Source organism: Leptolyngbya sp. KIOST-1 (assembly GCF_000763385.1).
Taxonomy (GTDB): Bacteria; Cyanobacteriota; Cyanobacteriia; order Phormidesmidales; family Phormidesmidaceae; genus Nodosilinea.
On the sequence record NZ_JQFA01000004.1, the window covers coordinates 283,089 to 510,514 of the forward strand.

Sequence of the window (227,426 nt, forward strand, 5' to 3'; positions counted from 1 at the left end):
GTTTGAAACCGAGCTTTCTGGGCTGGCCGCCACCCTGGGGCAGCGGGTCAGCCTGGGGGTCAAACCCGGCCGGGGGGTGACGGTGCTGGACGTGCTGAACGACTTCGATCTGACCGACACCGGGCGCTACAAGCTGCCCAACCTGATGGTGGGGTCGCCCATTCACGCGGTGGTGCGGCTCCAGGTGCCCGCCCTCAGCCGCAGTACCGAGCTGCTCCAGGTGCGGCTGGCCTGGAACAACACCGACCAACCGGGCCGCCAGGTGCTGCGCGCCGGGCTGGAGCTGCCCCTGGTGAGCGTGGAGCAGTTCAGCGATTTCCCCGCCGACGAGACAGTACAGGAACAGGTGGCCCTGCTGATGGCGGCCCGCGCCCGCCGCGAAGCAATTGAGCTCTCCGACCGGGGTGACTATGTGGCAGCCCGGCAGTTGCTCAGCGATGCCCGATTGGCAATGGACTGTATGGCCCCCAGCCAGATGCTGAGCGAGGAACAGGCCGTTTTGGAAGACCTGGAGGCCGACTACCAGCGCGGCGATGTGGCCGGTGCCCGCAAGAAGGCGTTTTCACAGTCGTTCAACCTGTCACGCTCGGGCAGGTCCAACCCCCGGCGATCGATGGATTCTAAGTAAACCCAATTTGAGTCCTGTAGGGGCAAACGGTGTTTGCCCCCGGGAATTCGGGATTTGGATTTGGTTTCGGTACAACTTACCCTGGGGTGCGTCATCGCTTTACGCGACGCATCGAAGCGGCCCGGCGCAGTGCGTTGGGCTGTCGCCACAACACCCTCTACAGTCTCCCTACTCTCAACCCCACCAGTCTGTGGCACTTCGCTGTAGCTATGTTGGGCATGAGCGTTGGATACACGCTATTTGCCACCGGATACCTGCCGTTTTGAGGGGTGGCGATCGCCTCAGCGCGATCATTTTGAATGCCATGTTTCAATTCCCGTAACCCACGGGCAGAGAGGCGATCGCCCAGGGAAGATGGGGGTTAGGCGGGACACATTCTGGTACAGGCTGCGGAATTGGTCTCAGCCCGGCTGAAGTAACGTGATGGTATTGCCCTCGTTCCTTTCAGACCTGTCGATTTAGACCAGACGGCAATCCCCGCTTATCCCCCAGATTCTGTACCTTGCGCCGCCCGTATCAGGCCGCGGTGGCGAGGTGCTAGAGCTGCTCTCACCCCCGAATACCATGAGAACCTCGCTTCGCCTGTCAGCCCTGGCTGGAATAGTTTTAGTTTCGAATATCTTAATCGCCTGCGCGAGGGTACCGCTGGCTCCGCAGCCTGCGCCCCTACCCGAACCTGGCGCAGCTGTCACCGACCCCGTGGCCCCGACAAGCAGCTGGGCCGAAAGTTTGGGGGTGGTTTCGGCACCTGAGCCCTGGCAGGTTGAGCCCTGCGAAAATGCCGTGCTGCTGTGTGTGCGGGCCAACGGCGAGTTGGTTGGCACCGTGGAACGGTTCAGCTATCCGGTGAGTGCGATCGACCTGCCCACTGGCCAAACCTTCAGCCCAGGGACAGAGCGAGCGTTTCTGCAGGCCTGGGTGGCCGATCACTACGCGGCCATTGAGGGCAATCGCCGCCTGGCCGACCCCAGCCTCAGCTTTGGGGCGGCTCCGCCCCAGGACATCGCCGTGGGCTCCCAGCCGGGGTTGCGCTACGGCTACACCGTCATCCGCCCCGACGGGACTCTGTTTGACCGGGGCATCGGCTACGTGGCCGTTGAGGGCGACTGGGTTCATGTGGTCGCTACCGGAGCGATCAGCGGCGACCCTGGCGGGCCGTTCTCCGATGCAGCGGTTCTGGCCGCATTTGAGCCTCACCTGGACGCCATTGTCCAGGGGCTGCGGCTGTGATTGTGAACGGCTGAGCGATCGCCCCTCTGGCCGGGAGCGTTGGCCAGTGTGGTGATTCGGGTTGCGGGGCTGGTCGAATGGCATCACCAAACGCTGGCGATCGGGCAATGGCGCGGCACGCCGGGTCGGCGGTCACCGCATCACGGCTGCGATGGGGCAGCACACCCAAAAACTGCAGACCTATGTCTGAGCCCTGGTTTTGAGAAGGACCCAGGGAGGAACCTGAGCCAGCACATGTATTCCTTGAGGAGACGACGATGAAACGATTGACGGCTTTGGGCTTGAGTTTGGCGCTGGCGGCTACCGCGATCGCGCCGATGGGTGGCGTGGTGAGGGCTGAGGTTGCCCCCGCCGGGCAGCCCGGCCAACGGGCACAAACGGTTGACATGGAGGCGCTGCGATCGCACCTGGCCGCCCAGGACTGGCGGGCCGCCGATGCCGAAACCCGCCGCATTTTAGACCCCTGGATTCACCCCGGCGGCGATATTTTGGGGCCGGGGCTGGCCATTAACATTCCCCCCGAGGTGCTACAAACCCTGGACCAGCTCTGGGTGGAGGCCAGCGGCGGGCGGTTTGGCTTTAGCGTGCAGCAGCGCATTTGGGCGGAGGTCAGCGCCCAGCATCCTACGGATACGGCGGCGGCGGCGAAGGCCTTTGGCGATCGCGTCGGCTGGACCCGTCCCCCCGGCGTGGAAGACCCCACCGTCATCGCCGGGGAATGGTTGACCGAGATGGAGATCAACCCCTCCCTGGAGGCTCCGGTAGGGCACCTGCCCTGGGCCGGGGTGAGCTGGGCACAGATTTCTCGCCTGTTCGCGGTGGAGAGCTGCGGCAGCTGCACCATCGACGCCATGTACGTGCAGGGGGAGCGGTTCAATCGCTACCTGCCCACCCTGTACAGCTGGGTGGATACGGCCCTGGCGCTGACCGTGCCCGCTGTCGGCTCCTGGCAGCGACCCCAGCTGGCCCACGCGATCGATCTGAAGTCCCTCTATCCGGAGGCCCAGTGTCCAGTTAGCCCGCTGTCTTCGGCCATCAGCCCCAATGGGGCGGTGGTGGCGATCGCCAGCCACAGCTACGCGCCAGGCTGCCCCACGCCAGGGGAAAGCACCCTGGCCCTGTGGAATGCCCAGCGGGGCAACCGCATCGTCACCCTGCACCGGGGGCCAGCGCTGGCGGCCTCGGCCCAGGGCAACCCACCCCAGGAACCCGCTGGGCAGGGCGACCGCCTGGTGGGGGATGTGGCCAATGCGATCGCGTTTACCCCCAACAGTCAGCTGGTGGCAGCGGGCATGTCCTACGGCGTGGTGCGGCTGTGGTCCGCCACCACCGGCGAGCAGGTGCGCTCCTTGGTGGGGCATCGCTACGCGGTGCGGGCGATCGCCATTAGCCCCACGGGCCAAACCCTGGCCAGCGCCAGCGCCGACAACACGATCAAACTGTGGAACCTCCAGACCGGGCAGCTCCTGCAGACCATCCCGGTGCCCGCCGCCAGCGGCATCGTCCATACCCTGCGCTTTAGCCCCAACGGCCAGCGTCTGGCCACCGCCACCGACCAAAACACCCTCCAGCTCTGGGAGGTGCCCACCGGGCGGCTGGTCCGCACCCTGGTGGATCGGGCGGGCAACACGGTGCCGCTGCTGCCGGTGGCCTTTAGCCCCGACGGCACTACCCTGGCCACGGGCGACGCCAACAACAGCCTCAAGTTCTGGAACGCCACCACGGGCGCTCGCCAGCTCACCCTGAAGGTGCACGACCCCCTGCGCCATCTGGCCTACAGCCCCAACGGTGCTTGGCTGGCCACCAGCGACGGCTTCACCGCCCGCCTGTGGAATCTGGCCCGCCGCGAGACGGTGCACTTCATCCCCCTCAACCAGACCGCCGGGCACCACATCCAGCCGACTAACCCAGGGCTGATCACCTTTAGCCCCGACGGCCAAACCCTGGCCACCAGCACCCTCTTGCTGCCCCTGGTGGACAGCGAGCCGATTCCGCGCCAGGGCATCACCCTCTGGTCGGTGGCGACCGGGCTACCCCTGGCCCAACTCCACGAGGTTGGCCCGTTTCAGTTCAGCCCCAACGGCCAGTTTTTGCTCGCCCAGGGACAGCAGGTGCAGCTCTGGCAGCCCTACAGCCGTCTGGTGCGCTAGGGCGTGTCATCCGTTCGGGCTAAAGACCTGACCGTCAGCGGTGCCACACCCAACCCAGACCCCAGGCCAGGGGCTGTAGCGGCTGATTTATTGGGCATCAGAGGCCAACTGATGGCAGCCCCCAGGCCGTAACCGTTTCTGTAACCAAGGCTACAGTCTCCCTAGGGCTGGTTAGGGTGATAACACAACGCAACCCATTGGATTTAAGACCATGGCTTTTACCCCCAAAACCAAAACCTTCATGGCGCTGGTCGGTCTGCTGGCCCTCGGCACCACCGCCGTCAGCGCCGTCGCCTGTGCCCCCAGCCCCGAGGCTGGGGGTACCCCGGACGAAACCATCGTGTCTCCCGCCAACCCCCTGCCCCCCGGCGAAGACTGGGGCAGCGGGGATGAGGAGTTGACTCCAGAAGCACGCGATCGCATTTTGCAAAATATCGCCATCGACCTGAATCGCCCCGTTGAGACGCTTCGCATTGTCGCTACCGAAACCGCCACCTTCGACGGCTGCATGGGCATCTACGTGCCCGATCAAATGTGTACCATGATCGCTATTTTTGGGCGGCGGGTCGTCGTCACCGATGGCGATCAAAGCTGGGTCTACCACACCCACCAGGAGGAGAACGGCCACGGAATCGTGCAAAACCCCACCGCCAGCGGCAGCCGCAATGGCCTGATGCCCGACTTCATCCCCCAACCAGTGCCTGAGGCCGAGCCAGAGCCTGAGGTTGAGCCCCACCTCTTTCGGGCGGTGCAGTCGGGGGGGCTGGCGGGCTCTGTTCAGGAGACGGTGCTGCTGAGGGACGGTCGCCTGGTGCGCCGAGAAAACAGCACCGTCGTCGCCACCCATCAGCTCTCTGACGACCAGGTGGCTGCGTTTGAGCAGGTGCTGCAGGATCAGCGCTTCCCCAACCTCAACCGGATGCGCTACGTCACCGAGGCCGCCTTTGCCGACTATCCTACGATTCGCCTATCGGCCGGGTACCTGCAAACGGAGTACATTGACCTGGCCATCGACGACACGCCGATCGCGCTCCAGACCATTGTGCAAGCCTGGGAAACCCTGCTGGCCGAGGCCCAGTAGACCGCTCGCCAGGGCAATTGCAAAGTCGCTCACAACTACCGCTGCTAAACCATGATCAACTTCTCACGACCTACTGTCCTGATGGTGGCCGTCAGCGCCGCCCTGCTGACCGGATGCACCGGTATGGGCGATCGCGCCAACCCTGGAGCCTCGCCCAGTGCCAGTCAACCAGGGGTGCAAGCCTCCGACGCGCCCATCGACACGTTTCTCCCGCCCAATGTTCAGTTTGAGGTGGCGACCACGGCGGGCACCTGCCCAGCCACCATCAGTCTGTGGGCCTGGAGCCTGGGGTTCGAGGGCGGAGCCGACCACACCGTGGTGGCCGATCTGGCTCCCCTGGTGGCTGGCACCCCCCAAATTCTCACCTCGCAGGAGCGCCACGTGGTCTACACCGCCCCGCTCACGGCAGAGTTGGCTGACTGCACGGGCACAGCCGCTGCCACTGAGCTGAACATGTACAGTGTCCGGTTTGGCGACGGTCAGGTGCAGTTCGAGCTAGATCTGAGAGACGACGACGGCTTCCGCGAAATCCGCCATGTCAATCTGTCGGCCAATCGCCCCTATGTCTACTGGCGCGCCGCTGAGTGATCAGCAGCCCGCATCGCCCTCCACCGGAATCTCCAGGGTGTCACCGTTCTGCTCCAGTTGCAGGGTACCCTCAACCGCGACCGATTCAATTTCTCCCGGTTCACCAAGGGTGGTCTCAACCTGGAGTTGGAGGGTGTCATCCTGACTGACAAAGGTTTGAGAGGTCTGTTGTCCGTAAAACTCTGGCCCTGTCGCCTCCGTGCGACGAAAGCGGACAAACTCTCCGTCAAGTTTCATCAGGGTAAAGCCGTCGCCGGAGGGCTGAGGCAGCCCGTTAAAAAAGACAAACCCACCCTCAGGTGGACCGCCAGTCCGCTCCCAGAGGGTCATGCCGCAACCGCCACCGCCCTGGGCAAATAGCTCATCCACCGTAAATGACTCAACCTCAGGGGCCGTTGCCTGAGGCCCCTCGTCGGACACTGTGTCGCCTGCCTGCGTCGGTTCAGGGGCCGGGGATGGCGATACAGCCCCATCTTCTCCCGGTTCGATCGCCGGGATACAGGCCACCAATCCGGCACAAAGCAGGCCAGCCAACCACCGAAATGGCATTCCCGTAGATGTCATCTAAAACCGCTGTCCAATGTAGATCGATCGCACTTCGCCGTTGCGGCGAATCACCGCCTCTTCGTTTGACACCGAAACCAGGCTCCAGCCGCTGCTGCCCACCCGCTCACCGATGTAGACCCGCTGGGAAACGCCGTTGATCTCAAACAGGGCCGCCGAGCGATTGCCCAGCTCTAGGATCCCCACCAGGGCGTGAATTGGGGCTGCGGCCGAGGGTGGGGCCGTCGGGGGAGCCGCCGATGGAGCAGGGAGCGCCGCCCCGGGCTGAGGCACCAGGGCAGGAGCCCCGGCTACCGGCTGCTGGGTTGTCTGGTAGGGAATATAGACCCGTTCGATGACGTTGACGGGGCCGGTGCCGAGGCTGCCCACGGTACCCCCCGCCCCCAGGGGTGGCAACATTGGCGGAGCGGGAACGGCCACCCCAGCCGGAGTCTGCCCCACAGCGGTAGTGGTGCCCAGTTCGCCCCGCTCAACCTTGCTGGAGATTACCTCCAGCGATCGCTGCAAATAAGCCAAAAACTCTTCGTCAGCCTGCCGGGCCGCGGTTTCAGCAATGGGCGATCGCCCCAGGGGGAACCGATTGCCCTGCTGGCCAAACCACAGCAGCCCCCCCACTCCCATCAGCGACAGGGCCGTGATCGCCAGCAGCATGCGGTCAAACAGCTTGCCAGCGGGCGTTTTGGTCTGTGCCGGAGGAGGGGCAGCGGCGACATCGTCGGCACGGAAGAAGTCGATGTCGGTACCTAGGGGAGCCAGGGCTGTATCGGCGGCCGGGGGTTCTGCCGCCTCAGCCGGGATATCGACAATGGGGGCAAGGGCGGTAGAAGCGGGCTCGGGGGTAGCCTCTACCGCCGCCAGAGCCCCCTCGTCACCCTCCAAAATCTTGTCTACGTCGTCAAACAGCTCGGTAATCAGGCTGTCGGCGTAGGTAGTAACCAGAGCTTCTGGATCGACCGGGGTGGGCTCCTCGGGCGGCAGGGTAGCGGTGCTGTAGGCTTCTTCCTGGCTCATGGGTAATCTTTCCTGACGTTGGCAACGGGAGATTTTTCAGCGGACCTGCGCGGGTCTTGCACAACAGGAGAACCACCCGCGCTAAAGGCTAAAACAGACGGCTGGCAGACGCTCCCCCACAGTCTGATGAAGTTTACCCCAAGTTGCCAAATCTTTCATCCACTCAGTAAAAAACCCGACATTTTTCTACAGCCATCGCCAGAACAGCCATCACCAGAACCGTCAGGATAGGAGCGCTGCGCTTGTGTCGAGCCAGGAGCCCGCGCACCGATCAGTTGGCTGTGGACGATGTGCCGCCTGAGGAGGTTGCACTGGCGCGGGCGAAGGACTGGTGAATTGCCATCAGCACCGGATCGAGGTTGGCGGTGGTGTCGCCGTAGTAGCTGGTGATGATGGCGGTGGCGGTGGGGTAGCCCACGTAGGTAACAAAGGCGTTGGGCAACCCGTCGGGAATGTCACTCAACCACAGGCGTACAGCGGTGACGCCGTCAATGGTAGCGGCATCGTAGCGGGTGACGCTGTAGCCCCTGGCGCGTATGTCGTTTAAGGACTCACCTACGACGACCTGGGGCGGTGCATCCTGCCAAGTAATCTCGGTACGCATGGCGGGCAGGCTACCCCTGGCCCCGGCACTGTCGGCAACCACCTGGGGCGCATCGGGACCGGCGCTGATCTGCCACCCCACTGGAAACGCGATCGAAAACAGGTTTTCGTAGCGGGTGGTTTCTAAATCTGGAATGGCGAGGGTCGCCGGGGCCGCCTCAGCCGCGGCCAGGGCATCGGGAGCCTGGGCCACAGCAGAGGGTACCGCTGCGGCAAGGGTCACCACCCCCAGCATCAATCCCAAAAGCGTACGCTGTTTCATGACGGTTCTCCTTGGCGCTGACTCAACCACTGCTGCTTAGTATCGCCCAGGTTTAGCCAGGGGCGATCTGCCCGAGGGACACTTTCTTACCGACTCTGGGGGGCAGCGGTGGCAAGGGTCGAGCGGTGCGCTAGCCTTTGAGAAGCCCCCTCTGCCCATAGCCCATGCCTCCTGTTTCCGACGCTGACCCCAAGCCCGGCCACCTTTACGTGGTAGGTACCCCCCTGGGCAACCTGGAGGACATGACCTTTCGGGCGGTGAGAATTCTGCAATCGGTCGATCTGATTGCCGCCGAAGATACCCGTCACACCGGCAAGCTGCTCCAGCATTTCCAGATCACCACGCCCCAGATTAGCTACCACGAGCACAACCGCCAGAGTCGGACTGGGGAGGTGCTGCACCACCTGCAAGCCCGTCAGCAGGCGGTGGCCCTGGTCAGCGATGCGGGCATGCCGGGGATCTCTGACCCCGGCTACGAACTGGTGGTGGCCTGTGTGGAGGCGGGGGTGCCGGTGGTGCCGATTCCAGGGCCTACGGCGGCGATGACGGCGCTGTGCGTGTCGGGGTTGCCCAGCGATCGCTTTGTCTTTGAGGGCTTTCTGCCGCTCAAGGGCAAAGACCGCACCGCCCGCCTGGAGGCGATCGCCCGGGAAGATCGCACGGTGATTCTCTACGAAGCGCCCCACAAGCTGATCAAAACCCTGGAGGATCTGGTTGCGGTGCTGGGGGGCGATCGCCCCATTACCCTAGGCCGCGAACTGACCAAGCGGTTTGAGGAATTTTGGCGCGGCACCCTAGCCGAGGCCCTAGCCCATTACCAGAGCACCGCCCCCAAGGGCGAGTTCACGGTGGTGATTCAGGGGGCGACCCGCACCGCCCCCCTGTGGTCGGAACAGGCGATCAAAGCTGAGCTAGAACGGCTGCTGCACCAGGGGGTTTCCCGAGCCGATGCCAGCCGCCAACTGGCCCAGGCCACCGGGCAACCCAAAAAAGCGATCTACCAGATCTCCCTCACCCTGGATGCCGACTAGAACACTGCTACAGAAACCTGAGGGAGTGGGCGGTCAAAAATGCCTGCCCTTCATTCTTTAAAGCTGCCCATTGGCCAAGGCTGCAAGCACCCCATAGCGCCTTAGTCAGCGCTTGGTTCTGAGGCTAATCGCCGCTTCAAATCGCGAATAGCGGCACTGGTATTGCGGCTATAGGCCACCTCTAAACAGCCAGTAACGATGGATTGAAGGTCGCGATCGGGAAAATACCGGCTCTGGTGACCTGGTACGTAGCCTTCAGCCTGCAATTGATAGATGACCAGCTGGTTGCGCGTTAGGAACCAGCACTCCGGCACCCTATAGGGGAGATAGTCGTTAACGTCTGAGTAGCTGGTGACATCAATTTCAAGGACCAGATCGGGTGGGGGATCAATGCTCCAGTTAATGCGTCGCTTGCCCGACACCGCTTGCCAGTGATCAATGTAAAAGCAATAGTCTGGTTCAATACCGCTCTCTTCAGGCAGCTCCATAGTCACGGGGGTGAAGGCATCGTACTCCTGGCCGGTCCAATCCAGTAGAGTCGTAATGATGCTGGCTATAAGGTGAGCATCGCGACCATGCTGGGGCATGGGTGCCATAAGCCAGACTTCTCCATCGCGATACTTGAGTCGAGGCAGCGCCCCTGCCCCTCGCTGTTGACTTAGGATCTGGTACTCATGCCAGGTAGCAGGCAACCGCACTACAGCTCCCGCTGGCAACTGAATTTTATCGGGAGAAACCAAAGCCAGCATAGTCGCCGTTAATAGGGGTTAACTCCATTGTACGTAGCTGTATGCCGTGGAGTTTAGGCCTACCCAATATAGGTCTGCAACAGCCGGATCACCGCCGCCACCGAGGCCAGGGAGGCGGTTTCGGTGGCCGTGTGGTATTCGGTAGTGGGAATTTGCAGAGTGGTGCCGGTGACGGCCCCGTTGGTGGCAGCCGTTAGGCGACCCATCTCGGTGCGGCCCAGGGAGTAGGGCTTGGGGCGGGTGAGGTTTTGGACGGCGATGTAGTCGTCTTTGTAGCTGTGGGGGATGCCGAGCTCGGTGCAGCGATCGCTCAGTTCCTGGGTAATGGCGGCGGCAAAGTCGGCGCTGGCATCCTTGCGGCGCAGGGTGACGAGCTGCTGGTCGGCGGCTTCGCGGCTGTGGTAGGGGCTGGTGTCGAGGGCGATCAGGCGATCGGTGCCCAGGCGCTGGCGCTGAAACCACGACAGGGCGTAGCGCCAGCTGCGGCCCGACTCCTCCTGGGCGGTGAACAGGGCGGTGCCCTCAAACCCGCAGCGAAACAGAAAAATAATGATCGCGGCGCTGATCACGTTGTCGAGCTGGGCGGAGATGTAGCCGTCGTTGAACTGGAGGCGATCGAGGAAGGACACGGGGGTACCGGGCTGGAGGTAGTCGAGCCCATCGACTTCAAAGATCAGGTTTTTGCGCTCGGGGCAGATGTAGGAGTTGGTGATGACGCCCTGGCCGATGTAGGTGCCGGTGTAGGGCAGGTGGGCCTGCACTCGCTGGCCCTGGAAACGGTTTTCGATGGTGTGCAGCATTTGCTCGGACACTGAGTCGCCGGTCAGCTCGCTCTGGTTGCCCGCAATAAAGGCGGCGTACTGAAACTCGTTGGGGCCGGTACACAGCAGCCCGTGGCGATCGATGTGGGCGGAGAGCATAAGCTCGTGGGGGCGGCGGCCCTGGGCCACCAGCACGCCGTGGTAGTAGCTGACCTCGGCCCCCACTTCTTCTAGCTCCCGGCGCAGCACTCGAAAGAAGGCGTCTTCGCTGCCTACCACCGAGGGTTCGCGGATTAAAAACTGGAGAATTTCGAGGAAGTCCGCCAGTCCCTCCAGGGCAATCGGGTCGGCAGTCGAGGCGGGTTGAGCCGCCCTGGGGGCAACGAGCTGATCGACAACCAGATTAAGTGGGCTCATAGCAAAACCGTACCCGCTAGATGACAATCTGAAGCGTGAGGCGATCGCAGGGTTAGCCTGGCCCGTGGGTTTGCGCTGAGCCCCGCAGCAAGCGGCCAGGGCGATCGCCCCCCAACCCAGGCCGTAGCCCTACCCCATATGTATCCCAGAACACTACCCCGAAGCCCTGGGCGGTTTGGTGAAGCCCAATACAAAGCGAGAGTTTTTTGGGCGATCGCATAATCCTGCAAACCCCAGTGGAGAACCGGAGTATAATAGAACCTATCGCTCTTTACCCCGCCTGCCCCGTGGATTTGTCCTCAAAAAGTGAATACGCTCTGCTGGCTCTGCTAGAGCTTAGCCCCCACTACCCCAGCGGCGAACCGCTGCAAATTCGCCAGATCGCCAGCCAGCAAAACATTCCCGATCGCTACCTGGAGCAGCTACTGGCGACCTTGCGCCGGGGCGGGTTGGTGAAAAGCCAGCGGGGGGCGCGGGGCGGCTATCTGCTGGCCCGTGATCCGTGGAAGATTACCCTCTATGATGTGGTGAGCTGCATTGAGGGGTTTGAGCCCCAGGCCGATCCGGCCCAGGTGTCTGAAACCCCAGAGGCGCAGGTGATTCAGGGCATGTGGACCGAGGTGCGCCAGGCTGCCGAAGGGGTGCTGCAAAAGTACACTCTGCAAGACCTGGTCGAAAAGCGCAACGCCCAGCAGCAAGTCGACATTATGTATTACATCTAGGCCCACTACACCCTTCGAGCCCCATGCGAATTGCCGAAAACGTGACCCAATTAATTGGCCGCACCCCGCTGGTGCAGCTCAACCGCATTCCCCAGGAGGATGGCTGCCTGGCCCGGCTGGTGATCAAGCTGGAGGGCATGAATCCCTCGGCCTCCGTCAAAGACCGCATCGGCATCAACATGATTGAAGCTGCCGAGGCCGAGGGGCTGATCACCCCTGGCAAAACCACCCTGGTGGAACCCACTTCAGGCAACACGGGGATCGCCCTGGCGATGGCGGCGGCGGCCAAGGGCTACCGGCTGATTCTGACCATGCCCGAAACCATGAGCTCCGAGCGGCGGGCCATGCTGCGGGCCTACGGAGCCGAGCTGGAGCTGACGCCTGGGGTGGCGGGTATGTCGGGCTGCATTCAGCGGGCCCAGGATATTCTCGATACCCTGCCCGACGCCTACATGCTGCAGCAGTTTCGCAACCCCGCCAACCCCGACATCCACCGCCGCACCACCGCCGAAGAGATCTGGGCTGACACCGATGGCCAGGTGGATATGCTGGTGGCGGGGGTGGGCACGGGGGGCACCATTACCGGCGTGGCCGATGTGCTGAAGCAGCGCAAGCCAGAGTTCAAGGCGATCGCCGTCGAACCCATCAACAGCCCGGTACTCTCGGGCGGGCGGCCCGGCTCCCACAAAATTCAGGGAATTGGGGCGGGGTTTGTGCCCGAGGTGCTGAACGTGGCGCTGATCGACGAGGTGGTGCAGGTGGCGGATGAGGACGCGATCGCCTACGGTCGTCGCCTGGCCCGCGAAGAGGGCCTGCTCTCGGGTATTTCCACCGGGGCGGCGGTCAAGGCCGCGATCGAGGTGGGCTGCCGCCCCGAGAACGACGGCAAGCTGATCGTGATCATCCAGCCCAGCTTTGGCGAGCGCTACCTGAGCACGCCGCTGTTCCAAGATCCTGAGCTGATGGCCCCCCTGGTCATGAGCTAATGGCCTGTCAGGCTAAAGGTGATGGGTCAGTAGGGGGGTTAGGGTTTCAGGTTTCAGGTTCAAGGCCAGTGGTGAACCTGAAACCTAGAACCTAGAACTCTGAACCCTAAACCCTAGCTATTCGAACCTGTCCCGATACCTGAGTTCTGCACCCCTATGGCGTCGTGACGGCCAAGAAATTTGATATTGACCGGGCGATCGCGCTGTTGCGCGAGGCAGTAGCCCCGTTTCCCAAAGCCGCCATGTTTCAGCTGGCGGAAGAGGGCTTCGACTCGCTCTACGAGCAGCTGATCGCCTGCATCATCTCCATCCGCACCTACGACGAGGTGAGCGTGCCGGTGTCGCAGCGGCTGTTTGCTAGGGCGCGGACCCCACAGCAAATGGTGGAGCTAGGTGTGGACGAAATTCTGACCCTGATTGACGGCTGCACCTTCGCGGAGAGCAAAGCCCCCCAAATCCATCAGATCTCCCAGCAAATTTTGGATCAGTATGGCGGCACCCTGCCCGCCGACCCCGAAGTGCTGATGCAGTTCAAAGGAGTGGGGCCAAAGTGTGCCCACCTGGCGCTGGGGGTGGCGCTGGGCTACCCCTGCATCAGCGTGGATGTGCATGTGCATCGAGTGACAAATCGCTGGGGCTACGTGCAAACCAAGACTCCCGAAAAGACCATGACTGCGCTAGAGGCAAAATTGCCGCCAGCCTACTGGGTTGAGATCAACCGGCTGCTGGTGCCCTTCGGCAAGCACATCTGCACAGGCAATCGACCTAAATGTAAGCGCTGTCCCCTGGTTGATATGTGTGCTCAGGTGGGTGTCATTACGACCGCCTAAGGTTCCATAACAAGACTCATTGATTGGCACCCTAGCATCAGGTAGGTAGACGACTACGTCGGTGCCGCCAGAGTGATCCTCAAAAGCGAGGATGACAGCGATCAGGCATTGCTAATGCCAGCAGGAAAGTCTGGCTCAAAGATTTGCTTGAGAGTGTAAGGACAATCCGTTGGCAAATCGGGATAGTCTAAGGGCGTTTCGCGTACCACCAAATCTAGCCCCGACTCGTAGGCAACGGCGATCGCCTCAGGTAAGTAGGGCTTGAGGCTGGGGTTTTGCTGAAGCAGCCTTTGAGCAGTGCGTCGCTGTTCACGAATGGTTGCTCTCCAGCTTTTGCTGCGGTGACTGGGTTGAAACTCCCATTTAAGTAAATGGCCCAGCAGAACAGCTAAACGATTCTCTAACTCCTGTCGCTGCTGTTTGCCCAAGGATGCAATTTCCTCTACCAAATTGACCAGATCTAAATGCTTAAAGTCACCTTCTTTTAGGAGCTTAGTCTGCTCTAAGGTCCAGGCGTAGAAGTCAGTTTCATAGAGGTTGGCAGGGGTCATTAAAGTGTCTCTCTCCAAGTGCCAATCAATTTGACTAAGTTACTTCTGGGGACATCCCTGCGCTTGTCGGAGTTGCAATATTCTGATCACCAGAATAGGTGGATCTGGGCGGTAGCGTCAGAGCGAACCTTAACGGAGGGTTACTTGGGCTTGTACGGGTAGGTGGTCCGAGGCCTGGGCCGCCTCGGCTACGACTTCGGCAGCCACCACCTCCAGGGTAGCAGGGGTGTAGAAGATGTAATCGAGGACGTACTGGGGCTGGTCAGACGGAAACGTGAACGACGACGGGGCCGTGGGCAGCGCCGAAGCCAGCGCCGGGGAGTCGAGCAGAATTTCAATCGATCGCGGCTCATCGCCCTCATCGCGGTTGAGGCTGCTGTTGAAGTCGCCTACCAGCAAAACGGGGTGATCTTTGGCGTAACCTTCGGCTAACTCGCGCACCATCTGGGTTTGGCGAATCCGGGTGGGGGCATTGAACGCTTCGAGGTGGACGTTGATCACAATCAGGGTTTGACCGGAGAGGTCGATTTCGGTGACCTGGGCGACGCGATCGAGGTACAGGGCGTTGTAGTAGAAGGGGTTCGAGGGCACCTTTTCCAGCACCAGCCGTTCGTTGCGGCGAATGGGGTAGCGGCTGAGCACCGCCTGCCCCGAGACTATCTGCCGGTAGTGGGCCTGGGGTGGCCAGTAGGGGAAGGGCACGTAGCGCTTGTCCCAGTTGACGGCGATCGCCCCAAAGGCCATCTCCAGCGCTGCCGACACCGCGTACTGCTGGTTGCGGTTGAACGAGCGGTAGGCGTCAAAGTCGATCTCTTGCAGGGCCAGAATGTCGGGCCGCAGGGTTTCCAGGGCCGCGATCGCCTGGGCCTGGTTGGCCTCAAACAGGGCTGGGTCGCGCGCTACCGCCTGCTGGTTGGTCAGCCCCGACAGGTAGCCAAGGTTGTAGCTGACGACGCTCAGCTGTTCGGGGTTGGCGGTGCCGGGAGGGTAAGCCTCGTAGGTGACCAGGTTGTCGTAGTCGGCGGCGCGACCATTGGGGGCGCTGATGTAGAAAAAGGTGCCTACCAGGGCGACCACAGGTAGCCCCAGGGCGATCGCCCCTGCCACAAGCATGTTTTTCATGGGCTAAGTCTATGGCCTCCGCCACCCCTCCAGCATCCCGTTTAGATCAGGTCGTCTTCTACGCAACTTCCTCCAGCGCTTTGCCCAGGGCTTCTCCGCCCACTTCGGCTTCACCCAGCACGGTGAGGAACTGGAGCGCCATAGCGATGTAGGTGGCGCACTGGGTTGGCGGCAGGCGATAGAAGGCCTGCCAGGCGGCGGCTTTGTCCGACTCGTAGGCTCCCACGCGATCGGGATACTGGTCAAACCAGCCGAGGCGCACGGCATGGCCGATCAGCACATCGAGGTAGATGTGGTCCTCAAAGTAGAGGTCGGGGTTGACCTTGAAGATCTCACCCATTTCCCGCAGCGCCTCCATGTTGACGTGGCGGTACTCGGGAGCCTGAATCTTGTTCAGCAGGTGAGTGATGCGGCGCTCAAAGTTTTGCTCGCCGGGGGTCATTTCAGAGAGAATGCGATCGCTATCCAATCTATTCTTACGGTCAAACTTGTTGCCGATCACAATCCCCCTGGAGTGCTTCAGCACCTCCCACACCTGGGTGTAAAACTCCTCCGAAATCCGGGCGATTTCGCCATCGATCACCCGCTTGCGCCACCAGTCCTGGGGCTTAGGGGTTTCGGTGGCCTCGGCCACGGGCTCAATGCCGACGGGCACCACCTGCCAGTTAATCGGGTTATGGGGCTTAACGTGCAGCGACTCACGGCGGAAAATCGACTGGTTCAGCCCGTCAAACCCGGCCAATACCTGGCGCAGGCGGGTCTTGAGTTCAAAGGGGCTGAGGTCAACCAGCTGGCCGTAGGCTTCGTCCTGGGGAATGTCGCGCTCGCGGGCCAGCTCGCTGGTGATCAGCAGCAGCAGGTAGCCCACCCGCAGGGTCATCAGCCCCTTGAACAGCGATGGTTCCGCCTTGATTAAGATACTCAAATCGATCAAGATCTCCTGGGTGAGCACGTGGTCGCGCACGTCGTCGCCGCAGAAGGTGCGAATTTTGTCGAGAATTTCGCTGTGCCCCATTGGCTCAGTAATCAGTGATGCTTCGCTGTAGGACTTGCCCACCGAAATTTGTTTCTGGCGCACCAGCAGCTCAGTCACGGCATCCGAGAGGGTAATGTCGGCCTTACCCAGCAGCCCCGCCGCCCGCCGCAAAATGCCCCACTGCTCCAGCTGGCTGGCCTTGGCGTAGACCTCGTCGAGCAGATCTTCGACGGTAATGGTGTGGCTGGGGCCGCCAAAGCCTGTGTTAAAGGTACTGCCGTGGAGGTGTTTGAGGGTGGCCAGCAGCTCTAGCTGCTCGTAGATGTTGTTGGACTCGCGCAGCTGGGTGAGCAGGCGATCGAGGTCGGTTTCGTTTTCCAGGGTGTACTCTTCGAGCAGCGAGAGGGGGCCGTCGCGATCGGGCTCAAAGCCCAGGTAGGCGGTCCACAGCGCTGAGTAGCCCACCGAGGTACTACCCAGCTGGTAGCCGTTGACGTTGTCCACCCGCTCCAGGTTGGTGGTCATGGCGAGCTGGTGCAGGGGGCCAAGCTTGACCGGCACATGGTCGCAGCGATCGCCCTGCAGTTCCTGCATCAGCGCCATCAGCGGCGACTCGTAGATCGGCTTGTGGCCCAGCTCAAACATGGCGTGGGTGAGCAACAGTGTCACCGTGGGGCGACCCGGCTCGCGCCAGTGGTCGTAGATGTAGGCCAGCTCGCTGCGAATTTGAGCGACCAAAAAGTGGTAGTCGAGGGTGAGGTAAAACCGCTGCTGGTCCAGAAACGACGGCAAAAACACCACCGACTCGCCCTTGATGCGAAAAATGCGGGAGGTGGTCAGACTGCGCAGCCGCCGCACCGGGCGACCGCTGAGGCTCAGCTTGTTGTTTTTGCCAATCTCGGCATAGATTGCCGACAACTCGGCGGCGGGGAACACCTGCACCGGCGCAATCTCGGCCAGGGTTTGGGTGGGCAGACCGTAGGTGGCCAGCTCCGTCTGCAGGGCCTTGTCCTCGGCCAGCAGGGCCACCTGCACTACGGGGTAGCGGTGGTCGCCCAGGGCACGGTACCGCCCCAGGGGGTCAATATCGCTGGGCTTGAGCAGCCCGTCGTGAATTAGCTGCCCCAGCAGGTAGAGGCTCTGGGCCCACACCAGGGGCAGGTTGTCGTTGGGCAACCGGGGTTGACTGGCGGGTTTAGCTCGCTCGGCTGCCAGGCTTTCGGCGGGCACGTAGTACAGCTCGGGCAGCAGACCCACCCCATCCCGCTCTACGGTCAAAGCCGCCAGCCGCTCCTGGTAAAAGCGAATCTGGTCTTTGTCACCCGCAAATAGGCTATCCAGCCACAGGTAGGTAAAAAACAAGGGCCACTCGCACTCGATGTGCTCAAACTGCCTCAGTTCCTCGGGTTCGTAGTGCAGTCGGGTAGTGTCTTCGATCACCGTTTGGTGGCCGTCGCGCAAAAACCGCTTGCAGCCGTAGGGGCCTTGCAGCTTGTCGATGATTTTTTGTCGGGTTTTCTGCGCTATTTGCGCGTCGTCAATGGCAAAGCCGGGATAGCCCACCACGCTCAGCAGGGCCGCATCAATCTCTTTTGACCCGGATTCGCGTGGCAGCAGCGACTCCAGGGTAATGCGGGCGCGGGCGATTTCATCAGTCAGCACGTGGATAGTCGAGGCCTGCCCCCCGCGCATGCCAAACAGGTTGAAGCCCCGCAGTGCCTCCAGCGCCGCCTTGGCCATGCCCACGGAGCTGGCGTTGAGCTCGGGCTTGCCGTGGTTCATTTTGTTGCCCCGTTCCCAAATGCCGTAGTCGGGGGTTCGGTAGGCCCGGCCAATGTAGTAGACCAGGTTTTGCACAAAGTTGACTTCATCCTGGGTGAAGACAATTTGCAGCCCCGAGGCCGTAATCTGGGCCAGCATGAGCAAAAATACCGAGGTCGCGTCAATTTGCAGGTGGCCCCACTCGTCGTCGGCCACTACGGGCAGCCCGGTGCCGGTGTCGTACTTGGCGTGCAGCGCTTGCAGCGGGTCCTGGCGTTCCTTGAACTGCTCCACCTTTTCGGCCTGGCGCAGCATGGCGGTCAGCAGCCCCCGCATCAGCTTGACCACGCTTTGCTCCAGCTCCACCGTGCGGCCCTGGTCGTCGTCCAGGTGGCGGTAGGCCAGGGCTACCCCCCACACCGCCAGAATGCTGTAGACGTTGTCGCGTACCCAGGCATCAGTGTAGTTGCCGTGCACGTTGACGGCGGTGCTGGCGGGCAGTAGCCCACTGACCGGGTGCTGCCGCGATAAAATAACGGTTTTGACCTGGCGGTAGTAGCGATCGAGCTGCTCCTGAAGGGCGGCTGAAGACATAGGCGGTGGTGGTAACGACGAAGGACGAGAATTAATCGGTTTTTAACCCACTCTAGGGTCAATTGGCCAGGTAATAGTCGCGGAGATTACAGAATTCTGATTGGGCCAGGGGGCATTGCTAAGCAGAGGTGTGACATGCGCGCCCAGCTAAAGCAGAGCGCCAAGTCAGAAAAGTACCGTATCGTCTTGCTATTAGCCCTTTTAAGATGGGAGAAAGCCAGTATGGTGTTGCCGATGCGAACCACCACTCTCTACAAGCAAGACTTTTACGCCTGGACTCAGCGTCAGGCTGAGCTGCTGCGCGCGGGTCAGCTGGGGGAACTCGACATTGAGAATCTGATCGAGGAGATCGAATCATTGGGTCGGCAGGAGCGGCAGGAGTTGCGAAATCGACTGGGGGTGTTGCTGGGGCATCTGCTCAAGTGGCACTACCAGCCCGAGGCTCGCTCAAAAAGCTGGGTCTACACCATCAGAGAGCAGCGCCAAGAGATTCAGCGTCACCTCAAAGAAAACCCTAGCCTGAAGCCCTACCTAAGAGAAGCGATCGCGGTGGGTTACTAGGGCAAACGCATACTCAGGAGGAGAGTAGCCGAATTAGGTAGTCATTATCCCATCCTGCTTGCAAGCGTTTAGCCTTGATACCCCCTTTGGCAAAAGCGTCCTGACGCAGCAGATTGAGGGCGATGTGACGGACGACGGCCAGATTAGCGGGGGCGTGGTCTTTACGAATTCGAGAGGCATCTTCGTGGAAGGCGACATCGAGCACCCAGTGGAGCTGGTTTTCAATACCCCAGTGGCTGCGCACCCCTTGGGCAAAGCGTTGGACATCGCCGTCAAAACTAACGAGATAGTAGCGCTGCTCAATGGTCGGGGGTTGACCGAGGATACGGCGTTCAGCCTCCACGAGGCCAACGCGTTTTAAGCCAACCCAGCGCTCAGCGTTGATGAGGTGCTCGACCCCATCGAGCAACCAGTGGCGGCGGATGAAAGCGGTATGGGGCAGTGGCGATCGCCTTTTACCAGGACCTGTTTGCCTTCCTCTGCCTGCTGCTGGTCACCCCCCTGGCCAGCCTGGCCCTGACACCCCAGGACCTGGGCCTGCTGCTGGTGCTGGGGGTGCTGTGTACCGCCGTCGCCCACACATTATTTATTGAGAGTTTGGCGGTGCTGCGAGCCCAGACCGCTAGCGTGATCAGCGGCCTGGAGCCGGTCTACGGCATTGCCCTGGCGGCCCTGCTGCTGGGGGAAGTGCCCGTCCCCCGCACCCTGGTCGGCGGCGCGATTATTTTGGGCACCACCCTCTGGGCCAGCCTGCCCGACAAGAGCCTGGAGGCCCCGCCCTAGGTCTGGGCCGCAAAGTCGTGGATAAAGGTCCGCTGGGCGACTACGCCAAGGGCCCCGGCGTGGACGCTCTGCACCGTGGCGATCGCCGCCTCAGCGCTGTAGCCCAGCCGCACCAGACAGGCCGCCACCACCGTCCCCGTACAGTCGACTGACTTCTGCTGCAGAGTAATAACCGTTAGGACAGGATACTGCTCAATATATCAATTTTTATTGATGTATACTGGCCCTAGAATCATTAGCTTCAAACCTCTATGTCCACCAGACAGCCTGCCGCTGCCCCAGTCGCCGGGGGACAGCTCAACATTTTCGAGCGCTACCTCACCCTGTGGGTGCTGCTGTGCATTGCGGCTGGCATTGCCCTGGGGCGGCTGCTGCCCGGGGTGGCGATCGCCCTGGATGCCATGAGCATCTACCAGGTGTCGGTACCGATCGCCATCTGTCTCTTTTTCATGATGTACCCGATCATGGTGAAGATCGACTTTGCCCAGGCCAAGCGGCTGAAAATGCTCGATTAACGGCGATAGGGGCTGGGCAGAACACATAACTCACTTCCTAGAAATGAGTCTTAATATTCTCATCTCGAGTATGCGTTTGCCCTAGGTGGGTTACGAAAAGGGGTTGAACCTGGTGGGTCAAGAAACACCGCTTGACCCTGCCAACCTGCCTCAGTCCTGCCCGTTCTCTGAGATAGAGATCTTTGAAGCACCGATAGATTGGCCCCTGTAGCTATGCTTGGATTGTGCGCCAGCAGAACCTAACAAAACCGAATCTGTTGTTGGGTGATCCTTCGTTTCGCCCAATCTACGGTTTGCTTGATAACTAACCCTGGGGTAGCGTACCCAGCCAGTCTATCAGCAGCGGGTTGACTACCTCGGGGCGCTCGTCATGGGGGCAGTGGCCGGTGTTGGGGATACTGTGGAAGGTGACTAGGCTAGGACGGGCTACGTCTTCAGCGAGTTTGCGGTAGACCTCGGCCCCTTTGATCGGCGTCCAGGGGTCGTTTTCGCCCCAGAGCACCAGCAGCGGCTGGGTGATGTGGGGCAGCAGGTCGTCGGGTTTTGGCCCGGGCGGCGCAGTGACAATGGAGGCGAACACCTTTTGGGCGGTGGGCTTGCAGGCGGGGGTGTAGATCATCTCGATCAGCTCGTCGGTAATGGCGGCGCGATCGCGGTACACCTGCTGGAGCGAGCTGCGAATGCGGCCCTTGCGGCGCACCTGGTTAAACACAATTGGGCCGACTCGGGGCGAACTCACCAGCCAGGTAAAGGCTCCCATGATCCAGGTCAGGGGCGGGTGCAGCTCTTCGGGGCGGTGGTTGAGGCCCCCGGCGCAGTTGAGCACTGCCCCAGCCTGCGCCTTGTCAGGATGGTTGGCCAGCATCATCAGCGTCAGCAGGCCGCCGATGGAGTTGCCAACGAAGATGGCGGGGGTGTGGATAAATTCGGCCCAGAAGTCGGCCAGCAGGTCTTGCCAGAGGTCGAGGGTGTAGGGCAGCTCGGGCTGGTCAGAGTCGCCAAAGCCCAGCAGGTCGATCGCATAAACCCGGTGCCCCGCCGCCGCCAGGGCCGGAATATTCTTGCGCCAGTGGCCGAGGGATGCGCCAAAGCCGTGGATCAGCACGATGGGGGTGCCTTCACCCGCTAGGGTGTAGGCGATGTTGTGGCCCTGCCAGACCCAGGTGTGCTTTTCGAGCGATGCCAGCGAGAGGGAAACCAGTTCAGCGACCATGGCCAGAGATGTAACGAAGTGTGACTGTAACCATGATACAGGGTTCGCCTGGGTCACTTGATCTACGCAGTCACCAAGGTGGCGATGGCTGCACTGTAAACATAGCTAAACGAACACCACAATCGAGCGGCTTAGGCCAAGATCGGCAGTAACGTTAGTTAGCCTTACCGACCTCAGCGGCATGCCCCAGCCCAGTCACCATCGCCTGTTTCAAGAAAAAACCCTCAATCAAGCGCTCAAGGGGTTTCTGTTCCCCGCCGATATTGCGGCGCGACACCAAAAGCTGTTGCGGTGGGTGCAGGCCCTAGAGAGCGGCACCCTGGATGCGGTGAAAGAAACCTCGCTGCACGGCGACTTTCTGCGGGATGTGTTTCAAGATCAAAGGTAGCGATGAAAGCCTTGCCATTCTTCAAAAACCATCTGTTGAAATGGACATGTGTACCTACAGCTTCATTAGCAGAATTTGATAGTACTTCCATAGATAGGACACTTTATGCCCGTTAAGCCCCTTACCCGAATCACCTTAGACCCTGAAGTGATGGGGGGTAAACCCTGTATTCGCGGATTGAGGGTTACGGTTGGTACCGTTGTCGGTCTACTGGCAGCGGGGCGCACCATGGATGCCATTCTCCAGGCCTATCCATATTTAGAGCCAGAAGATATTTATGAAGCCCTCTCCTATGCCGCATGGCGAGCTGACGAGATCGAAGTGCCGCTAGCCTCTGCATGAAGCTTGTCATCGACATGAACTTGTCACCCGATTGGGTACCAGTTCTCATCCAGGCAGGCTACGACGCAGTCCATTGGTCAACCATCGGTGATCCCCGTGCCAGCGACAAAACCATCATGGCTTGGGCCGCAGCAAACAGTTGTGTTGTGTTTACCCATGATTTAGATTTCGGTGCCATTCTGGCTACTACACAAGCCGAAACCCCCAGCGTTATTCAACTCCGAAGCCAAGACATTTTGCCTGATACAGCAGCCAACCCAATTCTGGCAGCACTGCAACAGTTCTCGATTGAGCTGGAAACGGGTGCCTTGATTACTATTGATGAGACTCGAACCAGAGCAAGGATTTTACCGATTCGTTAAAAGGCTTGCAGCGCCCTGAGAATACTCAGGCTGCCCTTTATAGGTAGGTCAAACCGTGAAACAAATGCAAAATCCCCTCGCCAGGTTCAGCCTGCCGAGGGGATTTTAGAGTTTAAGGTGTAGGTGGGTCAAGCCACACTGTCTACCCGGCGGGTGGGGCGCTTGCGCTCGCTCTTGCGAATGCCGCCTGCCATTTCATACTCATAGCTGTCTTTGCCATACTTGGCCGCCACCGCAATCAGCATGCGCTCTGAAAGCACTCTCATTTCTTTTTCGGTGTCTTGCACCACGCTGAGGGCGCGATCGGCAAACGACAGCGATTCGTTGTAGGTAGCGAGCTGAGACCTGAGCTTATCCAGCTCTAGCAAATAGCTGTCTAGGGTCAGCCCGTCGCCCAGGTTTAGGCTGGGGCTGATCGATTTAAGCCCGGCGGCGCGGCGAACGCCCTTTTCGAGCACGGGCGAGCTTCTTTTTTGGCGTGGCATGGGATGCACCTTAAATCAGGTTTACCGTTCCAAGATGGCATTGGTACTAAGGTGCTGAAACCGATGCTTCTGCGGGAGTTGACATGTGCCTGTGGGCCAAAGAACCTCGGTATTTTTGCCATCATCCGTTCTCGCGAGGTCGTTAATGGTGAGCACAATGGTGCTGCTTTCGAGCAAAACGAGGGCATTGCTTTAACGCAGGCGGATGAATTTGAGGAACAGGAACGCATCCATAATCAGCACTTGCATTTTTATTTAGATCACGAAAGCGATCCTTATGAACGGGGCGATGAATTCAATTGGCCCCGCCATCAATTCGACCAATGGGGCGGTGAATTCGACCAACAGCCGCCTGTTGCTCACAAATACCTGTGGTTTTGCGGCGATCGCCGGAGCAATACCAATAGACTAGACAGTGGCACCCTCCAACCCGCGCATTCTTAGCGGGTTAATCTAGCGCTTCAACGGTAGCTTCAAGCTCAGGGCGGGTTGGGATCGGTTGGCCAAAGCCATTGATCAGCGGACTTTGCTCCAGGCGCTGCTGGGCGGTGGCGCGATCGAGGGGCTGCACCTGCTGACGCACCGTCTCAATGTTCTGTTCGCCGGGGGTGACAAACAGCTGCTCGCCACTGGTCAAAACCACCTCTTCTCCACCCTCCGTCAGCCGAAAGGTAACCTCCCCTTCCCAGGAAAAGATTTCCACCGGGGCGGTGGGGTCGTCTCCGATGTTGACAAACACCGTGGTGCCGCGAATGCCCGCAATCCCAGCTGGGGTGACGATATCTACGGGGCCAGTCGGGGTGCCCTGCACCCAGGTGATCATTTGGCCGGAGTCTAGCAGTAGCTGGTTGGGCTGTAGGGTCAGGGTGGCATCGCCGCCGATGCGAAACACGGCCCCGGTAACTAGCCCCACCTCGGCCAGGGCTTGATCGGCGGTGGTGATGCGATCGCCGTAGGCCATGGCCTGGTCTAGTTGGGCGGGTGCGGGCTCCCCCTGGCCCAGGCTGACCAAAACCGGGGTGGCGACAATATCCTGAATGGTGGCGATTCGCGAAGCGATCCCTTCAGGAATCGCATCGGACGATGGGGCAGTTTCCCCTGGGGGGTCAACCCTCGGTTCGCAACCTGCGATCGCCATCCCTCCAGCCAGCGCCAGAGCGATGGTCAGAGCCCGACCGGGAAGAACCAGCGCGATTTCTCTGAGAACCTGTTGCATAGTTATGGTGGAGCTAAGGGGGTATAAGGGGTAGGTCATAGGATTAATATTCAGCCTGAGCCCCTGAGTTTCCGGCAAATGGTTCTGGCAATCGGCGGGGAGTTGGCTGGTTGTTTGGTCAAGCTGATGCTCTAGAGGCCCTGCTTCTAGCAGCATCTCAATGAGCAACCGATCAAAGGGGCTTCTGGTCCAAGTAGTGGGAGGAAAAACCTGGTGGAACTGGCAATCTGGCTATCGGTGGTGCTGGCCATTCTTGGCTTTGGCATGGGGGTAATGGTGTGGGCCTACCGTCGGCCCCTGGGCAATAGCGCCCTCTTTCCGTCGCCGGTGGTGGAGCTGTCGATGCCGATTGGCGACGCGGCCCGGAGCCAGTTTGAGTCAGGCTGCACCGACTTTGCCCAGGGCCGCTACCCGGCGGCGATTGACCAGTTCACCGCCGTCATGGTGGCCGAGCCCGACTGCGCCGAGGCGTTTCACAACAGTGGCCTGGCCTACGCCAACCTGGGCACCGACGGCCTGGCGGTGCAGGCTCTGCTCAAAGCCAGCGACCTGTACGACCGCCAGGGCACCAAGGCCGGGCTGGATCGGGTCAAACAGCAGCTCGAACAAATTGCTGGACGGCGGGGCCTCAAGCCTCGCGCCGCCGCCCAGGAGCCGTGAAGATGGCCAAACAGCGCCTGGATGCCCTGCTGGTGGAGCGGGGCCTGTGTGAGTCGCGGCAGCAGGCCCAGCGGCTGATTCGGGCTGGGGAGGTGCAGGTGAACCACGCCGTGGTGGATAAACCGGGCACCCCCGTGGCCCAGGACGTGGAACTGCTGGTAAAAACGCGATCGCCCTACGTGTCGCGCGGCGGCGAAAAGCTGGCCCGCGCCCTGGAAGAGTTTCCCATTGCGATCGCCGGTCGCATTGCCCTCGATGGGGGCATTTCCACCGGCGGCTTTACCGACTGCCTGCTGCAGGCCGGGGCGGCACAGGTCTACGGCATCGACGTGGGCTACGGCCAGGTGGCCTGGGCCCTGCGCCAGGATCCCCGCGTGGTGCTGCGGGAGCGCACCAACCTGCGCCATCTCACCCCAGAACAGCTCTACGGCGAGGGGGAACCGCGACCGGATCTGGGGGTGATGGATGTGTCGTTCATTTCGCTGACCAAGGTGCTGCCCGCCTTTTGGGCGCTGCTGGGGCCGCCGCGGGAGGTGGTGCTGCTGGTGAAGCCCCAGTTCGAGGTGGGGCGCGATCGCGTCGGCAAGAAGGGTGTCGTGCGCGACCCTGGGGATCAGGCGGCGGCAATCGCCTCTGTGCTTGAAACGGCCCAGGGCCTGGGTTGGGCCTACCGGGGCCTGACCTGGTCGCCCCTGCTGGGACCAGCGGGCAACATCGAGTACCTGCTGTGGCTGAGTCAGGCCGCAGCGGGGGAGAGCCACCCCACCCCCAGCCTGGAGGACTTGAAGACGCTGGCGGTAAACGCTCGCCTCAGTTTGGGGAACTAATACCACCTGGCAGACCTGGAGCGACCTTGGCGGGGGTGTCAGGTTTCAGAGTCTGGGGTTCAGGAATGATGGGTGGGCTGGTGCCTTCAGGGACTGGTATCGCTACGGGTGTCAGGGGTGTGGGCCTGCGACAGCTCGTGCAGCAGTGCCAGGGCCAGCTCGGCCTGGGCGACGGGCACAAACAGGTGGTCGTGGTAGAAGGCCGACACCGGGTTGACGCTGATGCCATGGCTGGCCAGTTGGGTGGCGATCGCGGCCAAAAACCCCACTGCCTCCAGGCTGGAGTGCACGGTAAGGGTAATCATGGCAAAAACGGCATCGTAGGGCAGGCCCGCGGCATCGGCCTGGGAGCGCAGCAACATTAGCGTCAGCCCTTCATCTTCATGAAACAGGCCGATGGTCTGACTGGTGAGGGTGCCCACCTGGTCGGCTGGCAGGGTGCAGAACACGTACTCTCCCTGGCGCTGCATGGGCTGCATAGTGGCGAGTAATTGGTTGAGGTTGGTTTCTCCGGCCATACAACCCTGTGAATACTAGGTGGTTCTGGATCCCAGAGTGGCGACTGGAGCGCCAAAAATGCGATCGCTAAACCGCACATACCAGGCCGCCGCCTGCACCTGAATGATATAGGCCATGGCGATAATCAGAGCAATTTCGGACCCCTGCTCGCGGCCAAAGCTGGTCATGGCGATCGCCAGCGCGATCGACAGGTTGCGCATCACAGTACCGTAAACCAGGGCGATCGCATCTCCCCGCTTAAACAGCAGCTTGCCCACCAGGGTGCTGAGCAAAAAGTTGCCCGCATACAGCAAGGCCAGGGGCAGCAAAAACGACAGCAAAATGCCTGGGTTGCCGACGATATCCCTGGCCTTGAGAGCCATGGCCACAAACACCACCCCCAACACCCCCAGGGTGGAGAAGGCGGGGAACTTCTGCTTCAGGTTTTTGTGGTACTTGTCGGCTCCTACGGTGCGAATCAGCGCCACGCGGGTCGCCAACCCCAGCACCATGGGCAAAAACACAATTACCAGAATCTGGCGAAAGATGTCGCCCAGGGGAATGTCCACCACCGCCCCCATCAGCCCCTTGGCGTAGAAGGGGGTCGCCACGGAGCCCAAAATCAGGCCAATCACCGTCATCTTGACGGCAGCGCTCACGTTACCCTGGGCAAACCCGGTCCAGGAAATGGTCATGCCGCTGGTGGGCAGCAGCGAGGCCAGCAGCAGGCCCAGGGCCACCAGGGGCTGGTCAGCGAAAAAGATTTGCCCCATGCCAAAGGCAAAGAACGGTACCACGGCAAAGTTGATCAGCTGGGTGACCAGCTGTACTTTGGTATCTCCCCCCGACAGCACCTCCTGCAGCTGCAGGTTCACCATCATCGGGTAGACCATCAAGAACGTGAGCGGAATAATCAGCGCCTTCAGCGGGGCCGGATTGATCAGCGCCCCCACCACAATGCCTGCCACCATACAGGCTGGAACCGACCAGACCAAATTTTTTTGAATGAATTGCAGCAGCTTCCACACAGCGATCGCCTTCCTTAACGACAACTCCCATTCCGTCTAGCCCAGGGCCGATTAGCGGGTCAGCCAACCGCTAAACCGCTGCGGGCTGCGCCGCCGACAGACGGGCCATCACCGCCTGCATGCTTTGGCTGGCCTCTTCGGCGATCTCTCTAGCCTGGGGACTGGAGAGCACGGCGAACATGGCCAGCGGGTCAATGGCTGAGACCTCTACCCGGCCATTGTCGCGGGCTTGCACCACCACGTTGCAGGGGAAAAGCACTCCGGCCTTGTCGTCCAGTTGCAGCATGGCGTGGGCCACCTGGGGATGGCACGCACCCAAGATGGTGTAGCGGCGAAAGTCAACTCCCAATTTTTTCTTAAAGGCGGCCTGAGCATCGATCTCGGTGAGAACGCCAAAGCCCTCCTGGGCGAGGGCTGCGGTCACCAGGGCGATCGCCTCCTCAAACCCGACAGACAACATCGTGCTGAAGTGATACATAAACAAGAATCCTCAATTAGAAACAAATAGAGGACTAGCAAGAACACTTGTCCTCTATGAATCATTACATAGCCAAATAGTAAAATAGTCAAGCAAGCTACCCTTGCCTGGGGTGGGTATAGCCTGGTGGCAAGCCTGCGATCGCTGGTCGTCCGCCTGATGAGCAGTCTCCCTGCCCCACCCAGGGAGACGATCACCCTAGTGCTCTGTCAAGCCTCAACGGTGTCTACATTTGGGGTGGCCTGCGGTCAAACGTTACCAGGGTGAGAAAGACAGCACCGCCAGGGATATCCGCACGGCGATAGTCGGGCCTGAAAAGGTATGGCAAAGGACGGTGTTAGGGTTCTCGAGTGGCGGCTGCTCCGCTATGCTGAATGCTCACCCTCATCCACCGCTGCGTAGCCTAGACCGTGCTGGACTCGTTGCTCTTCCCCCTGGACGACTGGCTGGCAGACCCAACCCTCCCCGCTGCCGAGGGGGCAGACTACTACTATCAAAGCCAGTGCCCTCGCACCGGGTGGCACCGCCTGCCCCGTACCGCCTTGGCCAGGGCAGTAGCCCAGCGGCTGATGGCACAGCTTGGCACCCCTGCCGAGGGCAAAATGTACGGCGTGCTGCTGGTGCAAACCCCAACTGGGATAGGGGTGCTCAAAGCGTTTTCGGGGCTGTGGCAGGGGCAGGCGCAGGTGCCGGGCTGGGTGCCGCCCATACCGGGGCGATCGCAGGTCGCGCAGCAGGAGGCCCACACCCTGGCTCAGCTGGCGATGATCAAAGACCGGCTGCTCACCCTGCAAACATTGCCGCAGCGAGGGGTCTACGATGACCTGCTCCAGCAGCAGGCCGAGGCCCGCCAGAGGTTAAACCAGTGTCACCGCGATCGCAAGCAAGCCCGCGCCCAGCAGCGCCAAACCCTCGCCCGCACCCTGACCGGAAACTCCCTCGCCGAGGCCCTAGCCGCCCTGGAGCACCAGAGCCGGGGAGACAAGGCCGAGCTGCGACGATTTAAGCAGCGGTGGGGCGATCGCCTCGCCCCTCTGGCCGCCAAAATGCAGGCCGCTGATGCAGAAATCGCCGCCCTCAGACAGCAGCGCCGCGACCTCTCCCGCCAGCTCCAGGCCGATATGCACGCCGCCTACCGCCTTGCCAACTTTGCCGGGGAATCGGTGGTGATCCAGAATTTGGCAGCTGGGGGCAACCTGCCCACGGGCACGGGCGACTGCTGCGCTCCCAAGCTGCTGCACACCGCCGCCCAGTATGGCCTGCGGCCCCTGGCCCTGGCGGAGTTCTGGTGGGGACCGGCCCAGGGGGACAGACAGCCGGGCCAGTTTTACGGGGCCTGCGCCGAACGCTGCCAGCCGATCATGGGATTTCTGCTGTCGGGCCTGTCGGCCCAGGTGTTGCAGACCGTAAATCTCCCCGTCGGGGCGCAGCATGCTGTGCCCCGACCCGCAGGAGCCATTCAAGTTGCCCTGGGGATTCCCGTGCTGTACCAGGATCCCTGGCTGATCGCGGTGGACAAACCGGCGGGGCTGCTGTCGGTGCCGGGGCGAACCGGCGATCGCGCCGACAGCGTGCTCTCCCGCCTGGGCCTGACGCTGCCCCCGGCGGCCTTTCTGCAACCCGTCCACCGCCTCGACCAGGACACCTCCGGGGTGCTGCTGCTGGTCCGCGATGCTGCTACCCACCGCCAGCTCAGCCAGCAGTTTGCCCAGCGCCAGGTGGCCAAAACCTACCAGGCGATCGTGGTGGGGGAGGTTGCAGAAACCTCGGGCATCATTGACCTACCCCTGTGGGGCGACCCCGCCCAGCGCCCCCGGCAAGGGGTAAACTGGCAGCAGGGCAAGCCCAGCCAAACCAAGTTTGAGCTGCTGGGGCGCGAGGGGGCGCGATCGCGAGTGGCTTTCTACCCGCTCACGGGCCGCACCCACCAAATCCGCGTCCATGCCGCTCACCCCCAGGGGCTAAATGCGCCGATCCTAGGCGATCGCCTCTACGGCGGAAGTGAACCGGGGCAGCGACTGCACCTCCATGCCCATCGCCTGGACGTCACCCATCCCCACCGGGGCGAGCTAATGACCCTGACCGCCGCCGTCCCGTTCTAGCTGATGTCTTCAGGCTAGTACTCTGCGGCGTAAGTTGGCCAACCGTTCCTGACACCTGACACCCGACACCCATAACAAGGGTTGTTATATTTCTGCCCGCCAATACTAGGCATCGGCTTCGGGGTCGTAGGTGGAGGCGACGTGCAGTTCCTTCAGCTGGGCCTCGTCCACCCCAGAGGGAGCCTGGGTGAGCAGGCAGCGAGCCTGCTGGGTCTTGGGGAAGGCGATCGCATCGCGGATCGACTCTTCCCCGGCCAGCAGCATCACCAGGCGATCGAGGCCGTAGGCAATGCCGCCGTGGGGCGGGGTGCCATACTCGAAGGCTTCTAGCAAAAAGCCAAACTTGTCGCGGGCCTCGTCGTCGCTGAGGCCAATGGTTTCAAACACCTGGCTCTGCACCTCGGGCTGGTAGATACGCAGGCTGCCGCCGCCGATCTCGTAGCCGTTGAGCACCAGGTCATAGGCCACGGCCCGGGCGGTCTTGAGGTCGTCGATGTCCTCGGGATGGGGCGCGGTGAAGGGGTGGTGCAAGGCTTCCAGCCGCTGTTCGTCGGCGTTCCACTCAAACATGGGGAAATCGGTCACCCACAGCAGGTTGTAGGTGCCCTCGGGGATCAGGTCCATCTCGCGGGCGATCGCCTGGCGCACCCGATCTAGCGTGGCATTGACAATGCTGGTCGGCCCCGCCCCAAACAGCAGCAGGGTGCCCTCGGTGGCTCCGGTGCGGCGCAGCAGCTCCGCCATTTGGTCTTCGTTGAGGTTGTCTTTGATCGCGCCAATCGTGTCCACCGCACCATTGGCCCGCACCCGCACGTAGGCCAGCCCCTTGGCCCCGGCATCCGCCGCAATCTTGAACAGGTCGCCGCCGGGCTTGATCCGCACGTTGGAGATCTGATCGTTGCCGCCCGGAATCGGTAGCACCTTGACGATGCCGCCGTCGGCCACCGCCGCCGAAAACACCTTAAAGCCGCAGCCCTTGACCAGGTCTGACACATCCACCAGCTCCAGGCCGTAGCGGGTGTCGGGCTTGTCGCTGCCGTAGCGGTCCATGGCCTCGGCGTAGGTGAGCCGGGGAAAGGGGCGGGGAACTTCCACACCCTGGACCGCCTTAAAAATGTGGGCCACCAGGGCTTCGTTCAGGGCCAGGATTTCGTCCTGGGTCATGAAGCTCATTTCCATGTCCAGCTGGGTGAACTCCGGCTGGCGATCGGCCCGCAGGTCTTCGTCGCGAAAGCAGCGGGCGATCTGGTAGTAGCGATCGACCCCCGAGACCATCAGCAGCTGCTTGAACAGCTGGGGTGACTGGGGCAGGGCGTAGAACTCACCGGGGTTGACCCGCGAGGGCACCAGGTAGTCCCGCGCCCCCTCGGGGGTGGAGCGGGTGAGAATGGGGGTTTCCACTTCGTAGAAGCCCTCCTGATCCTCCAGAAAGCGGCGGATCGCCTTGGTGACTTCGTGGCGAATGCGCAGGTTCTGGGCCATGCGATCGCGCCGCAGGTCCAGGTAGCGATACTTCAGCCGCAGGTCTTCGCGCACACTCTCGGCGTCCGCCGTGGAGACCTGGAAGGGCAGCGGCTTGCGCACCGCGTTCAGCAGCTCGATGGTGTCCGCGTAGATCTCGATCTCGCCCGTGGGCAGCTTGGGGTTGATAGAACCCTCCAGGCGCTGGCTCACCCGGCCCTGAATTTTGACCACGTACTCGTTGCGGAGCGGGTCGGCCTGGGGGTATGACTGGGGGGTGCGCTCGGGGTCGCTGACAATCTGCACCACTCCGGTGCGATCGCGCAGGTCGATAAAAATCACGCCCCCATGGTCGCGGCGGCGATCGACCCAGCCGAACAGGGTAACGGTACTGCCGATGTCGCTGGCCCGCAGGGTGCCGCAGTAGTGGGTGCGCATAGTGAACTGCTTATAATTTCAAAACCTTCCCATTATCTAGGATAGTGGGTGAGCTGGGAACGAAATTTTCGAACGCCCCAATCCTGGCGCGGTTTGTCAGGGAATAGTTGCTTATTTGAGGATTTGCTATGGTGCATGTCCGCTGCGGGCCCCATCTCATCACCGACATCGAGGCGATCGTCTTTGACAAGGATGGCACCCTGGCCGACTCGCGGGGGCTATTGCAGCGCACCGCGATCGCCCGGGCCGAGGCCTGCGCCGCCGCCGTGGGAGGTGGCGACGATCTGGTACAGGTGCTGCTCGGCTGCTTTGGCGTCTCGGCCCAGGGCATCGACCCCGACGGACTGATGGCGGCGGGCACCCGCGAGGCCAACCGGGAAGGGGCGGTGGCGGTGCTGGTAGAGGCGGGGTACGCCGCCGAAAAGGTGCAAGCCGTGGTGGCCGAGTGCTTTGCGGCGGTGAACCAGGCCCGCAATGGCAAAGCCGTCTACACGCCCCCCTTCGCAGGCACCGCAGCCATGCTGGAGCGGCTGCACCACAGCCCCCTCAAAATCGGCGTGCTGTCCTCCGACAGCCCCGCCTACGTGGAAGAATTTCTCCGCTACTACGACCTGACCCCCTGGGTGGCGGTCGGGCGGGGCACCGCGCCGGGGGAACCGCCCAAGCCCGACCCGACTTTGTTGGTCCAGGTGTGCGATCGCCTCGCTGTACCCGTCACCCGCACCCTGATTGTCGGCGATAGCTGGGCTGATCTAGCATTGGCAGAACAGGCCGGGGCGGCAGGCTTTATCTCTGTCTCCGCCCCCTGGGGACGGCAACCTGTGGCCAAAGCAACCCTGGTACTCAGCCAGTGGGCAGATCTGACCGTAGAGCCAGGGCCAGGGTAGATCGATCGCGGTCCGAGCCCTGGGGCGTGTCGTCAATACATTACCTCGGAGAGCACAGGCCATGGTGTCATGGGTTTTAAAGGAATGGCAGGTCGCCGTTACCGCCCTGCTACAGGGCAAAACCATGCTGCTGCTGCGCAAGGGCGGCATTCGCGAGGCCCGAGGCCAGTTTTCCCTGGCGGCCCGGCAGGTGCTGCTGCTGCCTACGGGGGAGCACCAAAAGGAAGCCCTGCTGAAGGACGAGTTTCGCCCCCTGGTGCAGGCGGTGCCCGGTGACGATCCGGTGCGGTTTGAGGGCTGGGCCACCATCACCCACGCCCTGCCCCTCACCGCCGAGGCCGAGGTTGCCCCGCTGCTGCCCCACCTGGTGTGGAACCAGCAGTTTGTGGCCGAGCGGCTGACCTGGCAGCCCGATCGCCCCCTGTACGCCCTGCTGCTGCGGGCCTACCGTTTTCAGCATCCGCTGCTGCTGCCGCGCCACAAGGGCTATAGCGGTTGCCGCTCCTGGGTAGAGCTGGGCCAGGAGGTTGAGGCCTCCACCCGGACCCCGGCAATATCCGAGGCCGACTACCAGGCCCAGGTGGAGGCCATTCTGGCCCTGCTGCCGGAGGTTACTCCGGTGGGGAGCTAGGCGGAATCATCCCCTCCAGGGCCACCTGGAGGTCGGCGGTGAGCTGGGCGACCGCCTGCTTGCGGTTGGCCTTGTAGTCGGCGAGGCGATCGCTGACCGAGATCGGCTCGCCCACCGTCAGCACCGCCTGCTGTGGCCCCAGCTTGGGCCGGGGGAAAGGGTTCTGGCCCTGCACTAGACAGACCGTATCCCGCAGAATCATCACCGTTTCGGCAAAGCGCTCGGCGGAGGGGCACTGGCGCACGTACTGCCCGGTGACGGCGACAAAGCTCTCCACCAGGCGCATGTGCCACATGCGCAGATTCGCCTCCTCGGCCTCGCGATCGGCCAGCCCCCGCTCCACCGCTGACAGGGGCCGATCGCCGCCCAGGTCCTGGCGAAAGATGCGCTCCCAGCCGGCCTGCTCAATCCGGCGACAGCGATCGATCACGCCCCCCTTAGGCGGCAGCTTGAAGTAGGTTTCGGCCACTTTGAGGGCGGCATCCATCAGGGCGGCGAGGCGCTTGGCGAAGTCATCCGTGCCAGCGTCGCCGGGCCCGTGGGGCTCCGACTGCCCAGCGGGGCTGGTCTGGGGCAGCGCCGTGCCGTAGATCCGGTTGTAGTAGGTTTCCATCAGGCTGAGCAGGTGCTCCCCCAGGCCGTACAGCCGCCGGTAGCGGTGTTCCATGGCGGTCTGGGCCGTATCGCCCGCCGCGTAGGCCACCGGAGCCGGAGCCAGGCCGTTTTCGACCTCCAGGCGATCGAGCCAGCGATCGAGTTCGGCCCAGGGCGGCGTGATGTAGCGGTAGGCAATGCCCAGGGGGGCGATCGCAACCTGCTCACTGCGGCCCTGGCTCTGCATATCTTCTACGCACCAAAACCCCATCTGGGCCACCCCGGGCTCCAGGGGGCTGACAATCTCGGTGTGTCCGTTGTTACCCCCCTCGGGGGCGGCGGCAAGGGGCAGAGATCCGTTGGCAAACAGGTGACGGGCCGACCTGAGCCCCTGGCGATCGAGCTTGCCCCGCTGAATCGGCGTCCCCCCCAGGCGACTGTAGATCCACCCCACCCAGTCCCCAGCCCAGAGGGGAATGCCGCGATCGTAGATGAAGTGGCTGTGAACCGGGTGCTTGAGTTTGATGCCGAGTTCCCGGGCCCGCTGGGGCACCGCGTACCACATCAGATGGGCTAAACAATAGGAGTCCAGCGGACTGGGATGCCGAAACGCCAGCAAAAACCGGGTTTCCTGGGCGTTGAAAGCCCGCAGCAGGTGTACCAACCCATCGACATTTACGACATCCACCTGGCGAATCTGCTCGCGCCACCGCATCCAGTGGGGCAACCCCAGGCGGACCAGGGACAGCACTCGCGTATCGAAGGTCGGAGGGATAAAGTCCAGGGGTGGCTGGGCGCGGTTGGAGAGGTTGGCCACGGGGTCATGCCAGAGGCGAGAATATCCTGATGATATAGCAGAGACTCAAAAACCCTTCAACCTTCAATTCACCTTCGATCCACTCCAGCCTCAATCCACTCCAGCCTTAATCCACTCCAGGGCGTGTCATCCTCGCCCCTCACCCTGCAGCCCCTGAACCGCTGAACCCATCAGCACTAACTTGCTAGTGCAGCGTCAAAGCTAGAAATTAGGGCTCCCGTAGGGTGGGTGAAGCGCTAGCGGATGCTATTGGCGAAATCAACAATCTGCAAAATACGCTTGGAAAAGTTGCCCCCAAAGGCCCCCCTAACCCCCAATTTTTGGGGGGCCGGAAAGTCAAAGTCCCGCAAAAGTTGGGGGATTTAGAGGGCTAACGCCACCCAAACTACAAACTTCGGTTTGACATAGCACTAGGTACTTACCTCTAGCCGTCAATTAAAGTCCATCCGTAGAATTGCGGATCAATCATAAAGCTTTTATAAGTAACCCCAGCTCCAGGATTGTGCAACCTGCACAAACCCAGTTTAATGGCAGCAGCCAAGCCCACCTGGGCCGGGCGCTGGAGCAAAATCGTCGCGTGTCATTGACATATCCTCTCAGGAGTTTCTAAATGCCCCGGGCTGAAAGCCCAGAGCATGGGTGCATAGACTGGGTACACCGCCACCACCACCCCGAGTCAGGGCTCAGGCTACTGCGGCAGCGGGTGACCCGTTCTAGAGACGCAATAGTGGTAAATCGACGGTTCGCTATGGTTTCTTCACAGTTTTTTTCAGCTAATGCCGGACAGCAGTCTTCCAGTCCGTTTCTCCCCAGGGGCACCAGCCGCCAGCCGGTCGATTCTCCCCCCTGGCTTTTAGACACCCTCTTTCGCAATCTGAGCTACGACCTGGAACAGGTGGCCGATGTCATCGATCCGATTCTGACTGCCCAAAACCACTGCTACCGCACTGACTGGTACGTGCAGGGCATCGTCACCGACGGGCGGGCGTTTCTCAGCACCAACATCAATACCGATCGCGCTATTCAGGTCACCCTCTGCGGCACCCGCTGGCTGCTGGGGCAGAGCGGTCGCTGCACCGTGGCCCTGCCCCAGGCCGGGCTGGCCGACTGCCACGCGGCTCTTAACTTTGACCCCCAAAAGGGCTTTTTTATCACCGACCTGGGCACCGACGGCGGCACCTGGGTCAACGGACGCCGCCTGGCTCCGGCCCAGCGCCACTACCTGCAAGACGGCGACTTGATCAAGCTGGCCGACCTGCGGTTTGAGTTCCTGCAGCAGCGCTGCGACCAGCCCGTGTGGCATCTTGATGACAGCTTCTAACAGCGCTGGTAGCGCATCCCCGGCAGCTGCGTGACTAGGCCCATTAACTCTAGTTGCACCAGAGTCGCCAGTACCTCGCTGGTGGGTTGAGCGATCGCCTGTACGAGCTGATCGAGGGTGGTGGGTTCGTCGTTAATAGCCGCCAGCACCTGGGCCATAGCGGGCGACAGCGGCGGCGGGGTGGCGCTGTTGGCGGGGCGATCGCCCCTGCCGTCGGCCTCTGTCTCGTCGGTCTTGGCTGGGCGCAGCTGGGGCAGTTGACCCAGGGCCGTCACCAGTGTCATGTCGCTCAAAATCATTTGGGCCCCCTGGTTAATCAACTCCAGACAGCCGTGGCTGTTCGGGTTGTCGAGGGAACCGGGCACCGCGTACACGTCGCGGCCGTAGTCGTTGGCCAGCTGAGCGGTGATTAGCGCTCCGGAACGGGACGGGGCTTCGGTCACCACCACCGCCCGGCTGAGCCCGGCAATGATGCGGTTGCGGCGGGGAAAGTGGGCCCGCTCAGGCGGGGTGCCGTTGGGGTACTCGCTGAGCAGCAGCCCCTGGCGGGCAATGCGATCGTACAGGTCGCGGTTAACTGAGGGGTAGATCTGATCCACCCCGGTGCCCAGCACCGCAATGGTGAGCCCGTTGTCGTCGAGGGTTTGCTGGTGGGCGTAGCGATCGACGCCCTTGGCCAACCCCGATACCACAACCACGCTGTGGCCCACCAGCTGCCGGGTCAGGCGACGGGTCCACCGCTTGCCGTAGTCCGACGGATTGCGGGTGCCCACGACGCCCACCGAGGGCATCATTTGCAGGGCGCTGGTCAGCTCCAGCCGCCCCCGGTAGAAAATAACCGGGGGCGGGTCGTCAATTTCGTAGAGCAGGGCCGGGTAGTCGGCATCGGCCGGCGTCCAAAAGTTGGGGTGCTGCTGCTCGTAGCGGGCCAGCAGCTCCGGGGGCGAAACCCGCTGCCGATACTCCAGCAGGCTGGAGCCTAACCCCAGGCCAATGCCCTCCACCTCCAGCAGCTCGGATCCGCTGGCCTGCCAGGCCGTGGCCAGGGTGCCAAAATGGCTGCACAGACGCTTCAATAAAATTGGGCCCAGGCCCTTGGCCTGAGCCCAGGCCAGCCAATACGCTCGTTCTGCCATGCTGGGCGGTAAAAACTGCTACCGCTCAGTATGCCCCGCTACCATTCCCCAGCCGCTATCGTCGGGCTCGGGGGACTCGCGGGCTGCGGCTACGCCCGAAAAAATTGCCCAGGGGCAGGCGCTTAGGGTTGAGCTGCCGTAGGGAGGCGGGCAGCTCCAGGGCGGTGGTCGGCTCGCCCCCAGGGGTAATCCACCAGGCGTGAATGGTGCCCCCCGCAAACCCGGCCACCGCCCCTAGCAAAATACTGGGCACCACCTCGTAGCCCAGCAGCAAAAACAGGAACAGAAACGCCAGCCAGATCTTAAAGGCGGTTGGAATAATTTTGTCGGCCACCGTTCCGTCCTCTCAGGAGCGCCAAACAGGCGGACAAAAGGCCTCTGCCCGTCTATGCCCCTACTATAGCGGCTATCTGCGGTGGCAGATCCTGGGTGGTGTCGATCGCGGTTACCAGTCCCTGTTCGGCCTCGCTAAAGGGCTCCATGTGCTGCTGCTGCAGTACGGCCACGGTGGCATCGGCAATGTCGCCGCTGCGATCGCGCACCCGCTGCTCCAGCACCGCCATTGGCGCAGTGCAGTGCAGAATACTCAGGGGTAGGCCCGCCGCCTGGATCGGCGCGATCGCCTGCTGCCGCCGGCTGGCGCGGTCGTACTTGGCGTCCAGAATTACCGCATACCCGGCCTGGGCCAGGGCTATGCCCAGGCTGAGCAGGCGATCGTAGGTTTTTTCAGTCATGGCTGGGGTATACAGGCTGTCGTCCCCGCGCTGATCCAGCGGCACCCCGGCCAGGTGCTTCCGCACCGCATCGCTGCGCAGGTGAATGGCCTGGATCTGGCTGGCCAACTGTCGCGCCGTGGTGGACTTCCCCGACCCTGACAGCCCCGCCATCATGTAGACCCGGCCCTGCTGGGGCTGGCACACCGACCAGGCCAGGCGGTAGTAGCCCGCCGCTGTCTCAGCGGCCCGCTGCTTGGTCGCTTCGTCCACCCCAGGATCGCCCAGCAGAAAGGAGGTCACCTTGGCCCGCACGTAGGCCTGGCGGCTGATGTACAGGGGCAGCAGCCGCAGCCCTTCCCAGTCCCCGGTGCGCTCCACATAGGTGTTGAGAAAGGCGTTGGCCAACTCGCCGCAGTCCTTAGACAGCAAATCCATCACTACAAAGCCCACGTCGTACATCACATCCACAAACCGAAAGGGTTTGTTGAACTCAATGCAGTCAAACAGGTAGAGCTGGTTCCGCCAGTGGCAGATGTTGTTCAGGTGCAGGTCGCCGTGGCAGGCGCGAATCCAGCCCTGGTCGATGCGCTGCTGGAACAGATCCCCCTGGGTAGCAAAGATGCGATCGCTGTAGGCCCTGGTCTCGTCAAACTGGGCCTGGGTCTGGGGGCCGCCGATATAGCCCAGGGTCTGCTCGTAGTTTTCGTCAAAGGCCTGGCGAATTTGCTCGACGGTGCCGTAGCTGCGAATCTCGTCGTCAGTTTCGGCCCCGAGGTGAAAGGCGGCCACGGTCTCCGCCAGCTCTCGAATCAGCGCTTCCCCCAAATCGCCCCGCTCGTACAGGCCGCTGAGCAGGGCCGTCTGGGGAAACTGCACCATTTTGACGGCGTACTCCACTGGTTCCCCGGTCGGCTCCCCGGCGATGAGACCATAGCTGTCCCCCGTTTGGCCAATTCCAACCACCTCAAGGTACAAATCCCTGGCCCCCCGCTGGTTCAGGCGCAGCTCTTCGTGGCAGAAGTGGCGGCGCTTCGACCGGGTGGAATAGTCCAAAAAACCGAAGTTCACCGGCTTCTTTAACTTGTAGGCGTAGTCGCCGGTCAGCAGCACGTAGGAGACGTGGGTTTGCAGCAGCCGAATCGGTTCAGCGACCGGATGGGGGTAAAACCCCGGCTGACACATCTGCTGAATCAACTCAGGCAGGGCGGCATCGGTCATAGGTACCTTCAAAACGGTTGAAACATACGATAAAGGGGCCAGGAATCGCGTTCCCAGCCCCCAGCAGGCCTGCGTCGATGGCCGACCCAGGCGACGGCCCAAACTAGCCCTGCCTACTCGGCTGCTGGTGCCTCTTCGGCCACGGGGGCCAGGGGCTCATCCAGGGCCACTTCGGTTTCGCTGGTGGGTTCAGCCATGCGGCCCGGCAGCACGGTGGCGATCGCCTGGTCGACTTCGCCAACCACCACAGCCCCAGCGGGCAGGGTCAGATCGGTGATGCTGAGCGTATCCCCGACGGCCAGGTTGGTGATGTCAATGTCAATGCTTTCGGGAATGTTGATCGCCTTGCACTTGACGGTGAGTTCGGTGATTTCGGAGTTGAGCACGCCCCCCTCATCGGTTACACCCTTGGCTTCACCCACAAAGTGGATCGGCACAACGACTTCGACCTCGTCCTGGGCCTTAACGGCAAAGAAGCTGAGGTGGTAAAGCGCGTTTTTCCAGGGGTGCGCCTGCACTTCCCGCAGCAGCGCTTTGCCATTCCACGACAGGTCGGGAATTTGCAGATCGATCATAGTGTTGTTGACAGCAGCCTTGCGCAGCAGCATTTCCGCCGCATGCTGATCGACGGTCAGCGACACAGACTCGGTGCCATCGTGACCGTACAGCACTGCGGGCAGCAGTCCCTGGCGGCGCAGCGCGTTGGGCTTGGCCTTCGGATCGCGCGATTTACATTCAATAGTCAGTTCCATGGAAAATCCCCCCGTTGATAACTCATTCAAAAAGACAAACTTGACGACGCCTCAGCCCTAGGCCACCTGAGGCTCTCCATTCTCGTAGAGCAGCGCCCGCTTCGGCCCGTGGATGGGGTCCTCTACGATGATGGTCTGGTCGCGGCTGGCCCCCAGCGACACGATCGCGATCGGTACCTCCATGAGCTCCGCCAGAAACTTGAGGTAGTCCAAGGCGGCCTTGGGCAGGTCACTGAGCGATCGGCAGTGGTCGGTGGACTGCTTCCAGCCGGGCATGGTCTTGTAGATCGGCTTGCAGCGGCTAAAGGCGTCGGCACTGGCCGGCAGCTCCTCGCAGCGCTCCCCGTCTAGCTCGTAGGCCACGCACACCTCGATTTCGTCCACATCGTCCAGCACATCGAGCTTGGTGATGGCCAGGCAGTCGAGGCCGTTGATGCGAACTGCATAGCGACCAATCACGGCGTCGAACCAGCCGCAGCGGCGGCGGCGACCGGTGGTGGTGCCAAACTCAGCACCGCGATCGCACAGCAGTTCACCCACCCCACAGGTGAGTTCCGTGGGGAAGGGGCCTTCGCCTACCCGCGTGGTGTAGGCCTTGGCCACGCCGATGACGCGATCGATCACCGTGGGGCCAATGCCGGTGCCAATGCAGGCCCCCCCCGCCACCGGGTTAGAGGAGGTGACGTAGGGATAGGTGCCGTGGTCGAGGTCGAGCAGCGTACCCTGGGCCCCCTCAAACAGCACGTTTTTGCGCTGGCGAATGGCCCGGTACACGTGCAGGGAGCTGTCGATGATGTGGGGGCGCAGCCGCTCGGCGTAGTGAGTATATTCGTCGATCACCGCCGCCGGGTCGAGGGGGGGCAGATCGTAGAGCTTTTCGAGAATGCCGTTTTTGTACTGAACAGTCCACTCCAGCTGCTTACGCAGGCGAACATGGTCCATCAGGTCAATGACGCGAATGCCTATACGCTCTGACTTGTCGGCGTAAGTGGGGCCAATGCCGCGCTTGGTGGTGCCGATCTTGTGGTTGCCCCGGCGCTCCTCGGCGGCCTGATCGATCAGACGGTGGTAGGGCATGGTGACGTGGGCCGCATTGGAGATAAACAGATTTTTAGAGGAAATCCCTAGCTCGTCGAGCTTGTCGAGTTCGCCAATCAGTGCCTTGGGGTCGATCACGGTGCCGCTGCCAATGACGCACTCGGTTTCGGGGTAGAGAATACCCGAGGGAATCAGGTGCAGCTTGAAGGTCTGGTCCTTCACCACTACGGTATGCCCCGCGTTGACCCCACCCTGGTAGCGCACCACCACATCTGCCGAGCGACTCAGCAAATCGGTAATTTTGCCCTTACCTTCGTCGCCCCACTGGGCCCCAATCACTACAACGTTTGCCAAGGGAATTCACGCCCTAAAGTTCACACAAATTCCCATTATCACTAAGAGAATGTCATTGTGTCAACTTGCCGCAGCAACGTTGCTCAGTTGATGAAACATCCCCGCGAGGTTGGCTGGTGACCGCCAGCCAACCTCCGGCAAGATATTAACCTCCGGCAAGATATTTTCTGATGCGCTGACTATCCCCTCCTATGAAACACCCTAGCGCTTGGCCCTTGCACCTATTCGCTGATCTAGCCCCATCTACCCCACTGACCTCAGGACCCCAGGCAAGTCTGCTTGACATCAATGTCGCCGAGATCGCCAGTATCCTGACCATTCTTCTGCTCGTGGCGACGGGAGTCGCCCTGATCTCCCGTCGCTATCGCGTGCCCTACGTCACCGGCCTGGTGCTGGCCGGGCTTGCGGTCACAGAACTGCTGCCCCAGCCAGTGCGCCTTGACTCCGATCTGATTCTCAATCTGTTGCTGCCCATCCTGGTGTTTCAGGCCGCTATCAACACCGACATCAGCCGTCTGCGCACAACGGTCAAGCCGATCAGTCTGTTAGCTGGCCCCGGGCTGGTAATTGCTTCGGGCGTTACTGCCCTGGTGCTACGATTGGCGCTCAACCTGGACTGGATTCCAGCCCTGCTGGTGGGTACGATCCTGGCTAACACAGACACAATTTCTGTGATTGCTGTGTTTAAAGAAGTGAGGGTGCCCGATCGCCTGTCCACCATTGTGGAAGGTGAAAGCCTCTTCAACGACGGCGTCTCTCTCGTTCTCTTTGGTCTCATTCTTCAAGCTCACACAACTGGCCATCTGACGGTCTTGGGGGGCCTACAACAGCTGTTTGTAGTCATTGTGGGAGGCAGCCTGCTGGGGTTGGCCATTGGCTATCTGTGTACGGCCCTCTTTGTAGCGCTATCCGATGACCCCCTCAGCGGCATCTTGTTGACCGTAGCCGTTGCCTTTGGCTCCTTCCAAGCAGGGCAAGCTCTACAGGTTTCGGGGGTGGTAGTGGTGGTAGTGGCCGGGCTCACCGTCGGCAATCGCGGCTTATCTCAAAGCTTATCGGCCTCGAGCAAAATCACGCTGCTCAACTTTTGGGAATACGCTGACTTTTGCGTCAACACGTTTATTTTCTTGCTGATTGGGCTTGAGGTGGATCTGCTACAGCTGTGGGGAATTATTCCAGCCATTGCCTTGGCGATTTTCGCCTATCAGCTGGGTCGTCTCCTGTCGGTTTATCCTCTCCTCTGGCTGACAAATCGCGTCGATATCCCTATTCCTCTGCGCTGGCAACATGTGTTCTTCTTGGGCAATATCAAAGGGTCATTGTCCATGGTGATGGTGCTCAGCTTGCCCGCTACAATACCAGGACGTACGGATATCATCACGCTGGTCTATGGGGCTGTGCTAGTTTCTCTGGTCGTGCAGGGTTTGAGTCTGCCCTGGCTGGTGAAGTGCTTGAATGTCGCTCCGGTTTCAAAAACTCGGCAAAAAATTGAGGCGGCTCAGTCTCAGCTCATTGCGGCCAAGGCTGCCCAGGCAGAGCTGGTAAAGCTCCGCGACGGTGGGGTTTTATCTAAATCAATGTATGAAGAAATGCGGGCCGATTACCAGATTGAAGTGGCTGAGGCTGAGACTCAGCTGCGCCATCTCAATGGCCGTCACATCGGTTCTCAGCGCCCCAGCTACGGCAGAACCGTCAAGCTCAATGCCATTAAGCGCCAGCTGCTGATGGTGGAGCGCAGCGCCCTCAATGATGCAGTCCGTAAACGCATTATCTCAGCCGAAATTGTGTCTCCGCGCATCGAGGCAATTGACAATCAACTGCTCACTCTAGAAGACTAGTTTCCTGGGAGGGTTGGAGCAGGTCAATCAGCGTGTGTAATGTTTCTGGCTTGGTGACAACCAGAACCTTAGCATTGGGTTCTAGAACGGTGTCGCCATTGGGAATGACTAAATTTTCATGGGAGTGGGCCTGATAGCCGATAATCAGCGAATTAGGCGGAAAGCGTGGGTCGCGGGCAATGTCGGCCAGACGGTGATTGACGAAGCTGCAATCGTCAGTAATGGAAAGTTTGAGCACCTCAATCTGGCCCTTCTCAAAATGCATAATCGACTCAACCTGGGGATACTCGGCGGCGTTTACCATGGTCGAGACGGCCAGATCTACGGTGCTAATAATCTGATGGGCCCCTGCGTGACGCAGCGGATGTTCGAAGTCTCGGTGGCGCAGGCGAGAAATGATGTGGGGCACCTGGTAGTGTCTGGCCAGGGAAACAATGGCCAGGTTGAGCGCATCGTACCGCAGCGCCGCACAGACAATGTTGGCCTTGTGAATGCCAGCTTCATACAGGATGTCTGTGCTGACGGCACTTCCCTCAAAGGCCATGACGCCGAGGCGTTCCCTGGCGTAGGCACAGGCGTTTGGATCGATGTCAATAATGGCAACGGTGTGGCCAAGCTTGACCAGGCGCTGGGCCAGGGTGCGACCAATTAACCCAGCCCCGCCAATGAGTGTGTACATAGTGACCAACTGCCAGAGTTTTTGATCACAGTAGCAGGCTCTGGGGGGAGGGCGTGAAGAGGCCCAAACCCAGGTAAAGGGCTGATGACCACCCAGTTAAATGTACTTAACCTTATACCCATCCAGTGAAATATGCGATAGAACAGATTGAATATCTATTTACATTTCTTTAGATTTCCTTTGGATTTGCAGTTTGCAACCCCTGCTTAGGTTGGTTGCTGGGTTGGCCCGATCGACATTGACACTACACAGGGGAGGATGCCATGAGTCTATACGCAGAACTACACCGCCACCTGGGCGGTTCGGTGGTCCCAAGGGTGCTGTGGCGCTACTTTGAGCGCAACCGCCCCGATCTCTCCGGTCAGTTTGCCGACTACCCGGCCTTTGAGCAGTTTTATACCCGACCCCGCAACACCCTGGCCGAATACCTGGAGCTACACACCCTGGTGGAGAGCGTCCAGACCCATGAGGCGCTGCCCTACTTTATCTATCGCCTGATTCGCGGGGCCTACATCTTCGAAAACCTGGCCTACCTGGAGCTGCGCTACACCCCCTACCTGCGCACCCCTGAACACTTGCCCCAGGCCCAGCGCATCGACGCCATGGCTCAGATCGTGGAGATTGTGGGCCGAGCCAGCGAGCAGCCGGAGTACCCCATCGTCACCAAGCAGATTCTCTGCATGCACTCGAAACTGCCCTACGAGGTCAACCGGGCAATTGTGGAGCTGGCGGGGCAGTACCCGCAGTACGTGTGCGCCGTAGATGTGGCCGGGGGGGACGGCAAGTACGGCGATCGCATTGATGAGTTTACCCAGCTCTACCAGCGCGCCCTGGACCTGGGCCTGAAGACCACCGGGCACCTGTATGAGACCATTGAGGGCGATCACCCCAAACTGCTGCCCTACCTGATGCGCATCGGCCACGGCATTCAAATTCCGCTGCGCCACCCGGAGCTACTGCCCGAGGTGGCGGCCCAGGGCCAGTGCCTGGAGGTGTGCCCCACCACCTACCTCAAGACCGGCACCCTGGAAGAGATTCACCAGCTCAAGACTGTGTTCGATCGCTGCTTTGAAGCCGGGGTGGACATCGCCATCTGCACCGACAACGCCGGACTGCACAACGTGCGCCTGCCCTTTGAGTACGAAAACCTGCTCACCCACGATGTGATTGGTTTTGAGGAATTGCAGGCCTGCCAGGAAGCGGCCTTTCGCCACGCCTTTGCCTGGCCCCATAGCCTGCCCCCCACGGCCCTGCTGACGGACATGCTGCAACTGCCCAGCCAGGCTCATCCGGTCGATAGTGAAGGCGTACTGGCCCTGTCCTGATAGACACGCGAAAGGGGGTTCAGACAGTCTGCCTGAACCCCCTTTCGCGCTAGTTAGCTGGTTAAGGCTTAGTAGCCGCCGCGGGAGAAGCTGTCGCCGCCGCCTCTGCGACCGCCGCCGCCAAAGCTGCCGCCGCCGCTGCGGTTTTCACGGGGCTTGGCCTTGTTGACCTTGAGGTCGCGACCCATCCACTCAGCGCCGTCTAGGGCTTCAATGGCGGCGGATTCTTCGGCCTCGGCGGCCATTTCGACAAAGGCAAACCCGCGCATCCGCCCGGTTTCGCGATCGGTGGGAAGCTGCACCCGTTTGACCGATCCGTACTCGGCAAATACAGCCGTTAGATCGTCACTGGTAGCGTCATAGGACAGGTTGCCTACGTAAATTGACATTGTTGGTCTCCAAAAAGTAAAGGACTTGTAGAGCAAAATTTTGGAGAGAAGCCTGTCAATGGAAAAACGGAAAAACGCGTTAGTACTAAAAACAAATACTGCTAACCAATCTCTAAATCTCTAGCCGTCAGCCTAGCATGTTTGAAAAGAAGATGGTGTGTTGAGATGCGAAGTAGCTGCCCCCCCTGGTTCAGGCTGCTTAAATTCGGCCAAAAGCTTGGCTAAAGCCTTCATCTGCGGCCAACCGTACATTGGCTGCCATGTGAAGATTTGTGTTTTAGCTGCGGCGATGGCGCTGAGACATCAGCGTGGGAGAATGAACGTTTAATTGAGACTTAACGTATGCCTGCCGCCTATATCGAAAACGAAACTGAGTTTGACGCACTGCTGAATGCGGAGTCGTTGTTTGTGGTGGACTGCACCGCCGCCTGGTGTGGCCCCTGCAAGCTCGTCGCACCGCTGATGGACAAGCTGGCTGACGAGTACGGCGATCGCGTCAAGGTCTTTAAGCTTGATCTCGACGCCAACCAGGGCGTAGCCAAGCGGTACGGCATCCGCAGCATTCCCGCCGTCATGTTCTTTCAGCAGGGCGATGTGGCCGAAACCCTGGTGGGCGTCAAAAAGTACGACGAATACAACGAGACCCTGAGCAAGTATCTGGGTTAAGGGCCGTCGTTAGTTCGCCTCTAATGCCCTAGGGCGTGGCATCAATTGTGGCTAAACGTCCCGGATATCAAGCCTTGCCACGCCCGACCCAATAGACAGGCTAGGGGCTGCAAGCCTTGATTTTTATGGATTCAGCAGCTAATTGATGACAGCCCCTAGAAGCCATGCTCACCAGAGCCCTGCGGTAGCAACCGTTAGCTCTGGCAGCACCGCTTCCCCAAAGAGCGTGACGGGTGCATGGAGAGTCTCTGGACTGCGATCGGGACGATAAATCTCTACCTGGCGGTCTTGCACATTGATCAGCCAGCCCAAGCGGCAGCCGTTGGCCTGGTATTCAGCCAGCTTAGCTTGCAGGGGCTGAAGGCGGTCTGTTTTCGAGCGTAGCTCAATGACAAAGTCGGGGCACAGGGGCGGAAATGAGTCTTGTTCGGCGGCGGTGAGGGCATTCCAGCGCTCCAGGGTGACCCAGGCCACATCGGGAGAGCGTTCGGCCCCGTTGGGCAGACGAAAGATAGTAGAAGAGTCAAATACAATTCCCATTTGGTAACGGCGATTCCAGGACTCTACTTGATAGGTCAGGTCGCTGTTGCGGCGGCCTGTGTTTCCTCCTGTGGGGGGCATAAGCACCAGTTCTCCGGTGGCGGTGAGTTCTAGGCGCAGGTCACGATTGGCCAGAGCCAGCTGCTCAAACTGCTCGTGGGTAAGGCGAATGACCGGGCTGAGATCGAGGGTGAGGGCCGTCATGGGTGGAGCTGAGCGCATACTCCATTATGGGTCTACTTCAGCGGCTTGAAGATCTAGGCAGAACGTCCACACCCCCGTAGACTGAGGACAGCCGATTGATCCAACAGCAGAGCGGGCGATATGAAGATTCTTTTTGTGGCGGCAGAGGCGGCGCCCCTGGCCAAGGTTGGCGGTATGGGCGATGTGGTAGGTTCGCTACCCAAGGTGCTGCGCAAACTGGGGCACGACGTGCGCATTTTTATGCCCTACTACGGCTTTTTGCCTGACAAGGTGGAGATTCCCGAGGAGCCGGTGTGGCAGGGCACCGCCATGTTCAACGACTTTGCGGTGTACGAAACCACCCTGCCCGAGTCGGATGTGCCGGTGTACTTGTTTGGTCACCCCGCCTTTGATCCCCGCAAGGTCTACGGCGGCAGCGACGAAGACTGGCGATTTACCTTCTTTGCCAACGGCGCAGCGGAGTTTGTCTGGAACTACTGGAAGCCGCAAATTGTGCACTGCCACGACTGGCATACCGGCATGATTCCAGTGTGGCTGCACCAGTCCCCCGACATCAGTACTGTATTTACCATTCACAACCTGGCCTACCAGGGGCCGTGGCGCTGGAAGCTGGAGCAGATGACCTGGTGCCCCTGGTACATGCAGGGCCACAACACGATGGCGGCGGCGGTGCAGTTTGCCGATCGCGTCAACACGGTGTCGCCCACCTACGCCCAGCAGATCAAGACCGCCGACTACGGCGAGGAACTGGAGGGGCTGCTGTCGTTTATCAGCGGCAAGCTCAGCGGCATTCTCAACGGCATTGATGACGAGTCCTACGACCCGGCCACCGATCGCTACATCGGCAAAACCTTTACCGCCAACAGCCTGGAGAACCGCCGCGCCAACAAGGTGGCGATTCAGGAGGAGCTGGGGCTGGAGGTGAACTCGAAGGCCTTTTTGGTGGGCCTGGTGGGTCGCCTGGTGGAGCAGAAGGGGCTGGATCTGATTTTGCAGATTCTGGATCGGTTTTTGTCCTACACTGACTCGCAGTTTATTTTGCTGGGCACGGGCGATCGCTACTACGAAACCCAGCTCTGGCAGATGGCCAGCCGCTACCGGGGCCGGATGGCCACCTACCTGCTCTACAGCGAGGGGCTGGGCCGCCGCATCTACGCCGGGGCGGACGCGTTCCTCATGCCCTCGCGCTTCGAGCCCTGCGGCATCAGCCAGATGATCGCCATGCGCTACGGCTGCATTCCCATCGTGCGGAACACGGGCGGCCTGGTGGACACGGTGCAGCACCACGACCCCGAACACCACGCGGGCACCGGCTACACCTTCGATCGCTACGAGCCGCTGGATCTGTTTACCTGCATGATTCGTGCCTGGGAGGGCTACCGGTTCAAAGATGCCTGGCGCGAGCTGCAGCAGCGGGCCATGGCCCAGGACTTTAGCTGGGACAAGTCGGCGGTGGACTACATCAAGCTCTACAGCGACATGCTGGGGATTGACTACCAGCAGCAGCTAGCGCCGCCCAAGCCGGAGTTCGCCGCGTCCGCCAGCGGCAAGGAAACCAAGGACGAGGTGGGTTTACCCCAGTCCTCTCTGCCCAAGTAGGCCGGGGGGGCAGGCGCTACCGATCGCAAGAAAGGCAGATCGCTGTCTGGAATGGGGCTGGCCAGGGCTGAAGCCAAAAGCTAGGATTGGGGCGACTCCCCCTCTAGCCAATCAGGATCCTGCTATGGCCGACCCAGTTACGTTGACCGCCAGTGCGATCGCTGCTCTCGCCTGCCAAAAATTTCTGGAATCTGGGGCGGGGGAACTGGGCAAAAAGTTCACCGCCGAGGCGATCGCCAAAATGGATCTGCTGCTGAAGCGCATCTGGTCGAAGCTCAGCGGCAAGCCCCGCATTGAAGCGGTCAAAGCCAGCCTGGACAAAACCGCCAAAATTACCCCAGAGCAAATCAACCAGATCGCGGCCTACCTCCAGGTGGCCATGGACGACGACCCCACCTTTGCCCGAGACCTCCAGGTGTTGGCCCAGGAGATCAACGCGGGCAAACTGCTGGATCAGAGCACCATGACCCAGAACAACTACGACAACGCCAAGGGCTGGCAAACCAAGGTCGAAGGCGGCACCGCCTACATCGGCGACATCACCATCCACCAAAACCAGCCCCCTACCCCTTAGGGTGGGCATTGCCCACCACCGTCTATGGCCCAAAACCGGCTCTCCCTCCCCCATGCCTGACGACGCCAAAGCTCAAATCCAGGCCCTGTTGAACGATCTGCCCGATGCTGCCCTGCAACAGTGGTTGGCTGCCTTGCAGGGGGCACAGCCCACCCAGCTCAATCTGGGGCAGGCGACGGGCTTTCAGGTGATGGTGCAGGGCGGCACCGCCTACATTGGTGACCAGATCCATATGGATGTGGCCACCCTGGCGGCAGCTCTCAACGAGTTGGTGGCCCAACGACAGCCCAGGGGCATCCCCCACAATTTGCTCCGCAGTGGCGCGATCAAGTTCGTGGGCCGCGACGACGACCTAGAGCGGGTTCACCGCCAACTGCACGAGAGCAGCCAGCTTGCCATCACCGCCCTGCGCGGCATGGGGGGCATTGGCAAAACCGAGCTGGCGCTGCAATATGCCCTGCATCACCTGGGCCAGGGCACCTACCCCGGCGGTATCTGCTGGCTGCTGGCCAAAGACCAGGCGTTCGGCACCGAAATCGTCACCTTTGCCCAGACCCACCTGGGCCTGACGCCCCCCGATGGCCTAGAGCTGCCCGCCCAGGTGGCCTACGTGTGGAACCACTGGCCCACCACAGGAGATGTGCTGGTGGTGATCGATGACGTGGCTGGCCCCAACGAAAATGCTGCCTACTTGGCCATCAAGCCCTACCTACCACCGCAGGCATCTCGCTTTTGGGTGCTGCTCACCACCCGCCTGCAACTGGGCGCTTCGATTCAGACTGTGCAGATCGATGTGCTGAGTAAGGCGGCATCGCTGGAGCTGCTGCGGTCATTGGTGGGGCCAGAGCGCATAGACCAGGAACTCGACACCGCCAAAGCTCTGTGCGAGTGGCTGGGCTACCTGCCCCTGGGGCTGGAGCTGGTGGGCCGCTTTCTGGCCCGCAAGCCGGGGTGGACCCTGGCCAAAATGCAGGAACAGCTCGACGCCAAACGCCTGGAAGCCAAAGCCCTGACCCAGGCCCAGCCCGATATGACCGCCGCCCACGAAAGCCTGGCCGCCGCCTTTGAGCTGAGCTGGCAAGATTTGGCACCCGAAGCGCAGGAGCTGGCCTATCGGCTAAGCCTGTATGCCCTGGCCCCGATTGTGTGGGAATGGATCGAAAGCTGGTACGACGGCACCGACCCCGACGACCTGGAGGACTGGCGCGACGAGGGGCTGGCCAGCCGCAGCCTGCTGGAGGTGGAGGCTGATGGGGATGCCGAAACGGTGCAACTGCACCAGATCATCCGCGAGTTCTTTCGCGCCAAGCTGGAGCAGTGGAACGGGGCCGACGGGCTGAAGCGGGGCTACTGCCGGGCGATGGTGCAGGTGGCCCAGCAGATACCTTATACCCCTACCCGCGACCAAATTTTGGCAGTGACTCCGGCGATACCGCACCTGGCGGAGGCGGCGACGACCTGGCGGGCGTGGTTAGAGGATGAGTCGTTAGGATGGCCATTTACTGGGCTAGGGCGGTTTTACGGAGGGCAAGGGGCCTATGGGCAGGCAGAACCCTGGTGGCTAGATCTTTTGGCGGTGGTGCGCGATCGCCTCGGCGAGGCCCATCCCAATGTCGCCACCAGCCTGAACAATCTCGCGGAACTGTATCGATCGCAGGGGCGCTACAGCGAGGCCGAACCCCTCTTCCAAGAGGCCCTGGCGCTGAGAAAACAGCTCCTCGGCGAGGCCCATCCCGATGTCGCCACCAGCCTCAACAATCTCGCGGAACTGTATCGATCGCAGGGGCGCTACAGCGAGGCGGAACCACTCTTGCAAGAGGCGCTGGCGCTGAGGAAACAGCTCCTCGGCGAGGCCCATCCCGCTGACGCCACCGACCTGAACAATCTGGCGATGCTGTACCTGTCGCAGGGGCGCTACAGCGAGGCGGAACCGCTTGTCCAAGAGGCCCTGACGCTGATGAAACAGCTCCACGGCGAGGCCCATCCCCTTGTCGCCACCAGCCTGAACAATCTCGCGGGCTTATACGACTCGCAGGGGCGCTACAGCGAGGCCGAACCGCTCTACCAAGAGGCCCTGGCGCTGAGGAAACAGCTCCTCGGCGAGGCCCATCCCGATGTCGCCACCAGCCTCAACAATCTCGCGGCCTTATACTACTCGCAGGGGCGCTACAGTGAGGCGGAACCGCTCTACCAAGAGGCCCTGGCGCTGAGGAAACAGCTCCTCGGCGAGGCCCATCCCGATGTCGCCACCAGCCTCAACAATCTCGCGCTCTTATACGAATCGCAGGGGCGCTACAGCGAGGCGGAACCGCTCTACCAAGAGGCCCTGGCGCTGAGGAAACAGCTCCTCGGCGAGGCCCATCCCGATGTCGCCACCAGCCTCAACAATCTCGCGGGCTTATACAAGGCGCAGGGGCGCTACAGCGAGGCCGAACCGCTTTATCTTGGCGCAATTGAGATTGTTTACCAGCGCTTAGGCGAAACCCATCCCAACACGCAAACCATTTTTGGCAACTTCGTCGAATTCTTGCAGGCGGTCGTCGCCGCCGACCAAACCCCCATCCTCTCCGACCACCCCCTCACCCAAGCCCTGCTGCGCCAGATCCTCTCGTAAGGGCGCACAGCGGTGCGCCCCAACGGGGTTCCTCACGGGTACCTGAGTCCCCCACCTCGGAAAATCCCCTCTTCGCCAGATCCCCTCGTAAGGGCGCACAGCGGTGCGCCCCAACGGGGTTCCTCACGGGTACCCGAGTCCTACGCCTCGGAAAATCCCCTCTTCGCCAGATCTCCTCGTAAGGGCGCACAGCGGTGCGCCCCAACGGGGTTCCTCACGGGTACCCGAGTCCCCCGCCTCAGAAGTCCTCTCGTTCGCCAGATCTCCTCGTAAGGGCGCACAGCGGTGCGCCCCAACGGGGTTCCCACGGGTACCTGAGTCCTACGCCTCGAAAGCTCCATAGATGGGCACCCTAGAGCCATCTTCAGTGTGCTCTACCACTATGCCCTACGACCCTGACAAACACCATCGCCGCTCCATTCGCCTCAAGGGCTACGACTACTCCTCAGCGGGGTTTTACTTCCTCACCCTATGCTGTTACCAGCGGCAATACCTCTTTGGCAGCATCGTAGAGGGCGCTATGCAGCTCAACGAGCTCGGTCAAATCGTCGCCGAGGAGTGGCTCAAGACTCCAGATCTGCGGCCTAACTTTGCCCTGGATGCTTGGGTGGTGATGCCCAACCACTTCCATGGCATAGTGATCATCCGGGAGTCCTACGGAGCGGGGGAGCTTGATGGCGAGGAGTCCCCTGTAAGGGCGCACCGCTGTGCGCCCCACCGATCGGAGGGTGGGGGCGGGGAGGGCGCGATCGCAATCGGAAATCCCCAGGCCATGGGGCATGCTCCCGTAAGGGCGCACGGCGGTGCGCCCCACCGTCAGGCTCACTCGGTACCGTCTTTCGTGGCGGGTTTCAAGGCAGCCGCGACCAAGCGTATCAACAGGCACCGCAACACCCCTGGCACCCCAGTGTGGCAACGGAACTATTTCGAACGCATAATCCGCGACGAAAGAGCTTTGGCGTCCATCCAGCAGTACATTCACAACAACCCAGCCACTTGGCACCAGGATTCGTTGAACTCGGCCCTACACCCAGTGTCTACCGCTGGCTCACCGACAAGCTCGTTAGGCCAACCACCTCATCATCGGCGTAGTGAATCGCCCCATCATCGTCCGTCACGTCGCTATCGGTCGCTGCCACCGCAGGCTGCTGAAAGTTGATATACAGCACATCCGCCTCCGCATCAAACATCATCCAGCAAGGACGTTGCTCCACGGTCTGTAGCGCCTTAGCAATATTCAAGTAGCTGCCAACATTAACTTGAGTTAAGGCCATAGCTGCTTTTTACCTAAACACCCTACGTTGCCTGCGGAGAATGAACCGTGAAAGACTACCACATCAATATCTTCTATAGCGACGAAGACGAGGGCTACATTGCCGACATCCCCGACCTCAGCTATTGCTCCGCCTTCGGCGAAACCCCCATCGAAGCCCTGCAAGAACTCAATCTAGCCAAGCAAGCCTGGCTAGACGCTACCCAAGCCGAAGGCAAACCCGTTCCACCACCCACCTATCGCCCCATCATCTACCAACTCAAATCGGCTTAAACCTATCGTTAGACAACGACGCCTTTGTCATCACCGCCTATTTGACCGACAAACTCAAACCGGGAGAGCAACTATGGCCCAGTCTGTAAAAATCTGGTTTGACCCCGAAGCCGACTTCCTCGAAGTGCTCTTCTCGGACGCCCCCGGCCACCTGTGCGAAACCGACCACGACGCCATCATGGAACGGGTCGATAACCAGGGAAACATCCTAGGTTTCTCTGTACTCAACGTCAGCAAACTCTCCAAAGAAAAACCCCTGTATGCCCAACTGATTGCGCCCAATGCGGCTTAGTGTAAGCGGCTTACCGCACCGCACCGCCCACCCATACCGAGTTTCCCCATGGCGCAAACGGCGACGCGCCCCATAGCTGTACTACCATGCGTATAGCGCCAGAGTGATATATCAAGCCGCTCTTTTTCTCGGTCACAACCATGGAAACCATTGCCATCCAGGTCGATCAAGACGTTGCCAGAGCCTACCGCGAAGCAGCCCCCGCCGAGCAGCTTAAGATCCAGCAGCTCCTCAATAGCTGGCTCAAGCAAACCATGAAGCGCCGCCCCCTCGATGACATCATTCGCGACATGCAAGCCCAGGCCCAGGCTAGCGGGCTGACCCCCGATATTCTCAACGACATTCTGGCGGATGACTAACCTGCGGGTTGTGGTCGATACCAACACCCTGGTCAGCGGTGTTTTGATCGCCGCATCGGTGCCAGACCTAGCCGTTCAGAGAGCCAGAGCACTGGGCATTTTGCTATTTTCTACCGCCACCTTTGATGAGCTCAGCCAGGTCATCTTTCGCCCTAAATTTGACCGATACGTGTCCACCAATGTCCGAGCCGAGTTTATCGCGCGGATAGCCGAAACCTCAGAGCAAATCAACATCACCGAAAAAATTGTTGTCTGCCGCGACCCTAAGGATGATCAGTTCATAGAGGTTGCCATCAATGGCAATGCAGATTGGCTCATCACAGGCGATCAGGATCTGCTGATACTGCGCTCTTTCCGAGGTGTGGAGATAGTCTCTCCAGCGCAATTTCTAGAGGCTAGCCAATGACCTTGCCCACCCCAAATCTGAATAACCAACCGCCTATTTGACCGATAAACTCAAACACGGAGAGCAACGATGGCCCAGTCTGTAAAAATCTGGTTTGACCCCGAAGCCGACTTCCTCGAAGTGCTCTTCTCAGACGCCCCCGGCTACCTGCGCGAAACCGACCACGACGCCATCATGGAACGGGTAGACGACCAGGGCAACATCCTGGGTTTCTCTGTACTCAGCGTCAGCAAACTCTCTAAAGAGAAACCCCTGTATGCCCAACTGATTGCGCCCAATGCGGCATAGTGTAAGCGGTCTACCACCTCAACATCTTCTACAGCGACGAAGACGAGGGCTACATCGCCGATATCCCCAACCTCAGCTACTGCTCCGCCTTTGGCGCAACGCCAATGGAAGACTCGCAAGAACTCAACCGGGCTAAACAAGTCTGGCTAGATGCCGCCAAGGCCGCAGGCACACCCATCCCGCCACCCAACTATCGCCCCATCCCTGGTATCTGTCATGGGTGAGCTATTCGCTGCCTGGAAAGTGTGTCAGATTAGTAGTTCCTGTTACACGAGGCAGCTATGAGCGACGGTAACGGTTCGGCAGCCGCAAATGGCCCCAAACGGCGGCACATTGTACTCACCTCCCACCCCACCCGGTCGGGGTTAAAGGGCGCGCCCGTCCATTGGGGCGAGGGCGATCCGCTCAAGCGGGGGGCGATCGTGGCGACGGTGAGCGATCCCAGCCACCGCAATGCAATTGGCACTCACTCGGGCTCCTACGCCGTGTATCGCGCCCTGGCAGTAGCTAGCGGGGTGCTCCAGGCTGACCACCGGCCCGACTTTACCAATACCTCGCCCACGATCGCGATCGGGCCCCACCCCAGCTGGGCCGACCCCCAAAAAATTGTTTCCCTCGACCCCTTTGGGGCGCTGGTGGGGGAGGTGTACCAGGATCTGCTGGCCGAGGGCATCGATATTCGCCCGACCATTGCCGTTACCCGCGCCCACATTCAAATGCCGGAGCTGCTGGAGGCGGTGCGTCAGGGCCGAATCAAAGAAGACGGCAAGATTGTGAAGCCGGGGGGCGACCTGGTGGTGACCAAGGCCGCCGTGGAGCCGGTGTGGTACCTGCCGGGGGTGGCCGAGCGCCTGGGCGTCAGCGAAGACGACCTGCGCTACGCCCTGTTTGAGCAGACCGGCGGCATGTTCCCGGAACTGGTGACCCGGTTTGACCTCAAGGTGTTTTTGCCCCCCATTGGTGGGATCACGGTGTACATCGTGGGCGACCCCGAGGCGATTACCGACCCGGCCCGGCCTCTGGCGGTGCGGGTTCACGACGAGTGCAACGGCTCGGATGTGTTTGGGTCAGACATCTGCACCTGTCGCCCCTACCTGGTGCACGGCCTGGAGGAGTGCATCGCCACCGCCCAGCAGGGGGGCGCTGGGATCATTGTCTATTTCCGCAAGGAGGGGCGGGCGCTGGGGGAAGTGACCAAGTTTTTGGTGTACAACGCCCGCAAGCGCCAGGAGGGGGGCGATCGCGCCGACGCTTACTTTGCCCGCACCGAGTGCGTCGCCGGGGTGCAGGACGTGCGCTTTCAGGAGCTGATGCCCGATGTACTGCACTGGCTGGGGGTGACCCGCATCGATCGCATGGTGTCGATGAGCGACATGAAGTACAACGCTATTGTGCGATCGGGGATTGAGATTGTGGAGCGGGTGCCGATCCCCGACGACTTGGTGCCGCCGGACGCGCGGGTGGAGATCGAGGCGAAGAAGGCGGCGGGCTACTACACCGATAAGGGAGCCCCAACGGAGGAGGATTTGGCCCGGGTTAAGGGTCGGGGGTTGGAGTAAGGATGGTGTTTGGCAGCCCAGATAGGGTGGTGGGCGGTGCCCACCCTACGGTGAGCTATTTGCAGAGTCCGCAGGCGGTGCGCGATCGCTGTCGCGCCCTGTTCGCCCTGGCCGAGGCCGATCGACTCCAGCACTGGCGCTACCACCCCGAGGCCCTGCCCGCCGCCGCCGACTACGTGCTGGCGGTGATGCGGCAGCAGTACCCCGCTGGCGATGTGCCCTTTCACTCGCGCTGGCGGCACTTTGAGGTGGCGGGCGAGTCGCGCCTGGAGCGGCTAGAACCCCAGCTATCGGCCCAGGATCCCCTGGAGCAGGCGCGGCTGAAGGTCGATCTGGCGATTACCAGCGTGCTGCTGGATGCGGGGGCCGGGAGCCAGTGGCGGTACGTGGAGCCGGAAACAGGGATAGGGTTTGCGCGATCGGAGGGGCTTGCGATCGCGAGCTTCCACAGCTTTACCGCTGGCCTCTTCTCCAGCCAGCCCGAGGTTCCCTGGCAGGCAGATGCCCCCGGTTTGGCGGCAATCACCGCCCATGACCTGGCCCATGCCTTTCAAGTCCACGGCGACAATCCATTGCTGGGGCTGGAAGGCCGAGTCGCCCTGCTGCAAAAACTGGGTCATGCCCTGCACCAGCAGCCTCAGTTCTTTGGGGCTGGGCCGCCCCGGCCCGGCAACCTGGTGGATTACTGGCTCACCCAGGCGATAAATAATACGCTGTCTGCCCCCGCCATTCTGCAAACCATCCTCCAGGGCCTGGGCCCCATCTGGCCGGGGCGGGTAGAGCTGGCGGGGGTGAACCTAGGCGACGTGTGGCCCCACCCCCAGCTGCCCGAAACTGGCCCGGGCAGTAACCTGGTGCCCTTCCACAAGCTCTCCCAGTGGCTCACCTACTCCCTGCTGGAGCCCCTGCAGGAGCTGGGTCTGGAAATCACCGATCTCGATCGGCTCACCGGCCTGGCCGAATACCGCAACGGTGGCCTGTTTGTAGACTGCGGCGTACTCAGCCTCAGGAACCCCGCTGCGCTGGAAACCGCCCATCTCCCCGGCTCCCCCCTGATCGTCGAGTGGCGCGCCCTCACCCTCTGCCTGCTGGACGACCTGGCTGCCCACCTGCGCCAAACCCTGGGCATGGATGCCACCACCCTGCCCCTGGTGAAAATTCTTCAGGGCGGTACCTGGACAGCCGGTCGCCAGATTGCCGCTAAGAAACGGCCCGGCGGCAGCCCACCCATCCAACTCGCCAGTGACGGCACCGTGTTTTGAATACAGCGCGGAGGGTAGTCACGTAGATCTGGCCCTACCTGACCACCCATCCACCCATCCACCCATCTACCCATCTACCCATCTACCCATCTACTCACCCACCCGCCTACTCACCCACCCATGCCCGACCTCCACCTGATCGACCACCCCCTGATTCAACACAAGCTCACCCTGATGCGGCGGGCTGAGACCAGCACGGCCAAGTTTCGCACCCTGCTGAAGGAAATTAGTCTGCTGATGGCCTACGAGGTGACGCGAGATCTGCCGCTGAAACTGGAGACGATTCGAACCCCCATGACCACCATGGAGGCCCCGGTGCTGGCCCCGGAAAAAAAGCTGGTGGTGGTGTCGATCATGCGGGCGGGGCAGGGCATTCTCGACGGCATTCTGGAGCTGATGCCCTCGGCGCGGGTGGGGCACATTGGCCTGTACCGCGATCCCCAGACCCTGCGGGTGATCGAGTACTTCTTTAAGGTGCCGGAGGACTTGAGCGATCGCGATGTTTTAGTCGTAGACCCGATGATCGCCACGGGCAACACGGCGGTGGCGGCCCTGTATCCGCTGAAGCAGGCCAACCCGCGATCGCTGCGGTTTCTCTGCCTGCTGGCCGCCCCCGAAGGCGTAGCCCACTTCCACCGCGAGCACCCCGATGTGCCCCTCTACGCCGCCGCAGTGGATGAAAAGCTGGACGAGCACGGCTACATTTTGCCGGGGCTGGGGGATGCAGGCGATCGCCTGTTTGGCACGAAGTAAATCCCGATTGTCTGAGTGCATCCCAGTTTTGCAAGGTTGCCGCCCTTCTCCCCCCCTCTTCTCCCCCAGGAAAAAGGGGGACCGAATTTCAATGTCCCTCTCTCTCAGGGAGAGGCATTTAGGGTGAGGGCTGCAACCCACGTTTGCAGCCAAAGCTGATGCTCCTCAGGCTGACTCAGCTAATCAAAGGTTGGTTCTGTTCTTCAGATCATCCTTTTAGGTAATCTTTGTCTAAAATTAACCAGAAAAGATAGTTTAAAGTTGTCGAGAACACACAATGAATTGTGAAATATTTAAGATCAACGGGGCTATGGATTGATTAAAATAATCAGAGAGAGCATTACAGCAATAAGAATGTTCATCTCGGCAACAGTTATTCACAATCGTAAAGCGGCTTTTAACCATATTGCGAGAACTTCATTAAGTTGCTGTTACATAGAGATCCTTTGCCGGGCAAGGGTTTCAGCCTCTTCCAACACCTAAATCCATTCTCTGACGCACTAATTAACGCAACTTAACAGATCTAAACCACCTCCTCATAGTGTTGTTCTTAACATTTTCTCTACACTGCAGCGATCCTTGCTACAAGGGCGCTTTAGGGATTTCATAGAGTTTTTCTATGCCCTGCTCCAAGGTGTTTTAAGGAGTCGTCAGCCCTGGTAAACGGTTTTTTCTAGGCCCTGGGACGGCTTCGTGCTGGTTTGGTAACAGTCTTTTATTCGTGGCCAGTTAAAATGAGTCATCCCGCTCTAAAACTGCGCTGGTGTTTATGCCGGCAGTCGTAGTGGGTAAACAATCTATGTCGAGGTTTGTTGGTGTAAAAGTCTTGAGCCATTCGAGACTCCATTGTCAAAGTAAATGGCCGAAGTCTGCCCTTGGCGGGGCACTGGCGGCCTCTGCTTCGAGCCTACGGGCTGCCAGCGAATTCTTGTGTAACCACTTCAGGATTAAGGGTTCTTATGGCTAAACAATCTGTTCATCTGCCCGAATCGAGCACGGCGGCTGAAGTGCCCCTGTCGCTAGGCTCAGCAGGGGATGTCGTTCTCGATGCCGAGGCACAGGTCAGCCAAATACAGCAGGCGTTGGTCAACAATCTGCACTGGGTGCAGGGCAAAGACCAGCAGTTTGCCAATGCTCACGACTACTACATGGCGCTGGCCCACAGCGTGCGCAACCAGCTGTTGCAAAAGCGCATCCGCACGGCCAAAACCTACGCTGACAAGCGCGCCAAAACCGTTTACTACCTGTCGGCTGAGTTTTTGATGGGGCGACAGCTGGGCAACGGCTTGATCAACCTCGGTATTTACGACACCATGCGCCATGCCCTGGCCGACTGTGGCCTTGACCTGGACGAACTGCTGGAGCGGGAGGCCGAGCCGGGCTTGGGCAACGGTGGCCTGGGTCGCCTGGCCGCCTGCTTTATGGACTCGCTCACCACCCTCAACCTGCCGGCGGTGGGCTACGGCATTCGCTACGAGTTTGGCATCTTCACTCAGCTGATCCGCCAGGGGCACCAGGTGGAAGCCCCGGACAAGTGGCTCAGCTACGGCAATCCCTGGGAAATTGCCCGGCCCGACTACCGGGTGGAGATCAAGTTTGGCGGCCACACGGAGGTCTACCGCGACGGCGAAGACGACTACCAGGTGCGCTGGATCCCGGCTCAGACCGTGATCGGTATTCCCCACGATGTGCCGGTACCGGGCTACGGCACCGAGAACGTCAACATTCTGCGGCTGTGGAAGGCCGAGGCCGGGGAGGCCTTTGACCTGGTCGCCTTCAACTCGGGCGACTACTTTGGGGCCGTGGCCAACAAGATGATCTCCGAGAACATCACCAAGGTGCTCTACCCCAACGACGAAACCCGTCAGGGCAAAGAGCTGCGCCTGCAGCAGCAGTACTTCTTTGTGGCCTGTTCGCTGCAGGACATCATTCGCCTGCACCTGCGCGACCACAGCGACCTGACCAAGCTAGCCGACTCGGCGGCGATTCAGCTCAACGACACCCACCCGGCGATTGGGGTGGCAGAACTCATGCGTCTGCTGCTCGATGAGCACCACATGGAGTGGGAAACGGCCTGGCAGATTACCCAGCGCGCCTTTGGCTACACCAACCACACGCTGATGCCCGAGGCCCTGGAACGCTGGTCGGTAGACCTGTTTGGTCGGTTGCTGCCGCGCCACCTGGAGCTGATCTACGAGATTAATCAGCGCTTTTTGGACCAGGTGAAGCTGCGCTACCCCAAAGACCCCGCCCGCCTGGAGCGCCTGTCATTGATTGAAGAAGGCCCCGAGCGGCGGGTGCGGATGGCCAACCTGGCCTGCGTGGGTAGCCACGCCATCAACGGGGTGGCGGCGCTGCACACCGAGCTGCTGAAGCAGGAGGTGCTACAGGACTTCTACGAGCTGTGGCCCGACAAGTTCAGCAACAAGACCAACGGCATCACCCCCCGGCGCTGGCTGCTGCAGTGTAACCCACGACTGGCTCAGCTGATCTCCGAAACCATCGGCGATCGCTGGATCACCCACCTCGAAGATCTGAAGCAGCTGGAAAACCACATCGACGACGAGGCGTTTCGCAGCGCCTGGCAGGGCATCAAACAGGCCAACAAGTGGAGCCTGGCCCGCTACATCCAGAGCACCCTGGGCCTGGACGTCAACCCCGAGTCGATGTTCGATGTGCAGATCAAGCGCATCCACGAGTACAAGCGCCAGCTGATGAATGTGCTGCACGTGATCACCCTGTACAACCGGATGGTGCAAAACCCTGGGGATCACGTGGTGCCCCGGACGGTGATCTTTGGCGGCAAAGCGGCACCGGGCTACGCCATGGCCAAGCTGGTGGTGAAGCTGATCAACGCGGTGGCGGAGGTGGTCAACAACGACCCCATCGTGGCCGGGCGGCTGAAAGTGGTGTTTTTGCCCAACTACAATGTGTCCCAGGCCCAGCGGCTGTTCCCGGCCTCGGATCTCTCCGAGCAGATTTCCACTGCGGGTATGGAAGCCTCGGGCACCGGCAACATGAAGTTCGCCCTCAACGGCGCGCTCACCGTGGGCACCCTCGATGGGGCCAACGTGGAGATCCGCGAGGAGGTGGGGGCTGACAACTTCTTCCTGTTTGGCCTCACCACCGAGCAGGTGGCGGCCTGCAAGGCCGTTGGCCACAACCCCTGGTACTACTACGACACCAACCCCGAGCTGAAGCGGGTGCTGGACGTGATTGCCTCTGGGCTGTTCTCCCCCGGTGAGCCCAACCTGTTCCTGCCCATTCTCGACTCGCTGCTAGTGGATGATCCCTACATGGTGATGGCCGACTACGCTGCCTATGTGCAGTGCCAGGAGCACGTCAGCCGCACCTACGAAGACCGCGATCGCTGGGTACGGATGGCCATTCTGAATACGGCCCGGATCGGCAAGTTCTCCGCCGATCGCACCATCGCCGAGTATGCGCGGGACATCTGGAAGGTGAAGCCGGTGCCGGTTGGGGAGTAGGTGAGTGGGTAAGTGAGTGGATGGATGGGACTCATCTACCCATCCACCCTGCCCCTCCCTACTCCTCCCCGATCGCCATCATGGCCCGCTGCAAGTGCTGCTGAATACGGGCCAGGTGTTTGCTCACCCGCCGTAGCCAGCGAATGGCCCCCAGCCTGGAGGTTGCCGTGGCCACCTCCAGATGGCCGTTGGCGACGGCGGCGAGGGTGGCTTCGCGGTAGGGACGCACTTTTTTGTGGACCAGTCGAGCGGCTGCCTGGGTTTGGTGGGCGGCTTTGTCCCACTGCTGGAGAGGCATGGCGTGGATGGTGTCGGCGATCGCCGCCAGCACCAGCGCCCGTTCGTCCGCCAGTTCTGGGGTGGCGTTGACTACGGTGGCGCGATCGGACTCCTCTTCGCAGCGCTCCAACAGGCGCTGGAGGTGGTCCAGGGTGTGCATCAAGTTAATCAGACGCGGCCAGTTTGGATCCTGGTCGGCGGTGAGGTGTATTTGGTCCAGATAGGTAGAGGTTTCCTCCAGGGCACTGTCCAGCTCAACCAGGTCAATGCGCTGGCCCTGGGGATCGCCCAGGGTGGCCCGCAGATGCCACAGCAGGGCCAGCAGCTCGGAGTGAATGCTCCCCTGCACCGCATTGAGAGCTAAGTTGGGTTGCCTCAGGAGTTCTTCGCTAAGGCCATTGGTGTAGGTGGCCCCCTGCCCCGGCAGCAGCCAGATAATCAGGCGGGCAAACCACCGGGTGACCGGCAAAATGGTCAGCACGCCCAGCAGGTTGGATGAGGTGTGAAACATCACCAGGGCCAGTTCCGAGTCTGCGAACAATTGCCCTGGGGCCAGCCGATTCCACAGCCAGATATAGGCGGACAGCAGGCTCAGGGCCAGGGTCGCCGTCCAAAGGTTGTAGAGCACGTGGGAGAGGGCCGTGCGCTTGGCGTTGATCGACCCGCTGAGGCTGGCGACCACGGCCTTGACGGTGGTGCCCACATCCATGCCAATCACCAGAGCGGCAGCCTGCTCAAAGCTGATCGCCCCGGTGTAAAGTGCCGTCAGTGCCGTGGCTACCCCCGCACTGGAGGACTGGGTGATGACGGTGAAGATCATTCCCAGCCCCACCAGCTGCAGCCGTCCCGCCACCGTATCGGCCGGGAATCGCTCAGGGGCAATCAGCCCGGTCATCCCGGCCATCGCTGCCTGGAGGGTGGTAATGCCGACAAAAATCAGGCCGAATCCGGCCAGGGCATAGCCTGCGTGGCCCGCCTTGCCTTTGGCAAACAGCTTGAGACTGGCGCCAATGAAGATCAGCGGCAATACCGCTGTGCCCAGTTGGAACCGGAACCCCAGCAGGGCCACCATCCAGCCTGTCACGGTGGTGCCTACGTTGGCCCCAAAGATGATCCCCAGGGAGGCGGTAAAGGTGATCAGCCCGGCGCTGACAAAGCCAATGGTGGCCACAATGGTGGCGCTGGAGGATTGCAGTAGGGCGGTGGTCAGTGCCCCGGTGATAGCCCCGGTCAGCGGTGTGCGGGTAAAGCGCATCAGGACACGGCGCATGGTGTTGCCCGCCAGCGATCGCAGCCCCTCGGTCATCACAATCATGCCCAGCAAAAACAGGCCCAGGCCGCCGGAGGCCCGGATTGCCATCCCAATCGTGCTGTCGATGGTGCTCACCCACTGAATTACGTTCTAATCCAGTAGTAGCAAGCGCTACCGTTCCCCAGGCCAAAATGATTGGAAACCTAGGCTTTCTTAATGCTTCCTTAACCTGGCCAGCGGTTGCCGGAGGTGCTGATCACAGGCACGAATTTAGCGTTCAACGCCTCTCGCAAGGACAAATGACCATTTGCCCCTACCGAAACGTAGGCTCCAATTCGGCGAGGCTCCTTCACCCAAGGTTGTAGCACGCGCCGAGGATCGCGCATCCCCAAGCTCTTCCGCTGTAGCTTTCTTTCTGTTCTGCTCCTGCCGCGCTGGCTAGTGTTCTGTCAAGCCTAAATTTGTAGGGTGGGTGGCGCGCTAGCAGATGCTATACCCACCCTACGGGAACCCTAATTTTTAGCTTTGACGCTGCGCTAGTCCCGTCGATCGCTTTTAGTCGGCGTCTTTAGGGCGGCAATCAGCAGGCAGGCGATGCCGATGTTAATGCAGACATCCGCCAGGTTGAAGATGGGAAAGCGAATCAGGCGAAAGTCGAGGAAGTCGATCACCTCGCCCGCCAGGACGCGATCGATGCCGTTGCCCAGGGCACCGCTGAGAATCAGCCCATAGCCCACTTCTTCCCAGCGGTTGGGCAATCGCGCTCTGAGGCCCAGCACAATCAGCCCCAGGCTGACGGCCATCGACAGCCACCGGAGCCACTCGCCATTGTCGCTGAACAGGCTGAACGCGGCTCCGCTGTTGGTCACGTAGGTAAAGTAAAACACCCCTGGCCAGATCGGCAGGGAATCCGGCGGGGTCGTCAGTTCAAAGGTTTGGGCCACCCAAAATTTGGTCAGCTGATCGAGGGCCAGGCCAACTCCAGCGGCGATCCAAAACCAACGATTGCGCACTCTCATGGGCCTAATAAAACAACAGCTGCCGCAGCACTAACGACAGCACCGCCACAGCACAGACTACCACCAGGTGCCCCGGTAGCGGCAAGATAGAATAGCCCAGCAGCAATTCCCAGTAGGAGGCCGATACGGTGTGTAACCAGCCTAGCAGGGAAGCCAGGGACAGGTAAATGATGCCCAGCCCGTGAATGATGCCCAGGCCGGTCAGACTGCTTAGGGCCAGGGTTTCGAGCTTAGGTGGATTTTGAAAGGCCAGGTAGCCGCAGACCCAGCCGGCAGGGATAAACCCGATCAGGTAACCAAAGCCCGGCTCGCGGACGTAGCTCAGGCCGCCCCCCTGGGTAAACACCGGAAACTCAAACACCTGAAATAGGGCCAACCCCAGCATCAGGTAGGCAATTTGGGACAGCGCCGCCGCGTTTTTGCCGCCCACGCAGCCAGTCAGCAGCACAGCCCCCACCTGAAAGCTCACCCCCAGGGAGAGGATCGCCATTCCAGACTGCCCCCAGCTCCAGGGGGCGTTGAGGGTAAACGCCTCCATCCAGGTGGCCACAATGGTGAGAACCAGCCCGATCAAGGCCCACAGTAGTTCGAATGGCGCTAGCACCGATGTTGTCTTCACCCGTTAGCGGCAGAATTCAGACATTCACATTAGCAGGGTTTGCCAGACTGGAGACAGGTTGACTAAAAGATTTTCGGCCTTGCGGAATTGAGGCATGAATGCGAATAGGGACAAACGACCGTTTGCCCCTATACAGAGATGCTATTGAGGATTTTCCCTAACCCAGCATCAATGGTCAAAGCCCCTGGCCTGTTGTGGTGGTCGGGCGAGGCACCGTCGATACCGGGGGCGTTGGCCAGAATGGACGACAGGTCCTAGGGGAGGGACCGATCGCCCAAGTCGGCCCGTTCACCCCCCAGGGTCGCGCTTCATCCACAGCCCCAGGGAAATCACTCCGGTAATCAGGCCCAGCAGGAGCAGGGTGAGGGACCAGGAGATTTCTCCTGGCCACCGCTGCTCCACCAGTTGGCCCAGCAGGTAGCCGCCCAGAGGTACGGCTCCCACCAGAAGAGCAATTCGGGTCAGGAATGTGCTCAATCGGCTGTTTTTGGCTTTAACCGACAGGTTTGAAAGTTCAGGTTCGTCGGTCGAGTATTTCATAGATAGGCTGATTGCAGAACTAGTTCCAGGTGCGCTCGCCCGACTCGTCAACCCGAGCCTGGCGAATGACGTCGGAAATTTCCTCGGCGTCCTTGATGTGGTGCAGCGCCTTTTGGCCTTCTTCGGGGTCGTCGACCACAAAGTAGGTGGGCACCACGATGTGATCACCGGTGATGTCGGGGGCGTCGACGGCGACCTGCTGGGACTTTTCTTCCAGGGTCTTTTCCCCGTCAACCATATCGCCGGGGTTGAGCACCAGGTTTTCGTTTTCTTCCATCATTTTCTTTTGGGCCGCCTTTTGCTCGGGCGACACTTCTTCTGGGCTCAGCGGCTGATGAATTTCCTGGCGCTGATCGGTGTTTTGGTCAGACTTTTGAGTAGCCATATTGTTCTTTCCAGGTCTACAACTGGCCTCAGCCTAACGGGGATCACCGGGGGGCAACATCGCTCTAAAGCGGGGGACACCATCGCTCTAAGGAGACAAAACCTCTTCCTCTAGGGTCCGATGCGGATCGTTCGCCCGCTCCCCCGCCAGGGTTTCGGCCAACTCCTCGGCCCCCTGCTCGCGATCGCGCTCAACCACCGGCTCGGGAACCCGCAGCATCAGCAGGGCAGCCAGGCCCAGCAACACGCCCCCCAGGGCCAGCGCCGACAGGCGGTTGCCGTGCAGCAGATGGCGCATGACCCAGCCAAAGCCTAGGGACATCACAATTTGAGGCAGGGTGACGAAGCCGTTGAACAGCCCCATGTAGACGCCGCTCTGGCTTTCCGGCAGATCATCCATCAGCAGGGAATAGGGAATGGACAACAGGCTGGCCCAGGCGATGCCGACCCCCACCATGGATATCAAAATTGAGTAGCGATCGTGCACCAGCAGCAGCGACAGCAGCCCCGCCGCCCCCGCCATCAGACAGGTGGCATGGGTGGTGACCCGGCCCCAGCGCCGACTCAGGGACGGAATCAAAAACGAGACGCCCAGGCAGACCAGGTTGTAAAAAGCGGTGCAGAGCCCGGCCCATTCCACCCCGTGGGCATAGCTGAGCGAGTCCCGATTGGCCGCGCCCAAAATGTTGCGGGCGATCGCATTGGGCAAATACAGGAAGATGCAGTAGATGCCCGCCCAGCTGAGGGCCTGCACCCCCGCCAGCTGCCGCATCATCGGCGGCAGCGAGGCCATGGCCTGGGCGATCGCCCGGATTGGCGGGAGCGCTTGCTCGCCCCCAGGCTCACCCCCAGTCTCAGCGGGTAACTCTGAATCCGGCTGAGACGGCGGTTCTGTAACGGTCCAGAAGGTACCCAGGGTGCTGCCCAGGCAGAGCACGGCCCCCACAATGTAGGCCGCCCCGACCACGGCGGGCACCCCCGCCCCGGTGGACTCGGCGGCCGGCTGGAGATGCAACAGGTGCTCCAGCAGCCAGGGCAACCCCGCCGCGCAGATCACCCCCAGGCCAATGCAGACCCCCTGGATGGCGTAGCCCAGGGTGCGGTGGCGGGGGGACAGCAGGTCGCCCACGAAAGGACGGCTGGGGGCAATACTGACGTTGAGGGCCAGCTGGAGCACCCAATACAGGGCCACCGCCTGCACCAGGTTGGTCGCCAGCGGCAGCGCCACCAGCATGGCGGCCCCCAGCACCGCACCGCCGAGGAAGTAGGGCTGGCGCTTGCCCCAGGGGCTGACGGTGCGATCGCTGAGTTCGCCCACAATCGGCTGGGCCAGCAGCCCCATCAGCGGCGCTCCCAGCCACAGCAGCGGCAGCTGACTGACATCGGCCCCTAGGGACTCAAAGATGGCGCTGGCGTTGGCCAGCTGCAGGCCGTTGCCAACCTGCACGCCCCAAAAGCCCAGATTCATTGTGATCAGCAGGCGTAAGCCGGGTCGCTCAAGGGTCATAGGTCGTGGTGACAGTAGCTGGCCAGGTCCGTTTCATCTTGAGGGGCAGAACCGCCAATCACATCCTTCCCGAGGCGCAGTTTGGCCCTGGGGAAGGATGTGATTGGGCTACAGGCCAATGCTGGCCACTGAACCGCCGTCCACACGGTAGTTAGAGCCCACCACAAAGCTGGATTGCTGGGAGCACAGAAAGGCAATCACCGCTGCCACTTCCTGGGCTTTGCCGCGGCGCTTGAGCTCCAGGTGAGGGCGTTTCTTCTCCAGAAAAGAGGCGATCGCGCCCTCGACATTGGTTCCCGTTTTCTCGGCCCGCTGCTCCATCATGGCGTCGGTCATGGGAGTGGCGATAAAGGCGGGGGCTACGGAGTTGACCAGCACACCGTCTGCCGCGTAGGCCTTGGAGAGGTTTTTGGCGAAGTTGAGCACCCCTGCCTTGGCGGCACAGTAGGGCATTTCGTCGGTGTAGGGCTGCACCGCATCCTCTGAGGCCACCAGCACCACACGCCCCCATCCAGTCTCCCGCATGGAGGGAATAAAGGCGCGGCACACCCTCACTGCGGCCATTAGATCCACTTCAAGGGTTTCGAGCCAGTCCTGGTCGCTCAGCTCTAAGAAGTCCCCAGTAGCGCCAGTAATACCAGCGCAGTTCACCAGAATATTGACCGCCCCGTACTGGTCCAGCACCCGCTGCTTGGCAGCCTCAATATCGGCCAGGTTACGCAGATCGGCCTGGATGGCCATGGCTTCGCCAACGGATTTCAGCTCTTCTAGAGCGGCCTCAAGCTTGTCATCGGTTTTGTCGAGCAAGGCCACTTTGACCCCTTCACTGGCCAGCAGCTTGGCGGTGGCGCGCCCAATGCCAGAGTCCCCGCCGGTAATCACAGCTACCTTACCGCTAATTCCGAGATCCATTAATATTTTCCTTCCAAAATTAATTCGATATACAAATCTTAATAACTTGATTTTTTAAGGGTAATCCACCGTTTTGTAGATTTTTGGCTGCCCACGTTTGGCTATCAGTAAAAAAAATAGGGAGCAGTTTACTGCTCCCTTTGATAAAAGACCTAACTAGGTGGAAAGGTCACTGCTATGTCTGACACTAGCACTTACTAGTCAATGGCTTTCTTGGCCTGATCTTTGACGTCTTCTTTGGCGTGCTTGGCTTTGGCTTCACCTTGCTTGGCTTTGCCTTTCATCTGGTCAGAGGTGCTGCCGGTTGCTCTACCAGCGGCATCCTGCATTTTACCTTCGACATTCTTAGCAGTGGCTTCGGCTCTATCTTGAATACCCATAGGTTATTCTCCAAATTGCTTAATCACACTTACAGTCTAAAAGAGTCTCCACCGGTACCCATCGGTCAATGGGAACACTTTTTCATTCTCAAATTCATGCTTTAACCCAGCAGCGCCACAACAAGAATCTCGTAGGGACATTGCTCTGCAATGTCCCTACGAGAGTCCTGCAAATTGGGCAAATTGGGTTTTACCCAAACGGATTCGGTGGCAATTATGCAGCGGGCTGAGTGGCGGCCTGATAGCGGCGATTGATCTCGGGCCAGTTGACCACGTTCCACCAATTTTCCAGATACTCGCCGCGCTCGTTTTGGTAGCGCAGGTAGTAGGCGTGCTCCCACACGTCATTGCCCATGATCGGGTATTGGCCATCCATAATCGGGCTGTCCTGGTTGGCGGTCGTGACAATTTCCAGGTCGTCGTCGCCGTTGCTCACCAGCCAGACCCAACCGCTGCCAAAGCGATCGCTGCCAGCTTCATTAAACTGGCTCTGGAAGTCCTCAAAGCTGCCAAAGGTTTGCTCAATGGCCTGGGCAATGTCACCCGTGGGCTCACCGCCCCCCTCCGGGCTCATAATTTGCCAAAAAATGGTGTGGTTGAGGTGTCCGCCGCCATTGTTGCGAACGGTGGTGCGAATGTCTTCGGGCAGGCCATCCAGGTCGCTGAGCAGGGCTTCTACGCTCTGGCCCTGGAGGTCAGGATAGTCCCCCAGTGCCTCGTTGAGGTTGTCCACGTAGGTGGCGTGGTGGGCGTCGTGGTGCAGCCGCATGGTTTCGGCATCAATGGCGGCCTCAAGGGCGGCGTAGTCGTAGGGCAGGGGCGGCAGTTCGGCTGGAGTGGCCAGGCTGCGATCGGTGTAGGCAACCGGGCGCACCTGCGCTTGTTCAGCCTGCCCCGGAGCCGTTATCTGGGCCTGGGGAACCTGTTGGCAGGCCAGCAGCAGCACCAGGGCGGCCAGCCCAGACAGCAGGTACCTAAACGGACGCTTAAAGAGATTTATGGCGGGATTTCTTGGGCGGTGCATAGAGCTAAACCTTGACGTATTGATGGATATGGGAATTGAAGAAGAATGAGCATCCAGCATTCAAGAGCTGGTCGCACTACCCACGGAAGGCGGTTGGGTCAGAGACCGGTTAATGACCAGCCCCTAGCCAGGACCATACGCAAAGCCACCGCCTGGGGACCAGAGGCCCAAGACGGGCGGTGACTGGCGTCGGGTAAGGCCTAGAGAATTTCGCCAGCCCCCTCGCCATCCTTGAGATCGCGCTTAAACAGAGTAAGCAGGGAAGGAGTGACGAAAAAGCCAAAGTAGATTCCCAGCAAACCGGTCAACCCGTGCAGCAAAACATCGGGGCCAAAAATAGGGAAGAGGCCAAAGAAGGTATTCAGGACAGGAACGAAGCCCATGATGGCCAGAACGGTGTAGTAGATACCCAGTTGACCGGCATACAGACGCGAGCTGTCCAGGGAAATAGCCGCCACAATGCCCAGCAATCCGGTGACAATGTGCACAATATTGTGGGCGGTATTGACCGGGAACAGACCCATCAGGGCACCATAACCGGACACAACCTCCAGATTGCTAGCGGCTTCATTAAAAGAACTGGGATGGGAAACCAGGGCTGGAATAAAGCCCATAACGCCAATGGCGACATAGACAATACCAATAATTAAGGCAAATTTTTGTGTGGTTTTCATGGCAAATTAGCCTCAGCGGAACAACTGCCATCAAGCTAATAAGTCCCAGCCTTGTAAACCTCTTTAATAGGGGGTAACCATGCCTACGTCGCCGGGCAGACTGTAACTGCCTACCTGAAAAAGGTGATAGTGCGTCCTCACCCTGAGGAGTGAGCATAAGTGGGGGTACCTAAAACGATTCCCTGACCATAGCCAGGGAATCAAGCTTCTGGGGTACCGACCCAGAACCAGTGGGGAAGCTTAAATTATGGTGTCATCGGGAATAGTTGCCCCGCGCAAAACGGTGATAATGCCGCTGCGGATATAGAACCCCTGATCCTCGCGATCGGCCTCTTCAACCCTGTCCTTATTGAGGATTTGAACGTTGCAGCCGATGCGGGCATTTTTGTCGATGATGGCGTGGTGAATGGTGCTGTTGGCGCCAATGCCCAGGGGAATTGTGGTGGTATCGCAGCTGCCGCGGCGCTCAAAGTTGTCCTGGTAATGGTCGGCTCCCATGATCAGGCTATCTTCAATGGTGCAGCCTGCTTCAATGCGAGTTCGAATGCCAATGACCGAGTTGCTAATGGTGCACTCCTTGAGCACACAGCCCTCACTGACCATCGACTGAGAAATGTTGCACTGCCAGTACTTGGTCGGTGGCAGATAGCGGGCGCGGGTGTAAATGGGGGCAGCCTCGTCGTAGAAGCTAAATAGCGGATTGGGCTGTTTGACTAACGCCAGGTTGGCGTTAAAGAACGACTCAATGGTACCGATATCTTCCCAGTAGTCGTTAAACAGGTAGGCCTGGACGCGATAGTCCTTGGCTGAGTTGGGAATGATCTCTTTGCCAAAATCAGTCTGGTCGGGGTACTGCTTGAGCAAATCGATCAGCACCTCTCGCTTGAACAGGTAAATTCCCATTGAGGCAATGTAGGGCTTTTCCTGAGCTTCATCGGCAGAGAGACCTAGCGTGGTGGTATCCACCTGCATCTGCTTCAGAGCATCGCCTTTGGGCTTTTCGCTAAAGTCAATAATGCGCCCTGAATCATCAATTTTCATCAGGCCAAAGCTGGAGGCCCGTTTGTCGTCTACGGGAAGGACAGACAGCGTAATATCGGCATTGGTTTCGCGATGGTGCCGGACAAAATCGCGATAGTCCATGCGGTATAGATGGTCGCCCGACAAAATCAGGTACTCATCAAAGTTCATGTCCTCGAACCGCCAGAGATACTGACGCACGGCGTCGGCAGTGCCCTGGAACCACTCCAGGTTCTCAGGGGTTTGCTGAGCGGCGAGCACTTCTACAAATCCCTGCTGAAAGCCTGAGAAGCTGTAGGAACGCGAGATGTGCTCGTTGAGCGAGGCTGAATTGAACTGTGTCAGCACATAAATTCTGGAAATATCTGAATTGATGCAGTTGCTGATAGGAATGTCAATCAGGCGATGCTTGCCTCCCAGGGGCACAGCGGGCTTCGCTCGGGTTTTGGTGAGTGGGTAGAGGCGGGTTCCAGCACCGCCACCGAGCACAATTCCTAACACTTTTTTCACAATATCTCCTTGTCTGTGGGTAGGACTAGCTGGATGCAATGACACTGACCGGACCAGCACTCAAACAGCACCTGCAGCCTTTGAGTGGTTTCAGGCTTTCACGGGGCTTAAGATCTGACCTTCAGTGTTTGCTTAGGGCTTAGTTTGGAGCCTGGTCTGGCGCTCAAGGGTTAACGAGGTCAGGCCCGCAGGGCGCTGTTGTTGGGCAGGGGCGAGGGCAATGCTAGGTTCGGCGGATAGGGCGATCGCTCGTACGGGATCCTGAGGCACCACCAGGCCACCAGATAACGACTCCAAAGCTGTTTGCTTTTACTCTTCAGAGTTAATCCCTTTTCCTTCCAGCGGCATGTATCCCAGGGCGGAACCCCGCCTTAACCGGCCTAAAATTTTGTGACGATCAAGGCTTGTTTTGCGCTCATCGCGACAGGAAGCAGGCAAAACATTCTCCTGCCACTGTATCCGTCGATAAGCCCAGAAAAGGCTGGAAATATTGGGTTTTGCGGCTTTATCTACGACCTTCGGTCTTTTCTTTTGCGTCTATAGGTAGATGGGGTCAATTTGGCTAGGTCCTACATTGATGGCAAGAATTGACTCGAGCCTTTATTAGTAGAACAACATTGCAAGGAATGTGTACCTATGTCTTACACTAATGACCCCAGTCCCTACAGAAACGATCCTGGCACCTACAGAGATGACCCTAACGCTGCTAACCCCAACTATCGCGTGACGGAAACCACAACGGCTGCGCCCGTAGCCGATTACCATGATCTGGTGCGCTGGGGGCCTATTTTTGCGGGGCTCGTGATTGCGATCGCTACCCAACTCGTCCTGACTGGTCTGGGGGCTGCCATTGGCCTCACCACCCTGGCCAACACTGACCCCAACGGCACTGCTGGCGACATTGGTGCAGCGGTTGGCATCTGGTCGATCATCAGCCTGCTGATTGCCCTGTTTATCGGTGGTTGGGTGACGGCCCGCGCCTGCGGCCCCATGAACCGCAAAACGGCTATGCTCAATGGGGCGATTCTGTGGGCGACCACGCTGGCAGTGAGTGCCTGGCTGCTTTCCACCGGCGTGGCGGGAGCGTTTGGCATCGTAGCCCAGGGTGCTGGCGCTGTCATTAACCAGATTCCTGCCGACACGGTGCCCAACATTAACCAGCAAGACCCCAATACTACTCAGCAGCAGGTTCAGGATGTAGCCGGTAATGCCGCTGCCGTGGGCTGGTCGTTTGCGCTGGGTTCGCTGCTGGGTCTGGTGGCTGCCCTGGCCGGGTCTGCGGTGGGTGTTCGTCTCCCCCGCGCCTACAACACCGCCGCACGCTAGCCCTGCCGAGTCCGGGTTCACCGGATCGACAGGTTAGAAGCAATCCGACAGCATCGACGCAACGGAATCAACACAACAGTAAGGTTTAGGTAGGCTTCGGCCTACCTTTTTTATTGCCAGGGTTGAAGCTGGGATGGGGCGTCCCTCGGGCCACCCCTCTCTGTAGTGATGGTCAGCCACGGTTGGCCGAACGGGTCATACCGAATCCTATTCGGCATGCTACGCCCCTACGGGATTGCTGGTTGTGAATCGGGGTTTTATGACTCGGATTTGGTATCAGGGTACTACCAGTTGGCCGGGCTAAAAATGAGGGTGAGTGGGGGGCGACAGCCCAGGCTTTCAAATTTACGGTTGACCTTACACAGGGGGGCAAATCGTGCTCCCCGAGCCGTGGAACCCGTTACTGTCAGATTGGTCAGGCCCTAGGTATTTAGGTAAAAGGGATCTGTATCCGAAGTTCGAGGTGTGCTTAATAGTCCATCGATTAAGCTGGCTATATTCAATACTTCTTATTCATTCATCCCCGTGTGTACTCCATCGGACTTTCGAATTCTTGTCGTTGACGATATCGATGACAACCTCTTTTTACTGCAAACCGTCTTAGAAACAGAGGGTTATGCCGTAGATACGGCTGGAAATGGCGGAACTGCCCTGGCAAAGGTGACCCATTCTCCGCCAGATTTGATTTTGATGGACGTGATGATGCCTGATATGAATGGCTACGAGGTAACCCGCAAAATTCGGCAAAACCCAGATTTACCGGAGATGCCTATTCTGATGGTTACCGCCTACGACTCGATCTACACGGGCCAGGGGCTGGCGCTGGGGCCAAATCACTTTATTCGTAAACCGATTGAGTTTGATCAGCTGTTGACCAAAGTAGCTACCCTGCTGGAGGAGTGCCACCACCCCAAAGCGGAGTGAACCACAGATAGCTGAACTGGACCGGCGGCTATAGAACCAGAGCCGCGATCTCGGCGACCAGATCGGCGGGCTCAAAGGGTTTGCTAACGTGGCGTTGAAATCCAGCGGCTAAGGCTTGCTGCTGGTTAGCTTCTCCGGCGTAGGCGGTGAGGGCAATGGCTTTGAAGCTGGGTTGCTTACCCTGCTGGACCAGCTGCGATCGCATTTGCTGCACCAGCATGTAGCCATCGACAGCGGGCATAGCGATATCGCTGATCAGCACATCGAGCGCCAAGTGGGGCAATTGCTGCAGCGCCTCGGCGGCGGAGGAGACGGCGGTAACGGTGGCTCCGGCCTGCTCCAGCACCAGTACCAGGAGATCGCGGGCATCGTCCTCGTCCTCTACGGCTAGGATTCGCACCCCGCTGAGGGGGTTGGGGCGGGCCATAGCCTGGGGGGGCAGGGTGGGTTGAAGCCCCTGAGCCGCTGCAGCGGAACTGACCTGAAGCGGTAGCCGCACGGTGAAGGTAGCCCCCTGACCCTCGCCGGGGCTGGTGGCCGCGATCGTGCCGCCGTGGAGTTCCACCAGCTGCCGCACGATCGCCAGCCCCAGCCCCAGTCCGCCGAACTGACGGGTGGTTTTGCTGTCGGCCTGGCGAAAGCGATCGAACATGAAGGGCAGAAACTCGGGGGTGATGCCCTGGCCGGTGTCGGTTACGGTGACCTGGGCGTAGGCGGCACCCCCTGGCCGGGTTGGGGCAATGGCCTCCAGACTGAGCTTGATCTGACCGCCCTCGGGGGTAAACTTCACCGCGTTGGAGAGCAGATTCCAAACCACCTGCTGCAGGCGGCCGGCATCGCCCAACACGGGGGGCACGCTGGCCCCTAGGTGGGTGTGAATCTGAATGGCCTTGGCCTCTGCGGCCAGGTGCACCGTTTCTAGCGAGGCCTGAATGGCCGTTTGGAGGTTGACCGGAGCAACGTCGAGGTGGAGCTTGCCCTGCAAAATCCGCGAGACATCGAGCAGGTCGGCAATCAGCTGGGTTTGCAGCTTGGCGTTGCGCTCAATGGTCTGGAGCCCCCGCAGCAGGGTGGGATCTTCGGTGGAGCGCTTTTGCAGCAGCTGGGACCAGCCCAAAATGGGGTTGAGGGGTGAGCGGAGCTCGTGGGAGAGCACCGCCAGAAATTCGTCTTTGATCCGGTTGGCGGCCTCGGCCTCACTGCGCGCGGTCTGCTCATCCTGGTAGAGGCGGGCGTTGTCGACGGCGATCGCCAGCTGGTGGGCGATGTTCTCGGCCAGGGCCAGGTCGGCTGGGACGTAGCGACGATCAGACTCGGCGGTGAGAAACAAAATGACCCCTAAAACCTGGCTCCGGGCAACCAGCGGAGCGGCAATGCAGGACTTCAGCCCCAGACTCTGGATCAGGCGCAGGTGGTCGTCATCCTGGGCCACCGCCTCCAGCACCTGGGGGGGAATGTCGGCCATCAACTGGGTACGGCTCAGGGGCAAAATCTGCCCCAGCCCCGCTGGGGCGTCTAACGGTTGGGGATAGCGGCGATGCATCTGCCAGACCAGGTCCACCTTGGCTGGGTCGCAGTGGGCAAGGGCCACCCGCTCCAGGGTCTGGTCGGTCTGCAGCAGGTCGATCGCGCACCAGTCGGCAAAAAACGGCACCACCCGATCGGCGACTCGCTGGAGGGTATCGGTGTGGTTGAGCAACGACGCCAGGGTGGTGCTGATATCGACCAGCAGGGCTGAGCGAAACTGGCTGGCCTCCGCATCCAGCCGGGCTGCCTGCTCGCGAATGCGCTGGGCCCGCTCAGCCTCAACCAGCTTGCGATCGGTGATGTCGAAAAAGGAGGCCACCACGGCAGAGGGGGTAGGCTCGTTGGGTTGAAACAGCGGTCGGGTGTTGATCGAAATCCAGGTTAGGGTGCCATCGGGTTTGTTCACCCCCATCACCACATTGGACAGTGACTCCCCCGTGCGCAGGGTAATCATACTGGGATGCTGATCGCCGGGAAACGGGGAGCCGTCCTCGCGAATGGCGTGCCAGCGCGGGTCGAGGGAACTGCGCCCCATCATTTGATTGACGCTCAGGCCCAAAATTTCGCAGGCGCTGGCGTTACAGGTGTAGATCATGCCGTCGGTATCCTGCAGCACAATGCCTTCGGCGGTTGTCTCAATCACCGAGCGGTAGCGCTCCTCGGAGGCCTGCAGCGTCAGTTCTGCCTGCTTGCGCTCGGTGATGTCGCTCATGGAGGCGACCACATGGGTAATGGTGCCCTCGGCATCGAGCAGGGGAGAGGCGTTGACGCAGAGAATGGCTTGGGTGTGGTCGGCATGGGCAACAGCCAACTCGATCCCGTACACCGGCTCCCCGGTGCGAAGGACTTGCTGAAAGGGCAAATCCTCTGTGGCAAAGGGTTGTCCCTCTACCGTAGTCAAGGCCCAGGCCGGGTCGTCGTAGGTGCGCTCCGCCAGTTCGCTGCGGGTCAGCCGCAAAATCTTTTCGGCGGCGGAGTTGGCGGTTACCATCTGCCCCTGCAAGTCCAGAATGATAATGCCGTCGGGGATGGTTTCAAAAATGCTGGAAAGCCGGGCTTCGCTGGCGCGCAGGGTGTCTTCCATGCGCTTGCGCTCGGTGATGTCGTGCATGACTACCACCGCGCCCTGCAGGCTCCCGTCCACATCGGCGATCGCCTGGCCGCTGCTCAGCACGGTGCGAGCCACCCCACCATTGGGGGCAATCACCATTTCGGCGTTGTCCACCCTCTCCCCCTGGAGGGCGCGAAACAGTGGAATCCCCTCCGTGGGCATGGGCGTCTTGCCATCGGGCTGGTAGAGGTCGTAGTAGTCGGCCCACTGGTCGGGGGGCAGCGGGTGCTCGGGGAGGCCGTGAAACTCGCGGGCCGCCTGGTTGAACAGCGTCAAAAGGCCTGCCTCGTCGCAGGCGACTATGCCCGCCTGCACGTTTTCGAGCAGCACCCGCAGCATCTCCTGCTCTTTGCGGAGGGCACTTTCGGCCTGTCGGCGCTCGGCGATTTCCAGCTGTAGCTGCTCGTTGGTGCGCGAGAGTTCGGCGGTGCGGTGGGCTACCAATTGCTCCAAATCTTGCTGGACCTGGAGCCTGGCGGCATCGGTGTGCTGGCGATCGAGCTCGGTGGCGACCCGCAGGGCAAAAATGGGCAGCAGCGCCTCGATCAGCTGCACATTGGTGAATGGTTGACAGGCCATCACCCCCAGCAGGCCCAGGGGCGTGCCCTGGGCATCGAAGAAGGGAATGGCCGCGTAGCTATCGATGCCCAGGGGGAGCAGCAGTTTGGCCTCCGGAAACTGAACCCTGACGCCGTGGGGGTAGCAGCACAGCTCCCGCTTTAGCAGCACCTGCTGACAGGGGGTGTGGTTCAGCAGGTACTCAAAGTTTTCGCCCAGCTGGCCCCGCACGCAGGCGGCGATGGTGCGAACGCTCTCCTGGCGATCGCTGTCGACCAGGCCAATGTAGACGTAGTCCACCCCCAGGGTGTGGTTGAGGTGCTGCACCAGGGCGGCAAAAAAGCCCTGCCCCGTTTCGGCGGCAACGCCCTCGGTGACGGCTACCAGGGCGGTATCGATTTCGGCGACGCGCTGGGCCGCCAGGCGCAGGTCTAGCTCGTCGACCACCAGGGCCGCCAGGTCGGTCAGCACCGTTTGCTGCTCGTCGCTCAGCCCGTCGCGGGGTTGGCTATCGAGAATGCAAAGGGTACCCAGGGCCAAGCCCCCCTGGGTCAGCAGCGGCGCTCCGGCGTAGAACCGCACCCCCGGGTTACCATGCACCAGCGCATTGTCTGCAAACCGCTCATCCTGATGGACATCGGGCAGCACCAGGACCTGGTCGCTGAGGAGCGCGTAGCTACAGATCGACCCGTAGCGCTGCACCGTTTGGCGATCGAGGCCGTGGGCCGACTTGAACCAGGCCCGGGTCTCATCTACCAGAGAAATGAGCGCAACCGGAGCGTCAAACAGCCGGGCGGCCAGCGCCGTGATCCGATCAAACCCGACTTCGGGGGGCGTGTCTAAAATCTTGTATCGCCGCAGGGCTTCTAGCCGTCCCGCTTCGTTGTTGGGTAGGGGAGATGAGGGCATTAGCGATTTAGGAGGAACCGGTAGGAGGTGTCTGCGACGATGCCTGGCCGAGGACTCATGCACCAATAGTATTATGAGCTGTTTGTCCCTTCTCTTGCCTCCTTCACCCCTTGGGCATAGTCTAAATAGCTCCCCAGTGGGATGCACTCCCTCCCTGGGCAGACTTCAATTTGTCGCTTTAGCCCAGGTTTTCTGCCCCTTCACCCAGGAAAATGCCAAAAAAAGCGGCGACCCGCCAGGGGCCGCCGTCTGAGTTCACGCGCTGTGGAATGGGGAACCGGCAGTTTGCGCGGCCCGCCAGAGCCAGGTAGATGACTACCGCTTCAGGCCCAGGTCGTAGGCCACTTCATGCACGCCGGGAATGGCCTTGATGTCGTCCACGATCGCCTGGGCGGTGCCGCGATCGGCCACTTTGCCCGAGAGTCGCACAGAGCCGTTAGAAACGCTGACTTTCAGCTCATTGGGGACTTTGCCTTTGACTCGGTCGGTGATCTCCTGGTCGCCCAGGGGAGTGCCCTTGGCGTCGGCATACTCAATTCCCTGGTACTGGTTGCCCTGGGGAGTAGTCTGGAGCGTCTCGTTTAAATCTTTTTGGCCGCCGGTCAAAGCATCGCCGTTGACCGCACCAGCAACCGCTGGCTGAGTGAATCCAACCAACACAACCGCCAAGCATGTCGCAGTGACCAGGCTAGCTTGTCCAGCCTTGGGAAGGCGCACCAGCCGCAGGGCTACCCCCAGACCAACTATCACCATTCCAATTTCTAAAGCAGTCAACATGGGCTTACTCCAATAACAAACGACCGGTGGGGCTTCAGCCGGCTAAATATCAAAACCGCTTTTCAGGCTGGGTTCAAAATTTCCGCCCTGGGCCTCACCGCATGTCGATCAGAAGTATAAAGAACCCCACCTTTGCAAACATCTCTCAAGGGCCATAGGACACCTCCATCCAAAGACAGAGCTTTGGCTAACGATGGCGCAAAAATTGTTTTGCGATCGCCTGCCTCGCACGGTTCAACCAGTCCTGTAAGCGGGCGATCGCAACAGCGTCATCTTCTGCCTAATCGATGCCGGGTGGACATGGGTACAGTTGATCTGTGGCCCCGCGTAGAGCCCAAAAATGCTTCCAAGCATAGGTAAAGCGTTGCGATTAACTAATGCCTGATCGGTGTCAATGGCCAGCGACGACAGCTCAATCCCGCAGTCAATCATGCTTTGTGCGATCGCCTTGGATCATGCCGCCTGTGCTTCTGCTGAAACTTGATTAGTTTCGAGTTGCCAAGCATTATTTTAATTGCAACTCGAGGTAAATTTGAATCGAGTTTTAAACTGCTTAAACTTTAGCTTCTCAGCGAGAAAATACAGATTTCAACCTTCAAAATGGCCGTGAAGTCGCAACAATTTTTGATAATGTTACTGGTCTTTCGTTGGCTAGCTCGGGGCATGGCCTGGGGCAGAGAAGGAGCACGCGATCGCAGCGAATTCTTTGGTTCGTCGTGAGTTTAGCCCGCTGCTGGTTTCTGGCTCAAACCACAAACCCTCTTTTGGACGATGGAAAAGTCTGCAACAGCGATCACCCTGATAACTACTGGGTGTGAAATAAACAGTGATCCTGGTCGGGAACCTGGCGTTCCCCAGACCACGACCTTACGCTGATCAACTTACAGATCAACCCTAAAGGTTTAGCAGCTCACCGTTTAATTTTACATTCTATCTCTTGAACTACAAAATAAACCGTGGAGGAAACCACCCATGACTACAGGAACTAAAGCCCAACAAGTTGTGAGCAACCTGGAGTACGATTGGCTCACTGTCATGCACAGTAAAGCCAAAGCGCTGCAAGCCTACGACAAGTACATGCAGGATGCCCGTGAGGCCAATTCGCAGGAATGCGTCGATTTGCTCACTCAACTCAAGCAGTCTGACATCGAGCAAATCCAGGAGATTCGCAAGCATCTGATGAAGACCATGTCCCAAAGCTAGGGGTATTTGTCTGCGGCTGTTGTCACCGTTGACCCGGCTGTTAACCCTGGGTCTCTGGCAAACCAGAGGCCCAAATTTATGGCCTGAGGCCCAAAGAACGGCTGTCAACTGTCCTGGGGTAGACTTTGTCTTTCGTAGCACGGCTTAGCATGCTGAGGCGGTTGGCCCAAATGGATGCCGGGCCCAAAGCCTTTCCTGGAGATCTTAAATATTTAACCAAATAGTTAACCAAAATTTAGGCCGATCTGCTCTTGATTCTGCCGCCAATCTACTCCTCAGGATAGGTCGGTTTTGAAGCCCATTTTCCTTACCATCAGGGCATATTTTGAGTATTTCCCTATGCAGACGACACAGACGTTTGATGTTGTAATTATCGGGGCGGGGCACAACGGGTTAGTTTGTGCAGGATACTTATTAAAGGCTGGGTACAGCGTTTTACTGCTAGAAAAGCGGGAGATTCCAGGCGGAGCAGCCACTACAGAAGAGGCTCTGCCGGAGGATGCTCCGGGCTTTTACTTCAATCTCTGCGCGATCGACCACGAGTTTATTCACCTGGGGCCAGTGGTCGATGAACTGGAGCTGGAGCGCTACGGCCTAGAGTATCTCTACTGCGACCCCATTACCTACTGCCCCCAGGCGGACGGCAAGGCATTTTTAGCCTACCGCTCCGTCGAAAAGACCTGTGCAGAAATTGCCCGCTACAGCCAGCGGGATGCCGATCAGTACAAGAAGTACATGGCGTTTTGGGACACCCTGACCCAGGCGATTACCCCCGTATTCAACGCACCGCCCAAGTCGGTGGTCGATATTTTGGGGAACTACGGGCTGCACAACATGCAGGATTTGCTGTCGCTGGTGGGTGGCGTTGATCAGGCGCTCGACCTGGTTCGCACCATGCTGAATAGCCCCCAGGACACCCTCAACGAATGGTTCGAAACCGAGGTGGTCAAAGCCCCCCTGGCGCGGCTGGCCTCAGAACTGGGGGGGCCGCCTTCCCAAAAGACCCTGGCCGTAGGCTCGATGATGATGGCCCTGCGCCACAACCCCGGTGTGGCCCGTCCTCGCGGCGGCACCGGGGCCCTCGTCGATGCTCTGGTCCGCATGGTCAAGGACCACGGCGGCACCATTCTCTGTGACCAGTCTGTCGATCGCCTCTTGATCGACGCCCAGGGGCGGGTGGAAGGCGTGCGCGTGGCCAGTGGGCAAGAGTACCGGGCCACCAAAGGAGTCATCTCCAACATCGATGCCCAGCGAGTGTTTCAGGATCTGGTGCCCGCCGCCGATGCCCAAACCCTGGTGCCCGAGCTGAGCGAACGGCTCGATCGGCGCATTGTCAACAATAACGAGGGCATTCTCAAAATTGACTGTGCCCTCTCCGAAATGCCCCGCTTTGAGGGTCACGACCACCGCGATGACTACCTGATTGGCTCGGTGCTGATTGCCGACACGATGGATCAGGTGGAAACGGCCCACACCATGCCCACCCAGGGGCTGATTCCCGACGACGATCCATCCCTGTACGTGGTCGTCCCCACGGTGATGGACCCCTCCATGGCTCCGGCGGGGCAGCACACCCTGTGGATCGAGTTTTTTGCGCCCTTCCAGGTCAAGGGGGCCGAGGGTACAGGGCTGCTGGGGACCGGCTGGACCGATGACCTGAAGAACAAGGTGGCCGATCGCGTGATCGACAAACTGGCCCACTACACCCCCAACCTGAAGCAGTCAATCATTGCGCGGCGGGTGGAAAGTCCGGCCGAGCTGACCCAGCGCATTGGGGTCCGCAAAGGCAACCACTACCACATCGACATGACCCTCGATCAAATGGTGTTCTTCCGCCCCCTGCCCGAGCTGGCCAACTACCAGACCCCTCTTTCCGGGCTGTTTTTGACCGGGGCGGGCACCCATCCTGGCGGGTCAATTTCCGGCATGCCGGGGCGCAACTGTGCCCGGGTCTTTCTGAGTGTGCAGGAACCCCTGAAGTACAACCTGAAAGAAGCCGGCAACTGGCTCAAGGATCGCTTTAAGTCCGTGGCGAGCCTGAGCCGCTGAGAATCGCCTGAAGATCGATCGTCTATTTCCGTTGTTAGACCCGTCATTTAGAGGACATTGTTATGGCCACCCAGGATTACCAGAACCAGTCTGGACAGGTGCCCTATCCCAACCTGCCGCCGCTGATCGACAGCCGGGCGACGGAGTATCGGGGCACCGGCATCACCAGTTCGATCGCGATTTTTGGCCACCCCATTCACCCGATCATCGTCATTTTTCCGGTCGCCTTTCTGAGCAGCGCCGCCGGGGCCGACCTGGGCTACTGGCTCACCCAGGACTTCTTCTGGGCCAGGGCCAGCGTCTGGCTGCTGGGGCTGGGGGTATTGTCGGGGGTGGCCGCCGCCGTCACCGGCATGGCTGACTTTATCAACATTCCTCGGGTGCGCCAGCGCACCGCCGGGTGGGCCCACATGGCGCTCAACGCCGGGGCGCTGGTGCTCAGCATTATCAACGTTCTGCTGCGGTGGGGCGACCCGGCGGCGGCCATTTTGCCCCTGGGTCTGGTGCTGTCGGTGGTGGTGTCGGGGATGCTGCTGGTCAGCGGCTGGTTTGGCGGCGAGCTGACCTTCCGCCACAAGGTTGGCATCGTTGGCCCCGGCGAAACGATGGAGCGGTAGCGATCCTAGGGCGTGTCATCGGTTCTGATCAAAAACCCTTAAATATCAGTGGTGCCACGCTCGCTTCCCCAAACAGCTAGGGGCTTCAACCCCTGATTCTGGGGCCATCAGAGGCTCATTGACAACAGGTCCCTAAGGCAGCGTCAAAGCTAAAAATTAGGGTTCCCGTAGGTTGGGTGAAGCGGAGCGTAACCCAACAGCAGTCAGCCTGGTTGGGTTACGCTCCGCTTCACCCACCTTACAAACTTAGGTTTTACAGAGCACTAGTGTTCAGTCAAAAAAATAATGACGGGAGGTGTGCCTTAGGGTTCACGGTTCACGGTAAGCGGTTTAAGGCGAGCCGTGTACCGTTTACCGTAGACCGACAACCCGTTAACCCGTCACATTTAACTTGACTGACTACTAGGCTGCCCCATTTACAATGCTCCTGCCGCTATTCAGGTGTCGCCATGACATGGGAAAACCACATCGACTTTGACCACTGCACAATCTCCCACGGGAACAACCCCAGCCCCATGACGCCGGGGCTGACCAATGCCTACGACGACGAGCTGCGCGAAAAGGCCAGCCAGCACATTCCGCCGCCGCCGCCGGAGTACATGGGCCTGGAGGGGGAGTACGACACCTATGGGCTGGTGCGCCGTCTGGCTGAGGCCCTCGATCGCGAGTCCGACCTGGCCGCCATCGACACCCTCACCCTGATTCAGCACGGCAGCACCATTCAGCTCACGGGCCAGGTGAGCGATCGCACCACCCTGGAGCGCATCATCGATGTGGCCAGCCGGGTAGACGGGGCCCGGGAGATTGACAGCAACCGCGTGGCGATCGCCGACCACCCATAGTGCAAACATAGTGCAAACTAGCCCACCGACTGCGGCTGCTCCACGGGGAGTTCTGCCGATTGCCATGCGCTCCACGATCCCGGGATATTGATCACCGAGGCAAAACCGTACTTTTGCAGCAGACTGGCCGCGATCGAAGCTCGGTAGCCGCTGCCGCAGTAGGTTGCCACCCGCTTGGTGTGGTCGAGCTGCGCCAGGTTTTCCTTCAGGTGCGGCAGGTAGAGGTGCTGAGCGTGGGGGATGGCACCGTTGAGAAATTCCTGATCGCTGCGCACGTCCAGCACCAGCAGATCCTCGCAGTCGAGCTGGGCGTGGAGTTCGGTCACGGGCATCTGGGTAATGCGCTGGAGCGGTAAACCCTGGGTCTGCCACCCGGTCATGCCGTCGTGCAAATAGCCAACCACCCGGTCGTAGCCGATGCGAAACAGCTGTTCGCTGGCTTCCCTCAGGGCCTCTGGTCCTTCAGCCACAAGCAGAATCGAGCTGTTGGGATCGACCAGCCAGCCTACCCAGGACGGAAACGACGGCCCCAGCCCAATGTTGATGGCCCCCGGAATGTGCCCACCGCCAAAGGCCAGCAGGGAGCGAGTGTCGATCACCAGGGTATTGGGCTGCTCCATGCGCCGCTGAAACGCTTCGACTGCCAGCGTCTGAGGAGCCTGAAAACAACCCTGAATAGGTGGGCCAGCGGCGTTTACTGTTTTGAGCCGGCTGTAGTGGCGGGGCGGCTCGGGCATGTCGCTGAGCAACCAGTCAACGAACTCGTCGGCGCTGCGGGGCTGCAGGGCCGGGTTGAACAGTCGCTCATTGCCCAGGGTACTCTGGGTGCGATCGCCGATCGACTTGCCGCAGGCGGACCCGGCCCCGTGGCAGGGGTAGATCTCCATGCGATCGCCCAGGGGCAGCAGTTGCTCAAACAGGGAATGGTAGAGCTGGTGTGCCAGGGAACGAGCGGTATCGGCCCCCAGCAGATCGGGGCGGCCAACATCCAGGTTAAAGAGGGTGTCGCCTGTGAACAGGGCGAAGGGCTGCTTTCCCTGGCGTGGGTCGGACAGCAGCAAACTGATGTGCTCGGGAGTATGCCCTGGGGTATGCCGCACCTCCAGGGTGATTTTGCCCAGAGTGATGGTATCCCCGCTATCCAGAGGCTGGTAGTCGAACTGGTAATCCTCGCTGCGACCCGCCGCAATGGGGATGTTCAGCCGCTCCTGTAGTTCCCTCGCGCCCGAGACAAAATCGGCGTGAATGTGGGTTTCTATGGCGTGGGAGATGCGCAGCCCCAGCTGCCGCGATCGCCGCAAATAGACCTCCACATCTCGACGGGGATCGACGATCGCAGCCACGCCGGCAGCGGCATCGCCCACGATGTAGGAAAGCTGGGCCAGCCCTGGGGTTTTAATTTGTTCAAAGACAAGGCTCATAGCGGTACTCCCCAAAGGCAACTGATCGTGACCCTAAAGGGATTTACTAGGGGCATCATCGTTCCTTTGAGGGATCTTGTGAGGGATCTTGTGAGGGATCTGGGGTGGCATTCTTGGTCTGATTATTCTGAAGGCTGTCGTGGGGCCGGGGGCATCGCGATTGCTCTACCTGAACGGCAGCTTCTGTTAAAGCCGTGATTCGTGGGGGCGAGGCTAAACGACTAAGGCTGGCCCCAAAGAAGGAGTCAGCCATCTAAATCACGCGGAGAATTCTACTCCAATGACAGATAAGGTTTCTGCTTCAAGTCCTTAGGCTGTGATCGGAATTTCACTGGAGTCCTAGTCTGTATGCCTGCCACCTTAAACGATCAAAAGCGGACGGCGATCGCCGAAAAACTGGCCGATATCAAGGCCATTCAAAGCCTGATTATTGACAATGAGGAGCAGTTCCTAAACCAGTGTAGCGACGACCATCTGCGCAAGCGGCTGGAAGATATGCTTGAAGACGACCAAAAGAATTTAGACATTGTCGAAACCGCCATTACCCAATACGGCATCCAGGCCGAACCCAAGGCTACCGTTCAAGAACTGGTGAGCCAGGCCAAAGACACTCTCTCCCGCTCTGAGCTGAGCCTGTACGAGAAAATGGCCCAGCATGAGCTGCTGAAGCACGGCCAGGTGGTGTCGGGGCTGGTGGTTCACAAGGCTGCCCAGGTGGTTGGCCAAGACGTGGAGGCCGCCCTGGCCCCCCTCAACACTGTCAACTTTGAAAACCGCGCCCACCAGGAGCAGCTCAAGGGCATGCTCGAATACCTGGGCACCCTGGAGCTGACCGGCCAGGAGCCGCAGCAGGGGCTGTGGGCTCGGGTGCAGGACGCGATCGCCGCCGCTACCGGAGTGGTGGGCAGCGCTACGACCCAGGCCTCGGACAGCGAATCCGCTGACGTGCTGGATCTGATCTTTATGGACCACCAGAAGGCCCGAACCCTGATCAGCGAAATCCGCAACGCCGACAGTTCTGAGCAGTGCAAGGCTCTGTTTGGCCAGCTGTACAAGGATCTGCTGGTGCACTCCAAAGCCGAAGAAGCGGTGGTCTACCCCGCTGTTCAGCCCTTCTACGGCAGCGACGACACCCAGGAGCTCTACGCCGAGCAGGCCGAAATGGAAAACCTGCTCAACGAACTCAAGGCTATGCCCTCCACAGGCGATCAGTTCATGGCCAAGATCAAGCAGCTAAAGGCCATGATAGGCGACCACACTCGCCAGGAGGAAAGCACCATGTTTGCATCCATGCGCAAGAACCTCTCCCGCGAAGACCGCGAGCGCATGGGGATTCGCTTCAAAGAGAGCAAGCAAAGCCTGCAAAGCCAGATGTAGGTCGATATTGGTTGAACTCGGCAGCCTACGGTTTGTTGCTGTCGATTTGCCGAGACTCCCATCAGCTAGGCGTTAGTCTTTGCCCTCGGTTTGGGGGCAGAGACTAACCACTCCCTGCACCGTCCAGGTTATTTTTTTGGATTCCTAATTCAGACAATTCATACCTTGGGGTGGAGCGCAGGAAAGGTTTCTACAGTTAAGTCTAGTAAGTACGTTCAAGTAAGTTCAAAAAGGAGCATTTTATGCAAATCCTAAAGCAAGTTTTCAATCCGAATGTCCTGCGCCAGTGGGCGATCGTGTTTCTGGCTGGCCTGGTGGTTCTGGTGACTACCGCCTGCGGTGCAGCCCAGTCTTCCACCCCCGCTAGAGATAGCGTCGGCAGCGCTGGCCCGGCCCAAAACGAGGCCATGTACCCCCACAAAGACACCGTGCGTGACACCAGTGCCGCCGATGCCAAGGCCGATCGCATGATTCGTCAGGCCGAGCAGCGCATCGAAAACAGCGACGAAAACGCCCTCAAAGAAGCGGCGAAAAACATTGGTAAAGCGACTCAGCAGGCGGCAGACAATGCGGCTGAGAACACCAAGGGAGCCGTCAACCGCGCGGCCAACTCGGTGGAGCGCAACCTGCCCAACGGCTAGGGACTCAACCGCAAATTCAGCGCATAGCATTCCAGGCAGAAGTAACCGCGTGTTGCTTCTGCCTGGACTTTGATCGGCGGCATTTCGTGTCGTCTATTCCAGGTCCGGCAGGCGCTTTCCCACTGGCGAAACGCTTTGATCCAACGTTTATCCCCCACGTTTTCACTCCACGTCAAACCCTATGATCGTCAATCTCCAAGCCGACGGTTGGGAAATTATTTACCACCGCGCCCACGCCCTTCTGGCCGCCCAAATTGCCGGCCACTGGAACTTTGGTAAACAGACCTACCGCCTCTACGAAACCATCGCCGCGATCGCCCACCACGACCACCTCGAAAAAGAGTGGGAAGGGGATCAGCTCACCGAAGCCGGTGCCCCCCTGGACTTCACCCTGGAGAAAGAACCCGCCGTTGACAAGCTTCGTCAGCACGCCGATGAAGCCCTCTACCAGGGCCGCTGGGTGGCCATGCTGATCTCAATGCACCTGTGCTTTTTGAACCAGGGCCAAGGGGAAGACGACTCGGAGATGGCCGACTTTCTAAAGGAGCAGCGTCGGCGGCAGGCCCAGTGGCAGGCGGAGCTAGAGATCAGCCCTGAGGAGGCTGAAAAGGCCTATACCTTTATGCGCTGGTGCGATCGCCTCTCGCTGATTCTCTCCCAGCGTCAAATTCCCGCCGCAGGCCGCAAGCTGGAGATCACCGCCGGTCCCGATGGACAGCCCTACAGCGTTTACCAACTCGACTGTGGCGATTTGAGCGTTACGCCGTGGCCCTTTTCCTGCGAAAAGTTCACGGTCAAAGTCGATGCCTGCTATGTATCTCAGCTCCAGTTTGGCTCCAACGATGAGCTGACTCAGGCTCTGCAAAAAGCTCCCCGCAAGTCCCTATCCTGGACCCTGAAAACCTCTGACTAACTGACCGTGTTGATGCCAATCGTGAACCTGGCCTGGGCCGGGTCCGCTGACGATCCCAGCGCCAAACGAGTCCCATTCAAACGGTTTAGCGCCAATCCTATGCCCAGGCAACGGCGATATTCTGCCTCCAGGCGGATAAGGTTGGCTCTATTTGGTAGCTACATTTACACTATGTCCACCAAGTAATCCCACTGAGCAATCTATCGAACGATTGGTACGGCTTGCATCGTTTGAATTGTCCATCGGCTGATTCCAGATCGATCAGTCCAGGCGGAAGTGGGAAGAGGTTTTTAAGGTATTGCTATGTTTGCCGCTGTCCATAATCGAGACTTGGGGAAAGGCTCCTCAAGTCCCATTTTTTCGACCTCTGAGGCTATTGATTTCAATGCCCTAGAAAGAGATTTTGTCGATCTGCTTCAGCTTGAAAACTTGGACCAACAGGTGGCCCAATCCCCCCAGCGGCTTGAGCCCTTAGAAGCCGCGATCGCCGCAGCGCTGCCCCTGGCCTACGGTGAACCCTCCGCCCCTGGCGATGACGCTGCCCACCGTTTTCTGCAGCGGGTTTTGTACCGGATTAACCGGCTCAATCTCTTCTGGTATGACGACCTCCAGCACTACAAAAACGAGCGATCGCTCTACCTGCAGTGGCTGCGCGATCGCATTGAAACCGCCTGGCAAGCCTGGGAGATGGGCCAGATGGATGTTGACCATCTGCAGCAGCAGGATGTTCAGCAAACCCTGAGGGCCTGGTACGACGCTGATGTTGCCCCCCCCGTCACCGCCAACCGCCGGTTTCTGCGCGAGGACCTCGATCGCGAGGGCTACCGGCGGCTACTGGCGATCACTTCGCTGGATGGTCTGGTAGAAGCCAGCCGCATGTCGCGGATTTTGGGCGGTGCCAGCAACGAGGTTCAGGCCATGCTGATTCGAGTGCTGATGGAAGAGTACGGCAACGGTCGTCTCTCCCGTAAACACTCCACCTTTTTCGCCAAAATGATGGCCGAAATGAACCTGGACACCACCCCAGAAGGATACTTTGATTTGGCCCCCTGGCAGCTGCTGGCCAGCATTAACCACAACTTTTTGCTGACCGAATGTAAACAGCATTTCCTGCGCTACAACGGTGGTTTAACTTACTTTGAAATTGTTGGTCCATCGATCTATACCGACTATTTGATGGCGGCGCAGCGACTGAACCTGAGCGAAGCATCGTCGGGGTATTGGGAGCTGCACATTCGAGAAGATGAGCGGCACGGCCTGTGGATGCTACAGGATGTAGCGCTGCCGCTGGCAGACCAATATCCTGACCAGGCCTGGGAACTGCTGCTGGGGTACGCCCAGGAAAAATTCATTGGCGACCGGGCTGGGCAGGCCATTATTCAGCATATTCAGCAAGCATCTACTCCCCTACCTGAGATTTACTCAGCCTAAGGTGCAGGTCTATTTCAATTAACGTACGTAGTGAACCTTTGCAATGAACAAAAGTTTGTTAGTCTCCGATGCTGTGGTTGAGGCAACATCCCCTAACCAGGTTTTCTTTTGCCCCGAAGAGTCGCAGTTTTACGCCCAGTGTCTGGAGAAGATGGTGCTAGCCCAGGGCAGCTCAGACCCCATCGTTGAATTTGGTTCAGGGGACGGTAGCCCCGTCATTCAGGCGCTGCTGCGCAGCACGTATAAAGGGGCAATTCAGGGGTACGAACTCAATGTAGCGGCCCATCAATTGGCTCAGCTAAGAATTGAGCAGTATGGGCTGACTCCCTATTACCAGGTTCACAACGACTGTTTCTTTAAAGGCTCTACCGCCGCCGCCCACTGTCTAATTGCCAATCCTCCCTACCTGCCCGCCCCCGACAATCAGCTTTACATGCCCTCTCTGCACGGCGGTGACGACGGTGCCACCATTACCAAACAGCTGCTTGCCCGGGGCTGTGAACAGGTCATGCTCATGATCTCGGCCTACTCAAACCCTGTGGATACGGTCAATCACGCGATTAAAAATGGGTATGATGTGGTGGACTTTATGGTCACCCCGCTCAAGTTTGGCTACTACAGCTGCGAACCCAAGGTGAGAGACTCAATCGCAAAACTTAAGCGCAGGCGCCAGGCCTTTTTCTCGGAGAAAATTTACTTTCTTGCTGGCGTCTTGTTTCGGCAAAAAAGTGCTGCTACGGCGTGCCTGTCAGAGGAGTTTTTGAAGGTCATGACGGCGCTGTAAGCGTCCCTCATCGAACTTTCTAAGCTAGAGAGAGAGGCTGACCATGAGCCTCCAGAGAGTCCTCCTGCTCGGGCTCAAATTGAGGAAGTAAAGATGGCGCGGGCCGGTTCAACCGAGCGGCGGCACAGGTTTGACTGAGGAAGGCCAAGACATTGCGATGCTGAGCCTTCAAGGAGGTGACCACCGTCAGCATGCGCGAGACAAACTGACTTCCTCCATGAGACTGGGAGCCAAAACTGGTGCGCCGCCAGATCACCGCTGGACGCAACGCCCGCTCAGCAGCATTGTTGGTCGGCTCCACCCCTGGGGTCTGCACAAACGTCCAAAGGGCGGGTTCTACCTGTAAGAGTTGCTGGCAGGTGCGGATGGTTTTAGCTAGCGGCGTCTTTTCGGCGATGGCGATAGGCAGGGCTGTCGCCGCAACGAGTTCAGCCTTAAAGCCAGCCCGCAAGGGTTTGACGAACTCGATAAAGTCGGAGCGTACCAAGGTGCCATCACGCACCCGGTGCCACCAGCGAAATAATCGCCGCTGCCGCCTCAGCAGCGCCCCAATCAGGGTTGTTGCTGTTGGGTGAAAGGCAGGGTTCACCCAACCTCCGAGAGCCCAAATTTTTGGGCTTGACGCTGCCCTAGATAAAACTACTTGCCGCCGTAGAAATAGGCGATCTCTTTGTCTTTGAGAGGGGCAAAGTCGGCGGCAGCCAGCATGGCGTTCAGCTCATCCTGGGAAAAATGCTTGGCCCCAATTCGCACAATCCGCGATCGCATGGAGTTGGAGACACCGCTGCGCTGCCGCCCGGCTTCTTTCGCCATTACCTGGTGGTAGAGGTCGAGCTTGGCAGGGGGAATGGGGGTGCCGTCGAGATCGATGCCGGCTGCGATCGCGGCATCAACGGCATCGGCCCCGGTGGTGGGAGTCTGAGACATGGCGGTTTCTGCTAGGTGAATCGTCTCAAGATCCTACCAGACCGCGATCCCCGTCGTCAGGACGGAACCGCCGCAACCGGCTGATGGCCCTCAATTTCTTTGACCACGCGGGTTTTGCTGGCCCGCAGGTGCTGGGTGATGGCGCTGACGGCCACCTCCGAGTTGCGGCTGAGGATGGCCTCGTAGATCTGGCGGTGCTCCAGGCGAATATCGAGCACGTTGGGGTTTTGCTGGAGGGTCTGGATCCGCAGCAGGGCCATGGCGTCAAACAGTGAATCGAGCAGCGACACCAGCCGCCGATTGCCCGAGCTTTCGGCAATCAGGTGGTGAAACTGGTAGTCCACGTTGAGCAGCCCTTCGGGGGAGAGGCTGCCGTGGCTGTTGGCGGTGGCCCCCTCGGCCTGGGCCACGCAGAGGGCAATTGCCTCCAGCTGCTCCGCTGTGGCGTGGGTACAGGCCCCGGCCACCGCCAGGGCCTCCAGGGCCAGCCGACAGTCGTAGAGTTCTTCGGCATCGGCGGCAGTAATGGTGGTCCCCCGCAGCCCGCCGCTGACATCGGCGGTAACCAGCCCGTCCTGCTGGAGCTGGCGCAGCGCCTCGCGCAGGGGGGTGCGGCTCACCTGCAGCCACTCGGCCAACTGGGTTTCAACCAGGCGATCGCCTGGGGAGAGGTCGCCGGTCAAAATCGCCGAACGCAGCGCGTGGTACACCTGCTCGTAGAGCGACTTGCTGCGGTTGATGATCGGTGAAGAGGATAGAATCACAGGGCCTCGGAACTCGGATTCCAGCTATCTCGATCTCGTCGCTCATCGCTTCACCTTACCGGGACTCCTAGCCCAAAATCCCTAAGCCTTCGTTAAATTCCTGGGACGGTTACACGGCGCTTTAGTGCTAAACATACTGCATTTATTATCATAGGGGGTGACACTCGAAGGGTGTCACCCCCTGCACTGCCTGTAAACTTTACATCCGTTCATCGCCCCCTAAATTCTCCAATTCTGGGGGACTTTGAGGTTTCGACTCCCCCCAGAATTGGGGGACTGGGGGGCATATCGTACCTGCATTCAGCAACGCCGGGCTACCTCTTGACTTTGAGATTGACAAGAAATTGGCTACGGCAATGACAGCCCTGAGCCGGCATCCCGTAGCCAAAAGTGAGTGAAGAAAAGATTGTCTGTAAACGGTAGTCCGTTTAGTTTGTGCCTTCGGTTTGAGGTTCTCCTGTCGGATCCCCTTCCATCGGTGTACCTGCTGGTTGATCTTCCTGAACGGGTTCAGTGACGCCAGGGTCCTGGGGGCCGTCGCAAGCAACGGTCAGGGCGGAGAGACCTAAAATGAGAGGCAATGCCATCCAGCCAGATACTTTCATGAAAATTTTCCTCAAAGGTGGATAAATGTGAGCTTATAATTCTGCCTGGCGGGGTGTCTCTATCAGAAGATATATTTTGGCAGAGGGTCTTAAATGCAAATTTTTGGTTGAGGAACGCAAAGCTGGGCCAGGATCATTTTTGGCTCAGCCATATAATTTTACTCAGGCCCATAGACGAACAATGTGCAAGCAAAAAGCGGCCTGAGTGGGGTACAACGGCTTAGTTTAATTGGTAGTCTGGATCGACCCAACACCGGGGTAGTGCTTCACCAGATGGGAACTGGAGTGCCGATTTTTGAAAGGCTCGCGTAGGTTGTTCTTCCTGGCCTGACTGTTGGTGACCCTGGACCTCATCGCGGAGAGGATCAAACAGTTCATTGACATCAACGATTTTGATTAGAGTCTGATCCTGGGCGTTTTTAACAAACATAATTGGCGCTAAGTAAAAATAGTGTTTCTCTAGTGAGAGCACACCTGTACAAGGTACACAGTACCTGCTAAAAACAGCATTTGCTTCTGCCTAAATAGATAAATAGGCGATCGCAGTCTGAACCTCAGCCCACAGGATACTGGAGCCAACGTCAGTGCCATTTGCAGCTTTTAAAATTTGGAACTGACAAGCGATCGTAAAAGTGGGGCCGAGTTCCTTTATAAAAATAAATATTTTTTCTACCTCCAGGTAGATCTCGCCATCTATAAAAAGGCGGACCATCAGTTGTAGCGATAGGGATAGCACGGGGGTAATGGCAACGGTTCCTGCGGGTCAAATTTTCTGCCCACGGGGAGAAAAGCCTGAACTCAGCTGTTCTTTTTACGCTTTAATTGCTCTTCGGGTCGGCGTTGGCTGGGATGGGCTTCATCGGTCAGGTCGCTGGGGGTAGGTGGTGACCTGAGCTTGTACTAAACGCGGGTCTAAGCCTTTGGTCGGATCTGGCTATGGGTGGCCTACTCCAGTTCTCCTGTGCAGCGGTTCGACAGCAAGGCCTGCTGCAGGGGCAGCACCTGGGTCAACAACTCGGTGTGGACTAAGTCGTTAAGGAAGGAAGGAATGACTCCTCAAGGAGTGACCCACGGAACCCCGGATGTCTTGATGGGGCAGGGCCCTACAGCAACGCGGCTGCGATCGCACGACTGGTCAGCCACCGACCTGGGACCGCTAGCCCAATGGCCTGCGGCCCTGCAAACCACCCTGGGCATTGTGCTGAGCGCAGGTACCCCCATGGCCTGCGTCTGGGGCCGCGATCGCCGGGTGTTTTTCAACGATGCCTGGGCGGCGCTGCTGCCAGGGGCGGAGCTGGGGCAGCCCCTGGCAGCCGTTGAGGACTGGAACGCAATGGCTGTGACCATCGAGCAGGTATTGGCCACCGGGCGATCGCAGGTGGTAGATGCCCCGTCTACCCCGCTCACCCGCCCCCACCGCTGGGCCTGCAGCACCCTCGGCTCTGGTTCAGGGGAGGGAGTTTTTATTGTCGGGCTGCCCTGGGGAGAGGGCAACCCGCCGCAGGCGAACGGGCAAATGCCCGGTTGCCAAAACCAGGATCTGGCTGCGATGGCCGCTGGTCTGCGGGAGAGCGAAGAGCGATTTAGCCACCTGGCCGACAACATCACTCAGCTGGCCTGGATGGCGGACGCCCAGGGATCGATTTTTTGGTACAACCAGCGCTGGTTTGACTTTACGGGCACCACCCTAGAGGAGGTGCGCGGCTGGGGCTGGCAACGGGTGCATCACTCCGATCACGTCGATCGGGTGACTGAGAAATTGAGTGCCTGTTTTCAAACTGGTGAGGTGTGGGAAGACACCTTTCCGCTGCGGGGAAAAGACGGACAGTACCGCTGGTTTCTTTCCCGGGCCATTCCGGTGCGCGACGATCAGGGGCAGGTGTTGCGGTGGGTGGGTACCAACACCGACATCACCGAGCTGAGACAGACCGAAAAAGCCCTGGAGCAGGTCACCCATCGTCTGGATATTGCCCTCAAAAGTGCCCCCATTACCCTGTTTACCCAGGACCACCACCTGCGCTATACCTGGGTGCACAACCCCACCCACAGCTACACCGTAGACCAGATGATTGGGCTTCAGGATGGGGATCTGGTGTCTAAGGATGCGGCGGATCGGCTCCGACAACTGAAGCAGTCGGTGCTCGATACAGGGGCGGGCCTGCGGGCGGAGGTGGACGTCGATGGCAATGTGTTTGATCTCACCGTCGATCCGATTCGCGATCGCGGCAGTGCCATCGTTGGGGTAACGGGCGCAGCGGTGGACATCAGCGAGCGAGCCCGACTGGTGACCCAGCACCAGCGGGCGGAGGCCACCCTGCGCAAAAGCGAGGAGCAGCTGCGCCTGGCCCAGCGCGCCGCTGGGGTGGGGCTCTGGGACTGGGATATGGCCACCGACGAGGTGACCTGGTCGCCGGAGTACTATCGCCTCTACGGCCTTGACCCGGACGTGACCCCCTCCTACACCAACTGGTTGGCCACAGTTTTGCCGACCGATCGCGATCGCGTCGAGCGAGAAACCCAGGCGGCGATCGCCGAGCGCAAAAACCTCAAGGTGCACTTTCGCATTGAGCACCCCGACGACGGCCAGCGCTGGATTATGGTGCGGGGGCAGACGTTCTATGACGCGGCAAACCACCCCTGTCGCATGACCGGCATTGCCATCAACATTACGGAGCAAAAGCGCTTTGAGCAGGCGTTGATCGAGAGCGAGGCGATCGCCCGCACCCGGGCCGAGGAACTGGCCACCCTGATGGAAACAGCCCCCGCCGCGATCTGGATTGCCCACGATGCCCAGTGCCACCGCATGACGGCCAACCGAATGGCCTACGAGCTGATGCAGCTCGAACCAGGGTCGCCGGTCATGGCCAATCCAGCCGAGGGGGAAGAGGGCGTGCCCTTCAGGCAGTACAGACAGGGGCAGGAAATTTTGCCCCAGGACCTGCCCATGCAAAAGGCCATTCGCACCGGGCAGGAGGTGACCGATCAAATTGAGTTCGTCTTCCCCGACGGGACGGTGCGGTCGATCTACGGCAAGGTCCTGCCCCTGTTTGGGCCGGGCGGGGTGGTGCGCGGCGCGATCGGCGGGTTTACCGAAATTACCGCCCTCAAGCAGGGCGAGCAGGAGCGGGAGCAGTTGCTCCAGCGCGAGCGGGTGGCCCGCGAGGAGGCCGAGCAGGCCAACCGCCTGAAGGATCAGTTTTTGGCGGTGCTCTCCCACGAGCTCAGGTCGCCCCTCAACCCCATTCTGGGCTGGTCAAAGCTGCTGCAAACCCGCAGCTTTGACCCCGACAAAACCCAGAAGGCGCTGGCCACCATCGAGCGCAATGCCCAGCTCCAGGCCCAGCTGGTGGATGACCTGCTCGACCTGGCACGAATTTTGCGCGGCAAGCTCCACCTCACCCCCATGCCGGTCCATCTGGCCGGGGTGGTGGAGTCGGCCCTGGAGACGGTGAAGGCGGCGGCGGCCACCAAGACCATTGCCCTGCAGCTGGATCTCGATCGAACCGTGCGGGTGGCGGGGGATGCCGCCCGCCTGCAGCAAATTGTGGGCAACCTGCTCTCCAACGCGGTCAAGTTTACCCCCGGCGGGGGCCAGGTTACGGTCATCCTGCGATCGCGCCAGGACCAGGCCGAAGTCAGCGTCGAAGACACCGGCATGGGCATTAGCCCCGACTTTTTGCCGCACCTGTTTGAGTCCTTTCGCCAGGAGGATATTTCCATCACCCGCCAGCACGGTGGGCTAGGGCTGGGACTGGCGATCGTGCGGCAGCTGGTGGAGATCCACGGCGGCACCATTGTCGCCCGCAGTCCCGGCGAAGGGCAGGGGGCCACCTTTACGGTGCGGCTGCCCCAGCTGGCCGCCGAAGCTGCCGATGACTCGGCGGCTTCGCTGCCCCAGCCCACCCTCGACCTCAGCGGCATCCGCGTGCTGTCGGTGGATGACTCCGCCGACACCCGCGAATTTTTGACGGTGCTGCTCGGTCAGTACGGGGCCGAGGTGGTCACGGTGGGCTCGGCCAGCGAAGCCCTCACCCGGCTCAAAACCTGGCTGCCCCATGTGTTGATCAGCGATATCGGCATGCCCGACATCGACGGCTATAGCCTGATTCAGCAAATTCGGGCTCTGCCCCCGGACCGGGGAGGCAGGCTGCCGGCGATCGCCCTGACCGCCTACGCCCGCTACGAGGATCAGCAGCAGTCGTTGGCCAGCGGCTACCAGCGCCACCTGAGCAAACCGCTGGACCCCGAAAAGCTTGTGCAGGCGGTGATCGCCCTTACCCAGGGCTCCCCCTAGGGCTCAATCCATTGAATTCAACCCCGCCCACGGACGACTCGCCCCTGGGCAGGAGGGTCAGAGGGGCACAATCAGCAGGGTTAGGCCGTAGCGCCCCACCACCGACACCCAGCTGGAGGGGGCCAGGGCGGTGCTGGCGGCGTCGATGACGCCTTCATAGATGCGAGCGGGCCAGTAGGTGCCCTGGTAGTAGACCCGTCCCTCCAGTTGTGCGGTAATCGGGCAGTCGACGCGGGCGGCTTTGGGGGTGTCAAAAAGTTCCAGGGTGTGGGTCAGATTCATCGCTATCCTCCCAAGAGTTTCTCAGTGCAGTGGTCTGTGCTACTCGTTTGTGCTTGCTAATCAGTGACGGTTGGGCGCTGCCTGTGACAGGCCCAGCGGTATTGCGGTACTCCAGGGCTGGCGCAGAACAGCGCTCAGGGGTTGACTTGGAGGTTTAACCTACCTGTGGTGCAGGGTTTTGCACCAGACTTGCTCTAAACCAGTAGTAAAGGACGATAAAAGGCCTGTCCCAGGCCTAGAGTCATGCCTATGACAGATATTGAAGCGTTTGCTGCCCCAGACTCATCCCAGGGCGATGCCGCTACCCTCCCGTGCGATCGCGGGGACTTAAGCGATCAATAGAAGATGCTGAGGTGTACGGTGCACGGTGCACGGCATACGGTGCACGGCAGAACCGTATACCGCAGACCGTAAACCCTCTTCTTATTACAATCAATTGGCCTTGGCAACTTATCAGTAAAAATCACCAAAATATAGGGATGGTTATAGAACGGCATCCAGCCCTTATTCCGCCAAGCAATCCCCTGCAAGACCTGGCAGCCTCGGAATAATTATGGTACAAATAACTAAAATAATCGCGCCTCTGCCATGACCTATTCAGCGCTTCTGGCCGCCCCCGCAGACTACGGTTTGCTGACCGATCTCTACCAACTCACCATGGCCAGCTGTTACGCCGGGGAAGGGGTAGCCGATCGCCGCGCCAGTTTTGAGCTGTTTGCCCGACGCTTGCCCGCCAACTACGGCTACCTGATTGCCATGGGGCTGGCCCAGGCGATCGACTACCTGGCCAATCTGCGCTTTTCAGCGCGCCATCTGGAGGCTCTACGGCAGACCGGTCTGTTTGACCGCGCCCCGGCGGAGTTCTGGCAGCGGCTGGAAACGGGTGTCTTTACCGGCGACCTGTGGGCGGTGCCGGAGGGGACGGCGGTCTTTGCCAACCAGCCGCTGCTGCGGGTGGAAGCCCCCCTGTGGCAGGCCCAAATCGCCGAGACCTACCTGCTCAACACCCTCAACTACCAGACCCTGGTGGCCACCCGCGCCGCCCGCCTGCGGGATGTGGCTGGGCCAGCGGTCAAACTGCTGGAGTTTGGCACTCGCCGCGCCTTTAGCCCCCAGGGGGCGCTGTGGGCGGCGCGGGCGGCCCTGGCGGCGGGGCTGGACGAAACCTCCAACGTGCTGGCCGCCGTTGAGCTGGGGCGACGGCCAGCGGGCACCATGGCCCACGCCCTGGTCATGGTCTTTGCCGCCCTGGAGGGCAGCGAAGACGATGCCTTCGAGGCGTTTCAGCGCTACTTTCCCGGCTCGGCTCTGCTGATTGACACCTACGATACGGTGGCGGCGGCGGCTCGGCTGGCCAACCAGGGTAACCCGGTGGCGGCGGTGCGGCTCGACTCGGGGGATCTGGTGGCGCTGTCTCAGGCGGTGCGATCGCATCTGCCCGAGACCAAAATCCTGGCCAGCGGCGACCTGGACGAGTACGAAATTGCCCGACTCCAGCGGGCCGGGGCAGCGATCGACGGTTACGGTCTGGGCACCAAACTGGTGACCGGCGATCCTGTGAACGGGGTGTACAAGCTGGTGGACATTGACGGCACAGCGGTGATGAAGGAATCGAGCCACAAGGCGACGCTGCCGGGGCGCAAGCAAATTTTTCGCCGCTACGATCGGGGGCAGGCGGTGGCCGATCGCCTCGGCCTGGTAGACGAGCCCCCTGCCCCCGGCGAGCAGCCCCTGTTGCAGCTCATGGTCAAGCAGGGTGAGCCCTTGCAGGAGGTAGAATCGCTGGATGCGATCGCGGCCCGCACCGCCGCCTCGGTGGCCAGCCTGCCCGCCGCCGTGCGGCAGCTGGAGCAGCCCGCCGCCTACCCCGTCGCCCTCTCCGATGCCCTAGCCGAGCTGACGGCGCGCACCCGTCGCGGCCCGCAGCCCCAGTCCCAGTCCTGAGGATGGCCGCCATGACCTCACCGGAACGTTCCACCGATCGCGCCACCGGGCTCCACGTTGCCCTGTTTGGCACCAGCGCCGACCCGCCCCATCGGGGACACGCCGCCATTTTGGCCTGGCTGGCCACCCAGTTTGACCACGTGGCGGTGTGGACGGCCAACAACCCGTTTAAAGCCCACCAGACCGACCTGGGCGATCGCTTTCGCATGCTGGAGCTGCTGATTGACGAGCTAGACGCCCCGCCCCAGCGGGTGCAGGTGCACCCCGAACTCAGCCACCGGCGCACCGTCGTCACCCTGGAGCGGGCGCGGCAAATTTGGCCGGGGGCCAGGTTTGCGCTGGTGGTCGGGGCCGACCTGGTGGAGCAGTTGCCCAGCTGGTATCGGGCCGAGGAGATCCTCTCGGCGGTGAACGTGCTGGTGATTCCGCGCCCTGGGTACGACCTCACCGAGACGGGCCTGGCCAGTCTGCGGCAGCGCACCACCGTGACCATTGCGGCCATGCCCGCGATCGACGCCTCCTCCTCGCGCTATCGTCAGTGCGACGATGCCCACCCCCAGCTCACCCCCGCCGTGCAGGCCTACATTGCCCAACACCACCTCTACCCATGTCCGCAAAACTCCACCGCACCTCTGACCACCCCCTAAGCCCGGTGCCCCTGGCCGACTTCAAGGTGGGGGTAGACAACGCCATTTTCTCTGTCGATACCCAGCAAAACCGGCTGCTGGTGCTGGTGGTGATGCGACCCGACCCACCCTTTGCGGGCTACTGGAGCCTGCCCGGCACCCTGGTGCGCCAGGGCGAGTCCCTGGAGGACGCGGCCTACCGCGTGCTGGCCGAAAAAATTCGGGTCAATACGCTCTACCTGGAGCAGCTCTACACCTTCGGCGGTCCCAATCGCGACCCCCGCGAGGCCCCGACCGCCTTTGACGTGCGCTACCTCTCGGTCAGCTACTTCGCCCTGGTGCGCTTCGAAGACGCCGAGCTGATTGCCGACGGCGTCAGCGGCATTGCCTGGTATCCCCTGGCCCAGGTGCCCCAGCTGGCCTTCGATCACAACGAAATTCTGGCCTACGGCTATCGCCGCCTGCGCAACAAGCTGGAGTACAGCCCGATCGCCTTCGACGTGTTGCCCGAGGCATTTACCCTGGGCGACCTCTACCAGCTCTACGTCACCGTGCTGGGGGAGGGCTTTGCCGACTATTCCAACTTTCGCGCCCGGCTGCTCAAGCTGGGCTTTTTGCAGGATACCGGCCACAAGACCTCGCGGGGGGCCGGACGCCCCGCCAGCCTGTACCGCTTCGATGCTGTGGCCTTTGAACCTTTAAAAGACAAGCCGATGGTGTTTATTTAATGGATTTAGGTTGATTAAATTGATTTAAACCAATGAAAGTCAGAGCACCTAAAAATCGAACTATAGATCTCACCAATGAGGACCGAGAGAGATTTTCCCAGGGGCTAATTCGCCTGGATGGCGATCGCGCCCTCGCCGACCTTCTCAATCAAACCATCTGTCAGGATGTGCTGGAGGCCCTGCGGCATCTGCCGCCAAACTTTGTCGATTTGCTGATTGTCGATCCCCCCTACAACCTGACTAAAACCTTTAACGGTCAAACCTTTCGGCAGTGCGATCGCCCCACCTACACCGCCTGGCTTGAGCGTTGGATAACTCAGCTCAAGCCAGCGCTCAAGCCCAGTGCCTCCGCCTATTTCTGCGCCGACTGGGCCACCTCAACCGTCCTGTATCCAGTCCTGGAGAAACACTTTACAGTCAGAAATCGCATCACCTGGGAGCGCGAAAAAGGCCGCGGTGCCCAGGCCAACTGGAAGAACGCCAGCGAAGACATCTGGTTTTGCACCGTCTCCGAAACCTACACCTTCAATGTGGAGGCGGTAAAGCTCAAGCGCCAGGTGCTGGCCCCCTACAGAACCCTGGCCGGGCAACCCAAAGACTGGGACGATACAGGGGCAAAAAACTACCGGCTCACCCACCCCTCCAACCTCTGGACTGACATCACCGTGCCCTTCTGGTCCATGGTCGAAAACACCGATCACCCCACCCAAAAACCCGAAAAGCTGGTGGCCAAACTGCTGCTGGCCAGTTCCAACCCCGGCGACGTCGTGCTCGATCCCTTCCTGGGCAGCGGCACGACCGCTGTGGTCGCCAAAAAGCTGGGGCGGCAGTACCTCGGCATTGAGCAAGACCCGGACTACTGCTGCCTGGCCGAGAAACGCTTGGCTCTGGCCGGCACCGACCCCACCATTCAGGGCTACGCCGACGGTGTGTTTTGGGAGCGCAACACCCTCAACGCCCAGCGCAGTCGCCCCAAAAAATCCACCTCTAAGGCCTGAACCTGCCGCCGCCGAGGCGGAGCCACCGCCAACGGTCTAGACGATATCCTTTTATCCTTAACTCCTATGAAATTCGCGATCGCTCAGCTCAATCCCACCATTGGCGACCTGGCCCACAACGCTCAGCAGGTGCTCGATGCCGCCCGCCAGGCCGATCGCCTGGGGGCGCAGGTGCTGGTCACCACCGAGCTAGTGCTGTGCGGCTACCCCCCGAGAGATCTGCTGCTGCGGCCTGGGTTTATTCAGGCCATGGCCGATACCCTGGCAACCCTGGCCGGGGATCTACCCCCCCACCTGGCGGTGCTGGTCGGCTACGCCGCCGCCAACCCCAAGGCCCGCTACTCCGGTGAAAAGCCCCTGTTCAACAGCACCGCCCTGCTCCAGGGCGGACGGGTGCAGCAGGTGTTCCACAAGCAGTTGCTGCCCACCTACGATGTGTTCGACGAAAATCGCTACTTCGCGGCGGGTCAGGGGCCGAGCAGTTTTACCCTGCCCTGTGGCGACTGGGGTATTCGAATAGGGGTCACCATCTGTGAAGACCTGTGGAACGACGAGGAGTTCTGGGGCGGGCGCAGCTACCCCCGCAACCCGATCGCCGACCTGGCTGAGGCGGGTGTGGACGTCATCGTCAACCTCTCCGCCTCCCCCTACTCGCTCAACAAAGCCCAGCTCCGCGCCGCCATGCTGGCCCACAGCGCCACCCGGTTCCGCTGCCCCATCCTCTACGTCAACCAGGTGGGGGCCAACGACGACCTGATCTTCGACGGCACCAGCATGGCCTTCAACCGCCAGGGCGAGCTGGTGGCGCAGCTGCCGGCCTTTCAGGCCGGGCTGGCGGTAGTGGAGTACGACCCGGTTGAGCACGACCTTGGCCCCGCCGCCATTGCCCCCCTGCCCAGGGATGAAAACGAGGCCCTTTGGTCGGCCCTGGTGCTGGGGGTGCGTGACTACACTCACAAGTGTGGATTCTCCAAGACCGTCATTGGCCTCAGCGGCGGCATTGACTCGGCCCTGGTGGCGGTGATCGCCGCCGCCGCCCTCGGCCCCGGCAACGTGCTGGGGGTACTTATGCCCTCCCCCTACAGCTCTGACCACTCCCTCAGCGATGCCCTGGCCCTGGCCCAAAATCTGGGCATCGCCCATCAGACCCTGGCCATTGGCCCCCTGATGACCGCCTACGACCAGGTGCTCGACCCCCTGTTTGCGGGCACCAGCCCCGGCATCGCCGAGGAAAACATCCAGTCGCGCATTCGCGGCAACCTGCTGATGGCCATTTCCAACAAGTTTGGCCACCTGCTGCTGTCCACGGGCAACAAGTCGGAGATGGCGGTGGGCTACTGCACCCTCTACGGCGACATGAATGGCGGCCTGGCGGTGATTGCCGACCTGCCCAAAACGCGGGTCTATGCCCTCTGCCGATGGCTCAACCAGCGGGTGATGGAGGGTGGCGATCTGGGCGATTTGGGGGAACTGGGCGATCGCGCCAACCACCTCACCGCAGGCCTCATCCCCCAGCACATTCTCGACAAGCCCCCCAGCGCCGAACTCAAGCCCGGCCAGGTGGACCAGGACTCCCTGCCCCCCTACGAGGTGCTGGACGACATTCTGGAGCGGCTGGTGCAGCGCCACGAGTCGGTGGCCGAAATGGTCGCCGCTGGCCATGACGCCACCCTGGTCGATCGGGTGGTGCGGCTGGTGGCCCGGGCTGAGTTCAAGCGGCGGCAGGCTCCGCCGGTGCTCAAGGTCACCGATCGCGCCTTTGGCATGGGCTGGCGCATGCCGATCGCCAACCGCTGGACCAGTGAAGTCAAGGCAGTGGCCCAGCCGTCCGACCCTGAGCCACTCTTGCACACCTAGATTCCCTATGGTTGGCATTGCAGGATTTTCAACCCAGGGGGACAAAAGCTGGGATCGTTCGCGCTAGCCTAAACATAGCCCTTACCCGCGTTTCCATGCCGACCTCAGAGTCTTCAGCACCCCCTGCTTGGCCCACCTCCGACAGTGTTGCTAACGGCTTCGATGCCCAGCACCCCCCCGACCCCAAGCTGATCGATGCCTGCGTGCACTGCGGATTTTGCCTCACCACCTGCCCCAGCTACCGGGTGCTCGGCACAGAGATGGACTCGCCCCGGGGCCGCATCTACCTAATGGATGCGATCAACGGTGGCGAAGCGCCCCTGTCGGCCGCCTCGGCCCAGCACTTCGACTCCTGCCTCGGCTGCTTGGCCTGCACCACCGCCTGTCCGTCGGGGGTGCAGTATGACCAGCTGATTGCGGCGGTGCGGCCCCAGGTGGAGCGCAACCACGCTCGGCCCTGGCCAGAGCGGCTGGTGCGATCGCTGATCTTCAGCCTGTTCCCCTACCCCACCCGGCTGCGGGCGGTAGCTGGTCCCCTGTACCTGTACCAAAAGCTGGGCCTCTCCAAGCTGGTGCAGAGCACTGGGCTGCTGACCAAACTCTCCCCCAGCCTGGCAGCGATGGAATCGCTGCTGCCGCCGATCACCGCTGAGAGCCTGACTGACGACCTGCCCGAACTGGTGCCTGCGGTGGGCCAGACCCGGTACCGGGTGGGCATGGTGCTGGGCTGTGTGCAGCGGGTGTTTTTCTCCGATGTCAATGCTGCCACCGCGCGGGTGCTGGCCGCCAACGGCTGCGAGCTCGTCATTCCCCACGCCCAGGGGTGCTGCGCGGCGCTACCCGCCCACCAGGGGCAGGAGGCCCAGGCCCAGGATCTGGCCTGCCGCATGATCGACTGCTTTGAGACCGCCAATGTTGATTTTGTGGTGATCAACGCAGCGGGCTGCGGTCACACCCTGAAGGAGTACCACCACATTCTGCAGGATGACCCGGAGTATCGCGATCGCGCCAAAGCCTTTGTTGCCAAAGTTCGCGATGTCCAGGAATTTTTGGCCCAGGTGGGCCTGACCACGCCCCTGCACCCCATCGCCGAGGGCAATTTGCCGGTTGTTTACCAGGATGCCTGCCACCTGCTCCACGGGCAAAAAATTAGCCTTCAGCCCCGCCAGCTGCTGCGCCAGATCCCTGGGGTTACCCTGCGGGAGCCGATCGATGCGGCCCTCTGCTGCGGCAGTGCCGGAGTCTACAACATGCTGCACCCCGAGGTGGCGGCCGAACTGGGGCAGATGAAAGTCAGGAATTTGCTGAATACCGGCGCGACTCTGGTAGCCTCCCCCAACCCCGGCTGTTCCCTGCAAATTCAGCAGCATATGGAGACCCAGGAGCGCTCCCTGCCTCTATTTCACCCGATCGAGCTGCTCGATCACTCCATTCGTGGGGTGCCGCTGCCGCTGAAGACGAATGGCTAACCCGACGGGGGTATTCTAGAATTTGGGCTCAACTCAGGCCTTCCTTCCCTTCATGCCTCTGTCGTAATGACTCCTGTCCACCACCGTCGCCTTCAGCTCAAAACCCAGCTGCTCCAGCAGATCGAGACCCTGGAACCCGAGGATGCCATTCTGCCCGCTGAGCACCCTGCGATCGATCAGATCATCTGTGAGCTAGAGGCCCTCAACCCCATCGATCAGCCCCTGCGTCCGGAGCACTGGCCGATGCTGTTGGGGTCCTGGGCGCTGGTGTACGCCTCCCAGGGCACGGTGGTCACCCGCCGTCTGGGTCGCCAGCTACCGCTGCCGGTCAGGATTCAGCGGGTCTGGCAACGGCTGACTAACCCTGAGGTCACAGCCGATGCGATGGTCAAAGACCAGCCCCTGGGGGCGATGGCCAAAGACCAGCCCCTGGGGGCGATCGCCACCGAGAACGGTGCCGTGCTCTCGCTGCCGTTCCTGGGCGAACTGACTGCCACTGCCCAGGGCATCTGGCAGCCCTTCGAAGAAGGCGAAAGCGCCCGGGTAAGCTTTGGGGCCTTTAGCGTGCAGGCCACCCGACTTCTGGGTATTACCGGGCTGAACCTACCGCAAATTACCGTGCCAGTGCTGGAGTTTCTGCGCCAGGAAGCCCTGTGGATTACCTCGTATCTGGATGAAGACCTGCGGTTTGGGCGCGGCGCTACGGGCAACCTGTTTGTATTTCGGCGGTAGACCACGGGAGCTGCCCCGGCAAACCAGTCGCTGGGGACGGGTTTCAGGGCTCAGGTATCAGGGGCGGGTCGTTTAGGCCTACAGTCGCCGCAGCAGGCTGGGGCCGTGGGTGTCGGTGCCGCAGGTGGTCAGCAGCCCGTAGGCTTGGGCCAACTGCTCCACGGTGGGGGTGTGGCGAGGGCAGGGCACCCAGGCTTCAGGGTTGGTGTAGGCATAGTAGGTTTCCACGCCGTCAATGCCCAGGGCCGCCGCAATAGGAATTAGGCTTTTGGCCGAAACCCGATAGCGGGCCGGGTGAGCCAGCACGGCAATGCCCCCAGCCGCCTGAATAGCTGCAATCACCATCGCCGCCAGCTTGGCATCGCCCCGGGGCGCGTAGCCCCGCAGGTAAGGTTCGATCGCATCGTGGCCAGGCGAAAAGCCGTAGCCCAAGATATGCACTTCGGTTTCGGCCAGAATGGCGGTAATTTCTACCCCTGTAAACAGTCGAGGAATAGCCCCGCCCCGTCCCCCCTGGCGACGGCGGAGGGAGGTGGGGTTGCGCCACTGCCAGTCTTCGAGCCAGGCCTTGGCCTGCTGGTAGCCCTTGACGGTGTGGTGATCGGTGATAGCGAAGGCGCTGAGGCCAATATCTACCACCTGCTCCATCAGGCCAGCGGGGGTCAGCTTGCCGTCCGAGCAAGCGGTGTGCATGTGGAAGTTGTAGGTGTAGGGGCAGCTGGTTGCGTCCACTGCGGCAAAAATTTCTCTCAGCATTTCGGCATCCCCGGTGCGAGGACGCTGGCTAAGGGAGCTGAGATGGGGAGTTGCAACCATGAATCTTGATAGGGAGTGCGGCGTTTTACCAAACGTTCTTAATTAAATATATAACTTTCAGCCGTTGAGCGAAGAAACTTATGTGCTTGGGGGGTCGTTCACAGGCATATAAGCCTGTCATCTGCCTGTCAGCGGATCCAAAGCTGTGCTCCAACCGTTGACAACCACCAGCCTTAACAACTGCCAGTCTTGACAATTGGACCAAAATTAGCCCACAACACTGTTACAGGTTAACAAACCTGGCCGGAACAAAGTGTTCGCGCCTGACCAATTGCCGGGCCTCCTGCCCCTGAAACCTCCTAGGACTCTTTGCTGGGGGCGGGCCGACCCATCAGACGCTGCACCAGCCATTGCAGACCCAGCAAGAACAATCCCAGTCCGGCCAGTCCAAATACGCCGGACCCCAGGGCCGCCATTCCTACTACCAGGGTGCGCACCGCCGATGAAATGTTGGCAACCGCCGGATTGTCTGAGACCACCGGATGAGCGGCAAAGTTAGCGGCAATGGAGATCATCAGGCGGTAGGCCAGCACGGCGATAGTGCCCGCCACAAACGCACCGCTAAAGCATTGCAAAATTCTGGCGACGGGGGTTGCGGCAGGGGAACTGGCGGAGGTCGGGTCGTCGGGCATGGGAAAGGTTGGCAAAGGACTGTCTATATATTGCCAAACCGGGTGCGATTCCTGCGGTTGCTTAACACAGGGTTGAATCAAAACTTCAACGCCTTTCGTAGGGGCAAACGGCCGTTTGCCTCGACCCAAATTCATGCCTTAATGCAGCAACGCCCGATTCCTTTGGGGCGTTGTTGACTTTGAGGAACGGATCAAATGGACCTCTGGACCGTTGTGCTCCTAGCAGGACGCTCAGGTTTGTCCAATTTGCCCAAAAGGATGCTGAATTTTGTCGAGTAAATCGTAGAAGGGCTGCCAGTTGTCCTCGGTGGTGATGGGCTCCCAGACTGCCTCAATTTCGGGACGCAGCAGCACCGTTTGCGGGTTGGTGCCCTTGAGCAATGCGGCCACTTGCTCCATTTGCTCGGCCTTGAGGCTTTGCAAGCAGCGGTGGTAGATTTGCCGCCACGGTTCGAGTTGGGCCGCTGCCGCCGAGTCCGAGGCTTGCAGGGTGGTGCTAAATATGTCACCGGCCTGCTCACGCCAGCGGGGGGAAAACTGCTCAGTGAGGGCAAAAAAGAAGTCGTGGTAGCCCACCTGGACGGCACTGAGCAGGTCGATCGTCTGATTGACCAGGGCGGTGGCCAGATCGGCGTCTAGCTGCTCAAATCCCAACTTCTGCAGCATGCGCTGCCGGTAGTAGGTCTCGTAGCGATCCTTGAAGGGTTCTAAAGCTGTTTCTAGCTCAGCTTCGGGCATGATCAGCTTGAGGGGTTTTTGCAGTGCCTTGAGGTTCATCTGACAGATCAGCGGCTGGTTGCCGTAGCTGTAGCGGCCGGCGTAGTCGAAGTAGGCGGCGGTGAAGCGGGGGTCGTAGCCATCCATAAAGGCGTAGGGGCCGTAGTCGAAACTTTCGCCAGTGATCGACATGTTGTCGGTGTTGAGCACGCCGTGGCAAAAGCCCACCGACATCCACTGGGCGGCCAAGCGGGCGACGCGATCGCACAGTTCCCCGTAGAAATGCAGGTAGCGCTCCTGGGCATCGGTAAACAGCCGCGCCTCGGGATAGTAAACGTCGATGACATGCTCTAGCAGCTTGGCAATCAGGTCGGGGCGGTTGTGGTACTCCAGCCGCTCAAAGGTGCCAAAGCGAATGTGGGACTGGCTGAACCGCACCAGCACCGACGATCGCGTCGGGGAGGGCTCGTCGCCGCGCCACAGGGCTTCGCCTGTTTCGACCAGGCTGAAAGCGCGGGAGGTGTTCACCCCCAGGGCGTGGAGCGCCTCTGCCGCCAGTACCTCCCGCACGCCGCCCTTGAGGGTGAGCCTGCCGTCGCCACCGCGGGAGTAGGGCGTGGTGCCCGAGCCTTTGGTGCCAAAGTCGTAGAGGGTGCCGTCGATGCCGCGCACCTGGCCGTAGAGAAAGCCGCGCCCGTCGCCCAGAAAAGGGTTGTATTCGCCAAACTGGTAGCCGTGGTAGCGCAGGGCCAAAAAGGGCTCGCGCCCCTGAAATTTGCCGAAGGCTTCGATAAAGTCGCCATCGCTGACGGCGGCGGGGTCGAGGCCGAGCCGCCGCACCAGGTCGTCGTTGCGAAAGCGCAGCCGGTGCTGCGGAAACTCGGCGGCGGAAACCACATCGTAGTAGTCGTCGCCCAGAGACTCCAGGGCAGGTAGGTAGTCGAGGGCAAGCAGGGGGTTTGCGGCGGTCATAGGTCTCGGGCGTCAGGACTTTAGCAACAAAGGCATTACTTAAGTATTGCAAATCTAACGCCCGGCGATCGCCTTCGCAGGGAGATGACGCAGCCTATTAATCAACCCGCTCCGGTAAAATTCTGGGATGACTGAAACCCCATCCCTTCCCCAAATCCCCCCCCAGGCGTGGCAGCGACCGATCGGCCAGCCCTGGGAACACCACTACATTGTGCGCTACGCCAGCAACCTCGATGATGGCCCCAGCCACGGGGCACCCCTGGGTGGCATGGGGGCAGGCTGTATGGGGCGATCGCCCCACGGCGACTTCAACCTCTGGCACCTGGACGGCGGCGAGCATCTGTTCCAGAGCTTCCCTGGCTGCCAGTTCAGCCTGTGGGAGAGCACCGGGGCAGGCACCCAGGCCTACGGCCTCAGCACCGAGCCGCCCAAGGATGGGACGTTGTCCGCCTGGCAGTGGTATCCCGCTTCCACCCAGGGACGCACGACGGGGAGCTACCACGCCCTCTACCCCCGCAGTTGGTACCGCTACGAGAATGTGTTTCGCGCTCAGGTCACCTGCGAACAGATCTCGCCCATCTGGCCCCACAACTACAGAGAAGCCAGCTACCCGGTGGTGGCCTTTGAGTGGACCGCCCACAACCCCACCCGCTTCCCCATCACCCTGAGCGTCATGGTGAGCTGGCAGAATATGGTGGGCTGGTTCACCAATACGCAAAAATCCCCCGAGGTGCTGCAACGCGACGACGGTAGCCCCTACTACGACTACGTGCCTGCGATCGGCCAAAGCACAGGCAACTTTAACCAGTTCCTCAACGAGGGTGGCCTCAGGGCGCTGGTGATGGATGGGGCTTGGGAGGGGGAACCTGCCGAAGGCGACGGTCAGTGGTGCATCGCAACGTTGGATGACCCCAGTGTAGAAGTGTCCTACGACCTGCGGTGGAACCCGGCGGGTGACGGGCGCGACCTGTGGGATACCTTTGCCAAGCTGGGGCGATTGATGAACCTGCTGGACACCAGCCCGGCAAAAGAAGGAGAGCAGATTGCGGGGGCGATCGCCCTCCGCTTTACCCTGCAACCCGGCGAGACCAAGCAGATCCCCGTCGCTCTGGCGTGGGATTTGCCCGTCACCGAGTTTGCTGCCGGGGTGGTGAACTATCGGCGCTATACCGACTTTTTTGGCCGGAGCGGACGGAATGCGCGGGCGATCGCCTTCACCGCCCTGAGCGACTACCAAACCTGGCAGCGGGAAATTACCAACTGGCAGCAGCCGATTCTCGATCGCCCCGACCTGCCCGACCCCTTCAAAATGGCACTGTTCAACGAGCTGTATGACCTGGCCAGCGGCGGCACCCTGTGGAGCGCCGCCACCGAGGCCGACCCCGTGGGCCAGTTCGCCGTGCTGGAGTGCATTGACTATCGCTGGTACGAAAGCCTGGACGTGCGCCTCTACGGCGGCTTTGCCACCCTGCTGCTGTGGCCGGAGCTGGAGAAGGCCGTGCTGCGCGCCTTTGCCCGCGCCGTCCCCACCCAGGACGATCGCACCCGCATCATTGGCTACTACGTCACCATGGGCCTGGAGCAGCCCCCGGCGCTCCGCAAGCTCAAGGGCGCAACCCCCCACGACCTCGGTGCCCCCAACGAGCACCCCTGGGCGCAGACCAACTACACCAGCTACCAAGACTGCAACCAGTGGAAAGACCTGGGCAGCGACTTTGTGCTCCAGGTTTACCGCGCCTACCGGTTCACGGGGGCGACGGATGTAGAATTCCTGAAAGACTGCTGGCCCGCCGTGGTCGATACCCTGCAATACCTGAAGCACTTCGATCGCGACGGCGACGGCATGCCCGAAAACGAGGGTGCCCCCGACCAGACCTTCGACGACTGGCAGCTCAAGGGCATTAGCGCCTACTGCGGTGGGCTGTGGCTGGGGGCGCTGGAGGCGGCGATCGCGATCGCCGAAATCCTCACCGCTGCCAACCTTGCCCCCGGCAACACCCCGATTTTGCTCAGCCAGTACCGCCGCTGGCTCGACAACGGCCTCAAGGCCTACCACCCCAAGCTGTGGAATGGCCGCTACTACCGCCTCGATACGGGCAGCGGCTCCGATGTAGTGATGGCCGACCAGCTCTGCGGCCAGTTTATGGTGCGCCACCTGGGCCTGCCCGACCTGGTGGAGGATGAGTTTACTCTCTCGGCCCTCGATGCCATCTACGACGCCTGCTTTGTGAAATTTAACCAGGTCGTCCAAAGCCAGGAACGTCCCCCCCAGCAAAAGTTTGAGGGGGCGCAGCTGGGCAACTTTAGCGCCGCCACGCTGAAAATGGCGATCGGGGCGGCTAACGGTGTGCTGCCCGACGGTTCCCCGGAAGACCCCGACAGCACCCACCAGCAGGAGGTGTGGACGGGGATTAACTTTGGTCTGGCGGCGTTTTTGGCCCAAATGGGCAAGCGGGAGGAGGCGATGGCGATCGCCCTGGCCGTCATCCACCAAATCTACAGCTACGGCCTGCAATTTCGCACCCCGGAGGCGATCACCGCCCTGGGCACCTACCGCGCCTGCCACTACATGCGCCCCATGGCCATCTGGGGGCTATACGAAGTGCTCACCGCCAGCCCCGATCCGTAGGGTGCATTCGCGGCGCGACACCCCCTGCTGCTACCCCACCACCCCCGCCCGCCGCAATGCACCACAGCGAGGAACCCGATTGTGAGGATATTCGCGATGGTTAGGCGGTGCATTGCGGCACAGGGGCGATCGTCTAGTGCGAAGATTTGAGGGCCGCGAATGCACCCTACCGATGAAGGAGAGCGCCGATGTCAGAAAAACTTCTCTTCCAATACGATCAGGTGAGCGATATTTTCTACATCAACAAATGCGCGCCCTACGCTGAGCAAGAATCCGAAGAAATTGGCGACGAGATGATTGCCCGCCTCAACCCGGTGTCTGGCGAGGTGGAGAATTTGGAAATTCTCTTTTTCTCAAAGCGACTCTTGAATGCGGACTTTCTGCTGGAATTGCCCGTTATCGCTAATTTGCGGTTGGCGGCATCGTAGGGTGCATTCGCGGCACGATCACTTTCAGCTTCTACCCTTTTAACCCCTGCCCCGCCGCAATGCACCGATGGCGGTGAGGCAAATGCGGGGATGCTCGCGATAGGTGGGCGTTGCATTGCGGAGCGGAGATGGGTGGGTGGTGGGCGTAGGTTGGGGGCCGCGAATGCACCCTACCGCAGGAGCCACCACAGCAGGACGGTGATACCGAGACCCAGCAAAAACTACAGCGCTATGGGCACCCGCTGGGGGCGTGTCAATAAGGTGGTGAGAAGGGTGGGGGCTGCTTTCGGTTCTGCCACAACCATTTGGCTGAGGTCATCAAGGGCACGATCGCAGTCTTCTACATTCTTAGAAAGTCCCATATCTTGGTACTTGGTACAGCGTCCGTGCAGATTCGTAGGCTTGACGGGCCTCCCATTTCTGATCAACGCTGGCTAGGGCTCCGCCAAGGTTGAAGAGGGAAGTGGCCTCGCCTTGGCGATCGCCGATCTCCTGCGCGATAGCTAACGCTTGCTGAAGATACTGAATGGCCTGTTGGGATTGGCCCAGAGACCGGTATACATTGCCCAAACTGCCTAGAGAATTGGCCTCGCCTTTGCGATCACCGATCTCCCGCGCGATAGCTAGCCACTGCTGGTGGTACTTAATAGTTTGTTGGTCTTGACCTAACGAATCGTACACATTGCCCAAACTGCCCAGGGAATCAGCCTCACCTTGACGATCGCCAATCTCCCGCGCGATCGTTAATGACTGTTGCTGGTACTCAAGAGCCTGTTGATATTGGCCCAGCGACTGGTATACATTGCCCAAATTGCCTAGGGAACTGGCTTCGCCACGGCGACTTTCCTGCGGAAACGCTTTGCGAACGCCGATCTCCCGCATGATCGCTAGTGATTGTTGATGGTATTTAATTGCCTGGTGGTATTCGCCTAAAGAATGATACACATTACCCAAATTGCTTAGTGAATTGGCTTCCCCATGGCGGCTTTCCAGCAGAAACGCTTCTTGAACGCTCATCTCCCGCTTGATCGCTAATGACCGCTGATGGCACTCAATTGCCTGTTGGTACTGCCCCCGCGAATTGTACACAATGCCTAAGTTGCCGCAAACAGCAGCAAATGTGAGGTTTTCTGCTTGGGTCGGTCGCCATTGCCGATATAGCTGACCATACAGGTCAGCCAGGGTAGCGTAGTATCCGCGCAAACTAAAAAATATGTCGCACTTGCCAACTACAATTGCCGCATCGTTAAAGCGGCCCAGCTGCACTTGGTGATAGAACGTCTCTAAATACTCCTTGGCGGCGTCTTGGGTGTCATTCGGGCCAAATTCCTGTCGGCGGTGGCTCCAAAAGTAGGCGATCGCCCGTTCATGGGCGGTAGTCAAATCCCCCGCCTGCCGCTGCACAAACTCGCGAATGCGGGGCTGTAGGCGAAATTGTAGGTGGCCTGCGGCACTGGGCTGGGACAGCTCTTGCAGCAGCGACCTTCTATCCAAATCGCGCAGGTCAGCATCCGTCACCGGCTGCTCCAGCACCAGGGCAGCGGCCATCTCCGCCGTAAATTCGTTTTGAAACACACTGGCCTGGTTCAGCAGGTGCCGCAGCGGCTCCGGCAGCCGCTCCAGGCTCCAAACCAGCACATCCTCGGCACTGATGTCGGTTTCGTAGGGGCGATCGCCCCTGAGCTGAAACAGATTGTCGAACTGTTCCAGATGACTCACCCAGCGGTTGCCGGGGCGATATTCATTGCACAGCCACCCCGCCACCAGGGTCAGCGCCAGGGGGTTGCCCTGTAGCCGCTGGGCCAGGGGCACCAGGGCAGCCGGGTCGTTCTCCACCCCCAGCGCCCCTAGCAGTGCCGCCCCTTCCTCCGGGCTCAGCCCCTCATCCAGCAGCAGCCACTCCGACTGTCGCCAGCCAAAGTACTTGGCTGGGTATTCTCGACTGGCCAGCAGCAGCACACTCTGGCTGCCCAACTGCTGAAAATCGCGCAGAAAGTCGGCATAGCCCCCCTGCCACTCTCCTTCCGGCGTCAGCAGCGACTCCATATTGTCGATCGCCAGCAGGTAGCGGCCCATTTGTAGATGGCGCAGCAGCCGCTGGGGCAGGTCTTTATCCTCAATAGCCTGCACCTGGTCAATGGGCACGTCTAGCTCCAGCAACGCCCGCCGGGCCAGGGCCGATAAGTTGGTACCGGTACGCACATCGGCCCAAAATTTGCTGGCAAAGCCAGGGCAGTCGGCAAAAGCTTTGCCCACCAGGGTGCTCTTGCCAATGCCCCCCTCGCCCCGCACGCCAATGATGGCGGTGGTGCCCTCTTGCAGCCAGGTGTTGAGCTGGCCCAACTGCTCCTGCCGTCCCTGGAAGTAGCGCAGCTCCGGCAGCGGGTCGCTGTAGATTAGCCGAGCCTTTTCGGCCTCGTGGATGGTGATGATGTTGGTTTGGTGCTCAACCGTTCCCTGGTTGAGGACGCCAATTTTTTCAACCACCGGCTGGCCCCTACAGGTTGATGGTGTTTTGCTGGTTGACGATGGTGCCCTGGTTGACGACACCGATTTTCTCCGCCAGCTGGGTCATATTCACGATCGCCCCCGGCTGGGCCTGCACCGCCGTTTGAATCGCCTGGGCTGAGGTTTGTAGCTCAGGATCTTGGGCTGCCAAGGCTTCTACAGTTGTGACTAAAGCGGCGATGCCGTGAGTGGCGGGCTGTTGTTCAGCTAAGGCGGGGTTTTGGGCCACTTGCTCAATGGCCTCAGCGGTTTTGGGGTCTTGCTTCCGCAGGGTGGCGAGAAAGCTGCTAACGAGGTTCCACACGCTATCGGATAGCTTTTCGCCGGTTTTCTCAAAGGCTTTGGTCGCTACTAGCGTAGCGATCGCAGCGGCAGTCAGGCTCACGGGTTCCATCGCAGCGGCTCCAATGGGGCGATCGGGTTGCCATCATTGTAGGCTATGGCTTTGGGGCGATCGCCGCTGCCAACCGCTGAGCCAGCTCGGTTTTGCCCAGTTGCCCCTGGGCCACCTGCATGACTAAAGCGTAGGCTGCATCAGGCGTCAGCCCCAGTCGAGCACCGTTGAGCCGGATGAAGGTATCCATCACCGCAAACGCCGTGCGCTTGTTGCCGTCCACAAAGGGGTGCTTCTTGGCCAGGTGGTATAAGTATGCCGCTGCCTGGTCGGCCAGGGTAGGATGCAGCAGCTGGCCGCCAAAGGTGGCCTGGGGCTGGGCCAGGGCAGACTCCATCAGCTCGATATCGCGCACCCCAGACGTACCACCAAACCGCTCAATCTGACGGCTATGGATCATTAAAACCGTTTCAGCATCGAGAAATTTAGGAGTTGGCAAGACGGGTATAGACCTCTTCGTACGCTTGCTCCGATGCCAGGTAGGCCTGCATCGCCTCTTCAGAGGAGGCCATTGGGGGGCTGTCGTGGAGCGCCTTCACGTAGGCCAGCGTCTCGGCCAGGGCTTCTACAGAGAGTTGATCCAGCTCGGCCAGGATTTGTTCTTTGAGAGTGGCGGCGATCGCAGTAGTCATAGTGCTGGCCTCAACCAAAGGGCTTGCTTCACTATTTTAGTGCTGCGACGGACGATAGAAGCCGATCGAAGGCAGTGCTGGACCAGCCTACTTTTGACAGGCTTTGACAGGTTAAAGGTTCACGGTATACGGTTCACGGGCCTCCCTGAAAGGTGTGGAGTACAATTAAACTGGTGAAATTAGCCCACCCGCCCACTCACCTACCCGCCCACTCACCTACCCGCCCACTCACCTACCCGCCCACCCACCTACCCGCCCACCCATCCACCCGCCGCCCATGCGCCCTGCACCGCCCGATCGCACCCCACCCTCCCCGCCGCGCTACGCTGACCCCAGCGTCCCGGTGGATCCCTGGCCGATTCCGGTAAGCGAGCCGCAGCCGCAGCCCCAGCCGGTTCGGCCATCGCGATCGCGCCGCGAATCCCCCCGGTTTGCGCCCTTCCAACCCCTCCGCACGGTGTTCAATGCGCTGATCGGTGGGGCGGTGCTGGTGGGGGTAGTGGCGGCGGTGGGCTTTTGGCGATCGCCCGATCGCTTTCTGGAGGGGGCGAGGATCATGCTGACTCCGGCCCAGCCGGAGCCCCAGGTGGATGTGCGGTCGGTGGTGGTGCAGCAGCTGCGGGGGGCTAGCGAGCTGACCACGGCGATTTTTGCCATGGAGGCGGTGGTGCCCACCCGCAGCGATCGCACCCTGGCGGGCTACGTGATCGGCTCCACCAATCTGCTCTACATTGCCTACGGCGAGGTGCGGGCCGGGGTGGACCTGGCGGAACTGACCGCCAGCGACATTCAGGTAAGTGGCGATTCCGCCATTCAGGTTACCCTGCCCCCGGCCAAAATTCTGGACAGCAAGATCGACCTCAGCCGCTCCAACGTGTTTGACTACAGCCGGGGCTTTTTGGGGCTGGGGCCAGATGTCGCGCCTGAGCTACAGGAAAAAGCTCAGCAAGAGGCGCTGATCAAAATAGAAGAGGCCGCCTGCCAGGAAAATCTGCTGGCCGAGGCCAACCGCCGGGCCGAAGTTACAGTTGCTCAGCTCCTGGCTACCGCTGGGTTTGAAACCGTCACTGTTACCACCCAGCCGCCGACTAATTCCGCCTGTGCAGCGCCCGCAAATAGCGATACAGTGTTACCGGGTTTAGCAGTACCCACCCCGCCCCCCGAACCGGGCCAGTAAATCCGGCTAACAGAGGACTCCCTATGCTAGATCTGTACCAGTTTGAAGCTTCCACCTTTGCCGAAAAGGTGCGCCTGATCCTCGACTACAAGCAGGTGCCCTACCGCAAGGTCGAAGTCACCCCCGGCGTAGGCCAGGTGGAGGTGTTCCAACTGTCGGGCCAGCGCCAGGTGCCCGTGCTCAAAGACGGCGAACTGGTGATCCCCGATTCCACCGCGATCGCCCTCCACCTGGAGAAAACTTACCCCGATCGCCCCCTGATTCCCACTGACCCCAAGCCCAGGGGCCTGTGCCTGGCCCTGGAGGCCTGGGCCGACGAGGCGATCGTGCCCAAGGCCCGGGTGGTGATGGTCGGTGCCTTTAAGCAGCACCCCAACTTCCGCACGGCACTGCTGCCCAGCTTTACCCCCGCCCCCCTGCGTTCCCTGGTGGGGTCCCTGCCCGGCGACCTGCTGAATCTGGTGGGTACCGGCGTTGGCTTTGGCCCCGACGACATCAAAGTGGCCACCGCTGGCCTGCGCCAGGACCTCGAAGCCCTGGTGCTGATGCTGCAAAATAGCCCCTACCTGCTGGGGGATGCCCCCAGCCTGGCGGACTTTGCCGTGGCCGCCGCCACCATGTACCTCAAGTTTCCCACCGCCCAGTACGTGGACCTGCCCGAGGGCATTGGCGGCAAGGGGGTGCCCGGCATTGCCGATGTGCCGGAGTTTCAGGTCTTCTTTGACTGGCGCGATCGCCTCTACGCCGAGTTCCGCACCGCCCGCACCAGTGTCCCCCCCGCCAGCCCAGGCAGCGGCCCTACCCCCATCAGCATCGACTAGGGTATGGCCACCGTTGCTGAAATTCTAGGGGATACATTGGGGAGCGATGGGATTCTTGCTCCCGATGCTTTTGATCTGCCCACTCACTTGAATCCAGCCGCCGTGGCCTGCCCCGCCACCGAAGCGGAACTGGCCGCGGTGATGGCCTGTGCCTACGAGCATCGCTGGCGGGTGGTGCCCTGCGGCAGCGGCAGCAAGCTCACCTGGGGTGGCCTGGGCCATGGAGCGGATCTGATTCTCAGCACCGCTCGGCTCAACCAGGTAATTGACCATGCGGTGGGGGATATGACCCTCACCGCCCAGGCTGGGGTGCAGCTGGCGGAACTGGCTCCCAGATTGGCTCAGCACCGTCAGTTCCTGGCCGTAGACCCGGCCTACCCCGATCGCGCTACCCTGGGCGGCATCGTTGCCACCGCCGATACCGGTTCTCTGCGTCAGCGCTACGGCAGCCTGCGGGACATGTTGATCGGGATTTCCTTTGTCCGCTACGACGGCCAGATCGCTAAGGCTGGCGGTCGCGTGGTCAAAAATGTGGCGGGCTACGACCTGATGAAGCTGATGACCGGCTCCTACGGCACCCTGGGCATCATTTCTCAGCTCACTTTTCGCCTGTACCCGGTGCAGGAAGCGTCTAAAACGGTGGTGGTGACCGGGGCGGCTGACTCGGTCAATGCTCTGCTGGGTGCCCTGCGGCTGTCGCCGCTGACGCCCGTGGCGATGGATGTGTTGTCGCCTGCCCTGGCCGCCCGCCTGGGCTACGGTGAAACCCTTACCCTGCTGGCCCGGTTTCAGGCGATCGCGCCGGGGGTAGATGAACAGGTAGACTCGCTTCTGGCTATGGTGGGCACTGAGCTATCAGCCCACGTTCTGGAGGGGCCGGAGGACGGACGGGTCTGGACGGCTCTGACCGAGGCGTTATTTCCCTCCGCTCCGGAACCGGAGGTGGTCGTAGCCAAAGTGGGTTTGCGAGCATCCCAGGCTGTAGCCTGGTTGGCGACGTTGCCCCCGGCTAGTCTGGCTCGGTTCCACGGGGGCAGCGGCCTTGGCACGGTGCGGTTGCCCGGGGCGACGGCCGCGGTCGTGCAGAATCTGCGAGCCCTGGCCGCAACCGCTGGCGGTTATCTCACCCTGCTCGAAGCTCCTCTGGGGCTCAAAAAAGATGTGGATGTGTGGGGCTACAGCGGCAACGCTCTGGCTCTCATCAAAGCCCTCAAACGTCAGTTTGACCCCGATAGCGGCCTCAGCCCAGGGCGCTTTGTGGGCGGTCTCTAAGCGGCTATATGCTTCTGATTTCGCAAGTGATGGCCTGGTGCAGCGTCAAAGCTAAACATTAGGGTTCCCGTAGGTGAGTGAAGCGGAGCGTAACCCAACGGCAGTCAGCCCTGTTGGGTTCTGCTAGCGTGCCACCTACAAATTTAGGCTTGACAGAGCACTGACGGGCTAAAGGTTCTCTGGCTCCAGGCTAATTCTTCGTCCGAAGCCCCAGAGGGTGGATGCCAGCCAAACGGAAGGCAGGCCAAAAATTGGGCCGTGCGATAATTTAGGGGCAGGCCAGCCTCAGCTGCGGCCTAGCGGGTACTAAGGAGACGTTGCCGTGGCCAGCCAAATTATTGACAAGACGCTCCACGCCTATCGCGATAACCTCGATCGCCTGCTGGAGCGGGTGCAGACCCTGGCCAAAGACATCAACAACCCCGATCTGCAACTCACCACCCACAACCTGCGGCGCAACATCAACGAGCCGTTTCTATTTGTGGTGGTGGGCGAGGTGAAGGCGGGCAAGAGCAGCTTTGTTAACGCCCTGCTCGACGCCGAGGTGTGCGCTACCGACATTGAGCCCTGCACCGATTCGATTCAGCAGATTGTCTACGCCGAGCAGGCGTTTGTCGAGCAGGTAGAGCCGAGCCTGCGCAAGATTGGCCGACCGATCCCGATTTTGCAAGAGATTTCCATTGTCGATACGCCGGGCACCAACACGGTGATTGCCGAGCACCAGATCATCACCGAACGCTACATTCCCAACAGTGACCTGACCTTTTTTGTGCTGTTTGCCAAGAACCCGTACCAGAAGAGCGCCTGGGATTTTCTCGATTTTGTCAGCGCCGAGTGGCGCAAGAAGGTGGTGTTTATTTTGCAGCAGGCCGACCTGCTGCGCCCCGCCGATTTGGCAACCAATATCGAGCGGGTGCGGGAACTCGCCTACCAGAAGCAGATCAAAGCCCCCACGATCTTTCCTACGGCGGCGGCGCTGGAGCAGGAGGGCGACACGGCGAACAGCGGGTTTGAGCCGGTGCGGCAGTACATTCAGTCGATGGTGTCGTCGGGGGAGAGCTACAAGATCAAGCTGCGATCGGTGAGCCAGACCACCCAGCAGATTATCGACCTGCTGAATGGCGATGTGGAGGGGCTAAACCGGCAGCTGGCTAGCGATCGCGCCACCGCCGCCAGCATTCGCAGCAAAATTGATGCCGGCCGGGGGCGATCGCGCTACGAGGTCAACACCCTGGCCGATCGCCTGGCCGCCCGCTACGAAATTATCTCAGCCCGGATCAAGCGCGACTTTCGCCAGAGCCTGACGGTGCCCATGGTGGTGCGGCGATCCTTCGTGGGCCTGTTTAATGAAGATGCCTCCATGCAGGCCTGGATTGACGACTTTCAGGAGCGCTGTGCCCGCGACCTGCGCACCTCGCTGGAGGAGGTTTCCCAGGAGGGAGCCCAGCACTTCGTCGATGGCATCCGCCAGCTGTTTGAGGGGCTGAACCAGGATCTGGAGAGCGTCAAGACCCACCGTCTGGAGAGCAGCCACATTTCGCTCAAGGTGCTGGAGCGTCGCCAGGAGGTGATCGACAGCGTGCGGGCCAAGGTGAATAACCTGATGGCCGACCACGGCCTGGGAGATATGCTGGTCACCCAGGCGGGGGATATGGCTAACGAAATCGTGGGCGGTGCGGTGATGGCGGTGACGGGTACCATTCTGCACATTATTGAATTTGCGGTGGCTGAGGCAATCTTGAGCGCGATCGGCATTGCCTTTGCCGGGGTGGGGGTGATCGTGCTGGCGATCGGCATTTTGTGGCAGCGCAACCGGATCATCGCCAAGTTTGAGCAGGCCCTCGATAGCGAAAAAAACCGGTTTCAAGAAGAAGTGGCCAGCCGCCTGAACGAAAAGCTGGGGATTATCTACGAAGAAGTGGAGCGCATTTTCACCCAGTTTTACGACTATGTGGAGCGCGAAGAGGCGGCGGTGCAGCCGGTGATCGACCAGTACACAGCGATTCAGCAAGAGGCGGCGACGCTGTTTAGCTCCCGTGTGCTGAACGGAGTGGGGGAGCCACGATGACGGCGAGGACTTTCTGTGGCGGTATCTCTCCCCAGGCAGGACTAGTGCGCTTCGCCAATGCGATCGGGTAGCACCCCTTCTAGCAGCGGGGTCAGGGTATCTTTGAGCTGTCCGGCCCGAATGAACTCGGCGTAGGTGTCCGATTCGATCGCCAGCAGTTCTTCCCGCAGCTGCTCGGAGGCGTACTCGCGAATGGTTTCGTTTTGCTGCTCCAGGCGGGCCATTTTTTCTTTCACTTCCTCCAGCTGCCCCTGCACCAGGGCCATCTGGTAGCCGACAAACTCGGGGTCAAATTCTTCGTTGACCTTCATGTCCTCCAGGCGCTGCATGACGCGGGTGAGGGCGACGCGGTGGGCGGTCATCTGGCTGTACTCCACCCGCAGGGGCTGGTCGCCCAGCAGGCCCAGGTACTCCAGCAGCGGCTTGGTGGTCAGGCCCTGCACCAGCAGGGTAAACAGCATCACCCCAAACACAATGGAGATAATCTCCTGGCGATCGCTCAGCATGGCGGGCACGCTCAGGGCCAGGGCCACCGAAACCGACCCCCGCAGGCCACCCCACCACAGAATGGTCTGGCCCCGCATGGGTAAATCCATATTGGGGCCGGTAATGGCATTGCTGAGGTAGCCCAGGCCGTAGACGCTGATGGCGCGGGCGACAATCATGATCAAAATGGCGATCGCAATTTTGTCCAGCTCGTCCACCAGGCCGTAGAAGTTGGCCTGATCGCCAATCAGCAGGAACACAATCGAGTTGATAAAGAACGACACAAACTCCCAAAATTCAGATACCACCAGGCGAGTGCGGGGGTTCATGCCGATGCGGGAGCCAAAGTTGCCCAGAATCAGCCCGGTAGTCACCACCGCAATCACACCGGAGCCGCCTAGTTCTTCGGCCACCAGGTAGGTGCCGTAGGCCGAGACCAGGGTCAGCGACTGCTCCACCAGGGGAATGTCAAACCGCTGGGTGAGAAACGACAGGCCAAAGCCGATCAGCCCGCCGATGCTGATGCCCACGCCGACAAAGACCAGAAAGCGGGCGATCGTCACCGATACATCGAACTGCTCCAGACCCAGGGCAATGCCCAGCACCAGGTTGAAGGCGACCACCGCCACGCCGTCGTTGAACAGGCTCTCGCCCTCCATCACGGTGGTGAGCTTTTTCTCAACCCCCAGCTCGCGAAACAGGGCCACCACCGACACCGGATCGGTGGCCGACAGGCTGGCCCCCACCAGCAGCGCCGTCGCCAGGGACGCCCCGGCAAAGGTCTGTAACCCCCACACCAGGCTGGCCACGCAGATCACCACCCCGACCACGGCATAGAGCACCACGGGCACGGCGTACTGCTTCAGGCTCTTCCAGTTCAGGTTCCAGGCGGCCTCAAACAGCAGCGGCGGCAAAAAGATAAACAAAATCAGCTGGGGCGACAGGTTGATCAGCCGCACGTCCAGCACCGCCAGGCCCAGACCCACCAGCAGCAGCAGCAGGGTGTAGGGAATGTTGCGCAGCAGGCTAAACACCCGCGACAGGGTGGCTACCCCCAGCGACACCGACAGCACCAGACAAAACTGGCGCAGATGCTCCTCAATCGCAGGATCCTCCAGCACCAGGGAGGGATCTTCAAGCAGGGGTTCGACGGTCAGGAGAAAATCCATAGAATGCGGGCCTAACTTCTGGGACGCAACAGTTAAAGCTGATTTTTGACCACGAATGCCCAGTCTAGCTGAGATCTAACAGTGATTTAAGACCATCCCTGTCCAGGACTCTAAACGTTCTGTCACCCCCCTGAGCAAGGAGGACAGGGTGGACCTCCCCTGTGTCACGCAATTACAGGCCGCTCATCCAGCCTCACGCCCTGGCTCGAATACTGTCGGCCTGGGACAGCAGCGCCTCGGCAAAGGAAAGCGACTGCTGGTGCGACTCGCCCCCAGCTAATTGGGCCAGCTCTTCGCGGCGATCGCTGGGCGACAGCGGCAGCACCCGCACCACCGTGCGCTCGGCCTCATCGGTCTTAGCGCCCTTCGCCCCAGCGGCTTCCACCACATGCTTGCCAACCCGAAAGTGGGCATCGGCCAGGGCCGCCACCATCGGCTGGTGCGTCACACACAGCACCTGGTGCTGGCGACCGAGCTGGTGGAGCTTCTCGGCGATCGCCTGGGCCACCCGGCCCGACACCCCCACATCGATCTCGTCAAACACCAGCGTGCCCACCGGGTCCACCTGGGAAAAGCAGGCCTTCAGCGCCAGTAAAAAGCGGCTCATTTCGCCGCCCGAGGCCGTTTCGGCCAGGGGCTGCAGGGGCTCGCCGGGGTTGGGGCTAAACAAAAAGCGAATGCCATCGGCCCCGGTGGCGGTGGGGGCGATGGGCTTGAGCTCGACCTCAAACTGCACCCGCTCCATAGCTAGGGGTTTGAGTTCGGTGATTAAGCGGGTTTCGAGCTGTTGGGCCACGTCCTGACGCAGGGTGGTGAGCTGGGAGCAGGCGTCTTCTAGGGCGGCTTGAGTCTTCTCGACCTCGGCTTCTAGGGCCTCGATCGACTGGCCCTCGCCAGAGAGTTCGGCGAGGGATTGGATTACCTCATCACGGTAGGCCACTAGCTCGGGCAGGGATCGGCTAAAGCGGCGGCACAGCCCCTTGAGCTGGCGCATGCGCTCTTCCACTTCCTCCAGCCGCTCGGGGTCGGCCTCCACGCTGGCCCCGTAGGCGTTGATGGCGCGCCCGGCCTCTTCGACCTGGGTAAGGGCTTCGCTGACCAGGGCCAGCATGGGGGTAATGGCGCTGTCGTAGCGCTCCATGTCGATCAGAATGGCCTCAGCCTGGCCCAGCAGGTCGGAGCAGGCGCTGCCGCTGTCGCTCTCGTAGAGAATTTGGTAGGCCTGGTAGCTGTTTTGCTGCAGGTCAACGCTGTGGTTGAGGCGATCGTGCTCCTGGGCGAGCTTGTCGAGTTCGTCGGGGTCGTCGAGCTGGGCCTGCTCCAGGTCGTGGCGGTGCATTTGCAGCAGCTCCAGCTGGTCGCGGCGCTGCTGGTCGGCCTTGCGGCGGGCGTCGAGCTTGCGTTTGGCCTGGGTGGCGGCCTCGTAGGCCGTCGCTACCCGCTGGCGCTGGGCCACCAGGGGGGCACCGCCAAAGCCGTCGAGCCACTCCCGCTGGCGATCGCCGGAGCCGAGCAATACCGTTTGCCCCTGGGCGGTGATTTCGACCAGCTTTTGGCGCAGCCCTTCGAGCTGGGGCCGAGTGGCGGGGCTGCCGTTGAGAAACGAGCGACTACGGAGGGTTTTGCCGAGGGTGAGTTCGCGGCGCAGCACCAGGGCACCGTCGGCGGGGGGAAGGTCTTGCTCGGCCAGCCAGGTGTGGATGTCGCTGGGTACGTCGAAGGTGGCTTCGACCAGGGCTTTTTGGCTGCCGGAGCGCACCAGGCGCTGGTTGGCCTTGCCGCCCAGCACGGCGTCGATGGCGTCGAGAATGATCGATTTACCGGCTCCGGTTTCGCCCGTGAGCACGTTGAGCCCGGCCTCAAGCCGCAGATCGAGCTGGTCGATCAGCGCAAAGTTCTCGATGTGCAGGGCCGTTAGCATGGGGGCAGCATGTTAGTACCCACGTATTTTACTGGGAAGCCCCCTGGATACGCTGCTGAAATGGGTAAGATTTTAGCTAGCTCGCCGTTTTGCAGGAAAACATCAGGGAATGCCAAGATATTGCGATCCCTGTGATGCGCTTTTAATCTCGGTATTTATCAGGTAGGGCAACTATGGCACTTGCGTTATTTGACTCGGTGGCAACGTTACAGCCTATTGATGTGGCTCGGCTGACGCTGGTGGAGCCAGTTGAGAGGGCTGGTGAGCAGCTGGCGCGGGGGCAGGTGGGTACGGTGGTAGATGTGGTTGACCAGGATGAGAGCAAGCAATATTTGGTGGAGTTTGCTGACCTGGAAGGGCGCTAATATGCAATGGCATATTTGATGGAGTCAGAACTGCTGCCGCTACACTATCAGTTTACTCATGCCACACCCGCCGAACTGGATACAAATCAAATTTCTCGTCACGACTCACAATGTCCAGTGAGTAATCTATTGCCTGAGCTACCAAAATCCGGTCAAATGGATCTCGATGATCTTTGGTAAGTGGTAAATCCAAATATTGTTTCAGGCTCTCGATCTCGATTGGAATGATTTCGGCTTGAAGGACTGCGATTCGCTCCAACAAGCTCTCAAAAGAGTAATCAAGCTGGAGTTTGCCAACATTAACTTTGACAACAATCTCCCAAAGGCTTGCCACACTGAAGAACAGATCCGATTTGGCATCAACGATCGCTTTAGCCCTTGGACTTAAGCTAGGATTCTTTGATGCGTACCAAAGAACAACATGGGTATCGAGCAAAAACGCCATGTTACATGTAATCCTTTAAGTCTTCCAAAGGTTCATCAAAATCATCGGACATTGTGATTTTTCCGGCTAAGCTGCCGTAGCCGTACTTTTTTTCAAGGGCCGCTTTCTGTTCATCATCAAGCAATTCCATCGGCGCATTGAAGTCCTTTGGTAGCGGCAACTTAAAGGTGCCTTTCAAAATTCCCGATCGCCGCTTCTTGGGTTGCTCTGTTGTATGAGCACGGGAGTACTTTTCGTTGAGGTACCTGGCATAATGCAAAACCTCTTGCTGAAGAGATTCCGGCATCTGAGTAAGGGTTTCTAACAGCTCTACACTAACAGTCATTGATTATGCCTCCTGCGCTTTTGCTAAAAATATGACAGTGATTCCGGTTTGAATGCCAAAGACATTATTCTTAGTGCCAGAGATTTTAGGATTATTTCTCATAGTTCCATCATGCCTCGCCTTGATGCTCTACGGTGGCGGGCATTTGGTGGATGATGTGCATAGTTTCGACGCTGACGGTGCAGACCCGCTGGAGCAGGTCGATGACGTGCTCTTTGTAGTCGGCGAAGCGGTAGGTGTTGAAGAGTTCGCGGATGGTGGGGTCTTTGGGTGTCTTTTCTTTGTACTGGTCGAGTATCCACTCTAGGGCGGAGCGGTTGCCAAGTTTGTAGTCCCAGGCAACGGCGGGCACTCCGGTTAGGGTGGTGTCGGTATCGAGGATGATGTGGCCGTTGGTTTTGTCGGCTTTGAGTTTGGGTTTGGGCGTTTTCTTTGGTTTGGCGGGGGCATCGTTGGGGATTAACGATGTCTGTAGGGGCGCATCGTTTTGTACTTCTGGGCTAGATTGGTCAATACGTTTTAGACCGAAGGGTTCGGCGGTTTCGTAGGTGAGGTGCAGATCCATGAGGGCTTTGCCCCAGGTGGCCCACTGGTGGAAGTCGGGGTAGTAGGGCAGGCGGGGAAATTCGCGCTTGAGGTTGAGTTCGTATTTGGTGCGGTAGGCGGGATGGTGGAGAACGGCGTAGGTGTAGTGGAAGATGTGGAGTTTGGTGATGGTGGGGTCGTTGTAGTGAGTTTGAAATTGGGTTAAGCCCCAGTCGGTGATGTTGTCGATGCGAGTGCCGTTTTCGTCATAGCGGTAGAGGGGGAGGCATTGAGTACTTCCATTACCGAATTTCAACGTCGCCTGATCGAGCAATGTATTTGTAGCCAAACTTGCGAAATTAGGATTGCCAATATTGATGCCTATGACCAAGTTTTCAGACTTAAAATCTTCTCCAAGGATTTCATAATGGTTCTTCGTTAAACGGTGATTGAATAGCTTTTCTGCGTAGTGAAAAATGTCAAAATATGGCCTATAAGTAGAACGTCGGATGAAATTCTGGCTATAGTCGGATTTGACACCTGCTTCAAAATACGAGTCCAGAGAGGAACTCCACTTTATCGATATATCTTTCTTCCTGGCCTCAATGGATGAGTTGTATTTTTCGCTTAGATATTTCGTCTTTCCTGTCAAATTCTCCTTATCTAAGTCATAAACCCAATCATCTCTAGTGGTTTCAAGTCCGCGCGAAAAGAGTACGAAAATCGCTTTATTTGAACTTCCTCCTTTTACATCTTTATCAAGCAGCGGCAAAAAGTCATCAAAATCGTTATCAGTTAAATTCACCCAGTTGTGCTTGCGATCTGGCGTCACATGCTCAAACGGGATTTGCTCCAGACGGGTTTGCTCAAACCACTCCAGCTTTTCTTCCTTCGTCTGCTCATCTTGCAGCGTAAAGTAGTAGATTTTCGCCTTCATACTCAAGATGCCTTCGACTCTGGTTGATACGCAAACACATCGACTGAAATTGACTTGACTGGTTTTGCTTCGTCGTGCAGCATCACCCGAATACGTTCAGTCGTTTCTCGACTAAAGATTTCTTCGCCACAGCGATCGCACACCGTTGCCGGAATCTGTTCAACCAGATAAAAACTTCCATTAATCTGAAAGATTTCATTGACTAGCTCTTGATGAGATTCTTCTGAACCACAGACATGACACTTAAACATTAATCTCTCCTAATTCTGTAATTGATCCATTCCTCTGGATCTGGTTCATACAGTGTAATTATCTTCGTTATGTCTGATTCCATTCGTGAAGTTTGAATGTGTAGAGGGCGATCGCCCGTTGTAAAGCCTAATAGGAGAAAACTGGGGGAATATTTATCATCTGGATAATCCTCAATAACCTCTAATTTACCTCCTGCTTCTCGAATTTCCTGTTCGCTAATGTTGCGTTCGATTGCTCTCTTAAAGGCATGGCGTGTAAATTCAAAATTTCCACTTATTAACTGCTGCTGAACATCCGAAAGGGACTTCATTCAGTTCACCCTTTCCCGCTTTGGACTTTTATTAAAAACATGACAGCGATTCCGGTTTGAATGCCAAAGACGTTGTTCTTGGTGCCAGATATTTTGGGGTTGTTTCTCACATCTGATTGAGTATCGACAATGTAAATGTGGTCGAAGTCTCGCTCAATACACTTGCGAAACCCATCAAAGGTTTTCGAGTCGATGAAAGAGCGATTGGTAATGAACGCGATAATGCCGTTCTTGCCCAGTCGATCTGTCGCCCAGCGAAAGAATCGGGTATACATATCATAGACAACGATCTGATTTTGGGCAGTACCTTCCTTGATGTAGCTGTCTTTGATAGCCTTATCAATACCTTGATAGGGTCGATTGGCGTTGCGCTGGTTAAAGTTATCCTGGTGAGCGTTGTAGGGTGGGTTGCCGATGATGACAGAGATAGTGCGATCGTTCTGATCTTGAATGCGAGAGGTATTTTGCACACTCATGGCAAACAAATCAAACTGATGTCCTTCTGCACTGCAATGGTCGAGCGTATCTACCAGGCAAATATTCTTAAATTCCTCGTACTTACCCATCTTTTGCTGATAGGTAAACTCAATATTCAAGTTCGCAATGTAATAGGGCAAAATTGCCACTTCATTGCAGTGAATCTCATGCTTATACTTATGCTCCAGCTTATCCGGCGGCAAATACTCAATCAGTTCCGTCACATAGGTGCCCGTACCTGTACAGGGGTCCAAAATCTCCACGCCCGGATCGCTCAGCAGCTTGCCAAAATGCTTGTGGGTCAAATAATCAGCACTCTCAATCATGAAGCGCACAATTTCATTGGGCGTGTAGACAATGCCCAGCCGATCTGCCGCTTTGGGGTTGTATGCCTTGTAAAAGTTCTCATACACCGCCTTCAAAAACTTCTGCTTTTCGTGGTGGTTAGCGATATCCGCCGATTTGCGGCGAATCACCGCGTAATAGTGCTCAATGCTTTTGAGGGTGTTTTTGCGAGTTGCCCCGGTAAAAAACGTGTTGATGATTTGGGCGATGCCCTGGGCAATGTTGTTTTCGCGGTGGAACTGCGACTCATGGAATATATTGGTAAAAATATCCTCCGTGAGAATATGCTGAATCAGCATTTCGTGAACATCAAATGCCTCAATTTCGGGGTTAATAGACTGGCGGCACAACTCCAGAAACATATCTCGCTGCTGGCGAAACGCTGTATTTGTATCTTCCTGCTGAGCAATGATGCTACGCAGCGCCTCCAGGATGTAAGGAATATCGTCCCTAAAAGCTTTGATGGCCGCACGAAAATCACGCACCTCGGGCCGTTCGTAGTCGATGAAGGTAGCAATCAGCCCGTCCAGTCCGTCGGCATCGCGCATCGACACCCGCGCCTGCTCTCGTCCATGCTGAATCAGGACAGCAGTTTGAGAGTCTTCAAACAGAATGTTTTCGTCGGGGTAGCCTTTCCCAAACTTCTTCTCAATTTCTTCGTCGAGAACATCGTACTGGTCTTTGCTCTCCCACCAGCCATGCTCTAGCCGAATCGCATCCTTCACGGTGCCATCGGGGTAGACCGTGGTGTTGAACTTAGTTTTGTAGTCCAACTCTGGGATTAGCATGTAGTTGCGCGGCTTGCAGTAGTCGTTTAGCAAGCGCTCGAAGGCATTGCGAATGCTGGTTTCTTTGCGGGAGCCGCCATACTGAATGATTTTGGCCACTTCGGCCTGGTACTGCGTAACGATGAGGCGAGACATGGGGCAACAGGTGAAAGGCCAGCAGGCAGAGGTTTCTTACCTTTTACCTGATCTTCCCCTCAGTGGAGCCGCTGACCCGCCACACTTTCACCCTTTAAACGCATAAATTAACCGAGACAAGAGAATTGAAGCCTCGTCTCGGGGGTGCGATCGCCTCCAACCGTAGGGTGGGCAAAGCCCGCCACCCCACTTATTCACCCACCACCAACCCCGAATATTCAGCGATTCCTTCGGATAGCTTCGCTAACGCGCCAGTGCAAGGTAAGCGGCGTCCACCCGATGGGTTTGGCTTGCAGTAGCAGGGGTGCAAGGTGGGCGGTGCCCACCCTACAGTGGTTTACGGGTCTAGCCTTGGCCTTTCGCGCCGCAGCAGACTAAACACCTCCCCTTGCTCCGGGGTAATCAAAATCCCCGACGGGGGAATCGTCACTAGCTGGCTCCACTCCCGCTGCTCGGCGTACCGGAGCAGGTGCAGGTGGTTGATTGCCCCACGCACCCCCTCCGGCGAACCGATCACCAGATGGCGCAATCGCTCTCGCTCCGGCGGCAGGTCAGGATTGGCAAGCAGCAGCGGGGTCGCCGCACCCGCACGGGCCGACGCTGCCAAAAATGGCAAACACAACATTGGGGTTTCCTCCAAGAAACGGATGGGTAAGGAAACCCAAAACTTGGCCGCTCCCAGACGTAAGCGGTTCGGGGCGGCCAAAGTACCATAATACTCAGCCTCCGAGACAGCGCAACCTGTCGAAGGGGTCAGCTGGTGGTGGGAGGTGCAAGCTCCTGCCACCAGCGTTCGACCAAATTTTGGGAACCGGGCTGTGCGCTGACAGCCTTAACCCTGGACTGTAGCGGATTGCGATCGCCCAGGCAAGTCAAAATTGCTACAGAACCCCGCTCCGTCTTGAAGCTTAACAGTAGTCCCCCCTCGTTCCCATGCTCCCGCCTGGGAATGCCCCGCCTAGGCTCCGCCTCCCCCTCTGCGGCAGAGCCGCACCAGCTTGATAACTCAGGCAGAGCCTGGGCACCAGACAGAGTCCCCCGCCGCCACCTCGTTCCCAGGCTCAGCCTGGGAATGCTCGCCGAGGCTCCGCCTCCTCTTGGCGGCAGAGCCGCCTCTAGCGCTACCCAGGCAGAGCCTGGGCACCAGATATCAGTTAGACCCCGGCGGGCACTCTTCACGAACAGCTACACAACACCCCCCTATGGGCCGTTCAAGATATCGCACCCTTGACAATTACCCGCATTTTCTGACCTGCACTGTGGTCAACTGGCTACCCGTATTCAGCCATCCTCAGCTGGCGCAGATTGTGTTAGATTCCCTCCGCTTTCTACAGGCTGAAGACCGCCTCACTCTGCATGGCTACGTCATCCTTGAAAATCATCTGCACCTGATTGCCTCAGGAGATCAGCTCGCAAAGGAAATTGGCAAGTTCAAATCATTCACCGCTCGATCAATCATCGACCGCTTGCATGAGCAGCCAAAAGCTAATCTGCTACAGCAATTGAAAGCAGCAAAGCTATCCCACAAAACTGGACAGCGCTATCAGCTTTGGCAGGAAGGCTCTCATCCGCAAGCCCTGACCTCGCCGGAAATAGCGCAACAAAAGCTTGAGTACATCCACAACAACCCAGTTGCCAGAGGTTATGTAGACGAACCGGGGCATTGGCGTTATTCCAGCTACCGCAACTATTCGGGACAGCAAGGGCTAATAGACATAAACCCCCTTGAGCTTTAATGAGGTATCCCCTCGTTCCCAGGCTCCGTCTGGAGATGCCGCCCCGAGGCTCCGCCTCCTCTTAGCGGCAGATCCGCACCGCTTGATACCCAGGCAGAGCCTGGACACCAGGAGTGCAAAGCAAGTACACCTCAGCACGAAGCAAGTACAGGCAATCGCAAACCAAGCACAGCCGATCGCGAAGCAAGTACGGGCAATGCTCTAGAGCGGCTTCGCCAACGCGAAGCAATCACAGGGGTGGTTATGCTTCAGCATCATCTGCACTTCATTCAGCAGCCCCCGCTGATATTGCTTCTGTAACAGAAACCCGCCCGCTCTCTCAACCGACAGACGCCGATCGGGGGAAGTAGGGAGGTCACTACCGGGGATTCGGAAACTATGCCGTTACAATAGTTTACGGGGGTGGTTTGGGCGATCGCCTCGGCTTTCCCAACTCTCAAATCCCCGGTTCTCCATCCTCTCTCTGAGCGCGCTATGGCATTAAACACCACCCAGGATTCGGCTCAGCACTTCGGCGGCTCCATAGATATTATTGACGCCGAGGCGATCGCGGTGACTGAGGAACTGGTAGAACCGCCGGAGGTGATGGTTCCCGCCCCGATCGCTGCTCCCCCGCGCACCCTGGCCACCAAAGCACAGGACCCGTTTGAAGCCTTTGGCTACGACCCAGGGGCGATCGCCGCCTACTATCGCCGTCGCCCGCTGCGCGTGTGGGCCAGGTTTATCGGCATTTTTCTGCCGCTAATTACCTTTTTTGCCCGGCTCTGGCTCGATCGCCGCGCTGGCCTGAGCGCCCAGAACGAAGCCCTGCGGGCGGTGCAGCTGCGGGAAATGCTGACCAACCTTGGCCCCGCCTATATCAAAATTGGTCAGGCCCTCTCCACCCGGCCCGACCTGGTGCCGCCGATTTTCCTCGAAGAACTGACCACCCTCCAGGACCAGATTCCGCCTTTCCCCAACGAAATTGCCTACCGCTTCATTGAAGAAGAACTGGGCGCGCCCCCCAGCCAGATCTACGCCGAGCTGTCGGTCAGCCCCATCGCTGCCGCCTCCCTGGGGCAGGTCTACAAGGGCAAACTGCACAGCGGCGAAGATGTGGCCATCAAGGTGCAGCGCCCCGGCCTGGCCCAGCGCATTGCCCTCGACCTCTACATCATTCGCGGCCTGGCCCGCTTTGCCACCAACCGCATCAACCAGATCCGCAGCGACCTGGTAGCGATTCTCGACGAGTTCGGTGAGCGCATCTTTGAAGAGATGGACTACACCCACGAGGGTGAAAACGCCCAGCGCTTTGCCCAGCTCTACGGCCACATTCCCGACATCTACGTACCCCACATCTACCCCCAATACACCGCCCGCCGGGTGCTGACCATGGAGTGGATCGAGGGCACCAAGCTGACCAACATTGACAAGCTCGATCGCCTCGGCATCGACGCCAGCCACCTGATCGAGGTGGGGGTGCAGTGCTCGCTGCGGCAGCTGCTGGAGCACGGTTTCTTCCACGCCGACCCCCACCCCGGCAACCTGCTGGCCATGGCCGACGGCCAGCTGGCCTACCTCGACTTCGGCATGATGAGTGAGGTCAAACCCTACCAGCGCTACGGCCTGATCGAGGCCGTGGTCCACATGGTCAACCGCGACTTTGAGGGGCTGGCCAACGACTACGTCAAGCTGGAGTTTCTTACCCCCGACACCGACCTGACGCCGATTATTCCGGCTCTGGCCAACGTGTTTAGCAACGCCCTGGGGGCCAGCGTGGCCGAGCTGAACTTCAAGAGCATCACCGACGAATTTTCGGCCCTGATGTACGAATACCCGTTTCGGGTGCCCGCCTACTACGCCCTGATCATCCGCTCCCTGGTAACCCTGGAGGGCATCGCCATCAACGTGGATCCGGATTTCAAGGTGCTGAGCAAGGCCTACCCCTACGTGGCCAAGCGGCTGCTCACCGACCCGTCGCCGGAGCTGCGCGCTTCCCTGCAAGACCTGCTGTTCAAAGACGGCAGCTTCCGGTGGAACCGGCTGGAGAACCTGTTGCGCAATGCCCGCAGCAGCGATGAGTACGATATGGACCGGCTGATCGATCAGACCCTGGAGTTTTTGTTCTCTGAGCGGGGGACGTTTCTGCGCGATCGCATCGTCAGCGAACTGGTCAACGGCCTCGATACCTTTGGCCAAACCACTGTCAAAAACCTCACCACCGCCGTACAGCGTCGCCTGGGCCTGAAGCAAGAGCCGGCGGTGGTGGCCCCGGCGGCCCCCAGCGACCTCGACCACCTGCGCCGCATTGTCGATATTCTCAAAGACACCCCCGGCTTCGATGCCGCCCAGGTGGCCACCCGCATCCCCACCCTGCTGCTGAAGCCTGAAACCCAGGCCATGGGGCAACAGGTGGTGACCGGATTGGCCCAGCGCGCCCTGGCCCGGATCATTCGCAACCTGCTGCTGGAGGGAGAACCCAGCGCCACTCCACCACGGCTTACCCCCTCTCGGGTTGGCAGCTAGGGCAGCGTGGGGTGATGAATATCTCAGGCATTCGTCACCTCCTTAGAGACCAGGGTCGATTTGCTCAGGTTACTGATCAGACAGATTGATCGGACAGGCCGTAGCGTATGGCTTTGCGCGGAAAATTCAGTGTGTTGAAATCTGAACCTTGGAGTAAGCTTACGGCAGGCTGAGGGCAATGGTGGCTGAAATCGCCCCACGGCGACAGATTCAGGTCGGTACCGAGAGCCCAGTACAGACGGCCAATATAGCAAGTTGGAAGGTTTGAGGAGTAACTCCATGAAAAGCGTAGGGCGTTGGATGGGGCATACGGCAGGGGCCGCCCTGCTGGCAGCAGCAGCTACGGTTGTAGGGGCGGCGATCGCGCCTGAAGCCGTCCAGGCCCAGGTGGCCTACGGCAGCTATGTCGGCGTGGGCGCTGGTATCGGCGTCACCAACGATGCCGCCACCGGCCAGGGCAGTGGCGTGCAGGGGGTAATCTCCGGTCGCTACCGGCTGCTGCAGTACCCGGTGTCGCTGCGAGCCCAGGCATTTTTATTTGGTGGTGAGTTCGCCTTTGTGCCCACGGTCTCCTACGATGTGCCCCTGAGCTGGAACACCGATGTCTACGTGGGTGCAGGGGCCTCCTTTGTGGGCGGCGGCAACAATACCTCCATCGTGGGCGACAAGACTTCTTTTGTGCTCCAGCCCGGTATCGACTATCTGTTCCCCAACAGCAACCTGGTGGCCTTTGGCAACGCTATTTTTGCCTTTGACGCCTACCGCCAGGGGGGCAACATGGCGATCTCCGTGCAGGGCGGCGTGGGCATTCAGTTCTAGAAACGGTGCCAGTTTTCAAATAAAGCTTGAAAGCGCTTGTGTGGCTAGGTGTCGCATAAGCGCTTTTTGGTGGGAGGGGAGAGCTTAGGTGTCGGGTGTCGGGTGTCGGGTGTCGGGTGTCGGGTGTCAGGCGGAATTGTGAACCGTATACCCGAGACCAGAAACCCAATACCCGATGCCCAGTTCCCTATGCCCAACCAGGACAAATGTATTAAAATTGGCGGAACGCTTACCGAGGACTGCCGCATGGGGATGAGTCAGCCGCTGGGGTCTGTGATCCAGGGATCCCTAAGTCAGGGGTTGGAGGTGCGCTTGCACCCGGATATCTCTGTGGAGGATATGCGGGTGGGCAAGTTTTTGGTGGTGCAGGGGCGGCGATCGCAGTTTTTCTGCATGCTCACCGATGTCACCCTGGGCACGGGCAGCCAGCGCATTCTGGCCCATCCACCGGAGCCGTCGAATCTGTTTTTGCAGGAGGTGCTGGCGGGTACGGGCACCTACGGCACGATCAACCTGACGCCGATGCTGATGTTTACCCAGCAGGAGAGTGAAGGAGTAGGGAGTGAGGGGGTAGGGGGTAGGGGGAAGGCGAAGAAAAAAGAGGGTGAGGGGTCCTACGGATCGTTGCAGGCGCAGAGTAGCGCCGATGTAGAACTGCTGCCGGTAAAAACCATTCCGGCCCACTTTAGCCAGGTGTACGACGCCAGCGATCGCGACTTCCGCATCATCTTTGGCTGGGAGGACGACCCCCACCGCCGCAACTTCGCGATCGGCCAGCCCATCGACATGGAGGTGCCGGTGTGCCTGGACCTGGACCGCTTTGTGGAGCGCAGCAACGGCATCTTTGGCAAGTCGGGTACGGGCAAGTCGTTTCTCACCCGGCTGCTGCTGGCGGGCACCATTCAGCGGGGGGCGGCGGTCAATCTGATCTTCGACATGCACTCGGAGTACGGCTGGGAGGCGGTCAGCGAGGGCAAGCAGTTCAGCACCGTCAAGGGGCTGCGCCAGCTATTTCCCGGCCAGGTGCAGATGTTTACCCTCGACCCGGAGGCCACCCAGCGACGCGGCGTGCGCGACGCCCAGGAACTCTACATCAGCTTTGATCAGATCGATGTGGAGGACCTGAACCTGGTGCGGGGGGAACTAAACCTGTCGGAGGCCAGCCTGGAGAACGCCATCATTCTGCGCAACGAGTTTGGCAAGAGCTGGATCAACCGCCTGCTGACCATGACCAACGAGGAGATCCAGGAGTTCTGCGAGACCAAGATGGGCAGCAAGTCGTCGATTATGGCCCTGCAACGCAAGCTCACCCGGTTGGCCGACATCAAATATATGAAGGCGGCCAGCGGCAACAACTACATTCAGCAAATTCTCGCCGCCATTGACGAAGGCAAGCATGTGGTGGTGGAGTTTGGTTCTCAATCCAATATGCTGGCCTACATGCTGGCCACCAACGTGATCGCCCGGCGCATCCACGCCAGCTACGTGAAAAAGGCCGATCGCTTCTTGCAGACCAAAAACGTGGTGGACCGGCCCCGCCAGCTGATGATCACCATCGAGGAGGCCCACCGCTTCCTCGACCCGGCCACGGCGCGGCAGACCATCTTCGGCACCATCGCCCGAGAAATGCGGAAGTATTTTGTTACGTTGCTGGTGGTCGATCAGCGGCCCTCGGGCATCGACAACGAGGTGATGTCGCAGATTGGCACCCGCATCACCGCCCTGCTCAACGACGAAAAAGATATCGACGCCATTTTTACCGGGGTGTCCGGGGGGCAGAGTCTGCGATCGGTGCTGGCCAAGCTCGACTCCAAGCAGCAGGCCCTGGTGCTGGGCCACGCCGTGCCCATGCCGGTGGTGGTGCGCACCCGCCCCTACGACAGCACCTTCTATGCCCAGGTGGGGGCCACCGCCTGGGAAGACCTGCCCGATGAGGTGGTGTTTCGAGCCTCGGAGGTGGCCCGAGCCGACCTGGGCTTTTAGGGCAAATTGCCCCCATGGGCTGAGGGTCATACCCTAGACTTGTCATCACCCTAACGGTCTAAACCAACGGGGGCCGAACGTGATACCCTGAGGGCTATCGTTGCTAATTGTGTAGCGGATACCCGCCTGGCCTTAAGATTTCTAAGGATTCTGGAGAATCTTGCTAGGTTGGTGGAGAAAACGCTGTGCTGTGGTCGGCTTTTCGCAAGGTTGTCCCGTTTTTGCGTTCCTGTGCATTGTTTAACCGCAGTTGGGCTGACAGCCCAATAGGCTAATTACTAAACTGGAAACCAGGCATCTTCCCCTCGATTGAGGCCAGGATAGACAACACCTATGGCAAATCCACCCAGGCAAACCCTAGACCGCACGGCCAACTCTGAAATTCGCCATTACTACCAGTCCCACCGCCTTTTTCGCGATCGCTACCGGGTACTGAAGAAACTGGGGCAGGGGGGGTTTGGGGTCACCTACCTGGCCCAGAATGCCACTTTGCCGGGAGAGCCCTACTGCGTCATCAAGCAGCTCTGCCCCAAGGCGGGCAGCGAGCTATCCCTGGAGCGGGCCAAGGTGCGGTTCCGTCGGGAGGCCAGGGCGCTGGCCAACCTGGGCAGTCATTCCCAGATTCCCCAGCTGCTCGACTACTTTACCACCGGGGGCGAATTCTACCTGGTGCAGGACTATATCCATGGCGAAACCCTGGCCCAGGAGGTGCGGCGGCAGGGGCGGCTGACCGAGGCCCAGGTGAAGTATTTTCTGCGCGAAATTATTCCGGTGGTGCGCTTCATCCACCGCAATCGGGTCATTCACCGCGATATCAAGCCGCCCAACATTATCCGCAGCGAGCGCGATCGCCGTCTGGTGCTGATCGACTTTGGGGCAGTGCGCGAGTTCCTCTCCGATGTGGAAGAGCAAGTCTCGATGCAGGCCCCGGCCACCCAGTTTGTGGGCACTCCCGGCTTCGCGCCGCCCGAGCAGCTGGCCCTGCGCCCCTGCTACGCCAGCGACATCTACGCCCTGGGCATCACCTGCCTGTACCTGCTGACGGCCCGCACCCCAATTGAGTTTGACCAGGACCCCAACACGGGCTATATTCGCTGGCAGCACACCGTCACCGTCAGCCCCCACCTCGCTGCGGTGATCGACAAAATGCTGATGCCCGATGCCCGCGATCGCTACACCACAATCGATGACCTGGAGCGAGCCCTGGAACTGGAGCCCCACCTGGAGGCTCTGGCCAGCTGCATGAATACCCGCGATCGCCCCCCCTATGACCCGGGCAGCGACTCAGTCGAGCTCGACCCCGATGCCTACCTCACCCCCATCCAGCGGGAGGCCCAGGCCATTCGCAAGTGGCGCACCAAGCGATCGTTCAATCGGGGGCCTCAGGGGCGTCCGACGGGGCCAGTGTCGCTGCCCTAGGTGGGTATACGGCGTATGGTTCAGGGTATACGGTTCGAGGCAAACCGTGAATCGTATACCGTACACCCCATTAACCCATCACCCCTAGCCTTGCAGCCTACTCAATGCTCTGGAGCCAGGCCAGTAGTCGCTGGTTAAAATCGGCGTCGGTTTCGTCGTAGAGGCAGTGGCCTACGCCGGGCAGTACCTCGGTCGTTAGCCAGGGGCTGAGGTTGTCCAGCCTCCGGGATTGGGCGATGGGCACCACGCGGTCCTGGTCGCCCCACAGCAGCAGCGTGGGCACCGTCAGTGCGGTGACCATGTCTTTCACCGAGGGGCTGAAGCCGGGAGCCGTGCGCGATCGCACCAGGTAGCACAGGGCGCGGGCTGCGCCGCGATCGCTCGTGGGCAGGGCAAACAGGCTAACCAGGTCCTCATCCACCCGCTCCGGGACCGTGTAGATGCCCGCCAGCGCCCGGCGCAGGAAACTGGGGCGACGCACCAGGGCAAACAGTGATCGCATCAGCAGCGGGTTGGCCACCAGGCTCTCGACCCGCAGCGCCAGGGCTGCCACCCAGCCCGCCACCAGATCTTCGCGGTTGCCCTCCAGGGGCAGCGTCAGTAGGGCCAGCTGCTTTACCCAGTCGGGGTGGCGGTGAGTCACCGTCAGCGCCACCAGCGCCCCCAGGGAATGGCCCACCAGCGCTACCGGCTGACCCACTACCCCCTGGATAAAATCGGCCACCTGCTCCGCCCACAGCTCCGCGCCGTAGAGGGTCGCTGCCTTCTCAGAATCGCCAAAGCCCAGCAGGTCGATGGCATAGACCGGAGCCACCTGGCTGAGGGCCGGCAGGTTGTGCCGCCACTGGTTCAGGTTGGCCCCAAACCCATGAATCAGCAGCAGCGGCGGCAGGTTGCCCGGCCCCGGCCCAGGGTGAAACCAGTAGCGCACCCGCCAGCCCCGCCAGTGCCACAGGCGCTGGTAGCCAGCCTGGCTGAGGGTAGAGGGCAGACTGCTCAGCAGCGTTGGAGGGATAGACATGATGGATATCGCCCAAGGGGGCCTGGATGCCCTCCAACCATATCACTCCCGCTGGCGGCGGAAAACCGTCTGTGCAGCCAACCCTTGCCGGGCGGGTTTACCGCTATCCTGGTTAGTACAAAGGTCTAGGCGTGCTATCTGTGACTACGGTTCAGCCCCCCACCCTGGTTAACGACCCCGATCGCCTGGAGGCGCGGCTCAAAGAGATCCCTAAAGAGCCAGGGGTCTACTTTATGAAGGACAGCCGCGACCAGATTCTCTACATCGGCAAGTCGAAGTGTCTGCGTACCCGGGTGCGATCGTACTTCCGCGACTTTCACGGCCACATGCCCCGCATTGCCGTGATGGTGATGCAGATTGTCGATATCGAGTTCATCGTTACCGATACCGAGGCCGAGGCGCTGGCACTGGAAGCCAATTTAATCAAGCAGAACCAGCCCCACTTCAATGTGCTGCTGAAGGACGACAAGAAGTACCCGTACCTCTGCGTCACCTGGTCGGAAGATTACCCCCGCATTTTCATTACCCGCAAGCGGCGCAAGAGCCTCAAGGATCGCTACTACGGCCCCTACGTGGATGTGGGCCTGCTGCGCAGCACCCTCAACCTGGTGAAGCGGATATTCCCGTTGCGGCAGCGACCCCAGCCGGTCCACCGCGATCGCCCCTGCCTCAACTACGACATTGGCCGCTGTCCCGGCGTCTGCCAGCAGCTAATCTCGCCGGAGGACTACCACAAGACCCTGCAGCGGGTGGTGATGGTGTTCCAGGGCCGCACCACGGAGCTGGTGGATATTCTCACCGCTCAGATGGAACGGGCGGCGGAAGATCTCAAGTTTGAGGTGGCGGCCCGGCTGCGGGACCAGATTCGCGGCCTGGAGCGGCTGTGTGCCGACCAGAAGGTGGCCCTGCCGGATGACACCGTGTCGCGGGATGCGATCGCCCTGGCCGCCGATGACAAGTACGCCTGCGTGCAGATCTTTCAGGTGCGGGCGGGGCGACTGGTGGGTCGCCTGGGCTTCACCGCCGATGCTGAGTCGGGCACCCCCGGCGAAATTTTGCAGCGGGTGCTGGAGGACCACTACCAGAGCGTGGAGGCGGTGGAAATTCCGGCAGTGATTCTCTCCCAGCACGAACTGCCGGAGAGCGAGATCTTGACCGACTACCTGAGCCAGCGCCGGAACCGCAAGGTGTCGGTGGAGGTGCCCCAGCGCCAGACCAAGGCCGACCTGATCGAGATGGTGGAGCGCAACGCCCAGTATGAGCTGGCCCGCACCCAGGCCGCCGCCGATCGCAACATTCAGGCCCTGCAGGACCTGGCGATCGCCCTCGACCTGCCCGACCTGCCCAAGCGCATCGAGGGCTACGACATCTCCCACATCCAGGGCTCCGATGCAGTGGCTTCCCAGGTGGTGTTTGTCGACGGCATGCCCGCCAAGCAGCACTACCGCCACTACAAGATCAAAAACCCCGAGGTGAAGCCGGGCCACTCCGACGACTTCGCCAGTATGGCCGAGGTGATTCGCCGTCGCTTTCGCCGCTACGCCACCGACCCCACCAAGCAACGCCTGGGCAACCCCGACTGGCCCGACCTGGTGATGATCGACGGCGGCAAGGGGCAGCTCTCGGCGGTGGTGGAGGTGCTAAAGGAACTCAACCTACTGCAGGAGATCCACGTGGTCAGCCTGGCTAAAAAGCGCGAGGAGATTTTCCTCCCCGGCGAGTCGATGCCCCTGGCTACCGAGGCCGACCAGCCGGGGGTGCAGCTGCTGCGCCGCCTGCGCGACGAGGCCCACCGCTTTGCCATCAGCTTCCACCGCAAGAAGCGGACGGACCGGATGCGGCGATCGCGCCTCTCCGAGATTCCCGGCCTCGGTCAGCACCGCCAGAAGGAGCTGCTGGCGGCCTTCCGATCGATCGACTACATCCGCGAGGCTAGCCCCCAGCAGTTGGCCACTGTCCCCGGCATTGGCCCGCAGCTGGCCCAGCAGATCTACGAGTACTTTCACCCCCAGCCAGAAGCATTCCAAGAGGAGGAAGTCCAGGCCGAGGAAGTGGAGGAGATGGCGGGATCTTAGGGGAATGGCATGCGCTGGTGCCCTAGCTCCGCCTGGGCACCCTGGTTTGCGGCTCTGCCGCTCATTGGAGGAGGCAAAGCCTCCGATGGGCATTCCCATGCAGAGCATGGGAACGAGGAGCGATCGCCCTACCCACCAGCCGCATTGACCAGCAGTACCCCCTGGCTGTCGCGCAGCTCAAAGGCGCGCAGGTCGTCGGGCTGCGCGCCCAGCTCCAGCCCCGGCGTGGTCAGGGCCACCCGCCAGGCCGCCATATCGAGCTGGAGCCAGTCGCCCAGGTTGACCGTCATCGGCGCGCCCCCCATGTGGGCTACCATGGCCACCTCCTGGGGCGGCTGGTGGTCGGCGGCGTGGGGCTGAATGCGGTAGCCATAGAAAATGGTGCGCTCGTCGTCACTGATGCGGTTGAAGCGATCGCGGCCAATCAGGTTCTCCCGCAGCCAGGGGCGCTGCCGCCGAAACTGGCGCAGCTCCATGCCAAAGTAGCCGCGATCGGGGTTGGCCTGCCCAAAGTAGTGGGCCACATTGCACATGTCGTGGCCGTCTTCCATAAAGGCCATGGCAAACTGCTTCAGCTTGGGCACATCGAGGGTGGCCAAAAATCGGGGCAGGCTGGGCTGGTTGAGTTCTTCCAGGGCGGGCACCTCACACACCATGCCATCGGCTCCCTCGCCCAGGCAGTGTTGGCAAATCTGGGCCACCTCTTCCAGGTTGTAGTCGGTTTCGACCATGGCCTGGCGCAGAGCGTTGGCAAAGTCCTTCAGCTGCTCCAGGCTCTCAAACCCGAGGGACTTGAGCTGGGGAAAGGCGTGGGGCTGTCGGTACAGCTCGGGCTCAATCTCCCAGTCCAAAAAGCCCACTTCCTCAGAGACCACTTTGACCCCGTAGCGATCGTCGGTGTTGCGAAAGAAGCCCCAGGGGGTTTCCAGGCTGGCGTTGAGAAAGTCCATCGGCAGGCCGGGGCTAAAGCCGTGCACCCACAGCAGGGTGGCCGAGTTGTTGTAGGCCCGGTTGAGGGCTTCGGGCAGGGTGTTGCCCAGGTTCCAGTTGATGTCGGCATCCAGCTCAATTTGGTTGCCCCGGCGTACGGTGTCGTGGTTGCCGCAGCCGGTGATCCAGTGGTCACCCTGGAAAATCACCTCGCACACCCGCCGCCACTTGCGGTCCCAGAAGCCCTTCAGGGTGGGGGTGTTGTGGGCAAAAATCAGCGGCCCCCACTGAAACGAGCCGGGCTTGGCCTCGATCAGCTCGCGGTAGGTCGATTTTTCTTCCCAGCCTGCCTCGGGCCAGGGGCGACCATCCTCAAAGATGGTGAACATGCGCCGCCGATAGCCCTGGATATCCTGCACCACGTCGCTCATGGCCAGCAGGTACACATCGTCCTGCTCAACCCGCCCGCTGAGGGGGTTGAAAAAGCGAAAATCCTGCCCGCCATCGACGCGAATGCCGTCGGCCCCGGTGTTGATTTTACGCCGCTGCATCTCCAGCAAAATGGCTCGCACCTGGGGCAGCTGGTGGTTGAGGTCCTGGCCGTACATATTGGGGCCTTTGAAGAACTGCTGGGTGAGCAGCTCGATGCCCTGGTTGTCAGCGTGGCCGTAGACCAGGTCGTAGATCAGCTGAATGGGGCCGGTGGAGAAGGTGTGCAGCGTGGCGATAAACTCCACGATTTCGTCGGGGCGCAGGCTGCCCAGCACGCTGGGGTTGGTGGCCGCCGAGCCCAGAATGGGCACATCGTAGCCCCAGTTTTGGGTGTTGGGCTGGCGCAGGGTGACGGTGAGGTGGGCGCTGGTTTCGTCTCTATGGGGTTCGTCTTGATTTAAGGAATCGGTGGCTAGAGCGGTTGTTTCGGCAATCGCAAAGAACTCGTGCTCGCTGTTGGTATCCTCGCGGCGATATTCAATTGTGGGTTCGACCGGCAGCAGCTGCACCGCGTCGTAGCCGGTGTAAGCGGCTTCAGCGGGGGTGAGGTTTTCCCCGGCGGCCAGCTTGTCAGAAATGCGCTGGTATATGCGGGTCAGCCCCTCCAGGCTGCCCTCGGCGGAGGCGGTCTTGACGTGGATTTGCAGAATGTTGGTGGGGGCGGGCACGCGCGGAATTTCGGGGTCGATGCCGCCCTTGGGGGCAGAACTGCGGGCCAGGTAGCCCAGGTCGGCCCGCCGCTGCTGGAGCCGCCGGAGGTCGTAGACTTCGGCGGGGGCAAACACGCCGTAGGGCAGCGAGTAGGCCAGCGGGTCGCGAATGTAGTTGAGTCGGCCCTCGGCGTCAATGTAGCGCAGCCAGTAAAAGCTGCCGGCGCGATCGCGGCTGCCCGGCTTTACCCCCGCCACTACCGCCCAGACAAACTCCCCCTGCTGCATTACCGGCAGGCGATCGCGCTGAAACCGGAGCGTCTGCTGAGGGGCGCGAAAGTCGATCGGCTGCAGCGGCGTGAGAATCTCCAGCTCCAGGGTGCGCTCCGACTGAATGATGTCGGCCACCAGCTCTGGCGTCCAGAAGCCAAACTCGGTCAGCCCGTCGCGGCGGTAGTGGGCCCCCAGCCGCCGGGCCAGCCGTTGGCCCCGCTGAAAGTAGGTGTCGTCGGAGTGGCCCACGGTGGCGGCCCATTCAAGTACCGTTCGGGTTTCATCTTCGACCAGGTAAACCAGGGGCTGGAGGGGCGGCTGAACTACGGGGGGCAGAGTGGAGGCTGAGTCTTTAACGGTCACGGTAGGTCTACACGCTGTGGAGGACGCTTGGCTGCCGTTAGTCTAGCAAGCGCCTTTCCTGGCCCGATCGCCTTCTGTCTGAGGTTTATCTAATTTATATCCAGGGATAGAGCCCAGTGGCTGTCCCTAGCTAACCACCCCAGATCGCCCGACCTATCGCGATACCGGATCGACCCTGACCTCTACCTCGGTCGGATTGCCCTGGGTAATCACCGCAAACCGGCTGGTATTGATAAACCGCAGCTCTCCATCGACGAGAATGCGGGCCTGCACCGCGTAGGAAAAGCGGGCGTCGATCTGGTCGGGGTTGTACACCAGCTCAAAGGGGATGGGCACCTGACGCTCGCCAAACACCATACTTTGAGAGGCCAGGGTAATGGCGGGGGCGTCGGCCCGGCTGACATCCAGCAGGCTAACCTCCAGCACGGCGTTGGAGGGCATGGCAATGCGGGGCAGGTAGGTGACGGTGCCGGTCACGCTGGCGGAGTTGGTTTGCACGGTGTCGTTGACCTCAAAGGTTTGGCTGCCATCGGGGGAAAGGCTGACCCGCACGGCGGGCTGCCCCTGGGCGGTGGAGCCAGAGGTCATAAAGACCATGCCCTCTACGGAACTGACCGCGATCGCCCGCACGCCATTCAGCTCCTGCCGTCCGCTGGTCCGGTTGAACAGATTGATGTAGGGCAGGCCATCGCGGGTAAACACCCGCACGGCATGGGTTGTGGTTTGCGAAAAGACCACGGTGCCGTCGGGCACCTCAGCCCGCTCGGGGCTGGGCAGCTGGGCCAGCTCGCTGAGGCTGCCGCCATCGACCACAAAGCTGCGGTTGATCACCTCGGTTTGGGTCAGCTGAGCCACGTTGATCCGCTGATTTTCAATGGCGGTGGGGCCGTTGAGCAGAATGCGATCGCCCAGGGCCACGGGCCGCAGCGCCTCGGCCTCGCCGTCGATATCCATTACCGCCGCCAGGTAGGTGACCAGGTTGGTGCCGCCCCCCTGGTTGACGCCAAAGATCACGGCGGCATCGTCCTTGCCGTCGCCATCGATATCGCCAAAGGCCAGCCAGTTAGGCTCGTTGGCCAGGCTCACCACCAGCTCGCCAGGGCGATTGTACTGGCCGTTTTCGAGGGTCACGGTTTCAAATGTAGGTTCGGGGCCAAAGCCCAGGGGCACGATGTAGGTGCCGTTTTGCAGCGTGCTCCAGCGGTTGCACCAGGCCTGTTTCTCGGGAGTAAACACTTCGCGGGTGAGGCAGTTGTGCCACTCGGGCTGGGTCTGCGCGATCGCCTGACTTCCTGCCCCGCTGCCCAGGGTTGCAGCCACCAGGCTAGCCCCCGCCAGCGCCAAAAATACTCGTTTGCTCATGGTTAATCTCACACCTAACGTTCGGTCGGGGAATCGCAGTCATAGCCAAGGCGTAGCTAACCCGATGACTGGATTTTCCCTAACCTCTAGAAATTTACCAATGAATGATAAGGAAGCGGTGTGAGTTACGGTTTTGGCAACGCATAGCGTCTTTCAACTGGCGATGCGCTGCTGAATCAGGATTTCTACGATGCCAGCCAGCCGGTCAATGTGGCGGGCCTGCATTTGGGTGGTTTCGTGCTGCTGCCTTACCAACCGCTCTAGGCTGTCGAAGTTGCGCTCAATGCGCTCAAAGCCAACTTGTACAATATTTTCTAGCCGAGTCAAACCCTCTGAGAGAGCGGCAATTTGTTGAGTGTTAGCCTCAAGCAGATCGGCAGTGCGATCGAGCTTTTGCCCGACGATTTCGAGCCTAGCTGAGACAGCTTCGAGCATTGAGAGCGTTGCATCTGGGGGCATAGTAATTGCTCCACTCCTTAGTTCTACAACTCCAGGCTAACCTTACTCTCAAATTAGTCTCTGTCTGTGCTCTACCTGCCGCATCACGATACCGACGGAGGCAAAAGGGGCGCGACTACGTGTTTGGAATTGTTAACCCACGTCCGTAAAGGTTTGTTGGATACTCAAAGAATAGTGCCAAATCGGCTCCCTGAACAGTTCTGGAGAACCCGTGATGCAGGTAACCCCTAGCGTTAAGCGGCTGTGGTTAATGATTTCAGCGACCGCCGTGCTGATTGCCCTGGTGGTTTATCTGGGGGTGGTGCCCGTGGTGAAGGGGCAGCCAGTGTTCTTGAAAACGGCAGAAACCCAGTGGCTGAGGGATGGGCTGCTGCCCCAGGGGGCGATCGCAGAACAGGCAGTCAGCGGCGGCATGAGTCGGGGCGGCTCGTTCAGTCAGCCAGCACCAGCCCCATCGGCTCCCCGCAGCCTGCCCCCCAGTGGCGGGGGCTATGGCGGTGGGTATGGCGGTTACGGCGGCTATGGCTACCGCTCGGCTCCCGGCCCGGTAATTGTGCCCTATCCCACCTACAATCCGGCTCCGGTCTATGTCGACTCGGGTGACGATGGCGGCGAGCTGTTCTTCATCATTGTGGTGCTGGGGTTCATTCTGCTGCCCATCGTCTTCAGCTATATCCAGAGCAGCCGCAGGGAAGGTCCGGCAGCGACGGGCAGCCAGAGCGAATTGCTCAACGATATTGTCACGGTAACGCGTCTGCAGGTGGCGCTCCTGGCCGGGGCGCGAGAACTTCAAGGCCAGCTCGATCGCATTGCCCTGGAGGCCGACCTCTCCACCTCGGCAGGGCTGGCTGCCCAGCTGCGCGCCACCGCGCTGGCCCTACTGCGCCATCCCGACTACTGGACCCACGTGGGGGCCGACTCGCAAACCGTCGCCGGGCGGGAGAAAGCAGCAGAATTGTTTGAGCGCCTCTCCATTCAAGAGCGCAGCAAGTTTGCGGTTGAAACCCTGGTCAACGTGGGTGGCGAGGTGCAGCGGCGGGCCATGCCCACTGCACCCAGCGATGAGGTGGCCTCGCACATTGTGGTGACGCTGCTGCTGGGCACGGCAGACGATCGCCCCCTGTTTAAGTCCGTCAACTCGGTGGCCGATCTCAATGCCGTTCTACAGCGCTTGGGCTCTATTTCGCCCGCCTACCTGCTGGTGTATGAGCTGCTGTGGACACCCCAGGACCCCAGCGACAGCCTCAGCGCCGATGAGCTGATCGCCAACTACCCCGACCTGGTAACGCTGTAGCGCGATTGGGGTTTAAATGACGATTGGGCAATCGGCCAGGGGAGCTATTTTGAGACCTCGCCTTGATTCTCATTTGGTAACCCTAAAGATTAATTGCTGTTCTCAGGATCTGAGGTTGGAATCGCTGAAGTAATGTTTATCTAAACAGTTGAGGTGGAGTGATGTTAAGCCCTCAACGGCATTGGCTCAAGCGATTCGAGGTCGGTATTTTTTTAGGGTTAATAGTTAGTGGCGCTACGTTATTTTGCACCCCAGCGGCAGGGCCTGCCCTAGCCCTCACAACTGAAGAAATTGCCGCTCAGGTTGAACGATTGCAACAATCGGAGGAACGCTGGTTACAGATAGATCTGTCGAGCCAGCGGTTGTTCGCATGGGCAGGCGGTACCCCAGTCTATGCGGTTATTGTTTCGACGGGGAAGCCATCGACACCAACAGTGACAGGAGTGTTTGCAATTCAGTCCATGCATCGGTTGGCTAGAATGCGTGGCGCAGACTATGATGTGCCCAATGTTCCATGGACCATGTATTTTTATCGGGGATACGCGATTCATGGGACTTACTGGCATCATAATTTTGGTACACCTGTGAGCCATGGGTGTGTCAATGTTGCAGTTGATCATGCTCAGTGGTTGTTCAATTGGGCAGATGTGGGAACACCCGTTGTAGTTCAGCCTTAAATTGTTGACCCAGGTGTTGACCTAGGGTGTTTAAGCGGCTAGTGAAGAGATGCTGCGCCAACGTACGAAGCTTTCTAACACCACAATCCGGCGGTCTCTGTCGTAATCGCCTGTTCAGGACCTGCCGTGGCGGACGCGATCGTCATCTCAGCGATCGCAGCCAGGGCCAGGGCGATCGCTCCATCAGCGCTCACACCGTTAAAGGATGATTACAACCAGGCAGCATCTCCGGCGGCAGCCCCTAAGCTGGAGGGGACTCGTTCAGTGTTCGCCATGACTCAGCCTGTCGCCGACATTTCCACCGCCGTTGCCCTGCTGCAAACCTACGCCGCCGGGCGGCGCGACTTCGCCAACCTGGTGCTCTCCGCCGTAGACCTGGCCGGGGTAGACCTCAAAGGGGCCGACCTCAGCTACGCCGATCTGAGCGGCAGCGACCTCACTGGGGTCAACCTGCGCGGGGTAGACCTGAGCTACGCCAACCTATCCGAGGCCGACCTGTCTGGGGCCGACCTGCGCGGAGCAATGCTGATTGGCACCAATCTGCGAACAGCAACGCTTACCGGGGCGGTGCTGACCGCTGCCGACTACGACCCTCACGACACTCACTTTCCCGAAGGGTTTGACCCGGTGCAGGCGGGGTTGAAAAGCGATCGCTAGGAGCTGGCGATGATTGCCTGTCTCATTCAACGACAATGAGCTAAGTCGCGTAGGGGCGATCGCCCTTAACCCCCCGTACCCGCCGTTACGGTTCACCCTCCAAGCCGGTACGGGAGGGAAGTTCGCCACCGCAGTAGGGTTCCTACGACTGGAGGAGTAGGCGACCCTAGCGCACCATAGTAACTGTAGAGAGCGAAAGCTCAAACGCTTAACCTGACTCACTTCAAAGGTTTGGAAAAGCAAGTACCAGGAGGTTAGAAACCGATGATTATTCGCCGCTACCTAGACCCCATCACCGAAATCAACGCCATTCGCCGTCAGATCAACGATGTGTTTGGCGACCTCACCAGTGAAGCGCTGACCAAGAGCGATTGGGCTCCTGCCATTCGCCTGGTTGACCACGGCAACGAGTTTGTGCTGACTGCTCACCTGGTGGGTGTCACCGCTGCCGACCTCGACGTGCAGGTGACCGCTGACAGCGTATCCGTCGCTGGCATTCGCAAAGCTCCCGCCGCCCCGGCCGAAGAGGGGGCCCAGGTGCTCTACGACGACACCCGCTACGGCAGCTTCCAGCGCCTGGTCAACCTGCCCGACGCCGTTCAAAACGACAAGGTTGAGGCCGACTTTGCCCACGGCGTGCTGACCCTGACCCTGCCCAAGGTGGTCGAGGCCCGCAACAAGGTGGTCAAAATTAGTCTCGGCGGTGCCGAAGCTCCCGCCATTGAATCAGGCGAGGCCTAACGGGTAAAGCCCAGGCGCAGAGCAAAGGTGTCTCTGCGTCCAGGGTTCACGCCCTGGGGTGATACCCAGAGCTGATGTCCAAGATTGATCCTTGAGAGCAAGTCATGATGACGCGGGGAGGCACTGCCTCCCCTTTTTTTGTGCTTGCTAGAGCGTGGGTACAGTAGGGAACTGTAGACCCTGCGGTGGCAGATTCGAGATCGCGGCCATACTGAACCGGTGCTCTAGGCTTATTTCGTGTTTGTCAAAATTGCTAATCCAAACTCCAAAATTGCTCAGGGCTGCGGCTTTTCGAGATCGGCGTCGCCCACGGTAAAGGTGACCGAAAGGGGGCTGTCTACCCGCCGCGAGGCCTCGCGCAGCTCTAGCCCAACCACTAAACCGTCATCGTCGTAATCGAGAATGAGGTTGGGCGAAATGCGGGCGGTTTCACCAACTTCGCGCTGGTTGAAGGCAATTTGCAGGATGTCGCGATCGGGGTCGTAGGTAATCTGCATAGGGTGAAGGTTCGGGGCGACAGGGGAAGAGGGTGTTATGACAGGTGATGTGATAGCCGCCATCATAAAGGGTTTCGGCCCCGATGGCTTACCCCCCGCCGCTACCCTTTGACCACTGGCAACGCCCTGGCTCGGTGGGGGTGAAACCGGCGGGGCCACAGCAGCACCCGCAGCAGCAGCCAGAGCGATCGCAGCTCGCCGGGGCTGTTCCAGCGCTTCCACTGGCCGGGACGGCAGAACAGGGTTGTGACCAGCGCCCGGTAGCTGGCCGGGGTGAGGGGCGCAAACTGCACCCGCAGGTGAGGACAATCGTCTCTGTCGTCGACGGCGGTGATGATGCCCTCCAGGGCGATCGCCTCCTCGACAATTTCTAGTTCTATGGCCATTCCCACCCCCAGGGGCCGGGCTGGGGACACCTGCTGGGTGAGGGTGACCTCCAGTCCAACCTCCGACAGGGCGGTGGTCACGCCCCACCAGGTTTGTGCCAGGGAGGCGGAGGCGTCAGGAGTGGGGGGCTGCGCCGAGGTCGGTCCCAGGCTGCGGGGGGAGAGTTTGATCACCCGGCGCAGGTCAAACCACAGGTGGGAATCGGGCCGGGGCACATCTAGCAAAATCAGCAGGGCAACGGCGATCATCGCCAGGTTGTACGCGCTCCAAATCCAGCCCAGGGCCAGTCCCCGGTAGGTGAGGCCGTAGGCGGCGTTGGTGCCCCAGCCGGCCATTAGGCAAAGGCCCAGGTTGCGCCACAGGCTGATGGCGGTGAGCCCAAACAGCAGCACCAGCGGCCAGCCCAGTTTCCAATTGAACTGGTACCGCTGGTTGGAGGTACCCTTGGGCGTGACCTTAAACCCCCGCGAGAAGGGGTTGACCATGGCCTGGACCACCGTGGCTGCCAGGGGAAACACCAGCACCAGGGAGTAGATATCGGACAGCAGGGCCGATCGCGATCGCTCGTTCAGCCAGGCAAACACCGTCAGCTGCACCAGGTAGTAGGGCACAAAGTAGTAGAGCAACTCCTGGGTTGTCGCCTGAATGGGAATCACGTCAAGAAACGAGTAGGCCAAGGGCATCAGCAAAAAGCCGATGCGGGGAATGCTGCTAAACCAGTGCAGCAGCCCCTCCAGGTGGCCCAGCCGCTGCATGGGGGTGAGCCCCGGAATCGTCAGCGGGTTGGAGTCAATAAAGAAGGCCTGTAGGGTGCCCCTGGCCCAGCGCAGCCGCTGGGTGGCGTGGGCGGCAATATCTTCGGCGGCCAGTCCGGCGCTGAGCTTTTCGTCCAGGTAGATCACCTCGTTGCCCTGGGCGGCCAGGCGCACCGAGGTAAAGTAGTCTTCGCTCAGCGACTCGGTGACAAAGCCGCCGCTGCTTTCAAGGGCGCTGCGCCGCACCACAAAGGAGGTGCCCGAACACACCACGCTGCCCACCCCGTCGCGCATGGGCTGAATCTGACGGTAAAACACCTCTTCTTCCGGGGTGAGCACCCCCTCCAGGCCCAGGTTACGGGCGATCGGGTCGGCGTTGTAGAAGCTCTGGGGGGTTTGCACCAGGCCCACGCTGGTCCGCTGAAAAAAGCCTACCGTGCGGCAGAGAAAATTTTGGGTGGGCACAAAGTCGGCGTCGAAGGAGGCAATTAGCTCGCCCTGGGTTTGGCCCATGGCGTGGTTAAGGTTGCCCGCCTTGGCGTGGTCGTTGCTGGGGCGGGTGATGTAGTGGCACCCCAACTCCTCGGCCAGGGCTTTGATCTCGGGGCGGCGGGTGTCATCGAGCAGGTAGATGGTTTTGCGCGGGTAGGTCATGGCCTGGCAGCCAATGACAGTGCGGCGCAGAATAAAGGCCGGTTCGTCGTAGGTGGGCACAAATACATCCACCCAGGGCTGATAGCGACCACCGATCACCGCCTGCTGGAGTTGGTCCGCCTGGGGCCTGCGATCGCGCACCCACAGCAGCAGCACCAGCTGAATAATGCTGGTGATCAGGCCAAACAGCTCCATCCCCAGCAGCCCCAGGCTAAGGGTGCCCTCCAGGGGCGAGGCCAGATTCAACGTCGAGAGACAGCGCCAGACCAGGTAGCGCAGGACCAGGGTGAGCAAGATGCCCACCACAATGCACCGCGACCAGGTCTGGGGCCGGGGCGAAATGCGGGTAATGGCGTAGGCCAGCAGCAGCAGCACCATGGTTGGGGCCAGCAGGTACTGGGCCGTCACCATGGGCACCTCCAGCCACATGGGCGGCTGGCTCTGCAACATCTGGAGCTGGGCAAAAATTCTGGTGACGCGCGCCTCCCCGGCGAACCAGGCCAGCACGATGGCTGCCGCCAACCCAACGGTCGCCACCATAATCAACGTCGCCCAGCGTACCGGGGGGCGCGGCTTAGGCGGACCAGCCGACTTAGAAACAGATTTGGATAGGAGTGCCATTGTGCTGCTAAACGGTTAGGGAGCAGGATGGAGCCGGTCAGCCCGTGGGGCATTAATTGCCTGGGGTGTTACCCATCGCAATTGGAGCTCCCTCGCGATTGTGGCGGTTTTCTCTGAGAACCGCCTGAGCGACCCTCAATATGGAGATGCCAAGCGACCCTCAATATGGAGATGCCAACGGATTAAAAGGGTCCCAGGGGTTACTACAGCACGACTCGCCTCATTCCTTATGTATGAGTCCTTACCCATGGGTCAACTCCTTAGATGGCGATAGATGGCGATCGCCCTCACTTAGGCTCGGTCGGGAGCAGCCCCTGGCGCAGCAGGTCGTGGCCAAAGCCGTAGCCGCCCCCTACGCGCCGCAGCAGCCCCGCCGCCACCATGGCATCGAGCCAGGGGCGGGCGGCCAGGGGCAAGCCTCGCCGCTCACTCAGCAACAGCCGCACCAGCCCCTGCTGCAGGGTAAACGATAGCCACAGCACCGCCGCCACCAGCCCTGCTATCACCAGCCGCGCCCGGCTAAGGGGCAATAGCGCCAGGGGCGGCTGGCCGCTCGCCACCGCTGGCAGCAGCAGGAAGAGAATGACCAGCAGCCCCAGCACCGCCACCAAAATCACCGTGTTGCGCAGGGCCAACCCCACGTCCTGGTTGGGCACCTGGCGACTCTGGATGGACCCGGCCTGCCCGCTGTGCAGCAGCCCCACCAGTCCCAGGCTCCAGCCCATCACCGCCCCCAGCGCCCCCGCCCAGCCAAACCCAGGCCCGCCCAGGCCAAAGGGCGTCAGCAGCAGCGCCGCGATCGCCCCCAGCCCCAGCCCCAGCCCCAGCCCCAGCAAGCCGCTGGTCAACGCCAGGGGCACCAGGCCGCCCAGGGGGGCGATCGCGAGCCCCAGGCGAAAATAGGTGAAATTCTCCAGGTCAATCTGCGAGAGCAGCAGCCCCACCGCCAGCCCCAGCAGCAGGTTGCCGCCCACCAGCCCGATCACCAGGGTAATGGCCAGCCCCACCAGCAGCCGGTACAGCAGCTGGCGGGGATCGGGCAGCCAGGTGCGCTGCAGGTCGTCGAGGTAAAACAGGCGCGGGCGAGTCTCCAGCTGCTGGGCCAGCCAGCCCAGGGTGGCCCGGTGCTGAGCCGGGTTGCCCTGGGTCTGGGCCAGGCCATGGTCGAGGTATCGCTGCACCAGGTCGGCGCGATCGCGAATGGGGGGCGCTGGCGGATGCTGCATCGCCACCAGCAGGGTCAGGTTGAGGGGCAGTCGGGCCAGCTGTTGCAGCACTTTGCTGCCCTTGATTGTGGGCCAGAGGTCGGGACAGTTCTGGGCCAGCACGTAGTCTTTGACCTGCTGCGCCGCCAGCGGAATGATGTGAATGCCGCCGTTGAACTGATCAAAGGTTAGCCCCAGCGACTCCATTACCTGGCGACGGCAGCAGAGCAGCGCGGTCTGGTTGGGGTTGGTGCGCAGGAGTGCCTCCAGGGCGACGGCAAACTTGCGCTGTTGCTGGGTGGGCAGGTGGTCAAAGCCATCGACCAGCAGGGTGAGGCGGGCATTGTCCACCCAGCTGGCGGCGGTGGACTTGGCCACACGATAGTCGCGCCACAGGATGGCAATCAGCCACTCGCGCATGGTTTCCCCCGCCCAGGCGGAGCCATCGATCAGCACGGGCACCGGCTCGCCGCGCTTGAGGAGCCGTTCGCCTACCGCCAGCAGGGTGTGGGTTTTGCCGACCCCCGCCTCCCCGACCACCAGCAGCCGCCCGTCGATGCCGTCGCGCTGAAACAGGTCGGCGATCGCCTCTACAGAGGTCAACACCTGGTTTTCTTGGCGGCCAAACTGTAGCCCCCAGACCCGATAGTTCATTGGGATATTGCGGCGGGAGGCGACCAGCGGCAGCCCCTGGCGATGGGCCGCAATCTGCTGGCCCACGGTCTTCGCCAGCACCCGCAGGTCAGCCGTTGGGGGTTGGCCAGGCATCAGCGATCGCAGGGAACTGGAAACCATAGCAACGCCCCTCGCAGCGGGCCTAGTAACGGGGCACCGATCGATCGACCCTCAGGGCATAGGCGTCGATGCCGCCGGTCACATTCTTGAGCTGGGTGAAGCCCTGCTGGGCCAGCCAACCGCACATCTGGGCCGATCGCATGCCGTGGTGACAGAGCACAATGGTCTCGCGATCGGCCTCAAACTGGTTGTGAATGGTTTCGGACCAGGTGGCAAACTGGCTCAGGGGCAGGTTGACAAACCTGTCCAGACTGGCGGTTTCGACCTCCTCCGGCTCGCGAACGTCAATCAGCTGCACCGTGGGGTCGGCCTCAGCCAGGCGCTGGGCCAGGGCCTCAACGCTAAAGGACTCGTAGGGGGTAGGGGCAGAGGAAAAGGTCATAGGTCAATTCTAGGGGCAGATCGGAGAGACAGCCGATTGACGCGGCCGGGGATGCCTAAACATACGCAACCATACCCCATCGCCCCGGAAAGGTGGTATATCCTGGGCAAGACCGAGCTGCAACCCACGGCACCCCCAGGAGGCACCCGTTGAAAACCATTGGCCTGATCGGCGGCATGAGTTGGGAGTCGACCCTGGAGTACTACCGCATTCTCAACCAGACCACCCGCGCCCGACTGGGGGGGCTGCACTCCGCCAAAATTATTCTGTTTTCGGTGGACTTTGCCGACATGGCCGCCCTCCAGCACGAGGGCCGCTGGGACGAGATCTCAGAAATTTTGGTCGAAGCGGCCCAGCAGTTGCAAATGGCCGGAGCCAGCATGGTGCTGGTGTGTGCCAACACCATGCACCTGCTGGCCGACAACATTGAGGCCAGCATCTCTGTTCCCCTGGTGCACATTGCCGATGTAACAGCGGGGGCCATCCAAGCCCAGGGGCTGGGCCGGGTAGGGCTACTGGGCACCAAGTTCACCATGGAGCAAGACTTCTACCGCGATCGCTTAATCGAGCGTCACGGGCTGGAGGTGGTGACTCCCAACGACAGCAGTCGGGCCGCAGTGCACCACATTATCTACGACGAGCTGTGCCAGGGCCAGTTCAAGCCCGACTCTCGCCAGGTGGTGCTGGAGATCTGCCAGGAGCTGGTCGAGGCTGGAGCCGAGGGGGTGATCCTGGGCTGCACGGAGCTGGAGCTGCTGGTGGGCGATGCCACCCTGGCGGTGCCCCTGTTTCCCACCACCCGCATCCACGCGGAGGCGGCGGTAAATTTGGCCCTGGGCCTTGAGAGCTAGCCTAGCGGTACCCTAGGGGTTGATGGCATTTTTGAACATTTTCACCCTCCCCGTTCTCCTACCCTGCGCCTATGACGGTGATGCCAACCCTGAATCGCAAACTGCGGCAGCGGCTGATTGTCCTGGCCGTAGCGATCGCCCTGGCGGCTGTCGTGGGGCTGCTGCTGTGGCAGGAGGGCCGGGGGAGCGGCGGTACCGTCCCCTGGGCGGTGCTGGAAAACATCGTCATTACTCTAATGGGGGAATACCCCGACAAACCCAAGAGCCCCGTGGGGCGAGTGCTGCAACTGCTGCTGCTGATTTCGGGCACATTTATCTTTGGGGCAATCAGCGGCAAAATTTCCTCTGTGTTTGTCACCCGGGCGCTGCGATCGGAGGCCTCTGTGAGCGTGTTTAAGGACCACATCATTATCTGCAACTGGAACGACAAGGCCGCAGGCATCATTGACCAGCTGGTGGAGGGCAACAAGGACAACCCTATCGATATTGTGGTGGTGGCGGCCTCGGTGGTCGCCGATCGCCGCGAGTTTCCCACCCGAGTACACTTTATCCAGGACGACCCCACCCACCACGACACCCTGGAGCGCCTCCAGGCCTCCCAGGCCAAGGCTGTGATTCTGCTGGCGGACGAGGAGAGCGAATCGCCGGACGACAAAAACGCCCTCATCGCCCTGGCGGTCAAACACCTGGAGCAAACCCCCGGTCGCCAAAAGGACATTCACGTGATCGCCGAACTGGTGAACCTGCGCCGCCGCCGCCACCTGCAAGAGGCCGGGGTAGACGAGGTGGTGTCGGCCCGCGACTACAGCGCTGGCATCATGGCCCAGAGCGCCATGTTCAAGAATATGTCGGTGGTGTACCAGCAGCTGCTCACCTACTCCGACGACTCCAACGAGTTTTACTTCATCGAGCCGGGCCGCTACCCCAGCCACCTGGAGGGCAAAACCTTTGCGGAGCTGAGCCACTGGATCCGCACCTACAGCGTTACCCACCAGGCCGACAACCCGCTGCTGCTGCTGGGGGTGCGGCGGGGCAGCGGTGAGATCTTGCTCAACCCCAAGCCCTAGTCCTTTGAACGACTGGCGGCTGACGATGCCCTGGTGGTAATGGCCTTTAGAACGGTTGATCGCATCGATTGATAGAATGGGAGCCTTAGTATTGAAAACGCGCCGACCCTGGGGGTTAGGTGGGACTAGGGATCCTGTTCTGAGCCCGTTTATGAGTCTAAACGCCTACTCATATTACGATCCGTTAAGGTTTGTAGGGGGTGGCGATGAGAGCTGAAATCTCTCGCTATAGACTGGTCAAAGATTAGGAAACCCTTACTGTATAGACCGTTTTGACCAACCTTTGAGGGCCATCCTTAAAGCTGTCAAACCCAGTCGTGACCCACATTGGAGTTTTATTCAATGTCCCATTCTGTCAAAATCTACGATACCTGCATTGGCTGCACCCAGTGTGTGCGCGCCTGCCCCACCGACGTGCTCGAAATGGTGCCCTGGGATGGCTGTAAAGCCGGGCAAATTGCCTCCTCCCCTCGCACCGAAGACTGTGTTGGCTGCAAGCGTTGCGAAACGGCTTGCCCCACTGACTTTTTGAGCATTCGCGTCTACCTGGGCGCAGAAACCACCCGCAGCATGGGCCTGGCCTACTAGGGCAAGGTCTACCAACCTCCAAGCTATCGCTATTGATCTAAAAGCCCCCCAGTGACTCCTCTGGGGGGCTTTTGGCGGTTAGATGGCCTAGGAGAGGGGCGTCAGCGGCTGGCCCTGGTTGCTACCAGCCTACTCTTCAAAACGCTAAAAAGACTAGCATTGCGGGTAAAGTTGGCCAGGCCTCCCAGGACCGGCAGGTGGTCGTACCAGCTGGGGGTGACGTCGCTGCGAGAACTGCGCTGGATGCCCAGAGCCGGTATGGCCAGCAGGCGGTTCATCTCAGGGTACTGCCACTTGATCACATTCAAGGCTCCGTCCGGAGGCATTGGGCCGCCATCGGGGTGTCCTACGGGGCGACTGAGCAGGAGTTCAAAAAAATCGATCATGGGCTGGAGCATTTTGCCGTTGATGGCGTGAAAATGGGTACCAATGACTTCGCCGTTAAAGGGCTTGAGAATCGGAGAGCTGATCTTGACCTCGGGATCCGCCCAATCGGCAAAATAGCCGAACTGAACGGTATCCCAGTCCTGGCCGCTCAGTTCCTGGAGTACAGCCTCTTCGTACTCACAGAAATCTGGCCTGAACTGCAAATCATCTTCCATAATCAGTAGATTCTTGGCCCCCGCATCGCGGGCTTGCTTAAACATTTCTAGATGGCTGAGATAGCATCCTCGAAAGCCTATCCTCTCGAAAGGGCCAGGGTCGCTTGGCTTAATGGCGTCAAAAATCTCCACTTTGCCAGGGGTCAAAGGCAAACCAACCCGATTGAGCTCTTTGACCATAGCCTCACGGCGATCGCGGCGCTCCGGTAGGTTAAGGACATAGGCGCGATCAAAATAATCAATAAATTTCATAGTTAGTTTCTGCTCAAGCGATACCAAAAAGGATGAAAAGATACACTAAATCAATCGAGCGGTTGGGTTTTGCCTTAAGGCGATCGCACTCATCCAGAGTGAGCTGAGGTTAAGAGCTGCTCCTTCAATCCGGCTGTGACCCTTGGATGCCGATGCCTTTAGGGTCTTAACCATTTGACAGTTCCCGTATAGCAAAACTTTGCTATCAACATTGCGGAGCACCTGTGAAAATTTGCTCTGGAAGTTCGCCCTAGGGGCGTGATGGCGACTTAGCCCTACTTCAAACTGTGCAAATGCATCACCTAACCAGTCGAAAATAATTCTGTTATGGGCCAGTCGATTAACCAATTACTCCATCAATACATTCCTTAACTAAGCTTCAAACAAATCTTATTCTAGGCACTTCCCTAGTGCTACTGCCACCCAGACTGATCTTAGAAACAGAAATTTCACTGTAACTTCGTAAAAACTTTCCGGGCTTTACTTGGGTCTTAAGAAATGTTCGACCAGGAGCATGAGCCCGCTTTACCTGGATTTTGTCTTTGCTCTCCGTAGATGTAGCGGTGGGGATGCTTTTGCTCGAATAGCTGCTTCCCCGCGTCTGGCCTACATCCCCGCTCTTCGTTTCCCAGCATGGTGGTAGCTAACCTTTAGTTGCGGGAGTGCCACCCACGTTACACAACCCATTTCTCTAACTCCCTTGTCCTGCTGGGCTAAGGGTTCACTCTAGAGGATAGACCAGGAGACGATGGAGCCAATCCTACCTATGATGGGAACTTTGGGTAAGCAAAAACGTCCCGTGCCTTTGTCGCTTGGGTAATTATCGAACAGCAGAGTCCTACTTTGCGGTGTGACAGTTGAAATAGCGGAAAGTCGATCCGCAACGACAGTAAAAGGCGAGATTAGATTATTCAAAGCAGCGGAAATTTATCACAGTTTGCATTTAAGCAAGGGATGATCAAAGCCGCTCATTTGCCCTCATAGGTGAAACAAAGCGTCCTCTAGCTATTTTCTGCGGCCTTTGTAGAACCATTTGTAGAACCAATGGTACTGGCAGTTCCCCCAAGCTGATTCAACCGAATCTAGGCCAGAAAATGCATGTCAACCACTTTCTTAGGGAAGAGATTCGCGATCGCAATCGTGAACCAAATCTACTAATCATGCATCCCTTTCTTTTCTCGTCTTTGGAGTTTTACCATGTCTAATGCGTCTCGTTTTAAGTCTGGAACCGCCCTGCTGCTGGCCCTGGGACTGAGCGTTGGAGCCGTTGCTCCGGTGATTACGGCGGCACCAGTCGTGGCCCAGACCCAAACTCAAGCCCAGTTTAACGATGTGCCTTCCAACCACTGGGCACGGGAATTTATCGTCAACCTGGCGGCCAGAGACATCATTGCCGGGTTCCCGGATGGCTCATTTCGACCCAACGAGCCCGTAACCCGGGCTCAGTTTGCCGCCATGGTGCGCCGCGCCTTTAACCAGTCGTCGGTGCGCAGCGCCACCACCTTTGTGGATGTACCGGCCAACTACTGGGCCGCCGCCGCCATTCGCGAGGCCGACATGATGGGATTTTTGTCGGGCTATCCCGGCGGCGTGTTTCGTCCGGAAGAAAACATTCCTCGGGCGCAGGTGCTGGTGTCGCTGACCAACGGGCTGAACTACACCGCCAGCAACCAAAATAGCGTTCAGGTCTTCCGTGACACCGCCCAAATTCCCAGCTGGGCGGTGTCCAGCCTGGCCGCCGCCACGGAACGGCGCATGGTGGTCAACTACCCCGATGTGCAGGTGTTGAGGCCCAACCAGACGGCCACGCGGGCCGATGTGGCGGCCTTCATCTACCAGGCCCTGGCCAGCCAAAACCAGGTGGCCACCGTCAACTCCCCCTACATTGTGGGGCAGCAGGTGGTGGCTCAGCCCAATGTCCCCGCCGGTACCGTGCTCAGCGTGGCCTACCAGAGTGACAAAGTGGTTGTGCTCCCCGGCGAAACCGCCGCCCTCACCCTCAACGTCAGCCAGTCTGTCACCGACAGCACCGGGCGCGTGGTGATTCCGGCGGGCAGCCAGGTGGTCGGTGAACTGCGGCCCAGCGGCAATGGCACTCAGTTTGTGGCTCAGGAACTGGTGTTGACCGGGGGCCAGCGGATGGCGATCAGCGCCACCTCCCAAACCGTTACCACCACCGAGACGATTCGCCAGGGGGCGACCTTTGGCGAGACTCTGGCAGGCGCGGTGCTGGGTTCGGGCGCGGCGGCGGCGATCGCCCGTACCACTGGCGACCAGAACGTCGGTGCCCTGGAGGTGCTGGCCGGAGCTGCCACCGGAGCCACCCTGGGCCGAATTTTTGGGCGCAACCAGGTTGAGGTGATCACCATCAACCCCGCCCGCGATTTGAGCCTGACCGTCAACGCTCCCCTGATGCTGTCTGCCCGCTAGGGGGTGGCCTGCCCTGGGTTAATTTAGGCAGGACAATTGCAGTGGTTAGAAAGAGCCTGATCCTGAAGGGGGTCAGGCTCTTTGCCTTTAGAAAATAGGGGCGACAAAACCCAGCAGAGAAGGAATCATAAGTCTCAATTATCAAAAAAATCAACAAGTGTGAGCCATTTTTTGGGGCTCACAGGCTGCTTGTCAGCCAGGCATTGCATAAACTTAAGATTATGGCTGCCGCATTAAGCATAGGTATGGATCTATGGCTGATGAAAGCAGCTCAAAGATACAACCCCTGGTCTAAAACTGCTACGTCCATCACCCAGATGGACTTTCAGCAGGTGTTCCGTGCAGTACAGGCAATCAGCCTGTGGGCAGTACATACAACTGGTATGGAGCGAAAACCATGAATAAGTTTGAATCGAGGCAGTCGCAGCCAAGGTTGGAGACGGGTGAGGGATGGGTTGTGCAGGTGTACGGCAGTAATCGCCGTTTACTCTGCGTTTTAGAACCGTCCCACGGTTGGATCTTCTTGGTCGGTTGCGGTGTAGGTTTGCTGCTTGCCGTCCTTTGGATTAATGTGGCTCGCTACAGTCCCCCCTCAGAACCGTTCGCACCCACAGAGATACCCACCCTGCCGGTGGATTGATCGGTCCTAATACTCCTAATCCATGGAACGACCTGTGCCCGAGTGCAGGTTGTGGGTTCCGGGTGTCAGAGATGATCGGCTAACTTGTGCCATCAAGGACAAAGGGCTGCGATCAGAACCCCAGAGTTGGGTGGCCGAGGTGGTGGCAGATCAGCTGGCGCTTGGGTCAGGGCTGTTGCATTGGGGAAATCCTGCGATCGCTATTTACATAACTAAAGACGGGAACGCGAGCTAAAAGCAAAACTTATGGATTGAATTTGACATTGCGTTGGAAATCGATGGTTAGCGATCGAAAAAATCTGTGTTTTTCAGGATAGACTCAAACACATAGAGATTTGATCTTTGATAGATCATGATCTATGTGAAGAGCTGCGGGACAGCAACCCTTGCAGCCTTGTTCAGGGATCGGCCAATCTCTGAACCCCCTGTTAGCAGGGTCTCGTACAACGCATGTGCTGTGGGGGTGAAGCGCTTCACCCTTACTTTCTTCAACCTTTCTAAAGCTCACCCATCACGACAATCACTCCTCGCTAGAGGAGGTGGAAGGAGGTAATTGTGGATTTTTTGCTCGATTTCATGACGAGATTCGGGGCTCAGCTTCAGTCGCCGACGCTTGGCTTTCTGATTGGCGGTATCGTCATTGCTGCCCTCGGTAGCCAGCTGGCCATCCCCGATGCCATCTATAAGTTCATCGTTTTCATGCTGCTGATCAAAGTCGGTCTGACCGGCGGTATGGCCATTCGCAATGCCAGTCTGGCGGAGATGCTGCTGCCCGCGCTGTTCGCTGTGATCACAGGCATCGTGATCGTGTTCATTGGGCGCTATACCTTTGCCAAGCTGCCGGGCATCAGAGTCGTGGATGCCGTTGCCACAGCGGGATTGTTCGGTGCCGTGAGTGGTTCTACCATGGTCGCTGGCATCACCATGCTGGAAGGGCAGGGCATGGAATTTGAAGCCTGGGCCGGTGCGCTCTATCCTTTCATGGATATCGCAGCGCTGGTGACGGCGATCGTAGTGGCCAGCATTTACACCAGCAAACAGAAGCGCGATAAGTATCTCAAAAATGAGGCGTACCTCAAAAACAATGAAGCCTATGTCAGCAAGCAGGAGTATCTGACTAAGGAGGAGTATGGCGGCCTACAGCCGGTTGCCGCAGGCGGGGCTCCCATCATCGACCAGCGCAGCGGTACTGCGGGCGGGTATGGGGGCGAGTCGGGCGGTACCTCCGGCGGGTATGTCAGCGAGTCGGGCGGTGCCCCAAGCCCCAGGGTCAAAATTTGGCCCATCGTGAAGGAAAGCCTCCAGGGCTCTGCCCTATCCGCCCTGCTGCTGGGGCTAGCTCTGGGCATTGTAACCCGGCCTGAAAGTGTCTACGAAAGCTTCTACGATCCCCTCTTCCGCGGTCTGCTTTCGATTCTGATGCTGATTATGGGTATGGAGGCCTGGGCCAGACTTAACGAGTTGCGCAAGGTAGCCCAGTGGTACGCTCTATACGCCTTTGCGGCCCCCTTTCTGCATGGATTTATCGCCTTTGGTCTCGGCATGATTGCCCACTATGTGTCGGGGTTTAGCGCTGGCGGGGTTGCGCTCCTGGCCGTCATCGCCGCCTCCAGCTCAGACATCTCAGGGCCGCCCACTCTGCGGGCGGGTATCCCCTCGGCCAATCCCTCCGCCTACATCGGCGCATCCACAGCCATCGGCACCCCGGTTGCGATCGCCCTGTGTATCCCCCTCTTCGTTGGTCTCGCCCAGGCATTGATGGGTGGCTAATCCCAGCTGGCTCCGGTCTGCCGGTGCTCCCCTGGCCCGGCGACCCAATGGTTCAATGAATACATGTGAAAGGAGGTAATTGATATGTCCAAGCCAGCCAAAAAGCTCGTAATCATCACCGAGAAATTGCTGCTCAAAAAAATCGCCGATATCATCGACGCCTGCGGGGCGAGCGGTTATACGGTGTTGGAAACGGGCGGTAAAGGAAGTCGGAATATGCGCTCGTCGGGACAACCCAGCGTTTCTGACACCACTTCGAATATCAAGTTCGAGGTGCTCACCGACACTCGGGAGATGGCCCTAGAAATTTCGGATAAAGTTGCCGTGCAGTTTTTCAACGACTATGCGGGCATCATCTACATCTGCGATGCGGAGGTCCTGTACGCGCACAGTTTCTGCGGTCCAGAGGGCTGTTGAATCGAGATAGCGCAGACCGCAACAGCCGGGGCAAAACCCCGGCTTTTTATTGCCGTATTTCCAAACGGTGTTTGCCCAACCCAACTGCCCAACCCAACTGTAGGTGGCCAGGACGGATTTAGTATCAAATCTCAAATTTGCCACCGCAGGGTCTACAGGTTCCTACCTATTCCTTGAGCGCGTTACTCGATCGGGGCCTCAATCGTTTTGGCGGTTTTGGGCAGCAGAAACGACAGGCCCAGGCAGAGCAGACATAGCGCCAGGATCACCAGCAGCGTGTTCTGCATCGCCTGCACGGCGGCCTGCTGCAAAATACCGCCAAGGGCGGGCTGCACGGCGTCGGGCAGTTGGCTAAACAGATCGCGGCGATCGCTGCGCCGCAGGGTTTGAATGGCTACCTGGAGCGATCGCGCCGCCGTTCGCCGCACGTCTGGCGGCACCGACTGGCCCAGCTCAGCCAAAATACCGTCCACAATGTTGAGCGAGGCCAGACTGATCAGCATCGTGCCCAAAATGCCCCGCCCCAGCGAGGCACCCAGGTGTTGAAAGGGACGGTAGACCCCGCGTGCTTCGGCTTTTTGAGCGCTGTCAGTATGGGCAAAGGTGAGGGAGGTAATGTAGGTGGCAAACAGACCTGTACCAGCCCCCATCACCACCAGGGCGGGCAGCAGCTTGAGGGCGGTTACCGGCGGGCTAATGGCAGCCCACAGCATGGCAATCCCCACGCTTTTGACCATCAGCCCCGACTGCAGCAGAGAGCGGGGCGGAAACTGGGGCCGCCGCCTGACCAGCAGCAGCAGCACAACCAGCTGGGCCAGGGTGGAGGGAATGACCGCGATGGCAGTCTGAATGGGGTTGAGCCCCATCACCGCTGGAATGAACTGAAACAGGTTGAACTGCACCCCCGCTGTGGTCATGGTGTGCAGGGTGCCGATGGCCAACCCCAGGGTGAAAATACGGCGGTTGAAGACCCCCAGGCGCAGCAGCGACGGCTGCCCCAGGCGCGATCGCCCCCGCTCCCAAAAGATTAGCAGGCCCAGACAAATTAACCCGGCCGCCATCAGCACCGGAGCTACGGAAATGCCAAACGGGGCCAGAATGCCCAGCGACCCCTGGGGATTGCCCCTGGGCTGCCACCAGCCCAGCTCTGAGGCCAGGCTGAGCCCGACCAGGGTAAGCCCAAACCCCGCCACCGAGAGCAGTCCCCCCAGCCAGTCGGCGGGCAGTGTCTGGGCGGGGGTGGGCACCGCAATGGAGCGCACCAGCCACCAGATGAGTGGGATCAACCCCAGCTCGAAGCCAAAGGCCCAGCGCCAGCTAAAGTCAAAGGCCATCACGCCGCCGGTCAGCGAGCCGATTAGGGCCCCAAGCACCCCGGCGATCGCCAGTGCCACCAGGCCATACCGCTGAATGCCCGCACCGGGGAGGGCATCCATCAGGGCCACGGGGGTACTCATCAGCACAGCCCCCGCCACGCCAATGCACCCCGCCAGCCCCAGGGTAAACAGCCCAATGCCGGGACTGAGAATAATCACCACCAGGCCCAGGGCAAAGCACCCCAGGGCGATCGCCAGGACCGTCCGCCGCCCCAGCCGTTGGCTCAGGTTCTCGGCGGTGGGAGTAAACGAAGCCGTCACCAGCGACATCAGCACCAGGGCCGACTGCACATAGCCCACGCTGGAGTTAAACTCCTGCACCAGGGGCGGCATAATTGGCTGCACCACTCCGACCGTGTAGGACAACATAAACAAAATCAGGCATAGCCCCAGGGGCTGGCCCCAGGTCTCGTAGCGAGGTAGTCGAAGGGTCGGTTGATGGACCATCTGAGTCTGGCGATGGGGCTAAAGGGATTAGGAACCGTTAGTATCTGAGCGAGGGTCATGGAACCCGGCCTCTGCCAGCGGCACCTGACCGTTGGGCCCCTGCACTACAAAGGCGGGGGCGCTGTAATCGGCGGGCAGATAGTCGGCGGGGATGGTGGATTGGTTGCCGTCCCGCAGGGCCGAGAAGGTGGGCGATAGGATTTCAATGCCCGCGGCGTTGCAGTGGTCCTGAATGTTCTGGTGCAGCCTGCTGTAGATGTCGGGCATTTTTGAGGGCGAGGCCGTGTAGGCATTCAGCTCATAGCTGACGTTAAAGTCGTTAAGGGCCGTTTGCAGCACAAAGGGAGCCGGAGCGATCGCAATATCGGCGGTGGCCTTGGCCGCCTCAATCAGCACCTCGTGCACTTTGCGCCAGGGCAGATCGTAGCCCAGGGTAATGGTGGTGTGAAGCAGCAGGTGGCCCCTCGACTCGCGGCAGATGGCGCTGTAGTTAATCACGTTGCTGTTGAGCACTGACGCATTGGGAATGGTCACCGTCTCCTGTTTGGGGGTAAGCACCCGAGTCACAAACAGCGACTTGTCTTCGACCTCACCAATGACGTTGTCAATGCGAATAAAATCTTTGAGCTGAAAGGCGCGGGTGTAGATCAAAATAATCCCCGACAGGGCGTTGGCCACGGCCGACGACGACCCCAGGGTGAGTAGCGCTCCCAAAAAGATAGAGATTCCCTGAAAGGCTGGGGAGCCAAACCCCGGCAGGTACGGCCCGGCAATGACAAGGGCGATCGCCACAATCAGTAGCGTCGTCAGCCGAATAGTCGGCTGTATCCATTCCGGGTAAAACCAGGGGTATACATTGGGGCGGCCCAGCTCGAGAATCACCTGCCGAGCAAACTCAATTACGTAGTAGGTGAGAAGGGCAATCACGCCCAGCATGGCCAGCTCCGGCAGGTAGGTGACAAACCCCTGGGCCAGCAGACTGAGCCGAAAGGCCATGTCCTGCAGCAGGCTGTCACCAAACTTAGCCGTGGCCGGAAACTGACTCAGCACAAAGGGCACATACAGGTACAGCACCAGCAAAATCAGCACCGGGCGCAGTAGCCGTACCAGTCCGCCAAGTAAATAGCTGGTAGCTCCAGACCCCAAAACCTGCACCGACCGCATCTGAACGGTCAGGGTATCGGCGTTGCGCCTCTGTCTGATGTAGGTCAGCAGCCTGGAGCTACCAAACAAGATGCCTCGCAGCATCAGAAACACTGCCAGAGTGCTCAGAATTGTCAGCCCCAGGCTGGTGACAATGCGCCGCAGGCTGCGCTGGTCGCGGTAGTTGGTCACCCCCTGCTGAATGCGCGCTACAGCCTCAGCAGCCAGTTCAGGATGGGATTGGCCGTAGGCCTGAACATCGTCCTGGCGCACGGTGAACAGCACATTGTCGCCCGCCAGCACCACGCTCTGGTCGGCTTCGGTTTCGGCGCGAATGCTGTCTGGGGCCAGGGCTGGGTTGGCGGCGATCGCCCTCACCCGCTGGGTAATAATTGCGGCCCGCTCCTCAGCCGAGGTCACCCCCGCAATCCCCTGCCTGACGTAGAACAACGGCACCCCGTCCAGCACCACCGGAAAGCCATCCACCACATTACCGCCCCCCGCCACAGCGGGATCTGGAGTCGCGGTCTCAGCCCTGGTTTCTGCCTCAGCCCCTTGTAAAGCCGGAGCGGCCAGTTCTCCAGTGGCTAAGGTGGGTGCCGCGATCGCCAGCAGCAGCACCGCCAGGCTAAGCAGTAGCCAGCGCCTCAGCCCTCGCCCCACCCAAACTCGCCAAGCAACCCAAAAGGCCATAGTGTTGATCGTTAAATAGGATTGGGAGACTGAGTTCTGACGTCCCTATCTCCCACAGCAGATTTGGCATAGAGGAAGAATAGCAAATGAGCCAGCTAGCAGCACCGAAGGCTGACGAAGAGACCCAGCAGGCGATTGAAAATTGGCACTACTGGGTGAATCAAGGCTATGGGTTCGGGTAGACAGTGCATCGCTTTTTCCCATTAGTTAGGGGTTGAGGGCGATCGCCCCCAACCCCTAACTCACTCTGACCTAAGCTCAGAGATAGAGATTTCCAGTCCTAGGGCTCTACAGCTTGCGAACGCTGGCCTGGCCGTCTTTGACCTCGCCCACCAGCACCTCGGTGGCTACACCCACAAACAGGCCGTTGTCGAGTACGCCAGGAATATTGTTGATCGTCTTTTCTAGCCCGGCGGGGTCATCGATCGCATCAAACTTGACGTCCAGAATCATGTTGCCCTGGTCGGTGATCACCGGGCCGTCTTTTTTGATCCCCATGCGCAGGTCGGGTTTGCCGCCGAGGGATTCCAACGCTTTGGTGACGGGGGTTATGGCCAGGGGCATGACTTCCACGGGCAGGGCAAAGGTGGTACCGAGCTTATCGACCAGCTTGGAGCTATCGACCACCACGATAAATTCTTTGGCAAGGGAGTCTACAATCTTTTCGCGGGTGTGGGCTGCACCGCCCCCCTTGACCAGGTTCATCTGGGGGTCCACTTCGTCAGCCCCATCAATGGCCAGGGCAATTTCGCCACATTCGTCGAGGGTGGTGAGGGGAATGCCGTACTGCTTGGCCAGCACCGATGCCTGAAAAGAGGTGGGTACGCCCTTAATGTTGCTGATTTCGCCCTTGGCCAGCCGCTCGCCAATGAACTGAATGGCAAAGGCTGTGGTGGACCCGGTGCCCAGCCCCACCACCGTGTTCGACTGCACCCGCGCCGCCGCCTGACGACCCACTTCCTGCTTCATCAGCTTAACGGGATCCACTTCAGCCATAGTTCTCTTTTCTCCATACACTGCATTTTCGGTCTCTAGCATGACCCAAAGCGGTACGGCTGCATAGGGCAACCCCGTGGTTGGCCCAAGGCTGAAAAGCGACATTGAGAACCCATCCGAAAACGCCCTGTAACCCTTGAACTACAGCTCTAGGAACGTGGTTTTCGGATAAGGTCTAATTCTGATGGGCCTATACCTGTCAACCGAGGTGAGCAATGGGAAATCAGTATTTGTGCGTAAGCCCTTAGCATAGATTAATACCGCTATGCTCTACTGGGCATCATCTACCTAAAGCAATGGCCATTGCGCTGAGGTCAGCAGTCCCTGGCTCGGGCGATGACGGGGATAGCCCATGGGCGTTTGGCTATCGCTTCAGGAAGATACGTTCTGTCCTGACGGGGTGGTCAATGGCTATAGAACTATAAAGTTTGGTTTTTTGGGCAACCGATTCCGGAAAACCGCTCGCCCTTCGTGTAATTAATATTACATCTATTCCTGATTGTCACTGATACGAGACACTACCTGTATGGACCCTGTAGAGTTTGAAGCACGCTACCGAGAGCAAATTAAAGATATTCTCAATCGGCTCCAGTCAGCCATGGTTTTGTCATCTCAGCTTGAGCACACCATTGCTGACATCGGCGAGTCGGTGCAGGTTCTGAGCCGAGATGTCGAGCAATTTTTGGCTGAGCAGCGACCCGGTGCGGGCGGGGGTGGTACGTAGTCCTTCCTACCGTTGTCCCTACCGCTGCGCCTACGCTCCAGGCGGCAATACCTGGTGAACTGCCTGAATAAGTTGGTGCAGGCGTACAGGTTTGATCAGGTATTGCTGCGCCCCCAGTTCCAGGGCCCGGTGCTGGTCTTCGGCAAAGGCATAGCCAGACACCACAATTACGGGCAGCTGCCGCCACATGGCAGAGGAACGCACCTGTTGTAGCAGCGCGTAGCCGTCTACTTCGGGCAGCCCCAGATCGAGCAGCAGCAGATCGGGCTGAAACTCCTTGAGCTGCTGCTCAAGGTCTAGCCCGTGGGGCAGGGCCAGCACCGTAAATCCGGAGAAGATCAGGTAGTCGGCAAAAAATAATCGGTTGGCAGTATCGTCTTCTACGACAACAATGCGACGCCGACCTTCAGCGGTGCTGAATGGAGATGTCACCATTACCCCTTAGATCCTGATTTTGAAGGCTGGAGGGATCAGAACAGGGGGTGTTCTGATGTTCCAAAGAGTTGCACCCTGGATACTAAATAATGGTGGAACCCGGCATTAACGGGCCATTGGGCAAGTTAACCGAATGCTTACACAACTGCACCCTGCTTAATTTGTTCTTTATCGGCCATGGATCAAGTCTATTGATTTTTAGCCATTTGAACCAGGTGGCCAGGGTATGCCCTCACCTCTGGACCAGTGCCCTACGCCCAACCCGACTTAATCAGGTGGATGTGTGATTGGGGTGGCAGGCTGAGTTCCGCCTGGCGGTACTGGGTCTCGGCAGCGGCCTGGGGCGGCCAGGGTTTGGTGTCGCTTCGGGGACATCAGGCTGAGAGAAACTGAGCCATCTTATCGATCGCGGCTTCCAGAACCGTCGGTGGATGCACCAGGGCAATGCGCACGTAGCCCTCCCCCGCTTTGCCAAAGCCAATGCCGGGGGCCAGCGCTACGCCGGTTTGCTCGACCAGGCCCAGGCAGAACCCCTGGGAATCGTGGGCAAAGCGATCGGGCAGTTTGGCCCATATGTACATGGTAGCCTCGGGCACCGGCACCGCCCACCCCACCCGACTCAGGGCCGCGATCGCCGCATCGCGCCGCTGGCGAAAGGTGTCGATTATGTGCTGGACGGTGTCCTGGGGACCGCAGAGAGCGGCGATCGCTCCCCGCTGAATGCCTGGATACTGATTAAAATCAACGCTGGCTTTGACCTGGCGCAGGGCGGTGATCAGCTCCCTATTGCCGATCGCGTAGCCCACTCGAAAGCCGCCCATGCTGTACGACTTCGACATGGTAAAGAACTCGATGGTGCAGGTTTTGTCGGGGTCGGCCTGGATTGCCGAAAGGGCTGGTTTACCGGTGAATGTCAGGTCAACGTAGGGAAAGTCGTGGGCCAGCACCAGGTTGTGACGCTGACAAAAGGCCACCGCTTCACGCCAAAAGTCGAGGGACGCCGTAGCCGTGGTGGGGTTGTGGGGGTAGCTCAGGACCATCAACCGCGACTGCTCCAGCACCGCCGCCGGGATCTGATCAAACTGGGGCAAAAAGCCGTTTTCTGCCAGTAAGGGCATGGGGTAAATCTGCCCGTTGGCCAGGTACACGCCCCCAGCGTGGGAGGGGTAGCCGGGGTCCATCAGCAGGGCAAAGTCGCCGGGGTTGAGGATGGCCAGGGGCAAGTGGGCGGTGCCCTCCTGGGAGCCGATCAGCAGCAGCACTTCGGTTTCGGGATCGACCGCCACCCCAAACTTGTCGGTGTACCAGCGCGCCGCCGCCTGGCGAAACGCTTCAGTGCCCGAAAACAGGCAGTAGCCGTGGGTGCTGGGGTCGGGCAGCGCCGCCGCGATCGCCTCCAGCACGTGGGGTGGGGTGGGCAGATCGGAGGACCCCAGCGACAGATCCACAATCGCCTTGCCAGCGGCCCGTGCGGCGGCCTTGGCCCGATCCATATCGGCAAACACATTGGCCCGCAGGGGCCTGATTCGTTGGGCAATTTGCATAGGCTGGGGTGGAGGGCGGCCTGCCCCTAGACAGAAGAAAACAACTCAGACGCAATCTGTAGGAGAACACTAATTATAAAAATAAAACCCAGGTCTGGTTCGCCCGGCTGCTCTCTCAACCAGTCCTGACCAGAATATTACAGATTATCTCGCTTCAGCCCGCCTCGGGTGATTGGCCCGCCTCCTGTGACCACTCTATAAGTGTGCCTTTACTGTGGGGCATTCCCTACTATGAACCCAGTGCAGCCCAAGTCCTTAGGAGATGCCTACCCGGCCCTGGGTAATTTTCTGCGGCTCACCTCGCTCACCCTGGCGGCTCCGCAGCTGGCGCTGACGGTGCAGGTGGGCCAGGACTGGCGCCACGGCGGCGTGATGAACTACGGCCATCTGGCTGCCGCTGTTCTGCGCGAGGTGTTGTCTAGCCAGCCCATTCAAGGCACTACGGTAGAGGTCCAGCCGCTCTCGCTGAGCACCTACAGCCGCTCGGAAACCGGTGGCGATGCCGTGCTGGTGGGGCACCTGCGAAGCACCAACGCCCGCTACCAGCTCACGGTTTATGTGCCCGGCTTGGCAGTAGCGGACCTCAGCGAGGTCCAGATCAAAACCCTCCAGTACCTCGCAGAACAGGTGCTGCTATGCCTGACCCTGGCTCAACCCGTCCATCCCAGCCCTGGACCGGAGCCTGAGCCAACATCCGGGGCGATCGCCGCCGCCAGCATCAATTTTTTGTCGCGGGTGGTGCCCCTCACCTCCCCCAGCCCGATGGCTCACCAGATACACCAGGGGCATCCGCGGCTGGTCGATCTGGTGGCTCAGCTCCAGGCCTGTTTGTCTTACCAGCAGCTGGGCCAGCTGTTGGCCACCTACTTACCCTACTTTTTCCCCCATCAGTCGGGTCGCCTGGTGCTGTTTTCCGGTTCTCCTGAGCCCTGCGCGGTGCTGACCCAGTGGGGCGATGCGAACCCCCTGACCGTGGTTGAGCAGCAGTGCTGCTACTCTCACGCTCAGCAGCTGGATGCGCCGTTGGGCATGGGTCAGGAATGTCACCAGTGCCAGGTCACCCACCGGCCCGCTTTGCTGACCAAGTGTATTGTGCTGGGCCTGGTCAACGACACGACCTGTGTGGTGCAGCTGGTACAGCTGGAGTCGGAACCCTTTAGCCCGGTTCAGACGGCGCTGCTGAAAAAGCTGTCGGAGCAAATTTTGTTCGTCATGCAGCGGCTGTTCCTGCTCGAAGACCTTCAGGATCAGGCGCTCAAAGATCCGCTGACTGGGCTGCTCAATCGTCGCCATGCCGAAACAGTGCTTAACAACCTGTGTCAGACCGCGAACCGGCGGCAAAACTTCAGCGTCATTTTGATCGACATTGACCACTTCAAGGCTATTAACGATACCTATGGTCACCAGTCAGGTGACATCGTGCTGCAGAATATTGCCATGATGTTGCGGGGCCACGTGCGCAGCCAGGACATCGTCTACCGCTACGGCGGCGAAGAGTTTTGCATGGTCTTGCTCGATACTAACCCCGAGGTAGCGCTCAAGCGAGCCGAAAAGATTCGGCGAGCCGTCAAGTACGTCAACCACTCCTGCCATGGTCATGTGTTGCCGTCCCTGACCATTTCGCTGGGGGTGTCCAGCTTTCCCCACCACGGTGAAACAGCGCAGACGCTGATAGAGCTGGCCGACAGAGCACTGTACTGGGCCAAAAGACATGGCCGCGATCGCGCCATCAGCGTAGACCAGATGCGGTCTACCGTTGAAGTAGGCTAACCCGATTTAGCCCCATGTCCGGATCAAAACGGGGACCCAGTCAAAACGGGCCGCCCATCCCGAAGGCATGCGCCAGCCCGCCATTTCTGACACCTGGAACCTGGAACCGGGAACCTGACACCCCAGCCAAGCTAGTCCACCTCTACCAGGCAAACCTAGTCAAACTTGTCAATCTGCGATCGCAGTTCTTCCAGCTCGGCATCCACCGCCGTCGCCTCGCTGGCCGGAATCGTCGACTCGCCGGGGGGCAACGCACTTTGATCTACCGTGCCGCCCGCCAGCTGGGCCTTCATCGACGCCAGTTCCGCATCGACATCACTGCCGGCATCCAACATGGCAAACTGGCTCTCCAGGTCGGCCCCGGCCAGCTCTGCCGCCGCCTGAGATTTGGCCTCCATTTGCAGCACCTTATCTTCCATGCGCTCGAAAGCGGCCATGGCGCTGCTGGTATTGAGGCTGCTGGTGGTGCTTTGCAGCTGCTCGTTGGCCCTGGCGGCACTGGCCCGCGCCTTGAGCATGTCTCGTTTAGTCTTGGCCTCGGATAGCTTGCTCTCCAACCCAATCAGGTCGCGCTTGAGCTTGTCAACGATTGCACTCTGAGAGTCGAGCTGAGTTTTCAGCGCCACCGCAGTTTCAGCCTGGCTTTTTTTACGCAGCAGCGCCTGCTTGGCCAGGTCTTCCTCGCCCTTTTGCAGGGCGAGCTGAGCCCGCTGCTGCCAGCTGCTGGCCTCGCTCTGGGCCTTGTCGTACTGCTGCTGCACTCGCTTCTGACTGGCGATCGCGCCCGCCACCGCCTGACGCATCTGAACCAGGTCTTCCTGCATGTCGATAATGGCCTGATCCAGGATTTTCTCCGGATTCTCGGCCGAACTCACCGCCGCATTCAGGTTAGAGCGAACCACTCGGCTAACGCGATCAAATAACCCCATGACGTGCTGCTTCCTCAGTTACGGTGTGCGATGGTCTTTCTTAGTTTACAGAAAGCCAGCGGCGATCGGGCAGGGTGGGGAGTGTGAGTAGATGAGTGGGTGAGTGGATGAGTGGGTGGGTGGGTGAGTGCTTATTTTTATCTACCCTCCTACCCTCCTACCCTCCTACCCTCCTACCCATCCACCCCTCTACCCCTCTACCCCAAATCCTCCGCCTGCCACTTTAGCACCGACGCATTCACCCCCTGCTCGCGCTTGAGCTTGGCGTCTTTCTCAAACCACTGGATCATCTGCACGGCTGTCAGGGCTTCGATGGGGGTGTCGGTATCGGCGGCGATCACCTTCAGCAGCTTGGCGGTGGAGATGGTCAGCCGGGCCAGAAACTTCTCGGGGGAGGTCAGCAGGGCTTTGTCAACTTCTGCCGACTCGTCGGGGGTAAGAAACTGAAGCGATTGGTCAAGCATGGTGGGGCACGATTCTCAAAGGGCAACTGTATCTATACTGATCCATACTGCACTCTCCTACCGAATCCGACCTTAACCTCGCCTCTCAACCGGGGCTGCGCCGGGGCAAGCGGTGGTTGACCAGCCCAATCCCGGGTATTCAGACGGATCTGGGATTTAGATCCAGCTGAGGTTGGCAACATCTCGCCCAACCAACTCGCCCAACCAACTCGCCCAACCAACTCGCCCAACAAAAAGGCGGCGGCCAGGGGTACCCGGTCGCCGCTGTTCACTGGAGAGAGTTGTTATAGATCTACGCTTCAGGCAGCGCTTTGGATGTTTTGGCTCGGAAGCTGCCCAGCCAGGCCCCCAGCAGGTAGCCTGCCGTACACAGCAGCAGCCCGTAGATATTCACTCCCAAATCCACCGCGTAACGGCCGGTGCCCAGGCTCATCCAGGCCGGGAAGATCGGAGCCCCGATGACGTTTTCGGCCACCCGCAGCACGCCAAACCCCAGCCCTGGCCAGAAGGCGAGGTGAAAGCTGAGCGCCCCGGCCCGACGCAAAAACGCCAGCAAAAAGATCGGGGCCAGCCCCATCACCATGGTGCCGCTGATCGTGGTGGCGAGGATGATGGCGGGGCCGACGCGATCGCCCATGTAAATGCTCAGCAGGGGGACATTGCCCAGTAGCGCGATCGCGATAATCCACCAGCGGCCAATGCGGGCCTGGCCCTCAGTCGGGGCACCCTTGCGGTGAAACCAGTCCCGCGCCCCCACCTTGGCGGTGCTGGAAAAGGTGGAATCCAGAGTTGAACCGGCGCTGGTCAGCATGATGGCGTTGAACACCAGCAGCATGGGCAGGCCAAACAGGGCAGGTACCGTCAGGCTGGGCGACCCCTCAGCCCCTACGGTGCGGGCATACAGGCCCACGCTGCTAAACAAAAAGATAAAGCCGCCGCTGATCAGCCCGGCCCAGAGAAAGGCCTTGACCATGGTGCGGGGCCCGGTGATAAAGGCGCGATCGGTCAACACCGGGTCGTGGAAGGGGTAGCTGAGCACCTGTACCAGGGCCAGGGCACAGAAGGTCAGCCCGGCCGCCTGGGTGTCGGGGTCTACCATCGGCAGGCCTGCCCGCGCCAGGCCAGGGCCAACGGTAGCCAGGATGGCCACCAGCAGTACCGCCGCCAGTACCATCTGGGCACCATCGGTAAGCAGGCTGCTGCGCAGGCCGCCCAGCAGGGTGTAGTACACGGTAAACAGGGTGACGACCAGGGCTGCGACCCAGTACCCGGCGCTGCCCTCAGGGCCAAAGTAGAGCGAAAAAACCTTGGTGTTGGACCACACTTCGTTTAGCAGGCGAATGGCGATCGCCAGCAAAAACAGCCGCGAGCAGACCTTGCCGTACTTGCTGACCAAAAACTCTGGAATCGAGCGAAAGCCGCCCCGCGTGCGGAGAAAGTAGAGCGCGATCGCGGCGGTGACAAAGCTCAGGTAGTAGATGGCGTAGCCAAGGCCCCCCAGTACCCCAAAGGACTGTCCCAGACTGGCGGCATTGTCGATAGATTTGGCAAAAATCCAGGAAATGGCCGCACTGGCCACCAGCAGCCACAGCCCCGGTGCCGCCCCGGTGCTCGACTGCCCCTCAAAAAACTCCGGCGGACTGACGCGATCGGGGGTGGTCTGCCGCACCAGGTAAAGCAAAAAGCCGCAGTACCCGGCCAGCAGTGTCCAAGTGATTGTAGTTTCAACCATAGATAGCTGTCCCTTTTTGGCCCTCAACCGGCCTTGATTAACGTGAATAAACTGACAAAACTCTGCCGTCAGGCGGCTCCAGCCGGGGGGATTCGGCGTTGCTGAATGCGGGTATGGTATGCTTCCCCAGCCCCCAATTCTGGAGGGAATCGCAATCCCAAAGTCCCCCAGAATTGGGGGACTTTGGAGGCGATGAAAGGATGGGAAGTTTACAGATTCATTACTCAATTCAGCAATGCCGGGGATTCAACCGCTGGTTTCCCCCCTTACCTGGCGAGGCCTCACCGCTCGCTCCGCCTCTGGCAGCACCTCAGCGCAGGTCGTCCACACCCCGCTCAGCAGCGAGTCCTGAAACTCCTGGGGCAACCCCGCCTCCGCCATAGCGGCCACCACAGGTTCCGGATTGTAAACCAGCGGCACAATCCGAGGCACGGGCGCAGCGCACCCGGCAGGAAACTCTAGCTCAGCGAAGTAGACGTGGGGCTGGCCCTCGTGGGCAGGGCGTCCCAGCACGCCCACATTGCACCAGAACCCGCCGGGCACCGCTCGTACCCAGGGAATGCCCGTGTGGGTGGCGCAGATGCCGTCTACCCCATAGCGCTCCAGACAGGCTGTAATCCAGGGGTCGGCGGTGGTCGATTCCCAGACAAACTCGTTGACCTGGTCGGGGCTGCCGTGGCACAGCAAAATGCTGCCGTCGCGCCAGTGCAGTCGAATCAGCGGCGGCAGGGTGTGCAGCCAGGCCCGGTGCCCAGGCGCGGTGTGGGCATAGGTGTAGTCGTAGCTAATTTGGGCGAACTGGCGATCGCGCGGGTCGCTGTAGCCGCAGCCGCAGTCGCGTTCCCCGGCCCCAACCGCGTAGTCGTAGTTGCCCTGCAGGCAAACCACGCCCGCCTGGCGCAGCAGGTCCAGGGTGCGGTTGGGCTGTGGGCCAAAGCCGCCGATGTCGCCCAAACAAAAGCGGTGCGGCAGGGAGGCCGTTTGGGCCAAAAAGGCCTCTACGGCCCCAAAGTTGCTGTAGGGGCCACCGCACAGGGCGATGCGATCGCACCCCGGCGAAATTTCAAAGTCAATGGGCTCTGCGGGCATAGCTCAATCCACGCTCAACAGGTAGTCAGTTGAGCGCTACCTTAGCAGGGCTGACTGAATTTTGCCTGAGCAAACAAAATTGTGGTCTGCGGCGATCGCCCTCCCTTCGCCTTACACCGTGCCCCAGTCCTTGACGACATCAGTCAGCCCATCATCCGGCCACCGGCCACCGGCCACCCCAGCCAGAGTAGTTCAACATCTACCAGGCAGCCCTAGCCCCGCCCCTGCACCAGATAGCCGCAGCGGTGTTCGCCCTTGACCAGCCAGTGGGTGCGCTGCACGGTGCAGTCAGCCAGGGCCACCTGAAACATCTCCAGCTCGTGGCCACAGACGCTCGGAAACGACTCAGCGATGTGGGAGATAGCGCAGTTGTACTCCGTGATGATGTAGCAGGGACCAGTCTTACAGATCTCCCCGTTGGGCTCGACCTCGTGCCACTCGGCCATATAGCCCTCGTCTTTGCGCAGCTGCACCAGCCGCGCCACCCGCTCCGCAATGGTGCCAGTGCCCACCCGGTTGCGATACTCCAGCGCCTTGCGCTCCCACTGCTTGCGCAGCACGGTGCCTACCTCCTCCTGGCCCAGGGTGTCGGCCAGGGTGTCGAGCAGGGAAATGGCAAACTCGTCGTACTTGGCGGGGAAGCGATCGCGCCCCTTGGGGCTGAGCTGGTACAGATGGTTGGGTCGCCCCATGCCCTCCTGCACGGCCCGGTGCTCAATCAGCGCCTCCGCCTCCAGGTCCTTGAGGTGGCGGCGAATCGCCTGGGTACTGACCTCCAGATGGTCGGCAATGGCGTGGGCCGTGGCCTCACCCTGCCTGAGCAGGTACGTCAAAATATCGTCTTTAGTGGAGGTAGAGGGTTGCTGCACGGAGGTCATGGCGTTGGCCCATCTGGACAATAGAGAACATGGCTGTCGGCTGCCTCACGGACAACCCCCCTGCGGGTTTAGCGTCAAACCATTCCAGCGGGAGATTATCCACTTTGACAACCTTTATGTTGTTAAACTAGTCTAAGATTTAGTTAGACAACTTAAATGTTGCTTTAATTGTATAAAATTATTGGGCTGTGTAGCGTACCGATCCTCTAATGACTGACACCAAAACCACCCAGGCCACCGATAAGAACCTAGAGCTGATGCGCAACTTTGCCCAGAGCTACGCCAAGCGCACGGGCACCTACTTCTGCGCCGACCCCGGTGTTACCGCCGTGGTGCTGGAGGGTTTGGCCAAGCACAAGGACGATCTTGGTTCGCCCCTGTGCCCCTGCCGCCACTACGAAGACAAAGAGGCCGAGGTCAAAACCATTTACTGGAACTGCCCCTGCGTGCCCATGCAGGAGCGCAAAGAGTGCCACTGTATGCTCTTCCTCACCCCCGACAACCCCTTCGCCGGCCAGGAACAAGACATTTCCTTCGAAACCATTCGGACTGAAACCAGTAAATACTAGGGCTTCAGCTCCTCCCGGTGGACACGCCGTCCCTCCCCCGCCTTCCGAACCCTTTGCCGCCCGTTAAGAGAGTCGCATCATGAGTGCTTCCGTCCAGTCCCTCGTCAGCCAGCCGTACAAGTACGGTTTCACCACCGACATTGAGGCCGACATTATTCCTCGCGGCCTCAGCGAAGACGTGGTGCGCATGATCTCGGCCAAAAAGAATGAGCCCGCGTTCATGCTGGAGTTTCGCCTGCGGGCCTACCGCAAGTGGTTGACCATGCCAGAACCGGCCTGGCCGAATGTCACCTACCCGCCCATCGACTACCAGAACATCGTCTACTACTCGGCCCCCAAGACCCAGGTCAAAAAGTTGGGCAGCCTGGACGAGGTCGATCCCACCCTGCTGGAGACCTTCGAGAAGCTGGGCATTCCCCTCTCGGAGCAAAAGCGGCTGGCCAACGTGGCGGTAGACGCCATTTTCGACAGCGTATCGGTGGCCACCACCTTCAAAGAGAAGCTGGCGGAGTCGGGGGTGATCTTTTGCTCCATCTCCGAGGCGCTGCAGGAGCACCCCGAGCTGGTGGAGAAGTACCTGGGCACGGTAGTGCCCATTGGCGACAACTACTTTGCGGCGCTGAACTCGGCGGTGTTTAGCGATGGGTCGTTTGTCTACATTCCCAAGGACACCCAGTGTCCGATGGATCTGTCCACCTACTTCCGCATCAACAACGGCGATTCCGGCCAGTTTGAGCGGACGCTGATTGTGGCGGAGGCGGGCAGCTCGGTGACGTACCTGGAGGGCTGCACCGCCCCCATGTACGACAGCAATCAGCTCCACGCGGCGATCGTTGAACTAGTCGCTATGGACAACGCCACCATCAATTACTCCACCGTGCAGAACTGGTTTGCGGGGGACGAAAACGGCCGTGGCGGCATCTACAACTTCGTCACCAAGCGCGGCCTCTGCGCCGGGAAGAATTCCAAAATTTCCTGGACTCAGGTGGAAACTGGCTCGGCTATTACCTGGAAGTACCCCAGCTGTGTGCTGGTGGGCGACAACTCCGTGGGCGAGTTTTACTCCGTGGCGCTGACGAACAACCACCAGCAGGCCGACACCGGCACCAAAATGGTGCACGTGGGCAAAAACACCAAGAGCACCATTGTCTCCAAGGGCATTTCGGCAGCCAAGTCCAAGAACAGCTACCGGGGCCTGGTCAAAATTGGTCCCAAGGCTGAGGGGGCGCGCAACTACTCCCAGTGTGACTCCATGCTGATCGGCGACACCTCCAGCGCCAACACCTTCCCCTACATTCAGGTGCAGAACAGCACCGCCCAGGTGGAGCACGAGGCCTCCACCTCCAAAATTGGTGAGGACCAGCTGTTCTACTTTGCCCAGCGGGGGATTTCCCAGGAGGATGCGGTGTCGATGATCATCAGCGGCTTCTGTCGCGATGTGTTCAACAAGCTGCCGATGGAGTTTGCCGCCGAGGCGGACAAGCTGCTGGCCCTGAAGCTGGAGAATAGCGTTGGGTAGATGGGTAGATGGGTGAACCAACCCGTAGGGTGGTGCATCGCTTCGCGGATGCACCACCCTACGAAGACCGCAAATTCAAAATTTCAACGCGCAGTTAGGAGCATGGTGGGCGGTGCCCACTCCACAGGAAACCCATGATTAACGAAAACAGCGACATTATTCTTTCGGTACGCGACCTGCGCGCCAATGTGGACGGCACCGAAATTCTCAAGGGTCTGAACCTGGAGGTGCGGGCGGGGGAAATCCACGCCATTATGGGCCTCAATGGCTCGGGCAAGAGCACCTTCTCAAAGGTACTGGCGGGCCACCCCGACTACGAGGTGACCGGCGGCGAGATCACCTTCAAAGGCCAGGAGCTGCTGGATCTGGAGCCCCACGATCGCGCCACCGCCGGTATTTTCCTTGCCTTCCAGTACCCGCTGGAAATTCCTGGGGTGAGCAACCGCGACTTTCTGCGGGTGGCCTTTAACGCTCATCGCAAGGCCAGGGGCGAGGACGAAATCGACGTGTTCGACTTCGATGACCTGATCGAAGAAAAGCTGGACGTGGTGAAAATGGACGCTTCTTTCCTCGATCGCAGCGTCAACGAGGGTTTTTCGGGCGGAGAGAAAAAACGCAACGAGATTCTGCAAATGGCCCTGCTGGAGCCGGTTCTGGCGATCCTCGACGAAACCGACTCAGGCCTGGACATTGACGCCCTCAAGACCGTGGCTGGCGGCGTCAATCAGCTCAGCACCCCCGACAATGCAGTGGTGCTGATTACCCACTACCAGCGGCTGCTCGACTACATCGTGCCCGACTTTGTCCATGTGATGGCCGATGGCCGAATTATCACCACAGGCGGCAAAGACCTGGCCCAGCAGCTGGAGTCGCGCGGCTATGAGTGGGTGCTGAAGGAATTCCAGGCGGGGGTGACGGCCTAATGACCAGTTCTATGTCTGACCTGCGCTCCACAGTGACGGCGGACCACCGCGATCGCTACCTGAAGGCATTGGTACAGCGGGCCCAGGCGGCGGTGCCTGAGCCGTTGGCCCTGGAAACCCTGCGATCGCGGGCCGCCGTGCTGCTCAACGAGCAGGCCTTCCCATCCACCCGGGATGAAGACTGGCGCTTCACCGATTTGGCGGCCATGCTCACCACCGACTTTGCTCCCGCCGCAGCCCTGACCCTAGACGAGGCCGAGGTCGCTAGCCGCCGTCTGCCCGAGACGACCGGGGCTCAAGCGGTGGTGGTCAACGGACGGGTGAGTACGGCACTGTCGCGCCTGGAGAGTCTGCCTGCGGGGGCCACCGTTGCTGCCCTCAGCGCCCATCCCGACCTCCAGGCTGAGCTGGCCGACCGCCTGGGCCAGGCCAGCGGTCACCACGAAGTCTTTACCGCCCTCAACACCGTCGGGTTTCAGGACGCGGTGGTGGTCTGGCTGGCCCGCAACACAGTTGTTGAAACTCCGATTCAAGTTATCTACCTGTCCCACGCTGGGGAAAAGGCTGTGATAGCTCAGCCCCGCTGTCTGGTGGTGGCTGAGTCGGGCAGCGCCCTCACCCTGATCGAAGATTTTGGCGGAGAGACTGGGGAAACCCATTTCACCAATGCCGTCACTGAGCTGTGGCTAGAGGGCAACGCCCAGCTCACCCACAGCCGGATTCAGCGCGAGGGCGAGGGCACCTTTCACATCGGCAAAACCGCTGTCACCCAGGCCCGCGACAGTCAGTACATCGGCACCGCCGTAGATTTTGGGGCCCGGCTGGCCCGCCACCACTGGGAGGTCTACCAGACCGGCGAGCAAACCACCACCCGTATCCATAGCCTGGGGGCGATCGCCCGGCACCAGCACGCCGACACCCACAGCCTGGTGGCCCTCAGCTACCCCCACGGCACCGTCGAGCAGCAGCACAAAGCCATTGTCGACGACCAGGCCCACAGTGTCTTTAACGGACGGATGGCGGTGGCGCAGCAGGCCCAGCTCACCAACGCTAGCCAGCTCAACCGCAACCTGCTGCTCTCCGACAAAGCGCGAGTCGATACCAAGCCCCAGCTGGAAATTGTGGCTGACAATGTCAAGTGCGCCCACGGGGCCACCGTCAGCCAGCTCCAGGCCGACGAGATTTTCTACCTGCAGAGTCGCGGCATCAGCGCCGCCCAGGCCCAGCGCCTGCTGATCTATGCTTTTGCTATGGAGATTATAGAAACCATTCCGGTGGAAACGCTGCGATCGCGCCTCGCCGAAACCATCTCCCAGTGGTCATAGCCCCCGCCCACCCATCCCCCCTCCTACCCGCCCACCCATCCACTCCCTACCCCCCACTCCCCATGACCGTCGTCCAGGAACTCTCCCTCGCCGCCAAGGTTCGCGCCGACTTCCCTATCCTCCATCAGGAGGTGAACGGTCACCCGCTGGTGTATCTCGACAACGCGGCCACCTCCCAGAAGCCCAGGGCGGTGCTGGAGGCGTTGCAAAACTACTACCAGCTCGACAACGCCAACGTGCACCGGGGGGTACATAACCTCAGCGCCCGCGCCACCGAATCCTACGAGCTGGCGCGGGACAAGGTGGCTGCCTTTGTAAAGGCGACCAGCCGCGATGAAATCATCTTCACCCGCAACGCCAGCGAGGCGATCAACCTGGTCGCCTACGCCTGGGGTATGACCAGTCTGCAACCGGGCGACGAAATCATTCTCTCGGTGATGGAGCACCACAGTAACCTGGTGCCCTGGCAGTTTGTGGCCCAGCGCACCGGGGCCGTGCTGAAGTTTGTGGGGCTAACGGCTGACCAGTCCTTCGACCTCGACCAGTACCGCAGCCTGGTCAACGACAGGACGCGTCTGGTGGCGGTCAACCACGTTTCCAACACCCTGGGCTGCATCAACCCTGTCGCCGAGATTGTAGACGTTGCTCACCGCCAGGGGGCCAAAGTGCTGATCGACGGCTGCCAGAGCGCCCCCCATATGGCCCTCGACTTGCCCAGCCTGGGCTGCGACTGGTTTGTTGCGTCGGGCCACAAGATGTGCGCCCCCACGGGCATTGGGTTTCTCTACGGCAAGCTGGAGCTGCTGGAGGCTATGCCCCCATTTATGGGCGGCGGCGAGATGATCGCCGATGTGTTTCTCGACCACTCCACCTACGCGGCCCTGCCCCACAAGTTTGAGGCGGGTACTCCTGCCATTGCCGAGGCGATCGCCCTGGGGGCTGCGGTGGACTACCTGACTGCGATCGGCATGGACAACATCACCGCCTACGAGCACGAGCTGACGGCCTACCTGTACCAGCAGATGCTGACCATCCCCGAACTTACCCTCTACGGCCCGCCCCCCCAGGCCGACGGCAGCGGACGGGCAGCCCTGGCCACCTTCACCGTCGAGGGTGTCCACGCCCAGGATCTCTCGACTCTGCTTGACCAGTCGGGGATTGCCATTCGCTCGGGGCACCACTGCACCCAGCCGTTGCACCGCATTTTGGCGGTAGATTCCACGGCACGGGCCAGCCTATATTTCTACAACACCAGAGCCGAGATCGACAGCTTTGTCGCCGCCCTCAAGGACACCATCGAGTTCTTCAAAGGCGTTTTTGAAGACGAAGATTGAGTCAAGCCCTGTTTGCTGATAGCTACAGAGCTAAGGGCAGCGCCTTTGTTGTGGCTGCGTTATCGGGAGGCACCAAGCCGAAACCCAGCAATGCGTTGGACTATGGGCCAAGCTCAGGCTAGCCCAACGCTACAACACATTCGCAGTTCCCGTAGGTTGGGTGAACGAAGTGGAACCCAACAGTGGTCAGCCCTGCTGGGTTCTGCGGTCGCGCCACCCAACCTACAAACTTGGTCTGCGCTATGGTTAGCGCTTTTTACGTTTGCTCCCATCCTTCAACCAATGTTGAAACTCCTCCTCGTGAAATTCAACGTCGAGATCAGAGACATGCATCTGCAATCGGGCTTGGACATCGGCTATTGCCTTGTTGTAAATGCTGGGGCCAATTTCTTCAAGAAAGAAGCCCAGTAGCCCGCCTGCCGCTATGTTGCCGATCTCCTCTTCGCGCTGCTCACGGAAGTAACGTATTAGAGAAGCTATAGCTTCCTTGTGCTTCTCTTTTGGTAGCTCAATGGCCAAAGTAGTCCTCCTTTTTGGATGTTGGTTTAAAGCTCTCCAAAAGCCTATTCACCAGCCATTTCACTACCCATTGAGGGCTGCATTTAGCCCGTGTTCCGCATTCCGGCTGCGATACCGTTGATGGTGAGCAGTGCGCCGCGCAGCAGTTCGCCCTGGCTGTAGCGGGAGCGGATTACGCCCGTGGCAGCCTGGTCCTTGTACTGGCGCAGGCGCTTCAGCAGGGCCACCTGCAAAAAGCCCAGGGGCACGATGGTGCCGTTGCGCAGGTAGACCGATCGCTGCAGGTCGGGGTCGCCATCCAGCAGGCGATCGTGGCCGGTGATGCGCAGCACCATGTCGCGGGTCAAGTAAAACTCGGCGGAAATGGACTCAAACAGCTTCAGGAAGCGCTCTTTGTCTTCGGGAGTCGTCAGTTCGCGCACGTAGTGCTCGGCGATTTGCAGATCGACCTTGGCCAGGGTCATCTCAACTTTGGAGATCACCATTTTGAAGAAGGGCCACTTGCTGTAGAAGTAGCGCAGCACCTTGAGGTGTTCTTCGGGGGCTTCGTCGAGAAATTCCTGCAGGGCGGTGCCGACGCCGTACCAGGAGGGCAACAAAAACCGCGCCTGGGTCCAGCTAAACACCCAGGGAATCGCCCGCAGGCTGCCAAGGTCTTTTTTACCGCCGCGCCGGGAGGGTCGGGAGCTGATCTGGAGCTGGCTGATCTCCTGAATGGGGGTGACCTGATGGAAGAAGTTGACCAGGTCGGGCTGCTCGTAGATCAGCTGGCGGTAGTGGCTACGGGAGCGGGTAGCCAGATCCTCCATTGTCTCATTCCAGGGCTGAATGTCGTCGACGCTGTTACTCAGCAGGCTGGCCTGCATGACCGCAGTGGTCACGGTCTCCAGGTTGTAGAGGGCCAGGTCGGAGAGGTTGTACTTCGAGGCCAGTACCTCCCCCTGCTCAGTGATTTTGATCCGGCCCTTGATGCTGCGCCCCGGCTGGGCCAAAATCGCCTCGTAGGCGGGACCGCCACCGCGCCCCACCGAGCCGCCCCGACCGTGGAAGATTCGCAGGGATACCCCGTAGCGATCGGCGGTGGTTTGCAGCGACTGCTGGGCCTTATGAATTTCCCAGTTGCTGCTGAGAAAGCCCGAGTCTTTGTTGCTGTCGGAGTAGCCCAGCATCACCTCCTGGAGGGGAACGGCGCGAGGGGTCGCCACGCCCCCCGGTCCCTGGTCTACGGGCAGGGACGCCTGGCCCTGGAGCATGGCCAGATAAAGGGGAGTTTCAAACAGGGCCTGCATCACCGCCGGAGCCCGCTGCAGGTCTTCGACGGTTTCAAACAGGGGCACAGGCTGGAGGCTGCTCAGCTCGGTGGTGGGGTCGTAGAGGCCCGCCTCCTTGGCCAGCAACAGCACCTCTAGCAGGTCGCTGACATCGTGGCTCATGCTGATGATGTAGCTACCGCAGATGTCGGGGCCAAACTCCAGGTGGAGCTGGCGCACCATGTGCATGGTGGCAATGGTTTCGCGGGTTTTATCGGAAAAGGGCAGATCGCGCGGGGTGAGGGGGCGGCGGGTTTGCAGCTCGCTGACCAGCCAGGCAATTTTGTCGGCTTCGGGCAGTTCGCTGTAGGGCCGGGGCAAAATGCGCAGGTACTGGGTGATGTCGTCGAGGGCATCGGAGTGGCGGGAGCTTTCCTGGCGCAGGTCGAGCTGAGCCAGATTGAAGCCAAAAATCTCCACCTGGCAGATCAGGGTGCTGAGGTCCTGACAGTTGAGGCCGGTAGCTTCCAGATTGCGCTGAATCAGCCGCAGTTCGGCTAAAAACTCGTGGCCGTAGCGGTAGATGGGGCCACCGATGGGGGCGTTGGAGTGGTCGGCGAAGGGATCGCTGTGGTAAAGGCGCTGGCTGCGATCGAGGGTGTTTTTGAGCCGCTGCTTGATGTAGGCCAGCTTGAGGCGGTAGGGCTCCTGGCGGTAGCGAATGGCCAGATCGTCGTAGATGTCGGGCATCTTAACCTGGTCTTGCTCCAGGGATTCCAGCAGTTCGGGCAACACCTCGCTCCAGTGCAGCGATAGGCTGAGCAGATCGACCAGGCGCTCAACGGAGGTGATGTACTTGCTGATCACCAGGTTGCGCTGGTAGCAGGCGGTTTTCCAGGTCACTTCCGGGGTGACCGAGGGGTTGCCGTCGCGGTCGGCCCCCACCCAGGAACCAAACCGACAGAAGCGGTGGCGAGGCGGGTCTAGCTCGGGAAAGGTGGTGGCGATCGCGCGGTCAAACCGCTGATACAGCTGAGGCAGCGCGTCAAACAGCACCACCTGGAAGTAGTGCAGAGTGTAGTCCACCTCGTCGAGCACCGAGGGCTTAAACTGATGCAGCTCGTCGGTGCGCCACCACAGGCGAATCTCCTCAGTCAGCTGCTCCTTCAACTCTTCCATTTCCCAGGAGGAGGCCAGCCCCAGGCCCTGGGCGCTCTCTTCGGCCTGGTCCATCTGGCGCAGAACGCTAGCGATGCGCCGCTGCTTGTCGCGGATGGTGTGGCGTACGATCTCGGTGGGGTGGGCGGTAAACACCAGCCGCACGTCGAGCTGATCGATCAGGTTTTGAATCACCTGGGGCGGTACGTTGAGCCGTTTGAGGGTAGGGAAAAGCCAGTGGAAGGTGCCCGCCTCCTTGCGCCCGCCGGGGGCATCGGCGACGCTGCGGCTGAGCAGATCGGCCTGAAACAGGGTGCTCCCCGCCTCTGAGTCGCCGCCGCTGGCACCAAAAAAGGGCTGGCCGCTGCGCTGGGCCAGCTCCGAGGTTTCGTAGGCGGCCCGGTACTGCTGCTGCTGCCCCCGCTGCTCGTAGTGCTGCTCGACAATATTGATGAGCTGAAAATATAGGGCAAAGGCCCGCGATGCCCGAATGGCGTCTTCGAGATCCAGCGCTTCGACCACGTCGACGACGGCCTTGACCCTGGCCTCGGCGGCGGTGGGGGCCTGGCCCTCGGGGGAACACATCTGCCGCAGCTGTTGCAGCAGTTTGAGCAGCTCGGGACCGCAGGCATGTTCTAGCACGTTTTCCCAGAGGTCTTCGACCACTCGCAGACGATGACGCAGCAGCAAATCTTGCCGGGAGGGCTGGTCATCCACCGAGGCCGGAGGGCCAGATAGGTCGGCTTCAGCGGCGGGCCGGGTGTCCCCGGAGGAGTGGAGCGTTGAACTCATGGGTATAACATGCAGAGAGAACGGGGATATCGCAAAGATTCTATAGGATTACCCTAATCCGAAGAAGTTTATCCAGATGAACAAATTGAAAACGTTACAGCGGTACCGGGGCTAAAATCAGGGCGGCAAACCAACCGTTGATACCCCTTATTTAATCGCCATGTCAAACCGAGAGGTCAGGGGGATGGGGGTGGCCGCTCAATTTGTTCCCGCCGCTTCAGGGTGAGTGGCGGGGGCCTGGGGCACCTTCAGGTTGGGGAGGCGCTCGCCCGCAAAGAGCTGCTCACTGGCCAGTCCAGCCTGGGTGAGACCATCGGCTAGGGCGTGGGCCACTGCAATGCCAAGCAGAACCGGGGGCACCAGCAGCCCCACCAGAACTTCGGCACCAGGGGACGGAGCGGTGGCAACGGTGGGGCGGGGCGAAGTCATAGGCAGGCTAGGGGAAGGAACCACAGCTGAGGGCAAATTGGGGCAGCCTGCCCAGCAATGGCCTCAGGGGCCATTGTCCTGGAGCTACCATCGGCACATTTGATCTTTAATATAGTAAACAAGTGCCTCAGCCCGACCAACTAACGTTGAGTTTTTGGTGGAGGTGTATTGGCTACCGCCTGGGCGGTTTAGCAAAGTTTTGGAAATTGCCTCCAAAGAAAACGGCTGATTGGCGCTGGAGTTGGTATAAATTAAACCGACTGCGCCATCCGGTGCAATTACTCTTTGGGAGCATGGCTTGAGTTTCGCTGTTACCCTGATCTCACAATGCCTGTGTCCTTATCAAACCCCACCCTTAGCCCCAATTCGCCCGCGGCCAATGTGCTCAGCTGGCTGAAGGACGCTATGGGGTTGCCGGAGGCCGAGCTGCACATCAAGCTGCGGGGCAACATTCTGCACGTGCTGTGCGAAACCCCGGCGGCGCTGGATCAGTCGGCGGTGCTGCTCAAGCTGGTGCGATCGCTGCTGGACGGTGGCGACGACCTGGTGCGCCAGCACTATCCCCAGGTCTATCAGCTCTACGTCTACAGTCGGCTCACCGGCAATCCCACGCCGGACTGGACAGCACCTATCTATCTCAATCGGCTGGAGCGCCACCTGGCACAGCTGGTGCTGGAAAATCAGGACGAGGCCGATATCAAAGCCACCCAGTCATTGCTGGAGCAGTACACCAAGGGCCAGCCGGAGCTGTCGCTGGGGGGCGAGGGCAGCGGCACCCTGGTGCTCTCGAACCTGAGCCTGGCCCGCAAGGGCGACCCGGAGGCGATCGCCTGGTACCTGAGCGAAACCCTCAGCAGCCTGGATGTGGGGGTGTGGGTCAGCATCAAGGCGATTCCGGGTACAGCCCACCTGCACCGCATGGCGATTCCCTCCGGAATCGATGGGCGGATTGCCACCGACGGCACCGATGGGGCCGCAGAGGATGGCGCAGACACCACCATTTCGCGCCTGTGGATTCTCTGCGAGGCCACCTACAGCCCCGACCCCTCCCTGATTGCTCGTCCCACCGCCGAGCGGCTGCGCCAGCTCCAGCTCACCCAGTTTAAGGATGCCGTGCTGCTGCTCCAGGTGCGGGGCGAGACCAAGCCCGACTGGAGCCTACGCATCGACCTCACGCCGCCGGAGGAAATGCTGCGGGAGTGGGGGCGCTGGGGCGACACCGATGCGATCGCGCGTCTGCTTTCGGCGGCGGTGGCTAGCTGGCACCTGGGGGTGACCGCCGAACTCACCAATGGCACCCTCCACCTGATCTGCTCGCCCCAGAGCGGCGACCACGACACCCAGCAGGCCGAGGGGCTGTCGGACCAGGAGGCCGTGCTGATTGCCCTGACTACCCCCCTGGAGGAAATTGCCCCCCAGGGCATTCACCGGGCGGTGATCTACGGTCAGGCGGGGGTCGATGCTACCCCCGCCTGGGTGCACTACCTCGACTTGCCCGCCGCTGAGCACAGTGCCCTGGCCGACACTCCGGAGTACCTGGGCCAAACCGGCGACCTGCCCGCGATCGCCTTTCTGCTCACCCGCCTGCTCAACCCCAGCCTCGACGATCGCCTGGCGACCGGCGGCTATCGGGTGCAGCTCCTGCAGCGCGAGGGTCTGCTGCACGTGATGGTGGATGGCCCGGTGGCCCCCCGCCGCCGCCTGGTGGCCCCTCCCCTCACCGATTACCTGCGCACCCTCAGCCCCATGGGCATGGAGGGGGTACGGCTCTACGGTCGGCGATCGGGCCAGGCGCAGCCCGCCTGGAGCTACGGTCAGGACTTTTTGGCCCGCCGCCGCCTGGTGCCCGAGGCCACCCCGGAGTTCACCGCCTCCGATACCTACGTCAACGAGCTGCTGGTGCGTCCGGACGGCCCCGTCAGCCCGGCGGAGGTGGACCATGGGCCGGAGGAGGAGATGGCCCTGGGCCAGTGGGTGCAGGACCTGCTGAGCCAGGGCCGCCGCCTGCTGCTGCGATCGCAGCTGCTGACCAGTGTCGCCCCCGAAACCAGCGATGACCATGCCGACAGCCTGACCGAACTGGGCCGCGCCGACGGGCTGAAAATAGCCGTGGTGTGGGCGGCGGTCGGGGTGCTGGTGGCGCTCCAGATCGACTGGCTGCTGGGCCAGGTGATCAGCCCCCCCGCCCAACAGGCCAGGGCCGAAGTCGCCGCCCCAGAAACCGCCCCAGGAGCCACCCCCGAACCCGCCGATCCCTTTGCCGACGACCTGGCCCAGCTCGACTGGCCCACGACCCGCAGCGACAGCACCTGGGCCGGGGGCGGTTTTATCAGCGCCGATGACGAGCAAGGGCTGACCACCAGCCCCAGCCAGCCGATCGTGGCGATCGACGACCTGGTGGACCGGGCTGAGTTTCCCAGCTTCAACAGCCAGCAGATGAACGAAAAGCTGGCTCTCTACCACCAGCGCCTGGAGCAGTCTGGCCCGCCCGACGTGATCATCGTGGGCAGTTCCCGGGCCCTGCGGGGGGTAGACCCGGTGGCGCTGCGGCGAGAGCTGGCCACCCTGGGCTACGACAACATCAGCGTATTTAACTTCGGCATCAACGGGGCCACCGCCCAGGTGGTCGATCTGGTCATTCGCCAGGTGCTGGAGCCCGACCAGCTGCCCCGGCTGATTATCTGGGCCGACGGGGCACGGGCCTTCAACAGCGGCCGAGTCGATGCCACCTACAACGCCATCGCCGCCTCCCCTGGCTATCGGGAGGTGGTCAACCGGCGATCGCAGGAGGCCAGCGTTGTTGCCGATGCTGCCCCCGACGCCGTCCCCGCCGCTGGCGAGGGTGTGGCCCCCACCGGGTCGTTGCCCAACAGCTACGCCGCCATGGACGAGTGGCTCAGCGGTCAACTGGCCAGTCTGTCGGCGGTTTACCCCGATCGCGATCGGCTCAAGGGCTGGTTTCAACAGCGGCTGGTGGCGGCTACCCCCAGCCCCGCCAGTTCCAGCACAGAAACCCTCGATGCCGCTATGCCCGAGGGCAGCACGATCGACTTCGACGGCTTTTTGGCTCTCTCGGTGCGGTTTAACCCCGCCACCTACTATCAGAACTTTGCCCGGGTCTCGGGCCGCTACGACGGCGACTACGACAGCTTTCGCCTGGAGGGGCAGCAGTCTGAGGCCTTTGCCAGCCTGCTCAGCTTTACCCAGGCCCAGGGCATTCCGATGGTGTTCATCAACACCCCCCTCACCGATGAATACCTCGACGACTATCGCCGCGAGGCCGAAGCCGAATTTTTGCGCCACATGCTCACCCTCTCCACCACCGAAACCGGCTTTCTGTTCCGCGACTTTGGCCAGCTGTGGCCCGATCGCTACGACTATTTTTCCGACCCCAGCCACCTGAACCGCTACGGCGCCTACCAGGTGTCTAGCCAGCTGGGGCAAGACCCGCTGATCTCCTGGCCCCGCCCTGCTGCGCCCTCACCGCCCCCCGCCACCACCCCATGACCCTGCCCTCCCTGGTCTACGCCCTCTTTTTGCTCAGCGTTGTCGGTGTCTTTTGGGCGCTGGAGTCCCTCCAGGCGCGGCTGTGGCTGCTGGTGGTGGCCAGCCTGATCTTCTACGCCTCGCTCCAGGTGCAGTACCTGCTGCTGATGGTGGTGCTGCTGATCGTGACATTTTTGATCGGCAGTGCGATCGCAACTCCCCTTGACTGGCGCATTCCCAACCCTCGCTGGCAGTTGGCCGAACGGGGCTGGAATCAGCGCCGCACCCGGCTGCTGTGGCTGGGCATTGGCCTCAATGTGCTGTTGCTGGTGGGCTTTAAGTACGCCGAGGGCCTGTTCCGCTGGCTGGGCCTGGAGGTGGGCACCGCCCCCGGCGACACTCTGACCCGCATCATCATGCCCCTGGGGCTGAGCTTTTTTGTCTTTGAGTGCATTGCTTACCTGGTGGATGTCTATCGAGGGTCACCAGCGGCGCTCAACTTTTCTGACTTTGCCGCCTACAAGCTCTACTTCCCCAAGCTGATCTCTGGCCCCATCACCCGCTTTCACCCCTTTATCGACCAGGTGGAGCAGCAAAAGCCCCCTGCCCTCAGCACCACCGTCGAAGGGCTGTGGCTGATTGCCTACGGGGCGATGAAAAAGCTGCTGATCGCCGACCACATCGCCATTCTGGTCAACCTCAGCTTTGACAACCTGGAGCGGGCGGGCAGCGTCGACATCTGGCTGGCCACCTTTGCCTACGGGCTACAGCTCTACCTCGACTTCAGCGCCTACGTCAACATTGCCCGCGGTAGTGCCCTGCTGATGGGCATCACCCTGCCCCACAACTTTGACGCCCCCTACTTCACCACCAGCCTGGCCGACTTCTGGCGACGCTGGCACATGACCCTGGGCGACTGGCTCCGCAACTACCTCTACTTCCCCCTGGGGGGGTCGCGCCAGGGGCTGGCCCGTACCTGCCTCAACCTGATGCTGGTGATGGTGATTGCGGGTATCTGGCACGGCAACAACTGGGGCTTTTTGATCTGGGGTGCCATTCACGGGGCGGGGCTGGTGGTGCACCGGCTTGCCCAGGCCTGGGGCAAAGCGGTGCCCGTGCTCAAGGCCTTTTGGGCCACGCTGCCGGGTACGGTGCTGGGCTGGCTGCTTACCCAGGCGCTGGTGTTTGCCAGCTGGCTGTTCTTTCGGCTGCCCGAGCCCGATCGCTACACCCTAGCCCTACAGCGGGCCTGGGGTACCCCATCGGATGCCCAGTTTAGCCAGCTAGTCTACTTAGAATCCCTGGGCTTTACCTTTAGCCAGCTGCTGTTGCTGCTGTGGGGCGTGGTGGGGCTGATGGGCCTGTCGTACTTGATGCGGCGAGGGCTGAAGCTAGAGCTGAGTTGGCCGGTGAAGCTGCTGCTGGTGCCCCTGTTGAGCCTGATGGCCTGGCTGCTGGCCCCGGCGGAGACGCTGCCGTATATTTATTTCGACTTCTAAAACGGTGGCTGCTGGAGCCATAGGCGAGTGATGGTGGAATTTCTGCTGCCGAAGCAGCAGCCGACGCTGAGGACTGAGCGACTGGTACTGCGGCCGTTTACGCTGACGGATGTTGCAGATGTGGTGGCGCTGGCGGGCGATCGCGCCGTGGCCGAAAATACCCTCTCCCTTCCCCACCCCTACACCACAGCCGATGCCGAGGCCTGGGTTCAGCAGCAGCAGGCTGACTGGGCCGCCAACCAAGCCTTGAACTTCACCATTGCCCAGGCCGATGGTACCCTCTGCGGCTCCGTAGGGCTGAGACTGTACCCCGCCTACAACATGGCAGAACTGGGCTACTGGGTGGGGCGACCCTTCTGGGGTCGGGGCTATGCCACCGAGGCGGCCGCTGTCGTGGTCGATTTTGGCTTTGAAACCCTGGGACTGAACCGCGTTAACGCCACCCACTTTGGCGACAATCCAGCCTCGGGACGGGTGATGGAAAAGCTGGGCCTGGTCAAGGAAGGCTATCGGCGGCGGCAAACGCTCAAGTGGGGGGTGTATCGCGATGTGGCCCTCTACGGTCTGCTGCGCGAGGACTGGCGGCGGGGCAAAGGGACCTGAACCCGATTTGACAGGGGTCATTCTGGCGGCCCCCCTTTGGTACAGGCCACCTGGCGGATTGCGGTATAAAAACTTGCACCATGAACGGTATTTAGTGGCAACCTATGGGCTTATGAAGAGAGTCCATTTGATCCCTATGGTCGTTATGTCGCAGCAACCGTTGAGTGCTTTCAGCCAGCCCCTGCCGTCTTGGCCCAAACCGGGTGGCCGCTGGCGATACGTATTGTGGGGTGCCCTGGGCAGCCTGATCATTGCCTGTCCCGCCGCCTTTGCCCAGGGGACCGGCGTGGCCGACCTGCAGGTGGCGCTAGACACCCTGTGGGTACTGGTGGCTGGTTTCTTAGTGTTCTTTATGAACGCGGGCTTCTGCATGCTCGAAACCGGGTTCTGCCGCAGCAAAAATGCTGTCAACCTGCTGGCCAAGAACTTGATCGTGTTTGGCCTTTCGACCCTGGCCTTTTGGGTGGTGGGCTTCGGTCTCATGTTTGGCGATGGCAACCCCCTCTTCGGGTTCTCGGGGTTTTTGCTCCAGGGGGCCGACAACAGCCCGGCGATCGGAGCAGATTACCGGGGCACCTTCAGCGCCCTGAGCTGGGCTGGGGTACCGCTATCCGCTAAGTTCTTCTTTCAGCTGGCCTTTGCGGGCACGGCGGCCACTATTGTGTCGGGGGCAGTGGCCGAGCGAATTAAGTTCCTGGCCTTCTTTATCTTTAGCCTGCTGCTGGTGGGGCTGTCGTACCCGATTACGGGCCACTGGGTGTGGGGCGACGGCATGTTGGCCAATCTGGGGTTCTACGACTTTGCCGGTTCGACGGTGGTGCACTCTGTCGGCGGTTGGGCAGCGCTGATTGGGGCTATGCTGCTGGGGCCAAGGCGGGGGCGCTTTCAAGCCCGTCCGGTGGCCATGCCGGGGCACAACCTGAGTATTTCGGCCCTGGGCTGCCTGATTCTATGGCTGGGCTGGTTTGGCTTCAACCCTGGTTCTACGATGGCGGCCGATCCCTTTGCCATCAGTCACATCGTGGTCACAACCAATATTGCGGCTGCCCTGGGGGGTCTGGCCGCCACGGTCACCTCCTGGATCTATCTCAGCAAGCCCGACCTGTCGATGATTATCAACGGGGTGCTGGCGGGGCTGGTGGCCATTACCGCCTCCTGTGCCTACGTCACCCTGGGAAGTGCCGCCATCATCGGCCTGGTGGCCGGGGTGGTGGTCGTTTTCTCGGTCACGCTGTTGGATGGGTTCAAAGTTGACGACCCCGTGGGGGCTGTTTCGGTTCACCTGGTGTGTGGCGTGTGGGGGACCCTGGCCCTGGGTTTGTTTAGCGTCAGCCCTGGGCTGTACCCCTGGTACGACAGCGCCTCTGGTCCCCTGGCCGGGCTGCTGATGGGGGGCGGTATTCAGCAGCTGCTGGTGCAGCTGGTGGGAATTGTGGCGGTGGGTGCCTTTACGGTGACCTTTAGCCTGGTGTGCTGGCTGGTGCTGCGCGCCACCGTCGGGATTCGAGTCTCCGAAGCCGAAGAGGTTCAGGGTTTAGATCTGGGGGAACACGCCATGGAGGCCTACCCCGAGTTTCAGGTCGGGCCGTGAGGAGCTTGAATTGCGATCATCCCTAGACAAAGTGGTAGGGGGGTAGCGCTTCGCTCAGGCTCAGGGTCCAGTGGGGAGCCTGCGATCGCCACTCCTCTACCCGCTGTCCCAGGGTTTCGTCTCCCCGGTCCACCAGGATGTAGACGCGGGCTTCTCCAGCGGGGCTGTCGGCCTCAAGGCAGTCGCTGTAGGTGCTGTAGATGTGGTCGAGTACCTGGGCCAGTTCGGCCTGCTGCTGCTCCTGGGCGGTGGTCTGGTCCTGGAGGCGCTGCTTTTTGGCCAAAAAGTAGTCGCGCCCGGTCAGATCGGTGGACACCGGGGGCAGCTCAATGGCTTGGGCCGTCAGCTTGAGCTGGTACTCAGCTTTGGCCGCCAGCGCCGCCAGTTTGGTGGCGTAGTCGGCCCCCTGACTCGCCAGGTGGGCCTTGAGGTGGTCAAGGGAGGCTACCAGGGTACCAAACCGCAGAGGCAGCACCGGCGTGGTTTGAAACAGCTCGCAGATGACGCGATCGTGGCTGAGCACCGCATTCAGCAGGCGCGGTTCGTCGGTTTGCAGGGTTTCCAGGTCCACACCGGCTTCGACTACCGCGGCAATATTGTCGACGGCAATCAGCTGAGTTGGTTCGGCCAGCCCCAGGGGTAATGTCAGGGGCTGCTGGGGACGGGGGCAAATGCTGTAGAGGTAGATAGGCCCTGAAGTTAGCTCTGGAGACACGGTATCAAAAGCCTTTGGGGTGCGCCACGTTCGATCTCACTCTAGGCGATCTGGCTGTGGTCGCGGATCGGTAGTTTGTAAAAATGCCATAAAACTTACGGCCTTGAAACCCCTCCCACCCGCAGCGGTGGGTTGAGGCCGGAGTCCAACGGTTCTGTGGGCCTGAGCAGACCAAGCCACCAAGCACTGGTAGTCTGCCAAGGCAATTCTGACAGGTTGGTGGGGCTCACGGTGCACGGTGTACGGTTCACGGCAGCCCTTAAACCGTAACCGTGTACCCTGCACCGTTAGACCGTTGGAGCCTGTCACAATCAGGTTGGTCAAGTACTAGGCCACTAAGCTCTACAGAGTAGTCTGCAGGGTAAAACACCAGTCCAGGGTGAGCTGGGCAGGCTGACAGCCCGCTTCGGCGTCGAGCCGGTGCAGGTGAATGGCGGTGCCCTGGCGCAGGGCGGCAATGGCCGGCGTCTGGATGCCCAGGTCGTAGTCGATTAGGGCAGTTAAATCAGCCACGGTGAGAGGGGTGTGCCAGGGGGCAGCGGCGATATCGACAGCGGCGGCGGCGGGTAGGGCAACGGGGCTGGTGGGCAGCAACCGCCCCCGGCTCAGGTCAACGATCCAGCTGCGCTGAGCGGTCGTGAGCTGCATCAGCGGGCGCAGGTAGAGGCTGCCCTGTTGCCAGCTCAGGCCGGGGGGGAGCACCTGGGCTGAGACTCCACCCATCAGCTGCATCACCCGCTCTGAGCTTTGGGCCAGGTACCAGCGCAGCCGGGGCCAGACGTCGGCGACCAAAATCGGCTCGTGGACAAAGGTGTGCTTGAACAGGCCGTTTGCCCCCTGGACCAGGTCGCTGGCTATGTAGGTGACGCGGTTGCAGAGGGATTCGCCCGAACCGGACGGCTCAGCCATATCCCTGGGCTCAATCCTGGAGCAAATTCGGGCTAAATTTTGGCCGATGACGCGCTGGGCACAGGTGGTTAAAAAGGTCTGAATCCACGTTTCGTCGGTAAAGGTCAGCCAGTTGCCCAAGACTCCAGCGGTGGCATCAGCGGGGTCTTCGAGCAGCGTGCTGGCAAAATCGTCGAGGGTAAAGTCCGTCGGTTCGACCCTCGATCGCGGCTTTTCGTCGGGCGGCAGGTAGCGCGCACTGGGGGTGGCCTGGCCGGGGTTTTGGGAGGGAGAGGCCAGGGCCTGGGTCCCCATCTGAGCCAGGTGCAGATGCAGCCTGAGGGTGGCGGGCTGCCAGGGCTGAAAAGGCCGCAGGGCTTCCACAGAGCAGCCTTCGCCCAGCAGAGGGCTGAGCCCCGGCTGAGTGTAGCTCAAAATTTGGGCTACCTGGTCCAGCAGATCTCCACAGCGCCAGGAGCGGCTGTCCAGGTCGTTTTCCAGCAGACGCAGGTCGGCTGTCTCCGCCAGGTGAAGGGAGGGCACCGGGTCGGTTTGGGTGACCAGATCGAGAGTGTAGCAGGCGGTGTCGATCGTGAGCACCAGCACCGGCACCAGACGCACGACCAGGGCCATCTCCGGTTGATCGGGGGCAGCAACGCGGGCCCGCACCCCTTCGATTAGTCGCATTACTTCGTAGCTGCCGCTGGCCAGCATCCACAGCAGTTGGGGCACCAGGGCGCTAATCGGGATGAGGCTGGGGGCCTGGGGCGGGGACGGTGGGCGGGTCGCCGCCAGGGCGTCCAGGAATTCCCCGGTTTCTTCGCTGAGGTAGGCACCGAGGTGCTCTGGGGTTTGAGGCAGGTCGGCGGGCCAGCCCCCAGTGGGCGATCGCAGCGCCATGCTCTGCTTCACCAGCTGTTCCAGGGCCACCGCCACCGCCGGTTCTGGAGCCAGGGCAGACCGCTCAATCGCCAGGGGAGCCATCCGACATACCATATTGCTCAGGGTGGAGGCCGTCGCTCCCGGCAGGGCCGCCAGGTCGGACGGTAGCCAGGAAGCAAGCGATCGCACAGCGGATAAAACCATAGCAGCAGCCCGCGCGGGGGGGAGAGATCTGTTTCAAGAGTGCCTATTCTGGCGAGAAGATCGACAGCCCGTTGCAAATCTGTGGATGTCAGGAGGGGATGTCAGGAGGCCAGGGCAGCCCCATCCCGGTTTTGACGATAGAGAGACGATAGAGAAGAGATCGGTGGGCTACCAGGCCACGTAGGGCAGTTGGGCCGCTGTGGCGCGAATCGCCTCGGCGTTGGCCACCAGCTGACCACAGGCATCCCAGGTGCCCGCCAAAAAGGCCTGGCGCACCCCCTCGGGCATGGTAATGGCCCCGGTCTCAGCGCCAAACTGCACGGTTTGGGAGCCCAGGTCAAGGCGGATGGGGGCGGTGGGGTTGGTCTCCAGGGCGGCCTGCACCCGCTCGACCACCTCAGCGGTGCCGGTCAAACAGGGAATACCGATCGCGACACAGTTGCCAAAGAAAATTTCGGCAAAGCTTTCCCCCAGCACCGCCGTGATTCCCCAGCGGGCGATCGCCTGGGGGGCATGCTCCCGCGAGGAACCGCAGCCAAAGTTGCGGTTGACCACCAAAATTGTTGCGCCCTGGTACTGGGGCTGGTCAAAGGGGTGGCGGCCCTCCAGGGCGGCCCGGTCGTCGGCGAACACCTGCTCGCCCAGCCCATCAAAGGTGACACACTTCAGAAACCGGGCTGGAATGATGCGATCGGTGTCGATGTCGTTGCCCCGTAGCGGAATGCCGGTGCCTGTGATCTGCTCTATCTGTGCCACTGCGATCGCTCCTTTCCCTTGGGCCTTGCCTGAACCAGCGGACCACCTCCACCGAGGTTGCCGCCTATCAATAGTAGCGTCTGAACGCACCCCCAGCATGGGGTTCACGGTCCTGGGCAGGGGCATTCTGGCGGCTCCAGGCAGGGTTAAAATCTTGAGTTTTCCAACCCTGTGAGAGCAACCGTTAACCCAACCATAAACTTTGGTATCATCCCTGGCCATGCCCGTATCAGAGGAGTATCTTAATAGATAAGGAAGTAAATCACCTGACATCAAAACCTGATTTCTTCCCCTGACAGATCAAATAGTTCAGTCCTGTTAAATAGGAGGTACGTTATCGATTTAACGTCTGAATCTATTTCGTCAAATACCAGCAGCACTTTACTCGGTTGTTGATATTTCTCGCTTTAACTGGTAGAGAGCTCTGTAAGAAATGCCCAGAGACGCTATAAACCCCACGCGATGGTTTCTTTACGACGGCATTTAAACATCTCTATTTCATCGGAACTTACTTGAGGAAAACTCTCAAGTTAACCAGTCAAAGTGCTGCTGTCTCCGAGTTGTTTTCAATGTAACTTGTCTAAGGATTTCTTCTCTACGGCAAGACTGTTAGTTACAGGCTAAAGGTTAAATTTTAGAGGCTCCCAGCGGTTTTTCTGTTGGGAGCCTCTTGCATGTCAGTTAAAAGATTTGATATCCTTATGATTTTTAATGCACAAGTTATATTTACTTTGCTTTGCCTCATTTGCAAGGCAGTAGTATAGCTTGCAGGCATGGCATGGTAAGTAAGCATCTAAAGTCTGACAGATGTGCAACTCAACAACTGGTTTTTTGCAAATAACCTGGCAACAAGTGCAAGCTCAGATAAATGGTCTTGCACTTATAGATTTCTTTCAGATGGCAGAAAGTCTAGCTGTTATGGCAGGCCTTATTATTGCAGTCAGGACATACCTTTATCAGGCAAAGCAGGCAAGAATAGGTAATTCATTCTCACTGATAGATAGTTTCACAAGAAATATAAAAAGATCAGATATTGAAGTGCTTGAAGAAATAGCACGTAGTACCTACGACGGGATATATGGTTTAGAACCAGGATGTTTTTTAGCCTACAGCCATCAGAAAAGAAAAGCAGTTAACTATCCCTTAAGGGATTTATTCGTACCAGAGGGAAGAGGGTGTTACCTTGATGCTTGTTTCAACGATGACGACTTAAGTCAAGAAGCATTTGCTGTTGAAGTAGGTATTTCACCAGTAAGGGATATAGCAGAAGAACTAAATATCATTGCTTACGAGGTTTTAAAAGGAGGGATTGACATCAGGATAGTAAATTATGAATTAGGTCATCTCATCACAACTATGTGCAATCTTTTGGACTCTGTTATTTATTACAATCCAGAGGACTTGCTGGGAATCAGAAGTATTAAGGATCGATTTGGATATTTGCTTGAGTTAAGAGATTTGCTGGATAAGAAGAGATTGCCTCAAAAATCATTTGCCAATATGAGTTAGCCTTTTCAAGGAGAAAGGCTAACTCATCCAAGTTGAAGCGTAAAGAACAGTGCTCTAGTTTACAAAGGCGAGTTACCCTGCAACGCGATCGCTGCTGGGGCCGTGAATCAGCTCCGATAGCTCGGGCAGCACCAGGTCACTCTGGGCGACGGGGGCAAGCCCAGCCGCCGAAATCGGTTCCTCGATTGGCGCGGGGGCCATCATGTCGCTGGGCAAAAAGATGCGGGCACTCACCGCCAGCATCGCCACCGCAAAAATCAGCACAATCAGCAGGGGGGCAATGTAGGACCGAAAAAACGACATAGGGCGATCGCGTGTGAAGGGATGTAACCGTTATTTTCATCTTACATGCAACCGCGAGCGAGATAGGTGACTCGGGCGATCGAGCGATCTAGACGTTCACGGCTCACCCCCCCCTACCCATCCATCCACTCACCCACCCATCCACTCACCCACCCATCCACTCACCCACTTACTCATCCACCCCCGCCCTAGGCACAGGCATCGCGGTCTTACCCAGGCGTCGCAGACCAACCCAGCCCGCGACCGCCACCAGCAGCCAAAACCAGCCGGTGAGGGGTTGGTAGAGCAAAAAACCGCCCACCCCCAGCATGGCCCCCAGCAGCAGCAGCAGGGCGGCACCAGCCCTGAGCAAATCGAGCCCCAGGGCCTGGGCCGGCCAGAGCCCCGTGCGCTGGCGCTGGCGCTGCCAGCCCGGGCCGCCGGGGCGGACTTTGCTGTAGAAGGTGTCCAGGGTGGCATCGCTCTCCGGGGCGGTGAGCAGCATGGTGAGCACCCAAATCACCGTGGTGATGGCGGTGGTGACCAGCAGCCGCAGGCCAAAGTCGGGAATCGTCAGAAGGGGCACGACGCTGGTAACCAGGCCCACCAGAAAACCAGCCAGCATGGAGGCCAGTTCGGCGGCGGCGTTAATGCGCCACCAGAACCAGCGCAAGATCAGCACCAGCCCCGGCCCAGTGCCGATCGCAATCACCAGACGAAACACCGTGGCCACATCCTGGGAATAAAAGGCGGCGATCGCCCCCAGCCCTGTCACCACCACCGAGGCAATCCGCCCAGCCAGCACCAACTCAGTCTCGGTGGCCGTGGGGCGCACAAACCGCCCGTACAGGTCGTTGGTCAGGTACGAGGCACCCCAGTTGATCAGAGTAGACACCGTGCTCATAAAGGCGGCAATCAGCGAGGCCACCACCAGCCCCAGCAGTACCGGTGGTAAGAAGTCCAGCATCAGCATCGGGTAGCCTAGCTCCCGGTCCTCCAAATTGGGGTAGATCACCACCGCCGCCAGGGCCACTACCACCCAGGGCCAGGTGCGAACGACGTAGTGCAGAATGTTGAAAAACCAGGCCGCTTTTTCGGCCTCGGCCTCATCCTTCGAGGCGGCCAGGCGCTGAATAAACTCGCCGCCCCCGTCACTGCGGCGAAAGGCCCACCACTGCAAGGTGACATAGGCCAAAAAGGTGCTGATAGAAATACCGGCGGTCTCGCTCCACTGGTACCAGCCGCCCGCCCCCCGCTCCAGGGGCACAAAGGCCAGCAGGTCGGTGCCGCCGGTGGCCCTCACCTGGTCGATCAGGTTGCCCATGCCGCCCAGGTTGATTACTGCCGCCGCCGCCACAATTACAGCGCCCAGCAGCGCCAGAAAAAACTGGAAAAAGTCGGTCGCCACTACCCCCCAAAGCCCAGAAAACCCGGCGTAGATCAGCACCAGCACGCTGACCCCAACCACGCTCAAGAGCTTCAGGCTCTCGCCGGGTTCCACCCCAAACGCCTGCCAGATCTGCAGGGCGTCGATCACCTTGACCATGGCCAGCATGGCATAGCCAATGCCGATGCAGTTGATCGGCACCGCAAACAAAAACGCCTTGATGCCCCGCAGCCAGGCGGCGGTGGCCCCGCCGTAGCGCAGCTCCGTCAGCTCGGCATCGGTAATGATTTCCGACCGTCGCCACAGGCGAGCAAAGACGTAGATCATCACCACGTGGGCAATGCCAAAGCTCCACCACTCCCAGTTACCGGCAATGCCCCGGGTGCCCACCACCCCAGCAATGTACAGGGGCGTGTCGATGGAGAAGGTGGTAGCCGCCATGCTGGTGCCCGCCAGCCACCAAGGCAGCGATCGCCCCGACACAAAAAAATCCACCAGCCCGCCCGCTGCCCGGCGGGAGAGGTACAGGCCCAGAGCCAGACTGAAGGCCAGATAGGCCGCCACAATCACCCAGTCAATCCAAATCACAGCGGGGTCCCCGTCAAAGTCCGATTGCTATCTTGCCACACTCCCTACAGCCGCTCCAGCGCCCCCAGCAGGGCGTCGGGCCAGGCCACTGGGTGCAGCAACGAGAACAGGTGGCAGTAGCGCAGTCGCCCCTGGGCATCGAGCAGGAACTGGGCCGGCAGCGGCCCGCCCAACCCCTGGCCGGTGTGGTAAGCCCGAAAAACCGCGCCGTCCGGGTCGCTGAGCAGTGGCAGACCCAGATCCAGATCGTCGATCACCGCCTGGGTCTGGCGCTGGGGCTGGGGACTGATTGCCAATACCTCTGCACCGATGTCGCGGAACCGGGTATAGGCGCTGTTGATGGCGACTAGATGGGACTGGCTGTCGGCGCTGTAGGCGATCGCCGCTGGAATTCGGCAGAACAGCAGCACCACGGGCTGTTTACCCCGCCAGTTAGCCAGCCGCACCGTTCGCTGAAAGGTCACATCCCAGAGGGCAAAGTCGGGAGGAATCTGGCCCAGGGGCAAGGCCAATCGCGGCGGTACAGGCACCCAATACCGTCCCCACACGCCCCTGCCCCCGCTCAATGATGGTGTCGCCTGCATCGTAGCCTTTTCAACCTGTGCCCCAGCCCATTAAACCCGATTGGCGGCGATGGCCCTTAGCGGGACGCTAAAGCTAAACCTCAGCGAAAAATTCCCGCGCCTTCACGGGATCGGGGGTCATGGTTTTAGCCCCCGGCTGCCAATCCACCGGGCAAACCTCATCGGGATTGGTCTGTACGTGCTGAATGGCCTGGAGCACCCGCAGGGTTTCGTCAACCTTGCGGCCAAAGGCCAGGTTGTTGATGGTGGCGTGCTGCAACACTCCGTCGCGGTCAACGATGAACAGCCCCCGCAGGGCCACCCCGCTGTCGGAGTCCAGCACGTTGTAGGCCGCGCTAATATCCTTTTTGATGTCAGATACCAGGGGGTAGTTGAGGTCGCCAACACCGCCAAGCTTGCGCTCGGTTTGAATCCAGGCCAGATGAGCAAACTCGCTGTCTACGGAAATCCCCAAAATTTCAGCATTGAGAGCCTCAAACTCGCTGTAGCGATCGCTGAACGCAGCAATTTCGGTAGGACAGACAAAGGTAAAGTCGAGGGGGTAGAAAAACAGCACGACATACCTACCCCGGTAGTCGGACAGCTTGACCGTTTTGAAGTTCTGATCGACTACGGCCGTAGCGCTAAAGTCGGGGGCCATCTGGCCAACCCGCAAGCAGCCGTCTCTCGAATCAGTCATGGGTCTCCCCCCTCAAGGAGTGGATAAAATGGCTCAGGCGTGATTTGAACACGCGACCAAGGGCTTATGAGTCCCCTGCTCTACCACTGAGCTACTGAGCCGTAGCATGGGTATAGACCAACTCAAGCAGTGGTCTATAGGTCAACCAACAGTTAATGAATCTATCACAGAATAGCCAAGATACCAAGCAACTCCAGGCAATTTTGATCCCAGCGGCAATCTCTACAAAAGCAACAAATCAAACAGGCGAACCAGTAGGGTACTGGCTCGCCTGCAAACAGTCGGCTACACCAGGGTTAGCGACTTGGCAAAAGGGCCATTGGGTTGACCGTTCCGGTGTTGGGCAGGTGAACCTCAAAGTGGAGGTGAGGGCCAGTACTAAAACCTGTGCTTCCCATCGCAGCAATCTGCTGTCCCTGGCGCACCTGCTCCCCTTCCCGCACCATCAGGCGACTATTGTGGGCATAGCGGGTCATGCTGCCGTCAGGGTGGCGAATATCCACCAGGTTGCCGTAGCCACCGGAGTTCCAGCCAGAGCGCACAACCACTCCCGAAGCCGCTGCCACGATCGGGGTACCCACTGGACCAGCGATATCAATACCCCGGTGCATCCGGCCCCAGCGCCAGCCGTAGCCTGAGGTAAACACGCCCTGGGTGGGCCAAATAAAGCCAGCGGATAGCTGGGGAGCCTCAGGCAAAAACTCGTCAGCCCCTGGCATCATCGGCATTGAGGGTGACACCGTCTGCCCTACCGGCAGGGTCGGCGCTACCCGATAGGCATCGGCACCCAGCGGGGCGGCCGCCAGCAGCTGGCTCGGGATACTGCCCCGCTCCGCCTGAACAGCGTCAACCTCAGTCGGCTGAGTAGACAGATCTGCGGCAGGCTCAATCGAAGGTCTGAGGACCGCTACAGCCTGGGGTTCGTCCTTGGCAACATCTGCTGCCACGTCGGTGACGGACCATTGAGTTTCGGAGGTTTGGGCACTCTCCCTGGCCGACAGAGCCGTAGCAGCGGAGGTCTGCGATGCATCCGGCCCGCCTAGCCCTGAAGCCGCCAAAGCCACGGGCTGAGAGGTATGGTACTCCAGGTTGGCCGTTGAGCTAGCAGCATCCGTGCGGCTCCGCTCCAGTTCCGCCCTCGCTTCACGAATGCGAGCGTTTAGCTCGTTGCGATCGATCAGAGCACTGTTGGACTCACGAATGCGGGCCAGGTGGTCGCGAATGACCTGGTCACGGCTGCGGGGAGCTGCGGCCAAATTGCTGGTCGCCACCTGGACAGCGGTCTCAACCTCTAATACTTCCGCCTCTAACACTTCAGCGGTAGTGGCCGATGCGACTGGAATGCTAAGGCTGTCACCAACGACTAAAGACTCAGGCCGCTCGACCGAACGGTTGTGGCTGAGCAACTCGTCTAGGGTGACCCCGTTGCGCGAGGCAATGGACCAGAGGGTGTCGCCTGGCTTGACCTGGTAGGAGCGCAGAGTGCCAAGATCGGCGGCTGTTTCTGCACCAGTGGCTCGAAGGGGCAGGGCGGCGAGCGCTAGATCTTTTTTGCTGTCGGCAGTCTGCGCCGTTACTGGGGCGATCGCAACCGTTTCACGGGTGGCAACAGGCACGTCCTCGGCAGCGAGGGGGAGACTGGCTCCCAGCGAATCGGCTGCTACCGATGCAGTCGCGTTTGCCTCAGCCACGGGCACCTGGGCCTGCGGCTGACTGCTGGCCTGTACAGCCTGGGCCTCGGCCACCAGCCAAGTCTGGTCAGCGTCAGCCGAAACTGGTTTGGCGGCATCGCTTGCGGTCTCGGGCCGCTCAGCAACAGCTTCGTCAGCCTTGGGGGCTAAGGCAGTTACATCCTCTTCAGCTGACGGATGCTCAGCGGTTTCGTAATTACTCTCCAGCGCCAGGAGGTCTGCTGAGAGAGCCTCACCTTCTTCCAGGGACAGGCTCTCATCAATGGACCAGGCCTGCTCTAATTCGTCGACGGAGGGAATATCGCCTGTGGTCAACAATCCGTTGGCCGCGAGTAAATCTCCACCGACTCCTCCCACAGCGGGAGTTTTGAGGGTCAGGCGAGAGGTGTCGGCGGCGACGGACAGATTATCCATACCTACGGCAGGTACCCGGATAACCTGACCAACCCGTATCATGTCATCGGCAACAATGCCGTTGGCTACTTTGATGGACTGGACGTCGGCTTCGTGCTTAGCCGCAATTTTCCAGAGACTCTCACCGGGTTCAACCGTGTGATAGGCCGATGGGGTAATGGCTGAGGCTGGCACCAGCTTGGGCGTTGGGCCTTGCTCGCGCTTGGCAGCGGGCAATACGGTCAAGTGAGAGCCGTCGGCAGCTAGGGCAAGCTCGGGTTCTGTGAGAAATGGAGCAGTGGCTCCAAAGGACAGGGCCAGGCCCAGCATGGCTGCTGAGGTTTGCACTCGACGATAACCTCCTGAAGTCTCAGATTGAGCGCCACTCAAACTAGGGGGTAGACAGTCAACTTCAGACTCTTTGGGAACTACGCGTTTCAAGGAACGACCTCCTGTAAACCAGCGCTTAACAGCCTGTAAAGAGCCTTACTAAGCAGCGATAGAAAGGGTAAGCAAGGGCTAAAAACCTTTTCGCTCAAGCGGTGTAAGGCAGACTGTTAGCAGAAGAACAACAACGGATCGACAGATTTACGCCTTGGCTTGGTAACAATAACCCGCTTTGGCAACCTAGGCAAGTTTACATGACTTAACACGAAAAGCAATACCCATTAGTTTCTGTCATTTCCCTGAACTCCAAGCTCGTGACCGGGAACTTCACGTGCACAACATAAACGTTTAACCCCAAAAAAAAGTATTTGGCAAGCGTATCGCTATCAGTCCGGGTAAGTCGATCCGGTGGTCAACTCAGCTATCTCTGGGCGAAGTGAAAATAGCTATGCCCGAGTCTGAAAAGCTTGGAAAGCCTTGAATTGAGAGCCTGATCGGGGTTTTGGCAACAGCCTTGATCAGGGGCTTTAAACCCTGGGCTAACCCCAAAAGAGGGGCGATTGTGACAGGTGATATAAATTTCTTATCTAGAGCCATCCTTTTTTGTATCCTCGACAACCGCTTATTTTTAGCGGCTTTTTTTTGAGTATGGATGGTCTTTAAGTCAAGCCGGAAGTTGGGGGTCAAATCCTAAAAAACAGCGAAAACTCAGGAGTTCAGACCTTTCTATGCCGGTTTAACCCAAAGCTCTGCGAGCCGGTGTATCGATTACTCAATGGCTATTGATAGAACTGCGGCCAGGGTGGTAAAGGCCGACGTCCCTTCCCCTGCCAGGGGAGGGGTTTGGGGCTGCCGGCAGGGGACGCGATCGCTAACCAACCGGCATTTCCGGTTGAATTCAAGCCCCGTTTACCCCTGGACTGTTCCGGGTGTAGAAGGGGACCACTGGAGCTGCCGCAGAGCCTCAAACAGACCCACGGCCGCACTTACCGAGAGGTTTAGGCTGCGGACAACGCTGCGATCCATGGGGATAAAGGCAGTCTGATCGCAGCTGGTCAGTACCGATTGGGGCAGACCCTCGGTCTCGCTGCCGAACAACAGCCAGTCGTCGGGCCGATAGACCAAATCTGTATAGCTACATCGCCCAGAGGTACTAAAGCCAATGGTTCGGCCGGGCCGCTGCTGCTTTTGGGCCTGAAAAGCGTCCCAGTCGGTGTGCAGCGTTAGGTCAACCTGGGGCCAGTAATCCAGGCCAGCTCGCTTGAGGGCGCGATCGCTCAAATCAAAGGCAATAGGCCCAACTAGGTGCAACGGCGTGGCCGTAGCGGCGCAGGTACGGGCGATATTGCCCGTATTGGGTGGGATTTGGGGATTGACCAGAACGATAAACGGCATAGGAGGCAGAACCAAACCACGACTAGAGCAGCATTAAACTGACAACTTCCCCTTGGGAACTGAGCTACATCCATAGCAGGGGAGAAAATGTCCAGGGGATATAGATTTTATTAATACTTCTTTCGGTAGTTTCACTGTGGTCAGGCCCTGGCGCAGAATTGACCCACAGCCTGTAAATCCAGCGCTTACCGAAAAGCTTTCCTTATTACACCTATAAGTAACTATGTGCCTTGGCCGACCTGAAGTTCCTTAGGCGGCACAGGGCTCGCAGAGGTCTCGGGCCAGGCTGGCTTCGTGAGCAGCGACCTCGGCGATCGCCCGCTGCAAAACCTCCGGCACTGACTGACTAGCTTCGTACCGGCGCAGCCAACGCTGGGCCTCATTGCCTTCCCGCAAAATTTTCTTAACCGGGCTGAGAAAACAGCTGATGCCGTTGGCCTTGGCAATGGGCCATGCCTCGTCGTAAAGCTGCTGCACCCACTGGCGGGCCAGGATCGGGCGACCGTCCTGCCAGTGGTGCAGTTCGGCGTCAAGGCTGTGCTGGGCGGCGGCGGCTTCGTTGGCATCGCTCAGGGCGACCAGGTCCTGGTTGCGGCTGGCGGCAGGAAAATTACTGAGCTTGAGGGGATCCAGCTCAGGATTCTGGATCAGCTGAATCAGCCGGGCCTCCAGGAGGGCGGTGACCGCCAGCAGCGCTACCGGATCGCTGATCAAGTCGCAAATCCGCAGCTCCAGGCGATTGAGGTTGTAGGGACGGCGATCGCCGTTGGGCCGCACCGCCGACCACAGATGGCGCACATTTTGCATGGTGCCCGCCGCCAGCTGGGCCTCCATCCATTGAATGTGGTGGCTGTGACTGGTAAACAGGGGCACGACGGGCGGCGTTTTGGGAAAGACCTGCCAGCGGCTGGAGTGGGACCCCGTGGGCTGGCCGCGCAAGAACGGCGACGACGCGGTCAAGGCCAGGTATAGAGGAGCTTCGACTCTGACCAGACGGCAGGCGCGCATCAGTACCTCGGGATCCGAGATGCCGATGTTGATATGGACGCTAGCGGTGACGACGGTGGTGCCGTAGGTCTGCTCGATATAGCTGTGGTAGGGGTTGCTGGGGTCGGAGCGATAAAAGCGATCGGAGGGTTCCAACGCCAGGGTGCTGCCGGGAACCAGGGTGTAATCGCCCAGCCCCTGGAGGTAGCGGCGCAACTCATGGCGGGGGCGCACCAGCTCGCACAGCAGTTTTTCGTACTGACAGAGGGGTGGCGTGGTGTACTCCACATTGCGGCTGTCGGGCTCGCGCACAAAGCCGTTGAGGTCAGCCACGATGCGATCGGAGAGACCGACAATTTCCCCGGCGGGAGTGCCGGTATACATCTCAATTTCAAACCCTTTGGACAGCAGCACGGCATTCCTCGCTGGAGACAGCACACTATATATATTCAGAGTATTTAGGATCGATCGGGTTCGGCCGCATCTGTTCAGGCGTCCTCTGTTCAGACTCAGCCGTTGCCTTCTGTCTTCATCCTATCGACATCCTGCCCCTCAACAACCAGGGCAGCGTAAAGCCAGGGCGCTTGGGTTTAGCGGAGGTGCTTGGGGCTGTCGTCAACCAGCTCTGATGGTCTGGAATCAACCGGCACAGTCCCCATCTGGTTGTGTTGGTCGGGCCTGGCAAAGCTGATACCGAGGGGTGGCAAGCTCCCACACGCCTTAGGGCAGCGGGGCCGTGGTCAGCGCGATCGCTCGCTTGGCCGCAAAGGCGCGGGCAATGGTGTCGCAGCGCTCGTTGCCAGCGTCGCCCGAATGGCCCCGTACATAGATCCACTGCAGGGGGCGATCGAGGGTCCGGTTGACTTCGGTGGTCAACTCATCCAGGGCTTCCCACAGGTCGCGGTTGAGCACGGGCTTTTTGGCTGAGTTCACCCAGCCCCGCCGCTTCCAGCCTGCGATCCATTGGGTGATGCCCTTGAGCACGTACTCACTGTCGGTGTGAATGGTGACGGGCTTAGTCTGGCCGCTGTCGCGCAGGAGGGTGAGCCCTGCGATCGCGGCCTGCATCTCCATCCGGTTATTGGTGGTTTGGGCCGCCCCGCCGCCCAGCTCGTGCACTCCCCCATCGGCCAGGTACAGGACTGTGCCCCAGCCGCCAGGGCCAGGGTTACCAGAGCAAGCGCCATCGGTGTAAATTCGCTCAATAATCGTCATTCGTCTTCTTAAATCCTTACAAGTTGCAGATTCATCCCTGTAGAGTCTGGGATTGGAGGGGGCACCCTTAACCATAGGACAACGGTGGGCTCAAATTCTCTTCCCCCGGTGCCACATATCCAACCCAGGACAAACTCCTGGGCAAGGTCATGGCCATGCTGCATCTACCTCTGCCATAGCTAACCCCCTTTAAAGGTCAGTTATCCCCATGATGCTACGCGAATTGGAGGCGTTTGAAGCCTGCTGGCTGGATCTTAAGGATATCTACCCCACCAGCGGTCCAGACAACATGCTGATTGCCCACGCCATGGGGCAGTTGGTCGATGCTTTGGAAAAGCCAGCCCAGGTGGAAAGCGCCCTGCCCAACCACCTGAAGAGTCTCTTTCGGCGGCTGGCCCTGGCCTATTTCCAGGGCTATACCCGCGATCGGGGAGAAACTGAGATTGCCCTGGCCGCCCGTCTGCCCATTCCGCCGCCGGACCCCCATGGCCACGACCAGCGACGGCAGGACATTTCTGCCGCGGTCGAGCAGGTAAAAGCCCTGGCCCGGCAGACCCAGGCGCGCATGGGTAAGTCGCGTGGACGGGGGAGTCCCTGCGCCAGTTCAGAACTGGACACACTGGTCATTGATTTTCCAGAACACTGGCAGTCGGTGCCTTCACCCTGAGTCGAGCCAGGGCAATACTAAACACCCAGAGAAGGGGGCCAGCGCGGTATCTTAGTGCTATGGCCTACGAACCGCTGCACCACAAGTATCGCCCCCAGACCTTTAGCGCTCTGGTGGGGCAGAATGCGATCGCCACCACCCTGGCCAATGCCCTAAGCCAGCGACGGATTGCTCCCGCTTACCTGTTCTGTGGCCCCAGGGGCACGGGCAAAACCTCCAGCGCCCGCATTCTGGCCAAATCGCTCAACTGTATTGCCCAGGACCACCCTACCCCAGAGCCCTGTGGCACCTGCGAAACCTGCCGCTCGATCACCAACGGCTCCGCCCTCGACTTTATTGAGATCGACGCCGCCAGCAACACAGGCGTGGACAACATCCGCGAACTGATCGAGCGGGCCCAGTTTGCCCCGGTGCAGTGCCGCTACAAGGTCTATGTCATTGACGAGTGTCATATGCTCAGCACAGCGGCGTTTAATGCGCTGCTGAAAACGCTGGAGGAGCCGCCCAGCAACGTGGTGTTTATCCTGGCCACCACCGACCCTCAGCGGGTGCTGCCGACGATTATTTCGCGGTGTCAGCGGTTCGACTATCGGCGCATTCCCCTGGAGCCGATGATTGGGCATCTGCGAAAAATTGCCGATCTAGAACACATTGCGATCGACGACGAAGCCCTGCGGCTGGTGGCCCAGGTGTCCCAGGGGGGGCTGCGCGATGCCCAGAGTTTACTCGACCAGCTGAGCCTGCTGGAGCCGCCGATTGGGGCTGATGCCGTGTGGGATCTGGTGGGGGCGGTGCCGGAGCGGGACCTGCTGACCCTGGTGCGGGCCATTCTCAGCGATGACGGGACCGCTGTGCTCGACGGAGCCCGCAAGCTGATGGATCGGGGTCGAGAGCCGCTGATTGTGCTACAAAACCTGGCCGGGTTCTACCGCGACTTGCTGATCGCCAAAACGGCGGGCGATCGCCAGGATCTGGTCGCCATCACCCCTCCCACCTGGGCCGACATGCAGACCCTGGTGGAAAATCTGGACACAACGGTGCTATTGCTGGGCCAACAGCACCTGCGTAGCGCCGAGGTACAGGTCAAAAACACCACCCAGCCCCGATTGTGGCTGGAGGTCACGCTGCTGGGACTGCTGCCGTCGGCCCTGGCCGATCTGGCTCCACGGCAGAGCGGTGGATTGAGAAGCGCTCCGGTCCAGTCTCCGGTTTCCCCGGCTCCGACCGCTCCAGTTCCGCTTCCCCAGGCTTCGACCCCGGTCGCCGCCGCCCCCGCCCAGGTTCCTCCCGCTGCTCCGATCGCCGCTCTCGACAACGGGGCCGTCCCGCCACCGCCGGCCCCAGAAGCCGCCACCGCCGGGCCGCCGCCACCGCCCGCCGCCACCCCAGCGATCGCCACGGATGCCAACCTGCCCGAGCTATGGTTGCGGGTGATTGCCACCCTGGAGCCCCTGGGCACCCGCGCCCTGATGCAGCAGCAGGGCAGCCTGCTGCTTTACGACGGCGTTGTAGCTCGAGTCGGCATCAGCTCCAAGCCCTTGTTTAAGATGGCCCAGGGGCGAATTGCCAATATTGAAGCTGCGTTTCAGAAGGTGACCGGGCAATCCGTACAGGTGTCTCTGGAGGTGCTGCCCGACCCAAAGCCTGAGGCCCCAGCGCCTGGGCTACCTGCTCAGCGCAACGACGGTCCACCGTCCGCCCCCAGCCCGGTTCCGTCACCCCAGCCCGCAGTGTCCCCGTCTACTGCAGCACCTGTGGCGATCGATGCCCCAGCTTTGGCCCCAAATCCGCAACCAGAGCCCCAGCCAGAGCCTGTGACCGAGATGCCGCCCCAGCCTGCGATCGCCAGCGAACTGGAGCGAGCGGTAAAGAACTTTGCCCAGTTCTTCAACGGTCATGTCGTTGATGGAGGCGATGACCTCGGCTCAAACCTGGGCAACATGCCCCTCAAACCTTCCGATGCCGCCGCTAAACAACCCTCTCACCCCGATCGAGATGTTCCCTTTTGATGTTCCCTTTTAGGGACGATGCCACAAACTGACACCACCGGGTTTAGCCGAGTTATAGCCATCGCCAGCACCGTTAGGGCATGACCAATGCCCCTGAAGCGATGGCTATAGCTATAACTAACTAATTGATGACCACAACGCGAACGCCATCGCGGGTTTGATTTTGGCTAATCCGTCTCAGGGCGCCGCTGCTATCGTAGTCCAGCGAGACATCGGCAATCCGCTGAAGCCGCCCCTGACGGGAGTAGTTAAGCAATGTATGGCCCACAGCTCTCAAGCGCCCGCTGCTGAAGTAGTTAAAGTTGATGCCGTGAACACTGCGAATACGGCCGCTAGTGGCATAGACAAACAGGGCATTCCCCAGGGTGCGAATGCGGCCATCGTTGAAATAGGTGACTTCGGTCGTGAAGTCTCGCCGCTCCACCTCAATCTGACCGCTAGCATCAACCCTGAGCCGCGCCCCTGGAATCATTACAAAAGTACCGAGCAGATTGCCTGCGGTGTCAACATAGACAGCCTCTAATCCCTCGCGCTCTGGATCCAGGGACTCGGGCTGAAATTCAAAGTCTGCCTGAGCGACAGCACTGGCAACCGCATCGGGCACCAACGGGGAGAGGGTGCTCAGGCCGACCAGGGCAGGTATCGAAGCGGTAGCCAGAATCAGATTGAGGGTGGCAGGGTTTCCCATGGTGAGTAAGCCGTCTTGCTACCAGCCAAGTGTGCAAAAAACCGTGAGCGCAGTCATCTCTCCCAAGCACGATTAAATCAGCCCTGTCTGGGACTTTCCCTAGCCAAAGGTGCCGCCGTTCCAGCCCCACATCGCGCCCTGGGCATCGGCAAATTCAATGTAGATGCGGTTTTTGGGCACCCCAAGGGCGCTCTCCAGCTGAGCACAGAATTCCTGACTCATGGTGCTGGTCTTGGCGCTGCCCATGGTGCCCACACTTTTGATCTCGACGTAGCACACCGGCTCGGTGGTGCCCGCAAAGGTCATCGGCACCCCGGCCTCAAAAGCCGTCATCACGTAGGATTCGGGCTTGCCCAGGTGAGTGGCCAAGCTGGCGGAAAGGTCTTTGAGTAAGCTCTCCACCTGCGTCTGGTCGGGAGAGTCGATGGAGGTCTGCACTTTGATCAGCGGCATGGTGCTGGCATGGGTAAGGGATGTAGAAATGGCGGCCGTTGCTGAATTGAGGCGTGGATTTGGTTAAGGGCAAACGACCGTTTGCCCCTGCGAGAGGCGTCGAAGTTTTGATTGATGCCAATAATTCAGCCACAGCTTGCCGAGCAGTGGTGCTGGAGCCGTGGGCGAGGGTGGTACTGGCAGAGGCGTAGCAAACTCCAAGTTCACGGTATTTCACTCACCCATTCACCCATCTACCCATCCACCCCTTTAGCCCCCGTAGTTCCAGCCGGTGCTCTCCAGCAGCAGGGGTTCGCCGTCGCGGTGAAGGGCGGCACCGACTACTTCGCCGACAAACACGGTGTGGTCGCCATGCTCTACGCTGCCCACCACCCGGCACTCCACATAGCCCAGGGTGTCTTTGATGATGGGGCAACCGGTTTCGGGACCGGGGTAAAACTCAATGTCCTCGAACTTGTTGCCCACCCGGCGCAGCGGCTTGAAAAAGTTTTGGGCCAGCTCTTTTTGCCCCGCCTCCAAAAAGCTGAGGGCAAACACCCCGCTGGATTTGACCATGGCGTGGGAGGTGGAGTCGTTTTTAACGCAGTTGACGACCAAAGGCGGCTGAAAGGAGGCCTGCATCACCCAGCTAGCGGTAAATCCGTTCACCTCTTCCCCATCTTTAACGCCACAGATGTAGAGGCCGTGGGGAATTTTGCGCAAAAGCGTCTTTTTAGCCTGTTCGTCTAGCACGATGTACCTGCGGAATGCGTCTCTAGAGCGAGTTTAATACAGCGATCGCCGTCTTTATCTACTCAATTTGGCATAAAAAAGGCGCACTACAGTGCGCCCCGGCTGTAATTGATACCCTGAGCTTACTTGTTGGGCTGGGGGGTCATGCGCAGGTAGGGCTTGATCTCTGTGACGCCCTTGGGAAAGCGTTGCTTGGCTTCTTCGGTGGGAATCGTAGGAGCGACTACCACGTCGTCACCATCCTTCCAGTCAACGGGGGTGGCCACGCTGTAGTTGTCGGTCAGCTGTAGGGAGTCGATAACCCGCAGAATTTCTGCGAAGTTGCGACCGGTGCTGGGCGGATAGGTGATGGTCAGCCGCAGTTTTTTGTTGGGGTCAATCACAAATACACTGCGCACAGTGACCTTGGCGTTGGCGTTGGGGTGAATCATGCCGTAGAGGTCAGAAACCTTTTTGTCGTCATCGGCCAGGATGGGGTAGTTGACCGTTACGCCCTGGGTTTCGTTGATGTCGCCAATCCAGCCCTGGTGGGAGTCGGCGCTGTCAACGCTGAGCGCGATCACCTTAGCGTTGCGCTTTTCAAATTCGGGCTTGAGCCGAGCTACGCTGCCCAGCTCGGTGGTGCAGACCGGGGTGTAGTCAGCGGGGTGGGAGAACAGCACCACCCAGCTATCGCCGGCCCAGCTGTAAAAATCGATTTCACCTTCGCTGCTCTGCTGGGTGAAGTTGGGTACCTGATCGCCAAGTTGAAGCGCCATCTAAAATCTCCGTTAATCTCGACAAGGGTGCAAAAACGTTGCCTAGCGTTCACTTTCGCTATTCTGCCATAAACCCCGGTATTCCGGTCGGAGTTTAGAGGTTTGTTTTAAGGATTGGTGCGCCAGGCCTTGGGGGCGGGGGTGTGGCACCGGGTGTTGCCTGGGGGAGTTACCTTTGCGGGGTGTCAGGTGTCAGGTTCCAGGCATGGAGAGGGGTGGGCTGACTGATGCTATTAAGGGCTGGGGGTTCTCGGCTCTAGCCTCGGATTCTGCCCCCTAGCGCTCCCATTGTCTCAACAAGAAGGCACCCAGAAAACCCAGGTGCCTGTATTTCGATGCTTGCCACGGCTAATGTTCTGCGGTCTACTCGCGACCAACCAGTGCGGGGGGCACGGGCCTACACCTGGCGATCGAAGACCTTCGGGGCGTAGGCGCTACACCCATCGCAGGGACCCATGGGGTTGATGGCGCAGCGCAGGTAGGGCGATCGCGCATTCAGGTCGCAGGTAATGTCGCCAATCATGTAGCCCATGCCATCGACGTAGTGGAGGTCAGGCCCGCTGTCGAGCAGCTTGAACAGGCCCTGCCCCGAGGTGGTGGATGCAGCCGCAATCGTGCTGTTCTTGTCGTCGCGGTCGGCACGAACGCTCATCCAGGCCGACACGATGGCCGGGGTGAGACCGATTACGAAAATCAAAAGAATAACGAGCATGAACCTGACGTATGAAACCAGCAGGATCATCCTAACGTGACGCCTTGGCCGGTCATCCGTCAGCCGTGGGGGATTGGTACGTACCGTTGCGTTACTTAGTCTTTCGCAATACTTAGTCTTTCGCAATGTTGTGCGGCCTGACGGGGCGAACCTGGGTAGGCTGAATTTATAGCCAGCGATCGCCTCTTCCCGACACCAGTGCAAATTCGGCGCAGTAAAGACGCAGCCACGCCGAAAAAGTTCCCGGCTGCGGCGGTTTCGGGATAAATTGAGGGTTGTGATGGGTGAAGGAACGATTTTTGACCCAGTTCTCGCCCAAAACAAGGCCGTTTCTCCACCACCTGAACAAGGTCCTGAACTTTCCAGAACTTTCATGTATTGGCGGATTCTGGACTATGACCGATTATCTAAACATCCTGTAGACTCGCGTGTGCTCCAAAGCTAAGACCGGGTAGGGCCACAGGACATTGTGGAGGTTCGCTCCTCAGTGATAGCGCCTTACCCGGCTTTTTATTTTTAAAATTTCCTCCATCCCGTGTTGTCTCTGGCCATTGCTCCGTTCCTGCGTCGGCCGTGACCTTAGCCGACTATTCGAACTCTATTCACAGGCCTTCGGCGCAATCCGGACGGTTTGCGAAAAAAATGCGCTCCGGCCGAGGTGCCCCACCAGAGACGCTTCAGAACTGGCTGATTGGGCGATCGCCCCTGAAATTATCGCCCCTGAAATCATCGTCCAGGCCATAGACCTGGAGCCATTCGTCTACCACGTAGGGTGCGACCACCAATCGAGCTACTGTTTTAGACGCCAGGGGCACTACCAGGGTCAGGGGGCCAGGCCGCTGAATGTGGCTAAAAATGGCCTCCACGTCGTACTGGGCCACATTTTCTGGCAGGGTTTGGGTCTGGGCATCCAAGCAGGGCGGCGCGGCCCACTGCGTCGTTGTGCCGCCCTGCACCGACAACTCGCCCTGGCGATCGACAATGCCTCGCCCCGGAAACCCCACCAGCCGCAGGTAGACGCCCTCCGATTGGCCCTCGGTGTAGCGCTTAAAAACCGTTGCCTGCCAGGCAATATCGTTCTGGTCGCGCAGACTCTGGCGCGATCGGTAGGTGGTCTGGCCGGGTCGCTCGTGGTAGGTGTGCACCGAGGCCACCGCCGGCTCTGCCAGGGCCAGCAGCAGTAGACAGCCCAGGACCAGGGCCAGAATTGTGAGCCGCAGGGCGCGCCAGAGGTAAGCCATGGGAGATGGAGACGAAAAGACGGTGGGGCGATATGAACCAGGGGAGCGCAGCGATCGCGACGCTCCCCTGGCCCTGTCGGGTCATATTCCTACTGTACCCCGCCTCAATCTCCAACCCTGAGGGCATGCACCCTAGGTTGGTTGCGCTGGACCGCTACAGCTGGCTCATCTGGTTCAGCGTCCGCCGATACCCAGCGGCTTCGCCCTGCTGCAGGAAGAGTTGAGCGGCCTGCTCAAAATCGCGGCGGGCACCGGCGTCGTCGCCCAGGCGGGCCCGCACCAGGCCGCGGTTGTAGAACAGTCTGGCATCGGCCCGGTTGGGGGCATTGATAATGGCCTGGGTGAGATCCTGGTAGGCATTCTGGGATTGGTTCACCTGCAGGTAGGCTGACCCCCGCGCCGAGAACGCTTCCGGGAAGTTGGGCTGCACCTCCAGGGCCTGACTGTAGTCGTCGATCGCGCCAAACACATCCCCCGTCGCCTTGCGGGCGTCGCCCCGGGCTTTGAGCGCTGCGGCGAAGGTGGGGTCGAGGAATAGGGCCTCGGTGTAGTCTGCGATCGCAGCGGTGGCATCCCCCGCCTGCAGCAGCGCGTCGCCCCTGAGTTTGTAGGCCATAGCCGAGTCAGGGTTGAGCTGGAGCACGCGGGCGAAGTCCTGCTGGGCGCCGGTCAGGTTATTTTGAGCAGCGCGAATGGTACCCCGACTCATGTAGGCTTCAGTCAGGCTGGGATTGAGCTGCAGGGCGCGATCGAGGTCTTGCAGGGCGCGGTTGGGCCGTCCCTGACGGAAGAAGACGTGGCTGCGGTTGAGGTAGGCCCGGGCCAGGTCGGGGTCGAGCCGGATGGCCTGGTTGAGATCCTCCAGGGCGGCGTCGTAGAGCCCCAGGTGGTAGTAGGCGACCCCCCGCCCCATGTAGGCCCTCGGCAGATCACCCCGCAGCTCGATGGCGCGGCTAAAGTCGGTGACGGCGTCGCTGTAGTTGTTCACCCGCTCCAGGGCAAAGCCCCGCAGCAGGAAGGCGGTGGGGTTGGTGGGGTCAAGCTCAATGGCGGTGGAGAAGTCCTCCAGGGCCAGGTCGTTACGCCCCTGCTGAGTATCGACCAGGCCCCGGTAGAGGTAGACATTGACCGCGTCGGGATTGGCTTCCAGGGCTGCGTTAAAGTCGGCCTGGGCGGCGGTGGGGTTGTTCTGGCGGAAGTAGACACTGCCTCGGGCAAACAGGGCGTTGGCGTTGCCGGGACTGAGGCTGAGGGCCTGGTTGATATCGGCCAGGGCGCGATCGTAATTGCCCTGACGGGCCAAGATCAGGCCCCGGTACAGGTAGGCATCGGCCAGGGACGGATCGCGTTCGATGGCTAGATTAAAGGCTTCGAGGGCGGCTTCGTAGTTGCCTTGGTTGTAGCGCTCAACGCCCAGGTTGTAGGCACCAACCGCCGTGAGTCCAGGTTCAGCCGGCTCGGCTTCAGCCTCTGCCTCGGGCGTCTCAGGCAGAATCTCTACCTCTGGTACGACCAGGTCGGGTTCGGCTGTCGGGGTTTGGGCGTAGACCCCCAGGGGCGTTACCCCCGCCACCAGTCCCAGGCCGAGCAGCACGGCAAAATAACGCAATTTCATGGCTTCCCCTTCACCAGCGGTGTGTGCAGATTGAGTAGATGGGTGCGGCCCCTGAAGCGGAGCTGTTGTCAGAATACCCACTTACGCATTTGGCGATCGTCCCTGGCGCTAATGATATGTCAGCTTATTTAGGATGAGAGCATAGGTTTTAAGAGTTTTTGGGGAATTGCAGAGCAGTTTTCTCTGCATCGGGCAGAGCATTGGGGCACTGCGATCGCGATCCGTCAGCCAATTTATACGCGTTAGGAGGTAGCTATGCAGGATAGCGACAGCAGGCAGAGGGCCCGTAGGGCGATCGCGCGGTGGACCCTGGCCCTGGTGCTGGGCCTTTGGATCTGGTTGGGGCTGGGACAATACGCCCAGGCCCAGAGCGAGGTCCGGATAGAATCGCGGCTCAACCGCCTGGAATCTGAGCTGGGTCGTCTGCGATCGCAGTTCAGGCAGATCGAATCCCGGCTGGCGGGTTCTCCCCGACCGGCTCCCAACTTGCCCGCCCCCGCCGCCCGGCCTAACCCAGAGCCATCGCTGGAGCAGCAGTTCGACAACCTGGCCACCCTGGCGATCGAACTCCGGCAGCAGGTCCGGCAGCTGGAAACCCGGGTCGCTCAGCTGGAGCGATCGGCCTCCTTCTAGCTGGGGACGGCGGCTGCCCCCAGGCTCTGCTGCACGGCAATGCGGGGCAGCCGGTGCTTGAAACCGCAGAGAATTTCCCAGCTGATGGTGTTGGCCATGGCGGCCCAGTCGTCAGGCCCGATGGCGTGGGGCCCGTCGCGGCCCAGCAGCGTGACCACGTCCCCCTCCTGCAGGTTGGGGATGCGGCTGACATCCAGCATCAGCTGATCCATCGTGATCGCCCCAACCTGCCGGGCCAGCTGGCCCTTGACCATGACCTGCAGCCGATTGGAGAGGACGCGGGGTACCCCGTCGGCATAGCCAACGCCCACCACCGCCAGCCGCATGGGGCGATCGCACACGTATTGATGGCCGTAGCTGACCCCGGTTCCGGCGGGCACATCTTTGAGGTGGGTGATGCGGGCCTTGACCTGCATCACCGGCCGCAGATCGACCCGGCCCTGGAGGTGGGGGGCCGGATAGAGACCGTAGAGGCCCAGCCCCACCCGTACCAGGTCGTAGTGCAGGGCGGGGTCGGCCAGGGTGGCTGCCGTGTTGGCCAGGTGCAGCCGGGGGGGGAGCAACTGCTGCTGCTGGAGCTGCCCCAGCGCTGCCCGAAACCGCTGGTGCTGCTGCGCCATGATGGCTGGGTCGGGGCTGTCGGCGGTGGCCAGGTGAGAGTAGAGACTGTCGATTTTGAGGTGGGGCAGCTGGCGCACAAACCTGACGAAATCGACGGCCTCGGCCCAGGGGAACCCCAGCCGGGTCATGCCGGTGTCAATTTTGAGGTGCACAACCAGGGGTCGGGCCGCCGCCAGCCCCGAGAGCGTGTCAGAAAAGACCAGGGCCTGCTTGGGGTTGACCAGGGTGGGCTGAAGCCGCCAGTGGGCGATCGCCTGCATTTCTTCGGGGCTGTTGACGGCCCCCATCACCAAAATGGGTGCTTGAATACCCGCTGCGCGCAGCTCAATGCCCTCGGGAACGGTGGCGACCCCCAGCCAGGCGGCTCCGGCCTGGAGGGCGGTCTGGGCCACCGTCACAGCCCCGTGCCCGTAGGCGTCGGCTTTGACGACAGCCATCAGCTGGGCGGCGGCGGGCAGCAGACCCTTCAGCTGGCGCACGTTGTGCCGCAGGGCCCCCAGGTCAATTTCAACCCAGGCTCGGCAGCAGCGCATGGGCTCCAGGCTGGGGGCCAGGCTAGGGGTTTGATCCCAACTCAACATCGTTCCTCCTCCTTCACCACAAGCTGTCCGAGGGTTTTGGGGCTAGCGACTGAATCATAGCGCCAGATGCCCTGCTAAAACCGAGCCACCGCAAACCGGGCTTCGAGGCAGTGTACCAGCAGCCAAACCCCGCCATTTAGCTTCTGTGCTACCATCGGGCTTATATTCTTTAGCCAATTACCACGCAAAAGAATGAGTAAGGTTCTGGTGCTCAATGCCTCCTATGAACCGCTCAATATTACGAGCTGGCGCCGGGCTGTTGTTCTTGTGATCAAGGGTAAGGCTGAGCGGGTTGAACATAATGGCAAGTTGGTCTATGCCGACTTTCCACTGCCGACGGTCATTCGTCTGCGCCACTATGTGCGGGTACCCTACAAAGATATTCCTCTCACCCGGCGCAACCTGCTTCAGCGGGACAACCACACCTGCCAGTATTGCAGCTACAGCGGTGACGGCTTGACCCTCGACCACGTGGTGCCGCGATCGCGCGGCGGCGGCGACACCTGGGAAAACATGGTAACGGCCTGCGTGCGCTGCAACGTTAAAAAGGGCAACCGCACCCCCCGGGAAGCCAACATGCCGCTGTTTAGCCAGCCCCGCAAGCCTCACAGCAGTCTCTACTTCGAGGTCACCCGACAAATTCACAGCGGGGTACACCAGGAGTGGAAGAAATACGTCATCGGTATTTCGTAAGCCTCGGGCCTATGTCGCAGGGGTGAAGTTGCAGCCTGAACGGGCGCAACGCTGGCGATTCTACCGCAATTTGTAATAATGATCATAGAGCTTTGGCACCGCTGACGCCTCTGGCTTTACACGGCCTACCGACTGCGACTGCAATGGGGAGGCTGGAGGGCTGTCCGGGCCCTGGGGAGAGGAACTGAAATTTTAGTGTGGAATATCAGGTGCGCTGGCACAGAAGGAACTGTCCATGATGACGTTTGACTCCGACTCGGATGCTCCAGAGGTGACGTTGCCCAACGGCAAAAGCGCCATTTCTCTCATGCCACACCCTGAACTCGACGGCGATGCCGAAGATCCGGTACAGGCGGTGCGTCGCCTGCTGGAGGCCCACCGCGAGGATCGCCACCTGGTGCTGCTGCAGGATTTTCCCGACCCCGATGCCCTCTCGTCGGCCTGGGCCTACAAGCTGATTGCGGCCAACTACAAAATTGAGTGCGACATTGTCTACGCTGGCACCCTCAGCCATCAGGAAAACATTGCCCTGGTGCGTCTGACCGGCCTGCCTGCCCGCCGCTGGCTCACCGCCGCCGATGGCCCCCACCTGAGCGACTACCAGGGGTTGGTGCTGGTGGACAACCAGGGCACCACCAGCCAACTCTACGAACACCTGCGAGAGGCTGGCCTACCCCTGGTACTGGTGATTGACCACCACTCCCCCCAGTCCAAGCTCGACGCCGAGTACGTGGACCTGCGGCCCCATATTCGAGCCACCGCAACGATCCTGACCCAGTACCTCCAGCAGGGGCTGCTCAACCTCGATCGCAACAACAGCAAGCACACCAAGTGCGCCACCGCCCTCATGCACGGGCTGCGGGCCGACACCAACCAGCTCATGCACGCCGGGGCCAGCGATTTTATGGCGGCGGCCTACCTGAGCCAGTTTTACGACGGCCAGTTGCTCAGCGCGGTGCTCCAGGCCTCCCGGTCAAAGCGGGTGATGGATGTGATCGAGCGATCGCTGCGCAACCGCAAGGTGCAGAACAACGTGTCGATCGCCGGGGTGGGCTACCTGCGCTACGACGACCGCGACGCCATTCCCCAGGCTGCCGACTTCCTGGTCACCGAAGAAAACGTCCACACCGCCGTGGTCTACGGCATCGTCCACGACGAAGATGAGGAGCGCGAGGTGGTGATTGGCTCCCTGCGCACCAGCAAGATCACCCTCGACCCCGACGAGTTCATCAAAGAAGCCTTTGGCCAGGACAGCGAGGGGCGGTTTTTTGGCGGCGGCCGCTCCATGGCCGGGGGCTTCGAAATTCCGGTGGGGTTCCTGTCGGGCTTTTACGAAAATTCGGAGTACAACCGCCTCAAGTGGGAGGTGTTTGACATCCAGATCAAGCAAAAACTGTGGCGGCTGGTGGACCCTGAAGAGGGCATTATCAACACCGACTAATCCTAGTTCCAACTTATTTTGTGTCAGCTTTCTTGGGCAACGGCCTTCTGCCATTCAACGATGAGGCAATCAGCAGATTGCGCACCCAGTTATTGTGATAGCGGAAACCGTTGAGTTGTTCAAAGGGGCATAAGCAGCCATCCATCGCTGTCCGAGTTTTGCGACAAAATGGATGAAAGTTCCAGAGTAATGCCATGGCTCGACTGGATTGCTCGGCGGAGCCCCATTTCCCGTGGAAATTTTGCATGGCATATAAGGTGCCATGTAGACCAGGATGGGGCGGTAGACGGCTACGTCTACCGGGGCGCAACAGCCGATGGCATGTGGGGGCAATACTTTGCAGCCACCGCCTCCCCTGAGAAGCCCGTTCGACCCCAGCAGCGGCAGGATTATTTCTATCCCAGCCGAACCGGACAGCCTCTGGTAAAGGTGACGCGGGTAGATCGGGGCAACGGCGCGAAGTTTTTTGTGCAGTACCACTGGAACGGGCAGCAGTGGATCAAGGGGTTAACCCCTGAGATTAGAGCCCAGGTGCCGATTTACCGCTACCGGGATGTCCAGAATGCGATCGAGTTCCAACTTATTTTGTGTCAGCTTTCTTGGGCAACGGCCTTCTGCCATTCAACGATGAGGCAATCAGCAGATTGCGCACCCAGTTATTGTGATAGCGGAAACCGTTGAGTTGTTCAAAGGGGCATAAGCAGCCATCCATCGCTGTCCGAGTTTTGCGACAAAATGGATGAAAGTTCCAGAGTAATGCCATGGCTCGACTGGATTGCTCGGCGGAGCCCCATTTCCCGTGGAAATTTTGCATGGCATATAAGGTGCGGTCGAGATAGTTCATGGGCCGGTCCACTTGATTACTGGTGCGATAAGCGTCAGGGAAGTCAAAGGCTCGTTGGAAGAACCGAGACTTGCCTTTCAGCCGTCGCAAGCGCCCGTCAATAGCCTTGGGCAAGGTGCTCATCTTTACCCACTCCAGCAACCGTCGCAATCGTTGAGCAAAGTGTCGCTTGCTGGTGGCCTGATAGACATGCCAGAGTTTGTCGAGGAGGTGTTGCCGGAGCGCGGGTTTCGAGCGGCACCAATCCCGGATTTTAATCACTTCATGGAGAAAGCACAGAATCCAGACGATGCCAGGAAATAAGGCCTCCCAGGCGGCTCGGGTAGCGTCCCACCCATCGGTGGTGACCGTCTTGGGAGCATAGTCAGGGGCATGATGAGCCGCTTCCTGCTGGAACACGCCATAGGCTTCAGTGAGTCCGGCCTGCCCCGCACTGGCATTTAGACTGGCCCCTAAGATGCACCCTTGGGCGGCGGTGACGGCCAGATAGACACGGTTCCCTTTCCAATTACAGTGCTTCTCGTCGGCAACTAGATGGGGGGGAGCGCCGCTTCCGTTTTAAGGGTAGTCCCGACAATGGAGGCTCGGCCCAACGACTGACAGAGCCGATACCAGTGCATCTCGGAGCGTCCCAGTACATAGGCAATGCCCTCAAACGCCAGACCATGCTTCCTCAGGTAGAGGGCTTTATCCGCCATTTCTGCGGTTTCGCTCATGTACGGCATCACAAAATCCGGACGCAGTTGATAGGCCTCCTTCGTCCTCGGCAGCAAAATCCGTCGGGTCTTAATCTGCTGGCGGGAGGACTCGACCCATCCGTGAAAGCGATAACCGGCCTCAATGCCTTCGGGGAACAGTTCAGGGTGAGCCGCAATCTGCTCGTCGAGATACTGACGAAAGGCCTCCCGATCTTCCACCAAAGTGGCGTAGTCGAGGTCGTCTGCAATGGGGAGACAAATCGTTTTATCGCCTGCGGTTCCACGCTTCCGTCGTTGCTTGGCCATCGGGTTGGCCTCCTGAGCGCTTTCCCTCTATTTTACTCGACACAAACTCGGGGGGAACTAGATTTAATCCAGTAATCAAGCGCCCCTCTATTACCGTGAGAAATTGTGGAGGGCGTCCTATGGATCAGGGATTGATTGGATTACCTAGCTTTTGCCGGGCCCAGCAGGTCAGTTTTTGGGGTGGCGAGGGTTCTGTGAAAAACTTTATATATGAGGCTGAAACCTGGTTCTACACCATTGAGATGACATCGGGGCCAGAGCCGGACTTTGGCAGAGTTGGTGGAGAAACTACGGTACTGCTGAGCGAGGCCGATTTATATGCGGCATGACCCAAACCCAGATCCTTTGGCGGGGGTTTTAATTGCCTCGGGGATGGTGTTGGTCTGGATGTTAAGTCTGGGGTTGCTCCTGGCGGTTGACCTGGGGCAGCGTCAATGGCTGTGGGTTCTGCCGGCGGTTTTAGGGCGCACCTACAGTCAAACCGGCCTGTTTATTCTGGCCCACGATGCCATTCACGGGGTGATTGCACCGGGCGATCGCCGCCTGAACCTTTATCGCCTGCGGTTCCACGCTTCCGTCGTTGCTTGGCCATCGGGTTGGCCTCCTGAGCGCTTTCCCTCTATTTTACTCGACACAAACTCGGGGGGAACTAGGACTAATCATCAAAACCGACTAATACCGCATCCGTTCACAGAACTCCGACGTAAAACCAGGCGTTGCTTGATGGGAGCATGAATTTGAGTAAGGGCAAACGGCCGTTTACCCTACAAGAGGCGTCGAATTTTTGACTCATTCCTGCGATTAGCCACGCATAAAACCGATACCTGATAGGGGCGTTGCACTGCAACGCCCCTACGAACTGGGGGTATATAGACAGGGCCTGGCATCGCCATCGCCAGAAAAAGTGGTGCGCTAGGGTTGCACCACCTCTGGGGCATCGACGGACTCGGTTTGGTCGCTGGTGGCGATCGCCCGTCCTGGCCGACCGCCGCCCAGGCCACCGTGCAGCAGGGTGTAGAAGCAGGGAATGATAAACAGCGTCAGCACCGTGGCCAGGGACAGGCCCGAAAATACCACCACCCCCAGGGGTTGCAGAAACTCAGCCCCCTCGCCAATGCCCAGGGCCAGAGGGAACAGGCCCAGCACCGTCGTAAAGGTGGTCATCAAAATCGGGCGCAGGCGGCGGGGGGCCGCACGTAGCATGGCCTCCTGGCGGGTGCAGCCGCTGGCCTCGTAGATCTGGTTGGCCAACTCCACCATGATGATGGCGTTGTTCACCACAATACCCACCAGCAGCACGGCCCCTACCACCACCGTGGCCCCGATCGCCGTCTGAGTGACAAACAGGCCCAAAATACCCCCCGCCAGGGCCAGGGGCACCGTTAGCATAATCACCAGCGGATCGATCAGCGAGTTGTACTGCACCGCCATCACGACAAACACCAGGAAGGCCGCCAGCGAACCCAGCACGGTCAACGACTGCTGTAGCTCCTGGTTGGTTTCAGCGGCGGAACTGGGCAGTACCGTAATACCCTGGGGTAGATCGATGCCAGCAATGATGTTCTCGGCTTCGGCCAGAGCATCGCCTAGGCTGGCCCCCTCGGCCAAATCACCGCCAATTAAAAATACCTGCCGCCGATTGATGCGCTGGATTTCGCCGGGGGCCGGACCCCGCTGCACCTGGGCAATGTCCCCCAGTTGCACCAGGTCGCCGCCATTGGTAAACAGCGGAATGTCCAGCAGCTGTGCCGACCGCTGAACGCTGCCGGGGGTAATCTGCACCCGCACATCCACCAGCCGGTTGCCGCGCTGGAGCTGGGTGGGCACCGAGCCGTTGAGAGCGGTTTGAATGGTGTCTCCAATGGTGGTGGAGGTCAAGCCCAGGCCATTGGCCCTGGCCCAGTCGGGCACAATCTGCACCTCGTCCTGGGGGTCTTCGCCGTCGGGCCGAAAGCGGGCCAGGGTGGCCTCCTGTCCCAGCGCTCTCACCACCTGTTGCCCTGCCTGGAACAGCGCCGCGCTGTCCTCCCCCTGGAGGCCCAGGTCAAGGTCGGCCCGCACGGGCGCGTTGGTCAGGTTGAGGCCGCGCACCGACTCGGGGCTGACGTTGATGCGGGTGCCCACCAGCGGCAGCCGGTTCAGCTCACCGTTGACCCGATCGACGTAGGCGGTGGTGTTGGTGCCGGGCTGAAGGGTAATGGTGACGCTGCCGCGCAGGGTGTTTTCAGACACATTGCTGCCAAACAGTCCGCCCCCGGCCGTACTAAAGACATAGGCCGTCTCGGGCTGGGCCATCAGCACCTCGTCGATCGCCTGCATCACTCGCTGGTTGGCCTCAATGGTCGTACCTGGGGGAAAGCTCACCCTCACCTGGGCCTGCCCCGTGCTGATGCGGGGCAAAATCTCCTGGGGAATCTGACCCACCATCCACCAGCTGCCGCCGCCAAACAGCAGCAGCGCCGCCGCGATGATCAGCAGCCGACGGCGCAGCACCTGGCGCAGCAGCCGACCGTAGCCCAGGGTGACTCCCTCCAGGCGGGCATTGAACCAGCGAAATGGGCCCCAGCTTTGCAGGGAGCGGGTGGGCCGCCCCATAATCAGCCGCGAAGCCAGGGTGGGTACTACCGTCAGCGCCACCACCAGCGAGGCCGCCACCGAAAAGCTGATGGTGAGAATCAGCTCGTTGAACACCAGGGAGATAATGCCGCCAATCAGCAAAAAGGGCAGCACCGCCACCAGGTTGGTGGTCGTCGAGGCCAGCAGGGCACTCTCCAGCTCCTGACTGCTGGCCTCCGCCTGGAAGATGGCCTCCCGCAGGCTGAAGGTTTCGCTCTGGCGGGAGGCTTCCATTTCTTCGGCCCGCTTGGCCATGTTTTCGAGCATCACAATGGAGTTGTCCACCACAATGCCAACCCCCAGGGCCAGCCCACCCAGGCTAAACACGTTGAGCGAGAGACCGAACAGCCCCATTAACACCAGCGCCACCAGGGTGGCCAGGGGAATGGCGGTGACGATGATGAAGGTCTGTCGCAGGGAGCCAAGGAACAGCAGCACCACGATGCCCGCCAGGGTAGCCCCGGTCAGGCCCGCGATCGCCACGTTTTGAATCGAGTTGCGAATGAAGCGCGACTCATCGAGGGTGGCGGTCATGTCCATGCCCTCGGGCATCAGCCCAATCCGGCGCATTTCGTCGAGTTTGGCTTTGACCCCATCCACCACCTCGATAGTGTTGGCGTCGGGCTGCTTTTGGACGCTGACCTTGACGGCGGGCTGGCCGTTGAGGCGCACGGCGATGCGCTGCTCCTCGGTGCCGTCGATCACGGTGGCCACGTCACGCAGGGTCACCTGCTGGGGCGGCGTGGTGCCCGGCACGGCGATCTGCAAATTCTCGATCTCGTCTGCCGACTGGAAGCGGCCCACCAGGCGAGTGAGGGTTTCTTCGCTGCCGCCGCGCAGACGACCGCCGGAGATATCCTGGTTGCGATCGCGCAGGGCATTGATCACATCGGGCACACCAATGCCCACCGCCTGCAGACGGCGCAGGTCCAGATTTACCTGCACCTCTTCGTTGACACCGCCAGACACATCGGCACTGGCCACCCCGGGCACCTGCTGAAGTTCGCGCTCCAGCTCCTCTTCAGCAAAAATTCGCAGCGCCTGGGGGCTGAGGGAATCTGAGGTGAGCGCCATTTCGTAGACCGGCAGCTGGGAGGGGTCAAACTTGAACAGGCGCGGCGTTTCGATGCTGTCGGGCAGAGTGCCCCGGGCCCGGTTGAGGGCGGCGGTGGCGTCGTTGAGGGCCTGGTCCACATCGCCCCCCGGTTCAAAGAACAGGTCGATGCTAAACCGCCCTTCTCGCGTTTGGGAATAGACCTGAATCACTCCCTCTGTAGCCGACATCGCCTCCTCCAGGGGGCGCGTGATTTCGTCCACGGCCACCTCCGGCGACAGGCCGGGGGCATCGCCCCGCAGCCCGATGCGGGGGTAGGTGATAGAGGGCAGCAGATCCACGGGCAGCTGGGTGGTGATGAAAAAGCCCATCACTAGTACCGTTAGGCCCAGCATCAGAGTGCCGATGTGCCGCCGAATGGCCAGGCCGCTAATGCTGAAACGCTGGTTGGGGAAGGAGGAGGGGGTCATGGGGAGCGGGTGGGTGGGTGGGCGGGTGGGCAGGTGGGCGGGTGGGCAGGTGAGTTATTCACCTAGCCACCGACTCACCTACCCCTCAGATGTAAGGCTCAGCTCTACGGTTTGCCCCGACTCCAGGGGCTGACTGCTGCGGACGACATACTGCTCGCCTGGGGTGAGGCCAGAGAGCAGGGTGACCTGACCGTCGGCGCGATCGCCCACCTGTACCGATCTGGCTTCGACCACGCTGAGGCCATCGGCTTCGGTGACGACAAAAATTTGGCTATCACTATCTTCGGCCACCTCAAGGGCGCTCTCGGGTACCGAAACCGCGTTGGACTGACCGCTGGTGCCGGT

208 protein-coding genes, 1 tRNA gene and 1 pseudogene (2 of these 210 cut by a window edge) are annotated in these 227,426 nt (G+C 60.2%); 101 read left to right on the forward strand and 109 right to left on the reverse strand.

Features of this window, described 5'->3' with window-relative positions; genetic code table 11:
• From NF78_RS18250 to NF78_RS18270, 7 genes are all read left to right on the forward strand, one after another.
• On the forward strand, window positions 1-628 hold the end of the coding sequence (locus NF78_RS18250; RefSeq protein ID WP_035990620.1) for a vWA domain-containing protein. 647 nt of this gene lie to the left of the window's left edge; the window shows 628 of its 1,275 coding nt (coding positions 648-1,275); its start codon lies beyond the left edge, outside the window; its stop codon occupies window positions 626-628.
• Between the two features lie 86 nt (window positions 629-714).
• Window positions 715-894, forward strand: coding sequence for a hypothetical protein (locus NF78_RS31350; RefSeq protein WP_156119873.1), 180 nt, complete (start codon window positions 715-717; stop codon window positions 892-894).
• Window positions 895-1,192: 298 nt separating this feature from the next.
• A complete protein-coding gene (locus NF78_RS18255; protein WP_156119874.1) occupies window positions 1,193-1,858 on the forward strand; it encodes a hypothetical protein in 666 nt (221 codons plus the stop codon).
• Between the two features lie 61 nt (window positions 1,859-1,919).
• Window positions 1,920-2,048 carry a hypothetical protein gene (locus NF78_RS33045; RefSeq protein ID WP_263970653.1) on the forward strand — a complete coding sequence of 43 codons (129 nt, stop codon included), beginning with the start codon at window positions 1,920-1,922 and terminating at the stop codon, window positions 2,046-2,048.
• Between the two features lie 67 nt (window positions 2,049-2,115).
• Window positions 2,116-4,008 carry a GUN4 domain-containing protein gene (locus NF78_RS28420; RefSeq protein WP_081972752.1) on the forward strand — a complete coding sequence of 631 codons (1,893 nt, stop codon included), beginning with the start codon at window positions 2,116-2,118 and terminating at the stop codon, window positions 4,006-4,008.
• Window positions 4,009-4,219: 211 nt separating this feature from the next.
• Window positions 4,220-5,089, forward strand: coding sequence for a hypothetical protein (locus NF78_RS18265; protein WP_035990624.1), 870 nt, complete (start codon window positions 4,220-4,222; stop codon window positions 5,087-5,089).
• A gap of 51 nt (window positions 5,090-5,140) precedes the next feature.
• Complete coding sequence (locus NF78_RS18270; RefSeq protein ID WP_156119875.1) at window positions 5,141-5,677, forward strand: hypothetical protein; 537 nt, start codon at window positions 5,141-5,143, stop codon at window positions 5,675-5,677.
• Here NF78_RS18270 and NF78_RS18275 read toward each other — a convergent pair whose 3' ends face one another.
• The 3 genes from NF78_RS18275 to NF78_RS18285 form a co-directional block, all read right to left on the reverse strand.
• Window positions 5,678-6,241, reverse strand: coding sequence for a hypothetical protein (locus tag NF78_RS18275; protein ID WP_156119876.1), 564 nt, complete (start codon window positions 6,239-6,241; stop codon window positions 5,678-5,680).
• Complete coding sequence (locus NF78_RS28425) at window positions 6,242-7,252, reverse strand: hypothetical protein (RefSeq protein WP_052050724.1); 1,011 nt, start codon at window positions 7,250-7,252, stop codon at window positions 6,242-6,244.
• Between the two features lie 271 nt (window positions 7,253-7,523).
• Window positions 7,524-8,117, reverse strand: a complete 594-nt coding sequence (locus tag NF78_RS18285; protein WP_156119877.1) for a hypothetical protein — start codon at window positions 8,115-8,117, stop codon at window positions 7,524-7,526.
• 164 nt (window positions 8,118-8,281) lie between these two features.
• Between NF78_RS18285 and rsmI the strand changes: the two genes are divergently transcribed.
• Entirely contained in the window at window positions 8,282-9,148 is an 867-nt protein-coding gene (gene rsmI / locus NF78_RS18290) for a 16S rRNA (cytidine(1402)-2'-O)-methyltransferase (protein WP_035990632.1), read from the forward strand.
• A 101-nt stretch (window positions 9,149-9,249) separates the two neighbouring features.
• On the opposite strand, the gene NF78_RS18295 is transcribed toward rsmI, so the two are convergent.
• Together NF78_RS18295 and NF78_RS18300 are read right to left on the reverse strand one after the other, a co-directional pair.
• The gene (locus NF78_RS18295) at window positions 9,250-9,897 is read right to left on the reverse strand and encodes a Uma2 family endonuclease (RefSeq protein ID WP_035990634.1); all 648 of its coding nucleotides are present in this window, start codon (window positions 9,895-9,897) and stop codon (window positions 9,250-9,252) included.
• 59 nt (window positions 9,898-9,956) lie between these two features.
• Window positions 9,957-11,075 (reverse strand): peptidase M42, encoded by a 1,119-nt coding sequence (locus NF78_RS18300; RefSeq protein ID WP_081972753.1) that lies wholly within the window; start codon window positions 11,073-11,075, stop codon window positions 9,957-9,959.
• 287 nt (window positions 11,076-11,362) lie between these two features.
• Here NF78_RS18300 and NF78_RS18305 point away from each other — a divergent pair, with 287 nt between their 5' ends.
• The 3 genes from NF78_RS18305 to NF78_RS18315 all read left to right on the forward strand — a co-directional run bounded on the left by NF78_RS18305 (window position 11,363) and on the right by NF78_RS18315 (window position 13,613).
• Window positions 11,363-11,797 (forward strand): RrF2 family transcriptional regulator, encoded by a 435-nt coding sequence (locus NF78_RS18305; protein ID WP_035990635.1) that lies wholly within the window; start codon window positions 11,363-11,365, stop codon window positions 11,795-11,797.
• 23 nt (window positions 11,798-11,820) lie between these two features.
• Window positions 11,821-12,783: a cysteine synthase A gene (gene cysK, locus NF78_RS18310; RefSeq protein ID WP_035990637.1), complete on the forward strand. Its 963-nt coding sequence runs from the start codon at window positions 11,821-11,823 to the stop codon at window positions 12,781-12,783.
• A 164-nt stretch (window positions 12,784-12,947) separates the two neighbouring features.
• A complete protein-coding gene (locus NF78_RS18315; protein WP_035990640.1) occupies window positions 12,948-13,613 on the forward strand; it encodes an endonuclease III domain-containing protein in 666 nt (221 codons plus the stop codon).
• A 101-nt stretch (window positions 13,614-13,714) separates the two neighbouring features.
• Here NF78_RS18315 and NF78_RS18320 read toward each other — a convergent pair whose 3' ends face one another.
• The 3 genes from NF78_RS18320 to NF78_RS18330 all read right to left on the reverse strand — a co-directional run bounded on the left by NF78_RS18320 (window position 13,715) and on the right by NF78_RS18330 (window position 18,617).
• On the reverse strand, window positions 13,715-14,164 hold the full coding sequence (locus NF78_RS18320) for a DUF29 domain-containing protein (RefSeq protein WP_035990641.1): 450 nt from the start codon (window positions 14,162-14,164) through the stop codon (window positions 13,715-13,717).
• A 129-nt stretch (window positions 14,165-14,293) separates the two neighbouring features.
• The gene (locus NF78_RS18325) at window positions 14,294-15,286 is read right to left on the reverse strand and encodes an endonuclease/exonuclease/phosphatase family protein (protein ID WP_035990643.1); all 993 of its coding nucleotides are present in this window, start codon (window positions 15,284-15,286) and stop codon (window positions 14,294-14,296) included.
• A gap of 58 nt (window positions 15,287-15,344) precedes the next feature.
• Window positions 15,345-18,617, reverse strand: coding sequence for a glycoside hydrolase family 15 protein (locus tag NF78_RS18330; RefSeq protein WP_035990646.1), 3,273 nt, complete (start codon window positions 18,615-18,617; stop codon window positions 15,345-15,347).
• A 234-nt stretch (window positions 18,618-18,851) separates the two neighbouring features.
• Between NF78_RS18330 and NF78_RS18335 the strand changes: the two genes are divergently transcribed.
• A complete protein-coding gene (locus NF78_RS18335) occupies window positions 18,852-19,178 on the forward strand; it encodes a DUF29 domain-containing protein (RefSeq protein WP_035993239.1) in 327 nt (108 codons plus the stop codon).
• 13 nt (window positions 19,179-19,191) lie between these two features.
• Here NF78_RS18335 and NF78_RS32520 read toward each other — a convergent pair whose 3' ends face one another.
• The gene (locus tag NF78_RS32520; RefSeq protein WP_318655513.1) at window positions 19,192-19,620 is read right to left on the reverse strand and encodes an ISAs1 family transposase; all 429 of its coding nucleotides are present in this window, start codon (window positions 19,618-19,620) and stop codon (window positions 19,192-19,194) included.
• On the opposite strand from NF78_RS32520, the gene NF78_RS18345 reads away from it, so the two are divergent.
• Window positions 19,620-19,961, forward strand: coding sequence for a DMT family transporter (locus NF78_RS18345; RefSeq protein WP_052049740.1), 342 nt, complete (start codon window positions 19,620-19,622; stop codon window positions 19,959-19,961). The genes NF78_RS32520 and NF78_RS18345 overlap by 1 nt on opposite strands.
• Here the strand turns inward: NF78_RS18345 and NF78_RS33050 are convergent.
• Window positions 19,958-20,092, reverse strand: a complete 135-nt coding sequence (locus NF78_RS33050; protein WP_263970540.1) for a hypothetical protein — start codon at window positions 20,090-20,092, stop codon at window positions 19,958-19,960. The genes NF78_RS18345 and NF78_RS33050 overlap by 4 nt on opposite strands.
• A gap of 120 nt (window positions 20,093-20,212) precedes the next feature.
• Here NF78_RS33050 and NF78_RS18350 point away from each other — a divergent pair, with 120 nt between their 5' ends.
• Window positions 20,213-20,476, forward strand: coding sequence for an arsenic resistance protein (locus NF78_RS18350; RefSeq protein ID WP_035990647.1), 264 nt, complete (start codon window positions 20,213-20,215; stop codon window positions 20,474-20,476).
• A 304-nt stretch (window positions 20,477-20,780) separates the two neighbouring features.
• Here NF78_RS18350 and NF78_RS18355 read toward each other — a convergent pair whose 3' ends face one another.
• A complete protein-coding gene (locus NF78_RS18355; RefSeq protein WP_035990649.1) occupies window positions 20,781-21,689 on the reverse strand; it encodes an alpha/beta fold hydrolase in 909 nt (302 codons plus the stop codon).
• A gap of 181 nt (window positions 21,690-21,870) precedes the next feature.
• Between NF78_RS18355 and NF78_RS18360 the strand changes: the two genes are divergently transcribed.
• The 3 genes from NF78_RS18360 (at window position 21,871) to NF78_RS18370 (ending at window position 22,781) form a co-directional block, all read left to right on the forward strand.
• The gene (locus NF78_RS18360; RefSeq protein ID WP_035990650.1) at window positions 21,871-22,077 is read left to right on the forward strand and encodes a hypothetical protein; all 207 of its coding nucleotides are present in this window, start codon (window positions 21,871-21,873) and stop codon (window positions 22,075-22,077) included.
• Window positions 22,078-22,182: 105 nt separating this feature from the next.
• Window positions 22,183-22,419, forward strand: coding sequence for a DUF433 domain-containing protein (locus NF78_RS18365; RefSeq protein ID WP_035990652.1), 237 nt, complete (start codon window positions 22,183-22,185; stop codon window positions 22,417-22,419).
• A complete protein-coding gene (locus tag NF78_RS18370) occupies window positions 22,416-22,781 on the forward strand; it encodes a DUF5615 family PIN-like protein (RefSeq protein WP_035990654.1) in 366 nt (121 codons plus the stop codon). The genes NF78_RS18365 and NF78_RS18370 overlap by 4 nt, the downstream gene beginning before the upstream one ends.
• A 128-nt stretch (window positions 22,782-22,909) precedes the next feature.
• On the opposite strand, the gene NF78_RS18375 is transcribed toward NF78_RS18370, so the two are convergent.
• Complete coding sequence (locus NF78_RS18375; protein WP_035990656.1) at window positions 22,910-23,266, reverse strand: hypothetical protein; 357 nt, start codon at window positions 23,264-23,266, stop codon at window positions 22,910-22,912.
• A gap of 3 nt (window positions 23,267-23,269) precedes the next feature.
• On the opposite strand from NF78_RS18375, the gene NF78_RS18380 reads away from it, so the two are divergent.
• Window positions 23,270-23,710, forward strand: coding sequence for a hypothetical protein (locus NF78_RS18380; RefSeq protein ID WP_035990658.1), 441 nt, complete (start codon window positions 23,270-23,272; stop codon window positions 23,708-23,710).
• A gap of 4 nt (window positions 23,711-23,714) precedes the next feature.
• Here NF78_RS18380 and NF78_RS28430 read toward each other — a convergent pair whose 3' ends face one another.
• Window positions 23,715-24,482, reverse strand: coding sequence for a FecR family protein (locus NF78_RS28430; RefSeq protein WP_052050726.1), 768 nt, complete (start codon window positions 24,480-24,482; stop codon window positions 23,715-23,717).
• Between the two features lie 213 nt (window positions 24,483-24,695).
• Here NF78_RS28430 and NF78_RS18390 point away from each other — a divergent pair, with 213 nt between their 5' ends.
• Together NF78_RS18390 and NF78_RS18395 are read left to right on the forward strand one after the other, a co-directional pair.
• Window positions 24,696-25,142: a hypothetical protein gene (locus NF78_RS18390; protein ID WP_052050727.1), complete on the forward strand. Its 447-nt coding sequence runs from the start codon at window positions 24,696-24,698 to the stop codon at window positions 25,140-25,142.
• A 2-nt stretch (window positions 25,143-25,144) separates the two neighbouring features.
• Window positions 25,145-25,969: a TlyA family RNA methyltransferase gene (locus NF78_RS18395; protein ID WP_035990660.1), complete on the forward strand. Its 825-nt coding sequence runs from the start codon at window positions 25,145-25,147 to the stop codon at window positions 25,967-25,969.
• A gap of 86 nt (window positions 25,970-26,055) precedes the next feature.
• Here the strand turns inward: NF78_RS18395 and NF78_RS18400 are convergent, their stop codons facing one another.
• The 3 genes from NF78_RS18400 to NF78_RS18410 all read right to left on the reverse strand — a co-directional run bounded on the left by NF78_RS18400 (window position 26,056) and on the right by NF78_RS18410 (window position 27,973).
• A complete protein-coding gene (locus tag NF78_RS18400) occupies window positions 26,056-26,487 on the reverse strand; it encodes an ACT domain-containing protein (protein WP_035990662.1) in 432 nt (143 codons plus the stop codon).
• A gap of 15 nt (window positions 26,488-26,502) precedes the next feature.
• Window positions 26,503-27,495 carry an arsenic resistance protein gene (locus NF78_RS18405; protein WP_035990664.1) on the reverse strand — a complete coding sequence of 331 codons (993 nt, stop codon included), beginning with the start codon at window positions 27,493-27,495 and terminating at the stop codon, window positions 26,503-26,505.
• 70 nt (window positions 27,496-27,565) lie between these two features.
• Window positions 27,566-27,973, reverse strand: a complete 408-nt coding sequence (locus tag NF78_RS18410; protein ID WP_035990666.1) for a DUF302 domain-containing protein — start codon at window positions 27,971-27,973, stop codon at window positions 27,566-27,568.
• A gap of 410 nt (window positions 27,974-28,383) precedes the next feature.
• On the opposite strand from NF78_RS18410, the gene NF78_RS18415 reads away from it, so the two are divergent.
• Window positions 28,384-30,075: an RluA family pseudouridine synthase gene (locus NF78_RS18415; protein ID WP_035990668.1), complete on the forward strand. Its 1,692-nt coding sequence runs from the start codon at window positions 28,384-28,386 to the stop codon at window positions 30,073-30,075.
• 105 nt (window positions 30,076-30,180) lie between these two features.
• Here NF78_RS18415 and aspS read toward each other — a convergent pair whose 3' ends face one another.
• A complete protein-coding gene (gene aspS / locus NF78_RS18420) occupies window positions 30,181-31,974 on the reverse strand; it encodes an aspartate--tRNA ligase (protein WP_035990671.1) in 1,794 nt (597 codons plus the stop codon).
• A 128-nt stretch (window positions 31,975-32,102) separates the two neighbouring features.
• Between aspS and NF78_RS18425 the strand changes: the two genes are divergently transcribed.
• Both NF78_RS18425 and NF78_RS18430 read left to right on the forward strand, forming a co-directional pair.
• Complete coding sequence (locus NF78_RS18425; RefSeq protein ID WP_035990673.1) at window positions 32,103-32,861, forward strand: HAD family hydrolase; 759 nt, start codon at window positions 32,103-32,105, stop codon at window positions 32,859-32,861.
• A 61-nt stretch (window positions 32,862-32,922) separates the two neighbouring features.
• Window positions 32,923-33,492, forward strand: a complete 570-nt coding sequence (locus NF78_RS18430) for a DUF1802 family protein (protein WP_035990675.1) — start codon at window positions 32,923-32,925, stop codon at window positions 33,490-33,492.
• On the opposite strand, the gene NF78_RS18435 is transcribed toward NF78_RS18430, so the two are convergent.
• Entirely contained in the window at window positions 33,473-34,903 is a 1,431-nt protein-coding gene (locus tag NF78_RS18435) for a 1-acyl-sn-glycerol-3-phosphate acyltransferase (protein ID WP_035990677.1), read from the reverse strand. The two genes, NF78_RS18430 and NF78_RS18435, sit on opposite strands and share 20 nt — an antisense overlap.
• A 748-nt stretch (window positions 34,904-35,651) precedes the next feature.
• Between NF78_RS18435 and NF78_RS18440 the strand changes: the two genes are divergently transcribed.
• Window positions 35,652-36,224, forward strand: a complete 573-nt coding sequence (locus NF78_RS18440; protein WP_035990679.1) for an FHA domain-containing protein — start codon at window positions 35,652-35,654, stop codon at window positions 36,222-36,224.
• Here the strand turns inward: NF78_RS18440 and dprA are convergent.
• From dprA to NF78_RS18465, 5 genes are all read right to left on the reverse strand, one after another.
• Window positions 36,221-37,360 (reverse strand): DNA-processing protein DprA, encoded by a 1,140-nt coding sequence (gene dprA, locus NF78_RS18445; RefSeq protein WP_035990681.1) that lies wholly within the window; start codon window positions 37,358-37,360, stop codon window positions 36,221-36,223. The genes NF78_RS18440 and dprA overlap by 4 nt on opposite strands.
• A 55-nt stretch (window positions 37,361-37,415) precedes the next feature.
• On the reverse strand, window positions 37,416-37,694 hold the full coding sequence (locus NF78_RS18450; protein WP_035990683.1) for a hypothetical protein: 279 nt from the start codon (window positions 37,692-37,694) through the stop codon (window positions 37,416-37,418).
• A 52-nt stretch (window positions 37,695-37,746) separates the two neighbouring features.
• Window positions 37,747-39,294, reverse strand: a complete 1,548-nt coding sequence (locus tag NF78_RS18455; protein WP_035990685.1) for an AAA family ATPase — start codon at window positions 39,292-39,294, stop codon at window positions 37,747-37,749.
• A gap of 113 nt (window positions 39,295-39,407) precedes the next feature.
• Complete coding sequence (locus tag NF78_RS18460) at window positions 39,408-40,046, reverse strand: 50S ribosomal protein L25/general stress protein Ctc (RefSeq protein ID WP_052050728.1); 639 nt, start codon at window positions 40,044-40,046, stop codon at window positions 39,408-39,410.
• A gap of 57 nt (window positions 40,047-40,103) precedes the next feature.
• Window positions 40,104-41,438, reverse strand: a complete 1,335-nt coding sequence (locus NF78_RS18465; protein ID WP_035990686.1) for an adenylosuccinate synthase — start codon at window positions 41,436-41,438, stop codon at window positions 40,104-40,106.
• A gap of 215 nt (window positions 41,439-41,653) precedes the next feature.
• Here NF78_RS18465 and NF78_RS18470 point away from each other — a divergent pair, with 215 nt between their 5' ends.
• On the forward strand, window positions 41,654-43,276 hold the full coding sequence (locus NF78_RS18470) for a cation:proton antiporter (protein ID WP_263970654.1): 1,623 nt from the start codon (window positions 41,654-41,656) through the stop codon (window positions 43,274-43,276).
• On the opposite strand, the gene NF78_RS18475 is transcribed toward NF78_RS18470, so the two are convergent.
• Window positions 43,260-43,955 (reverse strand): potassium channel family protein, encoded by a 696-nt coding sequence (locus NF78_RS18475; protein WP_035990688.1) that lies wholly within the window; start codon window positions 43,953-43,955, stop codon window positions 43,260-43,262. The genes NF78_RS18470 and NF78_RS18475 overlap by 17 nt on opposite strands.
• Before the next feature lie 263 nt (window positions 43,956-44,218).
• Between NF78_RS18475 and NF78_RS18480 the strand changes: the two genes are divergently transcribed.
• Window positions 44,219-45,280, forward strand: coding sequence for an adenosine deaminase (locus NF78_RS18480; protein ID WP_052050729.1), 1,062 nt, complete (start codon window positions 44,219-44,221; stop codon window positions 45,278-45,280).
• A gap of 68 nt (window positions 45,281-45,348) precedes the next feature.
• On the opposite strand, the gene NF78_RS18485 is transcribed toward NF78_RS18480, so the two are convergent.
• Complete coding sequence (locus NF78_RS18485; RefSeq protein WP_035990690.1) at window positions 45,349-45,669, reverse strand: RNA recognition motif domain-containing protein; 321 nt, start codon at window positions 45,667-45,669, stop codon at window positions 45,349-45,351.
• 342 nt (window positions 45,670-46,011) lie between these two features.
• Between NF78_RS18485 and trxA the strand changes: the two genes are divergently transcribed.
• On the forward strand, window positions 46,012-46,335 hold the full coding sequence (gene trxA, locus NF78_RS18490; RefSeq protein ID WP_035990692.1) for a thioredoxin: 324 nt from the start codon (window positions 46,012-46,014) through the stop codon (window positions 46,333-46,335).
• Window positions 46,336-46,503: 168 nt separating this feature from the next.
• Here the strand turns inward: trxA and NF78_RS18495 are convergent, their stop codons facing one another.
• Window positions 46,504-47,097 carry a Uma2 family endonuclease gene (locus NF78_RS18495; RefSeq protein ID WP_318655487.1) on the reverse strand — a complete coding sequence of 198 codons (594 nt, stop codon included), beginning with the start codon at window positions 47,095-47,097 and terminating at the stop codon, window positions 46,504-46,506.
• A 102-nt stretch (window positions 47,098-47,199) separates the two neighbouring features.
• Here NF78_RS18495 and glgA point away from each other — a divergent pair, with 102 nt between their 5' ends.
• From glgA to NF78_RS18510, 3 genes are all read left to right on the forward strand, one after another.
• Window positions 47,200-48,678, forward strand: coding sequence for a glycogen synthase GlgA (gene glgA, locus NF78_RS18500; RefSeq protein ID WP_052050730.1), 1,479 nt, complete (start codon window positions 47,200-47,202; stop codon window positions 48,676-48,678).
• A 124-nt stretch (window positions 48,679-48,802) separates the two neighbouring features.
• Entirely contained in the window at window positions 48,803-49,252 is a 450-nt protein-coding gene (locus tag NF78_RS18505) for a hypothetical protein (RefSeq protein WP_035990696.1), read from the forward strand.
• Window positions 49,253-49,304: 52 nt separating this feature from the next.
• Window positions 49,305-51,866: a tetratricopeptide repeat protein gene (locus tag NF78_RS18510; RefSeq protein ID WP_225885369.1), complete on the forward strand. Its 2,562-nt coding sequence runs from the start codon at window positions 49,305-49,307 to the stop codon at window positions 51,864-51,866.
• Window positions 51,867-52,335: 469 nt separating this feature from the next.
• On the opposite strand, the gene NF78_RS33555 is transcribed toward NF78_RS18510, so the two are convergent.
• On the reverse strand, window positions 52,336-52,752 hold the full coding sequence (locus tag NF78_RS33555) for a hypothetical protein (protein ID WP_225885370.1): 417 nt from the start codon (window positions 52,750-52,752) through the stop codon (window positions 52,336-52,338).
• A 151-nt stretch (window positions 52,753-52,903) separates the two neighbouring features.
• A complete protein-coding gene (locus tag NF78_RS18520) occupies window positions 52,904-53,080 on the reverse strand; it encodes a DUF2283 domain-containing protein (RefSeq protein WP_225885371.1) in 177 nt (58 codons plus the stop codon).
• Window positions 53,081-53,187: 107 nt separating this feature from the next.
• Between NF78_RS18520 and NF78_RS18525 the strand changes: the two genes are divergently transcribed.
• From NF78_RS18525 to NF78_RS18565, 9 genes are all read left to right on the forward strand, one after another.
• A complete protein-coding gene (locus NF78_RS18525; RefSeq protein ID WP_035990701.1) occupies window positions 53,188-53,412 on the forward strand; it encodes a type II toxin-antitoxin system HicB family antitoxin in 225 nt (74 codons plus the stop codon).
• A 73-nt stretch (window positions 53,413-53,485) separates the two neighbouring features.
• Window positions 53,486-53,704, forward strand: a complete 219-nt coding sequence (locus tag NF78_RS18530) for a DUF2283 domain-containing protein (RefSeq protein WP_035990703.1) — start codon at window positions 53,486-53,488, stop codon at window positions 53,702-53,704.
• A gap of 140 nt (window positions 53,705-53,844) precedes the next feature.
• Entirely contained in the window at window positions 53,845-54,063 is a 219-nt protein-coding gene (locus NF78_RS18535; protein ID WP_035990704.1) for a hypothetical protein, read from the forward strand.
• A complete protein-coding gene (locus NF78_RS18540; protein ID WP_035990706.1) occupies window positions 54,056-54,469 on the forward strand; it encodes a putative toxin-antitoxin system toxin component, PIN family in 414 nt (137 codons plus the stop codon). Before NF78_RS18535 ends, NF78_RS18540 begins: the two co-directional genes overlap by 8 nt.
• A 69-nt stretch (window positions 54,470-54,538) precedes the next feature.
• Window positions 54,539-54,757, forward strand: coding sequence for a DUF2283 domain-containing protein (locus NF78_RS18545; protein ID WP_035990708.1), 219 nt, complete (start codon window positions 54,539-54,541; stop codon window positions 54,755-54,757).
• 281 nt (window positions 54,758-55,038) lie between these two features.
• Window positions 55,039-56,316 (forward strand): GTP cyclohydrolase II, encoded by a 1,278-nt coding sequence (locus tag NF78_RS18550; protein ID WP_052050731.1) that lies wholly within the window; start codon window positions 55,039-55,041, stop codon window positions 56,314-56,316.
• Window positions 56,317-56,318: 2 nt separating this feature from the next.
• Window positions 56,319-57,578, forward strand: a complete 1,260-nt coding sequence (locus NF78_RS18555; RefSeq protein ID WP_052050732.1) for a URC4/urg3 family protein — start codon at window positions 56,319-56,321, stop codon at window positions 57,576-57,578.
• Between the two features lie 120 nt (window positions 57,579-57,698).
• On the forward strand, window positions 57,699-58,331 hold the full coding sequence (gene upp / locus NF78_RS18560) for a uracil phosphoribosyltransferase (protein ID WP_035990710.1): 633 nt from the start codon (window positions 57,699-57,701) through the stop codon (window positions 58,329-58,331).
• 959 nt (window positions 58,332-59,290) lie between these two features.
• Window positions 59,291-61,819 (forward strand): glycogen/starch/alpha-glucan phosphorylase, encoded by a 2,529-nt coding sequence (locus NF78_RS18565; protein ID WP_035990713.1) that lies wholly within the window; start codon window positions 59,291-59,293, stop codon window positions 61,817-61,819.
• A 58-nt stretch (window positions 61,820-61,877) separates the two neighbouring features.
• Here the strand turns inward: NF78_RS18565 and NF78_RS18570 are convergent, their stop codons facing one another.
• The 11 genes from NF78_RS18570 to NF78_RS18620 all read right to left on the reverse strand — a co-directional run bounded on the left by NF78_RS18570 (window position 61,878) and on the right by NF78_RS18620 (window position 71,939).
• A complete protein-coding gene (locus tag NF78_RS18570) occupies window positions 61,878-63,458 on the reverse strand; it encodes a Na/Pi cotransporter family protein (RefSeq protein ID WP_035993268.1) in 1,581 nt (526 codons plus the stop codon).
• Window positions 63,459-63,886: 428 nt separating this feature from the next.
• Complete coding sequence (gene lspA / locus NF78_RS18575) at window positions 63,887-64,369, reverse strand: signal peptidase II (RefSeq protein WP_035990714.1); 483 nt, start codon at window positions 64,367-64,369, stop codon at window positions 63,887-63,889.
• Between the two features lie 4 nt (window positions 64,370-64,373).
• Entirely contained in the window at window positions 64,374-64,943 is a 570-nt protein-coding gene (locus tag NF78_RS18580) for a biotin transporter BioY (RefSeq protein ID WP_318655488.1), read from the reverse strand.
• A gap of 333 nt (window positions 64,944-65,276) precedes the next feature.
• Window positions 65,277-65,528 carry a hypothetical protein gene (locus tag NF78_RS18585; RefSeq protein WP_035990718.1) on the reverse strand — a complete coding sequence of 84 codons (252 nt, stop codon included), beginning with the start codon at window positions 65,526-65,528 and terminating at the stop codon, window positions 65,277-65,279.
• 19 nt (window positions 65,529-65,547) lie between these two features.
• Window positions 65,548-65,913, reverse strand: coding sequence for a hypothetical protein (locus tag NF78_RS18590; RefSeq protein WP_035990720.1), 366 nt, complete (start codon window positions 65,911-65,913; stop codon window positions 65,548-65,550).
• Between the two features lie 87 nt (window positions 65,914-66,000).
• The gene (locus NF78_RS18595; RefSeq protein WP_052050733.1) at window positions 66,001-67,419 is read right to left on the reverse strand and encodes an MFS transporter; all 1,419 of its coding nucleotides are present in this window, start codon (window positions 67,417-67,419) and stop codon (window positions 66,001-66,003) included.
• Window positions 67,420-67,527: 108 nt separating this feature from the next.
• Window positions 67,528-68,331, reverse strand: coding sequence for an SDR family NAD(P)-dependent oxidoreductase (locus NF78_RS18600; protein WP_035990722.1), 804 nt, complete (start codon window positions 68,329-68,331; stop codon window positions 67,528-67,530).
• A 197-nt stretch (window positions 68,332-68,528) separates the two neighbouring features.
• A complete protein-coding gene (locus NF78_RS18605; protein ID WP_035990725.1) occupies window positions 68,529-68,711 on the reverse strand; it encodes a CsbD family protein in 183 nt (60 codons plus the stop codon).
• Window positions 68,712-68,925: 214 nt separating this feature from the next.
• Entirely contained in the window at window positions 68,926-69,735 is an 810-nt protein-coding gene (locus NF78_RS18610; protein ID WP_052050734.1) for a superoxide dismutase, read from the reverse strand.
• Between the two features lie 200 nt (window positions 69,736-69,935).
• Window positions 69,936-70,409: a DUF4383 domain-containing protein gene (locus NF78_RS18615; protein ID WP_035990727.1), complete on the reverse strand. Its 474-nt coding sequence runs from the start codon at window positions 70,407-70,409 to the stop codon at window positions 69,936-69,938.
• Between the two features lie 240 nt (window positions 70,410-70,649).
• Window positions 70,650-71,939, reverse strand: a complete 1,290-nt coding sequence (locus NF78_RS18620) for a glucose-1-phosphate adenylyltransferase (RefSeq protein ID WP_035990729.1) — start codon at window positions 71,937-71,939, stop codon at window positions 70,650-70,652.
• Window positions 71,940-72,575: 636 nt separating this feature from the next.
• Here NF78_RS18620 and NF78_RS18625 point away from each other — a divergent pair.
• Both NF78_RS18625 and NF78_RS18630 read left to right on the forward strand, forming a co-directional pair.
• Complete coding sequence (locus NF78_RS18625) at window positions 72,576-73,265, forward strand: hypothetical protein (protein WP_081972756.1); 690 nt, start codon at window positions 72,576-72,578, stop codon at window positions 73,263-73,265.
• Window positions 73,266-73,790: 525 nt separating this feature from the next.
• On the forward strand, window positions 73,791-74,189 hold the full coding sequence (locus NF78_RS18630) for a response regulator (protein WP_035990732.1): 399 nt from the start codon (window positions 73,791-73,793) through the stop codon (window positions 74,187-74,189).
• Between the two features lie 28 nt (window positions 74,190-74,217).
• On the opposite strand, the gene NF78_RS32535 is transcribed toward NF78_RS18630, so the two are convergent.
• On the reverse strand, window positions 74,218-78,294 hold the full coding sequence (locus tag NF78_RS32535) for a PAS domain S-box protein (protein WP_052050735.1): 4,077 nt from the start codon (window positions 78,292-78,294) through the stop codon (window positions 74,218-74,220).
• A 315-nt stretch (window positions 78,295-78,609) separates the two neighbouring features.
• Window positions 78,610-79,071, reverse strand: coding sequence for a BON domain-containing protein (locus NF78_RS18640; protein WP_081972757.1), 462 nt, complete (start codon window positions 79,069-79,071; stop codon window positions 78,610-78,612).
• A 972-nt stretch (window positions 79,072-80,043) separates the two neighbouring features.
• Here NF78_RS18640 and NF78_RS18645 point away from each other — a divergent pair.
• From NF78_RS18645 to NF78_RS18660, 4 genes are all read left to right on the forward strand, one after another.
• Window positions 80,044-80,274 carry a hypothetical protein gene (locus tag NF78_RS18645; protein WP_035990734.1) on the forward strand — a complete coding sequence of 77 codons (231 nt, stop codon included), beginning with the start codon at window positions 80,044-80,046 and terminating at the stop codon, window positions 80,272-80,274.
• Between the two features lie 339 nt (window positions 80,275-80,613).
• On the forward strand, window positions 80,614-82,323 hold the full coding sequence (gene crtO, locus NF78_RS18650) for a beta-carotene ketolase CrtO (protein WP_035990736.1): 1,710 nt from the start codon (window positions 80,614-80,616) through the stop codon (window positions 82,321-82,323).
• Window positions 82,324-82,385: 62 nt separating this feature from the next.
• The gene (locus NF78_RS18655; RefSeq protein WP_035990738.1) at window positions 82,386-82,940 is read left to right on the forward strand and encodes a DUF2231 domain-containing protein; all 555 of its coding nucleotides are present in this window, start codon (window positions 82,386-82,388) and stop codon (window positions 82,938-82,940) included.
• Between the two features lie 449 nt (window positions 82,941-83,389).
• A complete protein-coding gene (locus tag NF78_RS18660) occupies window positions 83,390-83,782 on the forward strand; it encodes a BON domain-containing protein (protein WP_052050737.1) in 393 nt (130 codons plus the stop codon).
• A 17-nt stretch (window positions 83,783-83,799) separates the two neighbouring features.
• Here the strand turns inward: NF78_RS18660 and NF78_RS18665 are convergent, their stop codons facing one another.
• A complete protein-coding gene (locus NF78_RS18665) occupies window positions 83,800-85,203 on the reverse strand; it encodes an MBL fold metallo-hydrolase (RefSeq protein WP_035990740.1) in 1,404 nt (467 codons plus the stop codon).
• Window positions 85,204-85,551: 348 nt separating this feature from the next.
• On the opposite strand from NF78_RS18665, the gene NF78_RS18670 reads away from it, so the two are divergent.
• From NF78_RS18670 to NF78_RS18690, 5 genes are all read left to right on the forward strand, one after another.
• The gene (locus tag NF78_RS18670) at window positions 85,552-86,580 is read left to right on the forward strand and encodes a hemerythrin domain-containing protein (RefSeq protein ID WP_035990742.1); all 1,029 of its coding nucleotides are present in this window, start codon (window positions 85,552-85,554) and stop codon (window positions 86,578-86,580) included.
• Window positions 86,581-86,822: 242 nt separating this feature from the next.
• A complete protein-coding gene (locus NF78_RS18675; RefSeq protein WP_035990744.1) occupies window positions 86,823-87,221 on the forward strand; it encodes a hypothetical protein in 399 nt (132 codons plus the stop codon).
• A gap of 181 nt (window positions 87,222-87,402) precedes the next feature.
• Window positions 87,403-88,134 (forward strand): DUF3891 family protein, encoded by a 732-nt coding sequence (locus NF78_RS18680; protein WP_035990747.1) that lies wholly within the window; start codon window positions 87,403-87,405, stop codon window positions 88,132-88,134.
• Window positions 88,135-88,575: 441 nt separating this feature from the next.
• A complete protein-coding gene (locus tag NF78_RS18685; RefSeq protein ID WP_263970655.1) occupies window positions 88,576-89,565 on the forward strand; it encodes an iron-containing redox enzyme family protein in 990 nt (329 codons plus the stop codon).
• Window positions 89,566-89,608: 43 nt separating this feature from the next.
• Window positions 89,609-90,349 (forward strand): SAM-dependent methyltransferase, encoded by a 741-nt coding sequence (locus NF78_RS18690; protein ID WP_035990751.1) that lies wholly within the window; start codon window positions 89,609-89,611, stop codon window positions 90,347-90,349.
• Window positions 90,350-90,368: 19 nt separating this feature from the next.
• Here NF78_RS18690 and NF78_RS18695 read toward each other — a convergent pair.
• From NF78_RS18695 to NF78_RS18715, 4 genes and pseudogenes are all read right to left on the reverse strand, one after another.
• Window positions 90,369-90,896, reverse strand: a pseudogene (locus NF78_RS18695) (IS66 family transposase); the annotation flags it as partial.
• Between the two features lie 92 nt (window positions 90,897-90,988).
• Complete coding sequence (locus NF78_RS18700; protein ID WP_035987051.1) at window positions 90,989-91,276, reverse strand: DUF4090 family protein; 288 nt, start codon at window positions 91,274-91,276, stop codon at window positions 90,989-90,991.
• A 56-nt stretch (window positions 91,277-91,332) separates the two neighbouring features.
• Complete coding sequence (locus tag NF78_RS18705; protein WP_035987054.1) at window positions 91,333-92,040, reverse strand: GntR family transcriptional regulator; 708 nt, start codon at window positions 92,038-92,040, stop codon at window positions 91,333-91,335.
• A gap of 1,125 nt (window positions 92,041-93,165) precedes the next feature.
• Window positions 93,166-93,357 carry a hypothetical protein gene (locus NF78_RS18715; RefSeq protein WP_035990755.1) on the reverse strand — a complete coding sequence of 64 codons (192 nt, stop codon included), beginning with the start codon at window positions 93,355-93,357 and terminating at the stop codon, window positions 93,166-93,168.
• A gap of 336 nt (window positions 93,358-93,693) precedes the next feature.
• Here NF78_RS18715 and NF78_RS18720 point away from each other — a divergent pair, with 336 nt between their 5' ends.
• Window positions 93,694-96,939 carry a PAS domain-containing protein gene (locus NF78_RS18720; protein WP_081972758.1) on the forward strand — a complete coding sequence of 1,082 codons (3,246 nt, stop codon included), beginning with the start codon at window positions 93,694-93,696 and terminating at the stop codon, window positions 96,937-96,939.
• A 57-nt stretch (window positions 96,940-96,996) separates the two neighbouring features.
• Here NF78_RS18720 and NF78_RS18725 read toward each other — a convergent pair whose 3' ends face one another.
• Complete coding sequence (locus tag NF78_RS18725; protein ID WP_035990756.1) at window positions 96,997-97,221, reverse strand: NfeD family protein; 225 nt, start codon at window positions 97,219-97,221, stop codon at window positions 96,997-96,999.
• Between the two features lie 588 nt (window positions 97,222-97,809).
• Between NF78_RS18725 and NF78_RS18730 the strand changes: the two genes are divergently transcribed.
• The 7 genes from NF78_RS18730 to NF78_RS18760 all read left to right on the forward strand — a co-directional run bounded on the left by NF78_RS18730 (window position 97,810) and on the right by NF78_RS18760 (window position 105,575).
• Complete coding sequence (locus NF78_RS18730) at window positions 97,810-99,165, forward strand: nicotinate phosphoribosyltransferase (protein ID WP_035990758.1); 1,356 nt, start codon at window positions 97,810-97,812, stop codon at window positions 99,163-99,165.
• 11 nt (window positions 99,166-99,176) lie between these two features.
• The gene (locus NF78_RS18735; protein WP_052050986.1) at window positions 99,177-99,812 is read left to right on the forward strand and encodes a nicotinate-nucleotide adenylyltransferase; all 636 of its coding nucleotides are present in this window, start codon (window positions 99,177-99,179) and stop codon (window positions 99,810-99,812) included.
• Window positions 99,773-100,519, forward strand: coding sequence for an NUDIX hydrolase (locus NF78_RS18740; protein WP_035993291.1), 747 nt, complete (start codon window positions 99,773-99,775; stop codon window positions 100,517-100,519). Before NF78_RS18735 ends, NF78_RS18740 begins: the two co-directional genes overlap by 40 nt.
• 32 nt (window positions 100,520-100,551) lie before the next feature.
• Window positions 100,552-101,517 (forward strand): DNA-methyltransferase, encoded by a 966-nt coding sequence (locus tag NF78_RS18745; protein WP_035990760.1) that lies wholly within the window; start codon window positions 100,552-100,554, stop codon window positions 101,515-101,517.
• A 66-nt stretch (window positions 101,518-101,583) separates the two neighbouring features.
• Window positions 101,584-103,374: an NAD+ synthase gene (locus tag NF78_RS18750; RefSeq protein WP_035990761.1), complete on the forward strand. Its 1,791-nt coding sequence runs from the start codon at window positions 101,584-101,586 to the stop codon at window positions 103,372-103,374.
• A 95-nt stretch (window positions 103,375-103,469) separates the two neighbouring features.
• Window positions 103,470-104,843, forward strand: a complete 1,374-nt coding sequence (locus NF78_RS18755) for a (Fe-S)-binding protein (RefSeq protein WP_035990764.1) — start codon at window positions 103,470-103,472, stop codon at window positions 104,841-104,843.
• Window positions 104,844-104,909: 66 nt separating this feature from the next.
• Window positions 104,910-105,575 carry a PAP/fibrillin family protein gene (locus tag NF78_RS18760; RefSeq protein WP_035990766.1) on the forward strand — a complete coding sequence of 222 codons (666 nt, stop codon included), beginning with the start codon at window positions 104,910-104,912 and terminating at the stop codon, window positions 105,573-105,575.
• Window positions 105,576-105,653: 78 nt separating this feature from the next.
• On the opposite strand, the gene NF78_RS18765 is transcribed toward NF78_RS18760, so the two are convergent.
• From NF78_RS18765 to NF78_RS18775, 3 genes are all read right to left on the reverse strand, one after another.
• Window positions 105,654-106,391, reverse strand: a complete 738-nt coding sequence (locus NF78_RS18765; RefSeq protein ID WP_035990768.1) for a PHP domain-containing protein — start codon at window positions 106,389-106,391, stop codon at window positions 105,654-105,656.
• Between the two features lie 299 nt (window positions 106,392-106,690).
• A complete protein-coding gene (locus NF78_RS18770; protein WP_263970656.1) occupies window positions 106,691-107,038 on the reverse strand; it encodes a DUF3082 domain-containing protein in 348 nt (115 codons plus the stop codon).
• 216 nt (window positions 107,039-107,254) lie between these two features.
• The gene (locus NF78_RS18775; RefSeq protein WP_035990771.1) at window positions 107,255-108,712 is read right to left on the reverse strand and encodes a protein adenylyltransferase SelO; all 1,458 of its coding nucleotides are present in this window, start codon (window positions 108,710-108,712) and stop codon (window positions 107,255-107,257) included.
• A gap of 127 nt (window positions 108,713-108,839) precedes the next feature.
• Between NF78_RS18775 and NF78_RS18780 the strand changes: the two genes are divergently transcribed.
• Window positions 108,840-111,341: a GH116 family glycosyl hydrolase gene (locus NF78_RS18780; RefSeq protein WP_035990773.1), complete on the forward strand. Its 2,502-nt coding sequence runs from the start codon at window positions 108,840-108,842 to the stop codon at window positions 111,339-111,341.
• 188 nt (window positions 111,342-111,529) lie between these two features.
• Window positions 111,530-111,769, forward strand: coding sequence for a DUF2283 domain-containing protein (locus NF78_RS18785; protein ID WP_035990776.1), 240 nt, complete (start codon window positions 111,530-111,532; stop codon window positions 111,767-111,769).
• Window positions 111,770-112,117: 348 nt separating this feature from the next.
• On the opposite strand, the gene NF78_RS18790 is transcribed toward NF78_RS18785, so the two are convergent.
• The 4 genes from NF78_RS18790 to NF78_RS18805 are packed head-to-tail and all read right to left on the reverse strand — an operon-like array spanning window position 112,118 to window position 115,303.
• Window positions 112,118-114,256 (reverse strand): tetratricopeptide repeat protein, encoded by a 2,139-nt coding sequence (locus NF78_RS18790; RefSeq protein ID WP_052050739.1) that lies wholly within the window; start codon window positions 114,254-114,256, stop codon window positions 112,118-112,120.
• 10 nt (window positions 114,257-114,266) lie between these two features.
• Entirely contained in the window at window positions 114,267-114,671 is a 405-nt protein-coding gene (locus NF78_RS18795) for a hypothetical protein (RefSeq protein ID WP_035990778.1), read from the reverse strand.
• Between the two features lie 43 nt (window positions 114,672-114,714).
• The gene (locus NF78_RS18800) at window positions 114,715-115,110 is read right to left on the reverse strand and encodes a type II toxin-antitoxin system death-on-curing family toxin (protein WP_035990780.1); all 396 of its coding nucleotides are present in this window, start codon (window positions 115,108-115,110) and stop codon (window positions 114,715-114,717) included.
• Window positions 115,097-115,303 carry a hypothetical protein gene (locus NF78_RS18805; protein ID WP_035990782.1) on the reverse strand — a complete coding sequence of 69 codons (207 nt, stop codon included), beginning with the start codon at window positions 115,301-115,303 and terminating at the stop codon, window positions 115,097-115,099. Before NF78_RS18805 ends, NF78_RS18800 begins: the two co-directional genes overlap by 14 nt.
• Before the next feature lie 277 nt (window positions 115,304-115,580).
• On the opposite strand from NF78_RS18805, the gene NF78_RS18810 reads away from it, so the two are divergent.
• From NF78_RS18810 to NF78_RS18825, 4 genes are all read left to right on the forward strand, one after another.
• Window positions 115,581-116,480 carry a DUF4230 domain-containing protein gene (locus NF78_RS18810; RefSeq protein ID WP_035990784.1) on the forward strand — a complete coding sequence of 300 codons (900 nt, stop codon included), beginning with the start codon at window positions 115,581-115,583 and terminating at the stop codon, window positions 116,478-116,480.
• A 23-nt stretch (window positions 116,481-116,503) separates the two neighbouring features.
• Window positions 116,504-117,301, forward strand: coding sequence for a glutathione S-transferase family protein (locus NF78_RS18815; RefSeq protein ID WP_035990785.1), 798 nt, complete (start codon window positions 116,504-116,506; stop codon window positions 117,299-117,301).
• Between the two features lie 3 nt (window positions 117,302-117,304).
• Window positions 117,305-118,573 carry an FAD-binding oxidoreductase gene (locus NF78_RS18820; protein WP_035990787.1) on the forward strand — a complete coding sequence of 423 codons (1,269 nt, stop codon included), beginning with the start codon at window positions 117,305-117,307 and terminating at the stop codon, window positions 118,571-118,573.
• 322 nt (window positions 118,574-118,895) lie between these two features.
• Window positions 118,896-120,641: a dynamin family protein gene (locus NF78_RS18825; RefSeq protein WP_035990790.1), complete on the forward strand. Its 1,746-nt coding sequence runs from the start codon at window positions 118,896-118,898 to the stop codon at window positions 120,639-120,641.
• A gap of 41 nt (window positions 120,642-120,682) precedes the next feature.
• Here NF78_RS18825 and NF78_RS18830 read toward each other — a convergent pair whose 3' ends face one another.
• Both NF78_RS18830 and recN read right to left on the reverse strand, forming a co-directional pair.
• Window positions 120,683-122,296, reverse strand: a complete 1,614-nt coding sequence (locus tag NF78_RS18830; protein ID WP_035990791.1) for a cation:proton antiporter — start codon at window positions 122,294-122,296, stop codon at window positions 120,683-120,685.
• Window positions 122,297-122,489: 193 nt separating this feature from the next.
• Window positions 122,490-124,217 (reverse strand): DNA repair protein RecN, encoded by a 1,728-nt coding sequence (gene recN / locus NF78_RS18835; RefSeq protein ID WP_035990794.1) that lies wholly within the window; start codon window positions 124,215-124,217, stop codon window positions 122,490-122,492.
• A gap of 173 nt (window positions 124,218-124,390) precedes the next feature.
• Between recN and NF78_RS18840 the strand changes: the two genes are divergently transcribed.
• The gene (locus tag NF78_RS18840) at window positions 124,391-124,582 is read left to right on the forward strand and encodes a DUF4926 domain-containing protein (protein WP_072016186.1); all 192 of its coding nucleotides are present in this window, start codon (window positions 124,391-124,393) and stop codon (window positions 124,580-124,582) included.
• A 52-nt stretch (window positions 124,583-124,634) separates the two neighbouring features.
• On the opposite strand, the gene NF78_RS18845 is transcribed toward NF78_RS18840, so the two are convergent.
• The 7 genes from NF78_RS18845 to NF78_RS18865 form a co-directional block, all read right to left on the reverse strand.
• Window positions 124,635-125,027, reverse strand: a complete 393-nt coding sequence (locus NF78_RS18845; protein WP_035990797.1) for a type II toxin-antitoxin system VapC family toxin — start codon at window positions 125,025-125,027, stop codon at window positions 124,635-124,637.
• A gap of 1 nt (window position 125,028) precedes the next feature.
• Window positions 125,029-125,352 carry a DUF2281 domain-containing protein gene (locus tag NF78_RS29770; protein ID WP_035990799.1) on the reverse strand — a complete coding sequence of 108 codons (324 nt, stop codon included), beginning with the start codon at window positions 125,350-125,352 and terminating at the stop codon, window positions 125,029-125,031.
• Between the two features lie 109 nt (window positions 125,353-125,461).
• On the reverse strand, window positions 125,462-126,814 hold the full coding sequence (locus NF78_RS29775; RefSeq protein ID WP_072016187.1) for a type ISP restriction/modification enzyme: 1,353 nt from the start codon (window positions 126,812-126,814) through the stop codon (window positions 125,462-125,464).
• A gap of 2 nt (window positions 126,815-126,816) precedes the next feature.
• Window positions 126,817-127,065, reverse strand: a complete 249-nt coding sequence (locus NF78_RS29780; protein WP_072016188.1) for a YgiT-type zinc finger protein — start codon at window positions 127,063-127,065, stop codon at window positions 126,817-126,819.
• Window positions 127,065-127,376 (reverse strand): DUF4258 domain-containing protein, encoded by a 312-nt coding sequence (locus NF78_RS29785; RefSeq protein ID WP_072016189.1) that lies wholly within the window; start codon window positions 127,374-127,376, stop codon window positions 127,065-127,067. Before NF78_RS29785 ends, NF78_RS29780 begins: the two co-directional genes overlap by 1 nt.
• A 5-nt stretch (window positions 127,377-127,381) precedes the next feature.
• On the reverse strand, window positions 127,382-129,121 hold the full coding sequence (locus NF78_RS18860) for an N-6 DNA methylase (protein WP_081972760.1): 1,740 nt from the start codon (window positions 129,119-129,121) through the stop codon (window positions 127,382-127,384).
• 337 nt (window positions 129,122-129,458) lie between these two features.
• Window positions 129,459-129,746, reverse strand: coding sequence for a hypothetical protein (locus NF78_RS18865; protein ID WP_052050741.1), 288 nt, complete (start codon window positions 129,744-129,746; stop codon window positions 129,459-129,461).
• A 577-nt stretch (window positions 129,747-130,323) separates the two neighbouring features.
• Between NF78_RS18865 and NF78_RS18870 the strand changes: the two genes are divergently transcribed.
• From NF78_RS18870 to NF78_RS18890, 5 genes are all read left to right on the forward strand, one after another.
• The gene (locus NF78_RS18870) at window positions 130,324-130,857 is read left to right on the forward strand and encodes an REP-associated tyrosine transposase (RefSeq protein ID WP_035990801.1); all 534 of its coding nucleotides are present in this window, start codon (window positions 130,324-130,326) and stop codon (window positions 130,855-130,857) included.
• Window positions 130,858-131,331: 474 nt separating this feature from the next.
• A complete protein-coding gene (locus tag NF78_RS18875) occupies window positions 131,332-133,362 on the forward strand; it encodes an ABC1 kinase family protein (RefSeq protein ID WP_035990803.1) in 2,031 nt (676 codons plus the stop codon).
• A gap of 279 nt (window positions 133,363-133,641) precedes the next feature.
• Entirely contained in the window at window positions 133,642-134,181 is a 540-nt protein-coding gene (locus NF78_RS18880; RefSeq protein WP_225885372.1) for a hypothetical protein, read from the forward strand.
• A gap of 246 nt (window positions 134,182-134,427) precedes the next feature.
• Entirely contained in the window at window positions 134,428-136,164 is a 1,737-nt protein-coding gene (locus NF78_RS18885) for a helicase HerA domain-containing protein (protein WP_035990807.1), read from the forward strand.
• A gap of 333 nt (window positions 136,165-136,497) precedes the next feature.
• Window positions 136,498-137,583, forward strand: a complete 1,086-nt coding sequence (locus NF78_RS18890) for a serine/threonine-protein kinase (RefSeq protein ID WP_035990808.1) — start codon at window positions 136,498-136,500, stop codon at window positions 137,581-137,583.
• A gap of 97 nt (window positions 137,584-137,680) precedes the next feature.
• Here the strand turns inward: NF78_RS18890 and NF78_RS18895 are convergent, their stop codons facing one another.
• Complete coding sequence (locus NF78_RS18895; protein WP_072016190.1) at window positions 137,681-138,604, reverse strand: alpha/beta fold hydrolase; 924 nt, start codon at window positions 138,602-138,604, stop codon at window positions 137,681-137,683.
• 140 nt (window positions 138,605-138,744) lie between these two features.
• On the opposite strand from NF78_RS18895, the gene uvrC reads away from it, so the two are divergent.
• Window positions 138,745-140,679, forward strand: a complete 1,935-nt coding sequence (gene uvrC, locus NF78_RS18900; protein ID WP_197064923.1) for an excinuclease ABC subunit UvrC — start codon at window positions 138,745-138,747, stop codon at window positions 140,677-140,679.
• Between the two features lie 128 nt (window positions 140,680-140,807).
• On the opposite strand, the gene gghA is transcribed toward uvrC, so the two are convergent.
• From gghA to NF78_RS18915, 3 genes are all read right to left on the reverse strand, one after another.
• Window positions 140,808-143,387, reverse strand: a complete 2,580-nt coding sequence (gghA, locus tag NF78_RS18905) for a glucosylglycerol hydrolase (protein ID WP_225885373.1) — start codon at window positions 143,385-143,387, stop codon at window positions 140,808-140,810.
• 153 nt (window positions 143,388-143,540) lie between these two features.
• The gene (locus tag NF78_RS30475; protein ID WP_081972761.1) at window positions 143,541-144,749 is read right to left on the reverse strand and encodes a YbaY family lipoprotein; all 1,209 of its coding nucleotides are present in this window, start codon (window positions 144,747-144,749) and stop codon (window positions 143,541-143,543) included.
• Between the two features lie 153 nt (window positions 144,750-144,902).
• Entirely contained in the window at window positions 144,903-145,208 is a 306-nt protein-coding gene (locus NF78_RS18915) for a hypothetical protein (RefSeq protein ID WP_035990812.1), read from the reverse strand.
• 214 nt (window positions 145,209-145,422) lie between these two features.
• Between NF78_RS18915 and NF78_RS18920 the strand changes: the two genes are divergently transcribed.
• The 4 genes from NF78_RS18920 to NF78_RS18930 all read left to right on the forward strand — a co-directional run bounded on the left by NF78_RS18920 (window position 145,423) and on the right by NF78_RS18930 (window position 148,577).
• Window positions 145,423-146,502 carry a DUF1517 domain-containing protein gene (locus tag NF78_RS18920; RefSeq protein WP_052050742.1) on the forward strand — a complete coding sequence of 360 codons (1,080 nt, stop codon included), beginning with the start codon at window positions 145,423-145,425 and terminating at the stop codon, window positions 146,500-146,502.
• Window positions 146,503-146,663: 161 nt separating this feature from the next.
• The gene (locus NF78_RS29790) at window positions 146,664-147,179 is read left to right on the forward strand and encodes a L,D-transpeptidase (RefSeq protein ID WP_072016191.1); all 516 of its coding nucleotides are present in this window, start codon (window positions 146,664-146,666) and stop codon (window positions 147,177-147,179) included.
• Window positions 147,180-147,452: 273 nt separating this feature from the next.
• The gene (locus NF78_RS18925) at window positions 147,453-147,836 is read left to right on the forward strand and encodes a pentapeptide repeat-containing protein (protein ID WP_035990814.1); all 384 of its coding nucleotides are present in this window, start codon (window positions 147,453-147,455) and stop codon (window positions 147,834-147,836) included.
• Between the two features lie 264 nt (window positions 147,837-148,100).
• Window positions 148,101-148,577 (forward strand): Hsp20/alpha crystallin family protein, encoded by a 477-nt coding sequence (locus NF78_RS18930; RefSeq protein WP_197064924.1) that lies wholly within the window; start codon window positions 148,101-148,103, stop codon window positions 148,575-148,577.
• Between the two features lie 275 nt (window positions 148,578-148,852).
• Here NF78_RS18930 and NF78_RS18935 read toward each other — a convergent pair whose 3' ends face one another.
• The 4 genes from NF78_RS18935 to NF78_RS18950 form a co-directional block, all read right to left on the reverse strand.
• On the reverse strand, window positions 148,853-149,074 hold the full coding sequence (locus tag NF78_RS18935) for a DUF2283 domain-containing protein (RefSeq protein ID WP_035990817.1): 222 nt from the start codon (window positions 149,072-149,074) through the stop codon (window positions 148,853-148,855).
• A gap of 101 nt (window positions 149,075-149,175) precedes the next feature.
• The gene (locus NF78_RS18940; protein ID WP_035990819.1) at window positions 149,176-151,410 is read right to left on the reverse strand and encodes a glycosyltransferase; all 2,235 of its coding nucleotides are present in this window, start codon (window positions 151,408-151,410) and stop codon (window positions 149,176-149,178) included.
• A 368-nt stretch (window positions 151,411-151,778) separates the two neighbouring features.
• On the reverse strand, window positions 151,779-153,491 hold the full coding sequence (locus NF78_RS18945) for an NACHT domain-containing protein (RefSeq protein ID WP_035990822.1): 1,713 nt from the start codon (window positions 153,489-153,491) through the stop codon (window positions 151,779-151,781).
• Window positions 153,492-153,513: 22 nt separating this feature from the next.
• The gene (locus NF78_RS18950; RefSeq protein WP_035990824.1) at window positions 153,514-153,873 is read right to left on the reverse strand and encodes a rhodanese-like domain-containing protein; all 360 of its coding nucleotides are present in this window, start codon (window positions 153,871-153,873) and stop codon (window positions 153,514-153,516) included.
• 149 nt (window positions 153,874-154,022) lie between these two features.
• Here NF78_RS18950 and NF78_RS18955 point away from each other — a divergent pair, with 149 nt between their 5' ends.
• From NF78_RS18955 to psaC, 3 genes are all read left to right on the forward strand, one after another.
• On the forward strand, window positions 154,023-154,724 hold the full coding sequence (locus NF78_RS18955; protein ID WP_035990826.1) for an aspartate/glutamate racemase family protein: 702 nt from the start codon (window positions 154,023-154,025) through the stop codon (window positions 154,722-154,724).
• 71 nt (window positions 154,725-154,795) lie between these two features.
• A complete protein-coding gene (locus NF78_RS18960; RefSeq protein ID WP_225885374.1) occupies window positions 154,796-155,791 on the forward strand; it encodes a potassium channel family protein in 996 nt (331 codons plus the stop codon).
• Between the two features lie 342 nt (window positions 155,792-156,133).
• On the forward strand, window positions 156,134-156,379 hold the full coding sequence (psaC, locus tag NF78_RS18965) for a photosystem I iron-sulfur center protein PsaC (RefSeq protein ID WP_006515950.1): 246 nt from the start codon (window positions 156,134-156,136) through the stop codon (window positions 156,377-156,379).
• A gap of 101 nt (window positions 156,380-156,480) precedes the next feature.
• Here psaC and NF78_RS18970 read toward each other — a convergent pair whose 3' ends face one another.
• On the reverse strand, window positions 156,481-157,233 hold the full coding sequence (locus NF78_RS18970; protein ID WP_035990830.1) for a glycosyltransferase family 25 protein: 753 nt from the start codon (window positions 157,231-157,233) through the stop codon (window positions 156,481-156,483).
• Window positions 157,234-158,430: 1,197 nt separating this feature from the next.
• Here NF78_RS18970 and NF78_RS18975 point away from each other — a divergent pair.
• The 3 genes from NF78_RS18975 (at window position 158,431) to NF78_RS18985 (ending at window position 162,490) form a co-directional block, all read left to right on the forward strand.
• Window positions 158,431-159,663, forward strand: a complete 1,233-nt coding sequence (locus NF78_RS18975; RefSeq protein WP_035990833.1) for an S-layer homology domain-containing protein — start codon at window positions 158,431-158,433, stop codon at window positions 159,661-159,663.
• A 1,216-nt stretch (window positions 159,664-160,879) separates the two neighbouring features.
• Window positions 160,880-162,073 (forward strand): sodium-dependent bicarbonate transport family permease, encoded by a 1,194-nt coding sequence (locus NF78_RS18980; RefSeq protein ID WP_035993314.1) that lies wholly within the window; start codon window positions 160,880-160,882, stop codon window positions 162,071-162,073.
• A gap of 84 nt (window positions 162,074-162,157) precedes the next feature.
• On the forward strand, window positions 162,158-162,490 hold the full coding sequence (locus tag NF78_RS18985) for a P-II family nitrogen regulator (protein ID WP_035990835.1): 333 nt from the start codon (window positions 162,158-162,160) through the stop codon (window positions 162,488-162,490).
• A 182-nt stretch (window positions 162,491-162,672) separates the two neighbouring features.
• Here the strand turns inward: NF78_RS18985 and NF78_RS18990 are convergent, their stop codons facing one another.
• Together NF78_RS18990 and NF78_RS18995 are read right to left on the reverse strand one after the other, a co-directional pair.
• Window positions 162,673-164,313: an MFS transporter gene (locus NF78_RS18990; RefSeq protein ID WP_035990837.1), complete on the reverse strand. Its 1,641-nt coding sequence runs from the start codon at window positions 164,311-164,313 to the stop codon at window positions 162,673-162,675.
• Between the two features lie 27 nt (window positions 164,314-164,340).
• Window positions 164,341-166,149: a mechanosensitive ion channel family protein gene (locus tag NF78_RS18995; protein WP_156119880.1), complete on the reverse strand. Its 1,809-nt coding sequence runs from the start codon at window positions 166,147-166,149 to the stop codon at window positions 164,341-164,343.
• 86 nt (window positions 166,150-166,235) lie between these two features.
• On the opposite strand from NF78_RS18995, the gene NF78_RS29800 reads away from it, so the two are divergent.
• Entirely contained in the window at window positions 166,236-166,331 is a 96-nt protein-coding gene (locus tag NF78_RS29800) for a calcium-binding protein (protein WP_081972763.1), read from the forward strand.
• Window positions 166,332-166,437: 106 nt separating this feature from the next.
• Here the strand turns inward: NF78_RS29800 and rpiA are convergent, their stop codons facing one another.
• Window positions 166,438-167,145 carry a ribose-5-phosphate isomerase RpiA gene (gene rpiA / locus NF78_RS19000; protein WP_035990839.1) on the reverse strand — a complete coding sequence of 236 codons (708 nt, stop codon included), beginning with the start codon at window positions 167,143-167,145 and terminating at the stop codon, window positions 166,438-166,440.
• Window positions 167,146-167,671: 526 nt separating this feature from the next.
• Between rpiA and NF78_RS19005 the strand changes: the two genes are divergently transcribed.
• The gene (locus NF78_RS19005; protein WP_035990841.1) at window positions 167,672-167,869 is read left to right on the forward strand and encodes a hypothetical protein; all 198 of its coding nucleotides are present in this window, start codon (window positions 167,672-167,674) and stop codon (window positions 167,867-167,869) included.
• A 30-nt stretch (window positions 167,870-167,899) separates the two neighbouring features.
• Here NF78_RS19005 and NF78_RS19010 read toward each other — a convergent pair whose 3' ends face one another.
• Together NF78_RS19010 and NF78_RS19015 are read right to left on the reverse strand one after the other, a co-directional pair.
• Window positions 167,900-168,304, reverse strand: a complete 405-nt coding sequence (locus NF78_RS19010) for a response regulator (RefSeq protein WP_035990842.1) — start codon at window positions 168,302-168,304, stop codon at window positions 167,900-167,902.
• A gap of 374 nt (window positions 168,305-168,678) precedes the next feature.
• Complete coding sequence (locus tag NF78_RS19015; RefSeq protein ID WP_035990845.1) at window positions 168,679-169,848, reverse strand: LL-diaminopimelate aminotransferase; 1,170 nt, start codon at window positions 169,846-169,848, stop codon at window positions 168,679-168,681.
• A gap of 231 nt (window positions 169,849-170,079) precedes the next feature.
• Here NF78_RS19015 and NF78_RS28445 point away from each other — a divergent pair, with 231 nt between their 5' ends.
• Entirely contained in the window at window positions 170,080-171,618 is a 1,539-nt protein-coding gene (locus tag NF78_RS28445; protein WP_052050743.1) for a GGDEF domain-containing protein, read from the forward strand.
• A 155-nt stretch (window positions 171,619-171,773) separates the two neighbouring features.
• Here the strand turns inward: NF78_RS28445 and NF78_RS19025 are convergent, their stop codons facing one another.
• The 5 genes from NF78_RS19025 to sufR form a co-directional block, all read right to left on the reverse strand.
• A complete protein-coding gene (locus NF78_RS19025) occupies window positions 171,774-172,547 on the reverse strand; it encodes a PspA/IM30 family protein (RefSeq protein ID WP_035990847.1) in 774 nt (257 codons plus the stop codon).
• 197 nt (window positions 172,548-172,744) lie between these two features.
• Window positions 172,745-173,011 (reverse strand): hypothetical protein, encoded by a 267-nt coding sequence (locus NF78_RS19030; protein WP_035990849.1) that lies wholly within the window; start codon window positions 173,009-173,011, stop codon window positions 172,745-172,747.
• Between the two features lie 292 nt (window positions 173,012-173,303).
• Complete coding sequence (locus NF78_RS19035; RefSeq protein ID WP_035990851.1) at window positions 173,304-174,743, reverse strand: Na+/proline symporter; 1,440 nt, start codon at window positions 174,741-174,743, stop codon at window positions 173,304-173,306.
• Between the two features lie 246 nt (window positions 174,744-174,989).
• Complete coding sequence (locus tag NF78_RS19040) at window positions 174,990-175,832, reverse strand: metallophosphoesterase family protein (protein ID WP_052050744.1); 843 nt, start codon at window positions 175,830-175,832, stop codon at window positions 174,990-174,992.
• A gap of 212 nt (window positions 175,833-176,044) precedes the next feature.
• The gene (sufR, locus tag NF78_RS19045; RefSeq protein WP_035990852.1) at window positions 176,045-176,710 is read right to left on the reverse strand and encodes an iron-sulfur cluster biosynthesis transcriptional regulator SufR; all 666 of its coding nucleotides are present in this window, start codon (window positions 176,708-176,710) and stop codon (window positions 176,045-176,047) included.
• A gap of 209 nt (window positions 176,711-176,919) precedes the next feature.
• On the opposite strand from sufR, the gene NF78_RS19050 reads away from it, so the two are divergent.
• From NF78_RS19050 to NF78_RS19070, 5 genes are all read left to right on the forward strand, one after another.
• Window positions 176,920-177,279: a ferredoxin-thioredoxin reductase catalytic domain-containing protein gene (locus NF78_RS19050; protein WP_035990854.1), complete on the forward strand. Its 360-nt coding sequence runs from the start codon at window positions 176,920-176,922 to the stop codon at window positions 177,277-177,279.
• Between the two features lie 79 nt (window positions 177,280-177,358).
• Window positions 177,359-178,798, forward strand: a complete 1,440-nt coding sequence (gene sufB, locus NF78_RS19055; protein ID WP_035990856.1) for a Fe-S cluster assembly protein SufB — start codon at window positions 177,359-177,361, stop codon at window positions 178,796-178,798.
• A gap of 134 nt (window positions 178,799-178,932) precedes the next feature.
• Complete coding sequence (gene sufC, locus NF78_RS19060) at window positions 178,933-179,721, forward strand: Fe-S cluster assembly ATPase SufC (protein WP_035990858.1); 789 nt, start codon at window positions 178,933-178,935, stop codon at window positions 179,719-179,721.
• A gap of 11 nt (window positions 179,722-179,732) precedes the next feature.
• On the forward strand, window positions 179,733-181,046 hold the full coding sequence (gene sufD, locus NF78_RS19065; RefSeq protein ID WP_225885375.1) for a Fe-S cluster assembly protein SufD: 1,314 nt from the start codon (window positions 179,733-179,735) through the stop codon (window positions 181,044-181,046).
• Window positions 181,047-181,108: 62 nt separating this feature from the next.
• The gene (locus NF78_RS19070; RefSeq protein ID WP_035990861.1) at window positions 181,109-182,380 is read left to right on the forward strand and encodes a SufS family cysteine desulfurase; all 1,272 of its coding nucleotides are present in this window, start codon (window positions 181,109-181,111) and stop codon (window positions 182,378-182,380) included.
• Window positions 182,381-182,626: 246 nt separating this feature from the next.
• Here NF78_RS19070 and NF78_RS19075 read toward each other — a convergent pair whose 3' ends face one another.
• From NF78_RS19075 to NF78_RS19085, 3 genes are all read right to left on the reverse strand, one after another.
• Window positions 182,627-182,899 carry a DUF2164 domain-containing protein gene (locus NF78_RS19075; protein ID WP_035990864.1) on the reverse strand — a complete coding sequence of 91 codons (273 nt, stop codon included), beginning with the start codon at window positions 182,897-182,899 and terminating at the stop codon, window positions 182,627-182,629.
• Between the two features lie 83 nt (window positions 182,900-182,982).
• Window positions 182,983-186,099, reverse strand: coding sequence for a phosphoenolpyruvate carboxylase (gene ppc, locus NF78_RS19080; RefSeq protein WP_035990866.1), 3,117 nt, complete (start codon window positions 186,097-186,099; stop codon window positions 182,983-182,985).
• A gap of 198 nt (window positions 186,100-186,297) precedes the next feature.
• Window positions 186,298-186,528 (reverse strand): hypothetical protein, encoded by a 231-nt coding sequence (locus NF78_RS19085; RefSeq protein WP_035990868.1) that lies wholly within the window; start codon window positions 186,526-186,528, stop codon window positions 186,298-186,300.
• 327 nt (window positions 186,529-186,855) lie between these two features.
• Here NF78_RS19085 and NF78_RS19090 point away from each other — a divergent pair, with 327 nt between their 5' ends.
• The 4 genes from NF78_RS19090 (at window position 186,856) to NF78_RS19105 (ending at window position 193,707) form a co-directional block, all read left to right on the forward strand.
• Window positions 186,856-190,035: a hypothetical protein gene (locus NF78_RS19090; protein ID WP_052050745.1), complete on the forward strand. Its 3,180-nt coding sequence runs from the start codon at window positions 186,856-186,858 to the stop codon at window positions 190,033-190,035.
• Window positions 190,032-191,513 (forward strand): MBOAT family O-acyltransferase, encoded by a 1,482-nt coding sequence (locus NF78_RS19095; RefSeq protein ID WP_035990870.1) that lies wholly within the window; start codon window positions 190,032-190,034, stop codon window positions 191,511-191,513. The genes NF78_RS19090 and NF78_RS19095 overlap by 4 nt, the downstream gene beginning before the upstream one ends.
• Window positions 191,514-191,543: 30 nt before the next feature.
• Window positions 191,544-192,116, forward strand: a complete 573-nt coding sequence (locus NF78_RS19100) for a GNAT family N-acetyltransferase (RefSeq protein WP_035990871.1) — start codon at window positions 191,544-191,546, stop codon at window positions 192,114-192,116.
• A 136-nt stretch (window positions 192,117-192,252) separates the two neighbouring features.
• Window positions 192,253-193,707, forward strand: coding sequence for an ammonium transporter (locus tag NF78_RS19105; protein ID WP_035990874.1), 1,455 nt, complete (start codon window positions 192,253-192,255; stop codon window positions 193,705-193,707).
• Window positions 193,708-193,729: 22 nt separating this feature from the next.
• Here the strand turns inward: NF78_RS19105 and NF78_RS19110 are convergent, their stop codons facing one another.
• The 3 genes from NF78_RS19110 to leuD form a co-directional block, all read right to left on the reverse strand.
• Window positions 193,730-194,422: a GvpL/GvpF family gas vesicle protein gene (locus NF78_RS19110; RefSeq protein WP_052050746.1), complete on the reverse strand. Its 693-nt coding sequence runs from the start codon at window positions 194,420-194,422 to the stop codon at window positions 193,730-193,732.
• Window positions 194,423-194,764: 342 nt separating this feature from the next.
• Complete coding sequence (locus NF78_RS19115; protein ID WP_156119881.1) at window positions 194,765-196,396, reverse strand: hypothetical protein; 1,632 nt, start codon at window positions 196,394-196,396, stop codon at window positions 194,765-194,767.
• A 168-nt stretch (window positions 196,397-196,564) separates the two neighbouring features.
• Complete coding sequence (gene leuD / locus NF78_RS19120) at window positions 196,565-197,152, reverse strand: 3-isopropylmalate dehydratase small subunit (protein ID WP_035990877.1); 588 nt, start codon at window positions 197,150-197,152, stop codon at window positions 196,565-196,567.
• Window positions 197,153-197,959: 807 nt separating this feature from the next.
• Here leuD and NF78_RS19125 point away from each other — a divergent pair.
• The gene (locus NF78_RS19125) at window positions 197,960-198,661 is read left to right on the forward strand and encodes a hypothetical protein (protein ID WP_035990879.1); all 702 of its coding nucleotides are present in this window, start codon (window positions 197,960-197,962) and stop codon (window positions 198,659-198,661) included.
• 72 nt (window positions 198,662-198,733) lie between these two features.
• Here the strand turns inward: NF78_RS19125 and NF78_RS19130 are convergent, their stop codons facing one another.
• From NF78_RS19130 to rnhA, 9 genes are all read right to left on the reverse strand, one after another.
• Window positions 198,734-198,964 (reverse strand): hypothetical protein, encoded by a 231-nt coding sequence (locus NF78_RS19130; protein WP_035990881.1) that lies wholly within the window; start codon window positions 198,962-198,964, stop codon window positions 198,734-198,736.
• 169 nt (window positions 198,965-199,133) lie between these two features.
• Window positions 199,134-200,918: a sodium:solute symporter family protein gene (locus NF78_RS19135; protein ID WP_035990883.1), complete on the reverse strand. Its 1,785-nt coding sequence runs from the start codon at window positions 200,916-200,918 to the stop codon at window positions 199,134-199,136.
• Window positions 200,919-200,962: 44 nt separating this feature from the next.
• Window positions 200,963-201,448, reverse strand: coding sequence for a redoxin domain-containing protein (locus NF78_RS19140; protein ID WP_225885376.1), 486 nt, complete (start codon window positions 201,446-201,448; stop codon window positions 200,963-200,965).
• A 127-nt stretch (window positions 201,449-201,575) separates the two neighbouring features.
• Window positions 201,576-202,181 carry a peroxiredoxin gene (locus NF78_RS19145; protein WP_035990887.1) on the reverse strand — a complete coding sequence of 202 codons (606 nt, stop codon included), beginning with the start codon at window positions 202,179-202,181 and terminating at the stop codon, window positions 201,576-201,578.
• A 29-nt stretch (window positions 202,182-202,210) separates the two neighbouring features.
• Window positions 202,211-202,282, reverse strand: a tRNA-Met gene (locus tag NF78_RS19150).
• Between the two features lie 195 nt (window positions 202,283-202,477).
• Window positions 202,478-204,613, reverse strand: coding sequence for a peptidoglycan DD-metalloendopeptidase family protein (locus NF78_RS19155; protein WP_156119883.1), 2,136 nt, complete (start codon window positions 204,611-204,613; stop codon window positions 202,478-202,480).
• A gap of 948 nt (window positions 204,614-205,561) precedes the next feature.
• Window positions 205,562-206,047 (reverse strand): tRNA (cytidine(34)-2'-O)-methyltransferase, encoded by a 486-nt coding sequence (locus NF78_RS19165; RefSeq protein ID WP_035990893.1) that lies wholly within the window; start codon window positions 206,045-206,047, stop codon window positions 205,562-205,564.
• Between the two features lie 249 nt (window positions 206,048-206,296).
• Window positions 206,297-207,448: a glutamate--cysteine ligase gene (gene gshA, locus NF78_RS19170; RefSeq protein WP_035990895.1), complete on the reverse strand. Its 1,152-nt coding sequence runs from the start codon at window positions 207,446-207,448 to the stop codon at window positions 206,297-206,299.
• Between the two features lie 306 nt (window positions 207,449-207,754).
• On the reverse strand, window positions 207,755-208,249 hold the full coding sequence (gene rnhA / locus NF78_RS19175; RefSeq protein WP_035990897.1) for a ribonuclease HI: 495 nt from the start codon (window positions 208,247-208,249) through the stop codon (window positions 207,755-207,757).
• A 208-nt stretch (window positions 208,250-208,457) separates the two neighbouring features.
• On the opposite strand from rnhA, the gene NF78_RS19180 reads away from it, so the two are divergent.
• Both NF78_RS19180 and NF78_RS30480 read left to right on the forward strand, forming a co-directional pair.
• Window positions 208,458-208,916: a hypothetical protein gene (locus tag NF78_RS19180; RefSeq protein ID WP_035990899.1), complete on the forward strand. Its 459-nt coding sequence runs from the start codon at window positions 208,458-208,460 to the stop codon at window positions 208,914-208,916.
• Between the two features lie 59 nt (window positions 208,917-208,975).
• Window positions 208,976-210,925, forward strand: coding sequence for a DNA polymerase III subunit gamma/tau (locus NF78_RS30480; RefSeq protein WP_035990901.1), 1,950 nt, complete (start codon window positions 208,976-208,978; stop codon window positions 210,923-210,925).
• Between the two features lie 121 nt (window positions 210,926-211,046).
• On the opposite strand, the gene NF78_RS19190 is transcribed toward NF78_RS30480, so the two are convergent.
• From NF78_RS19190 to NF78_RS19215, 6 genes are all read right to left on the reverse strand, one after another.
• Window positions 211,047-211,613 carry a hypothetical protein gene (locus tag NF78_RS19190; RefSeq protein ID WP_035990903.1) on the reverse strand — a complete coding sequence of 189 codons (567 nt, stop codon included), beginning with the start codon at window positions 211,611-211,613 and terminating at the stop codon, window positions 211,047-211,049.
• A 99-nt stretch (window positions 211,614-211,712) separates the two neighbouring features.
• Window positions 211,713-212,066, reverse strand: coding sequence for a phenylpyruvate tautomerase MIF-related protein (locus NF78_RS19195; protein WP_035990905.1), 354 nt, complete (start codon window positions 212,064-212,066; stop codon window positions 211,713-211,715).
• A gap of 249 nt (window positions 212,067-212,315) precedes the next feature.
• Window positions 212,316-212,798, reverse strand: coding sequence for a flavin reductase family protein (locus NF78_RS19200; RefSeq protein ID WP_035990907.1), 483 nt, complete (start codon window positions 212,796-212,798; stop codon window positions 212,316-212,318).
• A 122-nt stretch (window positions 212,799-212,920) separates the two neighbouring features.
• Window positions 212,921-213,556 (reverse strand): peroxiredoxin, encoded by a 636-nt coding sequence (locus NF78_RS19205; protein WP_035990910.1) that lies wholly within the window; start codon window positions 213,554-213,556, stop codon window positions 212,921-212,923.
• A 397-nt stretch (window positions 213,557-213,953) separates the two neighbouring features.
• Window positions 213,954-214,268: a DUF6464 family protein gene (locus tag NF78_RS19210; protein ID WP_035993329.1), complete on the reverse strand. Its 315-nt coding sequence runs from the start codon at window positions 214,266-214,268 to the stop codon at window positions 213,954-213,956.
• 677 nt (window positions 214,269-214,945) lie between these two features.
• On the reverse strand, window positions 214,946-215,509 hold the full coding sequence (locus NF78_RS19215; protein ID WP_052050749.1) for a DUF3122 domain-containing protein: 564 nt from the start codon (window positions 215,507-215,509) through the stop codon (window positions 214,946-214,948).
• Here NF78_RS19215 and NF78_RS33055 point away from each other — a divergent pair.
• Window positions 215,508-215,630 (forward strand): hypothetical protein, encoded by a 123-nt coding sequence (locus NF78_RS33055; protein WP_263970659.1) that lies wholly within the window; start codon window positions 215,508-215,510, stop codon window positions 215,628-215,630. The two genes, NF78_RS19215 and NF78_RS33055, sit on opposite strands and share 2 nt — an antisense overlap.
• 33 nt (window positions 215,631-215,663) lie before the next feature.
• On the opposite strand, the gene NF78_RS19220 is transcribed toward NF78_RS33055, so the two are convergent.
• Window positions 215,664-217,124, reverse strand: coding sequence for a tetratricopeptide repeat protein (locus tag NF78_RS19220; RefSeq protein ID WP_035990912.1), 1,461 nt, complete (start codon window positions 217,122-217,124; stop codon window positions 215,664-215,666).
• Between the two features lie 255 nt (window positions 217,125-217,379).
• On the opposite strand from NF78_RS19220, the gene NF78_RS19225 reads away from it, so the two are divergent.
• Entirely contained in the window at window positions 217,380-217,757 is a 378-nt protein-coding gene (locus NF78_RS19225) for a hypothetical protein (RefSeq protein WP_052050750.1), read from the forward strand.
• Here NF78_RS19225 and alr read toward each other — a convergent pair.
• On the reverse strand, window positions 217,754-218,959 hold the full coding sequence (alr, locus tag NF78_RS19230; protein ID WP_035990915.1) for an alanine racemase: 1,206 nt from the start codon (window positions 218,957-218,959) through the stop codon (window positions 217,754-217,756). The genes NF78_RS19225 and alr overlap by 4 nt on opposite strands.
• A gap of 192 nt (window positions 218,960-219,151) precedes the next feature.
• Here alr and NF78_RS19235 point away from each other — a divergent pair, with 192 nt between their 5' ends.
• Window positions 219,152-219,652 (forward strand): HNH endonuclease, encoded by a 501-nt coding sequence (locus tag NF78_RS19235; RefSeq protein ID WP_035990917.1) that lies wholly within the window; start codon window positions 219,152-219,154, stop codon window positions 219,650-219,652.
• A gap of 235 nt (window positions 219,653-219,887) precedes the next feature.
• Window positions 219,888-221,093 carry a bifunctional oligoribonuclease/PAP phosphatase NrnA gene (locus NF78_RS19240; RefSeq protein WP_318655490.1) on the forward strand — a complete coding sequence of 402 codons (1,206 nt, stop codon included), beginning with the start codon at window positions 219,888-219,890 and terminating at the stop codon, window positions 221,091-221,093.
• Between the two features lie 580 nt (window positions 221,094-221,673).
• On the opposite strand, the gene NF78_RS30485 is transcribed toward NF78_RS19240, so the two are convergent.
• Both NF78_RS30485 and NF78_RS28460 read right to left on the reverse strand, forming a co-directional pair.
• Entirely contained in the window at window positions 221,674-222,336 is a 663-nt protein-coding gene (locus NF78_RS30485) for a hypothetical protein (protein ID WP_052050751.1), read from the reverse strand.
• A 131-nt stretch (window positions 222,337-222,467) separates the two neighbouring features.
• Complete coding sequence (locus tag NF78_RS28460; protein ID WP_052050752.1) at window positions 222,468-222,941, reverse strand: hypothetical protein; 474 nt, start codon at window positions 222,939-222,941, stop codon at window positions 222,468-222,470.
• Window positions 222,942-223,135: 194 nt separating this feature from the next.
• Between NF78_RS28460 and NF78_RS33060 the strand changes: the two genes are divergently transcribed.
• Complete coding sequence (locus NF78_RS33060) at window positions 223,136-223,270, forward strand: hypothetical protein (protein ID WP_263970519.1); 135 nt, start codon at window positions 223,136-223,138, stop codon at window positions 223,268-223,270.
• Window positions 223,271-223,853: 583 nt separating this feature from the next.
• On the opposite strand, the gene NF78_RS19255 is transcribed toward NF78_RS33060, so the two are convergent.
• Both NF78_RS19255 and NF78_RS19260 read right to left on the reverse strand, forming a co-directional pair.
• Window positions 223,854-227,081 carry an efflux RND transporter permease subunit gene (locus tag NF78_RS19255; RefSeq protein ID WP_035990921.1) on the reverse strand — a complete coding sequence of 1,076 codons (3,228 nt, stop codon included), beginning with the start codon at window positions 227,079-227,081 and terminating at the stop codon, window positions 223,854-223,856.
• Between the two features lie 78 nt (window positions 227,082-227,159).
• On the reverse strand, window positions 227,160-227,426 hold the final stretch of the coding sequence (locus NF78_RS19260; protein WP_081972766.1) for an efflux RND transporter periplasmic adaptor subunit. Its footprint extends 1,002 nt past the window's final position; the window shows 267 of its 1,269 coding nt (coding positions 1,003-1,269); its start codon lies beyond the right edge, outside the window — the gene reads right to left on this strand; the stop codon is at window positions 227,160-227,162.

Excerpts from the sequence above, each read along its gene's own strand:
- NF78_RS18255 (WP_156119874.1), top strand. The coding sequence starts at position 1,193 with ATGAGAACCTCGCTTCGCCTGTCAGCCCTGGCTGGAATAGTTTTAGTT.
- NF78_RS28420 (WP_081972752.1), top strand. The coding sequence starts at position 2,116 with ATGAAACGATTGACGGCTTTGGGCTTGAGTTTGGCGCTGGCGGCTACC.
- NF78_RS18265 (WP_035990624.1), top strand. The coding sequence starts at position 4,220 with ATGGCTTTTACCCCCAAAACCAAAACCTTCATGGCGCTGGTCGGTCTG.
- NF78_RS18270 (WP_156119875.1), top strand. The coding sequence starts at position 5,141 with ATGATCAACTTCTCACGACCTACTGTCCTGATGGTGGCCGTCAGCGCC.
- NF78_RS18275 (WP_156119876.1), bottom strand. The coding sequence starts at position 6,241 with ATGACATCTACGGGAATGCCATTTCGGTGGTTGGCTGGCCTGCTTTGT.
- NF78_RS28425 (WP_052050724.1), bottom strand. The coding sequence starts at position 7,252 with ATGAGCCAGGAAGAAGCCTACAGCACCGCTACCCTGCCGCCCGAGGAG.
- NF78_RS18285 (WP_156119877.1), bottom strand. The coding sequence starts at position 8,117 with ATGAAACAGCGTACGCTTTTGGGATTGATGCTGGGGGTGGTGACCCTT.
- rsmI (WP_035990632.1), top strand. The coding sequence starts at position 8,282 with ATGCCTCCTGTTTCCGACGCTGACCCCAAGCCCGGCCACCTTTACGTG.
- NF78_RS18295 (WP_035990634.1), bottom strand. The coding sequence starts at position 9,897 with ATGCTGGCTTTGGTTTCTCCCGATAAAATTCAGTTGCCAGCGGGAGCT.
- NF78_RS18300 (WP_081972753.1), bottom strand. The coding sequence starts at position 11,075 with ATGAGCCCACTTAATCTGGTTGTCGATCAGCTCGTTGCCCCCAGGGCG.
- cysK (WP_035990637.1), top strand. The coding sequence starts at position 11,821 with ATGCGAATTGCCGAAAACGTGACCCAATTAATTGGCCGCACCCCGCTG.
- NF78_RS18320 (WP_035990641.1), bottom strand. The coding sequence starts at position 14,164 with ATGACCCCTGCCAACCTCTATGAAACTGACTTCTACGCCTGGACCTTA.
- NF78_RS18325 (WP_035990643.1), bottom strand. The coding sequence starts at position 15,286 with ATGAAAAACATGCTTGTGGCAGGGGCGATCGCCCTGGGGCTACCTGTG.
- NF78_RS18330 (WP_035990646.1), bottom strand. The coding sequence starts at position 18,617 with ATGTCTTCAGCCGCCCTTCAGGAGCAGCTCGATCGCTACTACCGCCAG.
- NF78_RS18335 (WP_035993239.1), top strand. The coding sequence starts at position 18,852 with ATGCGAACCACCACTCTCTACAAGCAAGACTTTTACGCCTGGACTCAG.
- NF78_RS18350 (WP_035990647.1), top strand. The coding sequence starts at position 20,213 with ATGTCCACCAGACAGCCTGCCGCTGCCCCAGTCGCCGGGGGACAGCTC.
- NF78_RS18355 (WP_035990649.1), bottom strand. The coding sequence starts at position 21,689 with ATGGTCGCTGAACTGGTTTCCCTCTCGCTGGCATCGCTCGAAAAGCAC.
- NF78_RS18360 (WP_035990650.1), top strand. The coding sequence starts at position 21,871 with ATGCCCCAGCCCAGTCACCATCGCCTGTTTCAAGAAAAAACCCTCAAT.
- NF78_RS18365 (WP_035990652.1), top strand. The coding sequence starts at position 22,183 with ATGCCCGTTAAGCCCCTTACCCGAATCACCTTAGACCCTGAAGTGATG.
- NF78_RS18370 (WP_035990654.1), top strand. The coding sequence starts at position 22,416 with ATGAAGCTTGTCATCGACATGAACTTGTCACCCGATTGGGTACCAGTT.
- NF78_RS18375 (WP_035990656.1), bottom strand. The coding sequence starts at position 23,266 with ATGCCACGCCAAAAAAGAAGCTCGCCCGTGCTCGAAAAGGGCGTTCGC.
- NF78_RS18380 (WP_035990658.1), top strand. The coding sequence starts at position 23,270 with ATGCACCTTAAATCAGGTTTACCGTTCCAAGATGGCATTGGTACTAAG.
- NF78_RS28430 (WP_052050726.1), bottom strand. The coding sequence starts at position 24,482 with ATGCAACAGGTTCTCAGAGAAATCGCGCTGGTTCTTCCCGGTCGGGCT.
- NF78_RS18395 (WP_035990660.1), top strand. The coding sequence starts at position 25,145 with ATGGCCAAACAGCGCCTGGATGCCCTGCTGGTGGAGCGGGGCCTGTGT.
- NF78_RS18400 (WP_035990662.1), bottom strand. The coding sequence starts at position 26,487 with ATGGCCGGAGAAACCAACCTCAACCAATTACTCGCCACTATGCAGCCC.
- NF78_RS18410 (WP_035990666.1), bottom strand. The coding sequence starts at position 27,973 with ATGTATCACTTCAGCACGATGTTGTCTGTCGGGTTTGAGGAGGCGATC.
- aspS (WP_035990671.1), bottom strand. The coding sequence starts at position 31,974 with ATGCGCACCCACTACTGCGGCACCCTGCGGGCCAGCGACATCGGCAGT.
- NF78_RS18425 (WP_035990673.1), top strand. The coding sequence starts at position 32,103 with ATGGTGCATGTCCGCTGCGGGCCCCATCTCATCACCGACATCGAGGCG.
- NF78_RS18430 (WP_035990675.1), top strand. The coding sequence starts at position 32,923 with ATGGTGTCATGGGTTTTAAAGGAATGGCAGGTCGCCGTTACCGCCCTG.
- NF78_RS18440 (WP_035990679.1), top strand. The coding sequence starts at position 35,652 with ATGGTTTCTTCACAGTTTTTTTCAGCTAATGCCGGACAGCAGTCTTCC.
- dprA (WP_035990681.1), bottom strand. The coding sequence starts at position 37,360 with ATGGCAGAACGAGCGTATTGGCTGGCCTGGGCTCAGGCCAAGGGCCTG.
- NF78_RS18455 (WP_035990685.1), bottom strand. The coding sequence starts at position 39,294 with ATGACCGATGCCGCCCTGCCTGAGTTGATTCAGCAGATGTGTCAGCCG.
- NF78_RS18460 (WP_052050728.1), bottom strand. The coding sequence starts at position 40,046 with ATGGAACTGACTATTGAATGTAAATCGCGCGATCCGAAGGCCAAGCCC.
- NF78_RS18475 (WP_035990688.1), bottom strand. The coding sequence starts at position 43,955 with ATGTACACACTCATTGGCGGGGCTGGGTTAATTGGTCGCACCCTGGCC.
- NF78_RS18480 (WP_052050729.1), top strand. The coding sequence starts at position 44,219 with ATGAGTCTATACGCAGAACTACACCGCCACCTGGGCGGTTCGGTGGTC.
- NF78_RS18485 (WP_035990690.1), bottom strand. The coding sequence starts at position 45,669 with ATGTCAATTTACGTAGGCAACCTGTCCTATGACGCTACCAGTGACGAT.
- trxA (WP_035990692.1), top strand. The coding sequence starts at position 46,012 with ATGCCTGCCGCCTATATCGAAAACGAAACTGAGTTTGACGCACTGCTG.
- NF78_RS18495 (WP_318655487.1), bottom strand. The coding sequence starts at position 47,097 with ATGCGCTCAGCTCCACCCATGACGGCCCTCACCCTCGATCTCAGCCCG.
- glgA (WP_052050730.1), top strand. The coding sequence starts at position 47,200 with ATGAAGATTCTTTTTGTGGCGGCAGAGGCGGCGCCCCTGGCCAAGGTT.
- NF78_RS18505 (WP_035990696.1), top strand. The coding sequence starts at position 48,803 with ATGGCCGACCCAGTTACGTTGACCGCCAGTGCGATCGCTGCTCTCGCC.
- NF78_RS18510 (WP_225885369.1), top strand. The coding sequence starts at position 49,305 with ATGCCTGACGACGCCAAAGCTCAAATCCAGGCCCTGTTGAACGATCTG.
- NF78_RS18530 (WP_035990703.1), top strand. The coding sequence starts at position 53,486 with ATGGCCCAGTCTGTAAAAATCTGGTTTGACCCCGAAGCCGACTTCCTC.
- NF78_RS18535 (WP_035990704.1), top strand. The coding sequence starts at position 53,845 with ATGGAAACCATTGCCATCCAGGTCGATCAAGACGTTGCCAGAGCCTAC.
- NF78_RS18540 (WP_035990706.1), top strand. The coding sequence starts at position 54,056 with ATGACTAACCTGCGGGTTGTGGTCGATACCAACACCCTGGTCAGCGGT.
- NF78_RS18545 (WP_035990708.1), top strand. The coding sequence starts at position 54,539 with ATGGCCCAGTCTGTAAAAATCTGGTTTGACCCCGAAGCCGACTTCCTC.
- NF78_RS18550 (WP_052050731.1), top strand. The coding sequence starts at position 55,039 with ATGAGCGACGGTAACGGTTCGGCAGCCGCAAATGGCCCCAAACGGCGG.
- NF78_RS18555 (WP_052050732.1), top strand. The coding sequence starts at position 56,319 with ATGGTGTTTGGCAGCCCAGATAGGGTGGTGGGCGGTGCCCACCCTACG.
- upp (WP_035990710.1), top strand. The coding sequence starts at position 57,699 with ATGCCCGACCTCCACCTGATCGACCACCCCCTGATTCAACACAAGCTC.
- NF78_RS18565 (WP_035990713.1), top strand. The coding sequence starts at position 59,291 with ATGGCTAAACAATCTGTTCATCTGCCCGAATCGAGCACGGCGGCTGAA.
- NF78_RS18570 (WP_035993268.1), bottom strand. The coding sequence starts at position 63,458 with ATGGCAATCCGGGCCTCCGGCGGCCTGGGCCTGTTTTTGCTGGGCATG.
- lspA (WP_035990714.1), bottom strand. The coding sequence starts at position 64,369 with ATGAGAGTGCGCAATCGTTGGTTTTGGATCGCCGCTGGAGTTGGCCTG.
- NF78_RS18585 (WP_035990718.1), bottom strand. The coding sequence starts at position 65,528 with ATGAAATACTCGACCGACGAACCTGAACTTTCAAACCTGTCGGTTAAA.
- NF78_RS18590 (WP_035990720.1), bottom strand. The coding sequence starts at position 65,913 with ATGGCTACTCAAAAGTCTGACCAAAACACCGATCAGCGCCAGGAAATT.
- NF78_RS18595 (WP_052050733.1), bottom strand. The coding sequence starts at position 67,419 with ATGACCCTTGAGCGACCCGGCTTACGCCTGCTGATCACAATGAATCTG.
- NF78_RS18600 (WP_035990722.1), bottom strand. The coding sequence starts at position 68,331 with ATGGATCTCGGAATTAGCGGTAAGGTAGCTGTGATTACCGGCGGGGAC.
- NF78_RS18605 (WP_035990725.1), bottom strand. The coding sequence starts at position 68,711 with ATGGGTATTCAAGATAGAGCCGAAGCCACTGCTAAGAATGTCGAAGGT.
- NF78_RS18610 (WP_052050734.1), bottom strand. The coding sequence starts at position 69,735 with ATGCACCGCCCAAGAAATCCCGCCATAAATCTCTTTAAGCGTCCGTTT.
- NF78_RS18615 (WP_035990727.1), bottom strand. The coding sequence starts at position 70,409 with ATGAAAACCACACAAAAATTTGCCTTAATTATTGGTATTGTCTATGTC.
- NF78_RS18625 (WP_081972756.1), top strand. The coding sequence starts at position 72,576 with ATGTCTTACACTAATGACCCCAGTCCCTACAGAAACGATCCTGGCACC.
- NF78_RS32535 (WP_052050735.1), bottom strand. The coding sequence starts at position 78,294 with ATGCCCTCATCTCCCCTACCCAACAACGAAGCGGGACGGCTAGAAGCC.
- NF78_RS18640 (WP_081972757.1), bottom strand. The coding sequence starts at position 79,071 with ATGTTGACTGCTTTAGAAATTGGAATGGTGATAGTTGGTCTGGGGGTA.
- NF78_RS18645 (WP_035990734.1), top strand. The coding sequence starts at position 80,044 with ATGACTACAGGAACTAAAGCCCAACAAGTTGTGAGCAACCTGGAGTAC.
- crtO (WP_035990736.1), top strand. The coding sequence starts at position 80,614 with ATGCAGACGACACAGACGTTTGATGTTGTAATTATCGGGGCGGGGCAC.
- NF78_RS18655 (WP_035990738.1), top strand. The coding sequence starts at position 82,386 with ATGGCCACCCAGGATTACCAGAACCAGTCTGGACAGGTGCCCTATCCC.
- NF78_RS18660 (WP_052050737.1), top strand. The coding sequence starts at position 83,390 with ATGACATGGGAAAACCACATCGACTTTGACCACTGCACAATCTCCCAC.
- NF78_RS18665 (WP_035990740.1), bottom strand. The coding sequence starts at position 85,203 with ATGAGCCTTGTCTTTGAACAAATTAAAACCCCAGGGCTGGCCCAGCTT.
- NF78_RS18670 (WP_035990742.1), top strand. The coding sequence starts at position 85,552 with ATGCCTGCCACCTTAAACGATCAAAAGCGGACGGCGATCGCCGAAAAA.
- NF78_RS18675 (WP_035990744.1), top strand. The coding sequence starts at position 86,823 with ATGCAAATCCTAAAGCAAGTTTTCAATCCGAATGTCCTGCGCCAGTGG.
- NF78_RS18680 (WP_035990747.1), top strand. The coding sequence starts at position 87,403 with ATGATCGTCAATCTCCAAGCCGACGGTTGGGAAATTATTTACCACCGC.
- NF78_RS18690 (WP_035990751.1), top strand. The coding sequence starts at position 89,609 with ATGAACAAAAGTTTGTTAGTCTCCGATGCTGTGGTTGAGGCAACATCC.
- NF78_RS18700 (WP_035987051.1), bottom strand. The coding sequence starts at position 91,276 with ATGTCTCAGACTCCCACCACCGGGGCCGATGCCGTTGATGCCGCGATC.
- NF78_RS18715 (WP_035990755.1), bottom strand. The coding sequence starts at position 93,357 with ATGGTCCGCCTTTTTATAGATGGCGAGATCTACCTGGAGGTAGAAAAA.
- NF78_RS18720 (WP_081972758.1), top strand. The coding sequence starts at position 93,694 with ATGACTCCTCAAGGAGTGACCCACGGAACCCCGGATGTCTTGATGGGG.
- NF78_RS18725 (WP_035990756.1), bottom strand. The coding sequence starts at position 97,221 with ATGAATCTGACCCACACCCTGGAACTTTTTGACACCCCCAAAGCCGCC.
- NF78_RS18730 (WP_035990758.1), top strand. The coding sequence starts at position 97,810 with ATGACCTATTCAGCGCTTCTGGCCGCCCCCGCAGACTACGGTTTGCTG.
- NF78_RS18735 (WP_052050986.1), top strand. The coding sequence starts at position 99,177 with ATGACCTCACCGGAACGTTCCACCGATCGCGCCACCGGGCTCCACGTT.
- NF78_RS18740 (WP_035993291.1), top strand. The coding sequence starts at position 99,773 with ATGTCCGCAAAACTCCACCGCACCTCTGACCACCCCCTAAGCCCGGTG.
- NF78_RS18745 (WP_035990760.1), top strand. The coding sequence starts at position 100,552 with ATGAAAGTCAGAGCACCTAAAAATCGAACTATAGATCTCACCAATGAG.
- NF78_RS18750 (WP_035990761.1), top strand. The coding sequence starts at position 101,584 with ATGAAATTCGCGATCGCTCAGCTCAATCCCACCATTGGCGACCTGGCC.
- NF78_RS18755 (WP_035990764.1), top strand. The coding sequence starts at position 103,470 with ATGCCGACCTCAGAGTCTTCAGCACCCCCTGCTTGGCCCACCTCCGAC.
- NF78_RS18760 (WP_035990766.1), top strand. The coding sequence starts at position 104,910 with ATGACTCCTGTCCACCACCGTCGCCTTCAGCTCAAAACCCAGCTGCTC.
- NF78_RS18765 (WP_035990768.1), bottom strand. The coding sequence starts at position 106,391 with ATGGTTGCAACTCCCCATCTCAGCTCCCTTAGCCAGCGTCCTCGCACC.
- NF78_RS18775 (WP_035990771.1), bottom strand. The coding sequence starts at position 108,712 with ATGACCGCCGCAAACCCCCTGCTTGCCCTCGACTACCTACCTGCCCTG.
- NF78_RS18780 (WP_035990773.1), top strand. The coding sequence starts at position 108,840 with ATGACTGAAACCCCATCCCTTCCCCAAATCCCCCCCCAGGCGTGGCAG.
- NF78_RS18785 (WP_035990776.1), top strand. The coding sequence starts at position 111,530 with ATGTCAGAAAAACTTCTCTTCCAATACGATCAGGTGAGCGATATTTTC.
- NF78_RS18795 (WP_035990778.1), bottom strand. The coding sequence starts at position 114,671 with ATGGAACCCGTGAGCCTGACTGCCGCTGCGATCGCTACGCTAGTAGCG.
- NF78_RS18805 (WP_035990782.1), bottom strand. The coding sequence starts at position 115,303 with ATGACTACTGCGATCGCCGCCACTCTCAAAGAACAAATCCTGGCCGAG.
- NF78_RS18810 (WP_035990784.1), top strand. The coding sequence starts at position 115,581 with ATGCGCCCTGCACCGCCCGATCGCACCCCACCCTCCCCGCCGCGCTAC.
- NF78_RS18815 (WP_035990785.1), top strand. The coding sequence starts at position 116,504 with ATGCTAGATCTGTACCAGTTTGAAGCTTCCACCTTTGCCGAAAAGGTG.
- NF78_RS18820 (WP_035990787.1), top strand. The coding sequence starts at position 117,305 with ATGGCCACCGTTGCTGAAATTCTAGGGGATACATTGGGGAGCGATGGG.
- NF78_RS18830 (WP_035990791.1), bottom strand. The coding sequence starts at position 122,296 with ATGGATTTTCTCCTGACCGTCGAACCCCTGCTTGAAGATCCCTCCCTG.
- recN (WP_035990794.1), bottom strand. The coding sequence starts at position 124,217 with ATGCTAACGGCCCTGCACATCGAGAACTTTGCGCTGATCGACCAGCTC.
- NF78_RS18840 (WP_072016186.1), top strand. The coding sequence starts at position 124,391 with ATGGCACTTGCGTTATTTGACTCGGTGGCAACGTTACAGCCTATTGAT.
- NF78_RS18845 (WP_035990797.1), bottom strand. The coding sequence starts at position 125,027 with ATGGCGTTTTTGCTCGATACCCATGTTGTTCTTTGGTACGCATCAAAG.
- NF78_RS29770 (WP_035990799.1), bottom strand. The coding sequence starts at position 125,352 with ATGACTGTTAGTGTAGAGCTGTTAGAAACCCTTACTCAGATGCCGGAA.
- NF78_RS29775 (WP_072016187.1), bottom strand. The coding sequence starts at position 126,814 with ATGAAGGCGAAAATCTACTACTTTACGCTGCAAGATGAGCAGACGAAG.
- NF78_RS29780 (WP_072016188.1), bottom strand. The coding sequence starts at position 127,065 with ATGTTTAAGTGTCATGTCTGTGGTTCAGAAGAATCTCATCAAGAGCTA.
- NF78_RS29785 (WP_072016189.1), bottom strand. The coding sequence starts at position 127,376 with ATGAAGTCCCTTTCGGATGTTCAGCAGCAGTTAATAAGTGGAAATTTT.
- NF78_RS18860 (WP_081972760.1), bottom strand. The coding sequence starts at position 129,121 with ATGTCTCGCCTCATCGTTACGCAGTACCAGGCCGAAGTGGCCAAAATC.
- NF78_RS18865 (WP_052050741.1), bottom strand. The coding sequence starts at position 129,746 with ATGTTGTGTTTGCCATTTTTGGCAGCGTCGGCCCGTGCGGGTGCGGCG.
- NF78_RS18870 (WP_035990801.1), top strand. The coding sequence starts at position 130,324 with ATGGGCCGTTCAAGATATCGCACCCTTGACAATTACCCGCATTTTCTG.
- NF78_RS18875 (WP_035990803.1), top strand. The coding sequence starts at position 131,332 with ATGGCATTAAACACCACCCAGGATTCGGCTCAGCACTTCGGCGGCTCC.
- NF78_RS18880 (WP_225885372.1), top strand. The coding sequence starts at position 133,642 with ATGAAAAGCGTAGGGCGTTGGATGGGGCATACGGCAGGGGCCGCCCTG.
- NF78_RS18885 (WP_035990807.1), top strand. The coding sequence starts at position 134,428 with ATGGGGATGAGTCAGCCGCTGGGGTCTGTGATCCAGGGATCCCTAAGT.
- NF78_RS18890 (WP_035990808.1), top strand. The coding sequence starts at position 136,498 with ATGGCAAATCCACCCAGGCAAACCCTAGACCGCACGGCCAACTCTGAA.
- NF78_RS18895 (WP_072016190.1), bottom strand. The coding sequence starts at position 138,604 with ATGTCTATCCCTCCAACGCTGCTGAGCAGTCTGCCCTCTACCCTCAGC.
- NF78_RS30475 (WP_081972761.1), bottom strand. The coding sequence starts at position 144,749 with ATGAGCAAACGAGTATTTTTGGCGCTGGCGGGGGCTAGCCTGGTGGCT.
- NF78_RS18915 (WP_035990812.1), bottom strand. The coding sequence starts at position 145,208 with ATGCCCCCAGATGCAACGCTCTCAATGCTCGAAGCTGTCTCAGCTAGG.
- NF78_RS18920 (WP_052050742.1), top strand. The coding sequence starts at position 145,423 with ATGCAGGTAACCCCTAGCGTTAAGCGGCTGTGGTTAATGATTTCAGCG.
- NF78_RS29790 (WP_072016191.1), top strand. The coding sequence starts at position 146,664 with ATGTTAAGCCCTCAACGGCATTGGCTCAAGCGATTCGAGGTCGGTATT.
- NF78_RS18925 (WP_035990814.1), top strand. The coding sequence starts at position 147,453 with ATGACTCAGCCTGTCGCCGACATTTCCACCGCCGTTGCCCTGCTGCAA.
- NF78_RS18930 (WP_197064924.1), top strand. The coding sequence starts at position 148,101 with ATGATTATTCGCCGCTACCTAGACCCCATCACCGAAATCAACGCCATT.
- NF78_RS18935 (WP_035990817.1), bottom strand. The coding sequence starts at position 149,074 with ATGCAGATTACCTACGACCCCGATCGCGACATCCTGCAAATTGCCTTC.
- NF78_RS18940 (WP_035990819.1), bottom strand. The coding sequence starts at position 151,410 with ATGGTGGCGACCGTTGGGTTGGCGGCAGCCATCGTGCTGGCCTGGTTC.
- NF78_RS18945 (WP_035990822.1), bottom strand. The coding sequence starts at position 153,491 with ATGGTTTCCAGTTCCCTGCGATCGCTGATGCCTGGCCAACCCCCAACG.
- NF78_RS18950 (WP_035990824.1), bottom strand. The coding sequence starts at position 153,873 with ATGACCTTTTCCTCTGCCCCTACCCCCTACGAGTCCTTTAGCGTTGAG.
- NF78_RS18960 (WP_225885374.1), top strand. The coding sequence starts at position 154,796 with ATGACGGTGATGCCAACCCTGAATCGCAAACTGCGGCAGCGGCTGATT.
- psaC (WP_006515950.1), top strand. The coding sequence starts at position 156,134 with ATGTCCCATTCTGTCAAAATCTACGATACCTGCATTGGCTGCACCCAG.
- NF78_RS18970 (WP_035990830.1), bottom strand. The coding sequence starts at position 157,233 with ATGAAATTTATTGATTATTTTGATCGCGCCTATGTCCTTAACCTACCG.
- NF78_RS18975 (WP_035990833.1), top strand. The coding sequence starts at position 158,431 with ATGTCTAATGCGTCTCGTTTTAAGTCTGGAACCGCCCTGCTGCTGGCC.
- NF78_RS18980 (WP_035993314.1), top strand. The coding sequence starts at position 160,880 with ATGACGAGATTCGGGGCTCAGCTTCAGTCGCCGACGCTTGGCTTTCTG.
- NF78_RS18985 (WP_035990835.1), top strand. The coding sequence starts at position 162,158 with ATGTCCAAGCCAGCCAAAAAGCTCGTAATCATCACCGAGAAATTGCTG.
- NF78_RS18990 (WP_035990837.1), bottom strand. The coding sequence starts at position 164,313 with ATGGTCCATCAACCGACCCTTCGACTACCTCGCTACGAGACCTGGGGC.
- NF78_RS18995 (WP_156119880.1), bottom strand. The coding sequence starts at position 166,149 with ATGGCCTTTTGGGTTGCTTGGCGAGTTTGGGTGGGGCGAGGGCTGAGG.
- NF78_RS29800 (WP_081972763.1), top strand. The coding sequence starts at position 166,236 with ATGAGCCAGCTAGCAGCACCGAAGGCTGACGAAGAGACCCAGCAGGCG.
- rpiA (WP_035990839.1), bottom strand. The coding sequence starts at position 167,145 with ATGGCTGAAGTGGATCCCGTTAAGCTGATGAAGCAGGAAGTGGGTCGT.
- NF78_RS19005 (WP_035990841.1), top strand. The coding sequence starts at position 167,672 with ATGGACCCTGTAGAGTTTGAAGCACGCTACCGAGAGCAAATTAAAGAT.
- NF78_RS19010 (WP_035990842.1), bottom strand. The coding sequence starts at position 168,304 with ATGGTGACATCTCCATTCAGCACCGCTGAAGGTCGGCGTCGCATTGTT.
- NF78_RS19015 (WP_035990845.1), bottom strand. The coding sequence starts at position 169,848 with ATGCAAATTGCCCAACGAATCAGGCCCCTGCGGGCCAATGTGTTTGCC.
- NF78_RS28445 (WP_052050743.1), top strand. The coding sequence starts at position 170,080 with ATGAACCCAGTGCAGCCCAAGTCCTTAGGAGATGCCTACCCGGCCCTG.
- NF78_RS19025 (WP_035990847.1), bottom strand. The coding sequence starts at position 172,547 with ATGGGGTTATTTGATCGCGTTAGCCGAGTGGTTCGCTCTAACCTGAAT.
- NF78_RS19030 (WP_035990849.1), bottom strand. The coding sequence starts at position 173,011 with ATGCTTGACCAATCGCTTCAGTTTCTTACCCCCGACGAGTCGGCAGAA.
- NF78_RS19035 (WP_035990851.1), bottom strand. The coding sequence starts at position 174,743 with ATGGTTGAAACTACAATCACTTGGACACTGCTGGCCGGGTACTGCGGC.
- NF78_RS19040 (WP_052050744.1), bottom strand. The coding sequence starts at position 175,832 with ATGCCCGCAGAGCCCATTGACTTTGAAATTTCGCCGGGGTGCGATCGC.
- sufR (WP_035990852.1), bottom strand. The coding sequence starts at position 176,710 with ATGACCTCCGTGCAGCAACCCTCTACCTCCACTAAAGACGATATTTTG.
- NF78_RS19050 (WP_035990854.1), top strand. The coding sequence starts at position 176,920 with ATGACTGACACCAAAACCACCCAGGCCACCGATAAGAACCTAGAGCTG.
- sufB (WP_035990856.1), top strand. The coding sequence starts at position 177,359 with ATGAGTGCTTCCGTCCAGTCCCTCGTCAGCCAGCCGTACAAGTACGGT.
- sufC (WP_035990858.1), top strand. The coding sequence starts at position 178,933 with ATGATTAACGAAAACAGCGACATTATTCTTTCGGTACGCGACCTGCGC.
- sufD (WP_225885375.1), top strand. The coding sequence starts at position 179,733 with ATGTCTGACCTGCGCTCCACAGTGACGGCGGACCACCGCGATCGCTAC.
- NF78_RS19070 (WP_035990861.1), top strand. The coding sequence starts at position 181,109 with ATGACCGTCGTCCAGGAACTCTCCCTCGCCGCCAAGGTTCGCGCCGAC.
- ppc (WP_035990866.1), bottom strand. The coding sequence starts at position 186,099 with ATGAGTTCAACGCTCCACTCCTCCGGGGACACCCGGCCCGCCGCTGAA.
- NF78_RS19085 (WP_035990868.1), bottom strand. The coding sequence starts at position 186,528 with ATGACTTCGCCCCGCCCCACCGTTGCCACCGCTCCGTCCCCTGGTGCC.
- NF78_RS19090 (WP_052050745.1), top strand. The coding sequence starts at position 186,856 with ATGCCTGTGTCCTTATCAAACCCCACCCTTAGCCCCAATTCGCCCGCG.
- NF78_RS19095 (WP_035990870.1), top strand. The coding sequence starts at position 190,032 with ATGACCCTGCCCTCCCTGGTCTACGCCCTCTTTTTGCTCAGCGTTGTC.
- NF78_RS19100 (WP_035990871.1), top strand. The coding sequence starts at position 191,544 with ATGGTGGAATTTCTGCTGCCGAAGCAGCAGCCGACGCTGAGGACTGAG.
- NF78_RS19105 (WP_035990874.1), top strand. The coding sequence starts at position 192,253 with ATGGTCGTTATGTCGCAGCAACCGTTGAGTGCTTTCAGCCAGCCCCTG.
- NF78_RS19115 (WP_156119881.1), bottom strand. The coding sequence starts at position 196,396 with ATGGTTTTATCCGCTGTGCGATCGCTTGCTTCCTGGCTACCGTCCGAC.
- NF78_RS19125 (WP_035990879.1), top strand. The coding sequence starts at position 197,960 with ATGTGCAACTCAACAACTGGTTTTTTGCAAATAACCTGGCAACAAGTG.
- NF78_RS19130 (WP_035990881.1), bottom strand. The coding sequence starts at position 198,964 with ATGTCGTTTTTTCGGTCCTACATTGCCCCCCTGCTGATTGTGCTGATT.
- NF78_RS19145 (WP_035990887.1), bottom strand. The coding sequence starts at position 202,181 with ATGACTGATTCGAGAGACGGCTGCTTGCGGGTTGGCCAGATGGCCCCC.
- NF78_RS19165 (WP_035990893.1), bottom strand. The coding sequence starts at position 206,047 with ATGCCGTTTATCGTTCTGGTCAATCCCCAAATCCCACCCAATACGGGC.
- rnhA (WP_035990897.1), bottom strand. The coding sequence starts at position 208,249 with ATGACGATTATTGAGCGAATTTACACCGATGGCGCTTGCTCTGGTAAC.
- NF78_RS19180 (WP_035990899.1), top strand. The coding sequence starts at position 208,458 with ATGATGCTACGCGAATTGGAGGCGTTTGAAGCCTGCTGGCTGGATCTT.
- NF78_RS30480 (WP_035990901.1), top strand. The coding sequence starts at position 208,976 with ATGGCCTACGAACCGCTGCACCACAAGTATCGCCCCCAGACCTTTAGC.
- NF78_RS19190 (WP_035990903.1), bottom strand. The coding sequence starts at position 211,613 with ATGGGAAACCCTGCCACCCTCAATCTGATTCTGGCTACCGCTTCGATA.
- NF78_RS19195 (WP_035990905.1), bottom strand. The coding sequence starts at position 212,066 with ATGCCGCTGATCAAAGTGCAGACCTCCATCGACTCTCCCGACCAGACG.
- NF78_RS19205 (WP_035990910.1), bottom strand. The coding sequence starts at position 213,556 with ATGGCGCTTCAACTTGGCGATCAGGTACCCAACTTCACCCAGCAGAGC.
- NF78_RS19210 (WP_035993329.1), bottom strand. The coding sequence starts at position 214,268 with ATGCTCGTTATTCTTTTGATTTTCGTAATCGGTCTCACCCCGGCCATC.
- NF78_RS33055 (WP_263970659.1), top strand. The coding sequence starts at position 215,508 with ATGGGAGATGGAGACGAAAAGACGGTGGGGCGATATGAACCAGGGGAG.
- NF78_RS19215 (WP_052050749.1), bottom strand. The coding sequence starts at position 215,509 with ATGGCTTACCTCTGGCGCGCCCTGCGGCTCACAATTCTGGCCCTGGTC.
- NF78_RS19220 (WP_035990912.1), bottom strand. The coding sequence starts at position 217,124 with ATGAAATTGCGTTATTTTGCCGTGCTGCTCGGCCTGGGACTGGTGGCG.
- NF78_RS19225 (WP_052050750.1), top strand. The coding sequence starts at position 217,380 with ATGCAGGATAGCGACAGCAGGCAGAGGGCCCGTAGGGCGATCGCGCGG.
- alr (WP_035990915.1), bottom strand. The coding sequence starts at position 218,959 with ATGTTGAGTTGGGATCAAACCCCTAGCCTGGCCCCCAGCCTGGAGCCC.
- NF78_RS19235 (WP_035990917.1), top strand. The coding sequence starts at position 219,152 with ATGAGTAAGGTTCTGGTGCTCAATGCCTCCTATGAACCGCTCAATATT.
- NF78_RS19240 (WP_318655490.1), top strand. The coding sequence starts at position 219,888 with ATGATGACGTTTGACTCCGACTCGGATGCTCCAGAGGTGACGTTGCCC.
- NF78_RS28460 (WP_052050752.1), bottom strand. The coding sequence starts at position 222,941 with ATGGCCAAGCAACGACGGAAGCGTGGAACCGCAGGCGATAAAACGATT.
- NF78_RS19255 (WP_035990921.1), bottom strand. The coding sequence starts at position 227,081 with ATGACCCCCTCCTCCTTCCCCAACCAGCGTTTCAGCATTAGCGGCCTG.